202 protein-coding genes, 3 tRNA genes and 4 pseudogenes (1 of these 209 cut by a window edge) are annotated in these 225237 nt (G+C 72.1%); 89 read left to right on the top strand and 120 right to left on the bottom strand.

Going from position 1 to position 225237, the window contains the following annotated elements; genetic code table 11:
• Nucleotides 1-640: the 5' portion of a pantoate--beta-alanine ligase gene (gene panC, locus ACJ9NR_RS22190; RefSeq protein WP_412493572.1), read on the bottom strand. It extends 410 nt beyond the left edge of the window; 640 of the gene's 1050 nt are visible here — the first part of the coding sequence; its start codon is at nt 638-640; its stop codon lies beyond the left edge, outside the window.
• 43 nt (nt 641-683) lie between these two features.
• Nucleotides 684-1613, bottom strand: a complete 930-nt coding sequence (locus tag ACJ9NR_RS22185) for a Rossmann-like and DUF2520 domain-containing protein (RefSeq protein WP_412493573.1) — start codon at nt 1611-1613, stop codon at nt 684-686.
• A gap of 182 nt (nt 1614-1795) precedes the next feature.
• Between ACJ9NR_RS22185 and ACJ9NR_RS22180 the strand changes: the two genes are divergently transcribed.
• Nucleotides 1796-3013, top strand: a complete 1218-nt coding sequence (locus ACJ9NR_RS22180) for a threonine aldolase family protein (RefSeq protein WP_412493574.1) — start codon at nt 1796-1798, stop codon at nt 3011-3013.
• A gap of 432 nt (nt 3014-3445) precedes the next feature.
• Here ACJ9NR_RS22180 and ACJ9NR_RS22175 read toward each other — a convergent pair whose 3' ends face one another.
• The 3 genes from ACJ9NR_RS22175 to ACJ9NR_RS22165 form a co-directional block, all read right to left on the bottom strand.
• Nucleotides 3446-4078, bottom strand: coding sequence for an AAA family ATPase (locus ACJ9NR_RS22175; RefSeq protein WP_412493575.1), 633 nt, complete (start codon nt 4076-4078; stop codon nt 3446-3448).
• A 50-nt stretch (nt 4079-4128) separates the two neighbouring features.
• Nucleotides 4129-4800 (bottom strand): response regulator transcription factor, encoded by a 672-nt coding sequence (locus ACJ9NR_RS22170; RefSeq protein WP_412493576.1) that lies wholly within the window; start codon nt 4798-4800, stop codon nt 4129-4131.
• A 92-nt stretch (nt 4801-4892) separates the two neighbouring features.
• Nucleotides 4893-6095, bottom strand: a complete 1203-nt coding sequence (locus ACJ9NR_RS22165; protein ID WP_412493577.1) for a sensor histidine kinase — start codon at nt 6093-6095, stop codon at nt 4893-4895.
• Between the two features lie 118 nt (nt 6096-6213).
• Here ACJ9NR_RS22165 and ACJ9NR_RS22160 point away from each other — a divergent pair, with 118 nt between their 5' ends.
• Nucleotides 6214-7227 carry an SAM-dependent methyltransferase gene (locus ACJ9NR_RS22160; RefSeq protein WP_412493578.1) on the top strand — a complete coding sequence of 338 codons (1014 nt, stop codon included), beginning with the start codon at nt 6214-6216 and terminating at the stop codon, nt 7225-7227.
• An 85-nt stretch (nt 7228-7312) separates the two neighbouring features.
• On the opposite strand, the gene ACJ9NR_RS22155 is transcribed toward ACJ9NR_RS22160, so the two are convergent.
• A complete protein-coding gene (locus ACJ9NR_RS22155; RefSeq protein ID WP_412493579.1) occupies nt 7313-8464 on the bottom strand; it encodes an NADH-quinone oxidoreductase subunit D in 1152 nt (383 codons plus the stop codon).
• A gap of 32 nt (nt 8465-8496) precedes the next feature.
• Here ACJ9NR_RS22155 and ACJ9NR_RS22150 point away from each other — a divergent pair, with 32 nt between their 5' ends.
• Both ACJ9NR_RS22150 and ACJ9NR_RS22145 read left to right on the top strand, forming a co-directional pair.
• A complete protein-coding gene (locus ACJ9NR_RS22150; RefSeq protein ID WP_412493580.1) occupies nt 8497-9009 on the top strand; it encodes a PH domain-containing protein in 513 nt (170 codons plus the stop codon).
• Nucleotides 9006-10382: a PH domain-containing protein gene (locus tag ACJ9NR_RS22145; protein ID WP_412493581.1), complete on the top strand. Its 1377-nt coding sequence runs from the start codon at nt 9006-9008 to the stop codon at nt 10380-10382. Before ACJ9NR_RS22150 ends, ACJ9NR_RS22145 begins: the two co-directional genes overlap by 4 nt.
• A gap of 54 nt (nt 10383-10436) precedes the next feature.
• On the opposite strand, the gene ACJ9NR_RS22140 is transcribed toward ACJ9NR_RS22145, so the two are convergent.
• Entirely contained in the window at nt 10437-11942 is a 1506-nt protein-coding gene (locus ACJ9NR_RS22140; RefSeq protein ID WP_412493582.1) for a hypothetical protein, read from the bottom strand.
• A gap of 135 nt (nt 11943-12077) precedes the next feature.
• Complete coding sequence (locus ACJ9NR_RS22135) at nt 12078-13205, bottom strand: alpha/beta hydrolase (protein ID WP_412493583.1); 1128 nt, start codon at nt 13203-13205, stop codon at nt 12078-12080.
• Between the two features lie 223 nt (nt 13206-13428).
• On the opposite strand from ACJ9NR_RS22135, the gene ACJ9NR_RS22130 reads away from it, so the two are divergent.
• From ACJ9NR_RS22130 to ACJ9NR_RS22105, 6 genes are all read left to right on the top strand, one after another.
• Nucleotides 13429-15291, top strand: coding sequence for a phosphatidylglycerol lysyltransferase domain-containing protein (locus ACJ9NR_RS22130; protein ID WP_412493584.1), 1863 nt, complete (start codon nt 13429-13431; stop codon nt 15289-15291).
• Nucleotides 15292-15416: 125 nt separating this feature from the next.
• Nucleotides 15417-16319: a dihydropteroate synthase gene (gene folP / locus ACJ9NR_RS22125; RefSeq protein WP_412493585.1), complete on the top strand. Its 903-nt coding sequence runs from the start codon at nt 15417-15419 to the stop codon at nt 16317-16319.
• A complete protein-coding gene (locus tag ACJ9NR_RS22120) occupies nt 16316-16819 on the top strand; it encodes a nuclear transport factor 2 family protein (protein ID WP_412493586.1) in 504 nt (167 codons plus the stop codon). The genes folP and ACJ9NR_RS22120 overlap by 4 nt, the downstream gene beginning before the upstream one ends.
• Nucleotides 16820-17087: 268 nt before the next feature.
• Nucleotides 17088-17447, top strand: a complete 360-nt coding sequence (folB, locus tag ACJ9NR_RS22115) for a dihydroneopterin aldolase (RefSeq protein ID WP_412493587.1) — start codon at nt 17088-17090, stop codon at nt 17445-17447.
• Complete coding sequence (folK, locus tag ACJ9NR_RS22110; protein WP_412493588.1) at nt 17444-18055, top strand: 2-amino-4-hydroxy-6-hydroxymethyldihydropteridine diphosphokinase; 612 nt, start codon at nt 17444-17446, stop codon at nt 18053-18055. Before folB ends, folK begins: the two co-directional genes overlap by 4 nt.
• A 69-nt stretch (nt 18056-18124) precedes the next feature.
• Nucleotides 18125-18616: a DUF3180 domain-containing protein gene (locus tag ACJ9NR_RS22105; RefSeq protein WP_412493589.1), complete on the top strand. Its 492-nt coding sequence runs from the start codon at nt 18125-18127 to the stop codon at nt 18614-18616.
• A 55-nt stretch (nt 18617-18671) separates the two neighbouring features.
• On the opposite strand, the gene folE is transcribed toward ACJ9NR_RS22105, so the two are convergent.
• From folE to dacB, 6 genes are all read right to left on the bottom strand, one after another.
• Nucleotides 18672-19277, bottom strand: a complete 606-nt coding sequence (folE, locus tag ACJ9NR_RS22100) for a GTP cyclohydrolase I FolE (RefSeq protein WP_412493590.1) — start codon at nt 19275-19277, stop codon at nt 18672-18674.
• A 145-nt stretch (nt 19278-19422) separates the two neighbouring features.
• Nucleotides 19423-21462, bottom strand: coding sequence for an ATP-dependent zinc metalloprotease FtsH (ftsH, locus tag ACJ9NR_RS22095; RefSeq protein WP_412493591.1), 2040 nt, complete (start codon nt 21460-21462; stop codon nt 19423-19425).
• A gap of 184 nt (nt 21463-21646) precedes the next feature.
• Nucleotides 21647-22207: a hypoxanthine phosphoribosyltransferase gene (gene hpt, locus ACJ9NR_RS22090; RefSeq protein WP_412493813.1), complete on the bottom strand. Its 561-nt coding sequence runs from the start codon at nt 22205-22207 to the stop codon at nt 21647-21649.
• 53 nt (nt 22208-22260) lie between these two features.
• Nucleotides 22261-23304 carry a tRNA lysidine(34) synthetase TilS gene (gene tilS, locus ACJ9NR_RS22085; protein WP_412493593.1) on the bottom strand — a complete coding sequence of 348 codons (1044 nt, stop codon included), beginning with the start codon at nt 23302-23304 and terminating at the stop codon, nt 22261-22263.
• A 191-nt stretch (nt 23305-23495) separates the two neighbouring features.
• A complete protein-coding gene (locus tag ACJ9NR_RS22080) occupies nt 23496-24620 on the bottom strand; it encodes a zinc-dependent metalloprotease (RefSeq protein ID WP_412493594.1) in 1125 nt (374 codons plus the stop codon).
• Between the two features lie 75 nt (nt 24621-24695).
• Complete coding sequence (gene dacB, locus ACJ9NR_RS22075) at nt 24696-26378, bottom strand: D-alanyl-D-alanine carboxypeptidase/D-alanyl-D-alanine endopeptidase (RefSeq protein ID WP_412493595.1); 1683 nt, start codon at nt 26376-26378, stop codon at nt 24696-24698.
• A 79-nt stretch (nt 26379-26457) separates the two neighbouring features.
• Here dacB and ACJ9NR_RS22070 point away from each other — a divergent pair, with 79 nt between their 5' ends.
• Entirely contained in the window at nt 26458-26949 is a 492-nt protein-coding gene (locus ACJ9NR_RS22070) for an inorganic diphosphatase (RefSeq protein ID WP_404201740.1), read from the top strand.
• A 104-nt stretch (nt 26950-27053) separates the two neighbouring features.
• The gene (locus ACJ9NR_RS22065; protein WP_412493596.1) at nt 27054-28724 is read left to right on the top strand and encodes a threonine/serine exporter family protein; all 1671 of its coding nucleotides are present in this window, start codon (nt 27054-27056) and stop codon (nt 28722-28724) included.
• A gap of 60 nt (nt 28725-28784) precedes the next feature.
• Here ACJ9NR_RS22065 and ACJ9NR_RS22060 read toward each other — a convergent pair whose 3' ends face one another.
• A complete protein-coding gene (locus ACJ9NR_RS22060; protein ID WP_412493597.1) occupies nt 28785-29870 on the bottom strand; it encodes a DedA family protein in 1086 nt (361 codons plus the stop codon).
• A 168-nt stretch (nt 29871-30038) separates the two neighbouring features.
• Nucleotides 30039-30800 carry a MerR family transcriptional regulator gene (locus ACJ9NR_RS22055; protein WP_412493598.1) on the bottom strand — a complete coding sequence of 254 codons (762 nt, stop codon included), beginning with the start codon at nt 30798-30800 and terminating at the stop codon, nt 30039-30041.
• 134 nt (nt 30801-30934) lie between these two features.
• Here ACJ9NR_RS22055 and ACJ9NR_RS22050 point away from each other — a divergent pair, with 134 nt between their 5' ends.
• Nucleotides 30935-32218: an ion channel protein gene (locus ACJ9NR_RS22050; protein ID WP_412493599.1), complete on the top strand. Its 1284-nt coding sequence runs from the start codon at nt 30935-30937 to the stop codon at nt 32216-32218.
• Nucleotides 32219-32252: 34 nt separating this feature from the next.
• Here the strand turns inward: ACJ9NR_RS22050 and ACJ9NR_RS22045 are convergent, their stop codons facing one another.
• The 4 genes from ACJ9NR_RS22045 to ACJ9NR_RS22030 form a co-directional block, all read right to left on the bottom strand.
• On the bottom strand, nt 32253-32894 hold the full coding sequence (locus tag ACJ9NR_RS22045) for a PadR family transcriptional regulator (protein ID WP_412493600.1): 642 nt from the start codon (nt 32892-32894) through the stop codon (nt 32253-32255).
• A 24-nt stretch (nt 32895-32918) separates the two neighbouring features.
• On the bottom strand, nt 32919-33467 hold the full coding sequence (locus ACJ9NR_RS22040; RefSeq protein ID WP_412493601.1) for a DinB family protein: 549 nt from the start codon (nt 33465-33467) through the stop codon (nt 32919-32921).
• Nucleotides 33468-33650: 183 nt separating this feature from the next.
• Nucleotides 33651-35111 (bottom strand): aldehyde dehydrogenase family protein, encoded by a 1461-nt coding sequence (locus ACJ9NR_RS22035; RefSeq protein WP_412493602.1) that lies wholly within the window; start codon nt 35109-35111, stop codon nt 33651-33653.
• Nucleotides 35112-35223: 112 nt separating this feature from the next.
• Nucleotides 35224-36060 carry a Sco1979 family transcriptional regulator gene (locus ACJ9NR_RS22030; protein ID WP_491074831.1) on the bottom strand — a complete coding sequence of 279 codons (837 nt, stop codon included), beginning with the start codon at nt 36058-36060 and terminating at the stop codon, nt 35224-35226.
• A gap of 341 nt (nt 36061-36401) precedes the next feature.
• On the opposite strand from ACJ9NR_RS22030, the gene ACJ9NR_RS22025 reads away from it, so the two are divergent.
• Nucleotides 36402-36896, top strand: a complete 495-nt coding sequence (locus ACJ9NR_RS22025; protein WP_412493603.1) for an ATP-binding protein — start codon at nt 36402-36404, stop codon at nt 36894-36896.
• Nucleotides 36897-37003: 107 nt separating this feature from the next.
• Here ACJ9NR_RS22025 and ACJ9NR_RS22020 read toward each other — a convergent pair whose 3' ends face one another.
• The gene (locus ACJ9NR_RS22020; RefSeq protein ID WP_412493815.1) at nt 37004-37222 is read right to left on the bottom strand and encodes a DUF397 domain-containing protein; all 219 of its coding nucleotides are present in this window, start codon (nt 37220-37222) and stop codon (nt 37004-37006) included.
• Nucleotides 37223-37390: 168 nt separating this feature from the next.
• Nucleotides 37391-37795: pseudogene (locus tag ACJ9NR_RS22015) on the bottom strand (SRPBCC family protein); the annotation flags it as partial.
• Between the two features lie 115 nt (nt 37796-37910).
• On the opposite strand from ACJ9NR_RS22015, the gene ACJ9NR_RS22010 reads away from it, so the two are divergent.
• Both ACJ9NR_RS22010 and ACJ9NR_RS22005 read left to right on the top strand, forming a co-directional pair.
• A complete protein-coding gene (locus ACJ9NR_RS22010; RefSeq protein WP_412493604.1) occupies nt 37911-38438 on the top strand; it encodes a hypothetical protein in 528 nt (175 codons plus the stop codon).
• Between the two features lie 94 nt (nt 38439-38532).
• Nucleotides 38533-39078 carry a DUF4232 domain-containing protein gene (locus ACJ9NR_RS22005; protein ID WP_412493605.1) on the top strand — a complete coding sequence of 182 codons (546 nt, stop codon included), beginning with the start codon at nt 38533-38535 and terminating at the stop codon, nt 39076-39078.
• Nucleotides 39079-39090: 12 nt separating this feature from the next.
• On the opposite strand, the gene ACJ9NR_RS22000 is transcribed toward ACJ9NR_RS22005, so the two are convergent.
• Nucleotides 39091-40296, bottom strand: coding sequence for a DUF2786 domain-containing protein (locus ACJ9NR_RS22000; protein ID WP_412493606.1), 1206 nt, complete (start codon nt 40294-40296; stop codon nt 39091-39093).
• A gap of 117 nt (nt 40297-40413) precedes the next feature.
• On the opposite strand from ACJ9NR_RS22000, the gene ACJ9NR_RS21995 reads away from it, so the two are divergent.
• Both ACJ9NR_RS21995 and ACJ9NR_RS21990 read left to right on the top strand, forming a co-directional pair.
• Nucleotides 40414-41148, top strand: coding sequence for a Clp protease N-terminal domain-containing protein (locus ACJ9NR_RS21995; protein ID WP_412493607.1), 735 nt, complete (start codon nt 40414-40416; stop codon nt 41146-41148).
• 34 nt (nt 41149-41182) lie between these two features.
• Nucleotides 41183-42871, top strand: a complete 1689-nt coding sequence (locus ACJ9NR_RS21990) for a bifunctional 3'-5' exonuclease/DNA polymerase (RefSeq protein WP_412493608.1) — start codon at nt 41183-41185, stop codon at nt 42869-42871.
• A gap of 112 nt (nt 42872-42983) precedes the next feature.
• Here ACJ9NR_RS21990 and ACJ9NR_RS21985 read toward each other — a convergent pair whose 3' ends face one another.
• From ACJ9NR_RS21985 to ACJ9NR_RS21950, 8 genes are all read right to left on the bottom strand, one after another.
• Nucleotides 42984-43877 carry a glycosyltransferase family 2 protein gene (locus tag ACJ9NR_RS21985; RefSeq protein ID WP_412493816.1) on the bottom strand — a complete coding sequence of 298 codons (894 nt, stop codon included), beginning with the start codon at nt 43875-43877 and terminating at the stop codon, nt 42984-42986.
• 215 nt (nt 43878-44092) lie between these two features.
• Nucleotides 44093-45928: an ABC transporter ATP-binding protein gene (locus tag ACJ9NR_RS21980; protein ID WP_412493609.1), complete on the bottom strand. Its 1836-nt coding sequence runs from the start codon at nt 45926-45928 to the stop codon at nt 44093-44095.
• A gap of 1 nt (nt 45929) precedes the next feature.
• Nucleotides 45930-46241 carry a hypothetical protein gene (locus tag ACJ9NR_RS21975; RefSeq protein ID WP_412493610.1) on the bottom strand — a complete coding sequence of 104 codons (312 nt, stop codon included), beginning with the start codon at nt 46239-46241 and terminating at the stop codon, nt 45930-45932.
• A gap of 33 nt (nt 46242-46274) precedes the next feature.
• Nucleotides 46275-47264, bottom strand: a complete 990-nt coding sequence (locus ACJ9NR_RS21970) for a hypothetical protein (RefSeq protein WP_412493611.1) — start codon at nt 47262-47264, stop codon at nt 46275-46277.
• Nucleotides 47261-47887: a flavoprotein gene (locus ACJ9NR_RS21965; RefSeq protein WP_412493612.1), complete on the bottom strand. Its 627-nt coding sequence runs from the start codon at nt 47885-47887 to the stop codon at nt 47261-47263. The genes ACJ9NR_RS21970 and ACJ9NR_RS21965 overlap by 4 nt, the downstream gene beginning before the upstream one ends.
• Nucleotides 47880-48872 (bottom strand): LLM class flavin-dependent oxidoreductase, encoded by a 993-nt coding sequence (locus ACJ9NR_RS21960; RefSeq protein ID WP_412493613.1) that lies wholly within the window; start codon nt 48870-48872, stop codon nt 47880-47882. The genes ACJ9NR_RS21965 and ACJ9NR_RS21960 overlap by 8 nt, the downstream gene beginning before the upstream one ends.
• Nucleotides 48869-50176: a M16 family metallopeptidase gene (locus ACJ9NR_RS21955; RefSeq protein WP_412493614.1), complete on the bottom strand. Its 1308-nt coding sequence runs from the start codon at nt 50174-50176 to the stop codon at nt 48869-48871. The genes ACJ9NR_RS21960 and ACJ9NR_RS21955 overlap by 4 nt, the downstream gene beginning before the upstream one ends.
• Nucleotides 50173-51462, bottom strand: a complete 1290-nt coding sequence (locus tag ACJ9NR_RS21950; RefSeq protein ID WP_412493615.1) for a M16 family metallopeptidase — start codon at nt 51460-51462, stop codon at nt 50173-50175. Before ACJ9NR_RS21950 ends, ACJ9NR_RS21955 begins: the two co-directional genes overlap by 4 nt.
• A 166-nt stretch (nt 51463-51628) precedes the next feature.
• Here ACJ9NR_RS21950 and lxmK point away from each other — a divergent pair, with 166 nt between their 5' ends.
• The 5 genes from lxmK (at nt 51629) to ACJ9NR_RS21925 (ending at nt 55386) form a co-directional block, all read left to right on the top strand.
• Complete coding sequence (gene lxmK / locus ACJ9NR_RS21945) at nt 51629-52834, top strand: class V lanthionine synthetase subunit LxmK (protein ID WP_412493616.1); 1206 nt, start codon at nt 51629-51631, stop codon at nt 52832-52834.
• Between the two features lie 5 nt (nt 52835-52839).
• Nucleotides 52840-53814: a T3SS effector HopA1 family protein gene (locus ACJ9NR_RS21940; protein ID WP_412493617.1), complete on the top strand. Its 975-nt coding sequence runs from the start codon at nt 52840-52842 to the stop codon at nt 53812-53814.
• The gene (locus ACJ9NR_RS21935; protein ID WP_412493618.1) at nt 53811-54350 is read left to right on the top strand and encodes a hypothetical protein; all 540 of its coding nucleotides are present in this window, start codon (nt 53811-53813) and stop codon (nt 54348-54350) included. Before ACJ9NR_RS21940 ends, ACJ9NR_RS21935 begins: the two co-directional genes overlap by 4 nt.
• A 177-nt stretch (nt 54351-54527) precedes the next feature.
• The gene (locus tag ACJ9NR_RS21930; RefSeq protein WP_306186812.1) at nt 54528-54728 is read left to right on the top strand and encodes an LxmA leader domain family RiPP; all 201 of its coding nucleotides are present in this window, start codon (nt 54528-54530) and stop codon (nt 54726-54728) included.
• Between the two features lie 457 nt (nt 54729-55185).
• Nucleotides 55186-55386 (top strand): LxmA leader domain family RiPP, encoded by a 201-nt coding sequence (locus ACJ9NR_RS21925; RefSeq protein ID WP_306186810.1) that lies wholly within the window; start codon nt 55186-55188, stop codon nt 55384-55386.
• Between the two features lie 222 nt (nt 55387-55608).
• Here ACJ9NR_RS21925 and ACJ9NR_RS21920 read toward each other — a convergent pair whose 3' ends face one another.
• Nucleotides 55609-55953, bottom strand: a complete 345-nt coding sequence (locus ACJ9NR_RS21920) for a winged helix-turn-helix domain-containing protein (protein WP_412493619.1) — start codon at nt 55951-55953, stop codon at nt 55609-55611.
• Nucleotides 55950-56393 carry a hypothetical protein gene (locus ACJ9NR_RS21915; protein WP_412493620.1) on the bottom strand — a complete coding sequence of 148 codons (444 nt, stop codon included), beginning with the start codon at nt 56391-56393 and terminating at the stop codon, nt 55950-55952. The genes ACJ9NR_RS21920 and ACJ9NR_RS21915 overlap by 4 nt, the downstream gene beginning before the upstream one ends.
• A gap of 430 nt (nt 56394-56823) precedes the next feature.
• On the opposite strand from ACJ9NR_RS21915, the gene ACJ9NR_RS21910 reads away from it, so the two are divergent.
• The 7 genes from ACJ9NR_RS21910 to ACJ9NR_RS21880 all read left to right on the top strand — a co-directional run bounded on the left by ACJ9NR_RS21910 (nt 56824) and on the right by ACJ9NR_RS21880 (nt 62992).
• Nucleotides 56824-57222, top strand: coding sequence for a transposase (locus ACJ9NR_RS21910; RefSeq protein ID WP_412493621.1), 399 nt, complete (start codon nt 56824-56826; stop codon nt 57220-57222).
• Nucleotides 57223-57277: 55 nt separating this feature from the next.
• Nucleotides 57278-58207, top strand: a complete 930-nt coding sequence (locus tag ACJ9NR_RS21905; RefSeq protein WP_412493622.1) for an ABC transporter ATP-binding protein — start codon at nt 57278-57280, stop codon at nt 58205-58207.
• Nucleotides 58204-59442 (top strand): ABC transporter permease, encoded by a 1239-nt coding sequence (locus ACJ9NR_RS21900; protein WP_412493623.1) that lies wholly within the window; start codon nt 58204-58206, stop codon nt 59440-59442. The genes ACJ9NR_RS21905 and ACJ9NR_RS21900 overlap by 4 nt, the downstream gene beginning before the upstream one ends.
• Nucleotides 59443-59865: 423 nt before the next feature.
• Nucleotides 59866-61188, top strand: a complete 1323-nt coding sequence (locus ACJ9NR_RS21895) for a sialidase family protein (RefSeq protein ID WP_412493624.1) — start codon at nt 59866-59868, stop codon at nt 61186-61188.
• 280 nt (nt 61189-61468) lie between these two features.
• Nucleotides 61469-62125, top strand: coding sequence for a DUF2199 domain-containing protein (locus ACJ9NR_RS21890; RefSeq protein ID WP_412493625.1), 657 nt, complete (start codon nt 61469-61471; stop codon nt 62123-62125).
• 193 nt (nt 62126-62318) lie between these two features.
• Nucleotides 62319-62573: a type II toxin-antitoxin system VapB family antitoxin gene (locus ACJ9NR_RS21885; protein WP_412493626.1), complete on the top strand. Its 255-nt coding sequence runs from the start codon at nt 62319-62321 to the stop codon at nt 62571-62573.
• Nucleotides 62570-62992, top strand: a complete 423-nt coding sequence (locus tag ACJ9NR_RS21880) for a PIN domain nuclease (protein ID WP_412493817.1) — start codon at nt 62570-62572, stop codon at nt 62990-62992. Before ACJ9NR_RS21885 ends, ACJ9NR_RS21880 begins: the two co-directional genes overlap by 4 nt.
• An 88-nt stretch (nt 62993-63080) precedes the next feature.
• On the opposite strand, the gene ACJ9NR_RS21875 is transcribed toward ACJ9NR_RS21880, so the two are convergent.
• Nucleotides 63081-63527 (bottom strand): NUDIX domain-containing protein, encoded by a 447-nt coding sequence (locus tag ACJ9NR_RS21875; RefSeq protein ID WP_412493627.1) that lies wholly within the window; start codon nt 63525-63527, stop codon nt 63081-63083.
• A gap of 300 nt (nt 63528-63827) precedes the next feature.
• Here ACJ9NR_RS21875 and ACJ9NR_RS21870 point away from each other — a divergent pair, with 300 nt between their 5' ends.
• Nucleotides 63828-64652: an SDR family oxidoreductase gene (locus tag ACJ9NR_RS21870; RefSeq protein WP_412493628.1), complete on the top strand. Its 825-nt coding sequence runs from the start codon at nt 63828-63830 to the stop codon at nt 64650-64652.
• Nucleotides 64621-65157, top strand: a complete 537-nt coding sequence (locus ACJ9NR_RS21865; protein ID WP_412493629.1) for an HAD family hydrolase — start codon at nt 64621-64623, stop codon at nt 65155-65157. Before ACJ9NR_RS21870 ends, ACJ9NR_RS21865 begins: the two co-directional genes overlap by 32 nt.
• Nucleotides 65158-65160: 3 nt before the next feature.
• On the opposite strand, the gene ACJ9NR_RS21860 is transcribed toward ACJ9NR_RS21865, so the two are convergent.
• A tRNA-Thr gene (locus tag ACJ9NR_RS21860) sits at nt 65161-65237 on the bottom strand.
• A 493-nt stretch (nt 65238-65730) separates the two neighbouring features.
• On the opposite strand from ACJ9NR_RS21860, the gene ACJ9NR_RS21855 reads away from it, so the two are divergent.
• On the top strand, nt 65731-67227 hold the full coding sequence (locus ACJ9NR_RS21855) for an ATP-binding protein (protein WP_412493630.1): 1497 nt from the start codon (nt 65731-65733) through the stop codon (nt 67225-67227).
• Between the two features lie 142 nt (nt 67228-67369).
• Here the strand turns inward: ACJ9NR_RS21855 and ACJ9NR_RS21850 are convergent, their stop codons facing one another.
• Complete coding sequence (locus tag ACJ9NR_RS21850; RefSeq protein ID WP_412493631.1) at nt 67370-68128, bottom strand: hypothetical protein; 759 nt, start codon at nt 68126-68128, stop codon at nt 67370-67372.
• Between the two features lie 150 nt (nt 68129-68278).
• On the opposite strand from ACJ9NR_RS21850, the gene ACJ9NR_RS21845 reads away from it, so the two are divergent.
• Nucleotides 68279-69448: a hypothetical protein gene (locus ACJ9NR_RS21845; protein WP_412493632.1), complete on the top strand. Its 1170-nt coding sequence runs from the start codon at nt 68279-68281 to the stop codon at nt 69446-69448.
• A gap of 1484 nt (nt 69449-70932) precedes the next feature.
• Here the strand turns inward: ACJ9NR_RS21845 and ACJ9NR_RS21840 are convergent.
• The 11 genes from ACJ9NR_RS21840 to bldG form a co-directional block, all read right to left on the bottom strand.
• Nucleotides 70933-71009, bottom strand: a tRNA-Thr gene (locus ACJ9NR_RS21840).
• Between the two features lie 107 nt (nt 71010-71116).
• Nucleotides 71117-72700, bottom strand: a complete 1584-nt coding sequence (locus ACJ9NR_RS21835; RefSeq protein WP_412493633.1) for an alpha/beta hydrolase — start codon at nt 72698-72700, stop codon at nt 71117-71119.
• A 97-nt stretch (nt 72701-72797) separates the two neighbouring features.
• Nucleotides 72798-74003, bottom strand: a complete 1206-nt coding sequence (locus ACJ9NR_RS21830) for a DNA polymerase III subunit delta' (protein ID WP_412493634.1) — start codon at nt 74001-74003, stop codon at nt 72798-72800.
• 100 nt (nt 74004-74103) lie between these two features.
• A complete protein-coding gene (gene tmk, locus ACJ9NR_RS21825; protein ID WP_412493635.1) occupies nt 74104-77361 on the bottom strand; it encodes a dTMP kinase in 3258 nt (1085 codons plus the stop codon).
• A gap of 224 nt (nt 77362-77585) precedes the next feature.
• On the bottom strand, nt 77586-80426 hold the full coding sequence (gene topA, locus ACJ9NR_RS21820) for a type I DNA topoisomerase (RefSeq protein WP_412493636.1): 2841 nt from the start codon (nt 80424-80426) through the stop codon (nt 77586-77588).
• Between the two features lie 247 nt (nt 80427-80673).
• On the bottom strand, nt 80674-80871 hold the full coding sequence (locus ACJ9NR_RS21815) for a hypothetical protein (RefSeq protein WP_412493637.1): 198 nt from the start codon (nt 80869-80871) through the stop codon (nt 80674-80676).
• Between the two features lie 809 nt (nt 80872-81680).
• The gene (locus ACJ9NR_RS21810; RefSeq protein WP_412493638.1) at nt 81681-83207 is read right to left on the bottom strand and encodes a DUF7059 domain-containing protein; all 1527 of its coding nucleotides are present in this window, start codon (nt 83205-83207) and stop codon (nt 81681-81683) included.
• A 54-nt stretch (nt 83208-83261) separates the two neighbouring features.
• Nucleotides 83262-83852, bottom strand: coding sequence for a small secreted protein (locus tag ACJ9NR_RS21805; RefSeq protein WP_412493639.1), 591 nt, complete (start codon nt 83850-83852; stop codon nt 83262-83264).
• A 190-nt stretch (nt 83853-84042) separates the two neighbouring features.
• Nucleotides 84043-86448: a sodium-translocating pyrophosphatase gene (locus ACJ9NR_RS21800; protein WP_412493640.1), complete on the bottom strand. Its 2406-nt coding sequence runs from the start codon at nt 86446-86448 to the stop codon at nt 84043-84045.
• Between the two features lie 323 nt (nt 86449-86771).
• On the bottom strand, nt 86772-87203 hold the full coding sequence (locus ACJ9NR_RS21795) for an ATP-binding protein (RefSeq protein WP_412493641.1): 432 nt from the start codon (nt 87201-87203) through the stop codon (nt 86772-86774).
• 121 nt (nt 87204-87324) lie between these two features.
• Nucleotides 87325-87666, bottom strand: coding sequence for an anti-sigma factor antagonist BldG (gene bldG / locus ACJ9NR_RS21790; RefSeq protein ID WP_003975386.1), 342 nt, complete (start codon nt 87664-87666; stop codon nt 87325-87327).
• A gap of 81 nt (nt 87667-87747) precedes the next feature.
• Between bldG and ACJ9NR_RS21785 the strand changes: the two genes are divergently transcribed.
• On the top strand, nt 87748-90243 hold the full coding sequence (locus ACJ9NR_RS21785; protein WP_412493642.1) for a DEAD/DEAH box helicase: 2496 nt from the start codon (nt 87748-87750) through the stop codon (nt 90241-90243).
• Here ACJ9NR_RS21785 and ACJ9NR_RS21780 read toward each other — a convergent pair.
• The 7 genes from ACJ9NR_RS21780 to ssd all read right to left on the bottom strand — a co-directional run bounded on the left by ACJ9NR_RS21780 (nt 90218) and on the right by ssd (nt 95244).
• On the bottom strand, nt 90218-90508 hold the full coding sequence (locus tag ACJ9NR_RS21780) for an Rv3654c family TadE-like protein (RefSeq protein WP_412493643.1): 291 nt from the start codon (nt 90506-90508) through the stop codon (nt 90218-90220). The genes ACJ9NR_RS21785 and ACJ9NR_RS21780 overlap by 26 nt on opposite strands.
• A gap of 68 nt (nt 90509-90576) precedes the next feature.
• Complete coding sequence (locus ACJ9NR_RS21775) at nt 90577-90993, bottom strand: TadE family type IV pilus minor pilin (protein WP_412493644.1); 417 nt, start codon at nt 90991-90993, stop codon at nt 90577-90579.
• The gene (locus tag ACJ9NR_RS21770; RefSeq protein WP_412493645.1) at nt 90980-91177 is read right to left on the bottom strand and encodes a DUF4244 domain-containing protein; all 198 of its coding nucleotides are present in this window, start codon (nt 91175-91177) and stop codon (nt 90980-90982) included. Before ACJ9NR_RS21770 ends, ACJ9NR_RS21775 begins: the two co-directional genes overlap by 14 nt.
• A 77-nt stretch (nt 91178-91254) precedes the next feature.
• Nucleotides 91255-92043, bottom strand: coding sequence for a type II secretion system F family protein (locus tag ACJ9NR_RS21765; protein WP_412493646.1), 789 nt, complete (start codon nt 92041-92043; stop codon nt 91255-91257).
• Nucleotides 92040-92909, bottom strand: coding sequence for a type II secretion system F family protein (locus ACJ9NR_RS21760; RefSeq protein WP_412493647.1), 870 nt, complete (start codon nt 92907-92909; stop codon nt 92040-92042). The genes ACJ9NR_RS21765 and ACJ9NR_RS21760 overlap by 4 nt, the downstream gene beginning before the upstream one ends.
• Complete coding sequence (locus ACJ9NR_RS21755; protein ID WP_412493818.1) at nt 92906-94060, bottom strand: TadA family conjugal transfer-associated ATPase; 1155 nt, start codon at nt 94058-94060, stop codon at nt 92906-92908. The genes ACJ9NR_RS21760 and ACJ9NR_RS21755 overlap by 4 nt, the downstream gene beginning before the upstream one ends.
• Nucleotides 94061-94131: 71 nt before the next feature.
• On the bottom strand, nt 94132-95244 hold the full coding sequence (gene ssd, locus ACJ9NR_RS21750; RefSeq protein WP_412493648.1) for a septum site-determining protein Ssd: 1113 nt from the start codon (nt 95242-95244) through the stop codon (nt 94132-94134).
• A 576-nt stretch (nt 95245-95820) separates the two neighbouring features.
• On the opposite strand from ssd, the gene ACJ9NR_RS21745 reads away from it, so the two are divergent.
• Nucleotides 95821-96654: an HAD family hydrolase gene (locus tag ACJ9NR_RS21745; RefSeq protein ID WP_412493649.1), complete on the top strand. Its 834-nt coding sequence runs from the start codon at nt 95821-95823 to the stop codon at nt 96652-96654.
• 410 nt (nt 96655-97064) lie between these two features.
• Here the strand turns inward: ACJ9NR_RS21745 and ACJ9NR_RS21740 are convergent, their stop codons facing one another.
• A complete protein-coding gene (locus tag ACJ9NR_RS21740; protein ID WP_412493650.1) occupies nt 97065-97889 on the bottom strand; it encodes a Fic family protein in 825 nt (274 codons plus the stop codon).
• 101 nt (nt 97890-97990) lie between these two features.
• Between ACJ9NR_RS21740 and ACJ9NR_RS21735 the strand changes: the two genes are divergently transcribed.
• Nucleotides 97991-98971 (top strand): ATP-binding protein, encoded by a 981-nt coding sequence (locus ACJ9NR_RS21735; protein ID WP_412493651.1) that lies wholly within the window; start codon nt 97991-97993, stop codon nt 98969-98971.
• Nucleotides 98972-98978: 7 nt separating this feature from the next.
• Here ACJ9NR_RS21735 and ACJ9NR_RS21730 read toward each other — a convergent pair whose 3' ends face one another.
• Entirely contained in the window at nt 98979-100250 is a 1272-nt protein-coding gene (locus ACJ9NR_RS21730; RefSeq protein WP_412493652.1) for a polysaccharide deacetylase family protein, read from the bottom strand.
• A 265-nt stretch (nt 100251-100515) separates the two neighbouring features.
• On the opposite strand from ACJ9NR_RS21730, the gene ACJ9NR_RS21725 reads away from it, so the two are divergent.
• The 6 genes from ACJ9NR_RS21725 to ACJ9NR_RS21700 all read left to right on the top strand — a co-directional run bounded on the left by ACJ9NR_RS21725 (nt 100516) and on the right by ACJ9NR_RS21700 (nt 108596).
• The gene (locus ACJ9NR_RS21725) at nt 100516-102942 is read left to right on the top strand and encodes a SulP family inorganic anion transporter (protein WP_412493653.1); all 2427 of its coding nucleotides are present in this window, start codon (nt 100516-100518) and stop codon (nt 102940-102942) included.
• 225 nt (nt 102943-103167) lie between these two features.
• Nucleotides 103168-105123, top strand: a complete 1956-nt coding sequence (gene acs, locus ACJ9NR_RS21720) for an acetate--CoA ligase (protein WP_412493654.1) — start codon at nt 103168-103170, stop codon at nt 105121-105123.
• Nucleotides 105124-105323: 200 nt separating this feature from the next.
• On the top strand, nt 105324-106760 hold the full coding sequence (nhaA, locus tag ACJ9NR_RS21715) for a Na+/H+ antiporter NhaA (protein ID WP_412493655.1): 1437 nt from the start codon (nt 105324-105326) through the stop codon (nt 106758-106760).
• A gap of 60 nt (nt 106761-106820) precedes the next feature.
• A complete protein-coding gene (locus ACJ9NR_RS21710) occupies nt 106821-107336 on the top strand; it encodes a phage holin family protein (protein WP_412493656.1) in 516 nt (171 codons plus the stop codon).
• Entirely contained in the window at nt 107333-108286 is a 954-nt protein-coding gene (locus ACJ9NR_RS21705) for an alpha/beta fold hydrolase (protein WP_412493657.1), read from the top strand. The genes ACJ9NR_RS21710 and ACJ9NR_RS21705 overlap by 4 nt, the downstream gene beginning before the upstream one ends.
• Nucleotides 108287-108413: 127 nt before the next feature.
• Nucleotides 108414-108596 (top strand): hypothetical protein, encoded by a 183-nt coding sequence (locus ACJ9NR_RS21700; protein ID WP_412493658.1) that lies wholly within the window; start codon nt 108414-108416, stop codon nt 108594-108596.
• A gap of 77 nt (nt 108597-108673) precedes the next feature.
• Here the strand turns inward: ACJ9NR_RS21700 and ACJ9NR_RS21695 are convergent, their stop codons facing one another.
• The 3 genes from ACJ9NR_RS21695 to nth form a co-directional block, all read right to left on the bottom strand.
• Nucleotides 108674-109873 (bottom strand): MarP family serine protease, encoded by a 1200-nt coding sequence (locus ACJ9NR_RS21695; protein WP_412493659.1) that lies wholly within the window; start codon nt 109871-109873, stop codon nt 108674-108676.
• Nucleotides 109874-109991: 118 nt separating this feature from the next.
• On the bottom strand, nt 109992-110687 hold the full coding sequence (locus ACJ9NR_RS21690; protein WP_412493660.1) for an NUDIX hydrolase: 696 nt from the start codon (nt 110685-110687) through the stop codon (nt 109992-109994).
• A gap of 184 nt (nt 110688-110871) precedes the next feature.
• Entirely contained in the window at nt 110872-111936 is a 1065-nt protein-coding gene (gene nth, locus ACJ9NR_RS21685) for an endonuclease III (RefSeq protein WP_412493661.1), read from the bottom strand.
• A gap of 336 nt (nt 111937-112272) precedes the next feature.
• On the opposite strand from nth, the gene ACJ9NR_RS21680 reads away from it, so the two are divergent.
• Nucleotides 112273-112947 carry a Crp/Fnr family transcriptional regulator gene (locus tag ACJ9NR_RS21680; protein ID WP_115906767.1) on the top strand — a complete coding sequence of 225 codons (675 nt, stop codon included), beginning with the start codon at nt 112273-112275 and terminating at the stop codon, nt 112945-112947.
• A 177-nt stretch (nt 112948-113124) separates the two neighbouring features.
• Nucleotides 113125-113964 carry a nucleotidyltransferase domain-containing protein gene (locus tag ACJ9NR_RS21675; RefSeq protein WP_412493662.1) on the top strand — a complete coding sequence of 280 codons (840 nt, stop codon included), beginning with the start codon at nt 113125-113127 and terminating at the stop codon, nt 113962-113964.
• Between the two features lie 2 nt (nt 113965-113966).
• Here ACJ9NR_RS21675 and ACJ9NR_RS21670 read toward each other — a convergent pair whose 3' ends face one another.
• The 4 genes from ACJ9NR_RS21670 to sp36 form a co-directional block, all read right to left on the bottom strand.
• Nucleotides 113967-114797 (bottom strand): MBL fold metallo-hydrolase, encoded by an 831-nt coding sequence (locus tag ACJ9NR_RS21670; protein WP_412493663.1) that lies wholly within the window; start codon nt 114795-114797, stop codon nt 113967-113969.
• Nucleotides 114798-114799: 2 nt separating this feature from the next.
• A complete protein-coding gene (locus ACJ9NR_RS21665; RefSeq protein ID WP_412493664.1) occupies nt 114800-115675 on the bottom strand; it encodes an NUDIX hydrolase in 876 nt (291 codons plus the stop codon).
• A 212-nt stretch (nt 115676-115887) separates the two neighbouring features.
• Nucleotides 115888-116355, bottom strand: coding sequence for a RidA family protein (locus tag ACJ9NR_RS21660; RefSeq protein WP_412493665.1), 468 nt, complete (start codon nt 116353-116355; stop codon nt 115888-115890).
• On the bottom strand, nt 116352-116510 hold the full coding sequence (gene sp36 / locus ACJ9NR_RS21655) for a Sp36 family protein (RefSeq protein ID WP_003967454.1): 159 nt from the start codon (nt 116508-116510) through the stop codon (nt 116352-116354). The genes ACJ9NR_RS21660 and sp36 overlap by 4 nt, the downstream gene beginning before the upstream one ends.
• A gap of 115 nt (nt 116511-116625) precedes the next feature.
• On the opposite strand from sp36, the gene bagA reads away from it, so the two are divergent.
• Both bagA and ACJ9NR_RS21645 read left to right on the top strand, forming a co-directional pair.
• Nucleotides 116626-117603 (top strand): ATPase BagA, encoded by a 978-nt coding sequence (bagA, locus tag ACJ9NR_RS21650; RefSeq protein ID WP_412493666.1) that lies wholly within the window; start codon nt 116626-116628, stop codon nt 117601-117603.
• A complete protein-coding gene (locus ACJ9NR_RS21645; RefSeq protein WP_412493667.1) occupies nt 117600-119063 on the top strand; it encodes an ArsA family ATPase in 1464 nt (487 codons plus the stop codon). The genes bagA and ACJ9NR_RS21645 overlap by 4 nt, the downstream gene beginning before the upstream one ends.
• 322 nt (nt 119064-119385) lie before the next feature.
• Here ACJ9NR_RS21645 and wblA read toward each other — a convergent pair whose 3' ends face one another.
• Nucleotides 119386-119724 (bottom strand): transcriptional regulator WblA, encoded by a 339-nt coding sequence (wblA, locus tag ACJ9NR_RS21640; protein ID WP_037783411.1) that lies wholly within the window; start codon nt 119722-119724, stop codon nt 119386-119388.
• A 408-nt stretch (nt 119725-120132) separates the two neighbouring features.
• On the opposite strand from wblA, the gene ACJ9NR_RS21635 reads away from it, so the two are divergent.
• The 5 genes from ACJ9NR_RS21635 (at nt 120133) to ACJ9NR_RS21615 (ending at nt 127314) form a co-directional block, all read left to right on the top strand.
• Entirely contained in the window at nt 120133-122424 is a 2292-nt protein-coding gene (locus ACJ9NR_RS21635; protein WP_412493668.1) for a transglycosylase domain-containing protein, read from the top strand.
• 855 nt (nt 122425-123279) lie between these two features.
• Nucleotides 123280-125490 (top strand): glycoside hydrolase domain-containing protein, encoded by a 2211-nt coding sequence (locus tag ACJ9NR_RS21630; RefSeq protein WP_412493669.1) that lies wholly within the window; start codon nt 123280-123282, stop codon nt 125488-125490.
• Between the two features lie 11 nt (nt 125491-125501).
• Entirely contained in the window at nt 125502-125999 is a 498-nt protein-coding gene (locus tag ACJ9NR_RS21625) for a hypothetical protein (RefSeq protein WP_412493670.1), read from the top strand.
• Entirely contained in the window at nt 125996-126742 is a 747-nt protein-coding gene (locus ACJ9NR_RS21620; protein ID WP_412493671.1) for a hypothetical protein, read from the top strand. The genes ACJ9NR_RS21625 and ACJ9NR_RS21620 overlap by 4 nt, the downstream gene beginning before the upstream one ends.
• 56 nt (nt 126743-126798) lie before the next feature.
• Nucleotides 126799-127314 carry a hypothetical protein gene (locus ACJ9NR_RS21615; protein ID WP_412493672.1) on the top strand — a complete coding sequence of 172 codons (516 nt, stop codon included), beginning with the start codon at nt 126799-126801 and terminating at the stop codon, nt 127312-127314.
• Between the two features lie 335 nt (nt 127315-127649).
• Here ACJ9NR_RS21615 and ACJ9NR_RS21610 read toward each other — a convergent pair whose 3' ends face one another.
• Nucleotides 127650-128117, bottom strand: a complete 468-nt coding sequence (locus ACJ9NR_RS21610; RefSeq protein ID WP_412493673.1) for a GatB/YqeY domain-containing protein — start codon at nt 128115-128117, stop codon at nt 127650-127652.
• A 112-nt stretch (nt 128118-128229) separates the two neighbouring features.
• Here ACJ9NR_RS21610 and ACJ9NR_RS21605 point away from each other — a divergent pair, with 112 nt between their 5' ends.
• From ACJ9NR_RS21605 to ACJ9NR_RS21575, 7 genes are all read left to right on the top strand, one after another.
• Nucleotides 128230-129156 (top strand): metallophosphoesterase, encoded by a 927-nt coding sequence (locus ACJ9NR_RS21605; RefSeq protein WP_412493674.1) that lies wholly within the window; start codon nt 128230-128232, stop codon nt 129154-129156.
• Between the two features lie 257 nt (nt 129157-129413).
• Nucleotides 129414-130199, top strand: a complete 786-nt coding sequence (locus ACJ9NR_RS21600; protein ID WP_412493675.1) for a Pr6Pr family membrane protein — start codon at nt 129414-129416, stop codon at nt 130197-130199.
• A 35-nt stretch (nt 130200-130234) separates the two neighbouring features.
• Nucleotides 130235-130308 (top strand) — tRNA-Pro (locus ACJ9NR_RS21595).
• A gap of 195 nt (nt 130309-130503) precedes the next feature.
• On the top strand, nt 130504-130623 hold the full coding sequence (locus ACJ9NR_RS21590; protein WP_412493677.1) for an LxmA leader domain family RiPP: 120 nt from the start codon (nt 130504-130506) through the stop codon (nt 130621-130623).
• Nucleotides 130624-130699: 76 nt separating this feature from the next.
• Complete coding sequence (locus ACJ9NR_RS21585) at nt 130700-131476, top strand: hypothetical protein (RefSeq protein ID WP_412493678.1); 777 nt, start codon at nt 130700-130702, stop codon at nt 131474-131476.
• A gap of 651 nt (nt 131477-132127) precedes the next feature.
• Nucleotides 132128-134098 (top strand): AbeC-like domain-containing protein, encoded by a 1971-nt coding sequence (locus tag ACJ9NR_RS21580; RefSeq protein ID WP_412493679.1) that lies wholly within the window; start codon nt 132128-132130, stop codon nt 134096-134098.
• 250 nt (nt 134099-134348) lie between these two features.
• Nucleotides 134349-134690 carry a hypothetical protein gene (locus ACJ9NR_RS21575; protein ID WP_412493680.1) on the top strand — a complete coding sequence of 114 codons (342 nt, stop codon included), beginning with the start codon at nt 134349-134351 and terminating at the stop codon, nt 134688-134690.
• A 338-nt stretch (nt 134691-135028) separates the two neighbouring features.
• On the opposite strand, the gene ACJ9NR_RS21570 is transcribed toward ACJ9NR_RS21575, so the two are convergent.
• Together ACJ9NR_RS21570 and ACJ9NR_RS21565 are read right to left on the bottom strand one after the other, a co-directional pair.
• Nucleotides 135029-137068: a TerD family protein gene (locus ACJ9NR_RS21570; RefSeq protein WP_412493681.1), complete on the bottom strand. Its 2040-nt coding sequence runs from the start codon at nt 137066-137068 to the stop codon at nt 135029-135031.
• A gap of 440 nt (nt 137069-137508) precedes the next feature.
• A complete protein-coding gene (locus ACJ9NR_RS21565; RefSeq protein WP_412493682.1) occupies nt 137509-138519 on the bottom strand; it encodes a DUF389 domain-containing protein in 1011 nt (336 codons plus the stop codon).
• Between the two features lie 379 nt (nt 138520-138898).
• On the opposite strand from ACJ9NR_RS21565, the gene ACJ9NR_RS21560 reads away from it, so the two are divergent.
• The 3 genes from ACJ9NR_RS21560 to ACJ9NR_RS21550 all read left to right on the top strand — a co-directional run bounded on the left by ACJ9NR_RS21560 (nt 138899) and on the right by ACJ9NR_RS21550 (nt 145178).
• The gene (locus ACJ9NR_RS21560) at nt 138899-139669 is read left to right on the top strand and encodes a DUF4232 domain-containing protein (protein WP_412512734.1); all 771 of its coding nucleotides are present in this window, start codon (nt 138899-138901) and stop codon (nt 139667-139669) included.
• Nucleotides 139670-140035: 366 nt separating this feature from the next.
• Nucleotides 140036-144208, top strand: a complete 4173-nt coding sequence (locus ACJ9NR_RS21555) for an nSTAND1 domain-containing NTPase (RefSeq protein ID WP_412493684.1) — start codon at nt 140036-140038, stop codon at nt 144206-144208.
• A gap of 199 nt (nt 144209-144407) precedes the next feature.
• Nucleotides 144408-145178 (top strand): glycosyltransferase family 2 protein, encoded by a 771-nt coding sequence (locus ACJ9NR_RS21550; protein ID WP_412493685.1) that lies wholly within the window; start codon nt 144408-144410, stop codon nt 145176-145178.
• On the opposite strand, the gene ACJ9NR_RS21545 is transcribed toward ACJ9NR_RS21550, so the two are convergent.
• A complete protein-coding gene (locus ACJ9NR_RS21545) occupies nt 145168-145797 on the bottom strand; it encodes a hypothetical protein (RefSeq protein ID WP_412493686.1) in 630 nt (209 codons plus the stop codon). The genes ACJ9NR_RS21550 and ACJ9NR_RS21545 overlap by 11 nt on opposite strands.
• Nucleotides 145798-145895: 98 nt before the next feature.
• Between ACJ9NR_RS21545 and ACJ9NR_RS21540 the strand changes: the two genes are divergently transcribed.
• Nucleotides 145896-146411 (top strand): hypothetical protein, encoded by a 516-nt coding sequence (locus ACJ9NR_RS21540; RefSeq protein ID WP_412493687.1) that lies wholly within the window; start codon nt 145896-145898, stop codon nt 146409-146411.
• On the opposite strand, the gene ACJ9NR_RS21535 is transcribed toward ACJ9NR_RS21540, so the two are convergent.
• A complete protein-coding gene (locus ACJ9NR_RS21535) occupies nt 146350-147201 on the bottom strand; it encodes a TIGR03943 family putative permease subunit (protein WP_412493688.1) in 852 nt (283 codons plus the stop codon). The genes ACJ9NR_RS21540 and ACJ9NR_RS21535 overlap by 62 nt on opposite strands.
• Nucleotides 147198-148313: a permease gene (locus tag ACJ9NR_RS21530; RefSeq protein ID WP_412493689.1), complete on the bottom strand. Its 1116-nt coding sequence runs from the start codon at nt 148311-148313 to the stop codon at nt 147198-147200. Before ACJ9NR_RS21530 ends, ACJ9NR_RS21535 begins: the two co-directional genes overlap by 4 nt.
• A gap of 176 nt (nt 148314-148489) precedes the next feature.
• Here ACJ9NR_RS21530 and ACJ9NR_RS21525 point away from each other — a divergent pair, with 176 nt between their 5' ends.
• A complete protein-coding gene (locus tag ACJ9NR_RS21525; protein WP_412493819.1) occupies nt 148490-150391 on the top strand; it encodes an NAD-binding protein in 1902 nt (633 codons plus the stop codon).
• A 73-nt stretch (nt 150392-150464) separates the two neighbouring features.
• On the opposite strand, the gene ACJ9NR_RS21520 is transcribed toward ACJ9NR_RS21525, so the two are convergent.
• On the bottom strand, nt 150465-152279 hold the full coding sequence (locus tag ACJ9NR_RS21520) for a S9 family peptidase (protein WP_412493690.1): 1815 nt from the start codon (nt 152277-152279) through the stop codon (nt 150465-150467).
• 173 nt (nt 152280-152452) lie between these two features.
• On the opposite strand from ACJ9NR_RS21520, the gene ACJ9NR_RS21515 reads away from it, so the two are divergent.
• Together ACJ9NR_RS21515 and ACJ9NR_RS21510 are read left to right on the top strand one after the other, a co-directional pair.
• Nucleotides 152453-152821 (top strand): nuclear transport factor 2 family protein, encoded by a 369-nt coding sequence (locus ACJ9NR_RS21515; protein ID WP_412493691.1) that lies wholly within the window; start codon nt 152453-152455, stop codon nt 152819-152821.
• A 44-nt stretch (nt 152822-152865) separates the two neighbouring features.
• Nucleotides 152866-153648 carry an SURF1 family protein gene (locus ACJ9NR_RS21510; protein ID WP_412493692.1) on the top strand — a complete coding sequence of 261 codons (783 nt, stop codon included), beginning with the start codon at nt 152866-152868 and terminating at the stop codon, nt 153646-153648.
• 51 nt (nt 153649-153699) lie between these two features.
• Here the strand turns inward: ACJ9NR_RS21510 and ACJ9NR_RS21505 are convergent, their stop codons facing one another.
• The 4 genes from ACJ9NR_RS21505 to ACJ9NR_RS21490 form a co-directional block, all read right to left on the bottom strand.
• A complete protein-coding gene (locus ACJ9NR_RS21505; protein WP_412493693.1) occupies nt 153700-154743 on the bottom strand; it encodes a hypothetical protein in 1044 nt (347 codons plus the stop codon).
• A 113-nt stretch (nt 154744-154856) separates the two neighbouring features.
• Nucleotides 154857-155432, bottom strand: a complete 576-nt coding sequence (locus tag ACJ9NR_RS21500) for a SigE family RNA polymerase sigma factor (protein WP_412493820.1) — start codon at nt 155430-155432, stop codon at nt 154857-154859.
• Nucleotides 155433-155966: 534 nt separating this feature from the next.
• On the bottom strand, nt 155967-157031 hold the full coding sequence (locus tag ACJ9NR_RS21495; RefSeq protein WP_412493694.1) for an aspartate-semialdehyde dehydrogenase: 1065 nt from the start codon (nt 157029-157031) through the stop codon (nt 155967-155969).
• Entirely contained in the window at nt 157031-158308 is a 1278-nt protein-coding gene (locus tag ACJ9NR_RS21490; protein WP_412493695.1) for an aspartate kinase, read from the bottom strand. The genes ACJ9NR_RS21495 and ACJ9NR_RS21490 overlap by 1 nt, the downstream gene beginning before the upstream one ends.
• A gap of 218 nt (nt 158309-158526) precedes the next feature.
• On the opposite strand from ACJ9NR_RS21490, the gene ACJ9NR_RS21485 reads away from it, so the two are divergent.
• Complete coding sequence (locus ACJ9NR_RS21485) at nt 158527-159243, top strand: TSUP family transporter (RefSeq protein ID WP_412493696.1); 717 nt, start codon at nt 158527-158529, stop codon at nt 159241-159243.
• Nucleotides 159244-159271: 28 nt separating this feature from the next.
• Here the strand turns inward: ACJ9NR_RS21485 and ACJ9NR_RS21480 are convergent, their stop codons facing one another.
• The 3 genes from ACJ9NR_RS21480 to ACJ9NR_RS21470 are packed head-to-tail and all read right to left on the bottom strand — an operon-like array spanning nt 159272 to nt 160926.
• Nucleotides 159272-159931: a DUF5063 domain-containing protein gene (locus tag ACJ9NR_RS21480; protein ID WP_412493697.1), complete on the bottom strand. Its 660-nt coding sequence runs from the start codon at nt 159929-159931 to the stop codon at nt 159272-159274.
• Entirely contained in the window at nt 159924-160523 is a 600-nt protein-coding gene (recR, locus tag ACJ9NR_RS21475; RefSeq protein WP_412493698.1) for a recombination mediator RecR, read from the bottom strand. Before recR ends, ACJ9NR_RS21480 begins: the two co-directional genes overlap by 8 nt.
• Before the next feature lie 58 nt (nt 160524-160581).
• The gene (locus ACJ9NR_RS21470) at nt 160582-160926 is read right to left on the bottom strand and encodes a YbaB/EbfC family nucleoid-associated protein (protein WP_412493699.1); all 345 of its coding nucleotides are present in this window, start codon (nt 160924-160926) and stop codon (nt 160582-160584) included.
• A 256-nt stretch (nt 160927-161182) separates the two neighbouring features.
• Here ACJ9NR_RS21470 and ACJ9NR_RS21465 point away from each other — a divergent pair, with 256 nt between their 5' ends.
• On the top strand, nt 161183-161932 hold the full coding sequence (locus ACJ9NR_RS21465; RefSeq protein WP_412493700.1) for an SLATT domain-containing protein: 750 nt from the start codon (nt 161183-161185) through the stop codon (nt 161930-161932).
• A gap of 223 nt (nt 161933-162155) precedes the next feature.
• Here the strand turns inward: ACJ9NR_RS21465 and ACJ9NR_RS21460 are convergent, their stop codons facing one another.
• The 3 genes from ACJ9NR_RS21460 to ACJ9NR_RS21450 form a co-directional block, all read right to left on the bottom strand.
• Nucleotides 162156-164039 carry a serine/threonine-protein kinase gene (locus ACJ9NR_RS21460; RefSeq protein ID WP_412493701.1) on the bottom strand — a complete coding sequence of 628 codons (1884 nt, stop codon included), beginning with the start codon at nt 164037-164039 and terminating at the stop codon, nt 162156-162158.
• A gap of 87 nt (nt 164040-164126) precedes the next feature.
• Nucleotides 164127-164588: a MarR family winged helix-turn-helix transcriptional regulator gene (locus ACJ9NR_RS21455; protein WP_412493702.1), complete on the bottom strand. Its 462-nt coding sequence runs from the start codon at nt 164586-164588 to the stop codon at nt 164127-164129.
• Entirely contained in the window at nt 164585-165190 is a 606-nt protein-coding gene (locus tag ACJ9NR_RS21450; RefSeq protein ID WP_412493703.1) for a DJ-1/PfpI family protein, read from the bottom strand. Before ACJ9NR_RS21450 ends, ACJ9NR_RS21455 begins: the two co-directional genes overlap by 4 nt.
• Nucleotides 165191-165337: 147 nt before the next feature.
• On the opposite strand from ACJ9NR_RS21450, the gene ACJ9NR_RS21445 reads away from it, so the two are divergent.
• The 4 genes from ACJ9NR_RS21445 to ACJ9NR_RS21430 all read left to right on the top strand — a co-directional run bounded on the left by ACJ9NR_RS21445 (nt 165338) and on the right by ACJ9NR_RS21430 (nt 170708).
• Complete coding sequence (locus ACJ9NR_RS21445) at nt 165338-166693, top strand: aspartate aminotransferase family protein (protein ID WP_412493704.1); 1356 nt, start codon at nt 165338-165340, stop codon at nt 166691-166693.
• A 150-nt stretch (nt 166694-166843) separates the two neighbouring features.
• Complete coding sequence (locus ACJ9NR_RS21440) at nt 166844-167545, top strand: GntR family transcriptional regulator (protein ID WP_412493705.1); 702 nt, start codon at nt 166844-166846, stop codon at nt 167543-167545.
• Nucleotides 167542-169968 (top strand): dolichyl-phosphate beta-glucosyltransferase, encoded by a 2427-nt coding sequence (locus ACJ9NR_RS21435; RefSeq protein ID WP_412493706.1) that lies wholly within the window; start codon nt 167542-167544, stop codon nt 169966-169968. The genes ACJ9NR_RS21440 and ACJ9NR_RS21435 overlap by 4 nt, the downstream gene beginning before the upstream one ends.
• 89 nt (nt 169969-170057) lie before the next feature.
• Nucleotides 170058-170708 (top strand): putative DNA-mimic protein, encoded by a 651-nt coding sequence (locus ACJ9NR_RS21430; RefSeq protein ID WP_412493707.1) that lies wholly within the window; start codon nt 170058-170060, stop codon nt 170706-170708.
• A 6-nt stretch (nt 170709-170714) separates the two neighbouring features.
• Here ACJ9NR_RS21430 and ACJ9NR_RS21425 read toward each other — a convergent pair whose 3' ends face one another.
• Complete coding sequence (locus ACJ9NR_RS21425; protein WP_412493821.1) at nt 170715-171005, bottom strand: hypothetical protein; 291 nt, start codon at nt 171003-171005, stop codon at nt 170715-170717.
• A gap of 183 nt (nt 171006-171188) precedes the next feature.
• Between ACJ9NR_RS21425 and ACJ9NR_RS21420 the strand changes: the two genes are divergently transcribed.
• Complete coding sequence (locus ACJ9NR_RS21420) at nt 171189-172076, top strand: NmrA family NAD(P)-binding protein (protein WP_412493708.1); 888 nt, start codon at nt 171189-171191, stop codon at nt 172074-172076.
• Between the two features lie 73 nt (nt 172077-172149).
• Here ACJ9NR_RS21420 and ACJ9NR_RS21415 read toward each other — a convergent pair whose 3' ends face one another.
• Complete coding sequence (locus ACJ9NR_RS21415) at nt 172150-174090, bottom strand: glycosyltransferase family 2 protein (RefSeq protein WP_412493709.1); 1941 nt, start codon at nt 174088-174090, stop codon at nt 172150-172152.
• 316 nt (nt 174091-174406) lie between these two features.
• Entirely contained in the window at nt 174407-174721 is a 315-nt protein-coding gene (locus tag ACJ9NR_RS21410) for a hypothetical protein (protein ID WP_412493710.1), read from the bottom strand.
• Nucleotides 174722-175194: 473 nt separating this feature from the next.
• On the opposite strand from ACJ9NR_RS21410, the gene ACJ9NR_RS21405 reads away from it, so the two are divergent.
• Both ACJ9NR_RS21405 and ACJ9NR_RS21400 read left to right on the top strand, forming a co-directional pair.
• Entirely contained in the window at nt 175195-175509 is a 315-nt protein-coding gene (locus ACJ9NR_RS21405; RefSeq protein ID WP_412493711.1) for a helix-turn-helix domain-containing protein, read from the top strand.
• A 416-nt stretch (nt 175510-175925) separates the two neighbouring features.
• Nucleotides 175926-177338, top strand: a complete 1413-nt coding sequence (locus tag ACJ9NR_RS21400) for a Cys-Gln thioester bond-forming surface protein (RefSeq protein WP_412493712.1) — start codon at nt 175926-175928, stop codon at nt 177336-177338.
• A gap of 135 nt (nt 177339-177473) precedes the next feature.
• Here ACJ9NR_RS21400 and ACJ9NR_RS21395 read toward each other — a convergent pair whose 3' ends face one another.
• The 4 genes from ACJ9NR_RS21395 to ACJ9NR_RS21380 form a co-directional block, all read right to left on the bottom strand.
• Complete coding sequence (locus ACJ9NR_RS21395; protein ID WP_412493713.1) at nt 177474-179291, bottom strand: bifunctional metallophosphatase/5'-nucleotidase; 1818 nt, start codon at nt 179289-179291, stop codon at nt 177474-177476.
• A gap of 167 nt (nt 179292-179458) precedes the next feature.
• Nucleotides 179459-179671: a hypothetical protein gene (locus tag ACJ9NR_RS21390; protein ID WP_412493714.1), complete on the bottom strand. Its 213-nt coding sequence runs from the start codon at nt 179669-179671 to the stop codon at nt 179459-179461.
• Between the two features lie 34 nt (nt 179672-179705).
• Nucleotides 179706-180062: a hypothetical protein gene (locus tag ACJ9NR_RS21385; protein WP_412493715.1), complete on the bottom strand. Its 357-nt coding sequence runs from the start codon at nt 180060-180062 to the stop codon at nt 179706-179708.
• On the bottom strand, nt 180062-180415 hold the full coding sequence (locus ACJ9NR_RS21380) for a hypothetical protein (protein ID WP_412493716.1): 354 nt from the start codon (nt 180413-180415) through the stop codon (nt 180062-180064). Before ACJ9NR_RS21380 ends, ACJ9NR_RS21385 begins: the two co-directional genes overlap by 1 nt.
• A gap of 158 nt (nt 180416-180573) precedes the next feature.
• Between ACJ9NR_RS21380 and ACJ9NR_RS21375 the strand changes: the two genes are divergently transcribed.
• The gene (locus ACJ9NR_RS21375; RefSeq protein WP_412493717.1) at nt 180574-180870 is read left to right on the top strand and encodes a GntR family transcriptional regulator; all 297 of its coding nucleotides are present in this window, start codon (nt 180574-180576) and stop codon (nt 180868-180870) included.
• A gap of 5 nt (nt 180871-180875) precedes the next feature.
• Here the strand turns inward: ACJ9NR_RS21375 and ACJ9NR_RS21370 are convergent, their stop codons facing one another.
• On the bottom strand, nt 180876-181403 hold the full coding sequence (locus ACJ9NR_RS21370; protein ID WP_412493718.1) for an STM3941 family protein: 528 nt from the start codon (nt 181401-181403) through the stop codon (nt 180876-180878).
• 112 nt (nt 181404-181515) lie between these two features.
• A complete protein-coding gene (locus ACJ9NR_RS21365) occupies nt 181516-182799 on the bottom strand; it encodes an adenylosuccinate synthase (protein ID WP_412493719.1) in 1284 nt (427 codons plus the stop codon).
• Nucleotides 182800-183004: 205 nt separating this feature from the next.
• Here ACJ9NR_RS21365 and ACJ9NR_RS21360 point away from each other — a divergent pair, with 205 nt between their 5' ends.
• Nucleotides 183005-183835 carry a diacylglycerol kinase family protein gene (locus ACJ9NR_RS21360; protein WP_412493720.1) on the top strand — a complete coding sequence of 277 codons (831 nt, stop codon included), beginning with the start codon at nt 183005-183007 and terminating at the stop codon, nt 183833-183835.
• Here the strand turns inward: ACJ9NR_RS21360 and ACJ9NR_RS21355 are convergent.
• Nucleotides 183813-184424: a Uma2 family endonuclease gene (locus ACJ9NR_RS21355; protein WP_412493721.1), complete on the bottom strand. Its 612-nt coding sequence runs from the start codon at nt 184422-184424 to the stop codon at nt 183813-183815. The two genes, ACJ9NR_RS21360 and ACJ9NR_RS21355, sit on opposite strands and share 23 nt — an antisense overlap.
• A gap of 103 nt (nt 184425-184527) precedes the next feature.
• Nucleotides 184528-185016, bottom strand: coding sequence for a GbsR/MarR family transcriptional regulator (locus tag ACJ9NR_RS21350; protein ID WP_412493722.1), 489 nt, complete (start codon nt 185014-185016; stop codon nt 184528-184530).
• A 74-nt stretch (nt 185017-185090) separates the two neighbouring features.
• Between ACJ9NR_RS21350 and ACJ9NR_RS21345 the strand changes: the two genes are divergently transcribed.
• Nucleotides 185091-186032 carry an ABC transporter ATP-binding protein gene (locus ACJ9NR_RS21345; protein ID WP_412493723.1) on the top strand — a complete coding sequence of 314 codons (942 nt, stop codon included), beginning with the start codon at nt 185091-185093 and terminating at the stop codon, nt 186030-186032.
• A complete protein-coding gene (locus ACJ9NR_RS21340) occupies nt 186029-187633 on the top strand; it encodes an ABC transporter permease (protein WP_412493724.1) in 1605 nt (534 codons plus the stop codon). The genes ACJ9NR_RS21345 and ACJ9NR_RS21340 overlap by 4 nt, the downstream gene beginning before the upstream one ends.
• Nucleotides 187634-187804: 171 nt before the next feature.
• Here the strand turns inward: ACJ9NR_RS21340 and ACJ9NR_RS21335 are convergent, their stop codons facing one another.
• From ACJ9NR_RS21335 to ACJ9NR_RS21265, 15 genes are all read right to left on the bottom strand, one after another.
• Entirely contained in the window at nt 187805-189010 is a 1206-nt protein-coding gene (locus ACJ9NR_RS21335) for a cytochrome P450 (protein ID WP_412493725.1), read from the bottom strand.
• An 82-nt stretch (nt 189011-189092) separates the two neighbouring features.
• Nucleotides 189093-189758: a response regulator gene (locus tag ACJ9NR_RS21330; RefSeq protein ID WP_412493726.1), complete on the bottom strand. Its 666-nt coding sequence runs from the start codon at nt 189756-189758 to the stop codon at nt 189093-189095.
• Entirely contained in the window at nt 189755-191122 is a 1368-nt protein-coding gene (locus ACJ9NR_RS21325; protein ID WP_412493727.1) for a sensor histidine kinase, read from the bottom strand. The genes ACJ9NR_RS21330 and ACJ9NR_RS21325 overlap by 4 nt, the downstream gene beginning before the upstream one ends.
• A gap of 164 nt (nt 191123-191286) precedes the next feature.
• Nucleotides 191287-192171 carry an alpha/beta hydrolase gene (locus ACJ9NR_RS21320; protein WP_412493728.1) on the bottom strand — a complete coding sequence of 295 codons (885 nt, stop codon included), beginning with the start codon at nt 192169-192171 and terminating at the stop codon, nt 191287-191289.
• Between the two features lie 190 nt (nt 192172-192361).
• Nucleotides 192362-193558, bottom strand: coding sequence for a kynureninase (kynU, locus tag ACJ9NR_RS21315; RefSeq protein ID WP_412493729.1), 1197 nt, complete (start codon nt 193556-193558; stop codon nt 192362-192364).
• Nucleotides 193551-194381 (bottom strand): tryptophan 2,3-dioxygenase family protein, encoded by an 831-nt coding sequence (locus tag ACJ9NR_RS21310; protein ID WP_412493730.1) that lies wholly within the window; start codon nt 194379-194381, stop codon nt 193551-193553. The genes kynU and ACJ9NR_RS21310 overlap by 8 nt, the downstream gene beginning before the upstream one ends.
• 158 nt (nt 194382-194539) lie before the next feature.
• Entirely contained in the window at nt 194540-194953 is a 414-nt protein-coding gene (locus tag ACJ9NR_RS21305) for a DUF3151 domain-containing protein (RefSeq protein ID WP_412493731.1), read from the bottom strand.
• A gap of 18 nt (nt 194954-194971) precedes the next feature.
• On the bottom strand, nt 194972-196504 hold the full coding sequence (locus ACJ9NR_RS21300; protein WP_412493732.1) for an MFS transporter: 1533 nt from the start codon (nt 196502-196504) through the stop codon (nt 194972-194974).
• A gap of 86 nt (nt 196505-196590) precedes the next feature.
• Nucleotides 196591-197613 (bottom strand): class II fructose-bisphosphate aldolase, encoded by a 1023-nt coding sequence (gene fbaA / locus ACJ9NR_RS21295; RefSeq protein WP_412493733.1) that lies wholly within the window; start codon nt 197611-197613, stop codon nt 196591-196593.
• A gap of 288 nt (nt 197614-197901) precedes the next feature.
• Nucleotides 197902-198474 (bottom strand): orotate phosphoribosyltransferase, encoded by a 573-nt coding sequence (gene pyrE / locus ACJ9NR_RS21290; protein ID WP_412493734.1) that lies wholly within the window; start codon nt 198472-198474, stop codon nt 197902-197904.
• Nucleotides 198475-198483: 9 nt separating this feature from the next.
• On the bottom strand, nt 198484-199272 hold the full coding sequence (locus ACJ9NR_RS21285) for an aldose epimerase family protein (RefSeq protein ID WP_412493735.1): 789 nt from the start codon (nt 199270-199272) through the stop codon (nt 198484-198486).
• 64 nt (nt 199273-199336) lie between these two features.
• Entirely contained in the window at nt 199337-200521 is a 1185-nt protein-coding gene (locus ACJ9NR_RS21280) for an SRPBCC domain-containing protein (RefSeq protein ID WP_412493736.1), read from the bottom strand.
• A 102-nt stretch (nt 200522-200623) separates the two neighbouring features.
• Nucleotides 200624-202255: a polyamine aminopropyltransferase gene (locus ACJ9NR_RS21275; protein ID WP_412493737.1), complete on the bottom strand. Its 1632-nt coding sequence runs from the start codon at nt 202253-202255 to the stop codon at nt 200624-200626.
• 99 nt (nt 202256-202354) lie between these two features.
• Nucleotides 202355-202891, bottom strand: coding sequence for a DUF2617 family protein (locus tag ACJ9NR_RS21270; protein ID WP_412493738.1), 537 nt, complete (start codon nt 202889-202891; stop codon nt 202355-202357).
• Nucleotides 202892-203533: 642 nt separating this feature from the next.
• Nucleotides 203534-203842 carry a hypothetical protein gene (locus tag ACJ9NR_RS21265; protein WP_412493739.1) on the bottom strand — a complete coding sequence of 103 codons (309 nt, stop codon included), beginning with the start codon at nt 203840-203842 and terminating at the stop codon, nt 203534-203536.
• Nucleotides 203843-204432: 590 nt separating this feature from the next.
• Between ACJ9NR_RS21265 and ACJ9NR_RS21260 the strand changes: the two genes are divergently transcribed.
• The gene (locus ACJ9NR_RS21260; RefSeq protein ID WP_412493740.1) at nt 204433-204852 is read left to right on the top strand and encodes an excalibur calcium-binding domain-containing protein; all 420 of its coding nucleotides are present in this window, start codon (nt 204433-204435) and stop codon (nt 204850-204852) included.
• Between the two features lie 236 nt (nt 204853-205088).
• Nucleotides 205089-206279, top strand: a complete 1191-nt coding sequence (locus ACJ9NR_RS21255; protein WP_412493822.1) for a pyridoxal phosphate-dependent aminotransferase — start codon at nt 205089-205091, stop codon at nt 206277-206279.
• 222 nt (nt 206280-206501) lie between these two features.
• On the opposite strand, the gene ACJ9NR_RS21250 is transcribed toward ACJ9NR_RS21255, so the two are convergent.
• The 4 genes from ACJ9NR_RS21250 to ACJ9NR_RS21235 all read right to left on the bottom strand — a co-directional run bounded on the left by ACJ9NR_RS21250 (nt 206502) and on the right by ACJ9NR_RS21235 (nt 210318).
• The gene (locus ACJ9NR_RS21250) at nt 206502-207248 is read right to left on the bottom strand and encodes a hypothetical protein (RefSeq protein ID WP_412493742.1); all 747 of its coding nucleotides are present in this window, start codon (nt 207246-207248) and stop codon (nt 206502-206504) included.
• Between the two features lie 119 nt (nt 207249-207367).
• Nucleotides 207368-207640 carry a hypothetical protein gene (locus ACJ9NR_RS21245; RefSeq protein WP_412493743.1) on the bottom strand — a complete coding sequence of 91 codons (273 nt, stop codon included), beginning with the start codon at nt 207638-207640 and terminating at the stop codon, nt 207368-207370.
• A gap of 19 nt (nt 207641-207659) precedes the next feature.
• On the bottom strand, nt 207660-209435 hold the full coding sequence (locus ACJ9NR_RS21240; RefSeq protein ID WP_412493744.1) for a hypothetical protein: 1776 nt from the start codon (nt 209433-209435) through the stop codon (nt 207660-207662).
• 328 nt (nt 209436-209763) lie between these two features.
• Nucleotides 209764-210318: a Uma2 family endonuclease gene (locus ACJ9NR_RS21235; RefSeq protein WP_412493745.1), complete on the bottom strand. Its 555-nt coding sequence runs from the start codon at nt 210316-210318 to the stop codon at nt 209764-209766.
• A 173-nt stretch (nt 210319-210491) separates the two neighbouring features.
• Here ACJ9NR_RS21235 and ACJ9NR_RS21230 point away from each other — a divergent pair.
• Nucleotides 210492-210806: pseudogene (locus ACJ9NR_RS21230) on the top strand (aminotransferase class I/II-fold pyridoxal phosphate-dependent enzyme); the annotation flags it as partial.
• A gap of 208 nt (nt 210807-211014) precedes the next feature.
• Here the strand turns inward: ACJ9NR_RS21230 and ACJ9NR_RS21225 are convergent.
• The 3 genes from ACJ9NR_RS21225 to ACJ9NR_RS21215 all read right to left on the bottom strand — a co-directional run bounded on the left by ACJ9NR_RS21225 (nt 211015) and on the right by ACJ9NR_RS21215 (nt 213047).
• On the bottom strand, nt 211015-211401 hold the full coding sequence (locus ACJ9NR_RS21225) for a PIN-like domain-containing protein (protein ID WP_412493746.1): 387 nt from the start codon (nt 211399-211401) through the stop codon (nt 211015-211017).
• The gene (locus tag ACJ9NR_RS21220; protein ID WP_412493747.1) at nt 211391-212047 is read right to left on the bottom strand and encodes a DUF433 domain-containing protein; all 657 of its coding nucleotides are present in this window, start codon (nt 212045-212047) and stop codon (nt 211391-211393) included. The genes ACJ9NR_RS21225 and ACJ9NR_RS21220 overlap by 11 nt, the downstream gene beginning before the upstream one ends.
• Nucleotides 212048-212144: 97 nt before the next feature.
• Nucleotides 212145-213047, bottom strand: a complete 903-nt coding sequence (locus tag ACJ9NR_RS21215) for a hypothetical protein (RefSeq protein ID WP_412493748.1) — start codon at nt 213045-213047, stop codon at nt 212145-212147.
• Between the two features lie 442 nt (nt 213048-213489).
• Between ACJ9NR_RS21215 and ACJ9NR_RS21210 the strand changes: the two are divergent.
• Nucleotides 213490-213927 (top strand): annotated as a pseudogene (locus ACJ9NR_RS21210) (aminotransferase class I/II-fold pyridoxal phosphate-dependent enzyme); the annotation flags it as partial.
• A gap of 17 nt (nt 213928-213944) precedes the next feature.
• On the opposite strand, the gene ACJ9NR_RS21205 reads toward ACJ9NR_RS21210, so the two are convergent.
• Together ACJ9NR_RS21205 and ACJ9NR_RS21200 are read right to left on the bottom strand one after the other, a co-directional pair.
• Nucleotides 213945-214295, bottom strand: coding sequence for a hypothetical protein (locus ACJ9NR_RS21205; protein WP_412493749.1), 351 nt, complete (start codon nt 214293-214295; stop codon nt 213945-213947).
• The gene (locus tag ACJ9NR_RS21200) at nt 214292-214777 is read right to left on the bottom strand and encodes a prevent-host-death family protein (RefSeq protein WP_412493750.1); all 486 of its coding nucleotides are present in this window, start codon (nt 214775-214777) and stop codon (nt 214292-214294) included. Before ACJ9NR_RS21200 ends, ACJ9NR_RS21205 begins: the two co-directional genes overlap by 4 nt.
• Before the next feature lie 89 nt (nt 214778-214866).
• Here ACJ9NR_RS21200 and ACJ9NR_RS21195 point away from each other — a divergent pair.
• The 3 genes and pseudogenes from ACJ9NR_RS21195 to ACJ9NR_RS21185 all read left to right on the top strand — a co-directional run.
• Nucleotides 214867-215295: pseudogene (locus tag ACJ9NR_RS21195) on the top strand (aminotransferase class I/II-fold pyridoxal phosphate-dependent enzyme); the annotation flags it as partial.
• 262 nt (nt 215296-215557) lie between these two features.
• Entirely contained in the window at nt 215558-216124 is a 567-nt protein-coding gene (locus ACJ9NR_RS21190; RefSeq protein WP_412512771.1) for a response regulator transcription factor, read from the top strand.
• Between the two features lie 135 nt (nt 216125-216259).
• The gene (locus tag ACJ9NR_RS21185; RefSeq protein ID WP_412493752.1) at nt 216260-217459 is read left to right on the top strand and encodes a hypothetical protein; all 1200 of its coding nucleotides are present in this window, start codon (nt 216260-216262) and stop codon (nt 217457-217459) included.
• 11 nt (nt 217460-217470) lie between these two features.
• Here the strand turns inward: ACJ9NR_RS21185 and ACJ9NR_RS21180 are convergent, their stop codons facing one another.
• Nucleotides 217471-218001 carry a YbjN domain-containing protein gene (locus ACJ9NR_RS21180; RefSeq protein WP_412493753.1) on the bottom strand — a complete coding sequence of 177 codons (531 nt, stop codon included), beginning with the start codon at nt 217999-218001 and terminating at the stop codon, nt 217471-217473.
• Nucleotides 218002-218076: 75 nt separating this feature from the next.
• On the bottom strand, nt 218077-220674 hold the full coding sequence (clpB, locus tag ACJ9NR_RS21175) for an ATP-dependent chaperone ClpB (RefSeq protein ID WP_412493754.1): 2598 nt from the start codon (nt 220672-220674) through the stop codon (nt 218077-218079).
• A 104-nt stretch (nt 220675-220778) separates the two neighbouring features.
• Here clpB and ACJ9NR_RS21170 point away from each other — a divergent pair, with 104 nt between their 5' ends.
• The gene (locus tag ACJ9NR_RS21170) at nt 220779-221192 is read left to right on the top strand and encodes a pyridoxamine 5'-phosphate oxidase family protein (protein ID WP_412493755.1); all 414 of its coding nucleotides are present in this window, start codon (nt 220779-220781) and stop codon (nt 221190-221192) included.
• Nucleotides 221193-221341: 149 nt separating this feature from the next.
• On the opposite strand, the gene ACJ9NR_RS21165 is transcribed toward ACJ9NR_RS21170, so the two are convergent.
• Nucleotides 221342-221677 (bottom strand): Rieske (2Fe-2S) protein, encoded by a 336-nt coding sequence (locus ACJ9NR_RS21165; RefSeq protein WP_016437222.1) that lies wholly within the window; start codon nt 221675-221677, stop codon nt 221342-221344.
• 406 nt (nt 221678-222083) lie between these two features.
• On the opposite strand from ACJ9NR_RS21165, the gene ACJ9NR_RS21160 reads away from it, so the two are divergent.
• Together ACJ9NR_RS21160 and ACJ9NR_RS21155 are read left to right on the top strand one after the other, a co-directional pair.
• The gene (locus ACJ9NR_RS21160) at nt 222084-223028 is read left to right on the top strand and encodes a helix-turn-helix transcriptional regulator (RefSeq protein WP_412493756.1); all 945 of its coding nucleotides are present in this window, start codon (nt 222084-222086) and stop codon (nt 223026-223028) included.
• A 30-nt stretch (nt 223029-223058) separates the two neighbouring features.
• Nucleotides 223059-224033: a helix-turn-helix transcriptional regulator gene (locus tag ACJ9NR_RS21155; protein WP_412493757.1), complete on the top strand. Its 975-nt coding sequence runs from the start codon at nt 223059-223061 to the stop codon at nt 224031-224033.
• Here the strand turns inward: ACJ9NR_RS21155 and ACJ9NR_RS21150 are convergent.
• On the bottom strand, nt 223996-225042 hold the full coding sequence (locus ACJ9NR_RS21150; RefSeq protein WP_412493758.1) for a helix-turn-helix transcriptional regulator: 1047 nt from the start codon (nt 225040-225042) through the stop codon (nt 223996-223998). The two genes, ACJ9NR_RS21155 and ACJ9NR_RS21150, sit on opposite strands and share 38 nt — an antisense overlap.
• Nucleotides 225043-225237: the final 195 nt, after the last annotated feature.

Below are 225237 nucleotides of genomic sequence, written 5' to 3'. Positions count from 1 at the left end.
GCCGGTCGCCGCCCGCGAACAGCGCGCGGGAGAGCGAGAGGGCCGTACGCCGCTCGGCGGGCGAGAGGTAGCGGTTGCGGCTGGAGAGCGCGAGACCGTCCTCCTCGCGCACCGTGGGCACGCCGACGATCTCGATGCCGAAGTTCAGGTCCCGCACCATGCGGCGGATCAGGGCGAGCTGCTGGGCGTCCTTCTGGCCGTAGAGGGCGACGTCGGGGCGGGTGAGGTGCAGCAGTTTGGCGACGACGGTGAGCATGCCGTCGAAGTGGCCGGGGCGCGCGGCACCCTCCAGGCGCTCGCCCATGGGGCCCGCACTGATCCGGACCTGGGGTTCGCCGCCCGGGTAGACCTCGTCCACGCCGGGGGCGAACACGACGTCCGCGCCGGACAGTCCGGCGAGTTCTACGTCCTCCTTCAGGGTGCGCGGGTAGCGGTCGAGGTCCTCGCCCTCGCCGAACTGCAAGGGGTTGACGAAGACCGTGACGACGACCTCGCCGTCCGCCCCGGCGATCCCGCGCGCGGTGCGGATCAGGGTGGCGTGGCCCTCGTGCAGGGCGCCCATGGTCATCACGACGGCGCGGCGGCCGGCGCGCGGGCGTGCGTGCAGTTCGTCGGCGGTGCGCAGCAGCGTGGTGGTCACTGGTCCACCATCCTTTCTGCGGGCGCCAGTTGGAGGCTCGTGGTCATCGGGCATCTCCCTCGGCGCCGTCGGTCCCGTCGGCGAGTACCCCGAGGAGGTCCTCGGCGAGTTCCGGCTTCAGCAGCCCGTGCGCGAGCGCGCGGTCGGCGGTGGCCCGCGCCATCGCCAGGTAGCCGGCGACGGTCTGCGGCGCGTGCCGGCGCAGTTCCGTGACGTGCGCGGCGACCGTGCCGGCGTCCCCGCGCGCGACGGGGCCGGTCAGGGCCGCGTCGCCGGAGCGCAGGGCGTTGTCGAGGGCGGCGCCGAGCAGCGGGCCGAGCATCCGGTCCGGAGCGGTGACACCGGCCTCGCGCAGCAGCTCCATGGACTGGGTGACCAGGGTGACCAGGTGGTTCGCGCCCAGGGCGAGCGCCGCGTGGTACAGCGGGCGCTTCTCCTCGGCGACCCATTCCGGTTCGCCGCCCATCTCGATGACGAGGGCCTCGGCGGCCAGCCTCAGCTCCTCGGGCGCGGTGACGCCGAAGGAGCAGCCGGCCAGGCGCTGGACGTCCACGGGCGTGCCGGTGAAGGTCATCGCCGGGTGCAGGGCCAGGGGCAGCGCGCCCGCGCGCAGGGCGGGCTCCAGGACCTTCGCGCCGTACCGCCCGGAGGTGTGCACGAGCAGTTGTCCCGGCCGGACGGCCCCGGTCTCGGCGAGGCCCTCGACCAGGCCGGGCAGGGTGTCGTCCGGGACGGTCAGCAGGACCAGTTCGGAGCGCTGGAGCACCTCGGCGGGCGGCACGAGCGGCACACCGGGGAGCATCTGCGCGGCGCGCTTCCTGGAGGCGTCGGAGACGCCGGAGACGGCCACCGGGCGGTGCCCGGCGAGCTGGAGGGAGGCGGCCAGCGCGGGACCCACGCGACCGGCGCCGACGACGCCGACGGTGAGCCGCGCCGGACGGCTGCTGGGATCTGGCTGTTGGCTTGTACTCACGCGACGGCGGCCTTCCCGTTCCAGTCCGCTCCGGGTACCGGACGATTTCTCGTCATGTTAACGCTATCGGTCCGCAGAGCGTCCGGCTGTCCACAGGCTGTGAGTAGTCACACGGTGACCCGTACGGAAGCCCTGTGGAAAACCGGGTGCCCGCAAGGAGCGGGGCGGGAATGATCCGCTCCATGAGCGATACGGCGGAACAGGGCGGGCACACGGACGGGCCGTCCGGCGAGGAGCGGCTCACACAGCGCCGCGAACGGCGCATCAGCGCGTACCGGAGCGCGCGGCATGTGCTCGCACGCCCCGGTTTCCTGGGCACGCTCCGCGAGCGGCTCGCGCTCCTCGACGACGCGCCGGACCTGTACGACCTGGACGAGCCCTCGGACATCTACGGCAACGGCGTCGTCGAGGCCCTGGAGGAGAAGGTCGCCGGGCTGCTCGGCACCGAGGCGGCGGCGTTCTTCCCCACGGGCACGATGGCGCAGCAGGTGGCGCTGCGCTGCTGGGCGGGCCGCACCGGCGATCCCACGGTCGCCGTGCACGCGCTGGCCCACCCCGAGGTGCACGAGCGCAACGCCTTCAGCCAGGTCAGCGGCCTGCGCCCGGTGCGGGTGACGGGGGAGCCCCGGCTCCCGACCGCCGGCGAGGTGCGTGACTTCCCGGAGCCCTTCGGGGCGCTGATGCTCGAACTGCCGCTGCGGGACGCCGGGTTCGTACTGCCCTCCTGGGAGGAGCTCACCGAGGTCGTGGAAGCCGCGCGCGAGCGGGACGCGGTGGTGCACTTCGACGGCGCGCGCCTGTGGGAGTCCACGGTCCACTTCGGCCGTTCCCTGGACCGGATCGCCGGCCTGGCGGACAGCGTCTACGTGTCGTTCTACAAGTCCCTCGACGGCTACGGCGGCGCCGCGCTCGCCGGCCCGAGGACGCTCGTCGACGAGGCGAGGACCTGGCGGCACCGGTACGGCGGCCAGATCTTCCAGCAGTTCCCGACCGCCCTGTCGGCCCTGGCGGGACTGGAGCGGGAGCTGCCCCGGCTGCCCGCGTACGTGGCGCACGCGCGCGTGGTCGCCGCCGCGCTGCGCGAGGGGTTCGCGGCGGCCGGGGTGCCCTGGGTGCGCGTCCACCCCGGCGTGCCGCACACCAACGAGTTCCAGGTCTGGCTGCCGTACGGCGCCGACGTCCTCTCCGATGCCGCGATCCGGCAGGGCGAGGAGACGGGCACGCTGCTGTTCGCCAACGCCTGGGACGAGAAGGGCCCGGGTCTCTCCCTCACCGAGGTGTACGTACGGGCCGCGGGCCTGGAGTGGACCGCCGAGGACGTGAAGGCGGCGGTCGCGGAGTTCGTGTCCCGCCTCACCGAGGAGGCCGGCGGGACGGGAGCGGTGGACGACGGCCGGTAGGCGGGACACGGCCGCGGACACGGCCACCGGCCCAAGGGGCACGCGCCGGTATCCGTGGGCCGGAGCCCACACGCCCACGATCCCCGCGCCCACGACCCGCCCGCCGGAGCCCGCGCGCCGGAGTCCGCGCGCCACGATCCCCACGCCCACCACCCGCGCGCCGGAGTCCGCGCGCCACGATCCCCACGCCCACGACCCGCGCGCCGGAGCCCGCGCGCCGGAGCCCGCGCGCCGGAGTCCGCGCGCCACGACCCGCACACCGGAGCCCACACGCCACGATCCCCACGCCCACGATCCGCACACCGGACCCCGCACACCGGAGAGCCCGCGCGCCGCGATCCCCGCGCCGGACCCCGCACACCGGAGAGCCCGCGCGCCGCGATCCCCGCGCCGGGCCGGGAAGCCGTCGGCCCGGCGCAGGGGGGTGTCGGCTCAGTCGAACCGGATGTGCCGGATCCCCACCCGCGCCTGCCGCAGCCGGGTCCGCAGCGCGCCCTCGTTGTTCGGCCGCAGCGTCAGCCCGGCGAGCACGGCGATGCGGTCCGCGGTCTTCGGCACGGTCGAGTGGTCGGTCCACAGATGCTCGGCGAACTCCGGCTCGCTCAGCCGCTCCAGACAGTGGTCGAGCTGCCGCACGGCCCAGGTCTCCCTGCCCAGCCCGGCGTTCCGGCCGGCGAGGTACGGAAGGAGGTGCCCGAAGCCGCGCTCGCGCAGCCGTCTCAGGACCGTCTCCCGCTGCGCGAGCAGGCTGAAGTGGCGTACGTCATGGCCGAGTTCGCGCAGCCGGCCCACGGTCTCCGCGAAGTGGCCGGAGTCCGTGACCGTCATGGGCGCGATCACGACTCCGTCGTGCTCGGTCAGGGCCAGGTCCAGCACCTCGACCACGCCCTGCCGCCAGGAGGCCAGGTCCTGGAAGTTCCCGCGCAGTTCCGGCGGGAGCATCCGGCGCAGGCCGAATCCGGCGTGTTCGGGGTCGCAGATGACGCTGCCCCGCAGCCGCCGCTGGATCTCGTGTGCGGTCTGTGTCTTGCCGCCCCCGAAGGGGCCGTTGATCCACAGGAGCATGCGCAGACCCTAGTGGCCGGCGCCCGCGCGCGGCGCGCGCCCCCCGCGGCTCAGCCGTGCCCGCCCGCGCGCACCAGCCCGGTCTCGTACGCCAGGACCACCACCTGCACCCGGTCGCGCAGCCCCAGCTTGGTCAGGATGCGCCCGACATGGGTCTTCACGGTCGCCTCGGACAGCACCAGCCGGGCCGCGATCTCGCCGTTGGACAGTCCCTGCGCGACCAGGACCATCACCTCGCGCTCGCGGTCGGTGAGCCGCTGGAGCTCCTTGTGCTGGGGTTCCTTGGCCCCGCTGGGCAGCATCGGCGCGAACCGGTCGAGCAGTCGGCGCGTGGTCGAGGGGGCCACCACCGCGTCGCCGCTGTGCACCGCGCGGATGGCGGCCAGCAGCTCGCCGGGCGGCACGTCCTTGAGCATGAAACCGGAGGCACCGGCCTTCAGCCCGGAGAAGGCGTACTCGTCGAGGTCGAAGGTGGTCAGGATCAGCACCTTCGGCGGTTCGGGCTCCGAGCAGATGCGGCGGGTGGTCTCCACCCCGTCGAGCTTCGGCATACGGACGTCCATCAGCACGACGTCGACCGCCGTGGCGCGCAGTACCTGGAGGGCCTCGACACCGTCCCCCGCCTCCGCGACGACCTCCATGTCCGGCTGCGCGGCGAGCACCATCCGGAACCCGGTGCGCAGCAGCACCTGGTCGTCGACGAGCATCACGCGGATCGTCATCGGGGCCTCTTCCGTTCTCGTCTTGCGGCGGTGTCGGCTGCGTGGTCGGCGCAGCGGGTCGTTACAGGTGTCGACAAGGACGTACGTGGGCGTCAGTGCGCGGGTTTCAACGGCAGCAGCACACTGATCCGGAATCCGCCGCCGGGCCGCGGGCCGGCGTCGAGGGTGCCACCGACCATACCGACCCGCTCCCGCATGCCGATCAGGCCGTGGCCCTGGCCGTCGAACCCGCCCTCCTCGTACAGCTCGTGCGGGGCGCCCTTGCCGTCGTCCTCGACGAGCAGGCCGAGGCCGTCGTCGAAGTAGACCAGGCGCACGCTCGCGCCCGCGTCGGGGCCGCCGTGCTTGCGGGTGTTGGTCAGGGCCTCCTGCACGATGCGGTACGCGGTGAGCTCGACGCCGCTGGGCAGCGGGCGCGGGGTGCCCTCGACCTTGAAGTCGACGGGCAGGCCGGAGGTGCGGCACTGCTCGATCAGCTCGTCTATCTGCTCGACGTCCGGCTGCGGAACGTACTCCCCGGCCTCCTTGTGCTCGCCGGTGCGCAGCACGCCGAGCAGGCGGCGCATCTCGGCGAGGGCCTGGCGGCCGGTGGAGGAGATGGTCTCCAGGGCCTTCTTCGCCTGCTCGGGGGCGGCGTCGAGGACGTAGGCGGCGCCGTCGGCCTGCACCACCATCACCGAGACGTTGTGCGCGACGACGTCGTGCAGCTCGCGCGCGATGCGGGCGCGCTCGGCGGCGACCGCCACCTTGGCCTGCGCCTCGCGCTCCTTCTCCAGCCGGGCCGCGCGCTCCTCGAGCTGCGCGAAGTAGGCCCGCCGGGTGCGGATGGAGTCGCCGAGCACCCAGGCCAGCGCGAACGGCACCGTCTGGAAGACCACTATCGCGAGATTGCCCAGCGCGCCGGAGTTCTCGTTCGGCCAGCGCAGCTGCGCGACCAGTGCCGCGCTCAGGCCCGTGCCCAGCGCCGCCCGGGAGGCCCAGCGGGCGCCCGTCGCGGCGACCGTGTAGACGATCACCAGCATCGCGAAGTCGGCGACCGTGGTCTCGACGTTCAGCGCCACCTGCGCCAGGCCGAGCCCGATCGTCAGCAGCAGCATCTTCTCCGGCATCCGGCGGCGCAGCGCGATCACCAGGCACAGCAGGAGCGTGACCGGAACGATCAGCGCCAGTGAGTCGGTGCCCCGGGACTCCCGGTGGGCGGTCGCGCCCACGACCGAGATCCCGAACAGGAAGACGGCCCAGAAGGCGTCCACCCCCGTCGGGTGCCTGCGGAGGAAGTCATAGAGGCGCTGCACGTAACCCAGCGTAGGGAAGCGAGATGCGTGCAGGGGTCAACCGGAGGGTCGATCCGCATCCGCCGCGCGTACTCCCCAAGGTGGAGGCCCCCCTCTCCCGCGCGCTTAGCCTTGTCCGGTGACGGAAGAGACATCCGGCCGGTGGCGGGGCTGGCGGGAGGCGGCGCAGGCGGCCCTGTACGGACCCGGCGGCTTCTACCGCGGGCCCGAGGGCCCGGCCGGGCACTTCCGTACGTCCGTGCACGCCTCGCCCCTGTTCGCCGGGGCCGTGGCGCGGCTGCTGTGCCGGGTCGACGCGGCCCTGGACCGGCCCGAGCCGCTCGCCTTCGTCGACATGGGCGCGGGGCGGGGCGAGCTGGCCGGCGGCGTGCTGGCCGCGCTGCCCGCCGACGTGCTGGCCCGCACGCGCGCGTACGCCGTCGAGATCGCCGGCCGTCCGGACGGCCTGGACGAACGGGTCGAGTGGCTCGCCGAACCGCCGCGGGGCGTCACCGGGCTCCTGTTCGCCAACGAGTGGCTGGACAACGTTCCTGTGGACGTCGCCGAGGTGGACCCGGCGGGCGTGGCGCGGAGCGTCCTCGTACGGCCGGACGGGACCGAGCGGCTCGGGGAACCGGTCGCCGGCGCGCGGGCCGGGTGGCTCGCCCGGTGGTGGCCGCTGCCGGCCGAGGAGGGGCTGCGGGCCGAGATCGGACTGCCCCGGGACGAGGCGTGGGCGGACGCGGTCTCCTCCCTCGGCCGGGGGCTCGCGGTCGCGGTGGACTACGCGCACACCGTGGACACGCGCCCCCCGTTCGGGACGCTCACCGGCTTCCGCTCCGGGCGGGAGACGGCGCCCGTGCCGGACGGGTCGTGCGACATCACGGCACATGTCGCCCTCGACGCGTGCGCGGCGCACGCGGCAGCGCACGGTCTGTCCGGCGCCCGTCTGCTGCACCAGCGCGACGCCCTGCGCATCCTGGGCCTCACCGGCGCACGCCCCCCGCTCACGCTCGCGTCCAGCCGGCCCGACGCATACGTACGCGCCCTCGCGAGCGCCGGTGAGGCGGCCGAACTCACCGCTCCCGGCGGCCTCGGCGACTTCGGCTGGCTGGTGCAACCGGTCGGGATTCCGGACCCGCTCGCCGGGTGACGCCGCGGGCGCGAGCGGCGCTCCGTGTCGGGCGCCAGGTGGGCAACTCGCCGGGCGCCAGTTGTCGGGCGCCAGCTGTCGGGCGCTACTTGTCGATGTCCCCGACCACGAAGAACATCGACCCCAGGATCGCCACCATGTCCGCGACCAGGGTCCCCGGCAGCAGTTCCACGAGCGCCTGGATGTTGTTGTACGAGGCCGAGCGCAGCTTCAGCCGGTGCGGGGTCTTCTCGCCCTTGCTGACGAGGTAGTAGCCGTTGATGCCGAGCGGGTTCTCGGTCCAGGCGTAGGTGTGGCCCTCGGGTGCCTTCAGCACCTTCGGGAGCCGCTGGTTGATCGGCCCGGGCGGCAGGTCGGCGAGCCGGTCCAGGCAGGCGTCGGCGAGGTCCAGGGCGACGTGGGTCTGCTCCAGGAGCACCTCGAAGCGGGCGAGGCAGTCGCCCTCCTGCCGCGTGACCACCTTCAGGGTGTCCCGCAGCTCGGCGTAGGCGAGGTACGGCTCGTCGCGGCGCAGGTCGAAGTCGACGCCCGAGCCGCGCGCGATCGGGCCGCTCACGCCGTACGCGTGCACGGCGTCGGGCGTCAGCGCGCCCACGCCCCGCGTGCGCCCCCGGAAGATCTCGTTGCCGAGCACCAGGTCGTCGAACCGGTCCATGCGCGAGCGCACCCCGGCGACGGCGGCACGCGCGCGTGCGCTCCAGCCCGCCGGCAGGTCCTCCTTGAGGCCGCCGACGCGGTTGAACATGTAGTGCATCCGGCCGCCGGAGACCTCCTCCATGACGTTCTGGAGCACCTCGCGCTCCCGGAAGGCGTAGAAGACCGGCGTGATGCCGCCGAGCTCCAGCGGGTAGGAGCCGAGGAACATCAGGTGGTTGAGCACCCGGTTGAGCTCCGCCAGCAGCGTGCGGGTCCACACCGCGCGCGGGGGGACCTCCATGCCGAGCATGCGCTCCACGGCGAGGACCACACCGAGCTCGTTGGAGAAGGCCGAGAGCCAGTCGTGGCGGTTGGCGAGCATGATGATCTGGCGGTAGTCGCGCGCCTCGAAGAGCTTCTCGGCGCCACGGTGCATGTAGCCGATCACCGGCTCCGCGTGCACGATGCGCTCGCCGTCCAGCACCAGGCGCAGCCGCAGCACACCGTGCGTCGACGGGTGCTGGGGCCCGATGTTGAGCACCATGTCGGTGCTCTCCGCGGCGCCGCCGATACCGACCATGGTCTCCGTCGTAGGAGTCATGGAACACAGTCTCTCCTACGTACGCTGGCGGTATGGAGACGGGCAGCCCGCCGAGCGCGGGCACCACCGGGGACGAGACGGCGGAGCCGGCCTGGATCGGGCTGCCCGGCGGGCTGCTGCGGATGCGCCGGCTGCTGCTGGTGGTGTGGCTGGGGCTGTCGGCCCTCGCCCTGGGCCTGCTGCTGGGGATGCTCGCCGGGCCCGGCTGGGCCGCCTTCGCGCTGCTGCCGCTGGCCCTGACGGCCTGGGGCTGGGTGCTGCTGGGGCGCAACTGGCGGTCCTGGCGCTACGCCGAGCGCGCCGACGACCTGCTCATCAGCAGGGGCGTGCTGTGGCGCGAGGAGACCGTCGTGCCGTACGGGCGGATGCAGCTGGTGGAGGTGACCTCGGGCCCCGTCGAGCGGCACTTCGGGCTGGCCAGCGTGCAGCTGCACACGGCGGCCGCCGCGACCGACGCCACCATCCCCGGCCTCGACCCGGCCGAGGCGGAACGGCTGCGCGACCGGCTCACCGAACTCGGCGAGGCCCGATCGGCGGGCCTGTGACCGCGCCGGGCGCCGGGGACGCCGTACGGGAGAAGGAGCCCGTCGCCGAGCGGCGGCTGCATCCCGTGACGCCGCTGCGGCGGGCGTGGGCGCCGGTGGCCGTCGTCATGGGGTGGGCGGTGCACGACCCCGACCAGGCGCAGCGCCAGCTGACGAGACTGACGGCCACGACCCTCCTGGCCGCGCTCGCCGTCCTCGTCCCGGTGGCGGCTCTGTACGGCTTCATGACCTGGTGGTTCACGCACTTCGCGGTGACGGAGAGCGAACTGCGGATACGGACCGGCCTGGTGTTCCGGCGCACCGCGCACATCCGGCTGGAACGCCTCCAGGCCGTCGACGTCACCCGGCCGCTCCTCGCGCGCGTGGCGGGCGTCGCCAAGCTGAGACTCGACGTCATAGGGACCGACAAGAAGGACGAACTCGCCTACCTGGGCGAACGTGAGGCGCGTGCGCTGCGCGCCGAACTCCTCGCACGCGCCGCGGGTTTCGCGCCCGAGACGGCGCACGAGGTCGGCGAGGCTCCGGTGCGCGAGCTGCTGCGCACGCCCGCGCCCGACCTCGCGATCTCCGTCGTGCTGACGGGCGCCACCTGGGGCTCCCTGCTCGCGGCCCTCGTCGTCCCCTCGCTGCTGTGGCCGGCCACCCACAGCCTGTGGACGGTCCTCGCCACGGGCGTGCCGCTGCTCGGCGCGGCGGGCGCGAGCAGTGTCGGACGGTTCGTCGGCGAGTACGACTGGACGGTGGGCGAGTCCCCGGACGGCCTGCGCATCGACCACGGACTGCTCGACCGTACGCACGAGACGGTGCCGCCCGGCCGGGTGCAGACCGTGCGGATCGTGGAGCCGCTGCTGTGGCGGCGGCGCGGCTGGGTGCGGGTGGAGCTGGACGTGGCCGGTTCGTCCAACTCCGTACTGGTGCCGGTCGCTCCGCGGGCGGTCGCCGAGTCGGTCGTGGCGCGCGTGCTGCCCGGGGTGTCCGTGCCGGCGGCCGTGTCGCTGTCGCGGCCGCCCGGGCGGGCCGGGCGGTGTGTGCCGGTGTGGTGGCGGGGCCAGGGGCTCGTCGTCACCGACACGGTGTTCGCCGCCCGGCGCGGGCTGCTGCGCAGGAGCCTGGCGCTCGTGCCGCACGCGAAGGTGCAGAGCGTACGGCTCACCCAGGGGCCGTGGAAGCGGCTGTGGCGGCTCGCCGACGTCCACGTGGACACGGGGGCCGACAAGACCGTGACGGCCCGGCTGCGGGACGCCCGGGAGGCGGCGGAACTGCTGCGGGCACAGGCGGAGCGCTCACGGACGGGGCGCAGGGACGCCCGCCCGGACCGCTGGATGGCGCCGCGGCCCGGTGCCGCCCCGGCACGGGAGAGTCGGCGGCCCTAGCTAGGACGCCCCGGGACCACCGGCTCGGGCACCGGGCGGCTCACGGCCGCCCGGTCAGGACACCGCGCTGCGCAGCCCCTGCATGTCGATCTGCTCGGTCTCGTCGTGGGCCGTCAGATCGATCACCTGGCCGTCGCCGCGCGCCTCCTCGTCGGCCGGCTTGAACTCCGCCTCGGCCTCGGCCTTGTGCAGGGCGAGCGCCTCCTCGCCGACCACGTCCGCGAGGTCCTCGTTCTGCACGGCCTCCATGGCCGTCGGCGACGGTTCCGTCTTCGTGCCGAAGAAGTCGAACCCGCCCTCGACCGCCGGGCGCCGCGCGGGCGTGCCGGGCACCACGGCCACCGCGGTCGGCGCGACGAAGTGACCGGCGGGCCGCTGTGCGGGCGGCGTGGGCCGGGCCGGAGTGGTGGCGGCCGCGCGCTCGTGCCCGTCGACCGCCACGGGCTGCCCCTGCGCCTCGTCCTCCCGCGCTGTGTCCGCCTGCGCAGCGGCCTCGGTACCGCCGTCGAGGGCGGCCTCCGTCGCGATCGGAGCCGGCTCGGTGGCGCTCGCGGCGGCCTCGCCCGTCGCGGCGGCGGCCTTCGCCTTCGCCACCCGCTCGCGCCTTCGGGACCTGTCGCCCCCGGGACCGTCGTCCTTCGGCGAACCGTCGTCCTCCGGTGAGTTCTCGTCCGCCGGTGAGTTCTCGTCCGCCGACGCGGGGCCGCCCTCCGCCTCCGCGGACTCCCCGCTCGGGGAGTCGCCGTCCGTGAGGTCGTCGGCCGGGGAGTCGTCGGCCGCGGGGCCGTCCCCCGGCGAGGCCTCCTCCGCGGTGACGGCCTGCGCGGAGGCGTCCGCGGCCGGGTCCTCCGCGGCTGCCTCCTGGTCGTGGTCGAACCGCTTCAGCGCCGCCTTCGCCCGCAGGAAGAGGTGCGAGCCCTGCGGGGAGAAGACCGCGGGGCCCTCCCCCGTCTCGTCGTCCTCCGCCGTGTCCTTCGCGTCCGCCGTGTCCCCCGCGTCCTCCGGGGCAGCCACAGCCCCGGTCCGCGCCGCCTCGGACTCGGCGGCTCTGGGCGCCGCGGCCCCGGACTCCGCCGTCTCCGCGTCCGCTTCCGCGTGCGTGGGGCCCGCCTCTATCTCCAGCAGGCGGCGGCCCTCCAGGGCGCTCGCGCGCTCGGTCTCCGCGGTGGCGTACCGCCGCAGCAGCGCCGCGTGTTCGTTGCGCAGGCCCGCCAGCTCGGCGCGCTTGGCCCGCAGCCGCTGCTCCAGCTTGACGCGCAGCTCGCGGGATTCCTCGAGGTCGGTCTCCAGCTCGGCGACCCGTTCCTCGTGCCGCCACTCGTCGCTCGCACGCGCGCGCGTGAGGTCGGCGACCTGTTTGCCCGCCTGGGTGTCCCAGCGGCGCATGACGGCCGCACCGACGACCGCCGTCGCCGCGGCAGCCGCGGCGATGACACGGAGCACGGCCTGCTGCGTGAAGACCCAGGGACCGAAGGCGCAGACGAGGGAGACGCCTGCGATCGCCGACGGGGGAAGCAGCCTGTGCAGGGGCGGGGAATGGCGATGACGTCCACGTGGCATGGCCAGAAACTTACCGCGCGTAGGCGGCCCTTGGCGCCCCGCCCCGCAAAAACACAGCCATACCGAAACGTTCACATGGCATCAGCAATTGGCCGTGGTCGAATTCGGCAAGATCAACTTCTTCCGAATCCCCGGTCACCTGTCACTCAGCCGCCCGCTGATCCACTGCAGCGTCGCGGGAATCTCCCGCCGCCAGGTGTTGAAGTTGTGCCCGCCGCTTTCGAGGATGATCGAGGAGATCCGCGTCAGCTTCGCGGCCTCGACACGCTGTATGAACTTCAGCGTCGCCTTGTAGTCGGATTCCCCGATCCTGCTGCTGGTGACGAGCAGCGAAGTGTCGGGGGCGGGCAGGTGGTTGAGGCACCACCACAGATCGGCCCGGTCGCGCAGCCCCTTGTTCCCGTGGAAGAGATCGCCGGTGGTGGGGTCGACCGGCGCCTTGTAGTACGGCGACAGGCCGGCCCCGGCGGCGTACACCCCGGGGTGGTGCATGGCGAGCTTCAGCGCGCAGTAACCGCCCGTGGAGTCGCCGATGATGCCCCAGCCGCCCGGTTTCCCGGCCACCCTGTAGTGCGCGAGCAGGGCATCGGGCAGGTCCTTGGCGAAGAATGTCTCCGTCTGCGGACCGCCCGGGATGTCGACGCACTCGGTATCCCTCGGCGGCGCGACCGTCGGACGCAGCATGACCAGGACCATCGGCTGCATACGTCCCTCCCTGGCGAGCTCCCCGGCGGTGCGCGGATAGTGCAGTTTGGTCACGAGGGCCTGGGCGGTGCCCGGATATCCGGTCAGTACGACGGCGACCGGAAAAGTACGCGCGCGGTAGCGCGCCTGGAAGTACTCCGGCGGCAAATACACATAGGCGGGCGTGGCGATGTGCGTCGTACGCCCGATGATGTCGACCTTCTGGATCTGACCGCCCGTCCGGGGCGTGGAACCGCCGGCGCCGCGCATGCCCGCCGTGGCGAGCACCTCCAGCGGGCCGCCCGGGCCGCCGCGCCCCGTGTGGTCGACGACCACGCCCTGGTCCTTCTCCTGGCCGAACAGGTCCGCCCAGCCGGCGTAGAACCCGAAGGCCTGGTTGGCGGCGAGCCCGACCGAGGCGAAGAGGGCCAGCTGGGTGCCGAGCAGCAGGCCGACCCGGCCGCCGACGGCCCGCCAGTTACGGCGCGCGAGGCGCGGCCACAGCCACACCGTGCCGATGAACAGCAGCACGGCGCACGCGACCGCCAGACACAGCACTTTCTTGCTCGTAAGACCCATGACCTGCTTCCTGCCTGCGCTTTCACCCGGCTTCCCCGCTCCTTCGCAAGGGCTTGTCCGGGGCTTTCCTCGGGCTTTGGAACGCCTTTGAGAAGCGGAGTGAACCTCTTCTCCCGTGACACCGTCCTAGAGGGCGCAATGTCGCCGGATGCCCGAATCGGCACCGGATCCAAGGTCTCTCGCAGAACTACGGGATGCGATGTCTGTCAGGACAGATGAGGAAATGTCGGGTGGGGTTCCCGCCCGATCACGCAGCGCGCGGCGCGTATTCCGTGGTCCGCGCCCCGAGGCCGTTCCCGTCCTGGTCGCCAGGGCGTGCGCCGTCGTCGGCCTGCTGGACGTCGCCGCGGGTGTCTTCCCACGCTTCCGGCACAGCCGTATGCACACCCTCGCCGAGGTGCTGCCCGGCTCGTTCGGCCCGTTCGCGGCCGCGCTGTCGCTGAGCGCGGGCCTCCTGCTGCTGCTGCTCGCGCACGGCCTCAGGCGCGGCAAACGCCGGGCCTGGCGCGCCGCGGTGGCGCTGCTGCCGGCGGGTGCCGTGGCGCAGTTCACATACCGGCACTCCATCGTCGGCGTGATCATCTCGCTGGCGCTGCTCGCGCCGCTGCTGCGCCACCGCGACCAGTTCGCCGCGCTGCCCGACCCCCGCAGCCGGTGGCGCGCGCTCGCCAACTTCGTGCTCATGGGCGCCGGTTCCCTCGTGCTCGGACTGATCATCGTCAGCGTCCATCCGAACCTCATGGTCGGCGACCCGAGCCTGGCCGACCGCCTCACCCACGTCCTGTACGGCCTGTTCGGCTTCGAGGGCCCGGTGGACTATCAGGGCAACACCTCCTGGACCGTCGCCTTCTCGCTGGGCGCCCTCGGGCTGATCACCGCCGTGACGACCATTTACCTCGCCTTCCGGCCCGAACACCCGGCGGCGCGCCTGACGGAGGACGACGAGGCACACCTCCGGGCCCTTCTGCAGAAGCACGGCGGCCGCGACTCGCTCGGCCACTTCGCGCTGCGCCGCGACAAGGCCGTGGTCTTCTCGCCCAGCGGGAAGGCGGCGGTGACGTACCGCGTCGTGTCCGGTGTGATGCTCGCCAGCGGCGACCCCATCGGCGACGTCGAGGCCTGGCCGGGCGCCATCGAGCGCTTCATGGACGTCGCCAAGGCCCACTCCTGGACCCCCGCGGTGATGGGCTGCTCGGAGACGGGCGGCGAGGTGTGGACCCGCGAGACCGGCCTCGACGCCCTCGAACTGGGCGACGAGGCGGTGGTGGACGTGGCGGATTTCTCCCTCACCGGCCGCGCGATGCGCAACGTGCGCCAGATGGTCAAGCGCATCGAGCGCGCCGGTTACGAAACCCGGGTACGTCGTGTCCGTGACCTCGGCGAGGCCGAGCTGGAGCGGATCCGCAAGGCCGCCGAGGACTGGCGGGGCACCGACACCGAGCGCGGCTTCTCCATGGCGCTGGGCCGCATCGGCGACCCCGCCGACGGCGACTGCCTGATCGCCACCGCCCACAGGGTCGACGGGGCGGCGCCGGACGGGGCCGCCGGCGCAGACGGGCGGGCGGAGGAGGAGCCGGGAGAGTACGGCGACCTCAAGGCGATCCTGCACTTCGTCCCCTGGGGCACCGACGGCGCCTCCCTCGACCTGATGCGCCGCGACCGGTCGGCCGACCCCGGCATGAACGAACTCCTCATCGTCGCGGCGCTGCAGGCGGCACCGAAGTTCGGCATCACGCGCGTGTCGCTCAACTTCGCGATGTTCCGCTCGGCGCTCGCGCGGGGCGAGAAGATCGGCGCCGGCCCGGTGCTGCGCGCCTGGCGCGGGCTGCTGGTGTTCCTCTCCCGCTGGTTCCAGATCGAGTCGCTGTACAAGTTCAACGCCAAGTTCCGGCCCCGCTGGGAGCCGCGCTTCGTCGTCTACCGGGCCTCGGCCGACCTGCCGCGCATCGGCTTCGCCGCCATGCAGGCGGAGGGCTTCGTCGACCTCGCCCTCGCGCTGCCGCGCTTCCTGCGCCGCCGCAAGGCCGCCCCGCGCGCGTGCGCGCACACGCACGCCCTCGCGGAGCACGAGGTGCGCGCCGCCTGACCCACGGCGCCCCTGGCCGGACGCCGGCAGTGACAGGCCCGGACGGAAGCCCCGCCCCTCCAGCCCGGGGGGCCTCCGTCCGGGCCGCGGCGTCTTCGGGGGCGGCCTGGCCCTAGGCTGAACGTATGAGCAAGCAGAGCGGACGCGGGCGCGTCGCGGGCCTTCCCCGGTGGGACCGCTGCGCGGTCATGGGGGTCGTGAACGTCACACCCGACTCCTTCTCCGACGGCGGCCGCTTCTTCGACACCACGGCGGCCGTCAAGCACGGACTCGATCTGGTCGCAGAGGGTGCCGACCTGGTCGACGTCGGCGGCGAGTCCACCCGGCCCGGCGCCACCCGCGTCGACGAGGCGGAGGAACTCAGGCGCGTCATCCCGGTCGTCCGCGGGCTCGCCTCCGAGGGCGTCACGGTCTCGGTCGACACCATGCGCGCCTCCGTCGCCGAACGGTCCCTCGCGGCCGGCGCCGCCCTCGTCAACGACGTCAGCGGCGGCCTCGCCGACCCCGCGATGATCCCGGTGGTGGCCGAGACCGGCGCCCCCTTCGTCGTCATGCACTGGCGCGGTTTCCTCGAGGGCGGCAACGTCAAGGGCGTCTACGCCGACGTCGTCACCGAGGTCGTCGACGAACTGCACGCGCGCGTGGAGGCCGTCCTGGCCGGCGGCATCGCCCCCGACCGCGTCGTGGTCGACCCGGGCCTCGGCTTCTCCAAGGACGCCGAGCACGACCTGGTGCTGCTCGCCCATCTCGACCGTCTGCTCGCCCTGGGCCACCCCCTGCTCGTCGCCGCCTCCCGCAAGCGGTTCCTCGGGCGGGTCCTGGCCGGGCCGGAGGGCGCGCCGCCACCCGCGCGCGAGCGCGACGCCGCCACGGCGGCCGTCTCGGCGCTCGCGGCACAGGCGGGCGCGTGGGCGGTGCGCGTGCACCAGGTGCGCGCGACGGCGGACGCCGTACGGGTCGCGCGCGCCGTGGAAGGCGCGCGCGCCGCGGGACACGCGCCGGCACCCGGTGCAGAAGGAGTCCGGTGAGCGCCCCCCACACCGACGTCGAACAGGTCGAGGCCGCCAACACCGCCTTCTACGAGGCCATGGAGAGCGGTGACTTCGAAGCGCTCTCCGCGCTCTGGCTCGCCCCGTCCGACCTGGGCGTCGACGAGGAGTACCACGACCCGGCAGATGCCGGCGTGATCTCGTGCGTGCACCCCGGCTGGCCCGTGCTGACCGGCCGCGGCGAGGTCCTGCGGTCCTACGCGCTGATCATGGCGAACACCGACTACATCCAGTTCTTCCTCACCGACGTGCATGTCTCCGTCACCGGCGACACCGCCCTGGTGACCTGCACCGAGAACATCCTCAGCGGCGGTCCCGCGCCCGAGGGCGGCGACGAGCTCGGCCCGCTCGTCGGCCAGCTGGTGGTCGCCTCGAACCTCTTCTGCCGCACTCCGGAGGGCTGGAAGCTCTGGTCGCACCACGCCTCTCCGGTCCTGGCCGAAAACGACGAGGCGGAGAACGACGAGACCCCCACCTGAGTGGGTAGACGCCCCGCAGGAACCAGGGAGTGGCCCGCTCGGAGCAAGGAGTGGTTGGAGACACGGCCCCTTGGGTATGGGCGGCTACCAACCCGTGAGCCGCCGGGTTCCCCAGGGGAAACACATGGTGAAACCTCCTGGTTCCGGCGCAGGCCCGCCCCCCGCGGCCCGGTCCTGTCAGTGCCCGCAGGTAGATTCGTTCGAGGCCGGCGTACCGCCCGCACGCGGTACGGACCGGCCGTCACCGACGATTGCAGGAGTGATTCGCGTGGATCGTGTCGCGCTGCGCGGCCTGAAGGCCCGCGGGCACCACGGCGTGTTCCCCAGGGAGCGCGAGGAGGGCCAGACCTTCATCGTCGACCTCGTCCTCGGCCTGGACACCCGTCCGGCCGCCACCGACGACGACCTGGCGAAGACCGTGCACTACGGCATCGTGGCGGAGGAGGCCGTGGCCGTCGTCCGGGGCGAGCCCGTCGACCTCGTCGAGACGCTCGCCGAGCGCATCGCCCAGGTCTGCCTGAAGCACGAGGGGGTCCAGGAGGTCGAGGTCTGCGTCCACAAGCCGGACGCACCGATCACGGTCCCCTTCGACGACGTGACCGTCACCATCACCCGGAGCCGAGTATGACCGCGTCCTTCACCGCGGGTCACAGCGACCCGACCGTACAGCCGGTACCCGCCTCCGTCGTGGCACAGGTGGACGCCGCCGACACGACTCTCCACAACCCGAAACGGGCCGTGATCTCCCTCGGCTCGAACCTCGGCAACCGCCTGGAGACCCTCCAGGGCGCCATCGACGCGCTGGAGGACACCCCGGGCGTCCGCATCAAGGGCGTGTCGCCGGTCTACGAGACGGAGCCCTGGGGCGTCGAGCCCGGCAGCCAGCCGTCGTACTTCAACGCGGTCGTCGTCCTGAAGACCACCCTGCCGCCCTCCTCGCTGCTGGAGCGGGCGCACGCGGTGGAGGAGGCGTTCCACCGCGTCCGGGACGAGCGCTGGGGCGCCCGCACGCTCGACGTCGACATCGTCGCGTACGCCGACGTCGTCGACGACGATCCGCACCTCACGCTGCCTCACCCCCGGGCCCACGAGCGCGCCTTCGTCCTCGCCCCCTGGCACGACGTCGACCCCGACGCCCTGCTGCCCGGCCGGGGCCCGGTCGCCGATCTCCTGGACGGCGTCACGCGCGCGGGTGTGACACCCCGCGGGGATCTGGAACTCCACCTGCCCCAGTAGTCGTTAAGGTCAGGACGACCACTGTCTGCGGGACGGTCCGCCAGGACCCGGGGGAGTTGAAGGGACACCGTGAGAGAGCTGCGCATCAGGGTGCTGGTCGGCGTGTTCATCGTGGCCGGGATCCTGTCCTGGGCGGGCGCCCGCCTCTGGAACGCGATCGGGACGCTCCCCAGCGTCCCCCTGGCCGCCCCCATCGTCCTCGCCCTGATCGCCGTGGTCCTGCTCGCCACGGCGCTCTCCCTGCGCGCCCGCTTCAAGGCACAGCGCGAGCGCCGGCCCGAGGCCAAGGGCGTCGATCCCCTGATGGCGGCCCGAGCGGTCGTCTTCGGGCAGGCCAGCGCCCTCGTGGCCGCGCTCGTCGCCGGGATGTACGGCGGCACGGGCGTCTTCCTGCTGGAGCTGCTCGACATTCCCGCCCGCCGCGACCAGGCCGTCTACGCCGGCTTCTCGGTGGCGGCAGGCATCGCGGTCATAGCGGCGGCCATCTTCCTGGAGCGCGTGTGCAGGCTCCCGGAGGACGACGAGGACAACCACAACAACGGCGCGGCCTCCCCGGCCTGAAGGCGCTCTCCGTCGGCGGCGCTCCCCGTCGGCCCGGAGGCGCTCCCCGTCGGTGTCAGCGCGCCATGATCAGGCTCATCGCCTCGTTGCGGGTGGCCGGGTGCCGCAGCTGACCGCGCACGGCCGACGTTATGGTCTTCGCGCCGGGCTTGCGGACGCCGCGCATCGACATGCACATGTGCTCGCACTCCACGACGACGATCACGCCACGCGGTTCCAGGATCTGCATCAGCGAGTCGGCGATCTGCGTGGTGAGTCGTTCCTGCACCTGCGGCCGCCGGGCGTAGACGTCGACGAGCCGGGCCAGCTTCGACAGTCCCGTGATCTTGCCGTCGGTGGACGGGATGTACCCGACGTGGGCGACGCCGACGAAGGGCACCAGGTGGTGCTCGCAGGAGCTCAGCACCTCGATGTCCTTCACGAGGACCATCTCGTCATGGCCCAGGTCGAAGGTGGTCGTCAGCACGTCCTCCGGCTTCTGCCACAGCCCCGCGAAGATCTCCTTGTAGGCACGCGCGACCCGCGCCGGCGTCTCCTTGAGCCCCTCCCGGTCAGGGTCCTCGCCGACCGCGATCAGCAGTTCGCGTACGGCGTTCTCGGCGCGCTTCTCGTCGAACTCGCCGATCGAACCCTCGCCGTCCAGCGTCACGGGGTCGGTCATGTGGTGCCTCGTTCCTTCACGGGGTCGCGCGTGTGGGCCACGCGCCTCAGCTGCGGACATGGCGGAAATGCCGCGCCCCCCAGGCTAGAACCTGGGGGGCGCGGCATTCATTCCGGGCCTTTCGGGGCCGCCGGAGGGGCCGTGATCAGTTCTCCGGGCGCTCCTCGGGGGCGGGCTCGGCCACCGGGGCCGACTCCGTGGCGGTGGCCTTGGCCGTGGAGATCGCTGCGGTCGCGCCGTTGGCGCCGTTCGTCAGTGCGAGCTCCTTCGGGGAGAGCACCGGCGGACGGGTGGACGGCGTGCGCCGGGAGGAGCCCGTCCAGGCGGGCCGCGGCGGACGCTTGACGATGGGAGCGAAGATCTCGGCGATCTGCTCCTTGCCGAGCGTCTCCTTCTCCAGCAGCTGCAGGACGAGGTTGTCGAGGACGTCGCGGTTCTCGACCAGGATCTCCCAGGCCTCGTTGTGCGCGTTCTCGATGAGCTTCTTGACTTCCTCGTCCACCAGCGCGGCGACCTCTTCCGAGTAGTCGCGCTGGTGAGCCATCTCACGTCCGAGGAACGGCTCGCTGTTGTCGCCGCCGAACTTGATGGCGCCCAGCCGCTCGGTCATGCCGTACTGGGTGACCATCGCGCGGGCCGTCGCGGTGGCCTTCTCGATGTCGTTCGCGGCGCCCGTGGTCGGGTCGTGGAAGACGAGCTCCTCGGCCGCGCGGCCGCCCAGCATGTAGGCCAGCTGGTCCAGCATCTCGTTGCGGGTCGTGGAGTACTTGTCCTCGTCCGGCAGCACCATCGTGTAACCGAGGGCCCGGCCTCTCGACAGAATCGTGATCTTGTGGACCGGATCGGAGTTGGGAGACGCCGCCGCGACCAGGGCGTGGCCGCCCTCGTGGTACGCGGTGATCTTCTTCTCCTTGTCCGACATGATCCGGGTCCGCTTCTGCGGGCCCGCCACCACGCGGTCGATCGCCTCGTCCAGCATGGAGTTGTCGATCAGCTTCTTGTCGCTGCGGGCCGTCAGCAGCGCCGCCTCGTTGAGGACGTTGCTCAGGTCGGCGCCGGTGAAGCCCGGCGTACGGCGGGCGACGGCGGCGAGGTCGACGTCCGGGGCGACCGGCTTGCCCTTCTGGTGGACCTTGAGGATCTCCAGACGGCCCTGCAGGTCCGGCGGGTCGACCGCGATCTGGCGGTCGAAGCGGCCGGGGCGCAGCAGCGCCGGGTCGAGGATGTCCGGACGGTTCGTGGCGGCGATGAGGATCACACCGCCCTTGACGTCGAAGCCGTCCATCTCGACGAGCAGCTGGTTCAGCGTCTGCTCGCGCTCGTCGTGACCGCCGCCGAGGCCGGCGCCGCGGTGGCGGCCGACCGCGTCGATCTCGTCGACGAAGACGATCGCCGGCGCGTTCGCCTTGGCCTGCTCGAACAGGTCGCGGACCCGGGAGGCACCGACACCGACGAACATCTCGACGAAGTCGGAACCCGAGATCGAGTAGAACGGCACCCCTGCCTCGCCGGCCACGGCACGCGCGAGCAGCGTCTTGCCGGTACCGGGGCGGCCGTAGAGCAGCACGCCCTTGGGGATCTTGGCGCCGACGGCCTGGAACTTGGCCGGCTCCTGCAGGAACTCCTTGATCTCGTGGAGTTCCTCGACCGCCTCGTCGCAGCCCGCGACGTCGGTGAACGTCGTCTTGGGGGTGTCCTTGGTGATGAGCTTGGCCTTGGACTTCCCGAAGTTCATGACCCGGGAGCCGCCGCCCTGCATCTGATTCATCAGGAACAGGAACACGACCACGATCAGAACGAAGGGCAGCAGGGAGAGCAGGATGCCCAGGAAGGGGTTCTGCTTGGACGGCGAAACCGTGTAGCCGTCCGGGATCTGCTTGTTCTGGTACTTGGTCTGCAGCGTGCTGGCGATGGCCTCGCCCTGCCGGCCGATGTAACTCGCCTGGATCTTCGAGCTGCCGTCGACCTTTTCGCCGTTCTTGAGCTGGACCTTGACGGTCTGCTCGTCACCGGTGGTCAGCTTGGCCGACTCCACCTTGTTGTCGTTGATCGCCGCCACGACCTGGCCGGTGTCCACCGTCTTGTAGCCGCCGGACGAGCCGACGACCTGCATCAACACGACCACGGCAAGGACGGCCAGCACGATCCACATGACCGGCCCACGGAAGTATCGCTTCACGTCCATCCATACGGAGCGGTGTCGCCCCGTCCCTCCTGCCATAGTGAGTTTGATAAGACAGTTCTTCTGACGGTACCCCAGCTTCGTCGCGCGAAGCCGCACGGGAGGGCTGGCAAGCCCGTCTGCATGCTCCAACGGCGCGAAACCCGCTGGGGTTCCCGATCGTCCCGACGGGACGGTCCCGGGCGGCTCAGCCGCCGTAGACGTGGGGCGCGAGCGTACCCACGAACGGGAGATTGCGGTACTTCTCGGCGTAGTCGAGGCCGTATCCCACGACGAACTCGTTGGGGATGTCGAAGCCGACCCACTCCACGTCGATGGCGACCTTGGCGGCGTCCGGCTTGCGCAGCAGCGTGCACACCTTCAGCGACTCGGGCTCGCGGGAGCCGAGGTTGGACAGCAGCCAGGACAGGGTCAGCCCGGAGTCGATGATGTCCTCGACGATCAGGACGTGCCTGCCCTTGATGTCGGTGTCGAGGTCCTTGAGGATCCGCACCACGCCGGAGGACTGGGTGCCCGCGCCGTAGGAGGACACGGCCATCCAGTCCATGGTGACGGGGGTGGACAGGCACCGGGCGAGGTCGGCCATGACCATCACCGCGCCCTTGAGGACTCCGACGATGAGCAGGTCCTTGCCCGCGTACTCCGCGTCGATCTTCGCGGCCAGCTCGGCCAGCTTCGCGTCGATCTCTTCCTTGGTGATGAGCACCTGCTTGAGGTCGGCACCCATGTCTTTCGCGTCCACCCGCATCACTTTCGGTCGTCCCACCGGCCGCCCATCACCCCCCGAAGGGGGGCAAGGTTTCAGCCTTGCCGAATCACCAGTCTGCCACCCTGGCGCCGGGCGACGACTTTGCCCGGGAGATTGATGGCTCCCTGGCCGCGCCAGCCGGTGATCAGCCGGTCGACTTCCTCGATGTGGCGGGCGAACAGCGACCCGGCGGGTGCCCCGGCCTCGATGGCGGCCCGGCGCAGGACGCGGCGGCGCACGGCGGGCGGCAGGACGTAGAGCTTGGCGCACTCCAGGAGACCGGTCGCGTCGCGTACGGAGGTCTCGGCCTGGCCGGCCCACGCGTCGAGGGCGTCGGCGTCGTCGCGGGAGAGCCGGGCGGTGCGGGCGAGCGCCTCTACGACGCCCTTGCCGAGCGCCTTCTCCAGGGCCGGCAGCCCCTCGTGGCGCAGCCGGGAGCGGGTGTAGGCGGGGTCGGCGTTGTGGGGGTCGTCCCAGACGGGCAGCGACTGGACCATGCAGGCCTTGCGGGCGGTCTGCCGGTCGACCTGGAGGAAGGGGCGCCGGTAACGGCCGTCGGCCCCCGAGACCGCGGCCATCCCGGACAGGGAGCGGATGCCGGAGCCGCGGGCGAGTCCCAGCAGGACGGTCTCGGCCTGGTCGTCGCGGGTGTGGCCGAGCAGGATCGCGGCGGCGCCGTGGTGGAGGGCCGAGGCGTCGAGGGCGGCGTAGCGCGCGTCACGCGCGGCGGCTTCGGGCCCGCCCTCGCGGCCGACGGTCACGGCCACCGAGTCGACCGGGTCCAGGCCCAGTTCGCGCAGGCGCAGGGCGACTTCCTCGGCGCGCAGGTCGGACCCGGGCTGCAGGCCGTGGTCGACGGTGACGGCGCCGGCGCGGATGCCGAGCTTGGGGGCCTCGAAGGCGAGGGCGGAGGCGAGGGCCATGGAGTCGGCGCCGCCGGAGCACGCCACGAGCACGAGCGGCGACGACCGGCGCTCGTGCGGGGACCGCTCGGTGAGCCCGGAGCCCTCGGCGGTGGTCTGGTGCTCGTTGAGGATGTCGTGGAGGACGTGGCGGACCGCCAGGCGTATCGCCGCGACCGCTGGATGGGGACCCATGTCCGGTTCCCTTCATGAAGTTTTCGGGGGGTTGAGCCCGGGTCGGTCACTCAGAGTGTGTAGATGGTGACAGAACCGGGACGTTCCCCGAGCATCGCACGCCTACCCATCGCTCACGGTCCCTCGGACGGGTGATTGGAGGGGCGTTCGCCTGCCGTCGGCCGGATTCCTTTCACGACCCCCCGCGGGGTTCACGACTCGCTCTTGCGGTGCACCCGCGCGACCCAGTCCGCCGGTTTGGCGATCTCCGCCTTGGTCGGGAGGGTGTTGGGGGAGGTCCACACGCGGTTGAAGCCGTCCATGCCGACCTGTTCGACCACGGCCCGCACGAACCGCTCGCCGTCGCGGTACTGCCGGAGCTTGGCGTCCAGGCCCAGCAGCTTGCGCAGCGCCATGTCCAGCCGGGACGCGCCCTTCGCCCGGCGCTGCTGGAACTTCTCGCGGATCTCCGCGACGCTCGGGACGACCTGCGGGCCCACCCCGTCCATCACGAAGTCGGCGTGGCCCTCCAGGAGGGACATCACGGCGGTGAGGCGTCCGAGGATCTCCCGCTGCGCCGGTGTCTGCACCAGCTCGACGAAGGACCGTCCGCCGTCCTCCTCCTCGCCCTCCGGGCGTCCGCCCGCGAGGGACTGGGCGGCCTCGCGGATGCGCTCCAGGACCGTCATGGGATCGACGTCGGTCTCCCCCAGGAAAGACTGGATTTCGCCCTCGAGGTGGTCGCGCAGCCAGGGCACCGCGCTGAACTGCGTGCGGTGCGTCTCCTCGTGCAGACACACCCAGAGGCGGAAGTCGTGGGGCTGGACGTCGAGTTCACGCTCGACGTGCACGATGTTCGGGGCGACCAGGAGCAGCCGGCCGCCGCCGCCCTCCCCCGTCGGCAGGTCGCGCGTGGCCGGGGCGAACGTCTCGTACTGGCCGAGGACGCGGGAGGCCAGGAACGACAGCAGCATGCCCAGTTCGACGCCGGTGACCTTGCCGCCGACCGCGCCGAGGACCGCCCCGCCGGGGGTGCTGCCGCGCCGCTCCTGCATCTTGTCGAGGAGCGGTTTGAGGATCTCCCGGAAGCCGGCGACGTTCGCCCGCACCCAGCCGGGGCGGTCGACGACGAGGACCGGGGTGTCGTGGACCTCCTCCGTGCCCATACGGGTGAAGCCCCGGACATGCTCCTCCGAGGCCTTGGCATGCCGGCGCAGCTCCGCGACGACCTCTCGGGCCTCGTCGCGGCTCACGTCGGGGCCCGGCCGTACGAGCCGGGTCGCGGTCGCCACCGCGAGATTCCAGTCGACCATCTCGGCACCACCGATGCTCGTCATGCGTCAACGGTACGTGAGCGTCACCGCTTGGGGCAGGCCGCGCGGGCGGGCCGGTGCGCGGGGGCCTGCCGGGTGTCAGTGGCAGCCGCACGCCGCCAGGGCCGTCGCCGTCCGGTCCAGTGCCGACTGGGCCGCCGCCGGGCTGGTCGTGTCCGAGGCGAGGAACGCGAAGGCCAGGAGCCGGCCGTCCCGGTCGACCACCGTGCCCGCCAGGGTGTTCACGCCCGTCAGGGTGCCGGTCTTCGCCCGTACCAGCCCGGCCGCTCCGTCGTGGTAGCGGCCGGTCAGGGTTCCGGTGAAGCCGGCCACCGGCAGACCCGTGAGGATCGGGCGGAGCTCGGGGTGGGCCGGGTCGCCCGCCTCGACCAGCAGGGCGGTGAGCAGGCCGGCCGTCAGCCGGTCGTTCCGGTCGAGTCCGCTGCCGTCGTGGAACCGGGCGCCCTCGAGCGGCAGCTTCAGCTTCCTGAGCCGGGCGGCGATCGCGGCCGCGCCGCCGGCGAAGCTCGCCCGCCTCCCCGTCGCGAGGGCCGTCTGGCGCGCCAGGGCCTCGGCGATGTCGTTGTCGCTGTGGGTCAGCATCCGCTCGACCACGGCGGAGAGCGGGGGCGAGGAGACGGCGGCGAGGTTCTCGGCCCCGCTCGCCGCCCTGGCCGGGACGGGCGAGGTGGCGGTGATGCCGTCGCCCTTCAAGAACGCGGCGAACTTGCGGGCCGCGTCCGCCGCCGGGTCCGGCACGCGCGTGACCGGGCCGCTCGTCGAGTCGTCGGTACGGCCCTCGTCGGCCACCAGGGCGCTGACGCGCGCGAGGTTGCCGTTGACACCGATGGGATGCAGCGAGGGGCCGGTGAACAGGCTCGCGTCGTAGGCGAGGGTCACCTTGCGGACGCCGCGCTCGCGCAGCGCCTTCGCCGTCCGGTCGGCCAGCGTCCTGAGGCTCGCCCAGTTCTGCCCGCTGCCGGCTCCGCCCGAGCCGGAGGCGCGGGCCGTCAGGGTCGGGTCGCCGCCGCCGACCAGGACGAGCTTGCCGGTGCCGGGCTCCAGGACGGTGCGGGTGGTCAGCCGGTGGCCGGCCCCCATCGCCGACAGGGCGGCCGTCGCGGTTGCGATCTTCGTGGTGGAGGCGGGGGTGAGCCCCTCGTCGGCGCCGTCGCCGTACAGCCGCCTGCCGGTGGCGACGTCGACGACCGCGGCGCCGTGCCGGGCGCCGAGCGCCGCGTTCTCCAGCAGGGGGTCCAGGACGCCGGCGAGGGCCGTGCCGGTCGGGGACGGCCGCACCGCGGTGGTGGCGCGGCCCAGGCCGACCAGGACGGACGCGGCGCTGGGAGCGGGCCGGGGCGCCCCGGCCGCCGTGCCGGATGAATCGGACGTACCGGAATTACGGCCGTGATCTGTGCCACCCGCGTGTTCCAGGGCGACTGCGCGGTCCTCCTCGGCCGTACGCTGACCCGAGGAGTCCCAGGGACCGGCGGCGGTCGCCACGGTGACCGCCAGCGCCAGACCGGCGGCTGCGGCGCCCGCGGTGTAGCGCCATGTGCCGACGGACTCCGGCCGCGTGAACCGGACGGTCCGCACACGCGCGAGCTGCGGTTTCGCAGCGGCCGTCGCCCGCACAAGGCCCGGCCGCACGGCGTCCGCGGCTCGTTCGAGATGCGGGCGTACGGTACCGGCGGCCCGTGCCAGACGCGGTCGTACGGCGTTCGCGGCCCGCGCCACATGCGGTCTCGCGGCCCGCCAAGGCCTCAGCTCAGGCACGACCACCAGCCCCTTTCGCGATCACACACCTGCGTGAGGGACACTTAACCACCAGAACTATGTGTTGATCATGGAGGAGCCACCGGTGGAGTTCGACGTCACGATCGAGATCCCGAAGGGTTCGCGGAACAAGTACGAGGTGGACCACGAGACCGGTCGGATCCGCCTGGACCGTCGGCTCTTCACCTCGACCGCCTACCCGACCGACTACGGCTTCGTCGAGAACACCCTCGGCGAGGACGGCGACCCGCTGGACGCGCTGGTCATCCTGGACGAGCCGACCTTCCCGGGCTGCCTGATCAAGTGCCGTGCGATCGGCATGTTCCGGATGACGGACGAGGCCGGCGGCGACGACAAGCTGCTGTGCGTGCCCGCCACCGACCCGCGCGTGGAGCACCTGCGTGACATCCACCACGTTTCGGAGTTCGACCGCCTGGAGATCCAGCACTTCTTCGAGGTCTACAAGGACCTGGAGCCCGGTAAGTCCGTCGAGGGCGCCAACTGGGTCGGCCGCACGGACGCCGAGCTGGAGATCGAGCGGTCCTACAAGCGGTTCAAGGAGCAGGGCGGCCACTGAGGCCTGAGTTCTTCCGCGGGCCGCACGCCTACGCGTGCGGCCCGTTCGGTCCTCTGTGCGCATACTGGCCTTGCTGCACGCGTCGTACAGGGAGCGTTACTCACGTGACGGAGGCGGAGGACCGCAAGCCGCAGTCGGACGAGGCCAGGGGCACGTTCGACCCGGAGATCACATCCGAGTTCGCCCTCCCGGCGGGTTTCGCCGCCCCCAGGAGCGCCGTCGAACCGGAGACCACGTCGGAGTTCGCGGTTCCCGAGGGCCTGGACGCCCCCCCGCCGCCCGGCGACGAGCCCGAGGGGTCGGCGTTCAGCGTGCCGCGCACCTACAGCGCCCGGCACGCCCCCGCCGCCTTCACCCCGGCGAGCGGCGTCCCCGCGGTCAGCCTGACCAAGGACGTGCCCTGGCAGGTCCGCATGCGCACGATGCTGCGGATGCCGGTCGCCGAGCGGCCCGCGCCGGAGCCCGGGCCGAAGGCGGAGGACGGCGGTCCGGCCGTCCCGCGCGTGCTCGACCTGACCCTGCGCATCGGCGAGCTGCTGCTGGCGGGGGGCGAGGGCGCCGAGGACGTGGAGGCCGCGATGTTCGCGGTCTGCCGCTCCTACGGCCTCGACCGCTGCGAGCCGAACGTCACCTTCACCCTGCTGTCGATCTCGTACCAGCCGTCCCTCGTCGACGACCCGGTGACGGCCTCGCGGACCGTGCGGCGCCGGGCCGTCGACTACACGCGACTGGCGGCCGTGTTCCGGCTGGTGGACGACCTCAGCGACCCGGAGAACCACCTCTCCCTGGAGGAGGCCTACCGGCGGCTGGCCGAGATCCGGCGCAACCGGCACCCCTACCCGGGGTGGGTGCTGACGGCGGCCGGCGGGCTGCTCGCGGGCGCCGCCTCGGTGCTCGTCGGCGGTGGCCTGTTCGTGTTCTTCGCGGCGGCGCTGGGCGCGATGCTCGGCGACCGGCTGGCGTGGCTGTGCGCCGGACGCGGGCTGCCGGAGTTCTACCAGTTCACGGTGGCCGCGATGCCGCCGGCCGCGCTCGGGGTCGCGCTCACCGTCGCGCACGTCGACGTCAAGGCGTCCGCGGTCATCACCGGTGGCCTGTTCGCGCTGCTGCCGGGGCGGGCGCTGGTGGCGGGCGTGCAGGACGGCCTGACCGGCTTCTACATCACCGCGTCGGCGCGGCTGCTGGAGGTCATGTACTTCTTCGTCGGCATCGTCGTGGGCGTCCTGGTCGTCCTGTATTTCGGGGTGAACCTGGGCGCCAAGCTCAACCCCGACGCGGCCCTGGGCATCGCGCCGCGGCCCGTGCTGCAGATCGTCGCGTCGATGCTGCTGTCCCTGACGTTCGCGGTGCTGCTGCAGCAGGAGCGGGCCACCGTGCTGTGGGCGACCCTGAACGGCGGCGTCGCCTGGGTGGTCTACGGAGCGCTGCACTACCCCGGCGGCCTCTCCCCGGTCGCCTCCACGGCGGCGGCGGCAGGGCTGGTGGGCCTGTTCGGGCAGTTGCTGTCCCGCTACCGGTTCGCCTCCGCCCTGCCCTACACGACGGCGGCGATCGGGCCCCTGCTGCCGGGCTCGGCCACCTACTTCGGACTGTTGTCGATAGCCCAGAACAAGATCGACAAGGGGCTGGTCTCCCTCGCCACGGCGGTCTCCCTCGCCATGGCCATCGCCATCGGGGTCAACCTCGGCTCCGAGATCTCACGGCTGTTCCTGCGCCTGCCGGGCGCGGCCAGCGCGGCGGGCCGCCGGGCCGCCAAGCGGACCCGGGGCTTCTGACCGCCTCAGCGCCTCACGCACCGGTGCCGTCCGCGCCGACGCCCGGGGCCGAGGGCCGCCCTAGTAGCCCTCGCCGTGCGGGTACTGCCCGTTCTGCCCGCCGTCGTAGGGCTGCTGCGGGTACTGCCGGGCGTACGGCCGGTCCGGGTCGTACTGCCGGCCGGCGTCGTAGGACTGACCGGCGTCGTAGGGCTGACCGGCGTCATAGGGCTGCTCCGGCTCGTACGCCGGGTGCCGGCCGTAGGACGCGTCGGGGCGGTAGGACCCGTGGCCGTGGGGGTTCTGGCCGTAGGAGTCCTGGCCGTACGAGCCCTGGACGTAGCCCTGGCCGTAGGAGCCCTGGCCGTAGGAGCCCTGGCCGTACGGCTGCTGCTGGGGCGGGTACTGCTGCTGCGGGTACTGCCGCTGGGAGCCGTGGTGGCCCCGGTCCTCCGCGCCGGGGACGCGGCGCAGCCGGGTCGTCGCGTCGTCCATGACCGGGGGCTGCCGCCGGGCCTCGCCGGGAGCGGGGGGCTCGGGGTTCTTCCCGGCCCTGCCGCGGGCGCGCAGGAACTCGATGGCGATCGGGACCACCGAGACCAGGACGATCAGGACGAGGATCATCTCGACGTTCTTGTGGACGAAGTCCACGTTGCCGAGCCAGGAACCCAGCAGGGTCACGCCGGCGCCCCACAGGACGCCGCCGATGACGTTGAAGGTGATGAAGGAGCGGTACCGCATGCCGCTGACGCCGGCGATGATCGGCGTGAACGTGCGCACGATGGGCACGAAGCGGGCCAGGACCAGGGACTTGGGGCCGTACTTCTCGAAGAACTCGTGCGCCTTGACCACGTTCTCCTGCTTGAACAGGCGGGAGTCGGGGCGGCTGAAGAGCGCGGGGCCGACCTTCTTGCCGAAGAGGTAGCCCGCCTGGTCGCCGAGGACCGCGGCGAGGCAGATCAGCAGGATGGCGGCCCACAGCGGGAAGTCCATGGTGCCCGCGGTGATCAGCAGGCCGCAGGTGAACAGCAGCGAGTCGCCCGGCAGGAAGAAGCCGATGAGCAGGCCCGATTCGGCGAAGACGATCAAGAGCAGGCCCCAGATGCCGAACGTGTCGAGCAGATGGTTCGGGTCCAGCCAGCTCGGGCCGAGGGCAAGCGACATCACGGTTCCGGGCTCCTGAGGGGGTGAGAGAAGGTACGGCGTCCTACGGCATCCTTCCGAGGGCGCACAAACCGTCAACGCGTTGTGTCCGCCCCAGGTTCCACCGGTGTGCTCAGTCTGCACTGTGCGCGGACCCGTACCAACCCCCGCCCTCCGCGACCCGTCGGCGTGCTATGCGGTGCGACGGTCGGCGTTCGCCAGAATCGCGTCCCTGAGGTGCTCGGCGAGACCGGGACGCATGGAGTCGTAGAACGCCTTGAAGCGCTCGTCGGAGACGTACATCTCGGCGAGACACCGGTGCATGGCGTACGGGCAGTCGTAGAACCACCTGCTGATGTGCTGCCGGTGCTCCTCGGCCAGGTCCGTCGCCGCCTCGCCGGACGCCGGCTCCCCGGCGGCCACCACAGCGGTGTAGCGCTCGCTCCAGGCGTCCGCCTCGGCCTGCAGGCGCCTCCAGTCGTCCTTGGTGTAGCCGGCCGCGCGGCGCTGCGACTCGGCGTACGCCTCCGTGCCGCCCCAGCGCCGCTCGGCCTCCTCGGCGTACTGCTCGGGGTCCTTGTCGCCGAAGACCTCGAACCGCTCCTCGGGGGTGAGGTTGATTCCCATCGTGCGTGCCTCCATGGCGTGTTCGACGGCCGCCGCCATCTTCTGCAGCCTCTCGATCCGGGCGGTCAGCAGCTGGTGCTGGCGGCGCAGATGCGCGCGCGGGTCCGCGGCCGGGTCGTCGAGCAGGGCGGCGACCTCGTCGAGCGGGAAGCCGAGCTCCCGGTAGAACAGGATCTGCTGGAGCCGGTCGAGGTCGGCGTCGCTGTAGCGCCGGTGGCCCGCACGGCTGCGCTCGCTCGGGACGAGCAGCCCGATGTCGTCGTAGTGGTGCAGCGTGCGCACCGTGACACCGGCGAAGCCCGCGACCTGTCCCACCGAGTAGCTCACTTCGTCCGCTCCCTTCTCGGTACGCACTCCACGCTGAGCCCTCACGTCACGTGAGGTGCAAGCCCGTTCGCCCGCGAATGCCGTTCGCGTCTTTTCGGGGTGTCTGGTGTTCTTGGTCCGATTATGGTGATCCCGTGGTCCACGATTCCGCCCAGCAGGTGCCCGCGGCCCCCTCGGCACCGGCACGCACGCTGGCGCCGTTGATCCTGCCCGCGCTGGTCGTGGGAGTCGCGGCGAGCCTGCTGTTCGTCGGCGTGAGCGCGGCGGCCGAGCAGCTCCAGCACGTGCTCTGGGAGAACCTGCCGGACGCCCTCGGGGTGGGCCGGTACTCCGCCTTATGGATCATGGTCATGCTCACCGCGACCGGCGTGACGGTCGGCCTGGTGGTGTGGAAGGTGCCCGGGCACGCCGGCCCGGACCCGGTGACCCTGAGCCTGAACGCCCCCGTCCTGCCGCCCTCCGTACTGCCCGGTCTGCTGCTGGCGACGGCGCTGATGCTGGCGGGCGGGCCGAGCCTGGGCCCGGAGAACCCGATCATCGCGGTGAACGTGGCGCTCACCTTCTGGCTGGGCAGCCGGCTGATCCCCCGGGTGCCGGGCGGGCTGTGGGCGGCGCTGGCGGAGGCGGCGACGATCGGCGCCCTGTTCGGGACGCCCGTGGCGGCGGCGCTGGTCATCTCCGAGGCGCTGGCCGGGCGGCAGATCAGGGGGCTGCTCTGGGACAACGTGTTCGGTCCGCTGACGGCCGCCGGGGCGGGCGCCCTGACCACCAGCCTGGTGGCGCATCCGACGTTCGACCTGCATCTGCCGCCCCTGGGGCAGCCCGGCTGGCGCGATCTGCTGGCCGTGGTGGCGATCGCGCCGCTGGCGGCGGCGCTCGGCATGGGCGCGGTCCACGCCTTCCCCTACGTGCACGCCGCCTTCGCCCGCCTGAAGCACCCCATGCTGGCGCTGCCGGCCGGCGGACTCGTACTGGGGCTGCTGGGTGTCCTGGGCGGGCAGCTGACCCTCTTCAAGGGGCTCAGCGAGGTCGCCGAGCTGGCGAAGAACCCGGACGGCTGGTCGGCCGGCCAGTTCATGGGGATGGCCGTGGTGAAGCTGGCCGCGCTGCTCGTCGCCGCCTCCTGCGGCTTCCGGGGCGGGCGGATCTTCCCGGCGGTGTTCGTCGGGGCCGCGTTCGGGCTGGGCGCGCACGCCCTCGTGCCGGCCGTTCAGCCGACGCTCGGTGTCGCCGCGGGCGTCCTGGGCATCCTCCTCGCCATCACCCGCCAGGGCTGGGTGAGCCTGTTCACGGCCGCGGTGCTGGTGGCCGAGCCCGAGATCCTCGCCCTGCTGTGCTTCGCCTCGCTGCCCGCCTGGCTGCTGGTGACCGGCCGGCCCCAGATGCAGCTGCGGGAGGACGGGGCCCCGGTCCGCTGACACGGGGGCGGCGCCGCCGGGGTGCCCGGCGCGGTCAGCGGTCGTCCTCCGGGTGCCACTCCCCCGTCGCGTACGGGTTCTCCTGGCCCTCGGCGAGGATGCCGAGGAACGGCTCGCCCTCCCCCGCGAACGTGTAGGCCCCGCCCTCGATGCGCCCGATCAGCCCCCGGGTCCACTCGGCCTCGGCGTCGGCCGTGTGGATCCAGAGGTTCATGATCTCGCCGATGTGGCCGAGCTGTTCGGGCCCGTCCTCGGGGACGTAGTGCTCGGTGACGGAGGAGCGCCACGCCTCGGTGCGCCGGATCCGCTCCTTCAGCAGCGCCACCGCCTCGGCCCGCGGCAGGTCGACGATGAAGCCGATGGCCGCCGACTTGACGTCCGTCCTCTGGTCGTAGGAGGTCAGCGCCTCGCGCAGCAGCCGGAAGTACTCCCGCGTGCCCCGGCCGGTGAGCTCGTACTCCGTGCGCGGCGGGCCGCCGGCCGTGGACGGCGCGACCTCGTGCGCGTGCAGCAGCCCCTGCTTCGCCATCTGCTTCAGCGCGTGGTAGATCGAGCCGGGCTTGGCGTTGGACCACTCGTGCGCGCCCCAGTACTCCAGGTCGCCCCGCACCTGGTAGCCGTGGGCCCGCCCGTGCCGGCGGACCGCGCCGAGCACCAGCAGACGGATCGCTGACATGGGGCCAGCGTAGGACCCGGGGGATCAGTCCCGGCTCGTGCCCTGTTCCCTGGCGACCAGCTCGAAGGCGGTGGCGCCGTCCAGGGACTCGCGGATGATGTCGGCGTGGCCGGCGTGCCGCGCGGTCTCGCGGATCAGGTGCAGGCACAGCCAGCGCACGGAGACGCGGCCCTCCGGCGGGAACCAGGGCTGGTCCGGCAGCGGGAAGGTGTCGTCGAGGCTCGGCACCGAGCGGATGTACGCCTCGGTCTCGGCGGCGACCTTCTCCCAGTACGCGAGCTGCGACTGCACGGTCTCGCCCTCGGTGAGCCGGAACGTCTCGTGCCAGTTGGACGCGTCCCGCCGGATCGCCGGCGGTTCCCGCCTGGCGCGGGCGACCCAGCCCTGCTCGACCTCGGCCACGTGCTTGAGCAGCCCGGACAGGGACAGCTCGCTCGCGCTCGGACGCGACGCCGCCTGTTCCTCCGTCAGTCCGAGCAGGGCCCTGCGGATGCCGCCGCGCTGCTCCTCGAGGAACGCCAGCAGTGCTCCGCGCTCGTCGCCCTGGGCCTCTGCGGATACGTGCGTGACCATGACCGGCCGCCTTTCGTCGGGACCTGCTCGGGTCCTGCTCGGGTCGTCGGGGGCTGTCGCCTCCCCCCGACACCGACCAAGCTACGGGCCCTGTAGGACAGGTCATGTCCTACAGGGCCCGGCGTTTTGGCGGGAAGGGCAGAACGGCCGGAACCGGCGGTCCCGGAGTCGCGGCCGGCGGGCCTAGAAGGGGAACCCGCTGCGCCGGTGCTGCACCGAGATCCACTTCAGCGTGGTGAAGCACTCGACGGTCGACTCGCCGTTCAGCCGTCCCACACCCGAGCTCTTCTCGCCGCCGAAGGGCACGAGCGGCTCGTCGTGGACGGTGCCGTCGTTGACGTGGAACATGCCGGTGTCGATCCGCTTGGCGAAGCCCACGCCCCGCTCGACGTCGCCCGTGTGCACGGCGCCGCTCAGGCCGTACGGCGTGTCGTTGACGATGCGGACCGCCTCGTCCTCGCCGTCGAAGGGGATCAGGAAGGCGACCGGGCCGAAGACCTCCTGCCGGAGCAGCGCCGAGTCTGCGGGCAGGCCGGTCAGGACGGAGGGCTCGACCAGGTTCTCGGTGGTCGTGCCGTGCACCAGGGCCGTCGCCCCCTCGGCGATCGCCTGCTCGACGGTGGCCGAGATGGAGTCCGCCTGCGAGGAGTTGATGACCGGGCCGATGACGGTCTGCGGGTCGCTCGGGTCGCCCGTCTTCAGCGTCCTGACCTTGGCGACGAACTTCTCGGTGAACTCGTCGACGATCCGGCGGTCCACGAGCACGCGGTTGGCGGCCATGCAGACCTGGCCCTGGTGGACGTACCGGCTGAAGACCGCCGCGTCGACCGCGTAGTCGATGTCCGCGTCGTCGAGGACCACGATCGCGCTGTTGCCGCCGAGTTCGAGGACCGAGCGCTTGAAGTGCGAGGCGCAGACGGTGGCCACGTGGCGGCCGACCTTGTCGGAGCCGGTGAAGGAGATGACCTTCGGGACGGGGTGCTCGATGAAGGCGTCGCCGATCTCGGCGATGTCGGTGATGACGACGTTCAGCAGACCGCCCGGCAGACCCGCGTCCTCGAAGAGCTTCGCGACCAGGGAGCCACCGGTGATCGGGGTGTTCTGGTGCGGCTTGAGCACCACGGCGTTGCCGAGCGCGAGGGCCGGGGCGACCGACTTGATCGACAGCAGGAAGGGGAAGTTGAAGGGGCTGATGACGCCCACGACCCCCACCGGCACGCGGTAGAGGCGGTTCTCCTTGCCGTCCACCGGCGAGGGCAGGATCTTGCCCTCGGGGCGCAGCGCCCACTGGATCGACTCGCGCAGGAACTCCTTGGCCAGGTGCAGTTCGAAGCCGGCCTTCAGGCGGGTGCCGCCGAGCTCGGCGGTGATCACCTCGGCGATCTCCTGCTCGCGATCCTCGATCAGTCTGAGGGCCTTCTCGAGGATCGCCCGGCGCGCGTACGGATTGGTTCTCGCCCATTCCGGCTGGGCGCGGGCGGCCGAGCGGTACGCCTCGTCGACCTCGTCGACCGTGGCTATGGTGATCGACGCCAGCTTCTCGCCGTCGTACGGGTTGAAGTCGATGATGTCCCAGGAGCCGGTACCCGGGCGCCACTCACCACCGATGTACTGCTGGGCCAGGTCGGTGAAGTAGGACGACATGTGATCCCCAAATCACTAGCAGACGGACGATCGACGTCACGGTCTGATCACACGTCATCGTACTGGTGGCACACGTGAGTTGGGGACGCTCCGCAATCTTCTGGGGAGAACTCTAGGACAGCTGGAGGAGACCTCGTAGCAGGTCGCGGCTCTCGTCCGGCCCGGGGCTGTCCTGCTGGAGCTCCTTCAGCGCCCTCTCGTACTGGCCGACGTCCTCGTGTTTGTCCAGGTAGAGCGCGCTGGTGAGCTGCTCCAGGTAGACGACGTCCGACAGGTCGGACTCCGGGAAGCTGAGGATGGTGAACGCGCCGCTCTCGCCCGAGTGACCGCCGAAGCCGAACGGCATGATCTGCAGCCGTACGTTGGGCCGTTGCGAGATGTCGATCAGATGCTGGAGCTGGCCCCGCATCACGTCGCGGTCGCCGTAGGGGCGGCGCAGGGCGGCCTCGTCCAGGACGACGTGGAACTCCGGTGCGTGTTCGGAGAGGAGGTTCTTCTGCCGCTCCAGACGCAGCGCCACGCGCTTGTCGACGTCGGCGGCGCTCGCGCCCTTCATGCCCCGCTTCACGACCGCGCGCGCGTAGTCCTCCGTCTGCAGCAGGCCGTGCACGAACTGCACCTCGTAGGCGCGGATCAGGTGCGCGGCGCCCTCCAGGCCCACATAGGTGGGGAACCAGGTCGGCAGGACGTCCGAGTAACTGTGCCACCAGCCCGCCACGTTGGCCTCGCGGGCGAGGGAGACGAGCTGGGCGCGCTCCTGCTCGTCCGTGATGCCGTAGAGCGTCAGCAGGTCCTCGACGTCACGCGTCTTGAAGCTCACGCGGCCCAGTTCCATCCGACTGATCTTGGACTCGGAGGCGCGGATCGAGTATCCAGCCGCTTCGCGGGTGATCCCGCGCGCCTCGCGCAGTCGCCTGAGTTGCGAGCCGAGCAGCATGCGCCGCACCACCGATCCGGGCTCTCCCACGCTCACGTTCGCCAGCCTCCCCAACCGCTTCAGGGGCCCGAGTCTGCCACTAAAACACTCCGAGCAGTACTCGTCCGATTACAGAGATGGAAAGAAGTCAAAGATTCTGCACAGGAGTGGGGAAGGAGATGGCAACCAGAGGGAGAGAAGTTGGCGGAAAAAATGGCCAACAAGCGGTACGGGAGCGCCCAATTCGGTCACGTGCACGTGCATCTGCACCTTGCATCTGCACCGCGCATCCGAAACCATGGTCCCGCGCCACCGCTGCATCGCAACGACCGCGAATTCCGGGAGTGCCTCGCATGGGAACGAATGGATCGACCATGCTCGAGCCGTTACGGCAGGGCCTTCCGCCGCTTGACCCCACGGCCGTGTCCGCCGCCGCCTCCTGCGCCCTTCCCGCCCGCTACGAGGCGGTTCGCGAGGCGAGGCACTTCACGCGCAGAACCCTCGACCAGTGGGAGATAGCGGAGCGGTTCGACGACGTGTGCCTGGTGGTCTCGGAGCTCGTCACCAACTCCCTGCGGCACGGCCTGCCGGCCGGCGCCCTGTGCGCCGCGGACCAGAGCCCTCCCGTGCGGCTGCACCTGATGCGCTGGGCGGAGCGGCTGGTGTGCGCGGTGCGCGACCCGAGCGAGGCGAGCCCGGTCGCCCGCGAGGCCGACGACTTCTCCGCGGAGTCGGGCCGGGGCCTGCTGCTCGTCGACTCCTTCGCCGACGGCTGGGGCTGGCACCCGATGGCGGGCACGCTGGGCGGCAAGGTCGTCTGGGCGCTCTTCCGGCTGTCGGACGCGGCCGGGCCGCAGTCCGCCGAGTAGTGCGCCCGGGCGTTCTTCGACGCCCGGGTTCTACGCGCGTTACAGCCCACAAGGGGCCGATTGCCCCGGTTCGTTCCGGGGCCGGGGGCCGGAGGGCCGGGCGGGCCTCAGCCCGCTATCAGGTGATCGAACTCGCCGTCCTTGATGCCCAGGAGCATCGCCTCGATCTCCGCGCGCGTGTAGACGAGCGCCGGACCGTCGGGGAAGCGCGAGTTGCGCACCGCCACCTCACCGCCGGGCAGTCGCGCGAACTCCACGCAGGATCCCTGCGAGTTGCTGTGCCGGCTCTTCTGCCAGGCCACCCCGTTCAGCTCCGTGGCTGCCATGCCGTTGTACGCGTCGCGGTCCACAGGTCGCTCCCCGGTGGTGCGGTGGCCGTGTGGCCATTGATGCAGTGGTCAACTGTCCGGATCATAGCCGTGTTCATGTGCAGATGCATGAGCAGATGCACGTGCACGCGGGGTCATCCTGCGGTTACAGCTTTGGCGAGTGCTTTACCCGATCCCCTCGAGCGTCTGCCCCAACACCCGCAGGACATGCGACCGCCAGCCGTCACCCATGATCCTGCGCGCCATCAGCTGCGCCGGGTCGTCCGGGTCGAATCCCTCGTGCACCAGGAAGAGACGCGTACCGCGGCCTTCCTGTTCCAGCGTCCACGTGATCGTCCAGTCCGCGGGATTGGCCGGATCGGCGTCGGTCCACCGGAGGGCCAGCATCCGCTCGATGTCGTAGGCGAGTACCTGCACGTCCACGACGCCGGAGAAGCCGGTGTTGGGCCGGGGTACGGAGGTCAGGCGGTACCGGTGTCCCACCTCCAGCCGGAAGTCCTCGGCGCCCTGCATCTGCCACTGCACGAGCAGCCCGGGCTCGGTCAGAGCGCGCCAGACCCTGGCTGCGGGGCGGGCGTCCGCGGGAACCGGGTGCCGCGCTGCTGGTAGCTTGCTGCGGACCTTTCGGTCGGGCCGGGGCGTTCGCCCACCCGCTACAGCTCGGGAGCTCTCAGTGACTTCGGCGATGTTCACGCGTACCGCTCACTCCTCTCGCAGGCTGCCGCGGCGGCAGGTGCGGATCGCGGCGGCGGCTGCGGGTCTGGTGGGCGCGCTCGTGCTGAGCGCGTGCAGCGACGGCGGCGGCTCCAAGGACGGCTCCTCGCCGAGCCCCTCCGCCGCCTCCTCGACGGCCACCTCGAGCACCGGGGGCGGGACCGGCGGAACCCCGGGCGCGTCCGACGACCTCCAGGGCAGCTGGCTCGCCACGAGCGGCGGCAAGGCCGTCGCGCTGGTGATCAACGGCAAGCAGGCCGGGCTCTTCTCGACCGGCGGCGCCGTGTGCAGCGGCAGCGCGGGCAAGGAGGCCGGAGTGCGGAAGATTCATCTGACCTGCACGGACGGCAGCAAGGACCGGTCGACGGGGACGGTCGACTCCGTGTCGGCGAGCGCGCTGCGGATCACCTGGTCGGGCAGCGCCGGCAAGGAGACGTACACCAAGTCCAAGGGCGGGACGCTTCCCTCGGGTCTGCCGACGGCGAGCCTCGGGCAGTAACCGCCGGGGGCGCGCGACCACCCCGTGCGCGCGTGCGTGATGATGCGGGGCACGCGATCACCGGCGTCACGCCGCAGAGCACCAGAGGACCCCTATGCGCGCCACCCCCCTCGCCGTCGCCGCCCTCGCCGCGGCGCTCCTTGTCTCCGCCTGCGACGGCGGCGGCGGTCACCGCGCGGGCGGCGGTGGCAGCGCGGGCAGCGGCAAGGCCGCCGGGTCCGGCGACGCCTGCGCCCTCGGCGGCGTCGGCGTGCAGGTCGCGGCGAGCGCCGCCCCGGCCGCCGGTGACTCCGGCGACGTCACCGTCACGATCACCAACCGGGGCGCGGAGTGCACCCTGAACGGCTTCCCGGACGTCCGTCTCCACGCCGGCGGCGGTACCAGCACCCTCCCCTCCGACAAAGCCGCCAGGGCCCAGAAGCTGACCCTCGCCAAGGACGCGACCGCCTCCTTCACGATCACCTACGTCCGCGGCGAGGCGGGCGGCGGGCAGAGCCTCGCGGTGCGCACGGCCGGGTTCAGCCTGCCCGGCTCCTCCGCCGAGCACCGCTTCACGTGGTCGTACGGTGACGTCGCCGTCAAGGGCGGCGCGCACGAGCCGAACGCCTCGGTGACCTCCTTCCAGCAGGCCGGCGACTGACGCGCGCCCGGCTCACGGGAGCCGCGGCCGGATCCCGACCTGCGCCCGGTCCGCGGCCCGCGCGCCCTCGGTCCAGCCGGCCGCGTCGCTCACCCCGCGCAGACGGGTCGTGGTCGTGCGCGGGAACAGGCGCTCCGTACGGTCGGTGACCGCGGCCTCGCGGGAGGCCAGCACCGGCAGCAGGTCCTCGGTCACCTGCGTCTCGGCCGCCGCCGCGAGGCGCGAGCCTATCCGGTGGGCGTACGCCGCGAGGAAGGACTGACGGAAGGTCCTGGTGCGTCTGCGGCCGCCCGCGCGCTGGGCCGCCTCCGCCTTCGTCATGGCCGTCGCGGCCTGCACCAGCAGCGAGGTGTGGAGCAGCTCGACCGCCTCCAGGTCGGCCTCGAAGCCGACGACGGTGGAGAAACCCAGCGGTTCGTTCCACACCGCGCGGCAGTGGTTGGCGGTGGCGACCGCGTCCAGCAGCACCGCCTTGGCCTGCTCGTACGGCGCCTCGACCCCGATCCGGCAGGCACCGGGGGCCGTGCGGGACGGTGCCCGGGCGGCGAGCAGCGCCTCGTCGACGCTGTGCCGGGCCATCAGCTCCTGGGCCTTGGCGGACAGCGCCTCCGCCTCCTGGGGGAACCCGGTCGCCTCCGCCTTGGCGAGCAGCGCGCGGATGCGGGTGAGCATGCGGGACTCGGTGCCGCCGCCGGGCGCGGGGCCGGGCCGGTGCGTGGGGTCGTCGAGCGGTTCGAGCGCCGGCAGGCGCAGCAGCAGGCGGTACAGCTCCAGGACGGCCGTCGCGCAGGAGAAGCGGTCGGTGCCGGGTGGGACGGCGAGAAACTCGCCGCTCCCGGACACTCCGGCGGTCCCGGCGGTCCCGGCGGTCCCGGCGGTCCCGGCGGCCTCGGCGGCCTCGGCGGCGAGGTCGTCCAGCTGCGCCTGCCAGCGGGGGCCGCGCGGGCCGTCGTGCGGCGCCTGCGCGCGGATCAGCGCCGCCGCCAGCCGCAGGTGCACGGCGTCCAGGTCGCGTCGCACGAGCCGCATGACATCGGCCGGCTGCCAGCCGCGCCGCCAGGCCGCCGCCAGGAACTCCCGGCCGCGCCGGGCGAGTTCGGCGTCGGCCGCGGGGTCCGCGGCCAGCAGGGAGGCGCCCGTGTCGAGGGCGGTGTCGGTCTCGGCGTACAGGGCGGCCCCGAAGGCGCTGTCGACGGTGCTGGACGCGGTGCTGCTCACCCGTCGATCGTGCCACGCGGCACCGACAACCACGCCGAAGCGGCGGCACGCGCGCAGGGCCGGCCCATATGTCAACCACGGGTTGACAGTCGGATACTGTCAACCTACGGTTGACGCATGACGAACAACCCCGGCATCACGTCATCCGTACGTCTCGACGACCTCATCGCGGCCATCAAGAAGGTCCACTCCGAACCCCTCGACCAGCTCCAGGACGCGGTCATCGCCGCCGATCACCTCGGCGAGGTGGCCGACCACCTGATCGGCCACTTCGTGGACCAGGCCCGGCGCTCCGGAGCGTCCTGGACGGACATCGGCCAGAGCATGGGGGTCACCCGCCAGGCGGCGCAGAAGCGCTTCGTGCCCAAGGAGTCGACCGGCCTCGACCCCAACCAGGGCTTCGGCCGCTACACCCTGCGCGCCCGCAACGTGGTGATGACCGCGCACAACCAGGCCAAGGCCGGCCGCAGCACCGAAGTCGCCCCGGCCCATCTGGTCATCGGCCTGCTCGCGGAACCGGATGGCCTCGCCGCCAAGGCCATCGTCAGCCGTGGCGTCTCCCTGGACGCCGTGCGCGAGGCCGCGACCGCGGCGCTCCCGCCCGGCGCCGGCGAGGCCCCCGAGCTGGTCCCGTACTCCTCGGACGCCAAGAAGGTCCTTGAACTCACCTTCCGTGAGGCGCTGCGCCTCGGTCACAACTACGTCGGCACCGAGCACATCCTGCTGGCCCTGCTGGAGTTCGAGCACGGCTCGGGCGTGCTGGCCGGCCTCGGCCTGGCGAAGGAACCCGTGGAGGCCGAGCTCGCCAAGGCGCTGGAGAAGTATCTGCAGGCCCCGCCCGCACAGGGCTGACGCCGTTGTCGGACCCCCCTGCGACACTCGCAGCATGGCCGACCGCTGGGCGCTCGCTCCGGCCGAGGACGGTGGCGTGGAGATCGCCCCCCTCGGTCCGGACGGGCTGCCCGCCGGACCGGTCCTGTGGGAGCCCGACCCCGCGACGGCCGTGCGGGCGCGGCCGGACGTCGTGCGATGGGTGTGGCGGTCCACGGCCGAGGTGTATCCGCGCCTGCTCGCCACGGGGGTGCGGGTGGAGCGGTGCTACGACATCGAGGACGCCGAGACCCTCCTGCTCGGCCACGAGGGACGGTACGGAGAGCCCCGCTCGGCGGCCGCCGCCCTGGCCCGGCTGCGCGGCGGCCCCGTCCCGCCCGACCCGCCCCCGCGTGCCGCCGAGCCCGGCGCGCAGTCCTCCCTCTTCGAGCCCCGGACCGTCCACGTCCCGCTGCCCGACCTCGTCGAGATCTACGCCGGGCAGCAGCGCCGGCACGACGCCACCGCGCACCCCGACCGGATGCGGCTGCTGACCGCCGCCGAGTCGGCGGGCATGCTGGTCGCCGCCGAGATGAACCGCGCGGGGCTGCCGTGGAGCGCCGAGGTGCACCGCCGGGTGCTGCACGAACTGCTCGGCGAGCGGTACGCGGGCGGTGGCGAGCCCCGGCGCCTCGCCGAGCTCGCGGACGAGGTGTCCGCCGCCTTCGGGCGCCGGGTGCGGCCGGATCTGCCCGCGGACGTCGTCAGGGCCTTCGCCCAGGCCGGGATCAAGGTGAGGTCGACCCGCCGCTGGGAGATCCAGTCCGTCGACCACCCGGCCGTGAAGCCGCTGCTGGAGTACAAGAAGCTGTACCGCATCTGGGTCGCCCACGGCTGGTCCTGGCTCCAGGACTGGGTGCGCGAGGGACGGTTCAGGCCCGAGTTCCTGGCCCATGGGACCGTGACGGGACGCTGGGTCACCAACGGCGGGGGCGCCCTGCAGATCCCCAAGGTCATCCGGCGCGCGGTGGTCGCCGACCCGGGCTGGCGGCTCGTCGTCGCGGACGCCGACCAGATGGAGCCGCGCGTGCTGGCGGCCATCTCCCGGGACCCGGGGCTGATGGAGGTGGCCGGCCGCGAGAGCGACCTCTACCAGTCCGTCTCCGACCGGGCCTTCTCCGGCGACCGGGCCCAGGCCAAGCTCGCCGTGCTCGGCGCGGTCTACGGCCAGACCTCGGGCGACGGCCTGAAGAACCTCGCCGCGCTCAGACGCCGCTTCCCCCGGGCGGTGGCGTACGTCGACGACGCGGCGCGCGCGGGCGAGGAGGGGCGGCTCGTACGGACCTGGCTGGGACGGACCTGCCCGCCGGCGGCCGGGGCGGGCGAGAACGCCGAGGAGGCCGGCATCCCCCAGGACGACCCCGCCGAGGCGCCCGCATCGGACGAGTGGGTGCCGGGCTACGCCTCCACCAACGCCCGCGCCCGGGGCCGCTTCGCCCGGAACTTCGTCGTCCAGGGCAGCGCCGCCGACTGGGCCCTGCTGCTGCTCGCCGCACTGCGGCAGACCTGCGCGGACATGGCGGCCGAACTGGTCTTCTTCCAGCACGACGAGGTGATCGTGCACTGCCCCGCGGACGAGGCGGAGGCCGTGGTGCGGGCCATCCGGGAGGCGGCGGAGCTGGCGGGCCGGCTGACGTTCGGCCGGACGCCGGTGCGCTTTCCGTTCACCACGGCGGTGGTGGAGTGCTACGCCGACGCGAAGTGACGGGGGCACCCGGAACCGGCCGGCCGCGCGGTGGCCCGGCGGACGAGCGGCGCCGGGCCGGTGACCGTCCATCCGTCCCGGACGGCCACCGGTGTCAGACGACCATCCGCCCCTAGACGACCGGCGGTCGTCCCAGCCGCGACAGCCGCCACACCGTCCGCCACCGCATCGGCCGGCGCTCGCCGGCCGGCTCCCGCAGGCCCTCCACGAATCCGCCGAACCAGGCCCGCAGACCGGCGCGCGAACGGGTCCGTACGAGGGTGAGCAGCATCCAGACGCCCAGGTGGACGGGGATGAGCGGCAGCGGGAGGCGGCGGCGCACCAGCCAGACCCGGTTGCGGGCGGTCACGCGGTAGTAGATGGCGTGCCGGGCGGGCGAGGTCCTGGGGTGCCGCAGCAGCAGTTCCGGCGCGTACAGGATGCGCCAGCCGGCGTCGGCGGCGCGCCAGGCGAGGTCGGTCTCCTCGTGGGCGAAGAAGAACTCGGCGGGCCAGTCGCCGATCTCGTCGAGCATGGCCGTCCTGAGGGCGTGACCGCCGCCGAGGAACCCGGTGACGTAGCCGCCCTTCATGGGGTCGGAGGCGCCGAGCCTGGGCACGTGGCGCTGCTGCGTCTCGCCGTGCTCGTCCGCGATGCGGAAGCCGACGATGCCGAGTTGCGGATCGGCCGCGAACAGGTCCCGTACCCGGCGCAGCACGTCGGCGTCGACGAGGAGGCCGTCGTCGTCCAGCTCCACGACGACGTCCACGTCCCCGAACTCCCTCAGCCGGGCCAGCGCCTGGTTGCGTCCGCCCGGGCAGCCGAGGTTCTCGTCGAGTTCCAGGAGGGTCGTCTCGCCCGGCAGCGCGAGCCGCTCGGCGAAGTCGGGCAGCGGGCAGCCGTTGCCGACGACCACGATCCGCTCGGGGGCGAGATCCTGCTTGGCCACGGACTCCAGCAGGGCCTCGACCTCGTCGGGCCGGTTGCCCATGGTCACCACCGCGACGGCGATCCTCGGCGCCCGCAGGTCCCCCATGCCCTCACCCCATCCCGCCATCCCGGCCGTCGGCAATCCCGGCCGCGATGCTAGCCGTTCACGGTAAGGACTTCCTGAAGACGCCGGTTCGTGGTCCGAACCGCTCGACGGTTCGTGGGCCGAATCGGTGCGCGTTACGTGATCCGAAATCCGAACCGGTCCGCGTTTCGTGGTCAGAGGGGGCCGGAGCTCCCCGGTACCGGGGCTCAGGCGGTCCTGGCGGACGCAGGTGCGGTGGCCGAGGGCTCCTCGGAGGCGAGGGCCTGGGTGGTGACCAGTTGGCGGTAGGGGGCGCAACGGGCCATGAGCTCGGGGTGGGTGGCGGCGTCGACCACGCCGCCGGCGTCGAGCATCACGACGTGGTCGGCGTGGCGCACGGTGGACAGGCGGTGGGCGACGACCAGGACCGCCCGGGTGGCGGACAGTTCGGCCACGACGTGCCGGAAGCGGAGTTCGTTGATGCTGTCCAGCTGCGAGGTGGGCTCGTCCAGCAGGACGATCTGCGCGTCGGTGAGCAGCGCCCTGGCCAGGGCGAGGCGCTGCCGCTGGCCGCCGGACAGGTCGTTCTCGCGGCCGAGGACCGTGTCCAGCCCGTCCGGAAGTGCCGCGACGTCCTCCCGCAGACCCACCGCCTCCAGGGCGGCCGTCAGCTCCTCCTCGGCGGGCGGCCGGTACCGGCCGAGCATGAGGTTCTCCCGTACGGACCCCTCCAGCAGCGTGAACTGCTGGTCGACGTAGGTGACGCGACGGCGCAGCTCGGGCAGCGGCCAGGTGCGGACGTCGTGCCCGAGCACCTCGACGCGTCCGGTGCCGGCGTGCGCGAACCGGTCGATGAGGGTCAGGACGGTGGACTTGCCGGCACCGGAGGGGCCGACGAGCGCGGTCAGGCCGGTGCGGGGAGCGGTGAAGGTCACTCCGGTGAGGACGGGGGGCGCGGACGGCCCGCCGTAGCGGAAGCCCACCTCGTGGAAGGCGACCGCGGGGCGGCCGGGCAGCGGCTCGGGGGCCGGCGCCGCGCTCGCCGCGTCGTCGTCGGTCTCGCTCGGCAGCGCGAGCAGTCCGTCGAAGCGGGCCTTCGCGGCGAGCCCGGCCTGGAGCCGGCCGACGCCGGTGGCGACCATGGTGACCGGCGTGACGAGCTGGAGCAGATAGAGCAGGAACGCTGCGAAGTCGGGTGCGGTGAGGTGGCCGTGCGCCATCCGCGCGCCGCCGCCGACGATCACGGAGACCAGGGCGATCTGCTGGCCGAGTCCCATCACGGGCCCGATCAGGGACTGCAGCCGGGCCCCGGTCAGCGAGACGCCGGTCAGCCGCGCCGCGTCGTCGCCGAGCCGCTCGGCCGACCGCTGCTCGGAGCGGTACGCCTTGATCGTCGCGAGGGCGGCGAGATGGGCGGTGAACCGCTGGGCGAGGCCCCCGACCGCCTCCTGCTGGTCGACCACGTTGCGCTTGACGCGGACGACGACGAGGCCGATCGCGGCTCCGGCGACGGCGAAGGCGGCCACCGCCACCAGCACCAGCGTCCAGTCGAGCACGGCCATGATGGCCAGGGTGGACGCCACCGTCAGCACCGCGAGCGGCAGTTGGACCAGGCCGACGTCGATGACGGCGCGCAGCAGCAGCGCGTCGGAGGTGACCCGGGCGACCAGGTTCCCGGCGCCCTGGGTCCGTACCGTGCCCAGGGGCAGGGCGAGGGTGTGGGCCATGACCCGGCGGCGCAGCCGCAGCAGCATGAACTCGCCGATCCTGGCGAGCAGATAGCCCGATCCGGCGGAGGCCAGCGCGGCGCCCAGCGCCACTCCCGCCAGCTCCAGCGCGGGCAGGGTGATCGGCTCGTCGCGGGCGAAGGCGCCGATCACGTCCTTCATGATCAGCGGCACTCCCAGCGTGCCCGCGGTCGAGGCGAGGGCGAGCAGCAGAGCCGCGGCGAGCCGGAGCCGGTTGCCGTGCACGATGTCGGCGCCGAGGCGGACGGTCCGGGCGGGCGGAGCGGCGGGAGCGGGCGGGGCGGCGGGAGCGGGCGGGGCGTCGCGTCGGGCCATGTCAGTGCTTCGCCGCCAGGGTGACGAGCTCCACGGCCTCGGCGAGACCGAGCTGCGGGGCCGCCTTGCGCAGTTCCTTGATCCCCCGGGTGGAGGTGTCCCCCGCGGCCACCCCGGCCCGGTCCAGGGCCTGGCGGGCCCAGCGGATCTTGATGTCCTCGTCGCTGCGGGCGGCGGCCTCGATCAGGGTCAGCGCCTTCCGGAGACCGGGCGCCTCGGCGGCGTCCGCCTGCGCCAGGGCCTCCTCGACGGCGGTGCGGGCGTCGTCGAGGTCGTGCAGGACCACGAGGTTGAGGTGGCGGGTGGTGCGCATGGCGGATCCTTTCGTCGGTGGTGTCGTCGTGGGTCAGGAGGTGCCGTTCAGGGCGGCGGTTCCCTCGCCGTCGACGTACGCGGGCAACGCGTCGGCGTAGAGCCCGAGTTCGGGATGCCAGCCCATGTAGGCGGCGAAGTCGTGGGCGTGGGTGGCGATGCGCAGCACGGCGGCGCGGCCGGCGGTCACCGGGTCGGCGCCGCCGTACCCGTCGAGCAGCGCGGCCGGCAGCTCGGTCAGCGGCGGCCGGGGCGTGGCGCCCTTGCGGGCGGCCGTCATCCGCAGTTCCAGGAACTCGCCGAGCAGCCACCCGACGTCGAAGGCGGGCGGGCCCGGGGCGAGGTCCTCGCCGGTCAGCAGGGCGGAGTCGGCGGCGGGCCCGGAACGCTCCTCGGCGACGATCACGGATCCGGTGCCGGCCGCCCCGTGCAGCAGCACGTCCCCGGGCGCCGGCTCGGCCAGTCCGGCGCACCAGGACCGCAGGACCGCCCAGCGGCGCGGGCCGAACCTGGCGCGCAGCAGACCGTGCAGGCGCGCCGCGGCGCGGGGCCCGGCGCCGGTGTCCATCCAGGCGGCGAGCCGGGCGGGCCCGGGCGGCCCCGTCCGGCCGGCGACCTCGGCGGGCCGCTCACCGCGGCCGGGGGTGTCGTGCAGGGCGCGCAGCAGGCGCCCGGTGCCGTGCAGGGCGCCGGTGAGCCGGTCGCGGCGCGCGGGCGGGAGCTCGCTCCACAGCAGCCTGGCGGCCGACTCCGCTCCGTGGACGGTGTAGCGGAGGGCGCCGGGGATCTCCTCGGGCAGCGCGAGACGGATGCCCGCCGAGCGCGGCGCGGCCAGCAGCCGCCGCGCCCGCGGGCCGGGTCCCGCCAGGGGTACGGGCCGGTCGGCGCCGGCGCCGCGCACCCACCGGAACGTGCCGTCCGGCAGCCGGTGCACGGCGGTGCGCTGGTAGCCGGTGGCGAAGAAGTCCACGAGGCGGGCGCCCGGCACGCCGGCCGGGAGGCCGGCGGGCGCGTCCGCCGTCATGGCCGCCCCCCGCCCGGCCGTCCGGCGAGCCGGGCGCGCACCGCCTCGACGGCCGGGATGACCTCGGTGAGCGTCGCGGCCGTCATGGCGCCGGGTTCGCCGGTGGTCATGCTGATGCCCTGATGGGGCGCCACGACCGTGACGTTGGCGCGTTCGGCGAGGGTGCGGGTGTGCTGCCGCCAGGCCGCGGAGGTCAGCGCGCCGGGGGGCAGGGCGGGGGCCAGGGCGATGGGGGCGGCCGTGCACTGCAGGGCGAGCAGGGCGGGGGTGTCGGCGGCACCCAGCGCGAGGCGGCCGGTGAAGTGGAAGGTGGCCGGGTGCACCACGACCGTGTCGGCCCAGTGGGCCAGCTCGACGTGCGGTGCCGTCGTCTCCGGTTCCTCGCCCCACACGTCCAGCCGGGGCGGCCGCCCGCCGAACACCGACAGCGTGGTGGGGGTCACGAAGCGGGTGGCGGAACGGGTGACGACAGTGCGTATCTCCACCTCCGGATAGGAGGCGCGCAGCCAGTGCAGCCACATCGGCATGAACATCACGCCGAGGGCGCCGGTACCGACGTAGAGCAGGCGGCGGCCGGTGAACGGGGGTGCCGCGGCGGGCAGCGCGGCGGCGGGGTCATGCACGGCGGCCGTCCACGGCGGCGAGGATCTGGGTGAGGTCGGTGACGGCCGCGCCCAGGCCGTGCGCGTTCAGGACGCCGCACACGTTGACGATCACCTCGTCGACGCCGTGTTCCCGGTAGCGGTCGAGGCCGTCCGCGATCTCCTGCGGCGACCCGGCGACGAACGTCCGGGACTCCACCAGCAGGCGCGCGCCGGACTCGGGGTCCGAGGGGTGTGCGGGCACGCCGGCCCGGCGCAGCATGTCGGTGTAGTGGTCGGCGCCGAGGTGGGCGCGGGCCGCCGCCAGCGCGACGGCGGTCAGGTCGCGGCCGGGCCGGTCCACCGCCGCGTGCACCACCGTCGCGACCCGCGGCACCGGCCGCCCGGCGCGGGCTGCGCCCTCCTTCATCGCGGGGAGCAGCACGTCGCGGATGTACGGCGGCGGGGTCAGCCAGGTGATGGCGACGTCGGCGACCTCTCCGGCGGCGCGGGCCATGGCCGGGCGCAGCACGCCCAGGCCGTACTCCACGGGCGGCGCCTCCATGACGGGGAACACGGCGTGGGTGCTGTGCTCGTCGGTGTCCTGGTGCACCGTCTCGCCGTCGATCAGGGCGCGCATGGTCCGCACGTACTCCCGGGCGGCCGTGACGGGCCTGGCGAGCGGGGCGGGCCGGACCGCGGACTGGAACTCCTTCGACCCGGGCCCGATGCCGGCCACGAACGGCAGCCCGGACAGCCGCGCGACGGAACGGGCCTGGACGGCGGCGTCGTAGGGATGGCGCAGCGGCGACAGGGCCACCGACGATCCGAACGGGATGTGGACGCCCGCCCCGGCGAGCGCGGCGAAGACGTGGTGCGTCTCGACGCCCAGCGACTGGCCCAGCCACAGCCGCCCGCTGCCACGGCGCTCCAGCAGCCGGGCGAAGGGCATGACATGACCCACGTGGGAGGCCTGCAGGGGGTACACGACGCTCGTGGTGTGCGGGGAGTTCAGCTGCCGGTTCACAGGGCTGTGTCCGTCTCCGTGAGGTGTGCGGTGTCGCCGAGGACGACACCGTGGTAGTCGGTCGGGTCGTAGAACCGGGCGGCCGCCGCCGCGACGTCGGCGGGCGTGACGGTGGCGAGCTCGTCCAGGAAGCGCCCGATGCGGTCCGGCTCCTGACCGAGCGTCAGCGACAGCAGCAGGCAGCTCGCCCAGCCCTGTTGGGAGGAGGTGGCCAGCGCGGTCATGCCGGTGACGTAGCGCCGGGCGGCCTCGGTCTCCGCGGCGCTCGGCGGCCGCTCGGCCATGCCCCGCAGCACGTGCCGCATCCGGCGCAGGGTGCCGGCCGCCGACTCGGTGGCGGTGTCGGCCTCCAGCGCGATGACCAGCTGGTCGAGGTGGTCGTGGAAGGCGCTCTCGCAGCGGTAGGCGAGGCCGTGCCGCTCGCGTACGTCGGCGACGAGCCGGGAGGAGAAGTACCCGCCGAAGACGATGTTGGCCAGGGTCAGGGCCGCGAATCCGGGATGGTCGCGGCCGAGCGCGGGCCGCACCAGCCGGATCTGCGACTGGGCCGCGCCGGGGCGGTGGATCCGCGTGACGCCCGGGCGCCGGATCCGGGGCGTGTGCGGGAGGGGAGGCGGGGTGCCGGCGGGGCGCCACTCCCCCAGCGCCCGCGCGGCGAGGCCGACCGCCTGCCCGGGATCGAGGTCCCCGACGAGGACGAGGACCGCGCGGTCGGGGCGTACGGCGTCCCGGTGGGCCGCGCGGACCTCCTCGGCGGTGACGGCGGCGAGGTCCGCCCGGTGGGGAACGTCGGTCATGCGCGGCAGCGGGCCGTAGAGCCGGCCGGTGAGCGCCTCGGTGGCGAGCAGGTGCGGCTGCCGGCGGGCGGTGGCGACCTGCCGCACGGCGCGTTCCCGTGCCGCCCGCACCGCCGGGTCCGCGTGCCGGGCCCCGACGAGGCACTCGCCGAGCACCCCGAGCAGGGTGGGCAGCGCGGCGGCCGGGCCGGAGCCGGAGACGCCGAGCCAGCGGGAGCTGCGGGAGGCCGACAGGAGGGCACCGGCCCTGGCCAGCCCGTCCGCGATGGTCTCCTGGTCGTGCCGCGGGGTGCCGCGCAGCAGGGTCGCGGCGAGCAGCTCGTGCACGGCCGCCGTACGGAAGCCGTCCGCGTCCAGCGGTACGGCCAGGCGCAGTTCGGCCATCGGGACGGACGCGTGGCGCAGCGCGACGACCCGGAGGCCGCTCGGCAGACGGACGTCCGCCGTCGGCGGCGGCGCCGGCTCCGGCACCGGGCCGACGGGCGGCAGAAGTGCGGTACGGGTCATCGTGGGTCGCCTCCGCCCGGGATCAGGGACAGCACCGCGCGTTCGTGCGGGCGCAGGGCCGCCGCCGCGGCCGCCACCTCCTCGGCCCCTACGGCCGCGAGGCGGTCGCCGAGGTCGTCCACCAGCTCAGGGGCGCCGTACAGCAGTTCGCAGGTGCCCAGGGCGCGGGTGCGGACGACGAGGTTGTCGAAGCCCCGCCAGGTCGCCGAGGTGATCAGGGCGCGGGAGCGGGCGAGTTCGCCCTCGCGGGGGCCCGCCGTCGCCAGGTCGGCCAGCTCGGCGTCGACCTCCGCGAGCAGCCGGTCGCTGCCGGTCGTGCTCGGATGGGTCGCCACCAGCAGGAAGGTCTCGGGGTCGCGGGCGCGCAGCGGCCCGAACAGGCCGCAGCTCGCGCTGACGTCGGTCGCCGGCGCCGAGTCCCCGTGGACGAGCCGCCGCCCGAGGCGGGAGGTGTCGCGGCCGGTGAGGAGTTCGGCCAGCACCATGTGCGCCAGGTAGCCCGGCAGCCGGGTCTCGGCGTCGGGCATGCGGTGGCCGACCGCGGTGGCCGCGAGGGCGGCGTGCGGGTCGTGGTGCGTGGCGTGCCGCGGGCCGGCCGGCACCGGTTCGCACAGGTCCGCCGGCGGCGGCACCGGGCGGGCGGGCACCGGGCCGAAGTGACGCGCCACCAGGTCCGCGGCCCGGCCGGGGTCGACGTCCCCGCAGATGGTCAGCACCGCGTTGCCGGGGGCGTAGTAGGTGTCGTAGAAGGCCTGGCACTCCTCGACGGTCGCCGCCTCGAGGTCCTCGAACGCGCCGTAGCCGTTGTGGGCGTTGGCGTGGGTCCGGTACAGGACGGCGGGCAGGACCGTCCAGGGGAAGCCGCCGTAGGGGCGGTCCGTGACGGTCTGCCGGATCTCCTCCTTCACCACGGCCGTCTGGGTGCGCAGCGTCTCCTCGGTGACGCTGAGGGCGCGCATCCGGTCGGCCTCCAGGAACAGCACGCGTTCCAGGGCCTGCACCGGCACCACCTGGTAGTAGTCGGTGTGGTCCTGGTGGGTCGAGCCGTTCGCGGTGCCGCCCGACGCCTGTACGAGCCGGAAGTGGTCGGCCGGGCCGACGTGTTCGCTCCCCTGGAACATGACATGCTCGAAGAGATGGGCGAAGCCCGTGCGGCCGGGCGGCTCGGAACGGAATCCGACGTCGTAGTGGACGGCGACGCCGACGCACGGAGCACCGGCCACCGGCTGCACCACGAGGCGGAGGCCGTTGGGCAGCGTCGAGCGGTACAGCGGAGGTCGGGACATGCGGTCAACGTAGGCCCCGATTCCGGCACCAAAGAAATCCGCAATTCTGGTTTCTTTCGCCACGGCCGCCGGTCCGCTGCTCAGCGCGTCACCACGGAAAGGAACGAAGAAACTTGAATTGGTTGTTTCTGGTGACCGGGAGTCCGCCTATTTAGCATTCCGCCGTGTGACAGATACACGTGCGACACACACATATGGAGCCGAAGCCGGGGAATCCCCGCGCACGCGGGCCCGCTACGACCCGCCCGCCCTGGACGACGAGCCCGCGGTGGCCGCGCTGCTCGCCTCGCTCGGCCTCGGCGCCTTCGACCCCGACGGCGTCACCTCCCACGTCGGCCGCAACGACAACTGGTCCGGCCCCACCACCACCGGCGCCCGCGTCTTCGTCAAGCGCCTGGGCGGGCCGTCCCCGGCCGACGCCCGCCGCCGCTTCTCGCGCCTGCTCGCCTTCGAGTCCCTCGCCGCCCGCGCCGCCGGGGGCGCGCTGCGCGGGCCGCGGTTCCTCGGCCACGACGAGCGGGAGCTGCTCGTCGCCTTCGAACTGCTCGACGACGCGCGCTCCGGCGCCGAACTCGCCGCCGACGACGCCTTCGACGACGAACTGTGCCGGGCCGCCGGCCGCATCACCGGCGCCCTGCACGAGCTGCCCGCGGACGCCGGGTCCCTGGACGCCACGCCGCACCCGCTGCCGGCCACCGACAAGCTGCGCGCCCTGCCGCTGCCCGCGTTCACCGGCGCCACCTTCGGCGAGCTCGAGACCTGGCGGCTGCTCCAGGCGGACGGAGAGCTGATGGAGGCGCTGGCCCGGCTGCGCCGGCGGGAGCAGGCCTCGGCGGACAAGCGCCCGATCCACGGCGATCTGCGCCTGGACCAGTTCCTGTGGACGCCGGAGCGGCTGCACCTCACCGACTGGGAGGAGTTCCGCCTCGGCGACCCGGCGCGCGACGTCGGCGCGTTCGTCGGGGAGTGGCTCTACTTCGCCGTACGGGGCATCCCGAAGGCGATCGGGAACGAGCCGGGCTTCACCTTCGGCCACGAGACCACCCACGACGAGATCCTCGCCTTCGGCGTGCGCGAACTCGACCGGCTGCGACCGCGCACGGCCGCCTTCTGGGACGGCTACCGCAGCGTCCGCACCACCGTCGACGAGGGCCTGCGCGCACGGGCCGCCGCCTTCGCCGGCTGGCACATGTTCGACCGGATGTTCGCCACCGCCATGGTCGGCGGACGGGTGCAGGCCGCCGACCGCGCCTGCGCCGGCATCGGCCGCACCGTGCTGCTGTCCCCGGACGGCTTCACCGACCTCCTCGGGCTGACCGGGCACCCGGCCGCCCACGCCGCCGCGACCCCCGGAACCGGAGAGACCCAGTGATCACCGTGACCGACACCCTTCCGCCGGCGCTGGCCCAGGCGGTCCGGGACATCGACGTCGCCCCCGGCGGACGGTCCGCCACCCTCGGCGGGGAACACCTCGAGGCCGACTCGCCGCACAAGCTCGCCCAGCAACTGGGCGCCGCCGTCTACCAGATGGTCCACGTCGGCCGTGACAAGCCGGAGACGAGCCGCCCGCGCACGCTGCGCGACGCGGAGTTCGACCGTGCGCTGACCGAGGCCATGCCGCACACGGTCACCACCGCGCGGGCGGCCGTGCACGAGCGGACCGCGGACGGCACGCTGCTGGCCCAGGTCGAGGGCGTGCGCGTGCTGCTGCCCGCGGACGCGCCGGCCGGTCCCCTCCCCGACGCGCTGCCCGCCCAGGTCGCGGTACGGCTGCCGGCCGCGCGGCCCGCGCTGTCCACCGGGTTCTTCCTGGCCGACGGCTCCGCGGGGACCGGCGTGGGCTCGGGTCCGCAGACGCTGCGGGTGTACGTCCACGTCGCCGGCCCCGAGGCGGCCCCCGGCGTGTGGCACGCGATCCTGACGTACCTGGAGGAGGCCGGGGTGCCGTACCGCGCCAAGATCACCTCCTCGCCGCGGCTGTTCCCGCGCCGGGACGCGCTCGTGGTCTACCTCGGCCCGCGGGGCCGTCATGCCGTGACCGGGCTCGCCGCCCACGCGGCCGGGCTGCCGGGGCTCGGCACCGACGTATCGCCCTTCGCCCACCGGCTGGCGCCCGGCGTCGCCCTCGCCTGGGAGCCGGACGACGGGCGCCCCGGCATGCGGTCGCTCAGTTTCGGCGAGCACCGCAGCGGCGCGCTGGCCGAGGCGCTGGTCAGGCACGCGGTCCGCACCGACGGCGTGAGCCTGTCCGCCACCGTCGAGGAGGCGTTCATGAACGCGGGCATCGACCCTCTGGCCCCCGCCCGCAACCTCGCCTCCCCGCCCCTGCCGGGCGCGGGGCTGCCGCTGTGACCACCGCGGCGCTCCCGCCGGCCGGTACCGCACACCGCTGCGCGCCGCCGGCCGGCGTACGGACCCGCGCGGTCCTGCTGCTCCTCCGCGGCACCGAACCGCCCCTGACACTGTGCCGGCGGCTGCGGGTGTGCCCCGACTGCCTCGACGGCTGGTGCGCGACCTTCCTCGCGTACGGGGTGCGCGCCCTGGCTCGGGGTGCCGGGGAACGCGGTGCCGGGGAACGCGGTGCCGGGGAACGCGGTGGCGGGGAGCGCGGTGGCGCGACGGTGGGCGCGGGTGCGGTGGGGGGCGCAGCCACGGCAGGCGTTGTCGCGGCGGACAGGGGCAGGGCGGACGGCGGCATGGCGGATAGGGGCGTGACCGGCGGGGGCGTGGCGGACGGGGGCACGGCGGATAGGGGCGTGACCGGCAGGGGCGTGGCGGACGTGCTGGCCGAGGACGTCGCGGAGTTGCGCAGGGTGCTGCGCGAGGCGCGCGAGGAGTGGGCGCTGTGGAAACGGCTGGCCACCGTCTGCGAGCGCCGTGCCCGATGACGCCTTTTCTTTGCCCCGGTCGGCGTTTACCCAGGTCAGAGGCGTCGTGCCGGAAAGTTGACGGTAATTTTCGGCCCCCCGCGAAGGGGCGGGCCGTGCTGGAATCGAACTGCCGGACGACGGGCGGGGTTCACCCCGCAGGACCCGTCCGGCCAGTACTTCGAGAGGGGAACGCACATGAACACCGCCGACCAGCTGATCGCCGGTTACACCGCCTACACCGACGCCGCCGACTTCGGCGCCACCGCGGGCGGCCAGGCCCCGGCCACGACGCCGTCGATCCTCAGCGTCGTCGCCGAGTCGAGCGCCGCCTGCGGCGGTGCCGTGAGCGCGGTCTCGGCCGCGTCCGTGGGCTTCACCGCGCACTGGGGCTGCTGAGCGGCGTCCCGCTCCGGACTGCCGGCCCGGCGTCCCGCGAGCGGGGCTTCCGAGCAGCGGCCCACACCGGTCCCGAGCGGCGACCCACACGGGTCCCGAGCAGCGACCCACACGGGTCCCGATCGGCGGCCCACGCGGGTCCCGAGCAGCGGCCCACACGGGTCCCGAGCAGCGACCCACACCGGTCCCGAGCAGCGACCCACACGGGTCCCGAGCAGCGACCCACACCGGTCCCGAGCAGCGACCCACACGGGTCCCGATCGGCGACCCGCTCACGACCGAGGCCGGCGCCCGGATCCTCGTCGCCCCGCATCACCCGGCGCGCTACGGCGCCCTGCACCACCCGGCACGCTACGGCGCCCCACACCACCCGGCACGCCGCGGTGCGCCTCAGCACCCTGCGCCCCGCGGCGCGCCTCATCACCCTTCACCGACCCGACTCCCGGAAGGACCTTCCATGAACACCGCTGACCAGCTCATCGCCGGCTACACCGCCTACACCGACGCCGCCGACTTCGGCGCCACCGCCGCGGGCGAGGCCCCGGCGACCACGCCGTCGATCATCACCGCGTCCTCGCCGGAGTGCGGCGCGTTCACCATCAGCGCCGCCAGCGGCGTCCTGACCAGCGTCTCGATCACGCACGGCGCGGGCTGCTGACCTCGCTGCCGCACCGGTTCGCCGGACGTGGGGTGCCGCCGCCGGGCATGCGGCGGCACCCCACGCGTCACGCGGGCCTCGCGGCCGGCCGCCGTACGCCCATGGATCCTTCCGGGACCATGGCCGTACGGCGGCTTCCCGCGTTCCCGGACACCTTCACCGCGGGGCCTGCGCCCCTCCCGGACACCGTCACCGCGGGGCCTGCGCCCCTCCCGGAGACCGTCACTGCGGGGCCTGCGCCTCTCCGCTGCGCACCCCCTGGCTCTGTGCCAGGTCCGCGATCTGCTGGAGCGCCTTGAGGTGGGCGGCGAGCCGGGCGCGGCCGTCGGCGGTGAGTGAGAGCCAGGTGCGCGGCCGCTTGCCGACGAAGCCCTTGCGGGCCTTGACGTACTCGGCGGCCTCCAGCGCGGAGACCGTCTTGCTCAGCGCGGAGTCCGACATCTCCAGGCTGTCGCGCACCGTCTTGAAGTCGGCTTCCGCGCACCCGGACAGGAACGCGACGACGGCCAGCCGGGTGGGGTGCTGGACGGCGGCGTCCAGCCGCGGCGCGACGTCCCGGACGGTCATGCCCGCCGCTCCGTACGGGCCTGTGCGAGCTGGATCCAGGTCAGCGCGCCCAGACCGACGCCGAACCCGGCGAGGAACCCGGGAAAGCCGAGGAACAGGGTCGCGGCGCCCGCGGCCGCCAGGGGGATCAGCAGCGCGGACTGCCGCAGCGCCCGGGTCCGGGTGTCCCCGGCCGGCCACAGCGCCACGCCGCCCGCCCTGCTGGACGCCACGGACAGCACGAGGAAGGCGATCAGGCAGGCGAGTCCGGCCGCGAGGTACCCCCAGGCGCCGGGGTACGCGTCGAACAGGGCGAGGCCGCCGAAACCTGCGGCGAACAGCAGCCCGGCCGCGGGCGGGTGCCAGGCGGGCACGCGCCGCGCCGCACGAGCGGCCGAGAACGCGCCGCGCGCGGCGGTGAGAGCGGCGTCGGCCGCGGTGGGCCGGAGAGGATCGGTCATGGTGACATCCTGGCATCTACTTTCCCGATCGGCAAGTACTTGCCATGCGACGGTGCCCGCTTGTCAAAAACCGGCCGGTGTTCATAGGGTGAGTTCAGGCCGCGGCCTGACCAGCCGAGCCGATGTGCGTCACACCGAGCCCTTTCGGGGCTCGTCCAGCCCATGAGGGCCGAATGAACGGGGGTTCATCATCTATTCCGTCATGCCGTCACCGCCGCAGCGGGACTGAGCCGACTTCTCGACAGCGTTATTCGCGTGACCGCTCATTGCCGTCACGCAGAAAAGTGCTGCCCGAAGAGAATTCGAGCCACCTTTTCCACGCCTTTCTCTTACCTCACATCTTCCTCAACTCTCTTCCTTTCGCAGACCGACTGCGACCAAGGTCGAGTGACCGGAAGTTCTGAAATTCCGTCCGAAGGGAATCAGAATCGTGGCGCGCCCGCCCGTCATGCCTCCAGAAGAAAAAGCCAAGCTCGTCCTGGGTGTTCTCGCGGGGAAGCTCACCGTCTCCCAGGCCGCCCGCGAGGCCGGCGTCTCCGAACAGGCCATCGGCAACTGGAGACGCCAGTTCATCGCGGCAGGCAGCCAGGGCCTGGAAGGCGGTGACCGGCTCAGCAGCGAGCGGGAGCGCAAGCTCCGGGCCCAGATCACCGAGCTGAAGACCGCCCTCGGCGAGGTCTACGTGCAACTCCGGGCCCGGCGGCAGACGGTGGACTTCCACGCGGTCCCTTCACCGACCTCGAAACCGTACGGCGTGAACACGGGCTCAGCGTTTCGAGGTTCTGCAGCCTCCTCGGGATACCGCGAAGCACTTACACGCGTCGACTGACGTCCCGGGACGGCGACTGAGGCACGCGGAACACGACACCTGCAGGAAGCGGATCATGCACGAGACTTCGGGCCTCGCCGTACGGGCCCTGACGAAACGTTACGGGGACCACCGCGCCCTCGACGGGATGTCCTTCGAGGTACGGCCGGGAGAGGTCTTCGGCTTCGTCGGCAGCAACGGCGCGGGCAAGACCACCACGATGCGCATCGCCGTCGGCGTCCTGGACAGCGACGGCGGTACGGTGCACTTCGGCGGCAGACCCGTGGACGCCGCCTCCCGCGCCCGGTTCGGCTACATGCCGGAGGAGCGCGGGCTGTATCCGAAGATGACCGTGGCGAGGCAACTCGTCTACCTGGCCCGGCTGCACGGCCTCTCCCGCGCGGACGCCGTCGACGCCATGCGCACCTGGACCGAGCGGCTCGACGTGGCCCGGTACCGCGACCGCCAGGTCGACTCACTCAGCCTCGGCAACCAGCAGCGCGTCCAGCTGGCCGCCGCCCTCGTCCACGACCCGCGGGCGCTGCTGCTGGACGAGCCGTTCTCCGGCCTGGACCCGCTGGCCGTGGACACCATGAGCGCCGTACTGCGCGAGCGCGCCGAGCGGGGCGCCCCGGTGCTGTTCTCCAGCCACCAACTCGACCTGGTGGAGCGGCTGTGCGACCGCGTCGGCATCGTCCGGGCCGGCTCCATGGTGGCCTGCGGCTCCGCCGAGGAGCTGCGGGCCCGCGGCGGCGAGGACCTGTACATCGAGATCGACGGCGCACCGCGCGACTGGGCGCGGGGGCTGCGCGGCGTCGCATCCGTCCGCGACCAGGGGCGGGGCACCCTGCTCCGGCTCGCGGACGACTGCGACGAGGGCGAGCTCGTCCGGCACGTCGCCTCCCTGGGCCGACTGCGCACCTTCCGGCGCCGGCAGGCCACGCTCACCGAGCTGTTCCGCTCCTACATGACCGATGCCGAGCCGTCCACGGAGGCCGCCGCATGAGCCGTTCCGCCAAGCCCGGGCCCCCCTCGGCGACGGGCGGGGCCGACGTGTCCGCGACGGCCGCCGTATGGCTCGTACTGAAACGCGAGACGGCCGCCCGGATCGCCAACCGCGCCTACGTCATCGGCACGTTGCTCAACGTCGCGGTGATCCTGGGCCTGCTGTACTTCTTCGCTCCGTCCGCGTCCGACGAACACCGCGCCACGGCGACCGTCTCCGTCACCGGCACACCCGTATCGGCGTTCGCGCCGCGGCCCGCCGGGGCGGACGCGATCCGATGGCGGGCGGCCGGCAACGAGGAGGCCGCGCGCCACCAGGTCAGCGGCAAGAAGGCCGACGCCGCCCTGGTCGTCCGCGGATCACGCGTGACGATGCTGGTCCGGGCCGACACCCCCGCGCAGGTCCGGGCCACGGCCGTGGCCCGCGTACGGCAGTGGGCGACGACCCGCGCCCTGCACGACCAGCACGTCGACACGGAACGCCTGGGACGCACGGTCACCGCCGCGCTGCCGCGCACCGAGACGATCGACGGGACGACCCGGCACACCGGAGCCCACCGGGGCGCGGGGCTGGGCGCCGCGGTCGGCATCGTGACGATCCTCTTCTTCCAGCTCTTCGGCTACGGGATGATGGTCGCCCAGGGGGTGGTGGAGGAGAAGTCCACCCGCGTCGTCGAGGTGCTGCTGGCCACCCTCACCCCGCTGCGGCTGATGATCGGCAAGGTCGCGGGCATCGGCGTGGCCGCCGTGCTCCAGACAGCCGTGTTCGGCGTGGCGGCCGTGGTGGCCGTACGGTTCGGCCATGTGCTGCCCGCACAGTTCCCGGCCACGCCCGCGACCCTCGCCGCACTCGCCTGGTTCGTCCTGGGCTTCGCCTTCTTCGCCTTCGTCTTCGCCGCGGCGGGCTCCCTGGTCTCCCGCGCGGAGGACGTGTCCTCGGCCGTCATGCCGGTTCTCATGAGCACCCTGCTCCCCTTCGGCACGGCCGTCGCCGCCGCGCAGAACCTGGATGCCACCTGGGTCCACGTCGTCCAGTACGTCCCCCCGTTCTCGATGCTGATCATGCCGCTGCAGGTCAGCGTCCACGAGGCGGGCTGGGCCCCCAACCTCGCGGCCGCCCTCCTGATGACGGCCGCGGCGGCCGGCCTGGCGGTCCTGTCCGCCCGCGTCTACCGGCGCTCCATCCTGCGCCTGGGAACAGCGGTGCGCTGGCGCGAGGCGATGACGTCAGCGTGAGCACCCGAACCACGAACCGTACGATGCCCGAGCGAGGCCTTCTGGTGGGACGTGGGGGAAGGTCTCAGCGGAGACGGCTTGCCGCAGGAGAACCTGGGGTGCGCTTGGCGGTCCGGGCGCTCCGGAAGTAGCGGTGCCCAGCGAGTCGGCGGTGAGGTCGTCGCCGCCCCGGCTGTCGCGATGGCCATCGCGGGCGCCGACGGGCGGGATGTACTCGATGCCGATGGACCCAGGGTGGCGGCATATTCGAACAGGACGGCGAGCGGGTAGCCGCCCCGGGGCAGGGGCCTGTCGTGGAATCCATCGTAGGACCGAAGCTGACGCATCCGTCGTAACCGAACCTTCCCGCTACGGCACCCGTCATGGCGGCGCCCATCACGCGTTCGAGTTCAGTAGCGTGTTCGAGTTCAGTAGCGTGGAGGGATGAGAACACGCGGGGGGAGGCTCGCAGTCGTCGCGAGCCTGGCAGCCGGTGCGGCCCTGGTTCTGGGCGGCTGCGGCAGGATCAGCGCAGCGGACACCGGCCCCGGCACCGGCACCGGGGACACGAGCGCGGCAGGACTCGGCTTCAAGGAGTATGCGGGCGCGGTGGACTACCCGTCGGTGACCGGCCCTCACAACAAGGGTTACGTGGCCCCGCGCGAGGGCCTGCGCCAGCTGGTGCCGCTGGGCGACTGCGCCCTGGGCGAGGGGACGTTCGCCAACGGATACCGCTATGTGAACGTCAACTGGACTGGTTCCGACGGCTGTACGAGGCTCTCGATCACTCCGAAGCCGCGCACCGCCGACCAAGCCGACGTGCCGTACTCCATGCGCAGCGGCTGGCACGGCGGCGGCCTGCCGGGCGATGTGGTGGTGCCGTGGGACGACGGTTCGCTGATCGGCGTCGGCGCCACCTTGACCCGCCGGGCGCCGGACGGCGAGCAGTTCCGGCTCGCCACGCTGCCTCTGACGTTCAACACCCGCCCCGAGCAGGAGACCGCGGACGACGCCTCGGTGAACACCGCGGTCAAGGTCGGTTCACTCCTGCTGATCGGCGGCGGCCGGAGCGTCGACCACGTGGAGTCCCCGTACGTCTTCGCGTCCGACGACGCGGGCGAGACCGTGCGTCGCGTGCCGCTGCCGGCGATCGATGGCCGGCAACCGTCCACACCTGTGGGCGACTTCGGCGTCAACGGTACGGAAGTCGTCGCTTTCGGTGCGGCAGCGACCAACGCCTTCGACTTCCGCCCCTCGGGCACGATCCCGTTCTGGCGCAGCGCGGACGGGGGCGAACACTGGACATCCGGCGAAATCACCGGGATGCCATCGGGCTCACGGGTGCGCAGCGTCCTGTACGCGTCGGGCCACTGGTTCGCCGTGGGTGGCCATGCCAGGGCCGGCGCCTTCTACGACTCCCTGCCGCTGGTTCTCACCAGCCAGGACGCCGTCCACTGGACCCGGACGGACACCTCGGCCATGGGCAACGGCGAGATCATCGCCGCGACCGTCGACTCCGCGCACCACCCGGTCCTGGTGGGCTCGGCCCCTCAGCCCAAGTCCAAGCCGAACGCCCGCACGGTGCTGTGCGGTTCCGTCTGGGTCGGCGACGGAACGACCACGGCCTGGAAACGCGGCGACCTCGGCTGCAGCGAGGATCCCCCGAGAACAGCGGTCACCCTGGCGGACGGGCGCGTGCTCATCGCGGGCAACCGGGACCTCTGGGTCTCTCGAAGCCCGGAGCCGGGGCGCGGTCACGGGCCTTGATCTCTTCCCTCGGCATGCGGCGGCAGACGAGGCGGGCCGCAACCCGTTCCCACATCCGGCCCCGGCTGCCCGGTAAGCCTCGTCGAACCGGCGACCGCCGTCTTCTGATCCCGGGCGCTCTCTCGCTCTCTTCCCACTCCTCGCGCCGGTGACGGGTCTGTAGCCACCGGCCTGACGCTCCGCATTCAGCGGATGAGCCCAACTCCGCGGGAGGACCTGGCCGCCCGCGGACGGCGCGGACTTCGCGCTGCGGGCGCGAGACGTGGTTCACTGCCGGGTCATGGCGATATGGCGGCGTAAGCCCAGGATCAGCGGAACCGAACACCTCCAGCCCGACGTGCCCCCGTGTTCCTGCTGTGGCGGGACCCTGGATGTCTCAGACCCCCGCTTCAACCTCTCGCTGCCGCAGCCTGTTGCGGCCTTGGGTGAAGCCGAGTACCAGCAGCACGTCAAGGTGGCCAACGACGCGATTGTGGTGACCGGCAATCTCGGCGCGTTCGCCCGAGCCCTGCTGCCCATCGCCCTCGACGACGGCAGGACTACGACGATCGGAGTGTGGGTCTCGGTCGAGCGGGACGTCTTCGACCACATCGTCAGGGTCGGGAGGGGGGAGCTCGACTTCGACGACATGCAGTTCGACGGACGGCTCGCCAACGAACTCGACCCGTGGGGCGACAAGATCCTGGGCAAACCTGTCTCCGCGGGCGTCGACGTCCCCACGCACGGCCGCCGCAGCATGCCGCACATCAAGTCAAGCCCCGACGCCCTCCTGACGCGGGTACTGACCGGACGCTGGGCTGCGGCCGACGTCCTGACCGGCGAGAATGCCTGGGCACTCGACTACGACCCCGTGGCGCACCGCCCAAAGGCGTCTGTCCACCGGCTGTCCACCGAGGGGCGCTCGGCCGACCGCCTCTGGCCACCCCACCGCTTCTGACGAAGCCTCCGGCCGGCGCGGAGCCTGGCACGAGGACGAAGACTGTCCTTTTCCCACAAGGAGTGACCGCGCGGCACTCACCACGAACGTCCCAGCCTCCATCCATGAGGTGAGGGCCGACCGAAACGATACCTTCCATGATCAACGAATCATGTCGTTCGAGTGGAGAAATATCTCCGAAAGAATCATCGACATGGCCAGAACTGTCATCGACCTCGATGAAGACATGGTCACCGAAGCCATGCGCATCTTCGGGGCCAAGACGAAGGCCAAAGCCGTCCGCCTCGCCATGGAAGACGCCGTCGAGAGGCACCTGCGGCAGGAGGGCTTCGACGCCATGGAGGCCGGCGAGCTCGACTTCAGCGAGATCGTCGAGAACACCGGCCCCCGCGACGCCGACGGCTCCCTCAAGCACAACGGCGACCGCGACGGGGGCCGGGCCGCCTGACGCAGGACCGCTACCTGATCGACAAGTCCGCCCTCGCCCGCTGGACGAAGCCGAACGTCAAGGAGGTACTCAAGCCCCTGCACGAGCGCTACCTCCTCGCCGTATGCCAGCCCACCGAGTTCGAGATGATCCACTCCGCACGGGACAGCTCCGAAGCAAGGCGGATCAGCACCTGGCTCCGCGCCTTCGACTACCTACACACCGACGACCACACCTTCGCCCGCGCTCTCGAAATCCAGCGCCATGCTCTCAACGCAGGCTTCCGGCGTGCCCTGTCACTCCCCGACCTGCTGATCGCGGCCACAGGGGAACGGCACCGGCGAACGGTCCTCCACTACGACGGCGACTTCGACATGATCGCCTCTCTGACAGGACAACCCGCCGAATGGGTCGTACCGCTCGGCAGCGCCGACCGTTGAGCAGGACCACAGCCCCGGCGGAGTTCGTGGAACTCGCCGCGGGCCCGTCGGTTCGGCAGGGAGCCTTGAGCCGTATCGGCGGTGCGGTTCATACATCCAGACGATGCAGCCAGGCGTCCTGGCCGTCCGCCAAGGAGAAGGCCAGGGGCAGTGGCTCAAAACGGCAATGGAACGTCATGCCGTTGTCGCGGCCGGCGCCCGTGACGCGGTGGTCCCACACATCCGGAACATCTGCGTCGCCGTCCACCGCCAGTTCGAAGAAGGTGGTGTGCCGGGGAAAACGGCGGATCGGGTGCGTGGTGTGCTCCTCAGCCACGGAGCGCACGACCCGGACGCCCGCCAGCCCGCACTCCTCTGCAACTTCCCGCAGCACTGCCTCTTCCAGTGGCTCCCCCGGGGCCACACCTCCTGCCGGGACATGCGTGCCTGGCGGCAGGTCCGCGTCGTGGTCGAATACCAGCAACTCCACCGGCCGTCCCGCACGGCGTCGCAGCACATAGGCGGCCACCCGGACGCGTACGGTCGACTCCTGCATTCCCGCAGCGTAAGGGATGCACCACCCGATGAGGAGACATACTCGGGTTCGCCTCGGCGATCGCATGACGCAGACGGCCCCAGGGGGCGTCCTGCCACTCCTGCCAGGCGGTCATCGCGGTGTCGAACTTCTCTGCAGCTTCAGGCATCCGGTGACGACAGCTCGAAGAACGTCCCCGAACCGCGTCACTCACCTGGAGGCAGAAGCCGTGGCTGAGCACCCACCGTGGCAAGTTCCCCGAGACCTCGGGCGATTTCCCTGGGCGGTGCCGGGCGGTCCGCGGTCCTATCGTTGGGCGCCATGAAGGTCTTGATCATCGGCGGCAGCGGGTTTCTGGGAACGGAGCTTGTGCGTCAGGCGGTTGCTGCAGGCTGGGAGACGGCCGCGACGTACTGTTCTCGCCCGGGCAGCATGCCCGGAGCCTCGTGGTACCAGCTCGACCTTCGCGTTCCCGGGCGGATCGATGAGGTGCTGGCGGCGGCAGCTCCCAGTGCCGTCATCAACGCGACGAGCGGAGGGAACGACTGGGCGGTCACCGCCGACGGCTCGTTCCGCGTGGCGGCAGCCGCGACGAAGCGTGGTTGCCGCCTGGTCCACGTCTCCAGCGACGCCGTGTTCTCCGGTTCCCGGATCCACTACGACGAGACCCGTCTGCCCGATCCTCTCACCCCTTACGGCGCGGCAAAAGCCACCGCCGAGACGGCTGCGCGGCTGCTCGCGCCGGCCGCTGCGGTCGCACGCACCTCGTTGATCATCGGGGAGGGCGGATCCGTGCACGAGCGCATGGTCCACGCCCTGGTGGCCGGCACCCGCGAAGGCGTCCTGTTCACCGACGACATCCGCTGCCCGGTGCATATCGAAGACCTCGCCTCCGCTTTGCGGGAACTCGCCATGTCCGACCAGGCCGGAATGTTCCACCTCGCCGGAGCGGACGCCCTCAGCCGACACGAACTCGGCGTTCTCATCGCCCGACGCGATGGACTCGACGCAACCCGGCTGCCTGCTGGGCGGCGAGCCGGCACCCCCATACCCGGGGCCCTGGACGTCCGCCTCGACAGCAGCGCCACCCAGAAACGCCTCCGCACACGGCTCCGTGGAGCACGAGGCTTTCTCCAAGCCCGGTGAGCGAACGACAGACCTCGCCTACGATGCATGGTTCTTGGACGTGGGGATGCTGTCCGGGGAGAGGGAGTCGGCGTCAGTGCAGCGGTTGGTGTTCTTCGGCCTGGACAACACCCTGGTGGACCGGCAGTCGGCGTTCGCGACGTGGGTGACGGAGTTCGCTGAGGAGCGCGGGCTCGGACATGAGGCAGTGCCCTGGCTGAAGGCCGCCGACGGGCAAAGCCAAGGAGCTCGTGATCAGTTCTTCCGTGCGGTCCGGGAACACTATGGGCTGGCAGAGCCCGCCGAGGAGTTGTGGGCAGGGTACCGGGCCCGGATGCCGGAACTGGTTCGGTGCGCCCCAGAGGTACTGGAGGGTCTGTCGCAGCTGCAGGCGTCGGGCTGGCGGGTGGGCATCGTCAGCAACGGGAAGGCATCGCGATGCTTAGACCACGAGTGTCCGAATAGCCCGGATTCCAAGGTCAACGAAACAAAGAAACCCCAGCTCAGAGTCCTGACCTGGGGTTAACCATGGAGCCGCCTTCGGGATTCGAACCCGAGACCTACGCATTACGAGTACGCCATTAGAGCCGGCCGGGGTGATGCGGCATGCCGCCGGGGCTACCCGGGCCTGACCTGCGATTTCGACCGCCACACGGGTTCGGTGACCCTCTGACCAGCTACGATTCGGTTGCGGACAGCGACCGTTGCGTGCCGTCACTCTACCGACCCGTCCCGCCCCGTCCGCGCCGTCCGCAGGCATCCGGCCGCCCCTTGGCCACCCCTGAGAGATATATCGGCCGCTTCGAGTGGAGCGTCCCCCGGACACATCCGGGCGGTGTCGAGGGTGGTACCCGGCCTCGCGATCCGCGATCTGGCCGTGGTGATCGCTCTTGTAGCCATCCGACAGAGGACGGGCGCTCCCTGGCAGCCGAACACTCGCCTACCGCAAGCTCCGTCGGCATCTGCGAGGTCACGGTCCCAAGCGGCTCCCCAGCCAAGATGCTGAGGCAGCCGCACCAAACCCGAGTACAGGGCAATATTGTTTCAGTCGAGTTAGTCTAACTTGACTTAGACTAGGCGGGTCTGGTGACATCGGAGGATGCCACGACCACCAGATCTCTTCGATCGCGAGGCGGAGTGGGCCGACCTCGAACGGTTCGTCTCCTCGGGCGCCCCCGGCTTGCGGATCGGAATCCTCTACGGCCGACGGCGTACCGGCAAGAGCTTCCTGCTGCGCCGCCTCTGCCGGGCGTACGGCGGCCAGTACCACATGGCACAGGAAGAGGAGCCGCTCCCCGCGTTGCAGCGCTTCGCCGACGCAGTCGCCGCGGGCCGTGGGCTGGGCCCCGGGCAGCTGCGCTTCCAGGACTGGGACGAGGCACTGCGCACGGCCCTGCGACCGGTGCCGTCGGCAGACGGCCGGCCTGCCCTGGTGGTGCTGGACGAACTTCCCTACCTGCTGGCCCACCCGCTCGGGGCGCAGCTCCCCTCCGCCCTCCAAACGCTGGTCGACGAGAGCCGGGACACCGGCGGAGAGGGCCCACGCGGCCGGGTGATCCTCTGCGGCTCGGCACTGGCCGTGATGTCGGATCTGCTGTCCGGTGCGAAGGCGCTGCGGGGCCGGGCCGAGCTGGACCTGCTGCTGCGGCCCTTCGGCTACCGTACGACGTCCGCGTATTACGGGATCCGCGACCTGGAGACGGCCTTCGGGATGTACGCCTTCTTCGGCGGCACCCCCGGATACCGGGACCTGGTGGGCGGGGCCTCGCCACAGAGTACGTCCGAGCTGGAAGACCTGCTGCTCGCGACCGTCTTCAACCCCAGCCACGCCCTCTTCGGCGAAGCCGGATACCTGCTACGGGAGGACCCCCGCATCCAGGACCGCGCCCTCTACCTCTCCGTACTCGGCGCTGTCGCGGCGGGCGCGACCTCCCCCGCCAAGGTGGCTGCCGCCCTCGGACGCGACCAGCGCAGCCTCCACCACCCGCTCGACGTGCTCACCACCTCCGGATTCCTGATCAAGGACGAGGACCTGCTGCTGCAACGCCGCCCCGTCCTACGGCTCGCCGACCCCGTCGTACGCCTCCACCAGCTCGTCACCACACCCCGGCTCGCCGCCTTCGAAGAACGAAAGGCGCTACCCGCCTGGCGCGCCGCCGAGCACACCGTCAGCGCCCAGATCCTCGGTCCGGCCTTCGAGCAGCTCGCCCGCGAATGGACATCCCGCCACGCCTCGACACGCACCCTCGGCGGCCCCATCGGCGAAGTCGGCAGCACCGTCGTGAACGACCCCGCCGGCAGACAACAGCACGAGATCGACGTCGTGGCACTGGACGAGGGCGAGCGCAGGCAGGCCCACAGCCCGGTCATCCGCGCCATCGGCGAAGCGAAGGCATCCGACCGCGCCCGGACCCTCGCCGACCTCGACCGGCTCGACCGCATCCGCGGTCTGCTGATCGCGCGCGGGGTACGCGCAGCGAGCGCGAAGCTGCTGCTCTTCGGACGCTCCGGCTTCGACATCAACCTGACCCGAGCTGCAGCGGAGCGCCACGACGTGGAACTCGTGGATCTGCACCGGATCTGGCGCGGAGAGTGACGCATCTCCTGCGTGCCACCCCGCACAGGACGCTGCAGCCGCGCCATAACCCCGGCTGTCTGCCGACGAGGCCGCTCGGAGTAATGCCCGCCGATGCTACGCGGCAGCCCGCACCGGGTCGGGGAAGCAGCTCTCCCACGCTTCACGCACCCGCCGCGGCAGCCACAATCGCGGCCACACCTGCGCAAGAAGCGGGACGTTCAGGGACTCCCTTGGTCGGGGTGCAGCCTCGCGGATCACCGTCCCGTAGAGCATCCGCAGATCGACGTCGTCCGACAGGTCGTACGACCTCTTCGGCGTCCAGTTCAACGCGGTCGGCCGCTGGCCGCGCACGCCGGCCGGGGCGTACCTGCGCGACGAGGCCGCCGAGCCGGAAGCCGCAGTCATCGGTCCGCAGCGACATCAGCCATGCCAGGTCCGCCGCGGCCTGGCTGCGGACCGCCTGTTCACGGGTGAACAGCTCCTGGGTCTTCGTCAGCACCAGCGTGTACGGACGCCCCTGCCGCCTGGTCTGGTGGCGCACCGGCAGCTCGGCCGAGTCGATCCTGGTGTGCACATGCCGCCGCCCCTCCTTCGCCAGCGGCCATTCGAGGACCCGCCGCGACCGGGACCCGAGGAAGGCGCCGAGAACACCGCACAGCTCGCAGCCGCACGCGTCCCAGGCCACTGACCAGTCGTCAGCAGCACGCGACGGCCGCTCGCACACCTCGCGGAGCCGGTACGCGCAGTCTCGCGCGATCCCGTCGAGCCCCGCCATGCCCCACTCGGCTGCCGGCAACGCCTCCGCGACGCCGCGCAGCAGCGGCATCAGACACTCGAGCACCGTGTCCCCGCGTTCCCGCAGCGTCGCCAGGATCCCGTCCCTCAGCCCAGCCAGCCGTTCCCTCGGTGCCGCCACCACACGCCTGCCCCTGCGGGCCCGTCGTTCTCGGTCCGAGACTACGAGCCCGACGGCACCGCCAGGACCGTAACCGTGGATGGGCCCCGAACGAGGGATCACATCCAGGTCCCTTGAGATGAGCCGCAGCGCCCGTCGGTAGTCTGCACGGATGTGAGCGAGTACCAGTACTACGAGTTCCAGGCCATCGACCGACCGTTGACCGACGACGAGTTCGAGCAAGTGCGGGCCCTGTCGAGCCGGGCCCGGATCAGCACGACGCACTTCGTCAACGAGTACCAATACGGCAACTTCCGCGGCGATGAGCGCAAACTGATGGAGCAGGTGTACGACGCCCACCTGTACTTCGCCAACTGGGGCTCGCGGCGCCTGATGCTGCGCCTGCCCACCACAGTGCTGCCCGCCCGCAGTGCCGAACCGTACTGCGCGGAAGACGCCTTGACCTGCTGGACCAGGAAAGGGCATGTGCTGCTCGACTTCGCCTACGAGGCCGAGGACGGCGGCGAGTGGGACTTCGAGACCTCCTTCACCCTCGCCTCGTTCACCGCCCTGCGTACCGAACTCGCCGCAGGCGACCTGCGCCCCCTCTACCTGGCCTGGCTTTCCGCGCTTACCCGCTGGGAGTTGGAGGAGGACGTCGACGAGGACGAATACACCTCCACGATCGAGCCGCCCGTACCCGCCGGCCTTGCCCACCTCACCGGTCCGCAGCAAGCCTTGGCGGACTTCCTGCACATCGACCCGCACCTGCTCACCGCGGCTGCCCGCGCCAGCGGTGCCTCCCCGTCCCAGGCAATCGACAAGGACGCGCTCGCCGCCTGGATCCGCGCCCTGCCACCACGCGAGAAGGACACCCTGCTGCTGGACGCAGCCCTGGGCACCGCCCCGCAACTGGGCCCCACTCTGCTGGCCCGTCACCGCGCCGCGTCCTGCGGCATGGCCGAACCGTCCACCACCACCCGGCGCCGCTCAGCCGCGGAGCTCCTCGACGCCGCCTACGAGGTGCGCAGCGAGCACGCACAGCAGCAAGAACAGGCCCGGGCCCAGGCCCGCCGAGCCGAACAGGCGGCTCGCGAAAGCCACCTGGAACGCCTGGCCGAGAACGCCGAGCAAGCCTGGCAGGACGTCGCCCACCTGATCGGGCAGAAGCAGCCCGGTCCCTACGACGCCGCCGTCACCCTTCTGAAGGATCTCCGCGAGATCGAGGACCGGGCGGGTACCCCCGAGGAGTTCGCCCGGCGCCTGCACGACCTGCGCGAGCAGCACCGCGGCAAGCCCTCGCTGATGCGGCGCTTCACCGACGCCGGGCTGACAGCCCGCTGAGGCACGCTCAGGTGTGGTCGCGCGGTCCCTCGGCCAGGAGACGGAGGGCGGCGAGGGCGGCCGGTGGCGGACAGGGAGATCGGGGCGTCGATGGACCGTTCCCGCTCGAAGTAGCCGAGTTCGCGACCGGTGTGCCAGAACCTCCACAGCAGCCGCTCGGTGTCCTTCACCTCCATCGCGGTGCCGTCGCCGTGGGTGAAGCCCGCAGCAAGCACCGGATGGATGGCATGGCACAGGTTCTCGCGGAGCCGGGGCTCTGCCCACAGCGCGCCCAGGGCGCACTCGGCCACCTGCCGATCCGCTGCGGTAGTGCCAAGCCAGGCCAGCGCGGCCGTGTACTGGCGCAGCTGGTGCTCCGTCAGCTGGACGCGGCCGGCAGCCGAGAGCTTGAGCGTACGATGGCGCTTGGTCACCAGTCGGTGGGTGCGGGCGAGTTCATGCAGGTCGGCCAACTGGAACAGGTCCGCCTCGGAGCGCGGCCCCTTGCCGATCGGGTACCAGTGCGGGTAGTGGGCGAACGCGGTTGCCACCAGTTCCCGCGGCAGGTAGCCGGCCTGGGTCAGGGTGACACCGTCACCGATCTGCTCCAGCAGCCACCGCAGCGGCTCAGCCGTGTCCACGGGTGCCGCAGAAGACTCCTCCAGGGCAGGCGGGACGGCGGCGAGCAGGGCGCGGCGCTCAGTCGGGGGCGCTGCAGCCCACAACTCCCGTCGTTCGCGGCGGACGGCCTCCAGCGGGGCGCGGCCCTCGAACACGGGGGGCGCGGTGGTGAGCCAGAGCTGGACGAGCCGTCGGCGCGCGGCCGGGAACGCACGCGCGTCCGGGTCGAGCTCGCCCTCGTCCAGAGCCTGCTCCAGTCGATGTTCGAGGTTGGCTCGGGCCAGCGCTTCCTGGATGCCCATGACCTGCCCCCAGCTCAGCTCGGGTACGTCCGGCGGGGTCGTGGGCGAGGCAGCTACGGCCTTGCGGTAGGCCGCGAAGCCCGCCCCTCGGAGCACTGCCAGGCCGCCAGCACCTGGGCGGTGGTCGCGCTCGTGCACACCGCGGCGGCCCGAACACGGCCGACTCCGGTCAGCAGGTCGGCCAGGACGGCGACGGCCCCTGCTGCCCAGGTGTGTCCGCGTGCCACTTGCGGGGCAGCTCGTACCAGCAAAGCGTTCGTCGACGTCCAGGCCTAGCGTCGGTACGCGCTTCCCCCCTCCCAGCGCTTCCCCGAATCGCATCTTCCGGTGATCCACTTCCGTCTCGACTGCACCACGCCTGCACCGATGGCCACCCCTCACATCCGGCCAGTCGACTACCGCACCCCTCCCTTGCCGCAAACATGCAGGTCAGCGGCGCGAGAGCCAGCAACGTAACCAACTGTGGAGAAGTCGCGACCTACGCATTCCCATACGCGGGTCAGAAGCAGCATCTGCGAGCCATTTCCATGGTCAAGAAAAAGGAAAAAACCGCAGGTCAGATGCCTGACTTGCGGTTTTCCATGGAGCCGCCTTCGGGATTCGAACCCGAGACCTACGCATTACGAGTGCGTTGCTCTGGCCATCTGAGCTAAGGCGGCGCGCTGTCCGCACCATGGTGCGATCAGCAACGTCGGTAAGTCTACACAGTTTCGGAGGGTGCTCCGTACCGGCCCCGGGGGCGGTGGCCGCGAGGCCTCGGGCGGCGCTATGAGCAGCGCTTTCCCCGGGTGGGAGGGGTGCCGCGGAGCAGGTAGGTGTCGATCGCGGAGTCGATGCAGGCGCTGCCGCGGCCGTAGGCGGTGTGGCCGTCGCCGACATAGGTCAGCAGCCGGGCCGAGGTGAGCTGGCGGGACAGGGAGCGGGCCCAGCGGTACGGCGTCGCCGGGTCGCGGGTGGTGCCGACCACGACGATCGGGGCGGCGCCCTTCGCCTCGATGCGGTGCGGGGCTCCGGTGGGCTTCACCGGCCAGTACGCGCAGTTCAGGGCGGCCCAGGCGAGTCCCGCGCCGAAGACCGGGGACGCCTTCTCGAAGGACGGGAGTGCCTTGCGCACGTCGTCGGGGCCGGTGAAGGCGCCGGGGAGGTCGAGGCAGTTCACGGCGGCGTTGGCGGACATCAGGTTCGAGTAGCGGCCCTCGGCGTCGCGCTCGTAGTAGCTGTCGGAGAGGACGAGCAGGCCGGCGCCGTCGTGCTCCTTCATCGCCGACGCCAGTGCCTCGCGCAGCTGGCCCCACGAGCTCTCGTCGTACATCGCCGCGATGACGCCGGTGGTGGCGAGCGCCTCGCCCAGCTTGCGGCCGTCGGCGTCACCGGTGGGGACGGGGTGCGCGTCCAGTTTCCGGAAGAAGGCGCTGAGGTTCTCGCCGACCCGCGCGGGCGTGGTGCCCTTGTGGCCGAGCGGGCAGTCCGGCTGCCGCACGCAGTCCTTGGCGAAGGACTGGAACGCCGTCTCGAACCCCGCCGTCTGGTCCAGGTTCATCCGGCGCGAGGTCAGGGTGGGGTCCATCGCGCCATCCAGCACCATGCGTCCCACACGTCCCGGGAAGAGCCCGGCGTACGTCGCTCCGAGGAATGTCCCGTACGACGCCCCGACGTACGTCAGCTTCGAGTCGCCCAGCGCGGCCCGCAGGATGTCCATGTCACGGGCCGCCTCGACCGTGGAGACGTGCTCCAGCAGCTTCCCCGAGTGCTTCTCGCAGCTGTGGGCGAACTTCTTGTCCGCGGCGACGAGTTGGTTCGCCTCCCCGCGGTCGTCCGGCGTGTCGTCCGTCTGCGTGTACGCGTCCATCCGGCGGCCGTCGAGGCATTCGACGGGCTCGCTGCGGCCCACGCCGCGCGGATCGACCGCGACCATGTCGTAACGGGCCCGGACGCTCGCCGGGTAGCCGATGCCGGCGTACTGCTGGAGGTACCCGATCGCCGAGCCGCCCGGTCCGCCGGGGTTGACGAGCAGCGAACCGAGCGGCTTGCCCTTTCCGGTGGCCTTCTTGCGGGCCACGGCGAGCCGCACGTCGCCGGCGTCCGGCCTGGCGTAGTCCAGCGGTGCCTTCATCGTGGCGCACTGGAAGCCCGGGACGCCGCACTCGCGCCAGTTCAGCTTCTGCCCGTAGTACGGCGTCAGGGCGGACGGCGTCGACTGCGGCAGTGCGGCCAGCGCCGCCTGTGCCGCCCGGTCACCCGCGTCCGCGCGGCCGCCGGAGGAGCAGGCGGAGACGAGCAGCGCGGACACGGCGAGGAGAGCGGCGACGGTGCGGGGCCGGCGGGGACGGGAGCTGCGCCTGATGTGCATCTGGCGAGCGTAACTCTGCGCAGCCACACGAACACCCTCCGTGCGCGTCGTGCCTCGTACGGATGACAACGTCAACGCGCCTTGCCCGCCCGCGCCGTCAGCCCGCTCTGAGCGCCATCGCCATCGCCTCCACCGCGAGCAGCGGGGCCACGTTGCGGTCGAGGGCGTCGCGGCAGGCGGCGATCGCCTCGATGCGGCGGAGCGTGGACTCCGGGGAGCCGCCGCGGGCCAGCCGCTCCAGGGACTCCTCGGCGTCCGCGTTGGCGATGGCCACGCGCGAGCCGAGCTGGAGGGCGAGGACGTCGCGGTAGAAGCCGGTGAGGTCGGTCAGGGCGACGTCCAGGCTGTCGCGCTGCGTGCGGGTCCTGCGGCGCTTCTGCTTGTCCTCGAGGTCCTTCATCACGCCCGCCGTGCCCCGCGGCAGCCGGCCGCCCTGGGCCGCGCCCAGCGCCGCCTTCAGCTCGTCGGACTCCTTGCCGTCCCGCTCCTCGGCGAGCTGCTTGGCGTCCTCGGCGGCCGCGTCCACGAGTTCCTGGGCGGCCTTGAGCGCGCCGCCGATCTCCCCGACCCGCAGCGGCAGCCTCAGCACGGCGGCGCGGCGTTCGCGGGCGGCCGGGTCGGTGGCCAGGCGGCGGGCGCGGTCCACGTGTCCCTGCGTGGCGCGGGCCGCGGCGGCGGCGACGGCCGGTTCGACGCCTTCGCGCCGTACGAGCATGTCGGCGACGGCGTCCACCGAGGGCGTCAGCAGATTGAGGTGGCGGCAGCGGGAGCGGATGGTGGGCAGGACGTCCTCGACGGAGGGCGCGCACAGCAGCCACACCGTGCGCGGGGCGGGCTCCTCCACCGCCTTCAGGACGGCGTTGGCCGACTTCTCGTTCAGCCGCTCGGCGTCCTCGACGAGGATGATCTGCCAGCGGCCGTTCGCGGGCGAGGTGTAGGACTTGCGGACGGTGTCGCGCATGTCCTCGGCGAGGATCTGCGAGCCGACGGCGGCGACGGTGGTGACGTCCGCGTGCGTGCCGACGAGTGCGGTGTGGCAGCCGTCGCAGAAGCCGCAGCCCGGGCTGCCGCCGAGCGCGCGGTCGGGGCTGACGCACTGCAGCGCGGCGGCGAAGGCCCGCGCCGTCTGCGTCCGCCCGGCGCCCGGCGGCCCCGTGAACAGCCAGGCGTGCGTCATCTTCGACGCCTCGGGCGGCGGCGTGTCGGCGGCGGCCGCGGTGACCAGCGCGTCGGCGTCCCGGGCGGCGGCGTCGAGCTGCCCGGCCACCTTCTCCTGGCCGACGAGGTCGTCCCAGACGGTCATCAGCTCACCCCGCCCCTTCGTCCCGTGTCACGTTGCCGGATCCATTGTGCGGGGCGGCACTGACAACGGGCGCGCCGGCCGGCCGGGCGGGCCCGGGGTCTCAGCCCCGGCGGCCCCGGCCGCGCCGTCCCCGCCCCTGCTCCTGGCCCTGGCCCTGGTCCCGGCCCTCGTCGTGCTCGTCCTCGCCGTCCCGCGGGCCGAGCAGTTCGTCCGCCAGCGTCGGCAGGTCGTCCAGCGGCGTCTCCTCGGCCCAGTCCGGGCGGGCGCGGCGCCGCGGCTCCTCCTCCACGGGGATCTGCGGCATCTCGCGCGTACGGTCCTCGGCACCCTCCGGCCGCGCTCCGGCCGGCTCGTCCCTGAAGTATCCCGGCGGCACCCGGTGCGCGGCGGCGTCGTCCCGCACGGGGGGCAGCACGGCGGTCTCCTCCTCCGGTCCGGGGGCCACCGGCGGCAGCACCGCGGTCTCGTCGGCGGCACCCGGCACGACGGGCGGCAGCACGGCCGTCTCGTCCTCGGCCCGTTCGGGAGCCGGCGGCTTCGGCAGCTTCGCCGTGACCTCGGCCTCGGACTCGGCGGCCGGGCGCTTGCCACCACCCGCGCCGTCCCGTCCGTCCTCGCGCACCGGCCGCAGTACCGCGGTCTCGTCGGCGGGCCCGGCCGCCGCAGTCGTCGGCGTCACCGCGGGCGTCGGCACCGTCGTCGCCTCCGGCGCGGCCGCGGGCGGCTCCGGCTGCCGGGGTCCCGCCTCCGCGGCGGCCGCGGCCCGCTCGGCGAGCCGCCGGGCCTCCTCGGCCCGCAGCAGCGCCTCCTCCGCCTTGCGCTGCTTCTCCAGGCGCCGCGCCTCGGCCTCGGCGTGCAGCCGGGCCTCCTCCTCGGCCTGCTTGCGCCGGCGGGCCTCCTCCGCCTTGCGGCGGGCCTCCTCCTCGGCGCGCGCCTTCTCCTCCGCGAGGAGCCGTGCCTGCTCCTCCTCGGCGCGCTTGCGCGCCTCCTCGGCCCGCAGCCGGGCCTCCTCCGCCTGCCGCTCGGCCTCGCGGCGCTGCGCCTCCTCCAGCTCGCGCCGCTTGCGCTCCTCCTCCTCGGCGCGCAGCCGCTCGAGCTGCTCCAGGCGCTCGCGCTCCAGCCGCTCTTCCTCGGCCTTGCGCGCGGCCTCCTCCTCGGCCTTCCTGCGGGCTTCCTCCTCGGCCTTCCTGCGCGCCTCCTCCTGGGCCCGCACCTCGGCCTCGGACAGCGGCAGCATCAGGTCGAGCCGGTGGCGTACGACGGTGGTGACGGCCTCGGGCTCCTGGCCCGCGTCCACCACCAGGTACCGCCCGGGGTCGGCCGCGGCCAGCGTCAGGAAACCGGACCGCACGCGCGCGTGGAACTCGGCGGGCTCCGACTCCAGCCGGTCCGGCGCCTCCGTGAACCGCTCGCGCGCGATCTCCGGCGACACGTCCAGCAGCACGGTCAGGTGCGGTACGAGGCCGTTCGTCGCCCAGCGGTTGATGCGGGCGATCTCGGTCGGGGACAGGTCGCGGCCCGCTCCCTGGTAGGCCACCGAGGAGTCGACGTAGCGGTCGGTGATGACGACCGCGCCGCGCTCCAGGGCGGGCCGGACCACGGTGTCCACGTGCTCGGCGCGGTCCGCGGCGTACAGCAGCGCCTCCGCGCGGTGGGAGAGACCGGCGCTCGACACGTCCAGCAGGATCGAGCGCAGCCGCTTGCCGACCGGCGTGGCGCCCGGCTCGCGCGTCAGGACGACCTCGTGGCCCTTGCCCCGGATCCACTCGGCGAGCGCCTCGGCCTGGGTCGACTTGCCCGCTCCGTCACCGCCCTCCAGAGCGATGAAGAAGCCGTTCGCGGCGGGTGCCGTGAGCGGGTCGTCGCCGCCGAGCAGCGCGTCGCGCAGATCCTGCCGCAGCGGTACGCCCGAGCGGTCGTCGACCTTGGCCAGGACCAGCGCGGCCACGGGCAGCAGCAGTGCGCCGACCAGCATCAGTGTGAACGCGGCGCCGCCGTGCGCGAAGACGAACCTGCCGTTCTCCAGGCGGTGCGGGCCGATCCCCGCCGCCACCACGGGTGCGACGACCGCGCCGAGCGCCACGCACACGCGGACGACCGCGTGCAGGTGCTCGGTCGTGCGCGCCCGCCGGTGGTCCTCGGCCTCCTGGTCGAGCAGCGTATGCCCGGTGTTGGCGGCCACGCCCGCGCCGATGCCGGCGAACGCGACGATCAGCAGCACGGTGGTGACGTCCGGGACGAGCCCGGCGGCCAGCAGCGCGACACCGGTGAAGGCGATCGCCAGCGCCAGCAGCCGGCGTCGTGAGAGGGCCGGCAGCAGGGCGGGCGCGGTGCGGATGCCGACGACGACACCGCCGGTCAGCGCGAACACCAGCAGCCCGTAGAGCACCGGGCCGCCGCCCAGGTCCCTGGCGTGCAGCACGCAGACCGCGACGGCCGCGGAGATCGCGCCCGCGACGGCGGCCGAGGCGAACACCAGCAGCGGAATGGCGCCCGTACGGCCCTTGTCCACGCCCGTGCCCGTCTTCGGGCGGCGCAGTCCTTCGAGCGGGGAACGCGCGCGGGGCGTGCGCGTGCCGGGCAGTTCGAGGTAGGTCAGCACGGACAGGGACGCGGCGAACAGGCCGGCCGCGACGTAGGAGGCGAGCGCCGCCTGGTGCTGCCCGAACCAGTCGATCCCGGCGCCCAGCAGGTTGTTGAGCAGCCCCGCGACGACGAGCACGGCGGCCGCGGCGGGGATCGCCACGAAGCTCGTGCGCAGCGACAGCCGGCGCAGCGCGTCCATGTGGTCCGGCAGCGGCCGTACCGTCGCGCCCTCCAGGGGCGGGGCGGGCAGCAGCGCGGGCGCCGCGCTCTCCCGGCAGACGGTCCACAGGCGCTCGGCGACTCCGGTCACGAAGGCGCTGACCAGAAGCAGGGCCAGTGCGTTCCTGGGTGTCCAGTCGATCCACAGCGGCGCGACGATGAGCACCGCGGCGCGCAGGCCGTCGGCACCGGCCATGGTCCATCGGCGGTCGAGCGGGCCCTCCTGCGAGGTCAGTGAGGTCAGCGGCCCGAGGAGCACGGCCCCGAACAGCAGCGTCGCCAGAACGCGCACGCCGAAGACGGCCGCCACCGCGAGCGCCACGCCGCGGTAACCGCCGCCGAACGAGCCCTGGCCGATCGCCGCCTGGAGCACGAGGAGCACCAGCACGAGGAGGGCGAGGGTGTCGCCGACGCCGCTCACGAGCTGGGCGCTCCACAACCGCCGCATCTGCGGACGGCGCAGCAGGGAGCGGACGGCGCGCTCGCGGGAGTCCGCGGCAAGTGCGTCGTCGGGGGCCGGGTGGTGGGCCGTTGGCTGCTCGGCTCGCGTCATGCGTTCAGCCTATCGGGACCGGCTGACAGCCCGTGGGGCGCGCCGGAACGTGCGCACGCCCCGACACCAAAGCGATACCGGGGCGTGCGTTGTGCGGAGCATCCGTGGAGAAAGGCGCCCCGGGTGGTCGTGGAGAAACACGCCCGGAGCGTCCGTGGAGAAGGGCGCCCGGGGCGTCCGTAAAGAAAGGCGCCCGGGGCGTCCGTGGAGAAGGGCGCCCGGGCTCAGTCGTCCGACGCCGTCTTCGAAGCCGTCGCCTTCTTGGTGGCAGTCTTCTTCGCGGCCGTCTTCGCGGTCGTGGTCGTCTTCTTCGCCGCGGTCTTCTTGGCCGCGGTCGCCTTCTTGGCCGGGGCCTTCTTCGCGGCCGTCTTCTTGGCGGCCGATTTCTTCGCGGTCTTCTTGGCGGGCCCCTTCGCCCGCTTCTCCGCGAGCAGTTCGAAGCCGCGCTCCGGGGTGATCGCCTCGACGCTGTCGCCGGAGCGCAGGGTCGCGTTGGTCTCCCCGTCGGTGACGTACGGCCCGAAGCGGCCGTCCTTGACCACGACCGGCTTCTCGCTGACCGGGTCGGTGCCCAGTTCCTTCAGCGGCGGCTTGGCGGCGGCCCGGCCGCGCTGCTTGGGCTGGGCGTAGATCTGCAGCGCCTCTTCGAGCGTGATCGTGAAGAGCTGCTCCTCGGAGGTGAGCGAACGCGAGTCCGTGCCCTTCTTCAGGTACGGCCCGTAGCGCCCGTTCTGCGCGGTGATCTCCTGGCCCTCGGCGTCGGTTCCGACGACGCGCGGCAGCGACATCAGCTTGAGCGCGTCCTCGAGCGTCACCGTGTCCAGCGACATCGACTTGAACAGCGAGGCCGTACGCGGCTTGACGGCGTTCTTGCCGGTCCTCGGGGTGCCCTCGGGGAGCACCTCGGTGACGTACGGGCCGTAACGGCCGTCCTTGGCGACGATCTGATGGCCCGTCCGCGGATCGGTGCCGAGCTCGAAGTCGCCGCTCGGCTTGGCGAGCAGTTCCTCGGCGAGCTCCACGGACAGCTCGTCCGGGGCGAGGTCCTCGGGGATGTCCGCCCGCTGGTGGTTCTCGGAGTCCTTCTCGCCGCGCTCGATGTAGGGGCCGTAGCGCCCGACCCTGAGCACGATGTCGTTGCCCACCGGGAACGTCGACACCTCGCGCGCGTCGATCGCCCCGAGGTCGGTCACCAGCTCCTTGAGGCCGCCGAGGTGGTCCCCGTCGCCGTTGCCCGCCTCGGCGGCGGTGCCGTTGTGACCCGGCACCGTCTCGCCGAAGTAGAACCGCTTCAGCCACGGCACGGCCTGCGCCTCGCCGCGGGCGATGCGGTCGAGGTCGTCCTCCATCTTGGCGGTGAAGTCGTAGTCGACGAGCCGCCCGAAGTGCTTCTCCAGGAGGTTGACCACGGCGAAGGACAGGAAGGACGGGACGAGCGCCGTGCCCTTCTTGAAGACGTAGCCGCGGTCGAGGATCGTGCCGATGATCGACGCGTACGTCGAGGGACGGCCGATCTCCCGCTCCTCCAGCTCCTTGACCAGGCTGGCCTCGGTGTAGCGGGCCGGGGGCTTGGTCGCGTGGCCGTCGACGGTGATCTCCTCGGCCGTGAGGGCGTCGCCCTCGGCGACCTGCGGCAGCCTGCGCTCACGGTCGTCCAGCTCGGCGTTCGGGTCGTCGGCGCCCTCGACGTAGGCCTTCAGGAAGCCGTGGAAGGTGATCGTCTTGCCGGACGCGCTGAACTCGACGTCCCGGCCGTCGGCCGCGGCGCCGCCGATCTTCACCGTGACCGAGTTGCCGGTCGCGTCCTTCATCTGGGAGGCGACCGTCCGCTTCCAGATCAGCTCGTAGAGCTTGAACTGGTCGCCGGTCAGGCCCGTCTCGGCGGGCGTGCGGAAACGATCACCCGAGGGGCGGATCGCCTCGTGCGCCTCCTGCGCGTTCTTCACCTTCCCGGCGTACGTCCGCGGCTGGGGCGGCAGGTAGTCGGCGCCGTACAACTGCGTCACCTGGGCGCGGGCGGCGGCCACGGCGGTGTCGCTGAGCGTCGTGGAGTCCGTACGCATGTAGGTGATGTGGCCGTTCTCGTACAGCTTCTGCGCGATCTGCATCGTGGCCTTCGCGCCGAAGCCGAGCTTGCGGCTCGCCTCCTGCTGCAGCGTCGTCGTACGGAACGGGGCGTACGGCGAGCGGCGGTACGGCTTGGACTCGACGGACCGCACCGAGAACCGCGTGTTCTCCAGGGCGGCGGCGAGCGCGCGGGCGTTCGCCTCGTCGAGGTGGAGGGTGTTCGCGCTCTTCGGCTGCCCGAGGGAGTCGAAGTCGCGGCCCTGCGCCACGCGCCGGCCGTCGACGGTCTGCAGCCGGGCCACCAGCGACGACGGATCCGAGGGGTCTCCGGCACGACCGGTCGCGAAGGTGCCCGTCAGGTCCCAGTACTCGGCCGAGCGGAAGGCGATGCGCTCGCGCTCCCGCTCCACCACGAGGCGGGTGGCGACGGACTGGACGCGGCCGGCCGACAGGCGCGGCATGACCTTCTTCCACAGCACCGGCGAGACCTCGTAGCCGTAGAGGCGGTCGAGGATGCGGCGGGTCTCCTGGGCGTCGACCAGCAGCTGGTTGAGCTGGCGCGGGTTGGCCACGGCGGCCTGGATCGCCGACTTGGTGATCTCGTGGAACACCATGCGCTTGACCGGGACCTTGGGCTTGAGCACCTCCTGCAGGTGCCAGGCGATGGCCTCGCCCTCCCGGTCCTCATCGGTGGCGAGGTAGAGCTCGTCGGAGTCCTTCAGCAGGTCCTTGAGCTTCTTGACCTGGGCACGCTTGTCGGCGTTGACCACATAGATGGGCTGGAAGTCGTGGTCGACGTCCACACCGAGGCGGCGGACCTCGCCGGTGTACTTCTCCGGCACCTCCGCGGCGCCGTTGGGAAGGTCACGGATGTGCCCGACGCTGGCCTCGACGATGTAGCCGGGACCGAGATAGCCCTTGATCGTCTTCGCCTTGGCAGGCGACTCGACGATGACGAGTCGGCGGCCGCCGTGTGCGGTCTCGCTGGTCGGGGACAACTTCGCTCTTCTCTCCGGTCGACGCTGGGGCCTCCCCAGGGGTGTTCGTCCCGGGGTCGGGTCGTGGTGACGCTGCGGAGTGTGACGGTACCTCCCGCCCCCGTGTCAAACGGGAAAAGCCCGCAACGGCCACTCGAACGGTAACCCGACTTCCGTCATTCCTGCCGCCCGGAGTACCCACCGGCCTTTTCGAGCCGTTCCGGAGGATCACCTCTCCATTGTCCCAGCCGCAGCTCGGGAGCGGCGTTCACACCCGGGTGAGGCACCAGGCCCCGAGAATCAGCGCGATCACCGAGGCGAGGCTCGCGAGCGCCGCCGATGCGACGGGGCTCACACCGTGCGCGACGGGCTCGCGGTGCCGCGCCCGGGCCGCGATCCACACCACGAGCGCCCCACCGAACAGGGTGAACACCACTCCGGCGAAGATCGCCGGTCCGCTCTCCATGACTCCCCGTGCCCCCTTGTTCTCCCGTCGGCGAGTGCCCGGTGCGGCGAGGCTGACACGCGCGGGCGGCGCACAGACGAACCCGGGGTGAACGGGGAGCCGACGGCCCGCGCACTCACCCCGGGGCACCGGCCCGCGCCCCGGGATCCGGCTCGGACCGCACCCGGCGCGGGTGTCTTTCCGGCCGTCTTCCCAGCCGTCTCCCCAGCCGTCTCTCCTGCCGCCTTCCCAGCCGTCTCCCCAGCCGCCTTCGAGCCGCCGGGCCGTCGTCCGCCACGGGCGCGGGATCGGCGCAGTCGGCGGGCTGCGGCTCCCAGAGCGGGCTGGACGCCCTCGCCGAGGCGGCTGGACGTCCTCGCAGACGCCGCTGGACGCCCCAGCCTCCTGTCGCGGCGCACCGGCCGGGTACGAGGGATGGCGTACCGCGATCGGCCGCGGCGGGGCACCTGCCGGTCGGCACAACGGCGTAGCCCTGCGCACGTGCGGCACGCCGCCGGCCTCCGCACGAGAGGGGGCTCCCGGACATCGGGGGGTTTCGGGCGGGCTGAGGCGGTGCAGTGCCGGCGTACTGGCGGTGCGGCCGGTGCCGGCAGTGCGAGCGGTGCACGCGGTGCAGATGGTGCACGCGGTGCCGACAGCGCAGGCGGTGCACGCAGTGCCCGCGGTGCCGACAGCGCAGGCAGTGCCCGCGGTACCCGCGGTGCCGACGGTGCACGCAGTGCCCGCGGTGCCGGCAGTGCCCGCAGTGCCCGCGGTGCCGACGGTGCCGACGGTGCCGAGCGCAGACGCCTCGGCGGCGTGGCCCGGGCTCACGCCGGCTCGATGAACCCCTGCTCCACCAGGAGCCTGATCTGCGCCGGCGTGCGGTCGCGCAGCAGCACCGGGTCCTCGCCCACCAGCTGGGCGATCGCGTCCAGGATGCGGCCCGCGCTGAGCGTGCCGTCGCAGACGCCCGCGAAGCCCGCGCCGACCGTGTCCACCCTGGTGGCCCGGCGCATGCCGCGGTTCTGCCGCAGCACCACGTGCTCCGGGTCCTCGGCGCCGGGCAGCCCCACCTGCTCCTGGACGACCTCGGCGACGAGCTTGAAGTGGCCCTCCAGCAGGGCCGCGTCGTCGTGCGCCCGCAAATAGTCGAGACGGCCGAAGTGCGCCCGCACCGTCTCGCCCAGCGGCTGCTCGACCGGGTGCGGCCACTCCTCCACCGTGACCGAGGGCACGGCCGCCCCGGTGCGCCGCAGGGTGATCCAGCCGAACCCGACGGCCCGGACCTTGCGCGCCTCGAACTCGTCCAGCCACGCGTCGTAGCGCGCCTGGTACTCGGCCTGCTCGCCCCGGTGGTCACCGGCGTCCCTGAGCCAGAGCTCGGCGTACTGCGTGACGTCCTGCACCTCGCGCTGCACGATCCAGGCGTCGCATCCGCGCGGCACCCAGGACCTGAGCCGGTCCTGCCAGTCCTCTCCCTCGACGTGCTGCCAGTTGGCCAGGAACTGCGCGAACCCGCCCTCGTTCAGCCGCTCCCCCGCTCCCTGAACGAGCGAGCGGCACAGATCGTCCCCGCCCATCCCGCCGTCGCGGTAGGTCAGCCGCGCGCCCGGGGAGATCACGAAGGGCGGGTTCGAGACGATCAGGTCGTACGTCTCGTCGTCGCGCAGGGGCTCATACAGCGAGCCCTCGCGCAGGTCGGCCGCGGGGGCGCCGGAGAGGGCCAGCGTGAGGGCGGTGACGTGCAGCGCGCGCGGGTTGAGATCGGTCGCCGTCACGCGCGTGGCGTGCAGCGCGGCGTGCAGCGCCTGGATCCCGGAGCCGGTGCCGAGGTCGAGGGCCGAGGAGACGGGCCTGCGGACGGTGATGCCCGCCAGGGTCGTGGAGGCGCCGCCGACGCCGAGGACGACGCCTTCCTCACGGCTGCCGATCCCGCCCGCGCCGCCGACGGCGCACCCGAGGTCGGAGACGATGAACCAGTCCTCCCCGTCGGGCCCGCCGTAGGGCCGCACGTCCACGGTCGCCGCGACCTCGTTCCCGCCCGCGGCCACCAGCCAGCCGCTCTCCAGGCAGGCCTCGACGGGCAGAACGGCCTCCGCGCGCGCGAGGGGCACCGGCTGCTGGAGCAGGAAGAGCCGTACGAGCACCTCCAGAGCGGTGTCACCGCGGGTCGCCCGGAGCGCGGGGACCGTCTCGCTGCGCGCGAGCGCCGCGTACGCGGGGGCGCCGAGCAGTTCGAGCAGCCCGTCGGCGGTGAAGGACGCCGCGAGCAGAGCGTCCCGCAGCCGGACGGCGACGTCGGGTCGGCCGGCGGCGGGGACGGCGGGCAGGGCAGGCAGGCCTGAGATACTCACGCCCCCATTGTGGCGGGGACGGGCGGCAGCCTGCAGCTCTTGCCCGGATCGGTGTCAGCTCGCCGTCGCCGGGGCCGAGGTGGGCGCGGTCTTGCAGCTCTCCTGCTTCGCCATCGCCTTGCCGACGTCGCCCTCCTCGAGGTTCTTCAGCGCGTCGTTGCCGCTCTTGCTCAGCTTGTCCAGCGAGGTCGCGATGTCCTTCAGGCCGTCGGCGAACTTCGCCTGGTCCTTGGTGTCGAGCTTGTCGACCTGCGTCTTCAGCGAGGCGTACGACGCGGCGATCTGGTCGAGCTCCTTGACCGCGTCCTTCTGCTTCTTCTCACCGTTGTCGACGGCCGGGGCGCCGGCCGTCTGCACGGCGGCGCCGATCGCCTTGTAGGCGTCGGACATGTCCTGGAAGGCCTGCGCGTCGGTCTTCTGGACCGCTTCCGGCGTGCTGTTGTCCGAGGTCTCCTTCTGGATCGCGGTGTTGGCGGCCTCGATCTTCTTGGCCTGCGGCTGCACCGCGTCGCAGACCTGCTTGGCCCAGGCGTCCAGCTTGTCGTTGCCCTTGTCACTGCTGCATCCCGACAGCGCCATCACCAGTACCGCACCGCCGGACAGTGCGGCCGCGAGCTTCTTGTTCACCGGATCGGTCCCTTCCATGGCTCCGGCCCCGGAACATACACGGCAGGCACGCGGCGACCGCGTGTCGCACGTCCGGAAGCTATGCGTTCATCCCTTTTGCACCAGGAGAGAGAAGGCTCACGGTGCGGGTGTGAACGCACGGGACGGGCGGGCGACGCGTCAATACGCGCCTCCCGCCCGCCTCTTGGAGAGGGCCCGTCGGGACCGCCTACGAAACCACCGCGGGATCCGTCGGGTTGGCCACCCGCTCGGCTCCGGGCTCGTCGCCCACGGCGATACCGCGCCGCTTGGAGACGTAGACCGCCCCGACGATGACGAGCAGGGCGAGGATCGCGATCAGGATTCGGATGCCGAGGTTCTTGTCGGCGCCGTAACTGAACTTGATCACCGCGGGCGCGATCAGCAGCGACACCAGGTTCATCACCTTCAGCAGCGGGTTGATCGCGGGACCCGCGGTGTCCTTGAAGGGGTCGCCGACCGTGTCGCCGATCACCGTGGCGGCGTGGGCCTCGCTGCCCTTGCCGCCGTGGTGGCCGTCCTCCACGAGTTTCTTGGCGTTGTCCCAGGCGCCACCGGAGTTGGCGAGGAACACCGCCATCAGCGTGCCCGTGCCGATCGCGCCGGCCAGGTAGGCACCGAGCGCGCCGACCCCGAGCGTGAACCCGATGAAGATGGGCGCCATGACCGCCAGCAGACCCGGCGTCGTGAGCTCCCGCAGGGCGTCCTTGGTGCAGATGTCGACGACCTTGCCGTACTCCGGCGTCTCGCTGAAGTCCATGATCCCGGGCTTGTCGCGGAACTGCCGCCGCACCTCGTACACCACCGACCCGGCCGACCGCGACACCGCGTTGATCGCCAGCCCCGAGAAGAGGAAGACGACCGCCGCGCCGGCCACGAGACCGACCAGGTTGTTCGGCTGCGAGATGTCCATCATCAGGCTCATCGGCGCACCCGCTCCGGAGAGCTTCTCGCCGACGTCCTGCGCGCCGGTCGTGATCGCGTCACGGTAGGACCCGAAGAGCGCCGACGCCGCCAGGACGGCGGTGGCGATGGCGATGCCCTTGGTGATGGCCTTGGTGGTGTTGCCGACCGCGTCCAGGTTGGTGAGCACCTGCGCGCCCGCCCCCTCGACGTCGCCGGACATCTCGGCGATGCCCTGCGCGTTGTCGGAGACCGGTCCGAAGGTGTCCATCGCGACGATCACGCCGACCGTGGTGAGCAGGCCGGTGCCGGCCAGCGCCACCGCGAACAGCGCGAGCATGATCGACGTGCCGCCGAGCAGGAACGCCCCGTAGACGCCGAGGCCGATCAGCAGAGCGGTGTAGACGGCCGATTCCAGACCCACCGAGATACCGGCGAGGACGACGGTGGCCGGGCCGGTCAGCGAGGTCTTGCCGATGTCCATGACGGGACGGCGGTTGGTCTCGGTGAAGTAGCCGGTCAGCTGCTGGATGACGGCGGCCAGCAGGATGCCGATCGCCACCGCGACGACCGCGAGGATGCGCGGGTCGCCGTCCTTGGCCTTGATAGCGGCGTCGGTGACGCCGTTGAGGTCGGAGTACTTCGCCGGGAGATAGATGAAGACCGCCGCGGCCACCAGCACGAGCGAGATCACCGCGGAGATGAAGAAACCACGGTTGATCGCGGACATGCCGCTGCGGTCCGAGCGGCGCGGGGCCACGGCGAAGATGCCGATCATCGCCGTGAGCACGCCGATTGCGGGGACGAGCAGGGGGAAGGCGAGTCCCGAGTCGCCGAAGGCCGCCTTGCCGAGGATCAGCGCGGCGACCAGGGTCACGGCGTACGACTCGAAGAGGTCGGCCGCCATGCCCGCGCAGTCGCCGACGTTGTCGCCCACGTTGTCGGCGATGGTCGCGGCATTGCGCGGATCGTCCTCCGGAATGCCCTGCTCGACCTTGCCGACCAGGTCGGCGCCGACGTCGGCGGCCTTGGTGAAGATGCCGCCGCCGACACGCATGAACATGGCGATCAGGGCGGCCCCGAGGCCGAAGCCCTCGAGCACTTTCGGCGCGTCGGCCGCGTACACCAGCACCACGCAGGAGGCGCCCAGCAGACCGAGCCCCACTGTGAACATGCCGACGACGCCGCCCGTACGGAAAGCGATCTTCATGGCTTTGTGCGACACGGTGGTGAGGTCCTTTTCCGGCTCACCTTCCGCGGGGGTCGCTTCCCGGGCCGCCGCGGCGACACGGACATTGCTGCGCACGGCGAGCCACATGCCGATATAGCCGGTGGCAGCCGAGAACGCCGCGCCGATCAGGAAGAAGATCGATCGTCCGGCGCGCTGATTCCAGTCGTCCGCGGGCAGCAGCATGAGCAGGAAGAACACGACGACGGCGAATACGCCGAGCGTGCGCAGCTGACGGGCCAGATAGGCGTTCGCGCCTTCCTGGACCGCCGCCGCGATCTTCTTCATGCTGTCGGTGCCCTCGCCCGCCGCGAGAACCTGGCGCACCAGGACTCCTGCGACCACGAGTGCGGCCAGCGCGACGACCCCGATGACCGCCACGATGATCCGGTTGTCGTCCGTCAGTACGGCGGCTGCGAGGTTGGTGGGGTGGTCCAACTGATGAGGGGTAGAAAGCCCCGCCATTCGTCCTCCTTGACGCTTGGGCTGAGCTCAAGATGTGGACGGATTCTAGGTACCGGAACCTGATCAAAACAGTCCGCGGTAAACGGAATTAGCCTTCACATGCTCTTCAGCAAATGATCGACTTCGCGCCACACAACCCGAAAGGGGTAATGCCCCCAGGGCATTGACGCCGGTATTTACTTGATCGAATTACCAGCTGATTGATCGTGAAGTAATTCACGAAATCGATCGCTCGGATCCACTGTAGGCACGCGCACCGGCCGCGGACATGCCGAAGGGCCCTACGCCGTAGGGCCCTTCGGTACACAAGTTGAGGGTGGGACTCAGGGCAGCACCGCGGTGGGCGGCGTGGTCGGCCAGGTCATACGGATCTGCCCGCCGTGCTCGCCGGCGGTCACCTCGACGTCGTCGACGAGACCGCTGATGACCGCGAGGCCCATCTCGTCCTCCTCGCTGTCCACGTCCTCACCGGCGGCGCCGGGCGCCCGGTCTCCCGGGGCCGTGCGCGGCGCCTCGTCGCCGACCTCGATGGAGAACTGCTTCTCCTCCTCGACCAGCTGCACCTTCACCGGCGCCGTGATCCCGGCGCTCTGGTGCAGTCCGACGGCACGGGTGCAGGCCTCGCCGACGGCCAGCCTGACCTCGTCGAGGACGGCCTCGTCCACTCCGGCCCTGCGCGCCACCGCCGCCGCCACCAACCGGGCGGTCCTGACGTGCTCGGGCAGCGCACTGAAGCGGAGCTCAACGGTGGCCATGCATCCCCCTCAGAACTACGGGCGTGCTGTCGGGGGACCGGGCCGCCGAAAGCCCGGCCCCCCACATGGAGCTACTTCCGTCCCGGGAGCGGGCCTTTCCCGCTCCGTGGGGCGGCGGTGGTCAGTCGGTCGCCGCCACCGCTTCCTCGACCGAGGTGTGGATGGGGAACACCTTGGTGAGGCCGGTGATGCGGAAGATCTTCAAAATGCGCTCCTGGTTGCAGACCAGGCGCAGCGAGCCCTCATGGGCACGCACCCGCTTCAGTCCGCCGACCAGCACGCCGAGCCCGGTGGAGTCGAGGAAATCCACGCCCTCCATGTCGACGACGAGGTGGAAACTCCCGTCGTTGACCAGCTCGACCAGCTGCTCGCGCAGCTTGGGCGCGGTATATACGTCGATTTCGCCACCGACCTCGACGACCGTACGATCGCCGACGGTACGGGTCGACAGAGACAGGTCCACGGATCCTCCAGCACCTTGCTATCGAGCGGTCGCCCCTTGGGACATCTCGGCTTCAGCCCCCGGAACGGTTCGCCAGCCGCGATGGCATTCAATCACTTAACGGCAGGCGTGCACGACGCCTTGGTCCCATTGTCCGTCACGCCGGTGACACACTCGGTGCCGATGGCCAAGAATCACCGATCCGATCGATCCCCGACGGGGCCCGCCTCCCGGCCGGAACCGGGCGCGGTCCTGGGCCGGCTCGCCTCCGGGCCGAGCCGGGCTTCGCGCATCACTCATACGGAGCACTTGCCCCCACGCGAGGGCCGCCATGCCCTCTGGCCTGATCGGATTCGCCCGGAGGTCGTCGCGGCGGTGCGGGCCTGCGGCATCGAGCACCCCTGGGCCCACCAGGCACGCGCCGCCGAGCACGCCCTGGACGGCGACTCGGTGGTCGTCGCCACGGGCACGGCGTCGGGCAAGTCCCTGGCCTATCTGGTCCCGGTGCTCTCCACCCTCCTGGACGGTTCCGAGGCCCCGAACGGCCGCGGCGCCACCGCGCTCTACCTGGCCCCGACGAAAGCTCTCGCGGCCGATCAGTGCCGATCGGTGAAGGAACTTTCACAACCCCTGGAAAATGCCGTCCGACCCGCGGTGTACGACGGAGACACCCCGTTCGAGGAACGCGAGTGGGTCCGCCAGTACGCCAACTACGTCCTCACCAACCCGGACATGCTGCACCGCGGCATACTCCCCTCCCACCCCCGCTGGTCCTCCTTCCTGAAGTCGCTGAAGTACGTCGTCATCGACGAGTGCCACACCTACCGGGGCGTCTTCGGCTCCCATGTCGCCCAGGTGCTGCGGCGGCTGCGCCGCCTGTGCGCCCGCTACGGCGCCTTCCCGGTCTTCCTGCTCGCCTCCGCGACGGCCGCGGAGCCCTCGGTGGCCGCCCGCCGCCTGACCGGCCTGCCGGTGGCCGAGGTGGCCGACGACGCCTCCCCGCGCGGTGAGCTGGTGTTCGCCCTGTGGGAACCCCCGCTCACGGAGCTGCGGGGCGAGAAGGGCGCCCCGGTCCGCCGCACCGCCACCGCCGAGACGGCCGACCTGCTCACCGACCTCACCGTGCAGGGCGTCCGCTCGGTCGCCTTCGTGCGCTCCCGGCGCGGCGCCGAGCTGATCTCCGTGATCGCCCAGGAACGCCTGGCCGAGGTCGACCGCCCCCTGGCCCGCCGCGTGGCGGCCTACCGCGGCGGCTATCTCCCCGAGGAACGCCGCGCCCTCGAACAGGCCCTGCACTCGGGCGAACTCCTCGGCCTCGCCGCGACCACCGCCCTCGAACTCGGCATCGACGTCTCCGGGCTGGACGCCGTGCTGATCGCCGGTTACCCGGGCACGCGCGCGTCCCTGTGGCAGCAGGCGGGGCGCGCCGGACGCGCCGGCCAGGGCGCACTGGCCGTCCTCGTCGCCCGCGACGACCCCCTGGACACCTTCCTCGTGCACCACCCCGAGGCTCTGTTCGACCAGCCCGTGGAGTCCACGGTCCTCGACCCCGACAACCCCTACGTCCTGGCCCCGCACCTGTGCGCGGCCGCCGCGGAACTTCCGCTCACCGACGAGGACTTCGCGCTCTTCGGTCCCGCCTGCGAGGAGCTGCTCCCCCAGCTGGAGGCCGCGAAGCTGCTGCGCCGCCGTACGAAGGCCTGGCACTGGACGCGCCGGGAGCGGGCCGCCGACCTGACCGACATCCGCGGCGAGGGCGGCCGCCCGGTCCAGGTCGTCGAGTCCGGCACGGGCCGCCTGCTCGGCACGGTCGACGCGGGCGCCGCCCACACGACCGTCCACGAGGGCGCGGTCCACCTCCACCAGGGCCGTACGTACCTGGTCCGCTCCCTGGACCTGGAGGACTCCGTCGCCCTGGTCGAGCAGGCCGGCCCGTCGTACTCCACGGTCGCCCGCGACACGACGTCCATCACCGTCCTGGAGACCGACACCGAGATCCCCTGGGGCTCCGGCCGCCTCTGCTACGGCTCCGTCGAGGTCACCAACCAGGTCGTCTCCTTCCTGCGCAGGCGTCTCGTCACCGGCGAAGTGCTCGGCGAGACGAAACTCGACCTCCCTCCCCGTACGCTGCGCACCCGCGCGGTGTGGTGGACGGTGACCGAGGACCAGCTCGACGAGGCCCGGATCGGCCCGGAGATCCTCGGCGGCGCCCTGCACGCCGCCGAGCACGCCTCCATCGGCATGCTGCCGCTCTTCGCCACCTGCGACCGCTGGGACATCGGCGGCGTCTCCGTCCCGCTCCACCCCGACACGCTCCTGCCCACGGTCTTCGTCTACGACGGCCACCCGGGCGGCGCGGGATTCGCCGAACGCGCCTTCCACACCGCCCGGGCCTGGCTCACCGCCACCCGCCGGGCCATCGCCTCCTGCGAGTGCGAGGCCGGCTGCCCGTCCTGCATCCAGTCCCCCAAGTGCGGCAACGGCAACGACCCGCTGCACAAGAGGGGGGCCGTCCGGCTGCTGACGGTGCTGCTGCGGGGAGCGCCGGGGGAGACGGCCGAGCCGGAGCCGGTCACGGGGGCCCCGCCCGCGCCCTGACCCGCGCCGCGAACGGCCCCCGTCCCGACGCCACCGTCACGTCCGACACCTCGCCGACGACCACGCAGCGCACCAGCCGGGAACTCTGCGCCCGGGCCAGCCGCCCGGCCCCGGCACAGGCCGCCGGAGCGCCGTCCGCCCAGTGGTCCGCGGCGGCCAGCGCCGCGAGGTCCGCGGCGGCGGCCGCGCGGTGGCGGACCACGACCGCCTGCCCCAGGGCCAGCACGACACCGAACACCACGCACAGCACGGCGATCGCAGCCACGCTCCAGACGGTTGCGGAACCACGGTCGCCGCCCCGCGCCCACCGCACCCGTCCCCCGCAGCCGGGCCTCACGTCCCCGCCCCCGCCGTCTGCTCCGCCCGAGCCGCGGCCCCCGCCGTCCGCTCCACCTCAGCCACGGCCTCCTCCCGCACGTCGAAGGGCAGGCCGTGCAGCACCGGCGGCCGCGCCACCACGACCACGCGGACCCGGTCCCCCTCGCGCTCGACCGTCACCCGTGCTCCCCGCGGGGCCGCCGCACGGGTCAGCTCGACCACCGACCCGGGCGGATCCTGCCGGGCCGCCGCACGCGCCCCCGTCCGCGCCGCGTCCACGCACCGGATCTGCGCGGCGACCACCAGCAGCCCCCACACCAGTGCCGTCGTGAACATCACCAGCACAGGCAGCACGACGGCCGACTCCGCCGTCACGAACCCGCTGTCCGTGCCCCTCCTGGGTCCTTTCGGTCCCCGCTCACATCCGTGCATCGAGCGCCCGTTCCACGATGCCCTGCAGCTCCGCGCCGACCTGCCCGCTCGTCACCACCTTGTAGAGGACCACCGCGAACGCGACCGCCGCCACGATCCCCATCGCGTACTCCGAGGTGACCATCCCCGCGTCCCTGCGCGCCGCCCTGATCCCGCACACCAGCGTCCGTACCGCATTGCTCATCCCGACCCCCGTGAGGTTCCGTTCCATTGCCCAACCGCCGCGTCGAGCGCCGCTCGCCGCCGACCGTCCCCGCTCCGTCATCCACCACCCCCGCCCAGCACCCCGCCCGCGAGTCCGATCACCACGGGCAGTACGCCGACCGCGACGAAGGCGGGCAGGAAGCACAGCCCCACCGGTGCGGTGACCATGACGGCCGCCCGCCGCGCCCGTGCCGTCGCCGTACGGGCCCGGTCGGCGCGGACGTCGGCCGCGAGCCGCGCGACCGGCGTGGCGGCGGGCAACCCGGACACGTCGGCCCGCTCCAGCAGCCGTGCCAGGGCGTGCGCGCCGGGCAGCGCGGCCAGCTCGCGCCAGGCCCCGGCCGGATCGCCGCCGAGCCGCACCTCGGCCGCGCCCCGCGCCAGCGCGTCCCCGGCAGGACCGCCCAGGGCCTCGCCCACGGCCCGCGCCGCGAACACGGGCCCCGCTCCGGCGGCGATGCAGGCGGCCACCAGGTCGGCGGCGAGCGGCAGCTGCCGGGCCGCCTCAGCCCGGTCGCATGCCTCCGCGCCCTGCGCGGCCGCCTGTCTCCCGCGCCACCGCCACCACGCGCCCGCGACGGCCAGCCCCAGCACGACGCCGCCCAGTCCGCCGGCCACGACCCACCCGGCGCACACCAGCCCCGCCGCGGACAGCCACCGCCGCGCGGCGTCCGGTGACCCGGGACGCGCCCCGCGGCGCGTCTCCCCGGCGCCCGCCTGCAGTGCGGCCGGCCGCCGCGCCACCCTCCGCTCCCGCCGTACCTGCGCCAGCCGGCGCAGCAGCCACCCGGACACGAGCAGAACCCCCAAGGCCTCCCCCAGCCTGTGGACGACTTCCGCGCTCATGCCGCCTCCGCCCGCCGTACGATCCCCATCGCCCACCACAGCCCCAGGCCCTCCAGCACACCGCCGACGCACAGACAGCCCAGCCCGGCGCCGGTGTGCAGCAGCACCCGCAGCGGATCGGCACCGAGAGCGGCACCGAGAGCGAGGCCCAGCACCGGCAGGCCGGCGAGCATGACCGCGGTGGACCGCGGGCCCGCCAACTGAGCGCGCAGATCGGCGCGTTGGTCCCGCTCCGCCCGCAACGCCGCTTCGAGCCGGTCGAGCCCGGCCGCGAGGCCCGCGCCCTGGTCCACGGCCACCCGCCAGCACACGGCGAGCCCCAGCAGCCCCTCGGCGCCCGGCTGCCGGGCCGCCGCGGCGAGCGCCCCCGGCACGTCGCCGCCGAACCGCGCCGCCGCCAGCACCGCGGCCCGCGCGTCCGCGAGCCCGCCCGAGTACCGCGCCGCGCTCGGCAGCGCCTCGCCCGGCTGCCGCCCGGCCCGCACCTCCCCGGCGAGCGCCCCGCACAGCGCGATCACCGCGTCCCCGCGGCGCTCCCGCGCCCGCCGCGCCCGCGCGGCCAGCCTCAGCCGGCGCAGCAACGGCACCCCGGCCGCCCCCGCGACGACCGGCAGCGGTGACCTGCCCAGCACCGCCAGCAGCACCCCGGCGGCCAGCGCCCACCACTCCGGTCGCAGCCGCCCTCGGATCCGCCGCAGTCCACCGGCCACGTCCCACCGGGCCGGCGGCCCGTCGGCCACCGCCGCGCCGTTAGCGAACAGCAGCCGCGCCCGCCGCGCCCCGGAGTGCCGCCCGCTCATCAGCACGGCCGCCGCACCGGCACACATCGCGGCGGCGCCCACCGCCGTGCCGCCCATCCCCGTCATCGTTCCCCCTCCTCGCCCAGCAGCCTCCGCAGCCGCTCCCAGCCGCGCTCACGCGCGAACGCCTGCGCGCCCCACCGCAGCGCCGGCACCGTCCGCACCAGGCCCGACGGATCCCGCTCCAGCACATGCACCTCGGCGATCCGCCGCCGCCCGGACCGGTCGCGCACCAGATGCAGGACGACCGACAGTGCCGCCGCCAACTGGCTGTGCAGCGCCGCCCGGTCGAGCCCGGCCGCCGTGCCGAGCGCCTCCAGCCGCGCCGGCACGCCGGCGGCCGCATTGGCGTGCAGCGTGCCGCAGCCGCCTTCGTGCCCCGTGTTCAGCGCTGCGAGCAGATGCAGCACTTCGGGCCCTCGCACCTCGCCCACGACCAGCCGGTCCGGCCGCATCCGCAGCGCTTGGCGTACGAGGTCCTGCAGCGTGACGGCTCCCGCGCCCTCCTGGTTGGCGGGTCTGGTCTCGAGGCGGACGACATGCGGATGGTCCGGCCGCAGCTCCGCCGAGTCCTCCGCGAGCACGATCCGCTCGCCGGGTCCGACCCGGCCCAGCAAGGCGCTCAGCAGCGTCGTCTTGCCGCTGCCGGTGCCGCCGCTGATCAGGAAGGACAGCCGGGCCTCGATCAGCGCCCGCAGCAGGTCTTCCCCGCCCGGCGGCACCGTGCCCGCCGCGACCAGTTCGTCGAGGGTGAACGCCCGGGGCCGTACGACACGCAGCGACAGGCAGGTGCAGCCCACGGCCACCGGCGGCAGCACGGCGTGCAGCCGCGTCCCGTCGGGAAGGCGGGCGTCGACCCACGGCCGGGCGTCGTCCAGGCGCCGGCCGGCCACCGCGGCCAGACGCTGTGCGAGCCGTCGCACCGCCCCCGCGTCCGGGAAGGCGACCGGTGTCAGCTCCAGTCCGCCGCCCCGGTCCACCCAGACCCGGTCCGGGGCCGTCACCAGCACGTCGCTCACCGCCGGATCGGCGAGCAGCGCCTCCAGCGGCCCGCTGCCGACCAGTTCGCAGCGCAACAGCTCGGCCGCGCCCAGGACCTCGGTGTCCCCGAGCACCCGCCCCCGCTCCCGCAACGCCTGCGCCACGCGCGCGGGTGTCGGCTCGGCCCCGCTCTCGACCAGCCACTGCCGCACGCCGTCCAGCAGTCCGGGCGGCATGTCCGGTCCCTGCGCCGGAGCCGCCGCACGAGCCTGCCGCCACAGCGCCCGCGGCGCCTTCGCGCCGGTGCTCACGCGGCACCCGCCTCGGTGAGACACCGCTCCCAGAACTCCTTGCAGAAGCGGGCGAGGGGTCCGCGTCCACCGGCCGCCGGCGGCGTCCCGCCCTCACCCGGGCGCAGCAGGGACGGCTCCACGGGCAGCCGGCCGGCCAGGGGCAGTCCGAGCAGCCGGGCCACCTCGCGGTCGTCGAGTCCGGGCGCGTACGGCCCCCGTACCGCGACCCGCAGGTCGCGCAGGACCATGCCGACGGCGGACGCCACCCGTCCGGCCGCCGCCACGGCGCGCAGTTCTCCGGGGACCACCAGCAGGGCGAGGTCGAGCTGGGCGAGCGCCTCGGCGACTCCGTCGTCGACGCGGCGCGGCAGGTCGACGACCACCGTGCCGCCGCGTCGCCGGGCCGCGGCCAGTACCGCCCGCACGGCCTGGGGCGGGACGGCGACGCGGTCACCGCGGTCCCAGCTGAGCACACGCAGGGAGTGGAGCTCGGGCAGCGACTCCTCCAGGGCGCCGCCGCCGACCCTGCCGCGGGAGGCGGCGAAGGCGGGCCAGCGCAGTCCCTCGGCGCTCTCGCCGCCGAGGAGGACGTCCAGTCCGCCGCCCAGTGGATCGGCGTCCACGAGGAGGGTGCGCAGCCCCTCCCGCGCGGAGGTGACGGCGAGGGCGCACGCGAGCGTGGACGCCCCGGCCCCGCCGCGCCCGCCGAGGACCCCCACCGTGAGGGCGGGCCGGCCCACTCCCTCGACCACGTCCGCGATGCGGTCGACCAGCCACTGCTCGCCGTCGGGCAGCACCAGGACGTGGTCGGCGCCGATCTCGACGGCCCGGCGCCAGACGCCGGAGTCGTCCTGGTCGCGGCCGACCAGCACCACTCCTCGTCGACGCACGGCCCCGCGCACCCGGCGCGCGGCGTCGTCGCCGACCAGGACGAGCGGTGCGGCCTCCCAGCCGCCCGCGCGCTCCGGGACCGAGTGGTGCACCTCGGGTGTCGCGCCCGCCGCCGCGCACAGGCGCAGCAGGTCGTCGAGCAGGTCGGCGTCCTCCGTGACGATCAGTGGTCCGGCCTGCCGCCCCGAGGCGGCGGACGGTGGTTCGTGTGTGACGGCTCCGGTCACGGTTTCCATCCCCCTTCGCTGCGTCTGTCGCCCAGCCCCTTCGGCCACGCGATTCCCAAACGTCTGAAGAACCGGCAACCGGACTTCATGTGAAGTCCGATAGGAACCGGCCAAACTCGTCCGACAAACCGGAACCGGCCATGAACTCGGTCCGAGGTGCGGCGCGTTTGAATCACCGTGCAGCGGTCCGGGAAATCGTGTGGATCTTGGTCGATAACTGTGGACAACTCGGCGGCTGTGAATACCGCCGTCACCCTTACCGGTGAACACCGCACCGGCCCCCGTGCGACTGCCGCAGAGCAGCACGACAGCTACGCAGAGTGACGGATCGTGGGCAGGGCTACGAGGCGGCCGCTGTCGCCGGACAGCGGCCGCACAACCGCGTGAAAAGAGGAAAAACCCACCCGGACATGCGACGACCCCCACCGGGGGGGAGAGTGGGGGTCGTCTCCACGGCCGACTCGGGGGGGGGAGGAGCCGGACCGGGTTAGCACGGTCGCGAACGATCCGTGACTTCCATGGTGTACCCGAGAGCCTTCTCAGGCAAACCCACGCGCCCCACCTTACGCCGAATGGGCTGCGCCTATGCTCAGGGATGTGGAAAACCACTCCTTGCCCCGCACAGCGGCCTTCTTTGACCTGGACAAGACGGTCATTGCGAAGTCGAGCACGCTCACGTTCAGCAAGTCGTTCTACCAAGGCGGACTGATCAACCGCAGGACCGCCTTGCGTACCGCATATGCCCAGTTCGTCTTCCTCCTGGGCGGCGCCGACCACGACCAGATGGAGCGTATGCGCGAGCAGATCTCCGCCATGTGCCGCGGCTGGAACGTCCAGCAGGTCAGGGAGATCGTCGCCGAGACCCTGCACGACCTGATCGACCCGATCATCTACGACGAGGCCGCCTCCCTCATCGAGGAGCACCACACCGCCGGCCGCGACGTCGTCATCGTGTCGACGTCCGGCGCCGAGGTGGTGGAGCCGATCGGCGAGCTGCTCGGCGCGGACCGCGTGGTGGCGACACGCATGGTCGTGGGCGAGGACGGCTGCTTCACCGGCGAGATGGAGTACTACGCCTACGGCCCCACGAAGGCCGAGGCCGTCAAGGAGCTGGCGCTCTCCGAGGGCTACGACCTCGAGCGCTGCTATGCCTACAGCGACTCGGCGACCGACCTGCCGATGCTGCAGGCGGTGGGTCATCCCTACGCCGTGAACCCCGATCGCGCACTGCGCCGCGAGGCGCTCGCGCGCGGGTGGACGATCCTCGACTTCCACCGTCCGGTCCGGCTCAAGCAGCGGATCCAGGGCTTCTCCGTACCGCCCCGTCCGGCCCTCGTCGCGGCCGCCGCGATAGGTGCTGCCGCGGCCACCGCCGGTCTCGTCTGGTACGCCAGCCGCCGCCGGGCGATGCCCCTCTGAGCCGATCGTCTCGGCGGAGGCGACCGCAACACCGGCAACGGCCGGGGGGATCCGGCCCGTCCGGACCCCGTTCGGCCCATCGGCGCCCGTTTGCAACCTATTTGAGACCAAAAGTAAAGAAGTACAGCGAGGGGTTCCGCTTGCTTCGGTCCTGGAGTACAAAGGGGTTGACGGCCCGCGAGACCAAGGACATCCGAGAGGATCACCTTAAAACCGCATATGGCCCCACGGACCGAGCATGCACACCGGGCACCCACGCGACGTCGACCCGTCGATTACGGGCCAGCCGCACCAGGTGACGGGCAACGTCCCGACCTGATGGGCAACTTATCGAGGACGCCTGGTAACCCGGTGAGCATGTGAGCGGCGGTACGAATCCTCGTACCGCCGCACTCCTTTTGCGCGGCCCCCTACGCCGCCCCTCGCTGCAACGCCTCGCACACGGCCGTCGATTCACGCGCGCCCAGCTCGACCGCCCTGCCGCAGTGGGCGATCCAGGCGGCCATCCCCTCGGGCGTCCCGGAGACGTATCCCTCGAGCGCGGCGAGGTAGGCGGCCCGGCCCAGTTCGGCGTGGCCCGCCTCCGCCGGGCAGACCGACTTCGGGTCGAGGCCACTGCCCACCAGGACGATGCGCTCGGCGGTGCGCGCGACCAGGCCGTTGTGGGACGCGAAGGGGCGCAGCGCGAGCAGTTCGCCGTGGACGACGGCGGCCATGACCAGGGCGGGGGCGGAGCTGCCCGCGATGACCAGCTCGGACAGGCCCTCCAGCCTGCCGTGCGCCTCGCCGGCGCCCGGCAGGTCCAGCTCGATCAGCGGCTCGTCCACCGGCTCGCCCGCCTGCCGCGGACGCCCGACCTCGTCGCCGTCGGTCGCGGCGGCCACCAGGTGCAGCCGGGCGAGGACCCGCAGGGGCGACTGCCGCCAGATGGACAGCAGTTGGCCCGCCTCGGCGGTCAGCCGCAGGGCCGCGCCCATCACGCGCGCGTCCTCCTCGCCGCTGAAGTCGCTGCGCCGGCGCACCTCCTCCAGGGCCCAGTCGGCGCCGGACAGCGCCGCGGAACCGCGGGCGCCGCGCAGCGCAGCCTCGGAGGTGATCTCGTTGCTGCGGCGCCGCATCACCCGGTGCCCGTAGACCCGGTCCACGGCCTTGCGGACGGACTCCACGGACTCGGCCACCCCGGGCAGTGAGCCCAGAGCCGCGAGCGGATCGGCGGTCGCGCCTGTCGTACTCATGAGTACGACACTAGCCACACCGGGGGCGCACCCCACGATTGAGTGGTCTTCCTCACGCGCGTCTGCCACATACAGCTATCACTCGACTACTCTTCGTGAACATGAAAATTGCTTTCGTCGGGAAGGGCGGCAGCGGCAAGACGACCCTGTCCTCCCTGTTCGTCCGCCATCTCGCGGCCGCCTCGGCGCCGGTCGTCGCGGTGGACGCGGACATCAACCAGCACCTGGGCGCCGCGCTCGGCCTCGACGAGGCGGAGGCCGCCGCGCTGCCCGCGATGGGCGACCGGCTGCCGCTGATCAAGGAGTACCTGCGCGGCTCCAACCCGCGGATCGCCTCCGCCGAGACGATGATCAAGACCACGCCGCCCGGCGAGGGCTCGCGGCTGCTGCGCGTGCGCGAGGACAACCCGGTCTACGACGCCTGCGCCCGGCCGGTGGAACTCGAGGGCACCGCCGTCCGTTTGATGGTCACCGGCCCCTTCACCGAGGCCGACCTGGGGGTCGCCTGCTACCACTCCAAGACGGGAGCGGTGGAGCTGTGCCTGAACCACCTGGTGGACGGCCGTGACGAGTACGTCGTGGTGGACATGACGGCCGGCTCGGACTCCTTCGCCTCCGGCATGTTCACCCGCTTCGACATCACGTTCCTCGTCGCCGAGCCGACCCGGAAGGGGGTCTCCGTCTACCGCCAGTACAAGGAGTACGCCCGTGACTTCGGTGTCGTGCTGAAGGTCGTGGGCAACAAGGTGCAGGGCCCAGACGACCTCGACTTCCTGCGTGCCGAGGTGGGTGAGGACCTGCTGGTGAGCGTCGGCCACTCGGACTGGGTGCGCGCCATGGAGAAGGGCCGCCCGCCCCGGTTCGAGCTCCTGGAGGACGCCAACCACCGTGCCCTGCGCGCCCTGCGGATCGCCGCGGACGCGACCTACGACCTGCGCGACGCGGAGCGCTACACGCGGCAGATGGTGCACTTCCACCTGAAGAACGCGCACGCCTGGGGCAACGCGCGGACGGGGGCCGACCTGGCGGCACAGGTCGACCCCGGGTTCGTGCTGGGCGGGGGCGTCGGCGCCGCCGTGTGAGGAGGGGTTACCGCTTGGCCGGCGGCGCCCCGGGCGCGCCCTTGGGGGCCGGGGCGGAGCCGGCCGACAGATAGTGGGCCCAGCCCTGCTTCGGGGCCTCACCGACGTTCAGGTCGCGCAGCTTCGCCAGCACCTTCGGATCCTGGGCGTCCAGCCAGTCGGCGAGCTGGTGGAAGGACACGCAGCGCACGTCGGGCTTGTTGCAGACCTTCTCCACGACTTCCTCGACGGCCCGCATGTAGGTGCCGCCGTTCCACGACTCGAAGTGGTTGCCGAGGATCAGGGGCGCGCGGTTGCCGTAGTAGGCGCGGCGGAAGCCCTTGAGCAGGCCGTCGCGCATCTGGTCGCCCCAGTAGTCGTACTTGTCGGGGTCACCCTGGGTCTGGGTGCCGGACTGATTGACCATGAAGTTGTAGTCCATGCTGAGCTGCTCGTAGGAGTGGCCGGGGAAGGGCACGAGCTGCATGGACAGGTCCCACAGCCGGCCCTTCTTCTTCGGCCAGACCTGCTCGTTGACCCCGCTGGTGTCGTAGCGGAAGCCCATCTGGCTCGCGGCCCGCATGAAGTTCTTCTGGCCCTCCAGGCAGGGCGTGCGCGCGCCGATGAGCTCCTTGTCGTAGTCGAAGGGCAGCGGCGCCGCCTTCGTCATGCCGGTGTTGGTCTTCCAGGTCTTGACGAACTGCTTGGCCTGCGAGATCTCGCTCTTCCACTCGGCGACCGACCACTCGCCCACCCCGCCGTTCTTGCCGCAGAAGTGGCCGTTGAAGTGGGTGCCGATCTCGTTGCCCTCCAGCCACGCCAGGCGCAGCTGCTTCACGGTGTCGGCGATGCCCTTCTCGTCGTTGAAGCCGATGTCGGAGCGGCCCGGCGAGTGCTGCGGCGGCTTGTACAGGTCGCGCTTCTCCTTCGGCAGCATGTACACGCCGCTGAGGAAGAACGTCATCGTCGCGTGGTTGGCCTTGGCGACCTTGCGGAAGTGGGAGAACAGCTTCTGGCTGTCCTCGCCCGCGCCGTCCCAGGAGAAGACGACGAACTGCGGTGGCTTCTGGCCGGGCTTGAGCCGCTTCGGTCTCGGCAGGTGCGGCTGGGCTCCGGTGTACGCGGTGGAGCCGTCGCCGATCAGCCGGACGACGCTCCCCGGCGCCCGGGGAGGTTTGACCTTCTGCGGACCGGGAGCACCGTCCTTGTGACCGTCGGAGCCGAGCGCGCAGCCGGCGACGGACGCGGCACAGGCCGCAGCGATCATGGCGCCCGTGGTGATCCTGTGGGTGGCGGCCATGTTCCGCTCACCTTCTTCCTTCTCTCAAGACCAACGCCTATGAGGCGTTTTCTGGTGGTCTGCCGGGCAGGCCCGACAGCGCCGCCAAGGTCGCACGAGGCCGAGAAGGAATTAGTACGACAAGCCGATGAAATAACCGCTTCACTCATTGGAATGAAGCAATACCCCATTTGCCAGGAAAATCTATGCCCGCCCTTTACTCTGAATTACGATCTATTTACTGAGTGTTTACGGACACCGCCGTGACCCGAGGAGGACGGGAACCATGTCAGCCTGTGCCCCGACCCAGCCCACCGATCCGGCCCGGACCGAGCGCCTCCACCAGCCCCACAGCCCACCGCCGGGCCCGCACCGCCGCCCCCGCATCGCCGGAGCCGACCTGTCGGCCTCGATCGCCGTCTTCCTGATCGCCCTCCCCCTGTCCCTGGGCATCGCCCTCGCCACCGGGGCGCCGCTCCAGGCAGGCCTGGTCGCCGCGGCGGTCGGCGGGCTCGTCGCCGGGTCGATCGGCGGCTGTCCGCTGCAGGTCAGCGGACCCGCCGCGGGGCTCACGGTGGTCACCGCGGACCTCATCCACCAGTACGGCTGGCGCACGACCTGCGCCATCACGGTCCTCGCCGGCCTCGCCCAGCTCGGCCTGGGCTGCCTGCGCGTGGCGCGCTCGGCGCTCGCCGTCAGCCCCGCCATCGTGCACGGCATGCTCGCCGGCATCGGCGTGACGATCGCCGTCGCCCAGGCACACATCGTCCTCGGCGGGACTCCGCAGAGCTCGGTGCTCGCCAACCTCCGGGCACTGCCCGCCCAGTTGGCGGACGTGCACCCCGCCGCCGTGGCCGTCAGCGCGCTGACCCTCACGCTGCTGCTGCTCTGGCCGCGGATCCCCGGCCGGGCGGGGCGCGCGCTGCGCAGGATCCCCGGCGCGCTCGTCTCCGTGGCCGGCGCCACCGTGGCCGCCGCGCTCGCCGGGCTGAGCCTGCCCAGGGTCGACCTGCCGTCCTGGAGCAGCCACGCCCTGGCCGGGCTCCCCGAGGGCCCGGTGCTGGGCCTGGCCGCCGCCGTGCTCAGCACCACTCTCGTGTGCAGCGTGCAGTCGCTGCTCGGGGCGGTCGCCGTGGACAAGCTGGTGGCCGCGCGGCCCGGCCCGGCCACCCGGATTCGCCGCGCCGACCTGAACCGCGAACTGCTCGGGCAGGGCGCCGCCAACATCGTCTCCGGCTCACTCGGCGGGCTGCCCGTGGCCGGCGTGGCCGTGCGCAGTTCGTCGAATGTCAAAGCGGGTGCCGTGAGCCGGCACTCGACCATGCTGCACGGCGTTCTCGTAGTGATCGCCGCACTGCTGATGGTCCCGCTGCTGGAGCGGGTCCCGCTCGCCGCACTCGCCGCCCTGGTGATGGCCGTCGGCATCCAGATGGTGTCTCTGCACCACATCCGCACGGTGACCCGCCACCGCGAGGTGCCGGTGTACGCCGTCACCACCCTCGGCGTCGTGTGCCTCGGTGTCCTGCAGGGGGTGGCCCTGGGGATCGCCGTGGCCGTCGCCGTCGCCCTGCGCCGCCTCGCCCGCACCCGTATCACGCACGAGGAGAGGGAGGCGGTCCACCACGTCAGGGTCCGGGGCCAGCTCACCTTCCTCGCGGTGCCGCGGCTCAGCCGGGTCCTGCACCTCGTGCCCCAGGGCGCGCACGCCGTCGTGGAGCTGGACGGGTCGTTCATGGACCACGCGGCGTACGAGTCACTGCAGGACTGGCGGAACACCCACACCGCACGGGGCGGCTCCGCCGAGGTCACGGGGCGCAGAACCGGTGCGCGCGGCACCGGGACCGCGCCTCGTACGGGGGCCGGGGAGCGGCGGGACGGCTCCTCCCTGGACTGCCGCTGCCGCCCCTGGACGCCGTGGCGCAACCACCGGTGCGAGGGCCCCGGATCCGCACCCTCCACCGACGCCGCCGACGCCGCCGGCGCGCTCGACGGGCCGGACGGGCCGGACAGCCATCGCGACCGTCGCCCCGGACACCAGCTGGTGCGCGGCATCAGCGCGTTCCAGCGCAACACCGCACCACGCGTACGGGACGAGCTGGCCCGTCTGGCCCGGGAGGGGCAGCAGCCGTCCCAGCTCTTCCTCACCTGCGCCGACTCCCGTGTCGTCACCTCGATGATCACCTCCAGTGGTCCCGGCGACCTGTTCGTGGTGCGCAACGTGGGCAATCTCGTCCCGCTGCCGGGCGGGGAGGGCGACGACTCGGTGGCGGCGGCGATCGAGTACGCGGTGGACGTACTCAAGGTGCGGTCCATCACGGTGTGCGGGCACTCCGGATGCGGAGCCATGCAGGCGCTGCTCACCGCCGGACCCGGCGGCGCCGCCACCCCGCTCGGGCGGTGGCTGCGGCACGGGCTGCCGAGCCTGGAGCGCGTGGCCGACGGCGGCCGGCCCCCGGCCCGGCTCGCGGACCGGGACCCGGCCGACGCGGTCGAGCGGCTCTGTCTGGCCAACGTGGTGCAGCAGCTGGAGCACCTGCGCGCGCATGAGTCGGTGGCCCGCGCCCTGCGGGAGCACGCGCTGGAGCTGCACGGGATGTACTTCCAGGTGGGCGAGGCGCAGGCCTATCTGCTCGCGGGGGCGGACGGTGACGAGGTGTTCGGCCATGTGGCGGCGGCCGGGCTGTCCGGCACGCCAGGGCCGGGAAAGATGTGATCGTCTCCGTGCCGCACCGGAGAGCCGGGGTGACGGGCTGGGATGTGAGAGGCGTTACAAAGGCTGAACTCCGTCTCTGCGGGGTCCGTGGGTACGGATGACGCCGCGAGCCGCAGCACCACCGAAAGGTCTAAACCAATTTCCCGTCGACCCTTGTCATCGGCCCCCCGGGTCTGATGAGCTGTGGCCCAGGACACAACGGACACCCTGAGAAAGGGAGATGTCGTGAGCAACGAAAGCCTGGCCAACCTCTTGAAGGAGGAGCGACGCTTCGCGCCGCCGGCCGACCTGGCCGCGAACGCCAACGTCACCGCGGACGCGTACGAACAGGCCAAGGCTGACAGGCTCGGCTTCTGGGCCGAGCAGGCACGTCGGCTGACCTGGGCGAAGGAGCCCACTCAGACGCTGGACTGGTCGAACCCGCCGTTCGCCAAGTGGTTCGCCGACGGCGAGCTCAACGTCGCGTACAACTGCGTCGACCGCCATGTCGAGGCGGGGCACGGCGACCGGGTCGCCATCCACTTCGAGGGCGAGCCCGGCGACAGCCGCGCCATCACCTACGCCGAGCTCAAGGACGAGGTCGGCAAGGCCGCCAACGCCCTGCTGGAGCTGGGCGTGCAGAAGGGCGACCGGGTCGCCGTCTACATGCCGATGATCCCCGAGACGGCGATCGCGATGCTGGCGTGCGCCCGGATCGGCGCCGCTCACTCGGTGGTCTTCGGCGGCTTCTCCGCCGACGCGCTCGCCACCCGTATCCAGGACGCCGACGCGCGCGTGGTCATCACCTCCGACGGCGGCTACCGCCGGGGCAAGCCCTCCGCGCTCAAGCCGGCCGTCGACGACGCCGTCGCGCGGCTGGACAACGTCAGCCATGTGCTCGTGGTCCGCCGCACCGGCCAGGAGGTCGCCTGGAACGAGGGCCGGGACGTGTGGTGGCACGAGCTGGTCGACCGGCAGCCGGCCGAGCACACCCCGGAGGCGTTCGACGCCGAGCACCCGCTGTTCATCCTGTACACGTCGGGTACGACGGGGAAGCCGAAGGGCATCCTGCACACCTCCGGCGGCTACCTCACCCAGACCGCGTACACCCACCACGCCGTCTTCGACCTGAAGCCCGAGACGGACGTGTACTGGTGCACGGCCGACGTCGGCTGGGTCACCGGGCACTCGTACATCGTCTACGGGCCGCTGGCCAACGGCGCCACCCAGGTCATGTACGAGGGCACCCCGGACACCCCGCACCAGGGCCGCTTCTGGGAGATCGTGCAGAAGTACGGGGTGACGATCCTGTACACGGCGCCGACCGCGATCCGCACGTTCATGAAGTGGGGCGACGACATCCCCGCGAAGTTCGACCTCTCCAGCCTCCGTGTCCTGGGTTCCGTCGGCGAGCCGATCAACCCCGAGGCCTGGATCTGGTACCGCCAGAACATCGGCGCCGGCACCACCCCGGTCGTCGACACCTGGTGGCAGACCGAGACCGGCGCGATGATGATCTCGCCGCTGCCCGGCGTCACCGCGGCCAAGCCCGGCTCCGCGCAGACCCCGCTGCCCGGCATCTCCGCGACCGTCGTCGACGACGAGGCCAACGAGGTGCCCAACGGCGGCGGCGGTTACCTGGTGCTCACCGAGCCCTGGCCGTCGATGCTGCGCACCATCTGGGGCGACGACCAGCGGTTCATCGACACCTACTGGTCGCGCTTCGAGGGCAAGTACTTCGCGGGCGACGGCGCCAAGAAGGACGACGACGGCGACATCTGGCTGCTGGGCCGCGTCGACGACGTCATGCTCGTCTCCGGCCACAACATCTCCACCACCGAGGTCGAGTCGGCCCTCGTGTCGCACCCGTCGGTCGCCGAGGCGGCCGTCGTCGGCGCCACGGACGAGACCACCGGGCAGGCCATCGTCGCCTTCGTGATCCTGCGCGGCACGGCCGCCGAGACCGAGAGCCTGGTCGGCGAGCTGCGCGACCACGTCGGCGCCACCCTCGGCCCGATCGCCAAGCCCAAGCGGATCCTGCCGGTCGCGGAGCTGCCCAAGACCCGCTCCGGCAAGATCATGCGGCGTCTGCTGCGCGACGTCGCCGAGAACCGCCAGCTCGGCGACGTGACGACGCTGACGGACTCCACGGTCATGGACCTCATCCAGGCCAAGCTCCCCTCGGCGCCGAGCGAGGACTGAGCGCCCGGCGGGAGTAGAGGCGGGAAAACACGCACGGCGAGGAAGGGCACCCGGCGGCAGACGCGCCGGGTGCCCTTTTCGCGCCTAACGTGGGGATCGCCGGATTCATCCGCCCGCACCTTAGGTAAACTAAGCAAAGGTGCGCCGGGAAGTCTGGTCGGCAAGTAGCCCGTCCTGCCCACCGACCGGAGGTCCGCACCGTGGCCGTGCCCCGCCCCACCCCTGCCCGCAAGGTTCTCGGGCGTCTGTCCCTGCCCGAGCGGACCTTCGTCGCGGACGCGCTGCGCACCGAGACGGTCGGCGGCGTGCTGCTGCTCGTCGCCGCCGTCACCGCGCTGATCTGGGCGAACATACCGGCCCTGCACGGCGGTTACGAGAGCGTCAGCCACTTCCACTTCGGCCCCGGGGCGCTCGGCCTGAACCTCTCGGTCGCACACTGGGCCGCCGACGGGCTGCTCGCCGTGTTCTTCTTCGTCGCCGGCATCGAGCTCAAACGCGAACTGGTCGCCGGTGATCTCCGCGACCCCAAGGCGGCCGTACTGCCCGTCGTCGCGGCCCTGTGCGGGATGGCCGTACCGGCACTCGTCTACACCCTCACCAACCTCACCGGCCACGGCTCGCTCGCGGGCTGGGCGGTGCCCACCGCCACCGACATCGCCTTCGCGCTGGCGGTCCTCGCCGTCATCGGCACATCACTGCCGAGCGCCCTGCGGGCCTTCCTGCTGACCCTCGCCGTCGTCGACGACCTCTTCGCGATCCTGATCATCGCGGTCTTCTTCAGCAGCAGCATCCACCTCGCGGCGCTCGGCGGCGCCGTCGCGGGCCTGGCCGTGTTCTGGCTGCTGCTGCGCAGGGGCGTGCGCGGCTGGTACGTCTACGTCCCGCTCGCCCTCGTCATCTGGGGGCTGATGTACAACAGCGGCGTCCACGCCACCATCGCGGGCGTCGCGATGGGCCTGATGCTGCGCTGCCACCGCCACGAGGGGGAGGAGCACTCCCCCGGCGAGCACGTCGAGCATCTCGTACGACCCCTGTCGGCCGGTCTCGCCGTTCCCCTGTTCGCGCTCTTCAGCGCGGGTGTCACCGTCTCCCACCACTCGCTGGGCGATGTGTTCACCAAGCCGGAGACGCTGGGCGTGGTCCTCGGGCTCGTCGTCGGCAAGGCGCTCGGGATCTTCGGCGGCACCTGGCTCACGGCCCGCTTCACCAGGGCGTCCCTGAGCGAGGACCTCGCCTGGGCGGACGTGTTCGCCGTGGCGGCCCTCTCCGGCATCGGCTTCACCGTGTCGCTGCTGATCGGCGAGCTCGCCTTCGACGGGAACACCGTGATGACCGACGAGATCAAGGCGGCCGTCCTGACCGGATCGCTGATCGCGGCGGTTCTGGCGACGGTGCTGCTGAAGATACGCAACGCCAAGTACCGCAGGCTGTGCGAGGCCGAGGAGCGCGACGACGACCTCGACGGCGTCCCGGACATCTACGAGGAGGACGATCCGGCGTACCACCTGCGGATGGCGGCGATCCACGAGAGCAAGGCCGCCGAGCACCGCAGGCTCGCCGAAGTGAAGGCTTCCGAGCGACGCGCGCTTGCGGAAGTACCGGGCGGGGCAGGCGAGGACAACGACCGTCCGGCATGATCTGACGGGGCGGTACAAAAGGACCGCACACAGGCAGTACGGCAGAAGAGGGAGACCGCGATGAGCGCACCCGACGGCAGCCCGGTCGGCGCCGAACGCAGCATCGGTCAGCTGTTCGCCTCGGCGACGGCCGAGATGTCGGCGCTCGTGCACGACGAGATCGCGCTGGCCAAGGCGCAGCTCAAGCAGGACGTCAAGCGCGGCGCGACGAGCGGCGGCGCGTTCACGGTGGCCGGCGCCATCCTGGTGTTCTCGCTGCCCATGCTGAACTTCGCGCTGGCGTACGGCATCCACGCCTGGACCGGCGGGCACAACGGCCAGGGCGGCTGGAACCTCGGCTGGTGCTTCCTGCTGTCCTTCGCGGCCAACGTCCTCATCGCCGGTGTCCTCGCGCTGGTCGGCGTCGCCTTCGCGAAGAAGGCCAAGAAGGGCAAGGGCCCGCAGAAGGTCGCCGCGTCCATGAAGGAGACGGCGAACGTCCTGCAGAAGGCCAAGCCGCACCCCCGTCCCGAGCCCCGCGCCCTGGAGGAGCGCGCCCCCGAGGCCATCGAGGCTGTGGCACGCTCATCCTCATGACGGATCCCGCCACTCCTTCGGCGCAGCCGGCCTCGGTCGTACGGCCCGACATCCTCCCCGACGGGACGAAGCTGACACATCGCGACGTCGCCGCCAACGGCGCGCGCTTCCACATCGCCGAGGTCGGCGACGGGCCGCTCGTGCTGCTGCTGCACGGCTTCCCGCAGTTCTGGTGGGCCTGGCGGCATCAGCTGGCCGCCCTCGCCGACGAGGGCTTCCGGGCCGTCGCCATGGACCTGCGCGGCGTCGGCGGCAGCGACCGCACCCCGCGCGGCTACGACCCCGCGAACCTCGCGCTCGACATCACCGGCGTGATCCGTTCCCTGGGCGAGCCGGACGCCGCCCTGGTCGGCCACGACCTGGGCGGATACCTGGCCTGGACGGCGGCCGTGATGCGCCCCAAGCTCGTACGGCGGCTCGCGGTCGCCTCGATGCCGCACCCCCGGCGCTGGCGGTCGGCGATGCTCTCGGACGTCAGGCAGACGCGCGCCGGCTCCTACATCTGGGGGTTCCAGCGTCCCTGGATCCCGGAGCGGCAGCTGACCGCGGACGACGGCGCGCTCGTCGGCGAGCTGATCCGCGAGTGGTCCGGGCCGAACCCGGCCGACGACAAGACGCTGGAGACGTACCGGCGCGCGATGTGCGTCCCGTCCACCGCCCACTGCGCGATCGAGCCGTACCGCTGGATGGTCCGTTCGATGGCCCGCCCGGACGGCATCCAGTTCAACCGGCGGATGAAGCGGCCGCTGCGGGTGCCGACGCTCCATGTGCACGGCTCGCTCGACCCCGTGATGCGCACGCGGAGCGCCGCCGGGTCCGGCGAGTACGTCGAAGCGCCGTACCGCTGGCGGCTGTTCGACGGACTGGGCCACTTCCCGCACGAGGAGGATCCGGTCGCTTTCACCACAGAACTGGTCAATTGGCTGAAGGATCCCGAACCCGATCGGTGACCGTTTCGACGCGCCCGGTATCCGAACCGGAACACCTGTCCTGCGAACAGCCAATTGCCTGGCGCATAGGCCAATTGGGGGCCGTGGGAGCGGTTATCGACCTTGGGGCAGGGGCAGACGTCGGGGTATGGGCTGGACGCACGACTACAGTGACGCGGCACGTACCCGACGCTCGGCCGGCGGCCTGAGCTCCCACCAGCGGGGCGGCGCCCCGCAGATGACGAGCACCGACCTCAGGGTGGGCATCCCGCGCATCCTGCGCCGCCGGGCACGCTGGGTCTCCGTACGCCTGCGCCACACCCGAGGCTGACGACACCACCGGAGGGTGACGGCACCACCGGAGGGTGACGGCACCACCGGGCTGAGGGCCCCCGCTTCCGCGCGGGCTCAGAGGGCGCAGTTGTCGCTGTCCACCTGCTGGCTCGCCGTACGCCCCTTGGTGATGTCCTCCCGGATCTCGTCCGCGGTGAGCGCGTACCCGGTGTCGGCGTCGTCCAGGGACTTCGCGAAGACCACGCCGTAGACATTGCCTTCGGGCGTGAGCAGCGGGCCGCCGGAGTTGCCCTGGCGGACGGTCGTGTACAGCGAGTAGACGTCCCGGCGGACCGTGCCCCGGTGGTAGATGTCGGGGCCGTTGGCCGGGAGGCGGCCACGCACGCGGGCGGACCGGACGTCGTAGGAGCCGTTCTCCGGGAAGCCCGCGATGATCGCGCTGTCGCCGCTCCTGGCGTCCGTGGACGTGAACTTCAGGGTCGGCGCCCTGAGGCCGGGCACGTCGAGCACGGCGATGTCGCGGTGCCAGTCGTAGAGGACGACCTTCGCGTCGTACTTCCTGCCCTCGCCGCCTATCTGGACGGTGGGCTCGTCGACGCCGCCGACGACGTGGGCGTTGGTCATGACACGGCGGTCGGCGAAGACGAAGCCGCTGCCCTCCAGGACCTTGCCGCAACCGGGCGCGGTGCCCACGACCTTGACGATGGAGCGCTTCGCGCGCGTCACCACGGGGCTGTTGGCGAGCGCCGGGTCGGGGGGCCGGACGTCGTTGATCGGCTCGTTCGCGAACGGGCTGAAGACCTGCGGGAAGCCGTTCTGCGCGAGGACCGAGGAGAAGTCCGCGAACCAGGTGTCCGCCTGGTCGGGCAGGGCCCGGGAGACGCCGAGGAGCACCTTGGAGCCGCGCACCTCCTTGCCGAGGGTCGGCAGCGTGGTGCCCGCGAGTGCGGAGCCGATCAGCCATGCCACCAGGAGCATCGCGACGACGTTGACGAGGGCGCCGCCGGTCGCGTCCAGGGCGCGGGCCGGGGACCAGGTGATGTACCGGCGCAGCTTGTTGCCCAGATGGGTCGTCAGGGCCTGGCCGACCGAGGCGCAGACGATGACCACCACGACCGCGACGACGGCGGCGGTCGTGCTCACCTCGGCGTTGTCGGTCAGCGCGTCCCAGATGACGGGGAGGGTGTAGACGGCGACGAGGCCGCCGCCCAGGAAGCCGATCACCGACAGGATGCCGACGACGAAGCCCTGCCGGTAGCCCACGATCGCGAACCACACGGCGGCGACCAGCAACAGAATGTCCAGCACGTTCACCGGTTCGAGCCTCGCCTCATCACTCTGCGGTCACCTCGGGTCGGCCGGGGGCCGGCCCGCCGCGCGGCGACGATCCGATACGGCGCCCCCGGGAAGACACAGCACGGCAGACACCCTGTCATGACCGCCAGTCGAGCGGGACCTGCTTGTCGCGGTCCCACGGGCGTTCCCAGCCCGCGTAGTGCAGCACTCTGTCGATGATTCCGGCCGTGAAGCCCCACACCAGGGCGGATTCGACCAGGAATGCCGGACCCCGGTGGCCGCTGGGGTGGACGGTGGTCGCGCGGTTGTCGGGATGCGTGAGATCCGCCACGGGAACCGTGAAGACCCGCGCCGTCTCGTTGGGGTCGACGACCCCGACCGGCGTCGGCTCCCGCCACCAGCCCAGCACCGGGGTCACCACGAACCCGCTGACCGGGATGTACAGCCTGGGCAGCACCCCGAAGAGCTGGACGCCGGCCGGATCCAGCCCGGTCTCCTCCTCGGCCTCGCGCAGCGCGGCCCTGAGCGGCCCGTCGGCCTTCGGGTCGCCGTCCTCGGGGTCGAGGGCGCCTCCGGGGAAGGAGGGCTGGCCGGCGTGCGACCTGAGCGAGCTCGCCCGCTCCATCAGCAGCAGCTCGGGGCCGCGCTCGCCCTCGCCGAAGAGGACCAGTACGGCGGACTGCCGCCCCGCCCCGTTCTCCGGCGGCAGGAAGCGGCTCAGCTGGAGCGGCTGCACCGTCTCCACGACCCGCACCACCGGGTCCAGCCACTCGGGCAGCCCCTCCTTGCTGAGCGTCACCGGCCCACCCTGCGTGTCACTCGCGCGCGTCATCACACCCCCGTCCTGCCGGGTCCAACGTCCCGGGCCCCCGAGATCGTTCCTGAGCCGCCCGGGGCCCCGGCCCGGCGCGTCGCCATGCCCCTCTCCGGGGCCCCGGAGCGTCACCACGCACCTGTCCGGGGACCCGGCCCGTCACTACGCCCCTGTCCGGGGGCCGGGCGCGTCGCGGCGCCCGTCATCCGGCCCCCAGCGGCGGGGCCGGCTTCCCGCCCGCGTCGAGATACGACTGCGGGGGCCTGAGGCGCTGGCCCGGGAAGCCGCCCTTCTCGTACTTGAGCAGTTTCTTCGCCTTCTCCGGGTCCGTCTCGCCCTCGCCGAAAGCCGGGCAGAGCGGGGCGATGGGACAGGCCCCGCAGGCGGGCTTGCGGGCGTGGCAGATGCGGCGGCCGTGCCAGATCACGTGGTGCGAGAGGTCCGTCCAGTCGCTCCTGGGGAAGAGCGCGCCGACGGCGGCCTCGATCTTGTCCGGGTCGGTCTGGTCCGTCCACTGCCAGCGCCGCACGAGCCGCTGGAAGTGCGTGTCCACGGTGATGCCGGGCCGCCCGAAGGCGTTGCCGAGCACGACGAAGGCGGTCTTGCGGCCCACCCCGGGCAGCTTGACCAGGTCCTCGAGCCGGCCGGGGACCTCACCGCCGAACTGCTCCACCAGCGCCTTCGACAGCCCCATGACGGACTTGGTCTTGGCCCGGAAGAAGCCGGTCGGGCGGAGGATCTCCTCGACCTCCTCGGGGTTGGCCGCGGCCAGGTCCTCGGGGGTCGGGTACCTGGCGAAGAGAGCCGGCGTCGTCTGGTTGACCCGGAGGTCGGTGGTCTGCGCCGACAGGACCGTGGCGATCACGAGCTGGAAGGGGCTGTCGAAGTCCAGTTCCGGGTGGGCGTACGGATACACCTCGGCGAGTTCGCGGTTGATCCGGCGGGCGCGGCGGACCAGAGCGGTGCGCGACTCCTCCTTCGGCGGCCCGCCGACCGCCTTCGCGGGAGGGACGTCCCCGACCGCGGCCGTCGCCTTCTTGGGCGCGACGGTGGCCTTCTTGACCGCCGCCGTCTTTCGCACCGCGGAGGACGCCTTTTTCGCCACGGTCTTTTCCGCCTCCGACTTCTTCGCCGGGGACTTCTTCGCAGCGCTCTTCTGCGCAGCACTCTTCTTCGCAGCGCTCTTCTGCGCGGCGGACTTGTTCGCGGCGGGGTTCTTCCCGGCGGGTTGCTTCCCGGTGGTGTTCTTCGCGGCGGCCTTCTTCACCGGGGCGCTTTTCGTCTCTTTTGCCGGTTTTTCTCCGCCGCCGGTGTTCTGTTCGCCCACAGCGGAATCACGACGTACAACCACCCGCCCAGCCCCCTTGGCCTGTGCTCTCACCGGCGTTTTGGACACCCGGCCAGCCTAAAGCCCGGCACCGACATCCGCCCCGGACCCGGGGGATCGGCCCCCGATTGGACCCCTGCCGCTTACCCCGGGACAGGTGTGCGGCATCCTTGTGACAGATCACACTGTTTGGACCGTCCGGCAAAATGGGGAACACGGTCCCCTGGTACCAAGGGGGAGCAAGATCCCCTGAGCAGGTCGACAAGGAGAGTACTCGTGGACGACGTTCTGCGGCGCAACCCGCTCTTCGCGGCGCTCGACGACGAGCAGGCCGCGGAGCTTCGCGCCTCCATGAGTGAGGTGACCCTCGCGCGCGGTGACTCGCTCTTCCACGAGGGCGACCCCGGTGACCGGCTCTACGTCGTCACCGAGGGCAAGGTGAAGCTCCACCGCACCTCGCCCGACGGCCGCGAGAACATGCTCGCCGTCGTCGGCCCCAGCGAGCTGATCGGCGAGCTGTCGCTCTTCGACCCGGGCCCGCGGACCGCCACGGCCACCGCGCTGACCGAGGTCAAGCTCCTCGGTCTCGGCCACGGCGACCTCCAGCCCTGGCTGAGCGCCCGGCCCGAGGTCGCCGGCGCCCTGCTGCGCGCCGTCGCCCGCCGGCTGCGCAAGACCAACGACGCGATGTCCGACCTGGTCTTCTCCGATGTCCCCGGCCGTGTCGCCCGCGCCCTGCTGGACCTCTCACGCCGCTTCGGCGTGCAGTCCGAGGAGGGCATCCACGTCGTCCACGACCTGACGCAGGAAGAGCTGGCCCAGCTGGTCGGCGCCTCCCGCGAGACGGTCAACAAGGCGCTGGCGGACTTCGCCCAGCGTGGCTGGCTCCGCCTGGAGGCGCGAGCGGTGATCCTGCTGGACGTCGAGCGCCTCGCCAAGCGCTCCCGCTGACGCTTCCCACTGACGCTCGGTCCCGGCCGTTCCGGACGTCCTGGAGGCACGCCTCCGGCGCTCCCGGCTCGGGCGAGGCCCCCGGGCTCCCGGGAGTCCCGGGACTCCCGGGACTCCCGTCCCGCCTGAACGGCCGGCCGCGTCCCCGGACGCCGGACGGGCCGACGAGGTGAGCCCATGGCCGAAAGCGTGACCCGCAAGGGCCTCGACCCCCAGGGCCGCATCGAGCGCGAAGGCTCCCTCGGCCGCGTCCCCCGCGCCTTCCGGCCCGTCGTCGCCTCCGCGCGGGACCGCTTGCTCGGGACGTTCGGGGCGCGGCTGCACAGTGCCTATCTCTACGGTTCGATTCCGCGCGGCACCGCGCGCGTGGGGCGCAGCGACCTGGATCTGCTGGTCGCCCTGCGGGAGGAGCCGACGGACGCCGACCGGGCCGGTGCCCGGGCGCTCGGGGAGGCCGTCGACAGGGAGTTCCCGCAGATCGACGGCGTCGGCACGCTGCTGTACGGCCGGGCGCGGCTGCTGAGCGCGGCCGAGACGTACGACATGGGCTGGTTCGTGGCCTGTCTGTGCACCCCGCTGCTGGGTGAGGACCTCGCCGAGCACCTGCCCCGCTACCGGCCCGGCTCCCGGCTCGCCCGCGAGACCAACGGGGATCTCGCCCTGCTGCTGCCCCGCTGGCGGCGGCGGATCGCGGAGGCCGCGGACACCGAGGCGGCCCGGCGGCCGCTCGTGCGGTTCATGTCCCGGCATCTCGTGCGCACCGGCTTCACGCTCGTCATGCCCCGCTGGAACGGCTGGACCAGCGATCTGACGGAGATGGCCGAGGCGTTCGGCGCGTACTACCCCGGGCGGGCGGAGCAGATGCGCGTCGCGGCCGCGCGAGGCCGGGAGCCGGCCGGCGACGCCGCCGTACTGCGCTCGTACGTCGACGATCTGGGGCCGTGGCTCGCCGGGGAGTACGCGCGCGTGCACGGCGTGAAGGGCCAGGACCTGGACCTGGACCTGGACCTTCACTAGAACTAGATCAACCCGTGCTCCTCCAGGTAGTCCAGCTGCGCCCGCACCGACAGCTCCGCCGCCGGCCACAGGGAGCGGTCCACGTCGGCGTAGACGTGCGCGACGACCTGGGGCGGGGTGCGGTAGCCGTGCTCGACGGCCGTCTCGATCTGGGCGAGGCGGTGTGCGCGGTGGGCGAGGTAGAACTCGACGGCCCCCTGGGCGTCCTCCAGGACGGGGCCGTGACCGGGGAGCACCGTGTGGACGCCGTCGTCGACGGTGAGCGACCGCAGCCGTCGTAGCGAGTCCAGGTAGTCGCCCAGACGGCCGTCGGGATGCGCGACGACCGTCGTGCCGCGCCCCAGGACCGTGTCGCCCGTCAGGACCGCCTGGTCGGCCCGGAGATGGAAGCAGAGGGAGTCCGAGGTGTGGCCCGGAGCCGGCACGACACCCAGTTCCAGGCCGCCGACCGTGACCACGTCCCCGGCGGCCAGCCCCTCCTCGCCCAGCCTCAGGGCCGGGTCCAGGGCGCGCACGTTCGTTCCGGTCAGCTCGGCGAACCGTGCGGCGCCCTCCGCGTGGTCGGGGTGGCCGTGGGTCAGCAGGGTGAGCGCGATGCGCCGGCCGGCCCGCTCGGCCGTGTCCACGACGTTGCGCAGATGGCCCTCGTCCAGCGGCCCGGGGTCGACCACCACCGCCAGGTCGGAGTCGGGCTCGGCGAGGATCCAGGTGTTGGTGCCGTCGAGGGTCATCGCCGAGGCGTTGGGCGCCAGGACGTTGACGGCCCGGGAGGTGGCGGGGCCGGTGAGGACCCCGCCCCGCGGCTGGCCGGGCAGGGCTACGGCGTCCGTCATGCTCAGGCTCCCCCGGTCGGCACGTCGGTCGGGATGTGCTTGGTGAACTCGTCGTGCCCCGGCCAGGACAGCACGATCTCGCCGTCCTCCAGCCGGGCCCGCGCCAGTACGGCGGTCATGTCCCGGCCGGCCGCCGCGGCGAGCGCCTCGGCGGCCGTGCCGTACGGGAGCAGCTGGCGCAGGGTCGCGACGGTCGGCGGCATCATCAGCAGCTCGCCCCGGTCGTAGCCCCCGGCTGCCTCGGAGGGCCGGATCCACACCGTGCGATCGGCCTCCGTGGAGGCGTTGCGGGTGCGCTGGCCGTGCGGGAGGACGGCCACGAAGAACCAGGTGTCGTAGCGCCGGGACTCGAACTCGGGCGTGATCCAGCGGGTCCAGGCCCCGAGGAGGTCCGAGCGCAGCACCAGGCCGCGGCGGTCCAGGAACTCGGCGAAGGAGAGGTCGCGGGCGACCAGGGCCGCGCGGTCCGCCTCCCAGTCCTCGCCCGTGGTGTCCCCCACCACGGAGCCTGCGGACGGCCCGGCCAGCAGGACGCCCGCCTCCTCGTACGTCTCGCGTACGGCCGCGCAGACGATCGCCTGGGCGGCCGCCTCGTCCACGCCGAGCCGGTTCGCCCACCACGCGCGCGCGGGGCCCGCCCAGCGGACGTGGTGCTCGTCGTCGCGCGGGTCGACGCCGCCGCCCGGATACGCGTACGCGCCCCCGGCGAAGGCCATGGAGGCGCGTCTGCGGAGCATGTGCACGGCGGGGCCGCGGTCGGTGTCCCTCAGGAGCATGACGGTCGCCGCGCGCTTGGGGACGACCGGAGTCAGCGTGCCGTCCGCGAGCGCACGGATGCGTTCCGGCCAGTCCTGCGGGAACCACTGCCCATTCGCCATGCGCGGAGGCTATCCCGTGGCGCGCGAATGTTCGAGAGCCCCCGCCCGAGGTCAGGGCGGTGCCCGGGCCGGGGCAGCCGGGCCACCGGCCCGGTACGAAGCCGCAGACCGGGCCGGGGCAGCCGGCCCTACGCTCGGTCGGCCCTGCGTCTCGGTCGCCCCTGCGTCTCGGTCGGCCCTACGTCTCGGTCGGCCCTACGTCTCGGTCGGCCCTACGCCTCGGTGAGCTCCACCTGGATCTCGATCTCGACCGGTGCGTCCAGCGGGAGAACCGCCACACCGACCGCGCTGCGCGCGTGCACTCCCTTGTCGCCGAGAACCTCGCCGAGCAGCTCGCTCGCACCGTTGACCACACCCGGCTGGCCGGTGAAGTCGGCGGCCGAGGCGACGAAGCCCACGACCTTCACCACGCGCGCGACGCGGTCGAGATCACCGGCGACGGACTTGACGGCGGCGAGCGCGTTCAGGGCGCAGGTGCGGGCCAGCTCCTTGGCCTCCTCGGGGGTGACCTCCGCGCCCACCTTGCCGGTGACGGGCAGCTTGCCCTCGACCATGGGGAGCTGGCCGGCCGTGTAGACGTGGAGACCCGACCGGACGGCCGGCTGGTACGCGGCCAGCGGCGGGACGACCTCGGGCAGGGTCAGGCCGAGCTCGGCCAGCTTCGCCTCTACGGCACTCATGCCTTCTCCCGCTTCAAGTACGCGACGAGCTGCTCGGGGTTGTTCGGTCCGGGCACGACCTGGACGAGCTCCCAGCCGTCCTCGCCCCAGGTGTCCAGGATCTGCTTCGTGGCGTGGACAAGAAGCGGCACAGTTGCGTATTCCCACTTGGTCATGTGGCCGACTCTAGCCGCTGCCCGCCCACCGCAGCCGCCGCCCTCCCACCGCCCGTGGTCGAGTTGTCCACAGGCTGTCGCGTGGTTCGTGCACGGACTGGTTAGGCTCGATGACGTGAGCAGGCTCCAGGTCGTCAGCGGCAAGGGCGGGACCGGAAAGACCACGGTCGCCGCCGCTCTAGCGCTGGCCCTCGCGACCGAGGGGAAGCGGACGCTTCTCGTCGAGGTCGAGGGGCGCCAGGGCATCGCGCAGCTCTTCGAGACGGAAGCGCTGCCCTATGAGGAGCGAAAGATCGCCGTCGCTCCAGGGGGCGGGGAGGTGTACGCCCTCGCCATCGACCCCGAACTGGCCCTTTTGGACTACCTCCAGATGTTCTACAAGCTCGGGGGCGCGGGCAGAGCCCTGAAGAAACTGGGCGCGATCGACTTCGCCACCACCATCGCGCCGGGCCTCAGGGACGTGCTCCTGACCGGCAAGGCGTGCGAGGCGGTGCGCCGCAAGGACAGAAGCGGCCGGTTCATCTACGACCACGTCGTCATGGACGCGCCCCCCACGGGCCGCATCGCGCGCTTTCTGAACGTGAACGACGAGGTGGCGGGCCTGGCGAAGATCGGCCCGATACACAATCAGGCCCAGGCCGTGATGCGGGTGCTGAAGTCGAAGGAGACGGCCGTGCACATGGTCACGCTCCTCGAGGAGATGCCCGTGCAGGAGACCGCGGACGGGATCGCGGAACTGCGGGCCGCGAAGCTGCCGGTGGGCCGGATCATGGTGAACATGGTGCGCCCCGAGGTGTTGGACGCGGCGGATCTGGAACTCGTACGCACCGTGTCCCGTCCAGCGGTGGCGAGGGCGCTGTCGTCGGCGGGACTCGGCGGCGCCCGCCGGGGTGGGAACGCCGAGAAGCTGGTGGGCCCCCTGCTGGAGCAGGCCGAGGAGTACGGCGAGCGGTACGCGCTGGAGCACGAGCAGCGTGCGGTGCTCGGCGAGCTGGGCCTGCCGCTGCACGAACTGCCGCTGCTCGCCGAGGGCATGGATCTGGCGGGGTTGTACGAGCTGGCCACCGAGCTGCGGAAGCAGGGGATGTCATGAGTCCGGACCCGGTCGCGGAGCAGGAGATCACCCGGCACCGCCTCTCCCCCGCGCGCGTGCTCGACGTCGACCCGCTGCTCGACGACCCGGGGACCCGGATCGTGGTGTGCTGCGGCTCGGGCGGCGTCGGCAAGACGACCACGGCCGCGGCCCTGGGCCTGCGGGCCGCCGAGCGCGGGCGCAAGGTGGTCGTGCTGACCATCGACCCGGCGCGCCGGCTCGCCCAGTCCATGGGCATCGACTCGCTGGACAACACCCCGCGCCGGGTGAAGGGCGTCGACGGCCGTGGCGTCCACGGCCGGGAGGGTGCGTCGCCGGGCGGTCCGGCCGCGGGCGACGGCGGCCGAGGGGAGGGGGAACTGCACGCGATGATGCTCGACATGAAGCGCACCTTCGACGAGATCGTCGAGGCGCACGCGGATCCCGAGCGGGCCGCGGCGATCCTGTCGAACCCCTTCTACCAGTCGCTCTCCGCCGGCTTCGCGGGCACGCAGGAGTACATGGCGATGGAGAAGCTCGGGCAGTTGCGGGCGCGCGACGAGTGGGACCTGATCGTCGTCGACACCCCGCCGTCCCGCTCGGCGCTCGACTTCCTGGACGCGCCCAAGCGGCTGGGCTCGTTCCTGGACGGGCGGCTGATCCGGCTGCTGACCGCGCCGGCCAAGCTGGGCGGCCGCGCCGGGATGAAGTTCCTGAACGTCGGGATGTCGATGATGACCGGCACGCTGGGCAAGCTGCTGGGCGGTCAGCTGCTCAAGGACGTGCAGACGTTCGTGGCGGCGATGGACACGACCTTCGGCGGGTTCCGCACGCGCGCGGACGCGACGTACAGGCTGCTGCAGGCGCCGGGAACGGCGTTCCTGGTGGTGGCGGCCCCGGAGCGGGACGCGCTGCGTGAGGCCGCGTACTTCGTGGAGCGGCTGGCGGCCGAGGGGATGCCGCTCGCGGGTCTGGTGCTCAACCGCGTCCACGGCAGCGGCGCCGCCCGGCTGTCCGCCGAGCGTGCGCTCGCCGCCGCGGAAAATCTTGTGGAGCCCCGCATTGTCGATCAGGACGGTGGGAAAGCTGGACTTCGTAACTCTCCCGACCCGTACGGCAGTTCAGACTCTCCCGTCTCCGGCTCTGCCGCCTCGTCCGACTCCGCCTCGTCCGACTCCGCCTCTCGCGCTTCCGACTCTCCTGCCTCCGCGCCGGTCGAGTCGCCCCCGTCCGAGCCCGGCTCCCCCGGCCCGGATCAGGAGGACCAGGGCGTCGAGCGGCTCACCGCGGGCCTGCTGAGGCTGCATGCCGAGCGTATGCACCTGCTCTTCCGTGAGCAGCGCACGCGTGACCGCTTCACCGCGCTCCACCCCGAGGTGGCGGTGGCCGAAGTGGCCGCGCTGCCCGGCGATGTGCACGACCTCGCGGGACTGCGGGACATCGGGGACCGGCTCGCGGCCAATCGGCCCGAGCTGCCCTGAGGCAGACCGGCGAAGGCCGCTGCGGTTCCGCGGCGCCCTGGAGCGGCGCTGTGGACCGGCACGCGGAGGCCCCACTCCGCGGCAGCGGCGTGAGGCAGCCCGCTGCGGGCGCGCAGTGGCGGCACCGTCAGCAGAGGCGGCACTGTCAGCAGCGGCAGCAGCGGCAACGGTGTGAAGCAGAGCTCCGAAGGCGCGCGGTGAACTGCGCGACCGGCCACGACGGCTCCGCAGCCGGCAGACGGCGTACCGCGGCCCGTCCAGCGCAGCGCCCGGGCATGCGCCCGAGGGTGCCCCGGAGGTTGCCCGGTCAGCGGGAGCGGCCTCAGCTCACCGCCGCGTAGTTCTCGTACACCTGATCGTCGTCCAGCGGCAGGATGCCCACTCCGCGCTCGTACTCCAGACGAGCCGTCTCAAGGAGCCGGCGCCAGGAGGTCACGGTGGGCCGCCTGCGCAGCAGTGCGCGGCGCTCCCGCTCCGTCATGCCTCCCCACACGCCGAACTCGACGCGGTTGTCCAGCGCGTCGGCCAGGCATTCCGTGCGTACCGGACATCCGGTGCACACCGCCTTGGCCCTGTTCTGCGCTGCTCCCTGCACGAACAGTTCATCCGGATCCGTAGTGCGGCAGGCGGCCTGCGCACTCCAGTCGGTTACCCAGCCCATACCGGCGCCGTCCTCTCCCGAATCGAGGCTCCCCCACGGCGGCAGCGGCATATTCACCGCCGCCAGTTGAGGACGTTACGGAAGGTGGGCACAGCGCAACACCCCCTTCGGGCCCAATCTTGAATGGCCCGAACGGACTATGCGTAAGCGGCAGATCACCCGGGGGAGTGAGCTGGGGACATGCGCGACCTTCCCGGCAAACCGGGACAGGTCTATTGGGTCACAACGGACGCCGACTGACACACGAGGCGGATTCGGGCACGCCTCCACCAAAAAAACCTGGGAACTTCCGGAACGATTCGGGGTCGCCGGACGTATTGATACGTGGCCCCACGGCTGTGACAGTTGAGAGCAGCTTAGGCCAAGGCATATACGCGTGTCCGGCGATTGAGAACGTAGGCTGCCCTCATGCCAAAGAAGCGCTCGGGCGGTGGTCTGTCGCCAACGCAGCAGGCCGCCAAGTTCCTCGGTGTCAGTGTCCTGGCCGGTGCCGTACTGGCCGGCATCGCGTTGCCCGCCGTCGGCGCGCTCGGACTCACCGCCAAGGGATCGGTGGAAAGCTTCGACGAGCTGCCGGCCAACCTCAAGACGCCGCCGCTGAGTCAGCGCACCACCATCCTCGACGCCCAGGGCGGCCAGATCGCCACGGTCTACTCGCGCGACCGCACGGTGGTGAGCCTCAAGGACATCTCGCCGTACATGCAGAAGGCGATCGTCGCGATCGAGGACTCGCGCTACTACCAGCACGGCGCCGTCGACCTGAAGGGCATCCTGCGCGCGCTGAACAAGAACGCGCAGAGCGGCGGCGTCTCCCAGGGCGCCTCCACCCTCACCCAGCAGTACGTGAAGAACGTCTTCGTGGAGGAGGCCGGTGACGACCCGACCAAGGTCGCCCAGGCCACCCAGCAGACCCTCGGCCGCAAGATCAGGGAGCTGAAGTACGCGATCCAGGTCGAGGAGGAGCTCGGCAAGAAGAAGATCCTCGAGAACTACCTGAACATCACGTTCTTCGGCGAGCAGGCCTACGGCGTCGAGGCGGCCTCCCAGCGTTACTTCTCCAAGCACGCCAAGGACCTCAACGTCCAGGAGGCGGCGCTCCTCGCGGGCATCGTCCAGTCGCCGAGCCGGTACGACCCGGTCAACGACGAGACGGAGGCCACCAAGCGCCGCAACGTCGTGCTCCAGCGCATGGCCGACCTGGGCGACATCTCGCAGGCGGAGGCCGACAAGGCCAAGAAGACGCCGCTGGGCCTGCACCCCAGCAAGCCGAAGAACGGCTGCATCACGGCCGTCAAGGGCGCCAGCTTCTTCTGCAAGTACGTCGAGCAGGTCTTCCTCAGCGACCCGGTCTTCGGCAAGACCAAGGAGGCACGGGCGAAGGTCTGGAACCAGGGCGGCCTGACGATCCACACGACCCTCGAGCCGCAGGCGCAGAAATCGGTGCAGGCCTCGCTCAAGGACCACGTCTACAAGTCGGACAAGGTCGCCGCGGCGGCCACCATCGTCGAGCCCGGCACCGGCAAGGTCATCGCGATGGGCCAGTCCAAGCCGTATGGCTACGCCAAGAACGAGACCGAGATCAACTACTCGGTCGGCGCGAGCATGGGCGGCTCCAACTACGGCTTCCCGACCGGTTCGACCTTCAAGCCGTTCCTGGCCGCCGCCGCCATCGAGCAGGGCAAGCCCGCCACGCAGATCTATCCCGCGCCCTACGAGATGCCGTACCCGAAGTCGGTCCAGACGTGCAGCGGCAAGCCCTGGGTCAACGACCAGGGCTACACGCTGCACAACGAGAGCTCGTCCGAGAAGGGCCCGTACGCGCTCAAGGAGGCCATGGCCAAGTCGGTCAACACCTACTTCGTGCAGATGGTGGCGGACATCGGCATGTGCCCGGTGGTGCAGATGACCGACAAGCTGGGTGTGGTCCAGGGCAACGGCGACAAGATCCCCGAGGTGCCCTCCTCCATGACCCTCGGCTCGACCGGTATCGCGCCCCTGACCATGGCCAACGCCTACGCGACCTTCGCCAACCGCGGCGTCTACTGCACCCCGGTGGCCATCGAGTCCATCTCCCAGAAGGTCGGCAGCCGGACGAAGTCGCTGCCGGTGCCGAAGTCGACCTGCTCGCGCGCGATGTCCGAGAAGACCGCGGACACCGTCAACACGCTCCTGCGCGGTGTGGTCGACTCCGGTACGGGACAGCAGGCCGGCCTCACCGACCGCGAGAGCGCCGGTAAGACCGGTACCACCGACAAGCGCAAGAACGCCTGGTTCGTCGGCTACACGCCCAATCTCGCGGGCGCCGTCTGGGTCGGCAGCGCCAAGCAGGACGTCCAGATGCACAACATCACCATCGGCGGCGTCTACCACGACTTCGTCTACGGCGCCGACACCCCCGGCCCGATCTGGAAGGACGCCATGACCGGCGCCCTGGAGGGCAAGCCCGTCGAGTCCTTCAACCTCGTCGACATCCCCGACGCCAACAAGGGCGGGAAGCACGGCCACGGCGACGGCAAGAACGGCGACAACGGCGGGAACGCCAACGGCGGCCTCATCGGCGGCCTGACCAACGGCGGCAACAACAACGGAGGCAACACGAACGGCGGCACCTTCCCGTCGCCGACGTTCTCCTTCCCGGACAACCTGTTCCAGGGCCAGAACGGCAGCGGCGGCAACAACAACGGAGGACGGCGCGGCTGAAGCCGGCGCATGCCTCCCTACGGCGGTCTCCGCACAGGCGGAGACCGCCGTAGTGTTTCCGCGCGCACCCGTCCGGGCATCGCGCGGACGACCGAACGGCACCGATGGTTGTGCACGGTCTCCGTATCGACCAGGTCACCGTCGCGTCACGAAATGGTCCACATATAGAGCCAACCGGCCTCGTTCACTCCATACCGGACTTGATCAAGTACGTATGCGGGGTGCAAAGATTCCGTATTGAACGGTGTGCCCGGCGTGACCGGCCGAGTGGCACCCGCGCCTACGGGAGGGGGACCTGTGGATTGCCGTGAGTCACCGTGGACTCCACCGCGCGGCGAACGCGACCGCGTTCGCGATACGACGCTCTCTCACGTCGGCCCGACGCCCTAGGCGTGGCCGTTCGTCCCCTTGACCGCGCGGCGTCCCGGCCCAGGCTCCCAACCATGCACCGGGACGCTCGCACGAGAACGCGACAGGAGCAGAACCCATGCGTTCCCACCCGATGATAGGGCGTGCCACGCCCCGGTTCGCCGCACGCGCCAGGCACCCACGACCCGCGCCCCCGTCAACAGCCGCCCCAGCCACGGCTGTCGGCGCTTCCTCCGCCTGAGATCCAGGAACTTCGCCTGAGCCCCAGGGCCTTGGCCTGAGTTCCAGGACCTCCACCCCGCCGCAGGGCTCACCCGGCCCGCACGGCCTGCACCGCTCACCCGGCCCGCACGGCCCGTAGGGCCCGTAAGGCCGCTGACCGGCGGGGACCTGGTCCTGCCCGCTTCCCGGCGACGACCGGAGCCCGGTTCCCGCACCACTCCGCGGTCCGGTCCTGCCTCCACGACCACTGACAGGAGTAAGCGCATGGCCGACGACATGGTGCTGCGCGCACAGAGATTCGTGAACGAGACCTACGGCGACGTCATCGGCATGACGGTCACCGAGGACGGCGTGACGGGCTGGAACACGATGTACGCGCTGACCAGGGCGCTCCAGTACGAACTGGGCATCACCGCCCTGTCGAACAACTTCGGGCCCACCACCCTGTCCGTCCTCGGGTCGAAGTACCCGACGCTGAACGCCTCCACCGTCCCCTCGGCCGACTTCTGCCGCATCATCCAGTCCGGCCTGTACTGCAAGGGCTACGACGGCGGCGAGATCGACGGCACCTACAACTCCCGCGTCGAGAGCGCCATGGCCAAGCTCAAGGCCAACATGGGCGTCGACGCCACCTTCCCCGGCAGCGACCTGACGCCGAAGGTGTTCAAGGGCCTGCTGAACATGGACGCCTACGTCACCGTCAACAGCGGCTCGGAGACGATCCGCAGCATCCAGCAGTGGCTCAACGGCCAGTACATCGGCCGGCAGGACTTCTTCATCATCCCGTGCGACGGGCACCACTCCCGCGACGTCGCCAAGTCCATGCTGTTCGCGGTGCAGTACGCGCTCGGCATGGCGGACGGCGTCGCCAACGGCGTCTTCGGACCCGGCACCAGAGCCGGCCTGAAGGAGCACACGCTGGCCACCGGCTCCAGCGGGGTGTGGGTGCAGCTGTTCTCCGCCGCCATGGTCCTCAACCAGCGGCCGGTCTCCTTCACCGGCAGCTACACCTCCGCCCTGGCCTCCGCGGTCAGCGACTTCCAGTCCTTCGCCAAGCTGCCCGTCACCGGCCGGGGAGACTTCTCCACCTGGGCCTCCCTCCTGGTGTCCTACGGCGACCAGGAACGCGCGGGCTCGGCATGCGACGGCGTCACCAGGATCACCGACGCCCGGGCCCGGGCGCTGAAGGCCGCGGGCATCACCTACGTCGGCCGGTACCTGATCAACCCGAGCACCAAGAGCCTGCCCGAGAAGGAGATCCAGCCCGGCGAGCTCCAGACCATCGCCGACAACGGGCTGCGCTGCTTCCCGATCTACCAGACCTACGGCCGCGACGCGTCGGGGTTCAGCTACGCCGCCGGCCGCTCCGACGCGCAGGCGGCCGTGAACGCGGCACTCGACCACGGCTTCAAGTCCGGCACCCGGATCTTCTTCGCGGTCGACTTCGACGCCCTCGACTACCAGGTCACCGACAATGTGCTGCCGCACTTCAAGGGCATCCAGGACGCCATCGCCGACGACGGCAACCGCTACCGGATCGGCGTGTACGGCCCGCGCAACGTGTGCACCCGGGTCGCCGAGGCCGGGCACTCGACCGCCTCGTTCGTCTCCGACATGTCATCCGGGTTCTCCGGCAACTTCGGCTATCCGCTGCCGCCCGACTGGGCCTACGACCAGATCGTCACGCGTGACATCGGCTCCGGCGACGGCGCCATCAACATCGACATCGACGTCGCCTCCGGCCGTGACACCGGCCAGGGCTCGTTCGACGCGCCGCGCGCCCTCAAGGCCGACACGCTGCTGAGGTCTGACGTCGTCTCCTCGATGGAGACCGACGTGGGCAAGTACATGGAGTCCATCGGCTTCCCCCTGGACGGCGGCACCAAGACCTACCAGCACTGGAAGTGCTTCCAGAGCACGGTCGTCGACCACGACGCGCTGATCACCGAGCTGTCCCAGCGGTACAACATGCGCAAGGCCCTCATACAGGCCTCGGCCTACTGGGAGATGCGGCACATCGGCATCGAGGACGAGAGCAAGGACGCCCTCGTCATCACCACGTACAACACCACCGGGAAGTTCGTGGAGTCCTCCACGGGCATCGGCCAGTGCCGCGGCATCACCGCGGCGTGGGCCTGGAACTACTGCATCAGCCGCGGCTACACCACCGGCTCCGTCACCGACCCCGGCAGCGACGACGCCCTGTACTCGATCTGGAAGAAGCTGTACGACAGCGAGGAGTTCGACCTGCGGACCGTGTGCATGGTCCATCTGTGGGACTCCGAGGGAAAGCCCGGCGGCGACCACGACGAGAACCCGCTGCGCTCCATGCGGCTCGACTACACCCAGAGCGAGATCTTCGAAATCCTGCGCCGCTACCAGGGGTTCGGGGACCAGGCCGAGGCCGACAACGTCTACCGCATGGGGCTGTACCAGATCATGGAGAAGTACAACTCCATCTCCCGTAACTCCTGAGGGAGCCCGCTGTGCTGGCACTCGTCCTGTTCGCCGGCTTCCTGGCCGGCACCGCCACCGCCCTCGTCCTCGTGATCCGCGGCCTGCGCAAGGCCCTCGGCCGCGGCAGGCACCTGCCCGGCCAGGCGCTGCGCGCCGCGGCGTTCGTCCTGGGCGGCGCGGCCGTCGGCGTGTACGCGTGGGGCATGGCCCACGCCGGCCTCGCGGTCCTGGACGCGGAGGACGGCGGCACCGGTTCGTCCCCGATCCGGCCGTGCCGGCAGGCCGACCCGGAACGGGCGGTCCACGTCGTCGACTACCACGTCGGCTTCGTACCGCTCGACTTCGAGTGCCGGCTCTCCGGTGGCGGCAGTTACACCGCCTCGACCGTGCCCGGCTACGTCAACCCCGCCACCGCCGTACTCGGCCTGGCCGGGATCGTCTGCGGCATCTTCTCCGCGGCCGACGCGGAACGCCGCCGCACACCCCGCACCTCGCCCACTCCTCCCAGCAGCAAAGGCGATTCATGACCCTCTCACGCCGGAGCCTCCTCGCCCGGACCACCGCCCTGACCGCGGCCGTGTGCCTCCCCTCCCTGCTGTCCTCGCCCGCCCACGCCGCCACCCCCGGCCCCGACGTCGACCGGCTCCGGGCGTCCATCCGCAAGGCCCAGGCCCGCAACAAGAAGGTCCTCAGCGGCGAGTTCTCCAGGAACGGATGGGAGATGGAGAAGACCGCCGACGCCCACGGCCACATCTACACCAGACCCGTTCCCGGCACCCCGCTCGACGGCGTCCAGGTCAGGATCGGCGACGTGGAAGCCGTCCTCACCCACGTCGTCCAGCGGTTCCACTACGAGATCGACCAGCTCCGCAAGGGCGACGTCCTCGGCTGGCGCGCCCCGGACACGGTGCACAAGCGGCACCCGGAGTCGAACCAGGCGTCCGGCACAGCCGTGCAGATCCGTCCCGGCTTCTACCCGGCCGGCGCGAAGGGCGGCTTCTTCACCGCCCAGCTCCGGGTACTGCGCGACATCCTCGCCGAACTCGACGGCGTCGTCCGCTGGGGCGGCGACGACCGCCACGTGGACGAGTCGCTCTTCTACGTCGGCGTCAAGCCCGGCGATGCCCGGCTGACCGCGGTGGTCACCAAGCTCCGTGACTGGAAGGCCACCCCGGGCGAAGGCGCCGGCGCACCCGTCGACGTCCTGGCCGCCGGCCGGCGCAGGGCGGCCGAGAAGCTCCGGCGCCACCAGCGGCGTACGGCCGCCTGAGGCGCCGTCACGTCCCCGTGCCCGAACCGCTCACCTCACCACCCCCAGGGAGAACCGTGAGACTGAAATCCAGGAGACTGACATCCAGGCTCGGCGTGCTGCTCGGCGCCCTGCTGAGCTCGATCGCACTCGTGGTCTCGCTGCCCACCTCGGCCTACGCCGCGAGCTGCGCCGGCTTCGGCTGCGACGGACACGACCCGAACATCCAGACCTGGCAGTCGGGCCCGGTCAGCCCGTACGGCCCCTACCAGGCCGGAGGCTCGTTCCTGTACGAGCTGAGGTGGGGGAAGACGGACGGAGACCAGTACAGCTGGGGCCGCATGTGGTACATCAGCGGCTCCAACGAGCAGGACTGGTCGGTCTACGTCCAGCGCTGCACCAAGAGCCACTCGACCTGCTACTGGCGGCTGGGCGAGAAGAAGGGCGGCGCGTCCGGATGGACCGCGAAGGTGCCCTCGGGGACGAACTACTACTACACACGCACCCCGATGTACTACAACCCCTCCACCTACGAGATGCGGGCCTGCGTGGACACCGATGACGGGGACACCCGCTGCACCCCCTGGTACTGACGGGCGGGCACGGCTGACGGACCGCCGTGCAGCGCCGATCACCGCGCTGAAAAGCCCAGGGAGCAAAGGCCGGAGGGCACAGGCCAGAGGGCACAGAAGAAAGCACAGGAGTCCGGCGGGCGGTCCGACGACCGCCCGCCGGACTCCGGCGCACCTGCGTACGCGGCAGCCGCGACGCGCTTCACGGCGTAGACGCGGGTTCGGGCCTCAGGCCCGGGTTCGGGCTCAGACGCAGCCACAAACGCACATACGCAGGCGCGCGCAGAAGGCAGAAGGCGGCACCGTGCCCCGCGCGAAGAGCCGACGGCCGCTCAGCCTGGCTCAGCCCGGCTCGCTCAGCCCGCCAGCAGCTTCTTCACCGCCGCGGCGACACGGCCGCCCTCGGCCTGGCCCGCGACCTTGGGGTTCACGATCTTCATGACGGCGCCCATCGCGCGGGGACCCTCGGCGCCGGCCGCCCTGGCCTCCTCGACGGCCTGGGCGACGATCCGGTTCAGCTCCTCGTCGCCGAGCTGCTTCGGCAGGTACGCGGCGAGCACCTCACCCTCCGCCTTCTCCCGCTCGGCACTCTCCGCCCGGCCGCCCTGCGCGAAGGCGTCGGCCGCCTCCCGGCGCTTCTTCGCCTCCTTGGTGATCACCTTCAGCACCTCGTCGTCGGAGAGCTCGCGCTTCTCCTTGCCCGCGACCTCCTCCTTGGTGATCGCGGCGAGCGTCAGCCGGAGCGTCGAGGAGCGCAGCTCGTCGCGCTCCTTGATCGCGGCGTTGAGGTCTTCCTGCAGCTTCGACTTGAGCGTGGTGGTCATGACACCGATTGTCGCAGGTGCGCGGGGCCCGACGCCCTTTGATTAAGGGGACGGTGGGACCCGGCCGGCTCTCCGGGCTCTCCGGGCTCTGCGGGTCTGACACGATGGACGTATGCGCGCTCGATACGGAGTACCTCTGGGGATCGCGGCGGCGGGCGCCGCCGGTGTGGTGTACGCGGCGGGTTTCGAGGCCCGTTCCTTCCGGCTGCGACGGGTGACGGTCCCGGTCCTGCCGGCCGGCATGCGGCCCCTGCGGGTTCTCCAGGTATCCGACATCCACATGGTCGGCGGGCAGCGCAAGAAACAGCGCTGGCTGCGCTCACTGGCCGGTCTGCGTCCCGACTTCGTGATCAACACCGGTGACAACCTGTCCGACCCGGACGGCGTGCCGGAGGTCCTGGACGCACTGGGTCCCCTGATGGAGTTCCCGGGGGCGTACGTCTTCGGCTCGAACGACTACTACGGCCCCAGGTTCCGCAACCCGGCCCGCTACCTGCTCGAGAAGGCCCAGCGGCGCCACGGCCTGAACGGCAACCCGCCGGTCGTCGGCGCCCTCCACAACCCGTGGGAGGACCTGCGGGACGGCTTCGACGCGGCGGGCTGGCTGAACCTGACGAACACGCGCGGCACGCTCAAGGTCGAGGGCGTGTCGGTGGAGCTCACGGGCCTGGACGACCCGCACATCAAGCGCGACCGCTACCTGCAGGTGGCCGGCGGCCCGTCCGCAGCGGCCGACTTCTCGATGGGCGTGGTGCACGCGCCGTACCTGCGCGTGCTCGACTCCTTCGCGGCGGACGCCTATCCCCTGGTCCTGGCGGGCCACACGCACGGCGGACAGCTCTGCATCCCCTTCTACGGCGCCCTGGTCACCAACTGCGACCTCGACACGGACCGGGTGAAGGGCCTGTCGACACACACGGCCGAGGGACGTACGTCCTACCTCCACGTCTCGGCCGGCTGCGGAACGAACCGCTACACGCCGCTACGGTTCGCCTGCCCACCGGAGGCGACACTGCTGACGCTGACGAGCAGGGGCTGACGCCGACAGGCCGGCCGAAGCCGACGCCCGCGGGCGAGCCGGGCGACGCCCCAGGCTGGCCAGGACGGCCAGGGCGACGCCCGTGGATCGCCCAGGACTGACACTCCGCAGGTGCCAGGACCAACGCTCGGCAGGTCGGCCAGAACGCCGGGACTGACGCCCGGAGCGCCACCGGAGAGTGGACTGCTCCTGCCCGGGCGTAACCCGCACGGCCCACCCACATCGCGGCATATGCCCCCTTTGCCTACCTTGAGGGCATGACCGCCCCGATACCCAGGGACATCCCGGACCTTCCCGCACTCTCCGGGGTGCCCGTACTATTCCCCTCCGCTGTCCCCGCCGCCGCGGTGGTGACTCCCGTACGCCGTCCCCTCGCCGCCGTGTGCCGCCTCCTGGTCGCCCTGGCGGCAGCGGCGGGCGTCACCATCGACCTGCTCCTGGGCAGTCCCGTCCGGGTCCTGAGCTACTTCACGATCCAGAGCAACATCCTCCTTGCCGTGGTCTTCGCCCTCTCGGCCCGCCGCGCCTGGACGGCCCGCCGCCCGCTGCCCCCGGCGTGGACCGGTGCGACGCTGCTCTACATCACCATCACGGGGCTGGTGTACCACCTGCTGCTCGCCGACGCCTCACCCCCGTTCGCCATGACGGGCACCACCACGGCCCTGACCGGCTGGCAGTGGATCAGCAACCAGATCCTGCACACGGCGGTCCCGCTCGCGGCCGTGCTCGACTGGCTGCTCCTGACACCCCGCTGCCGCCTCCACCTCCGCCAGGCGGCGACGTGGCTGCTGTACCCGCTGGCCTACCTGCTGTTCTCCTTCGCAAGGGGCGAACTGATCCCGTCCGGAACACCGGGCCGCTACCTCTACCCCTTCCTGGACGTCGACCTCCACAGCTACAAGAACGTCCTCGCCAACGCCCTCCTCCTCGGCCTCGCCTTCTACGGCCTGGCGATCCTCCTGATCGCCCTCGACCACGCCCGCCCCAACCCCGTCCGCCCCCGCCGCAAAACCGGATTTCGTCTCCAGCCACCGGTGGGCTAAAGTAAACGACGTCGCCGCGACTCAGCGGCGACACTCGGGGTGTGGCGCAGCTTGGCAGCGCGCTTCGTTCGGGACGAAGAGGTCGTGGGTTCAAATCCCGCCACCCCGACAGCCGAAACACCAGGTCAGGGGCCTGATCCGCAGTGCGGATCAGGCCCCTGGTTCGTTTCCTGAGTCTCTTGGGGACTGTTTGGGAGCCAACTTCGGAAGCCGGCTCCCCGGCTGCTCACTTTCCGCTCCCGCGGAGACGCACGCGACAGCTCGGGGAGTCGGCCGGTACGGGGGCACGTGTCCAGGAGGAATCGTGAACGCTGCTGACCAGCTGCTCGAGGGGTACACCGCATACACGACGGCCGAGGAGTTCGGAGGGCGGCCGAGAACGACGCTCCGGCCATCACAACCCGTTGATGATGACGACCTCTGAAATCCGTCCGTGCTGGCGTGGTAGCCACATGGAAGACCCACCTCGGTGTCTGCGAACGCTGGCATGATGCGCGCTCATGGGAACCAGGGACGACAGTGACGAGGCGTACGTGGTCGGCTTGTGCAACCAGGTGCTCGGCGAGACCGCGCTGACACAGCACAAGTTCGACTGGCTGCAGGGCGACCCCGGGACGGGCGGCCGACGTGCCAGACTGCCGGTCGACGCGTACTGGCCCGGCCACCGACTCGTGGTCGAGTACCGGGAACGCCAGCACGACCAGCCCGTGCCCCACTTCGACAAGCCCGACAGGCTCACGGTCAGCGGCGTGCACCGGGGCGAGCAGCGGGCACTGTACGACGCCCGCCGTGATACGGAGATTCCCGCGCACGGACTGCGGCTGATCGTAATCCGGCCGGCCGACCTCGATGCGGACGGTCGCGGACGACTGCGCCGTAGCCAGGAGGCGGACCTGGCTGCGCTGCAGAGGATCCTGGCGCGCCACAGCGACGAGGACCGGGTCACCGACGCCTTCCGAACGTGGCTCCTTGCCGAGGGCTGGACGCCGGTTGATCCCACGGACCGCTGGACCGATCTCGAAGCCGTGCGTGGCGGTGAGCGGCTGATCTGCGAAGCCAAGGGCCGCACCAGCGAGAAGGGAATCGACGCCGACATCGCCTACGGGCAGTTGTTGCGGCGGATGACGAGCCAGGACCCCCACACGCGGTACGCGCTGGTGGTGCCGTCCTCGTCCGTGAAGGCCATCGAGCGCGTTCCGGCGCATGTTCGCAGGCTGTTGCGTATCGACGTGTACGAGGTCACGGACGACGACGTGGTGCGCCGGCTGCCGGCATAGCCGGGCTCAGGATGTGGGCCAGTGCTCAGGGGACACCGGCCCCCTCCGCGAGTGAATTCTTGATTGTCACTGCCGTCACACGGTCCACCCTGCAGAGCAACGCGTCGACGGAGACGAGTAGCCAGGGAGCACGCGAGCAGAGAGAGCCGCCGGAAGCTGGGAAGGCGGCCTCGCGTCCCGAGGCGAAGACCCTCCCGAGCGCGGGGAGGAACGGCCCCCACCGGGGGCCCAATGCCCCGCCGGCCGGCCCCCGTCACCGGGACCGAATGAGGCCGCCTTTGTGGCGGCGAAAGTGCGGTGGCACCGCGAGTCGCCCTTCTCGCCCGCACTCCCAAGGGGTGTCACCGGTGGCGGCAGCCGTTGAGTGACGTCGTCGGGGCGTCACGATCGCCGCAGGGCAGTCCATGGAGTCGTGTGCCTCCTGCTCCGGAACGGTCAGGAAGTATCTGTCCGCGGCAAACCGTAAGCCGACCCATACGACCGCCGAGCGGCGCGGCCACCGCTGGCCTCCGTCTGGAGAAAGCCGCACGCGCCGTCGTCATCCGCGCGCTGTATTGGGTATGGCGTGACCGGGGCCGGTGAGGTGAAGATGCCGGTGAGGTGAAGATGCCGCCAGGCAGCGTATGCGTCGTATCGGGGGAGCCGTTCAGGATGTGGGCCAGAGAGTTATCGGCGGGCGAGTCGCTGCCGCAGGCGGCGTGTTCCGACGTCACGCGGCGCCTGTGCACCGCGCTCTACGCGCGCCCGGCTCGTGTCGGCGAGTCCATGCCGTTGGGCGAGACACGGCTGCTCCGGCTGGTGCGGGACGTGCTGCGCGATCCGGCGCGCTCGGTCCCGTCGTACGGTTTCGATCTGGTACCGGTGCTCGTGCACGGGGTGCGTGTCCGTCGTCGGCGGCGGCTGCGCCTGGTCGCGCTGGCAGCTGTGCTCTGCCTCGTCACGGTCTGGGCGCCGGTCTCGGCGCTGTCATGGCTGGGGGTGCTGGGTTTCGCCTGGGTGGTGGGCTCGTCCGGGCTGGGCTGGGTGCTGATACCACTGGTCGGGTACTGGGTGTTCGCGATGATCTCGGCGCAGAAACACGACACTTACCACGAGCTGTGGATACGCAGCACCGAGCTGCCCTTCGTGCTGGCGTCCGCCGTGGCCCTGGTGTACGTGGTCGACGGGGTGGTCACCCGGTCGGCACGGGGCCGGGTGAGCGCGGACGGCGGCACCCGGGAGCGGCTGCCCTCCGTCGGTCCGCGGGCGCTCAGACGCGTGGCGCTGGCCGACAGCCGGCAGAACGCCACCGCGCTGCCGTACGACGCTCAGGGCCGTTTCATCGGCGCGGGCCGGGAGGCACGGGGTGCGGCCGAGATCCGCGTGCCGTTGCGGCCCGGGCGGCCCGAGCGGTCCGTCGAGGCACTGCGTGAGGCAGAGGTGCTGGAAAGCATCCGCGCCGCGCTGACCACAGCCGGCCATGGCGAGGGCGGGCCCGGCAGCACGGAGGAGACCGCCCCACTGCCCGGTTTCTCAGTGGCCCGGGTACTGGCCCTGCCTGCCGCTCTGTGGCTGGAGCGCAGCCGGAGCGGCACCGCGGCGCCCGAGACGGCGGGTGGGCTGGGCCGGCCGGAGCGGCCCTATCTGCGGGCTCAGTGCGTCAGTTGGCAGGGACACCTCGTGGTGAGCCTCTTCGTGCACGTGGCTCTGCAGGCCGGTGAGTTGCGGCTCACGCTGCGGCCACAGGTGATGGGACCGCTGCGGCCGCTGCCCGAACCGTCCGGCCCCGCGGCGCTCGAGGGCCTGCGCGGTGCGGCCGAACTGGGGCTGACGCTGTGGCGGCGGCTCCGCAAGACGTCACCGGAGCCGGGTCCGGCCGAGCCCGACGGTCCGCTGAGTCTGCGTGATGCTCTGTCCCTGCCCGAGATTTCCGACCTGCACCAGAAGGGCGACGCCGAACGTCTCGTCGAGCTGATGCAGACCGCCGTCCTCAACGCCGTGGAGGCCCTGCTGGAACGCCACGGCTTCGCGACGGAGGCGTTCTCCGACCGGCGCACGGTGATCAACAGCATTCAGGTGCTGGGCGACAACAATGCGGGGATCCAGCTCGCGGGGGGCGTGACGCTGACTCAGGTGACGCAGACAGCGCCCATGGCTCCCGCCCACGCCCCCGCTCCCGCCCCCACCCCCACCCCCACCTCCGCCTCCGGCCCGACCGAAGGAGCGCTCATGAGCCCAGGGTTTCCGCGCAGGGACCCGTCCCCCGAGCCCGCACAGTCCCCGGGTTCGGGCATCAGCATCGGCGGCGACAACACCGGCACCGCGCAGAACGCCGTCGGTCACCGCCTGTCCGACATCAGACAGACCGGTACCGGCCAGGGCAGCGTTCCGCTCGATTCCCTCGCCACCCTCCTGACCGCCTTCCGCGCGGACATCGACCGCAATGCCACCCTGCTGGCGGACCCGGAGGCCCTGCGAGACCAGACGGCGGTGCTGGCGGGCGCCCTGACGGACCCGGAGAGCGACGGCTTCCGCCCCGCCCTGCGTACGGCAGTCCGCTCGCTGCCCGCCCTGGTCGCCGGAACGGCCGTCCAGCAGACGGGCGAGGCATTGGTCACGGCGATCAGACAACTGCTGGGCTGAGCCCTGCGCACGGTCCAGGACCTCGGCCGGCGGCGTCCAGGCGATGCGCATCGCCACCAGCTCTCATCGGCACGCTGCCGTCAGCGCAGGTGGCAGTGGCGGTGGCAGAGTCCGGGCTTCCGTCGCTGGTACGGGAAGCAGAATCCGGTGCGCTCCAGCCGCAGGGAGCGGAGGACAGTTGCCGTATGGATGCGATCGACGCCGCCGCGCGTGCCGTTGCCGACGAACACCGCCCCGACGCACAACCGCGGTGACTGACGACCCCGCCGGCCGGGGCGGGCCGCGGCACTACACGGACGTGTTCCTGCGGGCCGCCCGCCGGGCCGTCCGGGACCTGTGCGAACGACGGGGCGGCGAACTGGAGTCGCTCACCTGCGAGTTCGTATCCGGCGCCACGGACGACGACGTGGTCGTCGCCGCGACGACCGTGCTCGTCTTCCGCGGTCGCCGCTGCGTCTTCCGCCGCGGGATCTGGCCGCCGGGCCACCCGGCCGCCACCCGAGCCGCCATCTACGCGTCCGTCCTGGAAGAGCGGCTGCTCACGCGCGTGCTCCCACGGCCCGGCGGCGACTCGTCGCCAGTCGATCTCTGAAGGCCTCACGCACGAGCGTTGGCTCAATGCGCAGTTCCTCCTCTCGGACCGGTCGTCGTGGCACGAGCGCGCAGCAGCCGATCGAGAAGGCGACCGGCGAGCGCCCGCGCAGGTTCCGGCGGACGTCGAGCGCGGCTTCCCACCGCCCGCTCAGGCCGACCTTGAAATGTTCAGTGGGTTGCCCGAAAGCCGCTCAGGTCAGCCCGGGAACAAGCGCCGAATGCCTTGCCTTCCCAAGCTGAGGTGCTCGTACCGTTGTCACCGCATACCCCTGCGGTATGCCGCCTTGGGCAGTTGCACGTGCACCGCGGCCAGGTGCAGCGGCCCACGGCCGGGCTTCATCCCGTTCCGGCAGGTTCTTTCGCTGATGCCTGCCGGGGCGTGGGACGGTCCAGGTGGACAACCACGGTGGTGTAGAAGCGGTGCACGGCGTCGTCGACGCTGCGGATGAAGCCGGACTCGGCGTTCCCGCGACTGCTCCCCATGCTCTTGAACAGGGACAGGCGAAAGCCGGTGATGTGGGTGTCGTTGTTCTTCGGGAGCATGTCCGCCGGCTCCGGACGGAGCCGTTCCAGCGTGCCTCGTGGCCCCCCTGCCTCTCCTTCGACGAGCGTTTCGATGTGCAGGTCTGCCGGTGCCTCGGCGAGGCGGCGGATGAGGCGTTTTGCCCGGCTCAGCGGATACCCCTGCTCGGTTGCGGGGATCTCGATGGAGGTACGGAGCCTGGCGGTGCGCAGGTCGGCGCTGACCGCGAGAATGCCTGGTGCGCCCTCGATCCGGAACTCTGCCCGAAGTCTGCCGTCGAGACAGAGCTGATCGGCCAGGCGGATGCGGCGTTCTGCCGGATCGGCTCCACGCTTGGCGCGCTGAACAGGCAGTACCTTCTGTCCGAGTTCGCCGCCGAGGCTGAGGCAGATCTGCCGGACAAGCCGTTCCCAGCTCTCGACCACGCTCAGGGCGCGCGGGTCGCCCTGGCACAGGGTTTCGTCGTCGATTCCATTGCGCACGGGGACCCAGGCCGCTCCCATGTTCTGAAAGCCGTGGCAGCCGGAGTTCTCGTGCCGCAAGTAGTACAGGAGTTCCTGTAGCAGCCAGGCGTGCGCCCTGTCCCCCACTCCCTCGTGCCGGATCAGCATCTGGGCCTGATGGGTGACTTCGGCCCAGGACAGGTGCCAAAGGGCCACCTTGTGCTTGCGCCGTCCGTCGATCTTGACATCGACGAGAGGGCTGCCTTCCAGCGCGACGTCGTTCGACAGCGTGATCACGGCCTCGTAGCCCCGGCGCGCGGCGATGTCGACGTAGGCCTGCACCTGTTCAGCCTTGAGGTCGTTGCCGTTGGTCTTGGTCTCCACCAGCGCGGTCCACAGTTTGCCGGCCCGCTCGACACGGATCACACCGTCGGGGCGTCGCGGGTTGTCGCCGTGCGGCAGAGAGACCTCGGTGAAGGTCTCCATACGGCCCGCCGGTGCGCCGAACGCCGCCGTGAGTCTCCGGCCGAACTCCGGCACCTGCGCCATCACCGACAGCAGTACCGACGTGGCGCGCATCTCCCGGTCACGGTCGCTCTTGAGCACCGAGACCGGAAAAAGCCTGGCCTGCTTCCAGGACTCGTTGTCCGCCAGGGACTTCCTGGCCACCCTGGGCACCGTGACCTTCTTCTTCGCGGTGCGGGGCCGGGCCGCCTTCTTCGGCCCGACTTCGTCGCCGGGCCGACGGGGAGTCGGCACCAAGCCCGGTACGTCTTGCGGTTCCTGCTCAACGGCCGGAGCCGGAACAACGGCATCAACCTGCTCGCTGCCCTCTGTACCGTTCGGCGCTTCTTCCGCACTCGCGTCGTCATCGATATCGACACCGAAGTCCGTCGCCAGACCTGCCAGGCCGGTGTCGTAGCCCTGTCCGACAGCACGGAATTTCCACTCTTCCTCACGCCGGTACAACTCACCGAAGATGATCGCGCTCACGGCGCGGGCATCATCGACAGCAAACCTGACGAGGCTCTCACCGCCACCGTCGGCCACCGTCACCGTCAGGTCTTCCAGCTCCCCGAAACCAGCTCCTTCGTAGCGGCTCGCCGCCACGACGATCCGGTCGATGCCGGACGGGACCGCGGTCAGGTCGAAGCTGATCCGGTCCTCGTTGCCGCTCTCCGTCGGCGTCTTCCCCAGCAGTTGCACACTCCCGTCAGCGGCAACCGGGTTGTTGTAGAAGCAGAAGTCACCGTCATCGCGCACCTTGCCGTTCGCATCCAGCAGCAGGACGGACACGTCCGCATCGCCTTCACCGGTCGGGCTGACCCAGCTCAGACTCACGATCACCGAACCGACGTTCTGGCTCAGTGCCGCCAGCGCCACGTTCGAGCCCTTGACCATCTCATGCATGAAGCCCCCCAAAATCTCACAAATCAGGCACCCGCGACTGCCCCACCCAAGCCGCCACCCCGTGCCGCCGTAATGTGACGTACGGCACAAGGAAAGACTGTAGTGCCCAACGACGAGACCGTGGGAGCCGTCCGAAAACTGCAAGCGCGAGAGCCGACGTCGACGGCGCAGTTCCGCGAGTCCGTCACCCCAGCCGAGGCGACACACCCCGGGCACGGATCAAGGAGCGTCGCGCACGACCTGCAGACAAGGCCGCCGTCTCACTTTCCGTCTCATCCGCCTACGTCCACGGTCGTTCGGACGACACTCCGCGCCGTCCCAGTTTCGGCTCCCAGCCGCCGATGAACCCTGATGAACGACCACGCACTCACCCTGCCGCCTCACCACCACAGTTGGAGAGCGGGTTGATCCAAAGCGCCGTCTCGACTGAAGACGTTGGTTCAGCCGCCGACCGTTCCGGCGTCGATGCGCCGGCCTTGCGAGGCGTCCACGACGATGGGGATGCCGTCCGGGATCCGCCCCTCGAGCAGCTCGAGCAGCGACCTCGCGGGCGGGAGTTCTCCCGGGGTACGTACGTGGATGTACATCGTCCGGGAATGCTCGTCGACACTCGTGACGGACGCGCCCGGCTCGTCGGCGAGCCACTGCTGCGCCGCGTCCTTGGTCCTGCCGGTCCACACGTTGAGCAGCAGCGTGGCCACCGTGTTGGCCGTCAGCGGAACGAACACGACGACGAACAGCAGAGCCATCGCGGCAGACGCCCCGCGGGCGGGACGCCCTGCCGCCTTGTCCGCTCTGTCCGCCTCCGAGGCGTAACCGAGCGAGGCGAACACCACCATGCCGGCGAAGGCCAGGGCGAAGAAGTTCGACACGAACAGCGCCAGCGCGCCCAGCGCCAGCCATCCCGACAGATGTCCCAGACACACCCCCGCCACCACCAGGGGCGGCACGAGGGAGATCGCGATCGCGACTCCGGGCAGCACGGCGGCGACGTCCCGACGGGCCAGCGCGACCGCGCCGGCCATACCGGTCGCCAGAGCCGCGATCAGGTCCATCAGGCCCGGCGACGTCCGCGACGAGATCTGGCTGTTGGACAGCAGGTCGTAGTCACCGGGCAGAGCCAGCGACATGACCAGCCCGACCGCGATCACCAGCAGGCACGCGAGGAGGACGACCGGGGCCGATCCGGTGCGGCGGCGCTGCACCGACCCGAGGGCGATCCCCATGATCGGCGTGGAGAGCGGCGCGATGATCATGGCGCCGATCACGGTGGCCGTCGAGTCCGTGAGCACGCCGCCGGCCGCGATGACCGACGACAGCGTCAGCATCGTCCAGAAGGCCGAACGCTTGGACGTGGTGTCCCCGGCAGACAGGATCAGATCCTGGGTCAGTTCGTCCAGCGAGCGGCGCTGAGAGGCCGGCAGGACACGCGAGCGAACCTTGCTGATCATCCCTCCAAACAACCACGATCAGCGGTCAGGACACCGGCAGGACACGGGCGTGCGATGCCGGCTCCGGTCGGGGCCCGGCCCGGAGCCGGGGCCGACCACGTGGGCGTTCCCGCGACGGTCGCCGTCCCGTTCGACCTGGCGTTCCTGCCGGTCATCCGTGCCCCGAGTCCTGACCGGCAGCCTTCCGGCGCCGTGGCCACGGAAAGCCTTGCCTCTCTCACCCACCGCGACCGGCCGTGTACGCCGCGCGAGATCAAGCCGCGATCCCGCGTGCCGCGAACTCTTCCGCCCGACCGTGCATCGGACAGGGGTGACGGGCGCGTTCGGCCCCGTGACGCGCGCCCTGCGGGGCGGGGAGTTGTGAGGAGCAGAGGAGTACATGTACATGGTGACCTTCCGGCGCGGTACGGCGAGCTCGGAGTCCGGTGGCTCGGGTGGCCTTGGCACGGGTGGCCTTGGCACGGCACGGCGCGTGGTGGCCGTGATCGGGGCGGTGGCCGCTCTGAGTCTGGTCGCCGCGTGCGACGGCGGGCAGGGCGGTGGCGGTGACAGCGGCGCTCGGCAGCCGGGAGCCGGAGTCTCCTCATCGGCCTCCGCGGGCGGCACCGGCCTCGCGGGCGACACCGGCTCCGGGACCGCCGCCACCACGAACACCGCAGGCACCGCAGGCGCCGGCAGCACCGCAGGCACCGGCAGCGATACGTCGAAGGGCTCCGGCAGCCGTACGTCGCACGCCGCCGGCGCCCGCTGCGACGCCTCGCAGCTGCGCGGCCACGTCGGGGCGAACGACCCGGGGGCGGGGCAGGAGAATTTTCCTCTCGTCGTGACGAACTTCTCCGGGAGTGCCTGCACCCTCGACGGCTACCCGGGCACCGCCTTCGTGGACGGCTCGGGCCGGCAGGTGGGGCCGGATCCCAGGCGGGCCGCCGGGACCCCGGTGAAGATCACGCTGGCGCCGGGCCGGAGCGCCTGGGCCGGGCTGAGTTTCGGCAATCCTGAGATCAGCGGGGCGAAGACGGCCACGCCCACCGGAATCCTGATCACGCCGCCGGACGAGAAGGAACCACTGAAGGTGGACTGGACCGGCGGTGCGGTGCCCGTCTCCGACGCCGCGCGTCTGACGGTCTTCCGGGCCGGCAACGGCGCCTGACGGCCGCCGCGCGCCCGCGTCGTCCGGCTCCGGTCCCTCCCCTCGTGGGGACCGGCGCCGAACGGTGGGGGGTGGCCTTCGGACTCGCGCGACGGGATCAGCGGTGAGGCCGACGCCGGCGGCTTCGCGGTCGCGGTGCCATGAGCTGAAGCCGACCGAGAACCTTCGGCGTCCTGGGCTGTGTCTCCGGGCGCTGAGCTGATGGCCTGCGCGGACGGCGCGCGGCGGTTCGCCCTTGCGTCGTGATCCTGCCAGCCGGGGCCCCCGCTGAGGAGGTTCCGGCTCCGGTCCGGAGAGTTAAGCCGCAGGTCAGCCGTATAAAGTGAGTTTTCCGGTCCGGATGGACGAACGCGAGGGACGTAGGGAGTGCAGGCCGTGGTTTCCGACTCGGGGGCACGTACGGCCTTCGCGGAGCGGCTCGCGCTGCTGTACCGGGAGGCGGGCAACCCTCCCCTGGCGCGGGTGGCCGAGGCGGTCGTCCAGCTTCAGCGGGTGGACGAGCGGGGGCGGCCGGTGCGGGTCTCCGCCCAGCGGATCAGCGACTGGCGGCGGGCCAAGAACGTGCCGGCCCAGTTCGCCGCACTCGCGGCCGTGCTGCACGTCCTCATCCCCCAGGCGCGGCGCGCCCGGCCCACGCCGGTGTCCGCCGGCCTCTACGACACGGGCCAGTGGCAGCGCCTGTGGGAGCGCGCCGTGGCCGACCCGGCCGGCGAGCGCCCCGCGGCGGCCGCCGCCCCGCAGGAGCCGTACGCCGAGGCACCGGCCGTCCCCGCCGTGTGTCCGTACCGGGGCCTGGCCTCCTACCGGCAGGAGGACGCCCGCTGGTTCTTCGGCCGGGACCGGAGCACGGGCGCGCTCGTCGACCAGCTGCTCGCGGCGGAGCGGACGGGCGGCCTGGTCATGCTGGTCGGCGCCTCGGGCGCGGGGAAGTCCTCGCTGCTGCACGCGGGGCTGGCGACCGCGGTCAAGAGCGGCGCCCTGGGCGACGGCAGCGGGCCGAGGCGCGTGCTGCAGCTCGTACCGGGTGCGGACCCCGTGAGGGAGCTGACGCGAAGGGTTCCTGAGCTCGTCCCCGTCGTCGCCACGAACGACGCGGAGGGGGAGGACGCGGAGGAGCAGGACGCGCAGAGGCAGGACGCGCAGGAGCAGGACGCGCAGGAGCAGGACGCGGCGCGAGACGCCGCCGCGGACGACACCACCGCCCGGAACCCCCGAGCCGACGACACCACCGCCCGGAACGCCCGAGCCGGCGGCGCCGTCGCGGAGGGCGCGTGCGGTGACGACGACCGTGCCGTCCGGGACGCCTTCGCACGGTGGGCGCGCCGTGAGACGGCGTCCGGGGGGCGTCCGGTGGTGATCGTGGACCAGTTCGAGGAGGCCTTCACCCTCTGCGCGGACGAGGCGCGCAGGGAGCTGTTCGTGCGGATCCTGCACGCCGCGTGCACGCCCGCGGGCCCCGGCGAGCGCGCCCCGGTGCTGGTGGTCCTCGGCATCCGCGCCGACTTCTACGAGCAGTGCCTGGCCCACCCCGAACTGGCCGACGCGCTCCAGCACCGCCACATGGTGCTCGGGCCGCTGACCACGGCGGAGCTGCGCGACGCGGTGACCGGGCCGGCCAAGGCCGTCGGGCTGGAGCTGGAACCGGGCCTCGCGGAGCTGATCGTGCGGGAGGTGAGCGCCGACGGGCCGCGCGGCGCGCACGACGCCGGGGTGCTGCCGCTGCTGTCCCACGCGCTCCTCGCGACCTGGCAGCGGCGCAAGGCGGGGCGGCTGACGCTCGCCGGTTACCGCGCCGCGGGCGGCATCCAGGGCGCGGTGGCCGCGACCGCCGAGCGGGCCTGGTCGGGCCTCGACCCGCCCGCCCGTACGGCCGCGCGGTTGCTGCTGCTGCGTCTGGTCCGGCTGAGCGAGGACACCCAGGCCACCCGCCGCAGGGGGACGCGGCGCCGGCTGGCGGACGAGTCGGCGAACCCCGCCAAGACGGAGGAGTCGCTCGAGGCCCTGGTCCGCGCCCGGCTGGTGACGCTCGACGCGGAGACCGTGGAGATCACTCACGAGGCGCTGCTGCACGCCTGGCCGCGGCTGCGCGGGTGGATCGACGAGGACCGCAGCGGCAACCTGCTGCGGCAGCGGCTGGAGGAGGACGGCCGGGCCTGGGAGAGCTCGGACCGCGACTCGTCGCTGCTCTACCGGGGTTCGCGGCTGGAGCAGGCCCACACCTGGGCGAAGTCCGCCGAGGACGGCGGGGACACCTTCCTCACCCGGAGCGCGGTGGAGTTCCTGGCCGCCTCGGTCAGGCTGCGCCGGCGCACGGTGTGGATCAGCCGGGGCGCGGTGTCCGCCCTGGTCGTCCTCGCGCTGCTGGCCGTCGGCGCGGCGGTCGTCGCCTGGCAGCAGCGCAACGACGCCGTCTTCGAGCAGGTGGTCGCCGAGGCCGACCGTGTCCAGTACACCGATCCGTCGCTGTCCGCCCAGCTCGACCTGGTGGCGCACCGGCTGCGTCCGGGGGACGAGGGCGCGAGCAGCCGGCTGGTCTCGATCGTGAACGCGCCGCTGGCCACCCCGCTGTCCGGCCACACCGGCGCCGTCTACCTCACCTCGTTCAGTCCGGACGGGAAGGTCCTAGCCACCGCCAGTTACGACCGGACGGTCCGGCTGTGGGACGTGAGCGACCGCAGCCGCCCCGCACCGCTCGGCAGACCCCTCACCGGCCACACCAGCTGGGTGAGCAGCGCGGTCTTCAGCCCGGACGGCCACACCCTCGCCAGCGCGGGCGACGACGGGACGATCCGGCTGTGGGACGTCTCCGACCCGGCGCACGCCACCCGGATCGGCGCGCCCCTGACCGGGCACAAGGGCACGATCTACCTGATCGCGTTCAGCCCGGACGGGCACACCCTCGCGTCCGTCGGCGAGGACCACACCGTACGGCTGTGGAACGTGAGCGACCCGGCGCACGCCGCGGAGATCGGCCCGCCTCTGACCGGCCACACCGCCGCCGTGCGCTCCGTCGCGTTCAGCCCCGACGGACGGACCCTCGCGACGGGCGGCGACGACGACACCGTACGGCTGTGGGACGTGGCCGACCCGGCGCACGTGACGAGGATCGGCGCGCCCCTGACCGGCCACACCGACCTGGTGCACTCGGTGGCCTTCAGCCCGGACGGCCGCACCCTCGCCAGCGGCAGCGCGGACGACACCGTACGGCTGTGGGACGTGACCGACCGGGCACACGTCACGGAGATCGGCTCGCCCCTCACCGGCCACACCGGTCCCATCTGGTCGGTGGCCTTCAGTCCCGACGGGAGGCAGCTGGCCGCCGCGAGCGCGGACAGCACGGCGAGCCTGTGGAACGTGAGCGATCCGGCCTATCCCTCCCAGGTCGGCGAGCCGCTCGCGGGCGGCAGCGGCGAGATGTACGCGCTGGGCTTCAGCCCCGACGGACGGACCCTCGCGACGGGGAGCGGCGACGGCAAGGTCCGGCTGTGGTCGATCCCGACGTCGGACATGATCGGCCGGACGGCGAGGTTCCGCCCGGACGGGAAGGTGCTCGCCACGGTCGGGCGGGACGGCGCGGTACGGCTGTGGAACGTGCGCAGGCCCAGCCGGCCGGTGGCGCTGAGCAGACCGTTCAAACACGCGGACGGCGGCGAGGAGATGGTCTTCTCCCCCGACGGCCGCACCCTCGCGGTACTCACGGCGACCCGGACGGTGCATCTGTGGAACGTCGCCGACCCGGCCCGGCCGGTCCCCTACGAGCGGCCCATCAGGCTGCGGACCCGGTTCATGGGCCCCGACGCGCTGGCCTTCAGTCCCGACGGGCGCACCCTGGCCACCGCCTACACCGACCACACCTTCCAGCTGTGGAACGTCAGCGACCCCTCCCGTGTCGTCGCCTACGGCGCCCCGCTCACCGGCCACAAGGGCTACATCAACGCCCTGGACTTCAGCCCGGACGGTCACACGCTCGCCAGCGGCAGCGCCGACGGCACCATCCGGCTGTGGAACGTCGACGACCCGGCGCGCACGACGCCGCTCGGCGCACCGCTCACGTGGCACACCGGACCCGTCAACGTGCTCGCCTACAGCCCGGACGGCCGCACGCTCGCCAGCGGCGGTGACGACGACACGGTCCGCCTGTGGGACAGCGCCGACCCGGCGCACGTGACGAGGATCGGCGCGCCCCTGACCGGGCACACCGAAGCGGTCGTGTCGCTGACGTACAGCCCGGACGGGCACACCCTGGCCAGCGGCGGCAACGACAACACCGTCCGCCTGTGGAAGGTGTCCGATCCCTCGAGCGCCGGGCCGATCGGCCAGTCGATGAGCCCGAACGCCAAGACCGGCAACTTCCTCGCGTTCAGTCCGAGGAGCCACATGCTCGGGGTCTCCAGCGGCGCCGACACCGTACGGCTGTGGAGCCTGGACCCCGACGACGCCGTCCGGCGCATCTGCTCGACCACGCACGGAGTCCTGACGGCGCGGAAGTGGCGCGAGTACCTGCCGCGCCTTTCGTACCGGCCGCCGTGCGGTGACTAGAGTCCTGAACTCGCCTGCATTCAGGGCGAGTTGGTGTCAGCGAGCGGCGTGATTCCGGCCACAGCGGCGGTCCCGGGCCGGGTCGTCGGCTCCCGCCGCGCCTGCGGCCTTGTTAGGCTGGGCGGCAGCCCGGTCGCTGGTGCATCCCCCGTCGCCAGCGACCGGGTCTTCGCATGTCCGCCACGTGCCCGGGAAGGTGGTGAGCGCCGCCGTGGACCGGCGCGTCGTCGTCGTCACCGCCGTGCACGCCCCGTCGGCCGGGTTCCTGCCCGAGGCGTACGAGTCCCTTCGCGCGCAGGAGCTTCCGCGGGGCTGGTCGTGGCGCTGGGTGATCCAGGAGGACGGCAGGACGGACGAGGTCCGCGGCCGTGTCCCCGACGACGCGCGCGTGACCTTCCACCAGGGCCGGCCGGGCGGCCCCGGTGTGGCCCGCACGATGGCGCTCGCGCACGCCGACGGTCCGTACGTGAAGATCCTCGACGCCGACGACCTGCTGCCGACGGGCACGCTGGCCCGCGATCTGGCGGTGCTGGAGCGCGCGCCGGAGATCGGCTGGACGACGTCGCGGGCGCTGGACCTGCTGCCGGACGGCTCGACGGCCGGCTTCCCCGGCGACCCGGACGAGGGCCCGATCGAGCGGGGTGCCGTGCTCCGCTCATGGCGGGCGAACGGCTTCCGCGCCCCGGTGCACCCGGCGACGCTCTGCGTCCGCCGCGACCTGCTGCTGGCCCTCGGCGGCTGGATGGCCCTGCCGGCCTCCGAGGACACCGGTCTGCTGCTCGCCCTGGACGCCGTGAGCCGGGGCTGGTTCTCACGCAAGGTGGGCCTGTTCTACCGCAAGTGGGAGGGGCAGGCGACGGGTCAGGCGGCGCACGTCGACCCGGCCGAGCGCGAGGCGCGCATGGCCGTGGTGGAGGCGCGGGCGAGAGCGCTCGCGGGCTTCCGCCCGCCCCCTCCCCTCACGGACTGACCGCCCCGCTCTCCCCGCCGGCCGCGGCGAGCCACCGTGCCACCCGGCGCACCGTCGTCTCGTCCAGCCGCTCCACGAGCGCCTGTACGGCCGTGTGGTCCTCCGGCGTGAGGTCGTAAAGGCCCGCCCTGGTCAGGCCGGCCATGAGCACCTGCCGCCGGCGGGCGTCCATGCGTTCCGCCAGCCTGCTCCGCTCCCCGGGGCCGCGGGCCTGATGGGGGCCGGGGGTCACGGAGGCGGTGGCGGGGGCCGACGCAGGGGCCGTCGCGGGGGCCGAAGCAGGGGCCGTCGCGGAGGCCGAAGCAGGGGCCGTCGCGGGGGCCGAAGCAGGGGCCGTCGCGGGGGCCGACGCAGGGGCCGTCGCGGAGGCCGTCGCGGGGGTGGCCGGCACGTCGAAGCGCTGCCATCCACCGTCCTTCGGACCCCACAGACTCACCGCCAGAGAGCCGCCGCGCGCCCGCACGGTGTGGGCCATCTCGCCGAGCGCGTACTGGACGGGAGCGCGATGGGGCGACTCGGCGCACACCTGCCAGGAGTCCGTGGAGGGCCGGTGGAACATGGCGACCCAGCGGGGGTCTCCGGTCGGCTGCGGGCCGGGGGGAGGTGTCGTCGTCTGCACTGCGTTCAGCCCTTCGCTCACCCGTTTGGAAGCCGGACAGCAGGGGACGATAACTGACGACCCGTCAGATATCCAGGAGCAGGACCGAGGGGGTTCGGATGGCCGGGCTCGACGACGCGCGGGCGCTCAGGAAGGGCCATGCCGCTCGCGCGCACAGCGCCTACGACCGTGCCGTGGCCGCGTGCGAGCACGCCGGGGTGGACCCGGCAGCCGCCGAACCGGTGCCGACGACCCCCGCCGGGCGCGCCGCGGGCGCCCTGCGCCTGTCCGCGCGCTCCCTCGACGCCCTCGCGGCGAGCGCTCCCGACCCGGCGGCCGACGCCCGCTGCGCGCGGAACGCCGCCGCCACCGCGGCACTCGCCGCGCAGGTGGCCCTCGCGGCCGGCGGCGGTGAGGCCGGCCGCGGGGTCCTGCGGGCCGCCCTCGCCGCCTCGCAGGCCGCCGCGGCCGCGGCGGGCGGGGCCGCGGCGGGGCGGGACACGGCCCTGAACGCCGCCGCCGACGACGCGGAGGAACGCGCGGTGGCCGCGGTGCGCGAGGCCGGGTGGAGCGTCACTTGTTCCAGGACTCGTCGTACGGGTCCTTCGGGGTCGGGACCGGCTTCGCCACCGTGACGCGGAGGTAGGGGACCGGGCCCCCGTTCACCGGGTCCCTGGTCTGCCGGGCGGAGTAGGTCCCGGTCACCCGGAGCCACTTGTCGGGTTGCAGCACCGGCGGGATCCGGCCGGCCAGAGCGATCTTCACCGGCTGGGCGTCCGCGGCACAGCAGTTGAGGGCCATACGGACCAGATAGGGGTGGCCGGCGCTGTCCAGGGCGACGAAACCGGTGACCTCGACCCGGCGGCCCCCGAGGGAACGGCCGTGGTCGTAGACCGCGCGGGTCGCGTAGTCGACCACGGTGAGGGGCAGCGGATCCGAGGCGGGCAGGGCATCGTAGCCGAACGGCCGCTGGAGCGCCGTACCGGTGCGCATCGCGCTGTAGGAGCCGAGGGCCGGCGGGGCGACCAGGATGAGGGCGAGGAGGGGGAGGGCGAGCAGCCAGGCGACGCGGGGTTCGCGGTGACCGTGCCCGTGCCCGTGTGCATGCCCGTGCCCGTGCCCTTCGCCGCTGTCACGGCCGTCGTCGCCGTGGTCGCCGCCGTCGCCGCGGTGGCCGCTGTCGCCGCCGCCGTCGCCGTCGCCGTGCCGTTCGGCGTGGCCGGACTCGGTGCTGCCCCGCCCCCGCCACTCGCGCCACTCGTACCAGACCGTCGCCAGCGCCGCCGCGACCAGGACCGCGCCCGACAGCAGCAGCAGCGGCTGCAGTCCTGCCTTGACGTAACGCAGATAGAGATCGGTGAAGCCCGCGTGCAGCAGGGCCGCGCCGAGCAGGAACAGGACCGCTGCCTGTGCCTGGCGGTTCACAGGAGCACCGCCCCGGTCAGGACCGCCCCGGCGATCGCGAGGGCGAAGGTGGCGGGGGCGAAGCGCAGGGCGAAGCCGCGGCCGAACGTGCCCGCCTGCATCGCGAACAGCTTCAGGTCGATCATCGGGCCGACGACCAGGAACGCCAACTTGGCCGTGAGCGAGAACTGGGTGAGCGACGCCGCCACGAACGCGTCCGCCTCCGAGCAGATGGACAGCAGTACGGCGAGGACGGCCAGGGCCAGGATCGCCACCAGGGGGTTGTCCGCCGCCGTGCGCAGCCAGCTCGCCGGGGCGACCGCCTTCAGCGTCGCGGCGGCCATCGCGCCGATGACCAGGAAGCCGCCCGCGTGCATCACGTCGTGCCGGACCGATTCCCAGAACGCGGCGCCCCTGCCCTGGCCCTCGTGGTGCGGGCGCTCGGGGGGGCGCAGCCAGTCGGCACGGCCGAGGCGGTGCCACAGCCAGCCCATCGCACACGCCACCAGCAGGCTGGCGACGAAGCGGGCGAGGACCATCTCCGGGTCGCGGGGAAAGGCGACCGCGGTCGCCGTCAGCACGATCGGGTTGATCGCCGGAGCGGAGAGCAGGAAGGCCAGCGCCGCGGCCGGGGTGACGCCCCGCCGGACCAGCGCCCCGGCCACCGGCACGGACGCGCACTCGCAGCCCGGCAGCACCGCACCCGCCACCCCGGCGACCGGGACCGCGAGCGCCGGGCGCTTCGGCAGCGCGCGGGCGAAGAACGAGGCCGGCACGAACACGGCGATCGCCGCCGAGAGCAGCACGCCGAGGACGAGGAAGGGCAGCGCCTGGACCAGCACGGCCACGAACACCGTCATCCAGCTCTGCATGACGGGCGCGGAGAGCGCGCCGCGGACGGGGCCCTGCAGCACCACCATCACCAGGAGCAGCACGATCAGGGCGAGGGACCTGGTGTCGGCGGAGCTCGCGCCGACGGCGGACTGCGCACCGGCCCCCTTCACCCCGTCGGGCACGGGGCCGGCGCACACCGCGTCGGCCGGCCCCGTGTCCGGTGATCGGGGGCGGTCGGGGCTGTCGGCCACCGGTTCGTGGCAGTCCGCCGTCGGCGGGGCTGGTTTGGTGATGGCCACGTGTGAGGTACCTCCGGTGGTACGGAGAGGCGCTGGTCTCCCCTCGGCCTTGGGTACGCCCGGAGGGAGGCCGTTGTTCAGTCGTCTCTGGAACCACCCGTGTCTTTGGGGCAGTCTTTCCCCTCGTGGCGAGCGTTCCGAATCAAGGCCGGCCGGACGGTGACGGGTCGGCGCACATGGTCGTGTGCGGCGACGACGGACTGGCGCACAGACTCGCCGCCGAACTGCGGGGCGTCTACGGCGAACAGGTCACCCTCGTCGTGCCGCCGTCCGAGCGCGCGGTGCGCGCACCGGCGGCCGGGCGGGCCCGGGCGACCACGGCGGCGCTGTTCGACCGCGTGGTGAACGCGACCGTCAACCGCGCGACCGGCGCCACCGCCGAACCCGTGGGAACGGCCCACCTCATGGAGGCGGCCGAGCCGACCGAGGACGCGCTCGGCGCGGCGGGGGTGGAGCGGGCCGCGGCGCTGGCGCTGGTGTACGACGACGACGAGACCAACATCCGCGCCGCCCTCATCGCCCGCCGGCTCAACCCGCGGCTGCGGCTGGTCCTCCGGCTCTACAACCGGCGCCTCGGCCAGCACATCGAGGAACTGCTCGACCAGGCGGCCGCGTTGGCCGCGGGCGACGCGGACGGCTCCGCCTCCGACTCCTCCACGACCGTACTGTCCGACGCCGACACGGCCGCGCCGGCGCTCGCCGCCACCGCCGTCGCGGGCACCAGCAAGGTCGTCCAGACCGACGGTCTGCTGCTGCGGGCGGTGGAACGGACACCGGTGGCCGGTCAGCTGACCCGGCCGGGGCTGGCCACGCTGGCGCTGCTGTCCGCGGACAACGCCGACAACGGCGGGGAGCAGGGCCCGGAGCTGCTGCCCGACGAGGCGGCGGTGCGGGCCGCCACCGGCCGCGGGACCGTCGTCCTTGAGCAGGTGTCCTACGCCGGGCCCGAACTGCCGCCCGCCCGCGGGGCCGTGGCGTTCGCGTCGCTGTTCTCGCGCCGGCTGCGCTGGTCGCTGGCCGGGCTGGCGGGCTGCGTGCTCGCGCTCGCGGTGGCCCTGTGGCTGGTGACGGGGATTCATCCGCTGAGCGCGTTCTATCTCACGCTGCTCGATCTGTTCGCCATCGACGACCCCGCGATCGGGGCGTCCGTCGGGCGGCAGATCCTGCAACTCCTCTCCGGGCTGACGGGGTTGCTGCTGCTGCCGGTCCTGCTGGCCGCGGTGCTGGAGGCGCTGGGCACCTTCCGCACCGCGTCCGCGCTGCGCAAGCCCCCTCGGGGGCTGGGCGGGCACGTGGTGCTCCTCGGCCTCGGCAAGATCGGTACGCGGGTGCTGACCCGGCTGCGCGAACTGCGCATCCCCGTCGTGTGCGTCGAGTCCGACCCCGAGGCCCGGGGCCTGGCCGCGGCCCGGCGGCTGCGGGTGCCCGTGGTGCTCGGGGACGTCACCCAGGAGGGCGTCCTGGAGGCCGCCAAGATCCACCGGGCGCACGCGCTGCTCGCGGTGACCAGCGCGGACACCACGAACCTCGAGGCCGCCCTCTACGCCCGGACCGTACGGCCGGACCTGCGGGTCGTCCTGCGGCTGTACGACGACGACTTCGCCACCGCCGTGTACCGGACCCTGCGCGCCGCCCATCCGCGGGCGTCCACCCGCAGCCGCAGCGTGTCCCACCTGGCGGCGCCCGCCTTCGCCGGGGCGATGATGGGGCGCCAGATCCTCGGCGCGATTCCGGTGGAACGGCGGGTGCTGCTGTTCGCCGCCGTGGACGTGGGCGGGCACGCGCAGCTGGAGGGCAAGACCGTCGCGGAGGCGTTCCGGGCGGGGGCCTGGCGGGTGCTGGCCCTCGACACGAGGGTCTCCGACGGCCGGCCGGAGGAGCCGGCCGCACAGGAGGCGTACGAGGACCTGCCGGGGTCGGGGCTGGTGTGGGATCTGCCGGACTCCTACGTGCTGCGCGGCTGCGACCGGATCGTGCTCGCCGCCACCCGCCGGGGGCTCGCGGAACTGCTCGGCCGCCGTCCTCCCGAGCGGGCGCTGCTCGGGACCGCCGGGCCCAGACCCCCGCTCCACCCCTGAACGGCACCGTCCTCGATCGCCGGACGGGCCGCCCGGACGGGCCGGGGAGCCCTGCCCGCCCGGCGCCGGGCGGTCACCCCAGATACCGCTCCGCGAACTCCAGCTCCAGCCGTACCTGCTTGATCCGCTCGTCCACCACCAGGGAGCCGTGGCCGGCGTCGTAGCGGTAGACCTCGTGGACCGCGTCGCGGGCCTGGAGGCGCTTGACGTAGTTCTCGATCTGGCGGATGGGGCAGCGGGGGTCGTTGACCCCGGCCGAGATGTAGACCGGGGCCTTGACCTGGTCGACGTAGGTCAGCGGGGACGAGGCCTCGAAGCGGTCGGGGACCTCCTCCGGGGTGCCGCCCATGAGGGTGCGGTCCATGGCCTTCAGGGCTTCCATCTCGTCGTGGTACGCCGTGACGTAGTCGGCGACCGGGACCGCCGCGATGCCCAGGGTCCAGGCGTCCGGCTGGGCGCCCAGGCCGAGGAGGGTGAGGTAGCCGCCCCAGGAGCCGCCGGTCAGCACGAGGCGGGCGGGATCGGCGAGGCCCGAGCTCACCGCCCACTCGCGGACCGCCGCGATGTCCTCCAGTTCGATGAGGCCGACGCGGTGCTTGAGGGCGTCGGTCCAGGCGCGGCCGTAGCCCGTGGAGCCGCGGTAGTTGACGCGGACCACCGCGTACCCGTGGTCGACCCAGGCCGCCGGGCCCGCGGCGAAGGCGTCGCTGTCGTGCCAGGTCGGGCCGCCGTGGATGTCGAAGACGGTGGGCAGCGGGCCCGTGGCGCCCGCGGGCTTCTGGACCAGGGCGTGGATACGGCCGCCGGGGCCCTCCACCCAGACGTCCTCCACCGGCACCGAGCCCGGGGACTTCATGCCGGGCGGGTCGAGGACGACCTCACCGGTGGTCGAGCGGACCGCCGACGGCCGGGCGGCCGAGGACCAGAGGTACTCCACGCTGCCGTCCGGGCGGGCCGTCGCGCCGGAGACCGAGCCGGGCGGGGTGGGGATCTTCTCCAGGGCCCGGCCCGCCAGGTCGTAGCGGAACATCTCGCTGCGGGCCTCGAAGCTGTGCACGATGAGCAGTCCCGTGCCGTCCGGGTACCACTCGGCGCTGACGTCGCCGGGCAGGTCCAGGGCCAGGTCGGTCTCCTCGCCGGTGGCCGTGTCCCACACCATCGGCTCCCAGCGGCCGCGGCGCTGGTGGCCGACGAGCAGCCGGGTGTCGCCGTCGACGGGGGCGAAGCCCAGGACCTCAAGGCCCAGCTCCTCCTTGCCGCCCCTGGTGTCGTCCAGCTCGGCGACGGCGGTGCCGTCCAGGCGCATGACGCGCAGGGCCGAGTGCATCGCGTCGCCGTGCTCCGTGTGCTCGATCGCGATCAGCGAGCCGTCGTGGGAGAGGTCGCCGACGCCCGCCGACTCGCGGTGGCGGTAGATCTCCACCGGGTCCTCGCCCGTGCGCGCGAGGTGGATCGTCGTGCCGTCCTCGTCGGTGGAGCGGCCGACGACCGCCGTGCGGCCGTCCCGGGCGAGGGCCAGGCCCGCCGGGTAGGAGGGGCCCAGGCCCGGGGCCGCGAGCTCGTTCTCCCCGCCCGTGAACGGCTGCCGGCGCCAGACGCCGAACTCGTCGCCGTCCTTGTCGTCGAACCACCAGATCCACGCGCCGTCCGGGGTGAGCACACCGTCCGTCGTGCCGTTCGGCCGGTCGGTCACCTGGCGCCGCTCGCCCGTCGACCGGTCCCAGGCGTACAGCTCGTACGTCCCCGTCGCGTTCGACACGAACAGGGAGCGGTCCGGTGCGTCCTGCGCCCAGTCGGGCAGCGACACCCGCGGCGCCCGGAAGCGCTTCTCCCAGTCCGGCATGTCCTCTTTCCGATCCGGCGCGGCGGACCCGTTGCTCTCAGTCATGACCCCATACTGCCTGCTTCCTGTGACGCCGCGCGGGCGGGATCCCCAGCCTGTGGACAACTTCTACCGCTCCCTTACCCGCCCCGGCCCGTGCGGGCCCGCGAACCAGCCCCGATCGGGGCGTTCGCCCAGGTCGGATCGGATTGTCAGTGGCGGGGTGCAGACTTCCCGGCATGACCGATCTGCGTAAGACAGTCGAGAGGTTCTGGGCCGCCGCCGCGGCCCGGGACTGGAGCGCCTTCGCCGACACCCTGTCCGAGGACGTCGTCTACACCCTGCCGCAGACGCGTGAGCGCATCACCGGCAGGCAGCGGTACGTGGAGTTCACCCGCGAGTACCCGGGCGACTGGCGCCTGAGGATCGAGCGCGTCGTCGCCGAGCCGGGCCAGGTGGTGAGCTGGATCCACTTCACGGTCGGGCTGGAGGAGATGTACGGGATCTCGTTCTTCAGCGGTACGGACCGGATCACGTCCATAACCGACTTCTGGCCGGAGCCGTACGAGCCCCCGGCCGGCCGGGACCACCTCACCGAGCGGTACTGACCCCGCGGCGGTTCTCCGCCCGGCGGCGCCGTACCTTTGAAGGCGTGTACCGGTTTCTGCTGACGCCCCGCTGGTGGGGGATCAACGTCTTCGTGCTGCTCGCCATCCCCTTCTGCGTCTTCATGGGGTCCTGGCAGCTGAGCCGGTTCGAGGGCCGCGTGCAGGACCACCGCAAGGAGAGCGAGCAGGTCACGACGGACCGGCACGAGGCCGCCCGCCCGCTGCGCGAGCTGCTGCCCGTCGACAAGGCGACGTCCGGCAAGCAGGCCACCGCCACCGGGCGGTACGGCAGGCAGCTGCTGGTCCCGGACCGCGAACTCGACGGCAGGCGCGGCTACTACGTCCTGACGCTGCTGCGCACCGACGGCGGCAAGGCGCTGCCCGTGGTGCGGGGCTGGCTGCCGGGATCGGCCGACGCCGCGAAGGCGCCCGCCGCGCCGGCCGGTGACGTCACCGTCACCGGCGCGCTCCAGGCGTCCGAGACGCCCGGGGACGACGGGGTGGGCGCCCAGAGCGGCCTGCCGTCCGGGCAGACCGGGGCGATCAGCTCGGCGGCGCTGGTGAACCTCGTGCCCTACGACGTGTACGACGCGTGGATCACCCTGGACCGGGCCGACAGCGGGATGAAGGCGGTGCCCGCCAAGGCACCCGCCAACTCCGGGCTGGACCTGAAGGCGTTCCAGAACCTCGGGTACACCGGCGAGTGGTTCGTCTTCGCCGGGTTCGTGGTGTTCATGTGGTTCCGGCTGCTGCGGCGCGAGGTGGAGTCCGCGCGGGACGCGGAGATGGGGCTGGTGGCGGCGGAAGAGCAGAGCGTGACCGTCTGACGCCGACGGGGGCGCCCCGGGCGGAGTCGGCCCCCGGTCACGCCCGCCGCCTCACGTCCCGGCCAGCACCCCGGTGAAGTAGACCGTCCCGGCGCACGCGTCGGGCACCTGCGCCGACACCGTGGGCGAGCCCGCCTCCGTCGTGTGGGACACGGTCACACTGCCGCCCGCCGCGCCGTCCTGCCTCATCAGCTGCGTGGTGACGCCGCTGTCGGTGCCGGTGGAGGCGCCGCCGGTGGTGCTGCCGGCGTCGCCGCTCGGGGTCGGCGAGGCGGTGGGGCCGCCGTCGGTGGTGCCGCCGCTGCCGCCCGTGCTGGGGCAGGGCGCCGAGGGGACGAAGGCGAACTTCTCCTCGTAGGCGGCGCCCGGCTGCAGCAGCAGCCCGGTGACCTCGGTGGAGGGGTCCGGCAGGCCGGCCGCCGCGTCCCCGGCCACATGCCGCTGCGCGCCGACCTTGGTGGCGTCCGCGGCGCCCTGCGCGAGCACGCTGACGCTGCCGGGCCCGCCGACGCTGCAGGGCGTGGTGGAGATGTTGACGACGCGGAAGGTGCCGTAGACCGTGCCCGCGGAGTCGGGGGCGTCGACGGACTGGGTGGCCGAGCCGAGCTGCTGGGCGGTGCACACCGGGGCGCCCGCCGCACTGGTGGCCGACGGGCCGGTGCCCGCGCCGCTGCCCGCGCCGGGGGTGACGCCCTTGCTCCTGCCGTCGCCCTTCGACGCGCCCTTGCCCTTGTCCTGGGTCTTGCCGGAACCGCCCCCGGTGGTGCCCTCACTGCCGTCGGCTTTTCCCTGGCTCGCGCCGCCCTGGGCCTGCGAGGCCTGGCCGGCGACGGACGGATTGACGTCGGAGCCCGTGGCGCCCGAGACATGCAGCAGGGCCGGGACGGCCGTGCCGATGAACAGGGCCGCTGCCGCCATGCCGACCGCGGCCTGCCGCTTGCGGGCACGCCGCGCGGGCACCGCCCGCCGCAGGTGGTCCAGCGTGCCGTCGCGCGGCTCGACCGTCTCCACCGCCTGGTGCAACATCCTGCGCAGGGCCTGCTCGTCCGAGTCGAGCTCGTCCTCGGGGCCCTGGTCGTCGCGGCCGTGGTTCACAGTCCTGTTCCCAGCGTGCGGTGGCGAGTGCTCTTGTCCTGGTGTCGCCGTCGGCTCGTGCCAGGCGAACGGTTCGTGTCGGTCACGGGAGTCACGTCCCTCGGCGTCCTCGTTCATGCCGGCGCCTCCATCGCGATCCGGAGGGCCGCGATGCCGCGGGAGCCGTACGCCTTCACCGAACCCAGCGATATCCCGAGCGTCTCGGCGACCTGGGCCTCGGTCATGTCCGCGAAGTAGCGCAGCACCAGCACCTCGCGCTGGCGGCGCTGCAGGCCCTTCATCGCCTTGATCAGGGAGTCGCGCTCCAGCTGGTCGTAGGCGCCCTCCTCGGCGCTCGCCATGTCGGGCATCGGCTTGGAGAGCAGCTTCAGGCCGAGGATGCGGCGGCGCAGGGCGGAGCGGGAGAGGTTGACGACCGTCTGGCGCAGGTACGCCAGGGTCTTCTCGGGGTCGCGGACGCGTTTGCGTGCCGAGTGCACGCGGATGAAGGCTTCCTGGACGACGTCCTCGCAGGAGGCGGTGTCGTCGAGCAGGAGGGCGGCGAGTCCCAGCAGCGAGCGGTAGTGCGCGCGGTAGGTCTCGGTGAGGTGGTCGACCGTGGTGCCGGCCGCCGCGACGTCCTCGGCGTCCTCGCGCTGATTCGGGATGCGGGTGGGCCGCGCGGCAGGCATGGGCGCGATCACCGGCATGCCGCCGGGCGGGCCGGGCAGACGGGGTCGTAGGGACGGGCGGGGCGGCCGTAGGGCCGTACCGCGCGTCGCCGCAGAGAAGTCGAGTACCTCAGCCACGCCAGTTGGACACGTTTACCCCCCTCAGGGTTGTACGTGCCGGGCGTCACTTTTGCGTCGCGTGGTGCCACCGGCCCTCTCGCGTCGGACAGCACCGTCGACCGTGCTTCGAACGCCCTCATGCCTACCCGCTCTTCCCCTGTGTCCGAATGTTCGGGACGTCCCCACGTCCCGCCGCATCCCCGCACCCCTGAAGGGCGTTCGCAAAGACGCCCCCCGCCCTCCGCGCGGTTGCGGAGGGCGGGAAGGGAAATCTTCGGATGCCGCACGGCCCCGGGGCAAGTGGTACGGACCATTGGCCGGGGTCCGCGCCGCCCACAGATCCTACAAAGCCGACCGGCCGCTGCCAGCGGCTTTTCCGGCGACGGCCGGGCGCCACAGGATGTACCGCACGTGACACGCCACACCATGGGAGCGCACCCACCGCCGTGAGTGTCACACGAACTCGGTGGCCACCAGTTCCGCGATCTGCGCGGTGTTGAGAGCCGCGCCCTTGCGCAGGTTGTCACCGCAGACGAAGAGTTCGAGCGCCGTCGGGTCGTCGAGCGCGCGCCGCACCCGGCCCACCCAGGTCGGGTCGGTGCCCACCACGTCGGCGGGGGTGGGGAACTCCCCCGCGGCCGGGTCGTCGCACAGCACGACACCCGGCGCGGTGGCGAGGATCTCGCGGGCGCCGCCGACCGAGACCTCGCCCTGGAAGCGGGCGTGGACGGTGAGGGAGTGCGTGGTGACCACCGGCACCCGTACGCAGGTGACCGCGACGGGGAGGTCCGGCAGGCCGAGGATCTTGCGGGACTCGTCCCGCACCTTCATCTCCTCCGAGGACCAGCCGTCCTCGCGCAGCGACCCGGCCCACGGCACGACGTTCAGCGCGACCGGCTCCGGGAAGGGCCCGGTGTCGTCGCCGACCGCCCGCCGTACGTCACCGGGCTTGGTGCCGAGCTCGGTGCCGGCCACCAGCGACAGCTGCCGGCGCAGCGTCTCGACCCCGGCGCGCCCCGCCCCGCTCACCGCCTGGTACGAGGAGACCACCAGCTCGCGCAGCCCGAACTCGGCGTGCAGGGCGCCCAGGGCCACGATCATGGAGAGCGTCGTGCAGTTGGGGTTGGCGATGATCCCGCGGGGCCTGAGGCGCGCCTTGTGCGGATTGACCTCGGGCACCACGAGCGGCACCTCGGGGTCCATCCGGAAGGTGCCGGAGTTGTCCACCACCACCGCGCCCTTGGCGGCGGCGACGGGCGCCCAGTGCGCCGAGACCTCGTCGGGCACGTCGAACATGGCGACGTCGACCCCGTCGAAGGCCTCCTCCGTCAGCGCCGCCACCTCGACCTCCTCGCCGCGCACGGCCAGCTTGCGGCCGGCCGAGCGCGGCGAGGCGATCAGACGGATCTCGCCCCAGATGTCCGCGTGCTGGGACAGGATCTGGAGCATGACCGTGCCGACGGCTCCGGTCGCTCCCACGACCGCGAGCGTCGGTCGCACGGTCCCCTGCCGTGCCATCAGCGTCCGGTGCCCCCGTAGACGACCGCCTCGGCGGTGTCGGAGTCGAGGCCGAAGGCGGAGTGGACGGCGCGGACGGCCTCGGGCACGTCGTCGGCGCGGGTGACGACCGAGATGCGGATCTCGGAGGTCGAGATCAGCTCGATGTTCACCCCGGCGTCGCTGAGCGCCTCGAAGAAGGAGGCGGTCACGCCCGGGTTGGTCTTCATGCCGGCGCCGACGAGCGAGATCTTGCCGATCTGGTCGTCGTAGCGCAGCGAGTCGAAGCCGATGACCGTCTTCGCCCGCTCCAGGGCGTCGATGGCCTTGCGGCCCTCGGTCTTGGGGAGGGTGAAGGAGATGTCCGTCAGCCCGGTGGAGGCTGCGGACACGTTCTGCACGACCATGTCGATGTTGATCTCCGCGTTCGCGATGGCGCGGAAGATCGAGGCGGCCTCGCCCGGCTTGTCCGGGACGCCGACGACCGTCACCTTGGCCTCGGAGGTGTCGTGAGCGACACCGGAGATGATGGCCTGCTCCACCTTCTGGTCCCCTTGCTTGATCGGCGTGCTGCTGACCCAGGTGCCCTGCAGCCCGGAGAAGGACGAGCGCACGTGGATCGGGATGTTGTAGCGGCGGGCGTACTCCACACAGCGGTGGAGCAGCACCTTGGAGCCGGACGCGGCGAGCTCCAGCATGTCCTCGAAGGCGATCCAGTCGATCTTCCGCGCCTTCTTCACCACGCGCGGGTCGGCGGTGAACACGCCGTCGACGTCGGTGTAGATCTCGCACACCTCGGCGTCGAGGGCGGCGGCCAGCGCCACGGCGGTGGTGTCGGAGCCACCGCGGCCGAGGGTCGTGATGTCCTTCTTGTCCTGGCTGACGCCCTGGAAGCCGGCGACGATGGCGATGTTGCCCGCGTCCAGCGACTGCCGGATCCGGCCCGGCGTGACGTCGATGATCCGGGCTTTGTTGTGGACCGAGTCGGTGATGACGCCGGCCTGGCTGCCGGTGAACGACTGGGCCTCGTGGCCCAGGTTCTTGATCGCCATGGCCAGCAGGGCCATCGAGATCCGCTCCCCGGCGGTCAGCAGCATGTCGAACTCGCGGCCGGCCGGCATCGGGGATACCTGCTCGGCGAGATCGATCAGCTCGTCCGTAGTGTCGCCCATCGCGGAAACGACCACGACCACTTGGTGGCCGTTCTTCTTCGCTTCCACGATCCGCTTGGCGACGCGCTTGATGCCCTCGGCATCGGCTACGGAGGAGCCTCCGTACTTCTGCACGACAAGGCCCACGTGCGCTCCTCGGTCTTCCGTCTCTTCACCGCAGATACGCGCATGCACTGCGGTCGGCTCAGTCTATCGAGCGCCCGAAATCGACCGTGCTGGAACCACATGGTGAGATCCGGCGCTCCAGCACGGTCCCTGCCCCGGTTGCCCGTGAACAGTCCGCAAAGTGGGCCAGGTCACCCTTCGGGGCACGGCGTGGCCGCGTGCTGACCTAGAGTCGCGCCATGGCGGACGTGCTGCTGGCGGGAATCGTGCTGCTCGGCTCCTGCGTGCAGTGGCTGACCGGGATGGGATTCGCGCTGGTCGCCGTGCCCGCGCTGGTGCTGCTGCTCGGTCCGGCCGACGGCGTCGTGCTCGCCAACTGCGCGTCGGGGGCCATCTGCGCCGCCGGACTGGCCGGCGGCTGGCGGCGGGTCCGCCCGGGCGCGATGGTGCCGCTGTGCCTGGCGGCGGCGTGCACGGTGCCCGCGGGCTCCTGGCTGACCCGCCGGCTCCCCGAACCCGTCCTGATGGTGGTCATGGGCACGCTGGTGACGGCCGCCGTGCTGCTGGTCATGCGCGGCGCACGGGTGCCGGCGCTGCGCGGCACGAAGGGCGCGCTCGCGGCGGGCGCGGTCGGCGGTTTCATGAACTCGGCGGCCGCGGTGGGCGGCCCGCCGATCTCGCTCTACGCCGTCAACGCGGGCTGGACGGTACGGGAGTTCGTACCGAACGCGCAGTTCTACGGCGTCGTCGTCAACGCCTTCTCACTGGCCGCGAACGGCCTGCCGGAGCTGTCCGGCGCCCGCTGGGGCTGGGTCGCCGCCGCCATGACCGCGGGCGCGCTGCTGGGCCGGGCGCTCGCCGCCCGCACACCCGAGAGGCGGGCCCGACTGCTGGTGCTGTCCCTGGCCCTGACAGGCGGCGTCACGGCGCTCGGGAAAGGGATGTGGGGGCTGTGACGGCGCCGTCGCCGGACGGCCCCGGGTCTCACTGGCCCGTCTGCATCCCCAGCGGGCCCGCGATCTCCTCCTGCATCACCTTGCCGGCCTCGAACTCCAGGGTCTCGTCGCCCATGCCCTGGTCGGTGTCCAGGCCGTCCAGCTCCTCCAGGGGCTGGTTGAGGCGGACGTGGGCGACCACCGACTGCAGGGCGCGCAGGGTCGCCGAGGCCGTCGAGCCCCAGTTGGAGAAGTAGGAGAACTGCCACCACCACAGGGCCTCCGTGGTGCGGCCCGCGCGGTAGTGGGCCATGCCGTGGCGGAGGTCGGTGATGACGTCGGCGAGGTCGTCGGAGATGCGCGCCGGGACCGGGGCCCTGCGCGGCTCGTAGGGGTCGAAGACCTCGGAGTAGACGTCGACCGGCTCCAGCAGCCGGGCGAGGTTCTCGCGGAGTCCGTCCACGTCGGGGTCGGGGCCCGTGTCGGCCTCGTAGCGCTCCTCGGGGACGATGTCCTCGTGTGCGCCCAGACGGCCGCCCGCCAGCATCAGCTGGGAGACCTCCAGCAGGAGGAAGGGGACCGCCGAGTCCGGTTCGTCGCCCTTGGCCACCTCGCTCACTGCGACGAGGAAGCTCTCCACCTGGTCCGCGATCTGAACCGCGAAGTCGTCCGGGTCCGGGGACGTGGCGTGCAGCGTGGCGTCAGACATCTAGGAGTCGTCTCCCCTCGAAGGCGCGGCCGAGGGTCACCTCGTCCGCGTATTCCAGGTCACCACCCACCGGGAGGCCGCTGGCCAGGCGGGTGACCTTGAGGCCCATGGGCTTGATCATCCGGGCGAGGTAGGTCGCGGTGGCCTCGCCCTCCAGGTTCGGGTCCGTGGCCAGGATCAGTTCCGTGACCGTACCGTCGGCCAACCGCGCGAGAAGTTCCCGTATACGCAGGTCGTCCGGTCCGACCCCCTCGATCGGGCTGATCGCTCCGCCCAGGACGTGGTAACGGCCCCGGAACTCGCGGGTGCGCTCGATGGCGACCACGTCCTTGGGCTCCTCCACCACGCAGATGACGGCGGGGTCCCGGCGGGTGTCACGGCAGATGTTGCACAGCTCCTCCTGTGCGACGTTGCCGCAGGTCGCGCAGAACCTGACCTTCGCCTTGACCTCCATCAGGGCGTGCGCGAGCCGCCGTACGTCCGCCGGTTCCGCCTGCAGGATGTGGAAGGCGATCCGCTGGGCGCTCTTGGGACCGACGCCGGGCAGCCGCCCCAGTTCGTCGATGAGGTCCTGAACCACGCCTTCGTACAACGGACTGCCGTCCTTCCTGGGTTCCTTCTGTACGTACGGTAGTCGGCCCGCACCCGTCTTAGAAAGGCAGGCCGGGGATACCGCTGCCGCCGCCCAGGCCCTGGGCGAGCGGGCCGAGCTTCTGCTGCTGGAGGGTCTGGGCGTTCTCGTTCGCCGCCTGGACCGCCGCGACGATCAGGTCCGCGAGGGTGTCGGTGTCCTCGGGGTCCACCGCCTTGGGGTCGATCTTCAGTGCGCGCAGCTCGCCGGAGCCGGTGACGGTGGCCCTGACCAGGCCGCCGCCCGCCTGTCCGTCGACCTCCGTCCGCGCCAGCTCCTCCTGGGCCCGCTGCAGGTCCTGCTGCATCTTCTGGGCCTGCTGGAGCAGCTCCTGCATGTTGGGCTGGCCACCACCGGGAATCACGATCAGCTCCTGGTTTCGTACGACTTCGTCGGCGGGGTCTTCCCGCCTGGCACGAGCCTACGTGGTCCGGGCAGCCATCGCCCCGGCACTCTTTCGAGTGAGCCTCTGCCGAGTCCTATACCTGATCACGGCCTACTTCCGGGCGGAAAAGGAGTGAATCCATGGGCTTCGCCACCCATTGGGCGGTAGGAAGGGGCGGGCACATCAGCATCAGGTGTCACGCTACGTGATCGGTTCGTGGTCAGAAGGAGTGCGGGTGGGTCAGCCGGAGATGCAGCCCGAGGGTCCGCCTCAGGACGGGCGGGGCGAGGGTGCCGCCGGGCTCCGGCCGGGCGATCTGACCGGGCGCGCGTTCCCGCTCGGCGACTGGGGCGAGCCGGCCGAGCGGCTGCACGAGCTGTACCGGTGGGTGGAGCACGGGGCGCTCGAGACGGCCGCCTGGTATCTCACGGACCGGACGTGGAAGCGGCGGGGCGCCCGGCTGCTGCGCACCGGAGCCGCCGCGGGCGCGGTCGCCGGTGCCGCGCTGCCGCTGCTGGACCTGACCCGGGTCTCCGCCGGGCTGGCCGCGTGGGGGTATCTGGCCCTGCTGCTCGCGGTGGCCTGTGTGGCCGTCGACCGCTTCTTCGGCGTGACCTCCGGCTGGATAAGGGACGTGGCGACCGCGCAGGCGGTGCAGCGGCGGCTGCAGGTGCTGCAGTTCGACTGGGCCTCGGAGAGCGTGCGCGAGGTGCTCGGCCCCGCGGAGGGGACGGCGAGCGAGGCCGCCGAGCGGTGCCTGGGCGTGCTGCGGCGCTTCTCCGAGGACGTGACCGAGCTGGTGCGCACCGAGACGGCCGACTGGATGGTGGAGTTCCGCACCGGCTCCGCGCCGATGGGGATCCAGTCCGCGGGCAGCGGCACCGGCCGCCAGGAGATCGGCGGCGCGCAGGGCCGTTTCCCGCTGCCGCCGGGGACGGGCGCCCGCCCGAACATGCCCCGGCAGCGGCCGCCGGAGCCGAGGTGACGGACCCGCGGGTGGCCGGGTGCCCCTGGTGGCCCCGGCGGCCCTGGTGGCCGGCGCCGGGACTGGCCGGACCGGCCGGACTGACCGGGACGGCCGGACTGACCGGGACGGCCGGACTGACCGGGACGGCCGGACTGACCGGACTGGCCGGGACGGGTCGCCGCCGCAGGGGCCGTGCCGCTCCACGGCCGGGGCCGGCCGGGGCGGGCGGCCGGTTGCCGGGTCACTGCCTGGTGTACGTCAGCTTCTCGCCGTTGCCGACGGTCTCGCGCTGGAGGCTGCCGTCCGGCAGCAGGGTGATCTCGGTGGCGCCGCCCGGCTTGCAGTAGCCCGGGTCGCCGGTCGTCACGGTGGACGGGCCGATCTCCAGGGCCCCGCCGCCCGGCGCACCGGTCAGCTGGGCCTGGAAGACGCAGTGGTAGCTGCCGCTGCTGGTGGGCCCGTCGGCGACGAGGGACATGACGGTGTCGCCGACCGCGCCCTGCTGGATGGTGAGCTCACGGGTGTTGTCGCCGTCGGCGTTGGTGATGACGGCGTTCCAGGTGCCGAGGTAGCCGTCCGGTATCACGCCGCCCGAGGAGGCGGCGGCGGTGGGCCGCGCGCTCGTCGGGCCCGGCCCGGGCGCGGTCGCCCCGGACGTGCGGGGCGCGGCGGTGGACGGGGCGGGGCCCGGGTTGCCGCCGGCCGTGTCGTGGCCGCCGCTCATGAGGGCGTAGACCGAGCCGCCGGCACCGAGCGCGACGATCAGGGCGACGCCGACCAGGAGCGCGGTGGAGCGGCCGCTCCGGCGCGGCGGCCCGGGCGGGGCGGGCATCGGCCCGGAGTGGGACGGGCCGTAGGGCGGGGTGGGGCCGAGGGCGCCGTACGGGCCCGTCTGCTGGGGATAGCCGTAGGCGCCGGGCTGCTGGGGGTAACCGTAGGCGCCGGGCTGCTGGGGATGGCCGTGGCCGGGGCCCTGCTGCGGACTGCCGAGGACCGGGTGGCCGGCCGCGGGCGTCTGGGCGGCGGGCGGCTCGGTGCCCGACACCATCGTCGGCGGATGGTTCACCGGGGCGCCGCTCCCGGGCCGCCCCGGTGGCGGCGGCGTGGCGGGGTCACCGTCCTGCTGCGGCGAGGCGTCGGCGGCGGGGGCGTGCTCCGGGGTGGCCGCGGGCGCCGGCTTCACGAGGGAGGTCCCGGCCGGCTGCTCGGGATTCTCCGTGTCCAGCAACCGCACGGCGTGCCGCCCCAGTTGGGCCACCAGTGCGCTCGGCAGCCACGGGTCCCTGGACCGCCCGCCCAGCACGGTGTCCTCGGCGCCCGTGCGCTCCAGCACTTCGTCCAGCGTCGGACGGGCCGCCGGGTCCTTCTTCAGGCAGTCCCGTACCAGGTCGGCGATGCCCTCGGGCACCCCTTCGAGGTCGGGCTCCTCCTGGGCGATGCGGAACATCAGGGCGTGCGCACCGCTGTTCGCGGCGCCGAAGGGCAGAGTGCCGGTCGCCGCGTAGGCCAGCACCGAGCCCAGGCAGAAGACGTCGCACGCGGGCGTGATCCGGTCACCGCGCACCTGCTCGGGCGCCATGAACCCGGGCGAGCCGACGAGCGCGCCCGTCCGCGTCAGCCCGCCGTCCGTCACGGTCTCCAGGGCGCGCGCGATGCCGAAGTCGATGACCCGCGGCCCGTCGATGGTGACGAGCACGTTGGACGGCTTGAGGTCGCGGTGGATGATCCCCGCGGCGTGGATGTCCTTCAGCGCCTGCGCGAGCCCGGCCCCGAGGATGCGCACCGACCGCTCGGGCAGTGCACCGTGGTCGTGCCCGACGACCTGCTGCAGGCTCGGCCCGGCGACGTACCCGGTGGCGACCCAGGGAACGGCGGCCTCGGTGTCGGCGTCGAGGACGGGCGCCGTCCAGTCCCCGCCGACCTGCCGCGCGGCCTGCACCTCCTGCCGGAATCTGGCCCGGAACTCCTCCTGCGCCGCCAGTTCCTCGCGCACCAGCTTGACGGCGACGGTACGGCCGCGCTCCGACCGGGCGAGGTAGACGTTGCCCATGCCGCCGGCACCGAGCCGCGCCAGCAGCCGGTACGCGCCGATCTGCTGCGGATCGCCGGCCCCGAGCTTGTCCATCGCAGGTCCCCCGAAATCCCCCGATACACCCCTGTGCGACATGCCAACGATAGTGCGGGCGCAGGGGGGAGGTGGCCGCTGCGGTGTCTACGGTTCCGTAACAGGGGGCGGGCCCAGCTCCTCCAGCACCTTCGACAGCCGTTCCAGCGCCCGCACGGCCTCGGCCAGCTCCTTCTCGCCAAAGGCGTCCGCGAGCCGGTCGGCGAAGGCCGCGTGGCCGGGGTTGATGCGGTGGTTCGCCGCGCGTCCCTCCTCGGTCGGCGCGAGGAGCTTGGCGCGGCGGTGGGCCGGGTTGGGCCGGTACTCGGCGAGCCCGCGCTCCACCAGCAGGTCGGCGACGCGCTGCACGCTCTGCCGTGTGATGCCCATGGCACGGGCGATCCCGGCGACGGGCAGCGGCTCCCCCAGCACCGCGCCGAGCACCTGCCACCAGGCGGCGGTGAGCCCGGCCGGCCCGGCCAGTTCCTCGGCGAGGGCGAGGAACTGGCCGTTGAGCCGGAAGACGCCGAGGGCACTGCGGCTGAGCAGGTCCTGACGCTCGCGGCTCACCGCCCGCCGGCCTGCTGGAGCACGGCGTACGCCGCCGGGTCGGAGTCGTGGTACAGCCGGTACCAGGCGTCCAGCACCTCGCCCTCGTAGACCCCGAGCAGGCCCAGCACCTCCCGCGCGAAGGCGACGGGCTCGGTGGGCCCGGCGGTCACCAGCGTCCCGTCGGTCACGGCGTCCGCGTCGACGTACAGCTCGCCGCCCCGGTACCCGGTCGCCGCCAGGTAGAAGGAGACGGCGCTGGTGTGCTTCCGGTCGTCGAGCAGGCCCTCGCGGGCGAGTCCGGCGGTGGCGCCGCAGATCGCGGCGACGGGCACGCCGGCGTCGAGGAACTCCCGGGCCGTGCGGGCGAAGGGCGCGAGCCGGTCGCCCGCGTCCCACAGGTCGGCGCCGGGGAGGATCAGCAGGGAGCTGTCCCCGGGCCGCAGCGCGTCGAGGGCGAGGTCGGGCCGCACGCTCAGGCCGCCGATGGAGCGGACGTGGTCCCGGCCCGGACCCACCGTCCGGATCTCGTACCCGGCGCGGGCGAGATACGCCGTCGCGTGTCCCGTCTCCCAGTCGGCGAGGGTGTCGTACACGGCGAGGTGAACAGGCTTCCGAGTCATGACAGCAGGCTGTCATTTGGACAGGATGCTGTCAATGCTTTCCCCCGTCGGGCGCCGCCCGCTGTAGACAACCTGTCGCCAAAACCCCCGCACGGCAGACAGGAAGCCGATATCCCCGCCGCCGTGCCCGCTCCTACGCTCGCGCCCATGACCCCTCACCCGAACCCCGAGGCCGGCGCCGCCGTCAAGGCCGCGGACCGTGCTCACGTGTTCCACTCCTGGTCCGCGCAGGAACTCATCGACCCGCTCGCCGTCGCCGGCGCGGAGGGGTCGTACTTCTGGGACTACGACGGCAAGCGGTACCTGGACTTCTCCAGCGGGCTCGTCTACACCAACATCGGCTACCAGCACCCCAAGGTCGTCGCCGCGATACAGGAGCAGGCCGCACGCCTGACGACGTTCGCGCCCGCCTTCGCCGTCGAGGCGCGCTCGGAGGCGGCCCGGCTGATCGCCGAGCGGACCCCCGGCGACCTGGACAGGATCTTCTTCACCAACGGCGGCGCGGACGCCGTCGAGCACGCGATCCGGATGGCGCGGCTGCACACCGGGCGTCCCAAGGTGCTGTCCGCCTACCGCTCGTACCACGGCGGCACCCAGCAGGCCGTGAACCTCACCGGCGATCCCCGGCGCTGGGCCTCCGACGGCGCGGCGGCCGGTGTCGTGCACTTCTGGGCGCCGTTCCTGTACCGCTCCCGGTTCTACGCCGAGACGGAGGAGCAGGAGTGCGCCCGCGCGCTGGAGCACCTGGAGACGACGATCGCCTTCGAGGGGCCCGGCACCGTCGCCGCGGTCGTCCTGGAGACGATCCCGGGCACCGCGGGGATCATGGTCCCGCCGCCGGGGTACCTCGCCGGGGTCCGGGAGATCTGCGACAAGTACGGGATCGTCTTCGTGCTGGACGAGGTCATGGCCGGGTTCGGGCGCACCGGTGAGTGGTTCGCGGCCGGCCTGTCCGGCGTCGTGCCGGACCTGATGACCTTCGCCAAGGGCGTCAACAGCGGATACGTGCCACTGGGCGGGGTCGCCGTCTGCGGCGCGATCGCCGAGACCTTCGCCCGGCGGGCCTATCCGGGCGGGCTGACCTACTCCGGGCACCCGCTCGCCTGCGCCGCCGCCGTCGCGACGATCCAGGTCATGGAGGAGGAGGACGTCGTCGGCCACGCCAAGCGGCTCGGCGAGAGCGTGGTCGGGCCCGCGCTGCGCGAGCTCGCCGAGCGGCACCCGAGCGTCGGCGAGGTCCGCGGAGTCGGCATGTTCTGGGCGCTGGAGCTGGTCAGGGACAGGGAGACCCGCGAGCCGCTGGTGCCGTACAACGCGGCCGGCGAGGCGAACGCCCCGATGGCCGCCTTCGGCGCCGCCGCCAAGCGGCACGGCCTGTGGCCCTTCATCAACATGAACCGCACCCACGTCGTGCCCCCGTGCAACGTCAGCGAGGCCGAACTGAAGGAGGGCTTCGCCGCGCTGGACGCGGCGCTGTCGGTGGCCGACGAGTACACGCGCTAGGTCCGGCCCGAGCCCGGGCGGCCGCTCGGGCACCGCGCCTGCCCGCGCGCAGCTACGCGGGTCAACAGGTGGAATCCGAACGCGTAAGGTGGCGTGCCCGTAGGTAAGGACGTGCACGCCACCCGAACGCGACGAGGAGACGCCCGACCCATGCCCGGCAGCAGCGGCGGCGGCGCCGTCACCCGCAGCACCCTGCGGCAGCAGATCGCCGACGCGCTTCGCGACGAGGTGCTGGCGGGACGGCTGCAGCCAGGGCAGGAGTTCACGGTCAAGGAGATCGCCGAGCAGTACGGCGTCTCCGCGACCCCCGTGCGCGAAGCGCTCGTCGACCTCTCCGCGCAGGGCCTGCTCGACGCCGACCAGCACCGCGGCTTCCACGTCCGCGAGTACTCGGTCGCCGACTACCGCGGCATCGTCGAGGCCCGCAGCCTGGTCACCGACGGCATGTTCCACGCCCTGGAGGAGGGACGGCAGCGCTTCCGGCAGGTGGACGACGCGCGGACCGTCGCCGCGCTCGCGGGGGTGCGCCGCCGCGGCGAGGAGGCACGGCGGGCCTCGCTCGCCGGCGACCTCACCGTGCTGATCGGCTACGACCTGCGCTACTGGCACGAGCTCGGCAGCCTCTTCGGCAACCCCTACCTCGCCGAGTTCCTGCACCGGCTGCGGGTGCAGTCCTGGGTGTGCGCGGTGCAGCACCTGCGCCGGCTGACCGACATGCGCGGTGCCCTCTGGTCCGGCCACACCGATCTGGTCGACGCCATGGCGCAGCGCGACATCAGGACGGCGCGTTCGATCGTCGCCCAGTACGACGCCCACTCACTGGACCTCGTCGAAGGGCTGGCGCGAGGATGACCGCCCCGGCCACGGCCGTCGACCTGTCCGTGGTCATCCCCGCCTTCGACGAGGAGCAGCGACTCGGGCCCACCCTCGACGCCGTCACCCGCTATCTGCGCGAGGACGAGGGCCGCTGGGGCGAGTGGGAGGTCGTCGTCGCCGACGACGGCTCCACGGACGCCACCCGCGACCTGGTCACCGACCGCCGGGACCCCCGCGTCCGGCTCGTCACCAGCCCCCGCAACCGCGGCAAGGGCAGCGCCCTGCGCCTGGGCGTCGCCGCCTCCCGCGGCCGGCGCGTGCTGGTCACGGACGCCGACCTCGCCTCCCCGATCGAGGAGCTGGAACGGCTCGACAAGGCGCTCAGCGAGGGCAACGCCGCGGCCGTGGGCTCCCGCGCCCTGCCCGGCGCGGCGATCGAAGACCGCCAGCACCCGCTGCGCGAACTGCTGGGCCGCGCCGGGAACCTGCTCATACGCCGGATCGCCGTGCCCGGGATACGCGACACCCAGTGCGGTTTCAAGCTCTTCGACGGAGAGCGCGCCCGCGAGGCGTTCGCCGCCTCGACGATCGACGGCTACGGCATAGACGTCGAGGTGCTGCGCCACTTCCAGCGCGCCGAGTGGCAGGTCGCCGAGGTGCCGGTCCGCTGGTCCCACCGGCCGGGCTCGAAGATACGGTCCCTCGACTACGTCCGCGTCCTCGCCGACCTCACCCTGCTGCGCGCCCGCGCCACGCGCCCCGCCGACCTCGTCGCCGTCCTCCTCTTCCTGCTGATGGCGGCCTATCTCTACGCGGGCCGGCTCTCCGACCCCGACCACCGCTACCTCACCGACTCCCTGCAGGACCAGAACCAGTGGGAGTGGTTCTTCGCGGTCACCGCCGACAACGTCGCCCATCTGCGCAACCCCTTCTTCTCCGACCTGCAGGGCTTCCCCGACGGCGTGAACCTCATGGCCAACACGGTCATGCTCGGCCTGTCCGTGCCCTTCGCCCCGCTCACCCTGCTCGCGGGCCCCGCGGTCTGCCTCAGCGTCGTGATGACGCTGGGCCTCGCCGCCACCGCGGCCGCCTGGTACTGGCTGATCGTGAAGCGGGTCGTGGACAAGCGGGGGCCGGCCTTCGTCGGCGCCTGGCTGGCCGCGTTCGCGCCGCCCATGGTCAGCCATGCCAACGCGCACCCCAACTTCGTGATCCTGTTCATGATCCCGCTGATCGTCGACCGCGCCCTGCGCCTGTGCGCGGGCGGCCGGGTGGTGCGCGACGGGATCGTGCTCGGCCTGATGGCCGCGTACCAGGTCTTCCTCGGCGAGGAGCCGCTGCTGCTCGCGATGATCGGCATGACGCTGTTCGCGGCCGCCTACGCCGTCGTCCGCGGGGACGTGGCCCGGCGGTCCTGGCGGCCGCTGCTGAACGGCCTGGCGATCGCCGCGGCCGTCTGCCTCCCGCTCGTGGTGGGGGCGCTGGCCTGGCAGTTCGCCGGGCCGCGGAGCTACGGCAGCGTGCTGCACGGCGACAACGCGGGCAACAGCCCCCTCGCCCTGCTCTCCTTCGCGGAGCGCTCCCTGATCGCGGGGAACGCCCAGCGGGCGAACGCCCTCTCCCTCAACCCCACCGAGCAGAACGCCTTCTACGGCTGGCCGCTGGTCCTCCTCGCCTTCGCCATCGCCGTACGGCTGTGGGAGCGGGCGCTGGTGAAGGCGCTGGCGGCCACGGCGGCCGGCGCCGCCGTGCTGTCCCTGGGCCCGAGGTTCCGCATCCCCCTGACGGACCGGGTCTACCCCGGCCCCTGGGCGCTGTTCGCCAAGCTGCCGCTGTTCGAGTCGGTCATCGAGGGCCGGGTCGCGATGATCTGCGCCCCGGCGCTCGGCATGCTGCTCGCGCTGGCCCTGCGGCGGCTGACCGCGGTCCGCGACCGGGGCACGCAGTACCTCGGGCTGCTCGGTGTCTGCCTCGCCCTGCTCCCGCTCGTCCCGGCCCCGCTGAAGGCGGTCGAGCGCCCCGCGACGCCGGCCTTCTTCACCGACGGGGCCTGGAAGCCCTACGTCCGCGACGGCGAGTCACTGGTGCCGGTGCCGCTGCCCGACGCCGGCGACGCGGAGGCCCTGCACTGGCAGCAGCGGGCGGGCCTCGGCTTCAAGCTGCCCGGCGGCTACTTCAACGGCCCCTGGGGCGACAAGCGCATCGGCATCTACGGCGCCACACCCCGCTACACCTCGCAGCTGCTGCGTGATGTCGGCTACAGCGGCGTCGTACCCACGATCGGCGAGAAGTGGCGGGCGCAGGCGAAGCGGGACTTCGCCTACTGGAGGGCGGGAGCGCTGGTGGTGACGCCGCAGCCGCACGACGACGCCCTGCGCAAGGCCGTCACCGAACTCGTGGGCCATGACGGGAAGTGGGTACACGGGGTGTGGGTATGGGACCTGCACAAGGGTGCCTGACCTGTTCGGAAGGGGCCCGTCCGACGTGGTACCGACTACGCTGCCCTGACCGCCCCACGTGCCGTATTCCGCTGTGTGAGGAGCCCTCTTTGGCCTGTGACCTGTGGCTGGTACCGCTCGTCGACGTGTTGTGCCACACCCCCGACAATCCGTTCGCCGAGGAACTCGCGCAGTACAACGGCGTGCTCGCCGCCGCCGGGCTGCCGCCGGTGCCGGTGTACCAGTACATGCCGGGCCTGTCCGGCGAGGTCGCGCCGGTGGCCGGCTTCGACTACGACGCACTGCACTTCCTGCGCCGCCTGTATCTGCTCCAGGTGCGCGGGCTGCCCGTGACACCGGTCGACGAACTCGGCGGCGACTACGAGCAGTTGCTGGAGATGTTCGAGTCGACGGCCCAGCAGTCGCACCTCGTGTGGCACTACGACCACGCCGGCGCCTACGTCCCCGTCGACTTCCCCCAGCCCCTGTCCAACGACGAGCTGCTCGCCGGCGGCGGCCCGCTCGGCTCCTCGCAGGCCCTGCTGCGCGAGCTGGAGTACGTGGCCCCGGCGATCGGCATCGACCCCGCCAACCCGCCGGCGGCACCCGAACCGCCGCGCGCGCCCACGGAGCTGGAGGAGCCGGCCGTGCCCGCCCCGTACGACCCCAGCCCCTTCGCCCGCGAACGCCACGTGTGGCTCGGGCTGCACGCGGCGGCGACGCGGAGCCTGGCGCAGGGGTCGATGATCGTCTTCAGCTGAGCGGTGTCAGCGCAGCTCGGAGAGGCCCTTCTGCAGGTCGTCGGCGTTCATCACGGGCGTCAGGTCGATCTCGGCGCCGAGGTCCATGAAGAAGGGCTCACCGATGGGCGGCATCTGCGAGCTGTCCCGCATGTCGAAGAACAGGTAGGCGGTACGGACACCGTGCTCGAGGGTGAAGTAGGCCGCCTCGGGCTTGAGGTTCCCGAGGGCCTCCTGCATCAGCTGGGGCATCTTGCCGCCGCGGATGACCTCGTTGGCCTTCTCGGTGTTCATGGACGCCTTGAGCAGCACGCGCATAGCACTCACCTTCTTCTCCCCGGCGCCTACACGTGTACAGGTTCACGGTATGCCCGACACGCGTACCTTGCCCTGTTGTGAGCCGTGACTACTCCCGCGGGAGGAGCCCGGGTGCCTCCGCCGGTGCGACGCTTCGTACGACCGGCGCGCGCAGGCTGGGAGCACCGACGTGAGGAGACGGCGATGATCCTGGTGACCGGGGCGACGGGACATGTGGGCGGCGAACTGGTACGACGGCTCGCGGCCGCGGGTGAGCCGGTGCGGGCGATGACCCGCCGCCCCGCCGGGGCACGGCTGCCCGCGGGGGTGGAGGCGGTGTACGGGGACGCGGACGACCCGGCGAGCCTGGAGGCGGCGTTCGCGGGGGCGAGCGGGGCGTTCCTGATGTCGGCGCAGCCGGTCGGGGCGGCCCCCGGCCCCACCCACGACCTCGCCCTCGCGCGGGCGGCGGCGGAGGCGGGGGTGCGGCGGGTGGTGAAACTGTCGGTGCTGGACGCGGGCGCGGGCACCGACGTGATCGCCCGCTGGCACGCCGAGGCTGAGGCGGCGGTGACGGGGGCGTCCCGGGACTGGGCGTGGACCCTGCTCCGCCCCGGCCGCTTCATGTCGAACGCCCTGCAGTGGGCGGGACAGATCCGCGCGGGCGACGAGGTCGCCGTGCCCTTCGCGGAGCGCCCCGCGGCGAGCATCGACCCGGCGGATCTGGCGGAGATCGCGGCCCTCGCCCTGACGACGGACGAACACGCGGGCGCGACCTACGAGTTGAGCGGTCCCCGGTCGCTCACCCCGGTCGGGGAACTGTCCGTCCTGGGCGAGGTCCTGGGCCGCGACCTGCACGCGAAAGCGCTGCCCCCGGCAGCCGCCCGCGCCGGCATGGAGCGCTACGGCTTCCCGCCCGAGGTCGTCGACGCGATCATGCGCCGCACCCTGGAGAGCGACCGGGGCGCGGAGGTCCTGCCGACGGCGGAGAAGATCCTCGGCCGCCCGGCGCGGACGTTCACGCAGTGGGCACGGGCACACGCGGACGCGTTCGCCAGGGCCGTCGGGGTCGCCGGGGAGACGCCGACCTGAGCCACCGCTCCCCGCTCAGCCACCGCCCCCCTCTGAGCCACCGTCCCCCCGGCGGGCGTCCGCGCCCGCCGGGTCACCGCGCCAGCCGGCCCAGCCTGCGCCGCAGCCGCCGGACCCGCCGGTCGTCGGTGACCTTGTCGAGCAGACGGCGCCCGGCTCCGGCCGCGTAGGCAGGGCCCTCCAGCCGCAGCACGGTGCCGTCGCGGACGACGGCGTACGCGAGCGGGGTCTCGGTCTTCGGGAGGGTGACCGGGTGGCGGCCGGCGGGGAGCTTGAGGCGGGTGGGCAGCCGGAGTTCGGCCGTCGTCGAGCGGGCGCCGGGTACCAGTTCGGCGTCCACCTTCAGGGCGGACACCGTGACCTTGACGCGGGCCGGGGCGCTGTGCGGCGTCGCGGCGACGAAGGGCAGCGGGAGCGTGCGCCCGCCGCGGGCGGCGTTGGTGCCGGCGGCGCCGGCCGTGTCGGGGCCGAGGGCACGCTGGCGCCGGTCCACGTCCAGGGCGAGCTGGCCCTTGACCGTCCAGTACGGCAGCGCGAGCCGCCCGCCGGTCAGCGCCGGCCCCGCGGCCGGGCCGCCGGGGGTGCCCTCGCCGGTCAGGCGGACCATGCGGTCGACACCGAGCATCTGGACGAAGGCCCACACGTCGTGCACCCCGCGCTCCAGCGGCCGTCCGCCGGCCAGCCGTTCGGGGTCCAGGCGCAGCAGGCCGGAGGCGACGAGCTGCGAACGCCCCTCGCCGAGCGGGCGCAGCCGTACCTCCAGGTCGCCCTCCGGGTACCACCAGTCCTCCCGGTCCCGGTCCTTGACGACCAGCTCCGCGTACGCCAGCCGGAACGGATCGCGGACCTCCCACCCGTCCTCGGTGCCCGGCACGCCGGCCAGCAGCTCCGGGTCCAGCCAGCGCTTCCCGTCCCGCTCGACGACCACCAGCGGCTCGCCGTCCCCGCGCAGCAGTTCGAGCGTGACGTCGGCGACCAGACGGCCGTCCTCCCAGCGCGGGCCGCCCATCGTGCTGCGGGCCTTCACCTCGCGGACGCGCTCCGCGAACGCCACCGCGCCGTCGAAGTCGCCGCGTTCGAGGAGTTCGGCGCGCAGCCGCGACACGGCGGGCAGCCCTTCCCGTACGGCCGCCGGGAACTCCTCGAGCGCCAGCTCGCGGGCCGCCGCGAAACGCTGCCGCTGCTCGGCCGGGTCCTCGCGCAGGATCTCGGGCTCGCGGGTGCGGGAGAGGATCTCGACGTGGTACAGGCGGTGCAGGAGACGGTTCTGCAGGGCGTCGAGGTCGTCGGAGGCCTGGGTGCCGTCCTTGATCTGGCGGACGATGGTGCGGACGTTGGGCCAGAACCCGTACCGGGGGTTGAACCGGTGCTGGGTGTTGTTGCCGCCGTCGTCCCGCTTCATCCAGTAGTAGCAGGGGTAGTCGGCGAGCACGGCTATGCGCTCGGCCTTGAGGTAGGCGGCGCTGACGAAGAGCAGGTCCTCCAGGATCCACGGCCCTTCCGGGAACCGCAGCCCGTGCTGCTCGACGAAGGCCCGCCGGAACATCTTGTGCGGGGACATGCTCTGCATGAGCTCGTCGTTCTCGATCGTGCAGGCGTCCACCGTGTGCCGGAACAGCCGCCGGGGCCGGACCATCGTGCTGGACATCTTGCCGAGCACCACGTCGGCGTCGTTCCGCTTGGCGTGCTCGTACAGCCGCTCCAGGGCCTCGTGGCCGAGCGTGTCGTCGTGGTCGACGAACTGGATGTACTCGCCCTTGGCGTGCCGCATGCCGAGATTCCGGGGCGCGCCCGGCCAGCCCGAGTTCGGCCGGGTGTGCACCTGGACGTTCGGGTGCCCGGTGGCGATCTTCTTCAGCCGGTCCAGGGTGTCGTCGGTCGAACCGTCGTCGACGTAGATGACCTCGTACTCGTCGGCCGGCAGGCTCTGCTCCAGCAGCGACGGCGCGCACTCGTCGACGTACTTCCCGGTGTTGTAGACGGGAACGATGACGCTGACCTTCAGTCTCGGCATTCCACGGACCTTACCTGCCGGTGAAAGCCCGTGACCGCCGGCTTACTGGCTTGCCGTGAGATGTGAGGGGTGCGGCTTTCGCCCCGGTGGTGAAGATGGTCACACTCTGTGTAATTGCTGTGTACACTCGGTTTTCCCGATCACCTTGACGGCCCATATTTGACTCGTAAGTCGTCGAGTCCGTCGTCCAGACCGACCTGACCGGCAACGACGACCAGGTCACCCCGTACACCCACAACGGTGGCGCGGGCTGGCGGAAGAACCCGGCCGACGGCATCTCCAAGCCCGAGTACCGCACCTGGGGCGACTGGCCCGGCTACGGCAAGGTCCAGGTCGTCACCTCGTACGGCACCAGCCCCGCCTCCAACACCAGGACCGAGCACGTCTTCTTCCGCGGCCTCGACGGCGACGCCGACAAGGACGGCACTGCCCGCTCGGTGACGGTCACCGACTCCTTCGGCAACCGCACGAGCGAGGTCCGGCACGGGCTGAACGTGGCGGCCACGGCGACCCGTTCGTAGGAGTACGGCGAGACGGGCTCGGGCTCGGGCGTCGCGGTGACCGCGGGACGAGGAACGGCACCAGCACCAGCCGTCCGGCCCCTGACGGCAGTAGCGACGGCAACACCCACGGATTTCTCCGCACAACCACGGACAAGCGCTTTCCAGGAACAAGTACGGAGAGCCCCGTCGGTGCCCCTGATCCTGCCGGATATCCACACACGGAGCTCGGGCACAAGAAGGGCAGGCGCGAAACGTACGCTCAGGCCCGGGAGTTTGGTGCCGAAGGGAAAGCCCGTCAAGGACGTGGACTTCACCAATCACGGACGGGCTTCTGTGTGGTGTGACGGAAGTGGTTGACGGCAACATCAGCGGACGAGCGCGGTGCAGGGTGGCTGTTCATTGCCGTCGCTCGCCGTTGGCCGTCTCTGTGGTCTTCGGGCTGCCGAGGACGGTGCTGAGGCCGTCCATGGCATTTTGCTGGAGGCGGAGTTGGACGTTGGAGGTGGAGCGCGCTCACGCCGTGCAGGCCGCCTGCGAGGCCGACCTGAGCCGGCCACCGAACACGACGTCTACAACTCCGCCCGATCAAGGAGGAACTGCCATGAACCACGGTGAGTGGAAGACCCGCCGTCACCGCCAGCCCCTCGGGGAAACGGTGGAGGAGAACGCCGAGTACGACCGCCTGTACGAGGAGGCGGAACTCGCCCACGATCTCGGCCAGCTGGTCTACGACCGGTGCACCGCACTGGGCCTGTCCCAGACCGAACTCGCCGAACCCTGCGGGATGAAGCAGCCCCAGATCTCCCGGATCGAAGGCGGCGGTACCGTACCCACCATCCCGCTCCTGCGATGCCTGGCCCACGCCCTCGATGCCGACCTGACCATCGAGCTCACCCCGCACCATCACGCGGCCTGATCGACCTGCGATAACCGGCGGTTCGAGGAACCTCCGCGTCCCTGGAATTCTCCGGCGACGCAGACGGCTGACGGTAGTAACTCGTGCACACTTGACTCCGCGAGCCCTCTTGTACACGAACCACCGTTCTATCGGGCCGAGTCGAAATTGTTATGCGCGGCGAATGCGACGGTCCCGGCGGCGGGTACGCGGCCTACCCGCCCCCTCGCGCTCACCGAATTACCGACAATTCGCGGTAATAGCGGACGCTTGTGGTCTCAGGTTTGATGCAGTCTCAACTAGTCTTCTCCGCCCCGGTAGTTCCGCCCGTCACAGGCTTCCCTAGGATGGGCGGCGACCAACACGAGCCGCGCATATCTGGGGGCGTGGCATGTCGGCGGTGTGTCCGTGTGAGACCGCCGGGAGGAGAGCTATCCATGTTCCTTGTTCGAGGGCGGTCCATACCGTCCGTCACCGGCGCCGTGCTCGCCTCGGGCATGCTGTGCGCCGGAACCCTGGCCCTTGCCGGGACGGCGGCGGCCGACGACGGCGGCGACACCAACGTCGCCGTCCTGGGCAACATCGTCCACGGCGGCCGCGTCAACATCCTCGACGACTCGGGCAAGGTCGAGGAACGGCTCACCGGTGGCACGATCCGGCTGACGCTGCAGAACGGCGCCCTCGAGACCTACTGCATCGACATCCACAACCCGACGTCGAAGGGCACCAAGTACACCGAGACGGACTGGGACCACTCGGTCCTGTCCGACAAGAAGGAGCGCCTCGGCAAGATCCGCTGGATCCTGCAGCACGCCTACCCCGTGGTGCAGCCGGCCGATCTGGCCTCGAAGGCCGGTGTCCAGCAGCTCAACGAGGACACCGCAGCCGCCGCGACCCAGGCCGCCATCTGGCACTTCTCCGACGGTGTGAACGCCCACCCGAAGAACGGCGCCGCCGACAAGGTCACCAAGTGGCTCGAGGACCAGGCCGAGAAGCAGGGCTCCACCGAGGAGCCGTTGCCGTCGCTGCAGCTCACGCCGGACAGCGTGTCCGGCAACAGCGGTGACAAGGTCGGCCCGGTCACCGTCAACACCAGCGCCGACAAGGTCCAGATCGGCCTCGACGACAAGTCGAAGGCCGACGGTGTGACCGTCGTCGACGGCAACGGCAACCCCGCCACCACCGCCTCCAACGGCGACAAGCTCTTCTTCAAGGTGCCGGCCGATGCCGCCAAGGGTGAGGGCACCCTGAACGCCTCGACCACCACCCGCATCGAGGTCGGCCGGGTCTTCGCCCCCGTGGACAAGAAGAGCCAGACCCTGATCCTGGCGGGCAGCACGGACGTGCCGGTCTCCGCGACCGCGACCGGCGCCTGGGCGCCGAAGGAGCACAAGGGCCCGATCCCGTCCGTCACCTTCGACAAGAGCTGCACCGCGGGCGGCGTCGAGGTGACCGCGACCAACAGCGGTGACCAGGACTTCACCTTCAAGCTGAACGGCGAGAGCCACACCGTCCAGCCCGGCAAGTCCGCGAAGGTCCTGGTGAAGGTCGGCGAGGACCAGTCCTACTCCATCAAGGTCGAGGGCCCGGCCGGCTTCGGGCCGTGGAAGACGCAGGGCGTCCTGGACTGCAAGACCTCCGACAACGGCGGTGGCGGCAACGGTTCTTCCGCCAGCCCGTCGCCGAACGCCCCGACCACGAACAACAACAACACCTCGGGCGGCGACCTGGCCCAGACCGGTAGCAGCAGCGCCACCCCGGTCATCGCGGGCATCGCCGCGGCCCTGGTGATCGCGGGCGGCGGCCTGGTCTTCTTCCTCCGCAAGCGCCGCTCCACCCCGTCCGCCTGAGCGGACACCTCACCGCACCCCGGTGAACCGGCCTGACTGAGAAGGCCTGAAACCGGAAAGCCCCGCCGGAATTCGTTCCGGCGGGGCTTTCGGTCGTTCGGCGGCAACGGTGCCGCGGCGGCGACAGTCAGAACGTCAGAACACGGGCGTTCCGGCCTGCGTCAGCTTCCAGTTGGTGACCGCGAAGTCGGCCGGGTCCAGGGTGCCCTTGGACGTCACGTAGTCGATCATCAGCTGGCGGATCTCGTTGGTGGAGCTGTAGGCGATGTCGGCCGTGGCGATGTGCGGGTAGCCCGAACCGCCGTTCGCGCGGTAGTTGTTGACCGCGACGACGAAGACCTGGTCGTCCGCCACCGGGGCGCCGTTGTAACTGAGGTTCTTGATCCGCGAGCCCTCGGCCTGCGCGATGTCGATGTCGTAGGAGACGCCGGCCGCGGTGTCGTACATGTAGTCCCAGAAGTTGTTGGCGTTGGTCAGCGTCGCGGTGTCGACCTTCGTGCCCGCCGGGACCTGGTGGTAGTACTTCGCCGCGTACTCCAGGTAGTCCTTGAGCTGGGCGCCCGTCAGCTTCTTGCCGTAGAGGGTGTTGTCGTAGATGTAGAGGCCGGCGATGTCCTTGATGGTGACGCTGCCGGCCGGGATGTCGGCGGTGCGCGAGAAGGGGGCCGCCACCGAGATCAGCGGCAGTGCGGCGTCGGAGGCCGAGAGTCCGGTCTTCACCGTGTCCATCTGGACCTGGTGGATGAAGTCCATGATGGGCACGTCCTTCCAGCAGGACTCCGCCGCCGAGAGGTCCTCGGTGCAGGTGCCCACGGGCGTGTTGACGTACTTCACCACCAGCTCGTGGTCGGCCTCCAGGAGCCTCCTGATCTCCGGGTCCTCCTCCACGGTGTTCGTGTTGAGGGTCTGGGCCGTCTTCTTCGTCACCCGCCAGCGCCCGTGGTGCAGTTCGAGCTCGAAGTCGAAGACGCTGAGCCGGTAGCCCCAGCAGTACGGCTCGGAGAGCAGGACGTCCTCGCCGGTCTCCTCGTTCTTGACGGTGTAGGAGGGCACCTCGACGTGCGTGTGGCCGACCAGGATCGCGTCGATGCCGGGGACCTGCTCGGCGACCAGGTTGGAGGCGTTCTCGACGTACGGCAGCGCGTCGCCGTAGGAGGAGGACCCGTCGAGACCGGAGTGGTCGGTCAGGAAGACGACGTCGCAGCCGAGCGCGCGCAGCCGCGGCACGTACTTCTTCGCCTGCTCCACCAGCCCGGGGAAGACCATCTTCCCGCCGACGTTGTCCTTGTCCCACAGCGCGATGCCGGGGTTGGTCAGCCCCAGGATGCCGACCTTGATGTCGGGCGCGCCCGGCACGCAGATCCGCTTCACGGCGTACGGCTGGAAGGCGGGCCGCAGCGTCTTCGCGTCCAGCGCGTTGGCGCCCAGCAGCGGGAAGCGGCACTGCTGCTCGAACTTCCGCAGCAGGTCGATGCCGTAGTTGAACTCGTGGTTGCCGAGCGCGGCGGCGTCGTAGCGCATGTGGTTCATGGCGACGGCCATCGGGTGCTCCGGGCCCCGCTTGCCGTCCTTGCCGGTGATCGGGTCGACGCGCGCGAAGTAGTAGGCCAGCGAGGTCCCTTGGATGATGTCACCGGCGTCGACGAGCAGGACGTGCTCCTCGCCCTTCGCCTCGCGCTGCTGCTTCACCAGCGTGGCGACGCGCGCGACGCCGACGGAGTTGCCCGCCTTGTCGCTGTAGGGGGCGTCCTTGTAGTAGTCCCAGTCGAAGACGTGGCTGTGCAGGTCGGTGGTGCCCAGGATGGAGAACGACCAGGTCCTCGGGGCCCTGCCGTGTCTGCGGCCGGCGGCCTCGGCGGTACCGGTGCCGACCGTTCCCGCCGCGGCGACCGCCGCGCCGGTGACGGCCGACTTCTTCACGAACTCCCGGCGGTTCATGGGATTGAGGGGCATTCAAGGCTCCTGAGAGGCTGGAGTTGACGCGAGTAGATGAGCGGGCCGTGCGGCGGCTACCCGCGTAGATCGTGCTCGCGCCCCGGCAGTGCCGGGAACCAGGAAAAGACCATGTCCAGGTCAAGGATGAGTCATGAGTCACTCAGGAGGCCGCTGGGCGAACCGGGTCAGAGGGAGCCGATGAGCCTGATCTCGGGCGGCCACAGCACACCGTTCGCCATCAGCAGGGCGGGCCCGAGGTGCACCGGGCACACCAGCAGCGGCGGCAGGTTGTGCCGGGCGACCTCGAAGACCGCCGGGTCGGAGCAGTCCGTACCGCCGGCGTGGTCGCCTTCACCGCCGTACGGTCCCCGGCAGCGTGCGTTCCGGTGGACGCTCATGCCTCCAGTGTCCACCGGGGCGCACCTACATCTATTAGGAGTTCCTCGGCCCCTCCTCCACGACGTCCGCCGTCTCCTCGGGGCAGGGCGCGGGCAGGCGCAGGCCCCGGGACTCGGCGACGCGCAGGGCGTCGGTCAGGCACTCGGCGAGACGGCGGCCGGCGTAGCGGACCTCGGTGTGCGGGGACGCGGGGTCGTCCAGCACGGTGCGGGCGAGGTCGAGCACGTCGGCGGCGGTGGCGAGTTGAGCGGCTTCCAAGTCGTCGGCGAGCCGGGAGAGGTAGCCGCCCGCGCTGTCGGTGACCAGGTAGCAGGGCTTGCCCTCCGGGGACGGCCAGGGCAGGAGCCAGGGGGTGACGAGGGGTACGGGGGCGCCGTTCGCGGGCTCCATCAGGCCGCCACCTCCGTCACGCCGACCAGGTGCCGGTCCAGGTCGATCCCGAAGTCGGCGGCGAGCACGAGAGCGAGACGGCGGCGCTGCCGGATCGCTGCCGCTTGAGCTTCCCCGGCTTCCCGTTCGAGGGCGGCGAGGTAGGGGCGGACGAGGGCGGAGTCGCTGCCGTCGAGGGGGGCGTGCAGGCCGTACGGGGAGCGGGGGCGCGGGAGCGTGGTGGTGGGGTGGACGGGGCTGGGGTGGAGCCGGGGGAACGGGTCGCGCTGGGATCGCGGCTTACGGCGCCGTCCGGTGCCGGCACCGAGGAAGAGGCGCAGCCATTGGAGGGCGCGCGGGATAAGGTCGGTCATGTCTACGCTCCTGTGTAAGCGTGGGCCGTGCCCCGGGAGGTTGCCGCCTCGCCGGGGCTCTTTTCGTCTTGGACGCTACACCTGTACGTAGCCCTCTACATACAAGTACAGAGGGATCCACACGAACGGGGAAGTCGCTACCGCTCTACGTTGGACATATGAGCGACACCGATCAGCCGAAGACGATGCTCGACCCGTTGAGCGCGAGACCGCTCTACGTGCAGCTGGCCGACGTCATCGCCGGAAAGATCGCGTCCGGGGAGCTGGCGCCGGACCGGCCCATCCCCTCCGAGAACCACCTCGCCGACGAGTACGGCGTCGCACGCCTCACCGCGCGGCGTACGGCGCAGGAGCTCCGCGAACGCGGACTGATCGTCACCGTACGCGGCAAGGGTTCCTTCGTGGTGGCCCAGCCCCCGAACGACTCCCCCGAAGACAGCGAACCGAAAGACTGAAGGGCTCAGCCCTGCACCACGAGCCCGGGGCAGTGACGCCGCATCGCGTCCAGAACCGCCGCAGGCGGCACCGGCAAGGTGTTCACGGCCATGTTCGCCGGGCCGAAGCCCACTCGCGCGTTCATGGACGCGGCGCCGCGGACCAGCCTGGGCGCTCGCGCCAGATAGGCGTCCGGATCGTGCAGCACCAGCTCGATGAACCAGTGCGAGGCGCCGCGCACCCGCTGATCGCGGATCCGCACGGCGGCTATCTCGTCCCAGGCGAACCGGCCCAGGTGCACGTGCTCCAGCCCCGCGTCGTCCAGCACCAGCTCCGGTCGGTTCCGGAGCAGGCGCCGGGCGATGATCACCGAGCAGAACCCGAAGAAGGGTACGGCCAGCACCCCTGCCACGGTCATCTTCACGCTGCTGTGGACTGCGAGGAAGACGACGCCCAGAGCGACGAAGACCAGAGAGCCGGCCATCATGGCCCACATACGCCCCTTGGCGGGCGGATAGACCGTAGGAGACCGGGGAACGCCATCGCTGATCATGGGGTCAGACGATAGGACCGGAGCCCTCGCCGGCGGAACCCTTTCGCCGACCGTGCGGTGCGGTGGCCGTGCCGGGCCGCCCGACCCGGGGCGGCCCGGTACGGCCGTAGCGTCACAGGAACGAGTTGACCTCGATCGTCTCGTCCCGCCCCGGGCCCACGCCGATCGCCGAGATCGGCGCGCCGGACATCTCCTCCAGCGCCTTGACGTAGTTCTGGGCGTTCTTCGGCAGGTCGGAGAAGGACTTCGCCTTGGTGATGTCCTCGGACCAGCCGGGCAGGGTCTCGTAGACCGGCTTCGCGTGGTGGAAGTCGGTCTGCGAGTACGGCAGTTCCTCGACGCGCCTGCCGTCGATCTCGTAGGCCACGCAGACCGGGATCTGCTCCCAGCCGGTGAGGACGTCGAGCTTGGTGAGGAAGAAGTCGGTCAGGCCGTTGACCCGGGTCGCGTAGCGGGCGATCACCGCGTCGAACCAGCCGCAGCGGCGGTCCCGGCCGGTGGTCACACCCCGCTCGCCGCCGATGCGGCGCAGCGCCTCGCCGTCCTCGTCGAAGAGCTCGGTCGGGAAGGGGCCGGAGCCGACGCGGGTCGTGTACGCCTTCAGGATGCCGATGACCCGGCTGATCTTCGTCGGGCCCACGCCGGCGCCGGTGCAGGCACCGCCCGCGGTGGGGTTCGACGAGGTCACGAAGGGGTACGTGCCGTGGTCGATGTCGAGGAGCGTGCCCTGGCCGCCCTCGAACAGCACCACCTTGTCCTGCTCCAGCGCCTGGTTCAGCACCAGGACGGTGTCCGCGACGTACGGCTGCAGCCGCTCCGCGTAGCCCAGCAGCTCCTCGACCACCTGGTCGACCGCGATCGCGCGGCGGTTGTAGAGCTTGGTGAGCATCTGGTTCTTGACGTCGAGGGCCGCCTCGACCTTCTGGGTGAGGATCGACTCGTCGTAGAGGTCCTGCACGCGGATGCCGACGCGGTTGATCTTGTCCGCGTAGGTCGGCCCGATGCCGCGGCCGGTGGTCCCGATCTTCCGCTTCCCGAGGAAGCGCTCCGTCACCTTGTCCACCGTCACGTTGTACGGCGTGATGATGTGAGCGTTACCGCTGATCAGGAGCTTGGACGTGTCGACGCCGCGCTCGTTCAGCCCGTTCAGCTCGGAGAACAGGACCGACGGGTCGACGACGACGCCGTTGCCGATGACCGGGGTGCACCCCGGCGAGAGGATTCCGGAAGGGAGCAGGTGGAGGGCGTACTTCTGATCGCCCACGACTACCGTGTGGCCGGCGTTGTTGCCGCCCTGGTAGCGCACCACGTAGTCGACGGATCCGCCGAGCAGGTCCGTCGCCTTTCCCTTGCCTTCGTCACCCCACTGAGCACCGAGCAGCACAAGTGCGGGCACGCGCGTACACCCCTTCCGGGCGGGGCATGTCCAAGGTCAGGGGCGTACGCGTAGGGTTCCCGCCGCGTGCACCACGACCGGCCGCGAGCGTCGTTGGCCGCGAACCGTCGGACCGGATGGCCCCGGAATAGACGAAGCCCCTGGCGCAATAGCGCAAGGGGCTCTTGCACAAAGATGCTACCCGAGGAAGCGAGGCTGGACCGAGGTGGCGACTTCTCCGACTTCCGAACAGCTGCTGGTGGTCATCGATCCGGTGGCCCGACGGACGGACGGAGAGTCGGTACGTATCGCGAAAGACGTGCTCAGCGCGGGTGCGCACGCGAAGGTCTGCCTGCCGGAGGGGCCCGAGGAGTTCGCCCGGGCGCTGGCCCGGCGCGGCTCGCGGCGGCCGGTGGTGGTCGGCGACGACCGCGCCCTGGTGCGCGCCGTGTCCCTGCTGCACCGCCGGCGGGAGCTGGCCGGTTGTGCCCTGTCGGTGGTCCCGGTGGGCAGCGTGCTCTCCGTGGTCCACGCGCTCGGGGTGCCCGCGGGAGCGGTGGCGGCGGCGCGGGCGGTCCTCGACGGGGTCGAGCGGCGCCTGGACCTGATGGTGGACGACAGCGACGGCGTGGTGCTCGGCGCGCTCCGCATCCCGCCTCCGGCCCCGCGGACCCCGGCACCGGAGACGGGCCGCCCGTGGCTGCGTACGGCGCAGTCCCTCGTGCGCACCCTGGTGCCCGCCCGCGAGGCCCCGGTCTCGGCCCCCCGGCCCGCCCGGCTCAGGGTGGAGGTCGACGGGGTGACGCTGGTGGACCTGGACCAGCCGGTGGAGGCGGTGTCGCTGACGCCGGGCGCCACGGGCCTGGCCGAGGTGGAGGTGCGGCCGGTCTCCGTGGGAGCGGAGGCCGCGCCCCTGTGCGCGAAGGGCCGGACCGTGAGCGTGTCCGGGGCGGACTTCCGCTACCGGGCGGACGCGGGCGTGCGGGGGCCGGTACGGCGGCGGACGTGGACCGTGCTGGAGGGGGCGTGGGGGCTCACGGTGCCTGGGTCGTCGTAGCGGGCGCCTCGAAGCCGGCGGTGTCCAGAACGCAGTCGAACGGCGCCGGGAGGGGCAGCTTCTCACCGAACGGCTTGGTGCAGCGGGACTCGTAGCCCTTGGCGGAGGGGGTCGAGAAGACGGTGGCCTGCTTCTCCTGCATGTCGAGCAGCAGATACACCGGGATGCCGGCCCGTCCGTAGACACGGACCTTGTCGGTGAGGTCGTCGTCCCGGGTGGAGGCGGAGGTCAGCTCGGCGACGAAGGACAGCCCGTCGCCGTCCAGGTGGGTGCTGCTCGTCTCGTACGTCCGCTCGTGCGCGGCATGGATGTCGGATCCGTAGGCTCGCTCGTCGTCCGGGAAGACGTACAGGAACGGTGACCTCTCGATGACGTGCCCTTGTGGGAGGTGCGGCGCCAGTTGCCTGCAGACCAGATCCATCACACGGCGGTAGTACCCCTTCGACCACGGCGACAAGACGATGTTCCCCCTGATGATCTCGGCTTTGTAGCCGTCGGGCACGATCAGCTCGTCGAGGTCGTCCAGCAACGCCTCGAAGCCACGGGGCTCGGTACCGCTCGTCGTCGGTCGCTCAGTCATCAACGTCATGATGCGCCCTCCCCCTCACGTGAAACCAGCCCGCCACTCAGTGTAGCCAAGTGACTACCCGGTCATGATCGGTTTCCGGTTATCCACCCGCGGGGGCGCCGACTCAGGCGCCGAACAGCTTCTCGCGGTGGACGCGCCAGCGCTCCATCATCTGGGCCACGTCCTTCTCGATGAACTCGAAGAAGGCGAGCGTCTCGGCCAGCCGGCGGCCGGCCGGCGTCTCGGGGCCGAGGCTGTCGACGCCCTCGCGCAGGGCGGCTTCCCAGCGCTTGATGATGGCCTCGCGGTTGGTCAGGGCCTCGTACCACTGGTCGCCGTGCACCCGGTAGCGCTCCCGGCGCGAGCCCGGCTCCCGCTCGCGCGAGACCATGTGCGTCATGGTCAGGTAGCGCACCGCCCCGGACACCGCGGCCGGACTGATCCGCAACCGCTCGCCCAGCTCGGCGGAGGTCAGCACGCCCTCGTCGGAGGAGAGCAGCGCGGCGAACACCCGGGCGGGCATGCGCTGCATCCCGGCCTCGACGAGCTGTGCGGCGAAGCTCTCCACGAACTTCGAGACCGCCTCCTGGTCCCTGTCCGTCTCGTCCGTCATGGTCACCACCCTAGCCGGGATTTATACACTTCCTTAACTTCACAAATTTCTGAAGGAAGCGTACGTTCTGAATCATGACGAAGGCAAACCTCGCCATCGAGGTATCCGGACTGCACAAGTGGTTCGGCGGGACGCACGCCCTGGACGGCCTCGACCTGGAGGTGGAGACCGGCGAGGTGCACGGCTTCCTCGGGCCGAACGGGGCGGGCAAGTCCACCACCATCCGCGTCCTGCTCGGCCTGCTGCGCGCCGACGCCGGAGCCGCGCGGGTGCTCGGCCGCGACCCCTGGCAGGAGGCGGTGGAGGCGCACCGCCGGATCGGGTACGTCCCCGGCGACGTGACGCTGTGGCGCAACCTCTCCGGCGGGGAGGTCATCGACCTCTACGGCCGGCTGCGCGGTGGGCTCGACGCACGGCGCCGCGCCGAGCTGATCGAGCGCTTCGAGCTGGACCCCACCAAGAAGGGCCGCACCTACTCCAAGGGCAACCGGCAGAAGGTCGCCCTGGTCGCCGCGTTCGCCTCGGACGTGGACCTGCTGATCCTGGACGAGCCGACCTCGGGCCTGGACCCGCTGATGGAGGAGGTCTTCCAGCGCTGCGTCGAGGAGGAGCGCGAGCGCGGCCGGACCGTCCTGCTCTCCTCGCACATCCTCAGCGAGGTCGAGGAACTCTGCGACCGGGTGAGCATCATCCGCAAGGGCCGGACGGTGGAGAGCGGCTCGCTGACCGAACTGCGCCACCTCACCCGGACCAGCGTGAGCGCCGAACTGGCGGGCCCGCCCAACGGGCTGGCCCGCCTGCCCGGCGTCCACGACCTCGACGTCCAGGGCAGGCGGGTGCGGCTCCAGGTCGACACGGACAAACTCGACGCCGTACTGCGGCAGTTGAGCGAGTCCGGCGTACGGTCGCTGACCTCGACGCCGCCGACCCTGGAGGAGCTGTTCCTGCGCCACTACCAGGAGACCGGGGCGGCCGGGGCGGACGGGGCGGACGGGGCGGAGGTGGCGGCGCGGTGACCGCCACGTCGCTCACCCTGCGCGGCGCGGGCGCGCGCCAACTGGCCGGCACCGGCACCCTGCTGCGGTTCGCCCTGCGCCGCGACCGGGTGCTGATCCCGGTCTGGGTCGCCGTCAACACGCTCATGGTGCTGTCCATGCCGAACACGCTGAAGACCCTGTACGGGACCCGAGCCCAGCGCGACGACCTCATGCACCAGATGGCGACGAACTCCTCGCTGCGCGCCCTGGTCGGCCCGGTCTTCGACGACTCGCTCGGTGCCCTGACGGCCTGGCGGGTCGGGGTCTACGCCGGTGCCCTGGCCGCCGTCACGAGCCTCCTCGTCGTCATCCGGCACACTCGGGACGAGGAGGAGAGCGGCCGTCAGGAGCTGGTCGTCTCCGGCATGGTGGGCCGCCGGGCCCCGCTGACGGCCGGGCTGCTGGCGGCGGCGGTCGCGAGCGGGGCGCTGGCGCTGCTGGTGGCGGGCGGCCTGGCCGGTCACGGCGGCGCGGGGGCCGTCGCCCTCGGCCTCGGCCTCGCGGGCGTCGGCATGGTCTTCGCCACGCTGGCGGCGATCGTCGCCCAGCTCACGGAGAGCGCGCGGCTGGCCCGCGGGCTGACGGCGGCCGGCCTGGGCGCGGCCTTCGTGCTGCGCGCGGCGGGCGACTCCTCGACGGACGACGGATCGTCCGTGCTGACCTGGCTGTCGCCGCTCGGCTGGCTGGAGAACCTCAGGCCGTACGCCCGTGAGCGCTGGTGGGTGCTGCTGCTGTTCGCGGCGGCGGCGCTGGTGCAGGGTGTGGTGGCGTACGAGCTGGCCGGGCGGCGGGACACCGGCATGAGCTTCCTGCCGACGCGGCCGGGACCGGCGTCCGGACGGCTCGGCACGGCGAGCGCGCTGGCCCGGCGGCTGCAGCGGGGCGCCCTGCTCGGCTGGAGCGCCGGCTTCTTCCTCGCGGGGGTCGTCTACGGGGGCCTGACGGACGGGGCGGCCGACCTGGTCCGGGACAACGACAAGGCCCGCCAGATCTTCGAGCGCATGGGCGGCAGGTCCGGGATCACCGACTCCTTCCTCGCCTCGATGACCGGCATGCTCGGGCTGATCGCGGCCCTCTACGTCGTCGCCTCGGTGCTGCGCCTGCACGGCGAGGAGACCTCCGGCCGCGCCGAACCCCTCCTCGCGAACGCGGTGGGCCGCCTGCGCTGGGCCGGCGGTCACCTGGCCCTCGCCTTCGGCGGAACCGTCCTCATCATGGTGCTGACCGGGCTGGGCTTCGCCGTCGGCTACGGCAAGGAGGTCGGCCCGATCATGGCCGCCTGTGTGGTGCAGGTGCCCGCCGTGTGGGTGGTCGGCGGGGTCGCCGTGCTCCTGTACGGGTTCGTGCCCCGGGCGGCGCAGGCGGCGTGGGGAGTCGCGGGCGCGGTCCTGCTGATCGGCTGGGTGGGCCCCGCGCTGAACGCCCCCCGGGCGGTGCTGGACCTCTCCCCCTTCGGCCATCTGCCGAAGCTGCCGGGGGGTTCGATGGAGTGGACCCCGGTGCTGGTTCTGCTCGTGCTGTCGGTGGCGCTGGTGGCCGCCGGGCTGGCGGGGCTGCGGCGGCGGGACATGACGACGTGACGTGAATCGCTCAGTCGAGGTACTGCTTGAGTTCCTCGGTGTCGATGACGCTGCCGACCGGGTCCGGCAGCGAGACCTTACCGCCGAACTTGACCATATGGACGTCCCGGTAGCCGAGGCATGCGCGGCGGTCGCCCTGGGGCGCTCAGCGATCATCCGAACGGGTGATCATCACCTCACTTCGACGGCCAGGCCCTCCAGCCCCCGGATCACGAAGTTCGGTTTCCGCTTCGGCTCCGCCGCCAGGGCGAGCGTCGGGGCCTTCTCCAGCAACGCCGTCATCGAGGCCGCCAGTTCGATACGGGCCAGCGGGGCGCCGATGCAGTAGTGGATGCCGGCGCTGAAGGAGATGTGCGGGTTGTCCTCGCGGGTGAGGTCGAGACGACCGGGGTCCCGGAAGACCTCCGGGTCGTGGTTGGCGGAGCCGAAGAGCATCGCGATCTCCGCGCCCCTCGGGATCGCCGTGCCGTCGATCTCGATCTCGTCCAGCACCCAGCGCTCGAAGAGCTGGAGCGGGGTGTCGTAGCGCATCAGCTCCTCGACGGCGGACGGGACCAGGGCGTGGTCGGCACGCAGGGCCGCGAGCTGGGCGGGGTTGCGGAACAGGGCCCACCAGCCGTTGACGGTGGCGTTCACCGTGGCCTCGTGGCCCGCGTTCAGCAGCAGCACGGCCGTGGAGATCATCTCCTGCTCGGTGAGCCGGTCGCCCTCGTCGTGGGCGGCGATGAGCCCGGAGATCAGATCCTCGCCGGGCCGCCGGCGCCGCTCGGCGATCAGCTCGCGCAGATACTCCGTGAACTCGACCGAGGCCCGTACGGCGCGGGCGGCCACCTCCTCGGACGGGTTCAGCTCGTACATCCCGCAGATCTCCGCCGACCAGGGCCGCAGCGGGGCGCGGTCGGCCTCGGGGATGCCCAGCATCTCGGCGATGACGGCGACGGGCAGCGGCTCGGCGACATCAGTGAGCAGATCGCCGCCGCCCCGCTCCACCAGCCCGTCCACCAACTCCCCGGCCAGCCGGGTCACGTACGGCCTGAGCTGCTCGACGGTCCTCGGCGTGAACGCCTTCGACACCAGCCGCCGGATCCTGGTGTGGTCCGGCGGTTCCAGGTCGAGCATCCCGTGGTCGTTGAGGGTGTGGAACGGCTCGTGTTCCGCGGGGGGCGCCGTCCGCCCGAAGTCCTCGTGCGCGAACCGGTGCAGATACGTCCGCCCCAGCCGCCGCTCCCTCAGCAGGGCCGACACGTCCGCGTGCCGCGGCACCAGCCACTGGTCGGTCGGCTCGTAGTACTGCACCCGCCCCTCGGCGCGCAGCTCGGCGTAGGCGGGGTAGGGGTCGGCGACGAACGCGGGATCCCAGGGGTCGAAGGCAGCCATGCCGGGACGCTAACCCGGCGTCCCCGGCTCTGACCAGGGGCCCTTCGGACGGCCGGCGGTGCGGGCCCGCGCACCGGTGTGGTCATCCCGGCGTGACCAGCCGCGCCTCGTACGCGAACACCGCCGCCTGCGTGCGGTCCCTGAGGCCCAGCTTCACCAGGATCCGGCTGACGTGCGTCTTGATCGTCGACTCGGCCACCACCAGGCGCTCGGCGATCTCCGAGTTGGACAGGCCCTGGGCGATGAGGACCAGGACCTCTGTCTCGCGTTCGGTCAGGTCGCCGTAGGCCTGGTGGGCGGAGTGCAGGGCGCGCGGGGCCTGGGAGAGCTTGGAGAACTCCGTGATCAGGCGCCTGGTCACCGAGGGCGCCAGGAGCGCCTCGCCGGACGCCACCACCCTGACGCCGTCGGCCAGCTGGCGGGCCGAGGCGTCCTTGAGGAGGAAGCCCGAGGCGCCCGCGCGCAGCGCCTGGTAGACGTACTCGTCGAGGTCGAAGGTGGTCAGGACCAGCACCTTGGCCGCGCTGTCGGCCGCCACGATCTCCCGGGTCGCCTCGATGCCGTTCAGCTCGGGCATGCGGATGTCCATCAGGACGACGTCGGGGCCGAGTTCGCGGACCCGGTCGACCGCCTCGCGGCCGTTGACCGCCTCGCCCACGACCTCGATGTCCGGCATCGCGTTGAGCAGCACCGAGAAGCCCTCGCGCACCATCATCTGGTCGTCCGCGATCAGCACACGGATGGTCATGCGTCACCGTCCGCCACGGTGGCGACCGGCAGGAAGACCGTCACCTCGTAGCCTCCCTCGGCGGTGGGGCCGGCCGTCATCTCGCCGTTCAGCATCGCGACACGCTCCCGCATGCCGGTGACGCCATGGCCCGCGCCCGGCGAGGGTTTCACCAGGCTCGGCTCGGGCGGCGGGCCGTTGACTATGCGCAGGCCCAGGCCGCCGAGGACGTAGGAGACCTCCACCTTGGCACCCGCGCCCGGGGCGTGGCGCAGGGTGTTGCTCAGCGCCTCCTGCACGATCCGGTACGCCGACAGCCCGACGCCCTGCGGCAGTTCTCGTACCGCACCGGTCGTCGTCCGCTCCACGGCCAGGCCCGTCTCCCGCACGTTGGCCAGCAGGGCGTCCAGGTCGGCGAGGGTGGGCTGGGGGGCGTCGGGGGCCTCGTAGTCCTCGGCGCGGACCACGCCCAGCACGCGGCGCAGCTCGGTCAGCGCCGCCACCGCGTTCTCCCGGATCGTCGCGAACGCCTTCTCCAGCTCCGGGGGCGGGTTCTGCACCCGGTAGGGGGCCGCCTCCGCCTGGATGGCGACGACCGACATGTGGTGGGCGACCACGTCGTGCAGCTCCCGGGCGATCGTCGTGCGCTCCTCCAGCAGCGTGCGCCGGGAGCGCTCGTGCGCGGTCACCGTCCGCTGCGCGGTCACCTCCTGGCGGGCCTCGCGGCGGATGTGCCAGACGGTGACGGCGAGCAGGGACAGCGCGGAGACGAACAGCAACGGCGCCGTGTTCGACCCGAAGTAGGTCTCGCCGCGCAGGAACTGGGCCCCGAGGCCGTAGAGCGCGGTCAGCGCCCACATCCACGCCGCCGTGCGCGGCCGGGTGCGTACGGCCACGATGGTGAGCACGAACAGGTGGCAGGCGAAGGCGCCGGGCAGCCACGGCCAGTCGCCGAATCCGTCGGAGCCGACGACCGAGGCGACCGGCGTCGCGGCCATCGACAGCCAGAACGCGCCGACCGGCCGGACCATCGTCAGCAGGACCGGGACCGCGGCCAGCAGCCCGAGCACCAGGTTGACGCCCGCGCCGGCCATGGCGCTGTCGGCGCCGAAGAGCATGGCCAGCAGCGCGGCCGCGACGATCACGGCGTGCGCCCGCCAGGCCGCGTACTCCCGCGTCCGGCCCCTCAGCCGCCGGGTGAGCCGGCCGCCGGTCCCCACACGGGGCAGCGGGCGGTAGGCGAAGGCGTCGTGGAACAGGTCCTGCCGCAGCCCGCGCAGGGCGTCCATGGCGGCCCGGAACTCGGGGCTGCGCGGCTTGTAGGGCTCGAACGCGTCCGCCGGCTGCTCCGGCGGCGTCGGCTGCGTCTGGCTGGTGTCGGTCACGGGAGAACGGTAGGCGGCGGCCGGGCCGGCGGTCGTCACCAGTGAGAAGGGTCCTGCGGTCTCCCCCTCAGGTACTACGGCCTGGTGCTACGGCCAGGTACTACGCGGCCGGCCAAGTACTACGGGCAAGTACTACGGCGGCCAGGAGCGGGCCGGGCAGGATCTCACCACGCCAGCTGGGCGATCTCCTCCGCCACCACCGCGCAGGCGTCCGCCGCCGGGTCGATCAGCGGGAAGTGGCCGACGTCCTCCAGGAGCGTGAGGCCGGCCACCTCGCCCGCCTTCGCCGCCGCGTCCGCGTAGGCCTCGGCGACCGCCTGCGGGACGGTGAGGTCGGTGCGGCCCTGCACGAGGGTGGTCGCGATGCCGGTGGGGAGCAGCAGGGCGGGGTCGGCGTACGGCCGGCGCTCGGCGAACTTCTCGTCGCCGCCCAGCAGTTGACGTGTCGCCCCGGCGCACACGTCGAGCTTGTCGGCGACCTCGAAGTCGGCGATCGGGGCCAGGGCGACGACCCCGCGCAGGGGCGCGGGCCGCTCGAGGTGCCAGGGAGCGTCGCCGGGCAGCAGGTGCCGGGCCGCGGCCCACAGCGCGAGGTGGCCGCCGGCCGAGTGCCCGGTGACGACGACGCGGCGGAGGTCGGCCTGCGCCAGGTTCTCGCGCACCAGGCCGGGCAGCGCGTCCAGCGCGGCCGCGACGTCGTCGAAGGTCTCCGGCCACCGGCCCGCGACCGGTGCGCCCCCGCCCTGGGCCGGGATCGCGCTCCCCCGCCGGTACTCGACGCTGGCCACGGCGAAGCCGCGCCGGGCGAGGAAGTCCGCGAACGGGGAGATGTGCCGGCGGTCGTACGCCGCCCGCCAGGCGCCCCCGTGCAGCACGACGACCAGCGGGACGGGGCCGCCCGGGACCGACTCGGCGCGCGGGGCGTAGAAGTCGACCAGCTGGTCGGGGTGGTCACCGTACGCGGCGGTGGAGTCGGGGTCGACCGCCGGGTGCGCGAACGCCGACTCCTCCTCGGCGGCGGCCCGGGCTGCTGCGGCGTCGTCCGGCATGCTCCAACCTCTCAGCGACGTAAACGATTTGGCGGACCAGGTGCGATACAGGCCGTTGGCGGGGACGGTATCAGGCCGGTGACGTGCGCGGACACGGGGATGTCACGCTCGGTGAGGGGAAAACGGTTCTGTAACCGCGCAAGCCGGGCGGTTCCGAGGAACGGCCCGGCCTGCGCGTCGGGCGCCGCGGCTATCCGGCGAGGGTTTCGGCCAGCACCCGGGCCGCCCGCTCGGCGTCGGCGAACCCGACGTAGAGCGGGGTGAAGCCGAACCGCAGGACGTCCGGATGCCGGAAGTCCCCGACCACCCCTCGCTCGATCAGCCGCTTCATGACGTCCCCGGCGTCCCCGCAGCGCAGGGCCACCTGGCTGCCGCGCTCCGCGTGGGCGGCCGGCGTCAGCGACTCCACCCGGCCCGCGGGCACGTACTCCCGCACGCACTCCAGGAAGAAGTCCGTCAGCGCCAGGGACTTGGCCCGCACGGCCTCGACCGGGACACCGTCCCAGACCTCCAGCGCGGCCTCCAGGGCCAGCATGGAGAGGATGTCCGGGGTGCCGACCCGGCCGCGCCGGGCGCCGGACGCGGGCTCGTACTCCGGCCGCATCCCGAAGGGCTCCGCGTGGGAGTTCCAGCCGGGCAGCGGGGAGTCGAAGCGGTCCTGCAGACCGGCGCGCGCATAGAGGTACGCCGGTGAACCCGGGCCGCCGTTGAGGTACTTGTACGTGCAGCCGACGGCGAGGTCGACGCCGTGCTCGTCCAGCCCGACCGGCAGCGCGCCCGCGCTGTGGCACAGGTCCCAGACGGCCACCGCGCCCGCCGCGCGGACAGCGGCCGTCAGACCGGGCAGGTCGTGCAGCCGGCCCGTGCGGTAGTCGACGTGGTTCAGCAGGACGGCGGCCGTACGGCCGGACAGCGCGCCCGGCACCTCGGCCGGCTCCAGCGGGCGCAGCGCGCACCCCGTCATCCGGGCCGCCGAGGCGGCGATGTAGCCGTCCGTGGGGAAGGTCGTCGCGTCGACCAGGATCTCGTCCCGGCCGCCGCCGGCCAGCCGTACGGCCCCGACCAGCGCCTTGAAGACATTGACGCTCGTCGAGTCGCCCACGACGATCTGCCCGGGTGCCGCCCCGACCAGCGGCGCGATCCGGTCGCCGATCCGCTCGGGCGCCGTCCACCAGCCGCTCTCGTCCCAGGACCGGATGCGCAGCGCGCCCCACTGGCGCCGTACGACGTCGTCCATCCGGCCGGGGACGGCCAGCGGCAGCGCGCCGAGGGAGTTGCCGTCGAGGTACACCGTCTCGTCGAGGACGAACCTCTTGCGGACCCCGGCCAGCTCGTCGGCGGCGTCCAGTTCGGCCGCCCGGGCGCCGAGGCCGCTCGCGTCAGACATGGGACCTCGCCGTCCACAGCTCGGGGAAGACGTTCTTCTGCGCGCGCTTCTCCAGCCAGGCCACGCCCGCCGAGCCGCCGGTGCCTGCCTTGGCACCCATCGCGCGGCGGGTGGCCACCAGATGGTCGTTGCGCCATCGCCACACCAGCTCGGCGACGTCGGTCAGCGCCTCGCCGAGGCGGGCGAGCTCGGCGTGCTCGTCGCCGGAGTAGATCCCGGTCCAGACGGCCTCCACCGCCTCCGACGGCTCGTAGCGCCGCGACACGTCGCGCCGCAGGACCGAGTCGGGGACCGGGTGGCCGCGCCGTGCCAGCAGGCGCAGCACCTCGTCGTACAGGCACGGCTCGTGCAGCGCCTTCTCCAGCTCGGCGTGGACGCGCGGGGCGCCGCGGTGCGGGACGAGCATGGACGCGGACTTCTCGCCGAGCAGGAACTCCATCCGCCGGTACATCGCCGACTGGAAGCCGGAGCCCTCGCCGAGTGCGGAGCGGTAGGAGTTGAACTGCGCCGGGGTGAGCTGGCCGAGCGGCTTCCAGGAGGCGTTCAGCGCCTCCAGCTCGCGCACCGAGCGCTTCAGCGCGTCGACCGCCACCTGCACCCGGTCCTCACGAAGGGACCGCGCGGCGGTCTCCCACTCGTGGACGATCACGGTGAACCACAGCTCCATCACCTGGGTGGTGACCAGGAAGACCATCTCTCCGGGATCGTCGGAGAGGGGGTGCTGGAGGTGGGTGAGCACGTCCGCCTGGACGTAGTCCTCGTACGGTGTCGTGCCCTGGAAATCGAGATGCGGGGTCTCGGGCTCGGAAGCCTCGTGGGACATCGCTGTCTCCTGATGTGTACTCCGGGTAGCGGTCCGCCCCTGCCGTTACCGGCACGGGGGCCCCGGTCCCCACCGGCATCCTCCGCAATGACCCCGGGCGCCGCAAGGTCCGCCCGGTCACACCGGGCGGACCCGCGGCCTCGCGGACCCGCCGCCGCCTAGCCCAGCGTCTGGGCCGCCGCCGGCGAGGAGTCCTTCAGGAACTGCGAGCAGCGCTCGTACTCCTCCTGCTCGCCGATCGACTGCGCGGCGCGGGCGAGGGCGTGCAGCGCGCGCAGGAAGCCGCGGTTCGGCTCGTGCTCCCAGGGCACCGGGCCGTGCCCCTTCCAGCCGTTGCGGCGCAGCGCGTCCAGGCCGCGGTGGTAGCCCGTACGGGCGTAGGCGTACGACTCCACGACGCTGCCCCGCTCGAACGCCTCGTCGGCCAGCTGGGCCCAGGCCAGCGAGGACGTCGGGTACTTGGCGGCGACGTCCGCGGGCGCGGTGCCGCCGGCCAGCAGCTCGCGGGGCGCGGGGTCGTCGGGGAGGTGGGTCGGGGGCGGGCCCCCGAGGAGGTTCTCGTGAATCGACATGCGTCCAAGTCTGCGGCATCACTCGGCGCGGGGCGCCGGCGGAGCCTTCGCCAGGAGCCGCCTGCGGGCCCGCTGCCCCTCCAGCGGCGGCGCCATGACCGACCCGTGCGTACGGCACTCCGGGCGGCGGCAGTCCGCGGGCAGGGAGCGCACGGTCGCGAAGGCCACCGCCGAGCCGGCCACCAGCACACCGGCACAGATGAGCATCGCCCGGTGGAAGGCGTCGTCGAAGGCGCCGGCCGAGCGGTAGGCGTCCGGGCCCATGCCGGCGAGCAGCGGCAGCGCGGCCACCGCGATCAGACCGGCGGCGCGGGCGGCGGCGTTGTTGATGCCGCTGGCCAGACCCGCCCGCGCGGTGTCCACCGAGCCCAGGACGGTCGAGGTCAGCGGGGCGACCAGGGTGACCATGCCGGTGCCCAGGACCAGGACCGCGGGCAGGACGTCGGACACGTACGAGGCACCGGGCCCGACCCGCAGCATCAGCAGCATCCCGGCCGCGCACAGCAGGGGCCCGACGGTGAGCGGGACGCGGGGGCCGATGCGGTCGGCCAGGGCGCCCGAGCGGGCCGAGAACAGCAGCATCAGGGCGGTCGTCGGCAGCAGCGCCGTACCGGCGGCGAGGGGCGACCAGCCGACGGCGACCTGGAGCTGGAGGGCGGTGAGGAAGAAGAAGCCGCCGAAGGCCGCGTACACGCACAGGGTGACCAGGTTGACGGCCGTGAACTGGCGGGAGGCGAAGATGTCCAGCGGCATCATCGGGTCCGGGCTGCGCTTCTCGACCCGGACGAAGGCGATGCCCGCGGCCACCCCGGCCACCGCGGTGACGGCGACCTGCAGGGAGCCCTGACGCGCCTCGATCAGGGCGTAGGTGACCAGGCCGAGGGCGAGCGCGCCGAGGACCGCGCCGAGGACGTCGAAGCGGCCGTGCGGTGCGGCTCCCGCGCTCCCGGCGGGGCCCGGGCGGGCGGTGCCCCCGTCCGACTCCGGGACGTGGCGCAGGGCGATCGGGGCGCACAGCAGGGCCAGCGGGACGTTGAGCAGGAAGACCCAGCGCCAGCCGGGACCGTCCACCAGCCAGCCGCCCAGGAACGGGCCGACGGCCGCGCCGATGCCGCCGAAGCCGGACCACAGGCCGACCGCCCTGCTGCGGTCGTCGGGGTGGAAGGACGCCTGGATCAGGGCCAGGGAGCCCGGCGTGAGGAGCGCGCCGCCGGCCCCCTGCAGGGCGCGGGCGGCGATCAGGACGCCGGAGCTCGGCGCGAGACCGCACATCAGGGACGCCGTGGCGAACCAGACGACGCCGAGGACGAAGATCCTGCGGCGGCCGTAGCGGTCGCCGAGGGAGCCGCCGAGCAGGATCAGCCCGGCCAGCGTCACCATGTAGGCGTTGACCGTCCACTGCAGCGCGGCGAGGTTGGTGTGCAGGTCGCGGCCGATGCGCGGCAGGGCGACGTTGACGACGGTCGAGTCCAGCATCGCCATGCTGGAGCCGAGAACGGTGGTGAGCAGAATCCACTTGCCCTGGGGCGAGGCGATCCGGACGTCGGGCATGACCCCAGGTATACAGCGAGCCCGGTGCCGGGGCACCGGGCTCGCTGAGGAAGACGGCCGGGGCCGCTTCCCGGTCACCTGATCCTCTACTTGATCCTCGTGCCGCTGGAGCGCAGGTTCGCGCAGGCCTGCGTCACCCGCGCGGCCATGCCCGCCTCGGCCAGCTTGCCCCAGGTGCGCGGGTCGTAGGTCTTCTTGGAGCCGACCTCGCCGTCGACCTTCAGCACGCCGTCGTAGTTCTTGAACATGTGGTCGGCGACGGGACGCGTGAAGGCGTACTGCGTGTCCGTGTCGATGTTCATCTTGACCACGCCGTTCTCCAGCGCGGTCAGGATCTCCTGCTCGGTGGAGCCGGAGCCGCCGTGGAAGACGAAGTCGAACGGGGACTGCTTGCCGAACTTCGCGCCCACGCCCTCGTTCAGCTCCTTCAGGAGCTCCGGGCGCAGCACGACGTTGCCCGGCTTGTAGACGCCGTGCACGTTGCCGAAGGACGCGGCCAGCAGGTAGCGGCCCTTCTCGCCCAGGCCCAGCGCCTCCGCGGTGCGGATGGCGTCGTCGACCGTGGTGTACAGGGAGTCGTTGATCTCGTGCGAGACGCCGTCCTCCTCGCCGCCGGTCGGGGTGATCTCGACCTCGAGGATGATGTTCGCCCGGCGGGCCTGCTCCAGGAGCTCCTGCGCGATGGCGAGGTTGTCCGCGAGGGTCTCGGCGGAGCCGTCCCACATGTGCGACTGGAAGAGCGGGCCGAGGCCGGCCTCGACGCGCTTGGCGGAGACCGCCAGCAGCGGGCGTACGTACCCGTCGAGCTTGTCCTTCGGGCAGTGGTCCGTGTGCAGCGCGACGGTGACCGGGTACTTCTCGGCGACGATGTGCGCGTACTCGGCCAGGGCCACCGCGCCGGTGACCATGTCCTTGCTGTACTGGCCGCCCAGGAACTCGGCGCCACCCGTGGAGATCTGGACGATGCCGTCGCTCTCCGCCTCGGCGAAACCGCGCAGCGCCGCGTGCAGGGTCTGGCTCGAGGTCACGTTGATGGCCGGGTAGGCGAACTTGCCTGCCTTCGCCCGGTCCAGCATCTCGTTGTAGACCTCGGGAGTTGCGATGGGCATCTGTCCGCTCCTTGGTATGTGCGGTTGGCGTTCTGCGTACTACGGCCCTGACCTAGACCTTGGGGGCTGACGTCGTCGTCGGCCCCATCTTCCCAGACTCGGCCGGGTGCTCTGCCCGTCCTGTCCAGCTTGTGGATACTCCCTGTGGACAACCTCTGTGGACAACCTCGGCGCACAGGCTCCGCGGACAGGCCCCGCGGGCAGGCCCCGCGCAGAGGCTCCGCGGACATTCTCGGGCGGGCGGGCGGTTGGCGGCGGACGGCGAGGGGCGAGCGGCGGGCGGGCCGGTCAGTCGAGACCCAGCTCGTCCTTCGAGAACGCGAACAGGTACGGCACTCCCGCGCCGTCCCGGATCTTCTCGGCGGCACCGGTCGCGCGGTCCACGATGGTCGCCACCCCGGCCACCTCCGCGCCCGCCTCGCGCACCGCCTCGACGGCGGTCAGCGGGGAGCCGCCGGTGGTGGAGGTGTCCTCGACGACCAGCACCCGGCGGCCGGCGATGTCCGGGCCCTCGACGCGGCGCTGCAGCCCGTGCGCCTTGGCGGCCTTGCGCACCACGAAGGCGTCCAGCCGCTGCCCGCGCGCGGCGGCCGCGTGCAGCATCGCCGCGGCGACCGGGTCGGCGCCCATGGTCAGACCGCCCACCGCGTCGAAGTCGAGGTCGGCGGTGAGGTCCAGCAGCACCTGTCCGACCAGCGGGGCGGCCTCCCCGTCCAGGGTGATCCGGCGCAGGTCGACGTAGTAGTCCGCCTCCAGCCCCGACGACAGGGTCACCTTGCCGTGCACCACGGCCTTGTCCTTGATCTGCTGCAGCAGCGCGCCCCGCGCGCCCGGCGGCATTGCTTCGTCGACGTCCGTCATGCCGTCAGCTTAAAGGCGCCGCCAGGCCCAGGTCGTCGTGGCTTCGAGCGGCTCCAGCAGGGTGACCTGGCGGGGCATCGTGTTCAGACCGTCGGGCGGGCCGGTCTGCGGTTCCACGCACACCGCCTCCCGCTGCTCGTCGTAGACGACGACCCACTCCTCGCGGCTGCTCACCCTCAGCTCCAGCTGCCCGGGCCAGGTCAGGGTGACGTCGACGCCGCCGGGCATGCCGAAGCAGTCGTCCCACGGGCCGGGCGCGGGCTCGACGCGGTTGCCGGTGGGCAGGTGGTCCGCGCCGCGCTCCTCCTGCCAGGCCGGGGCGAAGTCCAGCCGTACGTCCTCGCCGCCGAGGTTGCGGTTGAACCAGGGGTGCCAGCCGATCTGGGCCGGGAAGGAGGAGGCGTGCGTCTCCACCGACATCGTCAGCGTCAGGGACCCGGGCGTGAGGGCGAACTGCTGCGTGACCCGGCCGGCATAGGGCCACGGCTCCACCAGGTCGTAGGTGATGACCGCCTCGTCGGGGCGCACCCGCACGACGCTCCAGGCGCCGTCGCGGACCGTGCCGTGGATGGCGTGCGGCGGGGAGCTGAGGGGCATCTGGTGGACGGTCGCCCCGTCCCGGAAGCGGCCGTCCCTCATCCGCCCGCACCAGGGGACCATCGGGAAGCAGCCGAAGCGCTCGCCCTGGCGCAGCAGTTCGGTACCGCCGACGCGCAGTCCCCCCACCCGGCCGCCGTTGCCCGGCCGCACGGTCACCTCCGCGTCGCCCGCGGTCAGCGTGATGTCTTCGTTACTCACGGGACGACCCTACTGGGGCGATCAAGACCGCCGCGCCTCCTGCCGGTGCGCCGTCGCCGCCCGCTCAGCGGCGCTTGCGCAGCACCCGGCCGACGACGATCGCCGACGCCACCACCACGGCCGCCGCCGGCGCCGCCCAGCGCAACGGGGAGCCACCGGAGACCGACTGCGGGGCCGGTACGGGGGCGTAACGACCGCGGGGCGGCGCGTGGTCGACCTCCTCGGCGCTGCGACCGATCATCGTGCGCCGCGCGTGGGCGGCTTCGGCGGGGGGCCGGGGGGCGTCGGTGAGGTCGCTGGGGGCGGAGTCGGGGTCGGGGCCGGGGGTGGAGGCCGATTCGGTGGCGGGGGCAGGGGCGGGGGCGTCGTCGGCGGCGTCAGCGTCGGGGGTGGAGCCCCCGGGGCCGGCGTCGTCGTCCCCGGTCTCCGCCTCGGTGCCACCGGCCCCCGTCCCGCCGTCACCGGTCCCCGTCCCGCCGTCACCGGCCTCGGCCCCGGTCTCGTCGTCCGCGAGGGGGTCCAGGGACGGCGGGGGGACCTCGGTGTCGAAGACCGAGGGGGATTCGGTGCCGGCGGCGGGGGCGGACGCGGAATCGGTGCCGGCGGCAGGGGCGGGGGCGTCGTCGGCGTCGGGGGTCGTCTCGAAGTCGCTGGTCGCCTTGGGTTCGAAGTCCTGGGTGACCAGGGGTTCGGGTTCCTCGGCCGCCTCGGGCGCCTTGCCTGCCCCGCCTGCCTCGCCTGCCTCGCCTGCCTCGCCTGCCTCGAATACCTCTTCCGCCCCGGATGCCCCGGATGCCCCGGGTGCTCCGGATGCCGGGGGCTGCTCCGCCGCGAGCGACGCCAGGTTCTCCGCGAAACGGTTCAGCAGCCGTGTGGCGGCCGACGTGACCTGCTCGGCCGGGAGTTCGGTGAGCCGGCCTTCGGCGGAGGCCGTCCCGCCGAAGATCAGCCGGGAGCCGTCCTCGGCCTCCTCGACGCGGAGCGTGAGCGCGAGCTTGACGGAACCGGTGCCGCGGGACTCGGCGCCGTCGCCCTCGGCGGTGTACGAACCGTCGTCCCGGCGGGTGACACGAACGGTGCCCCGGTAGGTCACGGAGTGGCTGCCGACGCGCACTTTCAGCCGCCCCGAGACGGGCTCCGCGCCCGCGTCCTGCTGCAGGCCGGGGACCGCGCGGGCGACCCTTGCCGGGTCGGCGAGGGTCTCCTGCAGCCGCTGGGCCGGAACCGGAACGAACACCTCATGCTCCATGTCACGCGAGCCTACCCAGGAGGCCGGATCCTGCACCCCCGTTGGTCGAAAGTGACCGCGCGGCGGGTCGTGACGGTGCGTCGGCCACCGCTGCCCGCCGGTTCAGTACCGCGGATGGACCAGCGTCGAAGCCGGCAGACCGCCGACGCGCGTGGCCGCCGCGGCCCTCGCGTCCGCCCGCAGGACCGATTCGGTGAGGGTGCGCGGGCGTGGCTGGTTCGGATCCAGGCTCAGGCGTGGCCGGCCGGCCGCGGACGCCAGGAGGAAGCCCCAGTCGCGCGGGGCGCGGGACGCGCCGACGGTGCGGTCGGGCCCCGCGGCGGAGCCGGCCTCACTGCCGCTCACGCGGTAGGGGAGGGTGTGCAGGCCGGCGGCGCGCAGGGTCGCGTCCACCGTCCAGAACACGCGCGGCCGGGTGACGACCGGGCCCGCGTGCACCACGAGCCGACCACCGGGCGCGAGGGCGCGCCGGGCGAGGCCGTAGAACTCCTCGGAGTACAGCTTCGTACTGGCGGTGATGCCCGGGTCGGGGAGGTCCGCGATGATCACGTCGTACGCCGAGGCCGGCGCCGTGCGCAGCCGGCGGAAGGCGTCGGCCGTCGTCTCGTGCACGCGCGGGTCGTCGTAGACGTGGCCGTTCAGCCGGGACAGGGCCGGGTCGTGCCGGGCCAACCGCACGACCTGCGGGTCTAGTTCGACGACGTCCACGCGCCGCACCCCGGAGTGGCGCAGCACCTCGCGTGCGGCCAGGCCGTCGCCGCCGCCGAGGATGAGCACGCGCGCGTGCGGGCCGTTCATCGCCGGGTGCACCAGGGCCTCGTGGTAACGGAGTTCGTCGCGGCCGCTGACTCTCAGGCGGCCGTCGAGGAAGAGGTCGAGGGGGCGGCCGCGGGTGCCGCCGGTGAGGACGACCTCCTGGACGCCGGTCTGCAGCGCCACGCGGATGTCCTTGCCGTAGACCGCGTGCCGCGCGGCCCGTTCGAAGTCGTCGACCAGGGCAGCCGCGGAGGCCAGGATGCCGAGGACGGTGATGTTGGCGATCAGCAGCAGCCAGCGCGCGCGGGGCGTCAGGTCCCGGCGGAACAGGCCGAGGACGAGGGCGCCGCCCGCGATCGCGTTGACGGCGCCGGTGATCAGGGCACCGGTCAACTGCCCGAGCAATGGCAGGAGAAGGAACGGGAAGGCGAGTCCGCCGACGAGCGCGCCGACGTAGTCCGCCGCGAACAGGTCGGCCACCGCACCGCCCGCGTCCTGGCGGCGGATGCGCTGGATGAGCTCCATCAGGAGCGGGACCTCGGCGCCGATCAGCAGCCCGATGGTCAGGGAGAAGGCCACCAGGAGCCAGCGCGGGCCCCACAGTCCGCCCCAGTCGCCCGTCCAGGCGAAGACGGCGTACAGCGCCATCGCGCTGCAGCCGCCGACGAGCGCCAGGATCGCCTCGATCGCGCCGAAGCCGGCCGCCGCCCGCCAGCGCAGGCGCTTCGCGCCGAGCGAGCCGATGCCCATCGCGAAGACCATGACGGACAGGACGACCGACGCCTGGGTGACCGAGTCGCCGATCAGGTACGAGGCCAGGGCGACCAGTTCGAGTTCGTACACGAGTCCGCAGGCCGCGCAGACGAACACGCACGCCAGCACGAGGAAGCGTCCGGTGTCCGGCTGCACGGGCAGCCGCGGCCGGCCCGCCCAGTCGGGCGGGGAGCCGGGGGGTGCCGGGGCGTGCGGTTCGATCACGACTGCGACGTTACGTCACAGCTGCGTCACGCTTCGTCACCCACACGTGTGGAACTGTCGGTCAGTTGGGCGTGCGGTGTTTGAGGGCGCGCGTCCGGGTCAGGCGTCCGCCGGACTGAGCTGCGGCGCCGGCACCCGGACGCCCACCCGGGTCCGCGTCGCCACCAACTGCCCGTCCTGCGGGTACGCGTGCCAGGTCCGCCAGTGGACCTGGCCCCCGTGGCGCTGGGCCAGCAGCGCGGTGAACGCGTGCGGGCTGCCGGGGAACACGCCCGCCAGGCCGTGCGGATGGTCGGCGACCAGCGCGAGCAACTCCTGTGCGCGGCCCGCGAACGACCCCGGTGACAGCACCTCCACGCGGGCGGCGAACTCGTACTCCCAGTCGCCCACCCGCTTGGCGACGCCCAGCGGCAGGGGTGTGCTGCTGCCGGGGATGCACGCCACCGTCTCCGAACAGCGTCCCCGCTCCTGCTCCAGGAGCACCTGGTGGGACGCGCCCAGCAGTCTCAACTGCAGTTTCGCGCTCGCCAGTTCGAGGTCGAGCGTGGCCAGGGCGTCAAGCGGCTCCCGCCCGAGGGCCCAGGCGAGATCGGCCGCGCGCGTGTCGGTGTATGAGGTGTTGAGGGTCGTGAGCATGGGTCGGCTCTCCGCTGGCACGCAAAGAAAAGGGGGGAAGGTGTGGGGGTCCGGCACACCCCGGCGACTCCCGGGAATCGGCCCGGCCAGCCCGGTCAGGAGGTCAGAAGGTCTACGCGGGACGTCCGAGGGGGGCTGCGTCGGTGATTTAGAGGGAATCATGAACGGTGGCGCCGCCACAGCCTTTTTACCCAACTTCGTTGGGTTTCCATCCCTCAGAGGGCTCCTCTGCTCAACTGTTCAACCATGGCGTGCGCCGCGGTGGCCACGCGTACGCCGGAGCGCGTTCGGGGCGGCTGGGATTCCCCCGCCCGGGCGAAGCCGGACGGGGCGCGGAAGCCGGGAGCGGGGCACCCGCCGGAACGAGCGCCCGGCGCGTGCCCCAGCTCGATGCCCGGGATGTCCGGGCAGATGCCCGACGATCCGACGGATGCCCGACGAGACCCGGTGGCTGCCCGACGACTCGACGGATGCCCGACGACCCGACGGGTGCCCGACGACCCGACGGGTGCCCGACGACCCGACGGGTGCCCGACGACCCGACGGGTGCCCGACGACCCGACGGGTGCCCGACGTGGCGGGATGTGGCGGGCCGTGGCGGGAGGGGATGCGGCTCCCCTGATGGAGCTCGGCTGCCCCGTGTCAGCTGCCTCCGCCGCATCCGCCCCCGCCACCGCAGGACGACCCACCGCCACAGGAGTGGCCGCCCCCGCAGGAGGAGTGGCCGCCCCCGCAGGAGGAGTGGCCGCCCCCGCAGGAGTGGTGACCCCCGTGGTGCCCCCCGTGCCCGCCCGACGAGCCGCCGTCGCCGGCCCACCAGCTGCCGCCCCCGGCGGCGTACGAACCGCTCCGGCCCGCCGCGCCGTACCGCTTCGACCCGCCCCTGCGCACTGCCGACACGACGACCGCCACGAACACGATCACGACCGCCGCCACGATGAAGCCGGTCATGGCGCCACCGTCCTTTCGGTTGCCCCGAAGCAGCCCCCCGTGGGCGCCTCTGTTTCTCGCGTGCACGAGGGATGCCCGGCCGTTTCCGCGACCAAAGCAGAGTTGAGGAACTTCTGAGGGTCAACGAATGGAAAAGCCCTCTGACCTGCACCGTCTCAGACCCCAGGGACCGCCTGAGACGCACTGCGCCGTACACGTACCGCGATCTCCCTCCGGGCGACGCCGGAACACGGCGCCGATGGCGCGCCGGGCCGCCCGCGTTCGAGCCCTTGCCCGCCGGCTCGCGTTGCTGACCCGATGGCGGCGGCGCAATCTGGGAAGAAGAAGCCTCATGTCGTGAGGTGACCCCCATGAACCGCCTCGTCCGCGTGGGAACAGTGCCCTTGCTGCTGGCCGCAGTGACAGGCGTGAGCGGCTGTGGAGGCAGCGGTCCAACGCCCGGGCAGAGCCCCACCACAGTGATCAGAACCGTCACTGAGCCGGCGACGCCGTCACCGCCCGGGTCCACGGCATCGCTGCCCCCACCGACAACGCCGGCGCCTGTGTCACCCCGGCCGACGCGCCCGGCCACGGTCAGCAATGCGTCGTCAGTGGTCCGCGCGTACTTCGCCGCCATCAACGCTCAGGACTATCGACGGGCCTGGGACCTCGGGGGCAAGCACCTCTCGCCCTCCTACGGAGCCTTCGCCAACGGATTCGCGACCACCGCCCACGACACGGTCCACATCCTCCGCACAGACAGCGGCACCGTCTCGGTCCGACTGGAGGCGACGCAGACCGACGGCTCGGAGAGGGTCTTCGAAGGCACCTACACGGTCCGTGGCGGCACGATCGTCACGGCTGACATGCACGACGTGACCGGGCCCGGGCCGCACTCCAGCGGACCCTCCCCTTCCTACAAGAACTGCGACGAGGCTCGTGCCGCCGGCGCCGCGCCCATCCACGAGGGGGAGCCGGGCTACGCGCCCCACCTCGACCGAGACCACGACGGAGTGGCCTGCGAATCATGATCGAGCCGAGCCGCAGTGGGGGGTGTACCGACAGACGGCAGCGCGCCGAGGCCGCCACAGCCGTGCCTCCCCGCTCTCCCCGCCCTCCTGGTACGGAACGCCGCCGGCGTCGAGGACCGTGGTCCGGCATCATCCCGGGCCGTCCCCGGACGTCCGGGACCGGCGGACGGTTGGACACCCACGGCGGCCGCCGATCCGCGAACGTGAGTTGAGGAACCTCGGTGCTTCGGCGCAGGATGGCCCGCATGACCTCCAGCAGCCGTCCGCTCCTCAACCGCCGTCTCGCCGAGTTCGGGACGACGATCTTCGCCGAGATGTCGGCCATGGCCGTGCGGACCGGGGCGATCAACCTGGGGCAGGGTTTTCCGGACACGGACGGTCCCGAGGAGGTCCGGGAGGCGGCGGTGCGGGCGCTGCGCGACGGGCGTGGGAACCAGTACCCGCCGGGGCCCGGCGTGCCGGAGCTGCGCTCCGCGATCGCCGCGCACCAGGAGCGGCGCTACGGCCTGTCGTACGACCCCGGCGCGGAGGTCCTCGTCACCGCCGGCGCCACGGAGGCCATCGCCGCCTCCCTGCTGGCCCTGCTGGAGCCCGGCGACGAGGTGATCGCCCTCGAGCCGTACTACGACTCCTACGCGGCCTCCATCGCCATGGCGGGCGGCACGCGCGTGCCGGTCACCCTCCATCCGCACGAGGACCGCTTCCGCCTGGACCTCGACGAGCTGCGCGAGGCGGTGACGGACCACACCCGGCTGCTGCTCGTCAACACCCCGCACAACCCCACCGGCACGGTCCTCACCCGCACCGAGCTCACCGCGATCGCCGAGCTGGCCGTCGAGCGGGACCTGCTCGTGGTCACGGACGAGGTGTACGAGCACCTTGTCTTCGACGGCTCCGAGCACGTGCCGCTCGCCACCTTCCCCGGGATGCGGGAGCGGACGGTCACGATCGGGTCGGCCGGCAAGACGTTCTCCTTCACCGGCTGGAAGGTGGGCTGGGTGACCGGCCCCGCGGAGCTCGTGGCCGCCGTCCGCTCGGCGAAGCAGTACCTGACGTATGTCGCCTCCGGCCCCTTCCAGTACGCGGTCGCCGAGGCGCTGCGCCTGCCGGACTCGTACTTCGAGGAGTTCCGCGCCGATATGCGGGGCAAGCGCGAACTGCTCGCGGGCGGCCTGGAGCAGGCGGGCTTCAGAGTCTTCCGCCCAGCCGGCACGTACTTCATCACCACCGACATCCGCCCCCTCGGCGAGAGCGACGGCTTCGCCTTCTGCCGTGCGCTGCCGGAGCGCTGCGGGGTGGTCGCGATCCCCAACGCGGTCTTCTACGACCACCGTGAGCAGGGCGCACCCTTTGTCCGATTCGCGTTCTGCAAGCGGACAGGCGTGCTGGAGGAGGCGGCCTCCCGACTCAAGACGCTGGCCGCCTGACAGCCACAGACGTACCAGCAAAGGTACCGGCCACACGGCCTGGTTGCTCCTGGCCTCCGCGCACCCGCACTCGACTGCCGCCTAGTCGACCGGGACACCGGTGATCGGCAGTCGTATCACGCAGCCCGCCTGTCGACGGACACGCTTCCATCAGCGATCAACCGGTGCCGCTGGGCCCGGTGACAGTGTCCCCGGATCATGCAGGACAGGGGCAGCAAAGAGTCATACCAGCCCCGAAGGATACGAACCCGAGCTGGGCTCTACGAAGAAGGTGGTGTGCGGGTAGTAGCCCTCCTCGGCCAGCCGGGCGCGGGCCCGGCCGCTCTGTCGCTCATCGCGGAACCGGTGGTACCGGCTCCAGGAGCGCTCGTCACCGGCGAGGACGTCCTTGAAGCGCCGGAAGGCGCCCCGCCCACCGATGGCGATCCGCAGCCGGTCGGCAAGGGCGGCGTCCCCGACCTCTTCGGTGAACAGCTCCATGTCCCGGTAACCGGCCCGGGACCCCAGAGCCGGCACGTACAGCCATCGCTCGGGATCGTCGTCCTCCTCGGCCTCGGGCCCAAGTCCCAGCTTATCGGTGAACGCTGGCCAGCACTCACCGGTGGACAGATCGATCCGGCCACCGGACTCGGCCGGGTCGCCCTCCAGCAGCATGGCGAGCATCTCCAGATCGACCGCGAGCGGGCGCAGGAGGGGGATCGCCGCGTCTCCCGTGGCCGCGCGCAACCGGTCCGCCAGCTCCTCATCGCCCCGGAAGCCTCGCTCCTGGAGCGCGCCGAGAAACAAGGCCGCCATCTCCGCAGCCCCCGGCAGGCCCCGCGCCGCGGCCCCGGCCACACCATCGCCGGCCAGCTGCAGCACCTCACGCACGGGTCCACGACGCAACGCCGCGAGCAGCGCCACCCCGTCCCGCCCGTGGAGCGCGCCACGCACGGCCCGCAACCCGTCCTCGCCCCATCCCTCGACCACGACCCCGACGGTACGCGCCACCGAGGACGTACGACGCCGGAACCCATCGGCTTCCCTCCGCCCGGCTCCGTGCCGGTGTCGGCGCACCCGGCGTCTGGGGACCAGGCGGTGTTGCCCGGTCAGCGGCGCCGCCTGCGGCCGCTCCTACCTGAGGAGCGCCGGGTCTTCCGGGCGCGGGCGCCGCGGGTACCCAGTGCCCGGGCCGCCAGCTGCCTGAGCTCGTCGAGTCCGGCCCGGTCCGGGTGCGCGGAGTCCAGCGCGGCGGCAACCGCGTCCCTGGCCTGGGGGCCCTGGGCGCGGAGCATCTCCTCGGCGCCGTCCCCGCCGCCCGCCAACTCCACGAGCTGAAGCAGGCTCTCGGCGAGCACCAGCAGATGCTCGGCATCGGTCATGTCCTCCGGGGACAGCAATTCACGGTGCGCCAGCCAGCGGCGCCAGCTGTGCGTCTCGCCGCAGCGTGCGCAGCAGCCTCTCGCCCTCACCGTCCGGCAACGCCGCCACCAGCACGTCGAGCATCGCCAGCACACGCGTGCGGAAGGTCATGGTCCTTACGGCGTCGGTCAGTTGCCGCAGGGCGCCTTCCCGCTCGCCGCGGGCCGTGATCCAGCCGGCCAGCTCCGTGCGGGCGGCGTCCGGGTCGTAGTCCTCGGCCAGCACCCCCAGCAGGCCGGCCGCCGGCGCCTGGGCCAGTTCACCGACCAGCGGTGCGTCCCTGCCGGCTGCCAGCAACCGCTGTCGTACGGCCTTGGTACCGAGTTCGGTGAGGCGGATGAGCTCGACCGGCCCGGCGGTCAGCTCCTCTCGCCGGGCATCGGCACGCTCCCGCGCCGCCAGGTCCGTTGCCGCTCCCGCGACGCCCAGCAGCTCCGCGAGCTCCGGCGGCATGTCCGCGAGCAGCTCGGGACCGGCATCGGAGAGGTCGATGTCCAGGAACACCGGATCGGCCATCCCACGGTCACGCTCGATCGTGCCCAGGTCGTCCAGCAGGTCGAGCACCGCGCGCAGGTCCCGGTCGGCGTGCTCGAACCACATCCGGTGCTGAAGGTCCGACCCGGCGCCGAGCTCGAAGGAGGTCCGATAGGCCAGGTGTACCGTGTCGCGCAGCCGCGGCCAGGGCATCGGGTAGGGCAAGCTGTAGAGCGTGTTCAGCACGTCGTCCAGGACGTCCTCGTAGACGTCGAAGAGCATCGACTCGACGTGCCAGCCGCTGCGCGCCCCGATCAGAGCCTGCCGCAGTTCGAAGCACGCGTCGAAGGCGCGCAGCCACAGCTGAAGCGGGTCGGCCAGCACCGGCCGGGCCTTGGCCACCGCGTACAAACGCCCCTTGACCACCCGGACCAGCCGCGCCTTCTTCGCCCACTCCAACAGCAGTCCCAGCCGCGGCAGGTCGGCCGAAGAGCGCACCCCCTCGATCTTGTCGCCGGTGTCGAGTACGTCCACCAGCTCGCGGGCCTCCGCCATCCGCAGCCGTCCCGTCGCCGTCACCGGTCGGCCGCCCTGCCCCGCCCATTCGGCGAGTCCGCGCAACTGCGCCACCGTCGTCGACGCCTCGGCCCGTCGGCGCAGTTCGTCGTCCGGGGGAAGCATCACGGGCAGTTGCGGCTCGGCCCGGGCCACGCCGGGCAGCGCGCGGCCGGTCAGCCGCCGTTCCATGATCGTGGCGAGAGTCTGCTGATCGTAGGCGACCTCCCCGCGCTGCGCCCGGTCCGCGAAGCGCTGAAACGCCGCCCCGTCCTGGACGTCCACGCCCTGCTCCGCGGCCGTCATCGCCCAGAACTTCGCCAATCCCCAGCGAGTGCGGTCCGTCATCGCCGCCGGATGCCGGTCCGCGACCCCGTCGACCGCGGCAAGGGAATCCCGGAGTGAGGGGCCGCGCGGGTCCGCCAACTGCGCGGCGTGCAGATAGCGCAGCAGCGTGCGCAGGGTGCCCGGGGCGTCGCCGCGTTCCTCCCCGGGAAGCTCGGTGACCTGCTGGGGAAGCCAGGAGAGCAGTAGCTCCTCCGCATGGCGCGACTCCCACAGCCCCAGTCGGCCGTCGGCAGTCGCCAGGTGCCGGTAGTCCAGCACCGTCTCGGCCATGTACCCGTCCACCGGCAGCCCCTGCTCCCCGGCCCACCGAACCAGGCGGTCGACCAGCAGCCCACGCGCCGCCTCGAACTCCTCCTCGGCCTCGGGTTCGAACCGCATCCGCATGAAATTCGTCCAACCTGTCAGCAGCAGTCCTTGCCGTGCCACGCTATCGCCGGACGGGGCCGGCAACTCGGCCGAGGACGAGCGGCCCGCTACCTGCAGGGCAGTACATGGTGGTTGTCATTCGCCGCAAACGCGGCTTCGAACCTCCTTGCGGCGAACCGGACTGTGTCGCACGGACCACGGCCAGGAACGGCACGCCCCCTGGCCGATCCAGATCGACGAAAGGCCAGGCAATCCCAGCCGGCTGCCCCGACCAGGAACGACCACGTCCGGCGACGGCGGTGCCCACGGCACGGGCCTGGCCGCAGCGGGGACTTCTTCGTCAGCGGGCGTCCGCCTCGGGCTCCGGACGCGGGAGCTCGTCGAGGTCGAGGGTGAAGGTGCGGCCGTCGGCCAGGGGGATGGGGAGCTTGCCCGTGCCGTACTTGTGCGTGTGTACCGCGATGTACCCCGTGGCGGTCGGCTGGGTGTGGAGGACGACTTCCTGCGCGTACGGGTCCACGACCAGGTAGATCGGAATGCCGTAGCGGCCGTACTTCGCGGTGCAGTCGTCATAGTCCTTGCGCGCGGAGGAGGTCGAGACGACCTCGGAGATCAGCAGGACATCCTCGAAGCTGTAGCGCTTGCCTTCCTTGCGCGCATCCTCGCGCAGGATCGCCAGGTCGGGGGCGGAGTTCTCGTCGGCGGGGAAGTCGATGTAAACGTCGGAGGTGACCTTCGCATGACGGCCGAGGGCGAGAGCGGAGTCGATCTGCATCGACCTGATGGTGCTGGAGTGCTCTTCGCTCTGCGGAGTCATGATCACCTTTCCGTCGGCCCCGAACAGGACCGTGTATCCCCTGGGGAACTCGGTGTGCACGATCGCGTCGACGCTCATGGACGGCTCCTTCCCGTGTGTGGTCAGAATACGACGGACAGTGCCGCGTCACCGAGCCCGGAGGACGGCCGGAAGACCGGTCGGGACAGGCCCTGCGGCCAGCTCACCGGCGATGCCGGAGATCCGCAGCGGGGCCTGTCCGCACGACATAGGAATAGGTAGGCCAACGAGGCGTCGCCTGGGTCACGGCGGACGCCCCGCTCGTCGCCGCCGTCCGAACGGCCAAGCAGTACTTGACCTACGTCAGCGCAGGCCCGTTCCAGTACGCGATCGCCGAAGCGCTCCGCCTGCCGGACTCGTACTTCGACAACCTCCGCGCCGGCCTCCGCCGCAAGCGCGACCTGCTCGGCGACGGCCTGCGCGCGGCCGGGTTCAAGGTCTACCAACCCCAGGGCACGTACTTCTTCACCACCGACATCACCCCCTTCGGCAAGAAGGACGACGTTCTCCACGAGGCCGCCACCCGCCTGCAACGCCTGGCGACCTGAAGTTCACGCCCCTTCGTCCCGAAATCCCGACTACCCGCCGGAGGAAGAGCGTGAGGCACGATCGACCTGGTCCTGAAGCAGATGGAAATCGTGGCCGTGCTGTGGGCGCCCGCGGCGAAGTAGCCCCGGACACGGCGGCGGGCCACTCCTCTGGACCCCAGTCGTCGCTCCGCGGCCCTGCCGTTCCACCTGCCCGTCCGTCAGTCCGTCACGGCCACGTGCGCTCAATGCGGTCGCTCCGTACGGCGTAGGCGGCCGGTCCGCCCCGATCGACCGCCCGGTGGATAGCGTCGCGACGTGCCACGAGCCGCTCGACCATCTCTGCGCTGCGAAGCTGCTGGTTGTCGAGATAGAAGAGCACCGCCTCGCGTTCGAGGACCGGCCGGATCTCCAGGTCCCGGCTCTTGATCCGCCCGTCCTTCGAGAGCGGTACCCACGACTGGTCGAGGCCGTAAGTGATCCATTCTTCGTCCGCCACGTCCTGCCCGTCGTCGGGGAAGGCGTCCCCGATGCGGTGAACAACCCACCCGCAGGCCCTCAGCCCTTCAGCGACACGACGCCCGAGATTTCGGTCGAGGAAGAACTCAGGCGGCAAGACGCACCACTGCCCGGCACAGCGCGTCGACCTGCTCGGGTGTCATGTCGAAGTCGTAGGCGATGTCCTCGACGCTCTCCCCGGCCTCCCACAGGTCGGTGATGGCGTTGACCGCCACGCGATTGGCGGCCACCACGGGAAGTCCGTGGCCGAACCGCGGGTCGATCACGACGGGTACGGAGTCCGGGTACTGCCTCAGCCGCAGGCTGGAGGGGAAGTCGTCGTCGGGCTCCCAGGTCAGGTAGCGGAGGTAGTCGGAGACCACCTCATGGATGGGGGCCTGACCGTCCCTCGCCCTGCGGAGATCTCCGAGGCCGTGCTCAACGAAGATGTCCACGCCGTCCGTCGCGATCCGCTTCGACACCAGCCCGTAGGGGGTGGCAAACGCGTCCCGTACGGCGGCGGCGGCCTCCCTGATCTCGCTCATGCGGAGGCCCAGGGAGCGCAGAGAACGCAGGACGTGTGCCTCGGCCACCGCGATGAACGGGACCGACGGCTGCCCCTTCCTCAGCGGCTCCACCTGGTGGACCAGCGGCGCTCCGGCTGCCCTGCCCTTCAGCCACGAGGTGAGGGTCGACTGCGGAATCTCCAGGTAGGAGGCTGTTTCCGTGGGAGTCAGTAGTCCGTCACTGAACCTGTCGATCATGCCCCACCTCCTCCTGCTGTCGTGACCGGCACGGGGTTTCGCATCGTCGCACATCAAGCCTCCCACCCGAGGGACGACCGCACACCCGCCCACCGGCTCAGCCGGCCGCACGGAGACGGCCTTCGGCCGAGCGTTCCCGGCACTCCCGGCACAGGCCGGGTTCCGCCGTGCGGAATCCCCGGTCGCAGCCGTCGCAGTTCCGCATGGGCACGACCGCCCGACGTACGGGGGATTCCGTGCTGCGGGCCAATGCGCGCAGGGAAAGGGGGGTCTCCTTGAGGCGGTAGGCGAGGATGCCGGCCGGTCGGGTCAGAAAGTGGTCCGGGAGACGTGCGGTGAGATGGTCCGTGATCTGCGTAGGCAGGAGACCTGCCGCGAGCCACCGGGTGACGGCCGGGGCAAGGCGGGCGGCCTCATGCGCGGTCAGGACGAGGCGGGGGTCGACTCGGCGCAGGCCGGCGAGTACGGCGACGGCTCGGGGGTCGGCGTCGGCGAGCGGGGTTGGTGCCTCCGCCTCCTCCTTCGCTTGTACGGGCGCCTGCACCGGTTCCCGCACAGCCGAGGACGCGGGTGTGCCCGCCGGAGCGGCGGGTTGCTTCCGGGGCCGACGCGGTTTGGGCGGCTTGGGAGGCCCGTCCGGATCTGGGTCGCCGCCGGGGACGCCGTAGAAGTACGTGCGGGTACGGACCTGCCCGGTGGGCGTTCGTTCCCGGCGGCGCTCCAGGTATCCGACGTCTTCCAACTCCCTCAGCGCTCGCGAGATGAGGATCTCGCCCTCGGCGAAGTGCTCGCACAGGGCGGTGATCGTGACGGGGGAGCCGTCGGGCAGGGAGGAGATGTACGCCGCGACACCGACCGTGACCGCGCTGCCGCGTCGTTGCGCGAGGGCGTTGGAGATCACGGTGAAGTCGGCGGTGAGCCGAGTGCGGACGTGGATCACGCCGGAGGTCGGTGCTCCGGCGTCGGCGCGCAGGGGCGCGTTAGACTGCGGGTCAGCCATCGGGAAGGGTTCGCTTCCTGATCGGTCAGGCCCTCGTTCGGGATGCCAGTCCCGGCCGGGGGCCGATGTCTGTGTGCGGTTGTCGCGGCGAACGTAACCGGCCGCATCCCGCGCCTGCAAGCCGGTCACTCGGACGGGTGACGCGGGCCGTGCGGCCGGGGAGGGTGGGTGGGCGGGTAGTTCTTTCCCCCGGTTCTTTAGGGAGGTCAGCGGCCTGCCGGGCTCTCGCGTACAGGGGCCCGGTAAGCCCGGGGCGTGGACGGTGACCAGAGCCCGTCGGGCTCAGTGACGGTGGCTGTCGGCCTTCAACTCGCCTATCACTGAGCCCGGCGGTACGGCCGGAAGACCGGTCCGGGCGGTGTTGTGCGGCTGGCTCACCGGCGATGCCGAAGATCTGCGGCGGGTCGGTCGCACGACAAACGAATAGGTAGGCCAACGAGGAGTCGCCTGGGTGACCGGCCCCGCGGAGCTCGTGGCCGCCGTCCGCTCGGCGAAGCAGTACCTGACGTATGTCGCCTCCGGCCCCTTCCAGTACGCGGTCGCCGAGGCGCTGCGCCTGCCGGACTCGTACTTCGAGGAGTTCCGCGCCGACATGCGGGCCAAGCGCGAACTGCTGGCGGGCGGCCTGGAGCAGGCAGGCTTCAGGGTCTTCCGCCCGGCCGGCACGTACTTCGTCACCACCGACATCCGCCCCCTCGGCGAGAGCGACGGCTTCGCCCTCTGCCGGGCGCTGCCGGAGCGCGCGGGCGTCGTCGCCATCCCGAACGCGGTCTTCTACGACCACCGCGAGCAGGGCGCCCCCTTCGTCCGGTTCGCCTTCTGCAAGCGGACAGGCGTACTGGAGGAGGCCGCGCGCCGCCTCAAGCCACTGGCCGCATAGGGCCCGGGGCCGTTGGGCTATTCAGTGTCCTTCGGGTGTCGCGGGGAGGCGTACACCAGGATCACAGTCGAGGTGGCCGGGCTGACCAGGTAGCGGACCCGGCCGCCGCTGGTGATCTCGTACTCCCACTGTTCCAGCTCGGAGCCTTTCCATTCCCTGGTGGCGTGCCTGCCGCGGAGCTGGTGCTGGCGGTTCCAGTTGGCCCGCGACAGTGGGTCTGTGCGAAGGGCTTCCAGGCAGCGATGGGCGTTCGGCAACGCCACCCGGCACAACTCTTCCCAACCGGTCGCGGCCTCCGTCGTCCCGTGGATGACGTTCCAGCCGTTCAGTGGAGGGACGCTGACCCGATCGCCTTTCTTCGGGCTCACTCGTGCACCTCGACCGGGCCAAGGTCGACGTCACCGAGCGGACGGAGTGCTTCCCTGAGCTGGTCAGGGTCAGCGTTGATGCGAGCAGTTGCCCGCCACGAGACGATCGCTCGGTGCACAGCCTCCTTGGCACCCAACTCAGCGGCGTCGGACAGCGCGTCCAGGAGCTCGACGGTGAATTCCCGGACTTCCTCGCCATTCAGGTGGCGCACCCACGGGAACACCTCGGGCAACGCGAGCAGAAGCGACCTGACGCCGTCATCCTGCTTCATCAGAGCAAGGAACAGCCTGGACGCGGTGGTCAGGTTTTCCTCAGTGCGCTCTGCCTGTACAGCCGTGGTCAGCACCATGTCGGGCGCGTCCCGGTGTGTGACCCGCAGACATCCCAGGGCGGCGGCCCTCGCGGCGACTGCCTTCGGATTCCGAGACAGATCGGTGAACGAGACGGATTCCGATTCGGCTACCGAATACACGATGCTCATACTCAGACTGTACTCTGATTGCGCTCTGATTTCTATGGCGAGATGGCAACCAGCCAGGAAAATGGGTGCGTGAACACGGAGTGGACCGGGTGACCGGTACCCAGGAACTCGTGACCGCCGTCCGGACCGTCAAGCAGTTCCTGACCTACGTCAACGCGGGCCCCTTCCAGTACGCGGTCGCCGAAGCCCTGCGCCTGCCGGACACGTACTTCGACGGCTTCCGCGCCGACCTGCAGCGCAAGCGCGACCTGCTCGGCGACGGCCTGCGGGCGGCCGGGTTCGAGGTCCACCAGCCCCAGGGCACGTACTTCATCACCACCGACATCACTCCCCTCGGCGAGAAGGACGCCCACGCCTTCTGCCGCGCACTCCCCGAACGCTGCGGCGTCGTCGCCATCCCCAACTCCGTCTTCTACGACGACCCGGACGCCGGCCGCAGCCAGGTCCGCTTCGCCTTCTGCAAGAGGGACGACGTTCTCCAGGAGGCCGCCGACCGCCTGCAACGACCGGCGCCCTGAGGCAACGCCCCTTCTCCCCGAACTGGACCTAGGCAAGGCCGCCACCAGCGTGAGCGGGTCCCGACTCCCAAACCGGTCTGCACTCGTTGGAGCAGACCGGCCGATCGAACTCGGCAGCATGCAGGGCCCCGTAGCGTCGCCAGAGTGGAGTCCAGACGCGTAGCCCAAGGCGTGCCGCTTGAGGAGTACCAGCTGACGCCGGCGGATCAGCGTCGGCAGGAAGAGAGGGCCTCCTCGCGCCTTGGAGTTCGCGCGCTGGCGCGTGCGCCTGTACTGCGGACACATCCGCGAGGTCAGGCGTTCGCGGAACCAGGAACGGCCCGACCGAGGAGTCACCGACCAAGAACGCTGCACGGAGTGTGGTCTCGACCCCCACCAGGGGCGCCCTCCCGTCACGGCCACGTGCGCTCAACACGGTCGTGCCGTACGGCGTAGGCCGCCGGGCCGCCCTTCTCGACGGCCCCGTGGATCGCGTCACGGCGTGCGACGAGCCTCTCGACCATCTCGGCACTGCGAAGCTGCTGGTTGTCCAGGCGGCAGCAGCAACCGGGAAGTGGCGCAGGCCTTGTTCGTCACCGTGAAAACCGTGGAGACGCACCTGGCACGGGCCTACCGCAAACCGGGCATCCGGGGACGCGCCGAACTGGCCGGTGCCGTTCGGCACGGGCGGGAGGGACAGGAGGGGACGGCCGCCTGTCCCGACGGAAGCGACGGAGGCGACGGAGGCGGAGGCGACGGAGGCGCCGGAGGCGGAGGCGACGGAGGCGACGGAGGCGCCGGAGGCGGAGGCGACGGAGGCGACGGAAGCCCGGCCTCACAGCCGCGGTGATGACACGGCATACGGGGGTCCGGCCGTGAACGGCTCGCGCCGCCCCTGTCACGCGGACACGCCGGGCGCCCGCAAGCGCACCCGCTCGGGCCCCCAGCACTCGCGCACCGTCCGTCCTGCCCGCACTGTGCCGGTGTGACTCACGCCAGCACCCTCGCACCGCCGTCCACCACGAAGTCCGCTCCCGTGGCCGGGGACCACGCGCAGTCGCCCCCGGCGGGGATGGTCACCGCCCTCGGGCTGTTCCTCGCCGCCCGGCTGCTGGGCGTGGCCGCGCTGGCGATGGCCACCCGGCCGGCGACCGGACGCGGCCCCTTCGGCCTGCTCGGGCTCTCCTGGGACTCCCTGTGGTACCTGGGGATCGCCGCCCACGGATACGCCGACGCCCCGCACCTGCGGCCCGGCGTCTACAGCGACATGGCGTTCTTCCCGCTGTACCCGGCGCTCGTGCGCGCCGTGTACACGCTCACGCCGCTCGGCGGGGGTGCCGCGGGGCTGGCCGTGTCCTGGAGCGCGGCGGCCGTGGCGGCCTGCGGGATCCACGCGGTCGGCGCCCGGCTGCACGGGCCGGCCGTCGCCACCGCGCTGGTGCTGCTCTGGGGCCTGCTGCCGCACTCCGTCGTGCTGTCGATGGCGTACACCGAGCCCGTGCTCACCGCCTTCGCCGCCTGGTCGCTGTACGCGGTGCTCACCGGCCGCTGGCTGTGGGCGGGCGCGCTGGCGGCCCTCGCGGGGCTGTCCCGGCCCAACGGGTCCGCGGTCGCCGCCGCGGTGCTCGCGGCGGCGGCGTGCGAGGCGTGGCGGTGCCTTCGCGCGCGCCGCGGGGTTTCCCACAGGCTGTGGACGGGCGCCGCGCTCGCGCCGGCCGGCTGGGTCGCCTACGTCCTGTGGGTCGGGCACCGCACCGGCGACCTGCTCGGCGGGTACTTCGAGGTGCAGCGGCTGTGGGGGTCGCGGTTCGACTTCGGGAGGGGCTCGCTGCAGTTCGTGCGCCATCTGATGCTGCGGGGGGACCGGCTGGTCTTCCCGATGGCGATGGTGATCGTGGCGGTGGCGGTCGTGCTGTACGCCCTGCTGCTCGCCGACCGCGCCCCGCTGCCGCTGCTCGTGCACACCGGCGTGCTGCTGCTGATCGTCCTCGGCGGCTCCGGCTACTTCGAGTCCAAGCCCCGCTTCCTCCTGCCGGCCTTCCCGCTGCTGCTGCCACCGGCCCGCGCGCTGGTCCGTACGGCGAGAGCCCGGCCGCGGCACGCGACCGTGGTGGTCGCTGCCCTGGCCGGGCTCTCGTTCGGCTACGGGGCGTATCTGGTCGTGATCGCCCAGATGCCGCTGTAGAGGAAGAGGGCTTACTCCTCGTCGCCCTCGGGCTTCTCGCCCGCTTCGTTGATGTCCTGCTCGAGACCGAGCTGCTCGACGAGCCACCGGTCGAACTCGATGGCGGCGCGCACCCAGCTGACCGTGGAGGAGACGAAGTGCTCCAGGCTGACGCCGGTGCCGATCAGCATCTGCGCCTCGCCGATCAGGCGGACGGTGCCGTCGTCGTGGGTGTGGCTGTAGACCTTGGGCCACAGCGTCCGCCGGTTCCAGTCGTCGATGGACTCCAGCAGCTGGGGCTTCTCGTCGATCTGGTGGGGCCGGTCGTAGAACGTCCGCACCGAGAAGACCTGCTGGTCGCCCTCACCACGGAACATGAAGTACGTACGGAACTGCTCCCACGGCGCCGCGAGGTCACCCTCTTCGTCGACGACGTACTTGAGCTCCATCTGGTCGAGGAGCTGCTTCACGAGGTCCTGATCCGGGACGACGGGGCCCGCCGGTCCTTGCTGCGGCTCGGGCTGGCCCCCGAAGTTCGGAATCGAGGACGGGTCGATGCTCACCGTGATTTTCCCTTCGTACGGATGCCGCCATCCTCCCCCATGCGGGGAGGGGGGTGGCAACCCCGGCACCCTCCGTCACAGGGTCTTTCCGGTGGCGGGTCCCACGATCAGGCCCTCCCCGAACGCGTCGACGCGGACCGTGTCGCCGTCCTTGACCTCACCCGAGAGGATCTCCTTGGCGAGGCGGTCGCCGATGGCCGTCTGGACCAGCCGGCGCAGCGGCCGGGCACCGTAGGCCGGGTCGTTGCCCTCGTCGGCGAGCCAGGCCAGGGCGGCGTCGGTGACCTCCAGGGTGAGGCGACGGTCCGCGAGGCGCGCGGCCAGCCGGTCGAGCTGGAGACGGGCGATACGGCTCAGCTCGTCCTTGCTCAGCGCCGAGAAGACGACGAGGTCGTCGAGGCGGTTGAGGAACTCCGGCTTGAAGGACGTCCGCACCACCTCCAGGACCTGCTCCTTCTTCTCCTCCTCGCCGGTCAGCGGGTCCACCAGGAACTGGCTGCCGAGGTTGGAGGTCAGCACCAGGATGGTGTTGCGGAAGTCGACCGTGCGGCCCTGACCGTCCGTCAGCCGGCCGTCGTCCAGCACCTGGAGCAGGATGTCGAAGACCTCGGGGTGGGCCTTCTCCACCTCGTCGAGCAGGACGACGCTGTACGGACGCCTGCGCACGGCCTCGGTGAGCTGGCCGCCCTCCTCGTAGCCGACGTAGCCGGGCGGGGCACCGACCAGGCGGGCGACGCTGTGCTTCTCGCCGTACTCGGACATGTCGATGCGGACCATCGCCCGCTCGTCGTCGAAGAGGAAGTCGGCGAGCGCCTTGGCGAGCTCCGTCTTGCCGACGCCGGTCGGCCCGAGGAAGAGGAAGGAGCCGGTCGGGCGGTCGGGGTCGGCGATGCCGGCGCGGGTGCGGCGCACCGCGTCGGAGACCGCGCGCACGGCCTCGCCCTGGCCGATCAGGCGCTTGCCCAGCTCCTCCTCCATGCGCAGCAGCTTCTGCGTCTCGCCCTCCAGGAGGCGTCCGGCGGGGATGCCGGTCCAGGCGGCGACGACGTCCGCGATGTCGTCGGAGCCGACCTCCTCCTTGACCATGGTGTCCCTGGAGGCCTCCTCCTCGGCCTCGCTGGCCTCCTCCAAGTCCCTCTCCAGGGACGGGATCTCGCCGTAGAGCAACTTGGAGGCGGTGTCGAAGTCGCCCTCGCGCTGGGCCCGTTCGGCCGTGCCTCGCAACTCGTCGAGCTTCTCCTTCAGTTCACCGACGCGGTTGAGGGACTGCTTCTCCTTCTCCCAGCGGGCGGTCAGGCCGCGCAGCTCCTCCTCCTTGTCGGCGCGGTCGCGGCGCAGCTTCTCCAGGCGCTCGCGGGAGGCCGGGTCGGTCTCCTTCTCCAGCGCCAGCTCCTCCATCCGGAACCGGTCGACGGCGCGCTGGAGTTCGTCGATCTCGACGGGCGAGGAGTCGATCTCCATCCGGAGCCGGGAGGCCGCCTCGTCGACCAGGTCGATGGCCTTGTCGGGCAGGAAGCGGGAGGTGATGTAGCGGTCGGAGAGGGTGGCCGCGGCCACCAGCGCCGAGTCCGCGATCTGCACCTTGTGGTGGGCCTCGTAGCGGCCCTTGAGCCCGCGCAGGATCGCGATCGTGTCCTCGACGCTCGGCTCCGCCACCAGCACCTGCTGGAAGCGGCGCTCCAGCGCCGGGTCCTTCTCGATCCGCTCGCGGTACTCGTCCAGCGTGGTCGCGCCGACCATGCGCAGCTCGCCGCGCGCCAGCATCGGCTTCAGCATGTTGCCGGCGTCCATGGCCGAGTCGCCGCCGGCGCCCGCGCCCACGACGGTGTGCAGCTCGTCGATGAAGGTGATGATCCGGCCGTCGGAGTCCTTGATCTCCGCCAGGACGGTCTTCAGCCGCTCCTCGAACTCGCCGCGGTACTTCGCACCCGCGACCATCGCGCCGAGGTCGAGGGCGACCAGCCGCTTGTCCCGCAGGGACTCCGGCACGTCACCCTTGACGATCCGCTGGGCGAGCCCCTCGACGACGGCGGTCTTGCCGACGCCGGGCTCGCCGATGAGGACCGGGTTGTTCTTCGTACGGCGCGAGAGCACCTGCACGACGCGGCGGATCTCCTGGTCCCGGCCGATCACCGGGTCGAGCCGGCCCTCGCGCGCCGCGGCCGTGAAGTCCGTGCCGAACTTCTCCAGGGCCTTGTACTGGCCCTCCGGATCGGGTGTGGTCACCCGGCGTCCTCCCCTCGCCTGCTGGAAGGCCTCCTGCAGCTTCTTCGCCGTGGCCCCCTGTCCGGACAGTACGTCACCGGCGGCGCCGCCCTTCGCGGCGATCCCGATGAGCAGGTGCTCGGTGGAGAGGAACTCGTCGCCGAGGTCCCTGGCGCGCGCCTGCCCGTCCGCGATGACGGCGAGGAGGTCGCGGTTGGGCTGCGGGGGCGCCACGGTCGAGCCGGTCACGCTGGGCAGCGAGGCGAGCACCTTCTCCGCGCCGGCCCGGACGGCGGCCTGGTCGGCGTTCACCGAGGACAGAAGGTCGACGATGTTCTCGTTGTCCTGCCCCTGGAGCAGAGCCAGGAGCAGGTGCGCGGGCGTGAGGTCGGGGTGTCCCTCGGTCACGGCCCGGTTGCCGGCGGCGTTGATGGCGTCCCGGCTCCGGTTGGTCAGCTCGGCGTCCACGTTCGCGTTCTCCTCCTGGCGTCAGCGGTCATCCACCTGACTTGGGAAACGTACACAAAGTTGAGTCTATTCCACTCAAGGTCGGAGCAGCTACCTTCCAGGGCATGGCTACGCACACCCAGGACCCCGGTGCCCCGGGCCCCTCGTATCTCACCTTCTGGCGGGAGCGGCACCTGTGCACGCTGACCACCCCGCGCCCGGACGGCAGCCCGCACGTCGTACCCGTCGGGGTCACCTACGATCCCGAGGCCCGGCTCGCCCGCGTGATCACCGACAGGTCGAGCCGCAAAGTGGCCCATGTGCTGGCCGCCGGGCCCGAGGGTGCGCGGGTGGCGGTCTGCCAGGTGGCGGGGCGGCGGTGGGCGACCCTGGAGGGCCGGGCCTTCGTACGGAGCGAGCGGGAGCGGGTCGCGGAGGCCGAGCGGCGCTACGCCGAGCGCTACGAGCGGACGCCGGCCCCGAAGCCGTCACGTGTCGTGATCGAGATCGAGCTGACCCGGGCCATGGGCAACGCCTGACGATTTTCAGCCATGGACGGACGCGGAACGACACGGTCGATAACGGGAAATGTCCCCCGAAAACTGCAGCGGCGTCACCGTGTTCAGGTCACGGTGACGCCGCTGCGGGGGGAAGCACCTGAGCGATCTGTTACGACGGGGGAATCGCGTCAGGCACTGCGGGGGGTGGCTGAGATGGTCCGAACATCGGGGGTTTCCGGTTCCACCAGCCGGTGGTCTCGCTGGTCCAGGTTCACAAAGATCATTCCGTACCGGATGGCACATCGCACGGGCTGCGGCGCCCCCCGAGGCCGCCGCAGACACCGGTACGCCCGTACGTCCTCGTCCTCGTCGCGCGTGACGACGACCGGCTCACCGAAGACGGTCACCATCAGCGAGTCACCGGAGTGGGGGATCGCGGTGACAAGGTCGATGAAGTGCCAGCCCGAGCGGTAGGCCGTGGCCATTTCGCGGCGGAAGGAGCGGTCGTCGGGTGGAGTGGTCATGACTCGGCGACCCACGTGCTGTCACTGGGAGCCACCCACGTGCTGTCACCCGGGACGTCGGACGCCGCGACGACCCACGTGCTGTCGCCGGCACTGGCGGCGGACACGGAAGTCGTCTTCCACGTACTGTCCTGCGCTGCGTCACCCCGCGCCCCCGTCAGGCCGCTCAGCGCTCCGAAGGCCAAGGCGGCGGAGAAGGCGGCGACAAGCGCCGAGCGAAGCATTCTCTTATGCATAGTCGGCTTCGTCCTCATTTGAAGGTCACCTCTCCCCCGTCCGAATACGACGATGGCCCATTCCGGCACGTCATGGCCACACAAACGATGCATCATGTTCCTGCACGTTCAGGACCCTGGGGGGTGGAGATCTGGTGATAAGTGAGACTAAGCGGACACATCCCCATGGGTTGACCGACCTGTGCGAGGACGGACGCCGTCTCTACGGCAACGCTCTCCGGACGGGACGCATAGCCCGTTCGGATGCCGAGCCCGCGCCGTGCCTGATGGAGTTCGCCCTGCTTCATCCCGATCCCGACGATCCCAACTGGCTGCGGCCCGTACCGCCTTCGGTCGCGCTTGCCCAGAGGCTCACACCGATCGAGAACGAGATCACTCAGCGCAGGCGGCTGTCCATCGAACTCGCAGACGCTTTCGAGCCGTTCATGACGCTCAGCGCCCAGTCGTCGGCGACCACGCATTCGATCACCGTGCTGGAGGGCCTCGACCGGATCAACGCGGCGCTCGACCTCGCCACGTCCCAGTGCCACACCGAGATGCTCACCGTCCAGCCGAGCCGCCGCCGGCTCGAGCACACCCTCGCCCAGGGGCTCAACCGTGACCGGCCGTTGATCGACCGGGGCTGCCGCATCCGGACGCTCTACCAGCACCCGGCCCGCTACAGCCCCGAAACCCTGGCGTACGTCGCCCAGTTCACGGACGGCAAGGTGGAGTACCGCACCATCGACGAACTGGTCGAACGGCTCATCATCTGCGACGAGACCGTGGCCTTCATCCCGACCCGCGACGACGGGGAGATCGCGCTCGAACTCCGGCACCCCGGGCTCGTCCGCTATCTGATCAAGGTCTTCGAGTTCATGTGGACCCGTGCGGTCCCGCTGAGCGCCGGCGCCCCCTACGAGACCGCCCCCGACGGGATCACCGAGATCCAGCACTCCATCGCCAAGTTGCTGGTCGAGGGCCATGTGGACGAGGCGATCGCACGGCGGCTGGGCATGAACGTGCGCACCTGCCGCGCCCACATCGCCAAGCTCGCGACGGCCCTGGGCAGCGGCAGCCGGGCGCAGCTCGGCTTCCTCATAGCGCAGTCGGGGATCCTGAAGCAGGACCCCTGACACCGATCCGGAAGAAGAGGGTCATTGGTGATGACTCAGGCGCACCGGCACGGCCCGGAGGAGCTGTGCGAACCGGGCCTGGAACTCTACGGACGCGCCCTGCGGGAAGGGCAGGTGAGCAGCGCGGACGCCGACGCGGCGCCCTGCCTCGTCGACTTCGGTCTGCTGCATCCCTGCGTCACCGACGCCGGCCGTCTGGAGCCCGTCGCCCCAGCCGTCGCCCTGCACCGCCTGCTGCGCACGTCGGCGGAGCGCATCGCCGGCGAACGACAGCGTGAGGAAAGGCTGGTGGAGACATTCGGGCCGCTCATGACCATCGACGGGCGGACCGCCGGAACGGCGGACCTGCCGACGATCGAGGTCGTCAGCGGGCTCGACCGGATCAATGAGGCCATCGCCGGGGCCATGGCCGACGCCTCCCGCGAACTGCTGGCCATTCAGCCCTACGACGGCCGCAGTCCCGCCGAGCGCCTGGCCAAGAGCCTGGGCCGCGACCAGAACCTGCTCGACCGCGGAGGCCGCATCCGCACGCTCTACCAGCACACCCAGCGCTACTCGCCCGCCGTGATCGCGCGCTACGAGCAACTCACCGGCGACGCCGAGGCACGCACCCTCGACCAGATCACCGAGCGCCTCATCGTGATCGACCGCACGGTGGCCTTCATCCCCGCGAACACCGACCGCACCCTCGCCCTCGAGGTCCGGCACCCGGTCCTGATCGACTACTTCGCGGTCATCTTCGACCGCCTCTGGCACATGGCCACACCCATGCACCCCGAAGCCGTCACCCGCACCACCCCGGCCGGCATCACCCCCCGCCAGCACGCCATAGCCGCTCTCCTCGTCGAGGGCCACACCGACACCGACATCGCGGAGCGGCTCGGCATGAACGTCCGTACCGCCCGCGTCCACATCGCCAAACTCGCGGCCACCCTGGGCAGTGAGAGCCGGGCCCAGCTCGGCTACCTCATCGGGCGGTCGGGGATTCTTGACCGGGAAGAGTGACGGGGCCCGCGTCGGTGGGGTGACGGTGGCCGTCGAGGCCCACCTGGGCGATGCGGACGCCGAGCTGGGTGCGGCTGGCCGCACCGAGGGTCTCGGAGAGCCGGGCGATGTGGGCGCGGCAGGTGCGGACGCTTATGCCGAGCCGCTCCGCGATCACCGCGTCCTGGTGGCCCTCAGCCAGCAGTGCCGCGATGGACTGCTCGCGGTGGGAGATGCCCTCGATGCCGGTGTCGGGCAGCGGCGCGGTCAGCGGGATCGCGAGGCGCCAGAGCCGCTCGAAGACGGTGACCAGGTATCCGACCAGCGCCGGATGGCGCAGTTCCAGGGCGAGCGTGCGGTCCGCGTTGGCGGGGATGAAGGCCACCGTGCGGTCGAACAGGATCAGCCGGTCGATCACCTCGTCCAGGGTGCGCGCCTCGACCGAACCGCCCATCAGCTCCAGGTAGTTGAGCAGGCCCTGGCCGTGCCGGGCGACATGCGTGTACAGGTCGCGCATCCGCACGCCGCGCCCGCGCAGGGCGAGCGCCCGGTGCAGACCCTCCGTCAGCTCGTCCTCGGGCCGGATGCCGCCCGGCTGGACGGTCAGGACCTCCGTCGTGCACGCCCCGGTGGCCTCGTCCATCGCGGCCTGGATGCGGGACAGCCCGTCCAGCACGCGGATGGCGGCCCCCTCCGTGCCCGGGCCCGTGGCCGCCCTCTGCTCGGGGCCCAGACCGGCGTACCGCTCGACGGCGGCGACCACCGCGCCCACCCGCCGCTGACTGGCGCTGACGTCGTCGTAGACGCCGCGCAGCAGCCGCGTCATGACCTCCTGCGGGGACGTGGGGACCAGCCAGTCCATGTCGTCGGGGTCCGGGTGCAGCAGGGCGAGCTCCAGCAGGCAGGGCACCGGTCCGGCGTCCCGGCGCGGCACGCGGCCCCGGCGTACGGCCCGGGAGTACACGCGCTCCCCGGCCTCGCACAGTCGGTCGGCACCGTGTGGATGCTCCTCCGTCCCGTGCCCGGCCATCGCCCATCCCACCCCCGGTTTCGCCGCCTTCGCAGCGCAACTATGCGCGGACGGGACCGGCTGTGCAACACGGCTCGGCGCGGGGTCACGGTCGCCAAACGCCCATAACTCCCGCTTTGTACGGTCCTCATGCTGCCGCATTGCAACAAGCTGACGGCCCGGGCGGCAGAGTGGCGCGGGCGAGGGGCGCTCCGG

The organism is Streptomyces sediminimaris, from assembly GCF_047049295.1.
Lineage (GTDB): Bacteria > Actinomycetota > Actinomycetes > Streptomycetales > Streptomycetaceae > Streptomyces > Streptomyces sediminimaris.
Note: the sequence above shows the minus strand (reverse complement) of the source record. Positions and strands in the feature narration are given on the sequence as shown.

Coding starts and splice junctions, on each gene's coding strand:
- ACJ9NR_RS22180 (WP_412493574.1), top strand. CDS start 1,796: ATGAGCGATACGGCGGAACAGGGCGGGCACACGGACGGGCCGTCCGGC.
- ACJ9NR_RS22175 (WP_412493575.1), bottom strand. CDS start 4,078: ATGCTCCTGTGGATCAACGGCCCCTTCGGGGGCGGCAAGACACAGACC.
- ACJ9NR_RS22170 (WP_412493576.1), bottom strand. CDS start 4,800: ATGACGATCCGCGTGATGCTCGTCGACGACCAGGTGCTGCTGCGCACC.
- ACJ9NR_RS22155 (WP_412493579.1), bottom strand. CDS start 8,464: ATGACTCCTACGACGGAGACCATGGTCGGTATCGGCGGCGCCGCGGAG.
- ACJ9NR_RS22150 (WP_412493580.1), top strand. CDS start 8,497: ATGGAGACGGGCAGCCCGCCGAGCGCGGGCACCACCGGGGACGAGACG.
- ACJ9NR_RS22140 (WP_412493582.1), bottom strand. CDS start 11,942: ATGCCACGTGGACGTCATCGCCATTCCCCGCCCCTGCACAGGCTGCTT.
- ACJ9NR_RS22135 (WP_412493583.1), bottom strand. CDS start 13,205: ATGGGTCTTACGAGCAAGAAAGTGCTGTGTCTGGCGGTCGCGTGCGCC.
- ACJ9NR_RS22130 (WP_412493584.1), top strand. CDS start 13,429: ATGTCGGGTGGGGTTCCCGCCCGATCACGCAGCGCGCGGCGCGTATTC.
- folP (WP_412493585.1), top strand. CDS start 15,417: ATGAGCAAGCAGAGCGGACGCGGGCGCGTCGCGGGCCTTCCCCGGTGG.
- folK (WP_412493588.1), top strand. CDS start 17,444: ATGACCGCGTCCTTCACCGCGGGTCACAGCGACCCGACCGTACAGCCG.
- folE (WP_412493590.1), bottom strand. CDS start 19,277: ATGACCGACCCCGTGACGCTGGACGGCGAGGGTTCGATCGGCGAGTTC.
- ftsH (WP_412493591.1), bottom strand. CDS start 21,462: ATGGACGTGAAGCGATACTTCCGTGGGCCGGTCATGTGGATCGTGCTG.
- hpt (WP_412493813.1), bottom strand. CDS start 22,207: ATGCGGGTGGACGCGAAAGACATGGGTGCCGACCTCAAGCAGGTGCTC.
- tilS (WP_412493593.1), bottom strand. CDS start 23,304: ATGGGTCCCCATCCAGCGGTCGCGGCGATACGCCTGGCGGTCCGCCAC.
- ACJ9NR_RS22080 (WP_412493594.1), bottom strand. CDS start 24,620: ATGACGAGCATCGGTGGTGCCGAGATGGTCGACTGGAATCTCGCGGTG.
- ACJ9NR_RS22045 (WP_412493600.1), bottom strand. CDS start 32,894: ATGTCAGCGATCCGTCTGCTGGTGCTCGGCGCGGTCCGCCGGCACGGG.
- ACJ9NR_RS22040 (WP_412493601.1), bottom strand. CDS start 33,467: ATGGTCACGCACGTATCCGCAGAGGCCCAGGGCGACGAGCGCGGAGCA.
- ACJ9NR_RS22035 (WP_412493602.1), bottom strand. CDS start 35,111: ATGTCGTCCTACTTCACCGACCTGGCCCAGCAGTACATCGGTGGTGAG.
- ACJ9NR_RS22025 (WP_412493603.1), top strand. CDS start 36,402: ATGCTCGAGCCGTTACGGCAGGGCCTTCCGCCGCTTGACCCCACGGCC.
- ACJ9NR_RS22020 (WP_412493815.1), bottom strand. CDS start 37,222: ATGGCAGCCACGGAGCTGAACGGGGTGGCCTGGCAGAAGAGCCGGCAC.
- ACJ9NR_RS22010 (WP_412493604.1), top strand. CDS start 37,911: ATGTTCACGCGTACCGCTCACTCCTCTCGCAGGCTGCCGCGGCGGCAG.
- ACJ9NR_RS22005 (WP_412493605.1), top strand. CDS start 38,533: ATGCGCGCCACCCCCCTCGCCGTCGCCGCCCTCGCCGCGGCGCTCCTT.
- ACJ9NR_RS21995 (WP_412493607.1), top strand. CDS start 40,414: ATGACGAACAACCCCGGCATCACGTCATCCGTACGTCTCGACGACCTC.
- ACJ9NR_RS21990 (WP_412493608.1), top strand. CDS start 41,183: ATGGCCGACCGCTGGGCGCTCGCTCCGGCCGAGGACGGTGGCGTGGAG.
- ACJ9NR_RS21980 (WP_412493609.1), bottom strand. CDS start 45,928: ATGGCCCGACGCGACGCCCCGCCCGCTCCCGCCGCCCCGCCCGCTCCC.
- ACJ9NR_RS21975 (WP_412493610.1), bottom strand. CDS start 46,241: ATGCGCACCACCCGCCACCTCAACCTCGTGGTCCTGCACGACCTCGAC.
- ACJ9NR_RS21970 (WP_412493611.1), bottom strand. CDS start 47,264: ATGACGGCGGACGCGCCCGCCGGCCTCCCGGCCGGCGTGCCGGGCGCC.
- ACJ9NR_RS21955 (WP_412493614.1), bottom strand. CDS start 50,176: ATGACCCGTACCGCACTTCTGCCGCCCGTCGGCCCGGTGCCGGAGCCG.
- ACJ9NR_RS21950 (WP_412493615.1), bottom strand. CDS start 51,462: ATGTCCCGACCTCCGCTGTACCGCTCGACGCTGCCCAACGGCCTCCGC.
- ACJ9NR_RS21930 (WP_306186812.1), top strand. CDS start 54,528: ATGAACACCGCCGACCAGCTGATCGCCGGTTACACCGCCTACACCGAC.
- ACJ9NR_RS21925 (WP_306186810.1), top strand. CDS start 55,186: ATGAACACCGCTGACCAGCTCATCGCCGGCTACACCGCCTACACCGAC.
- ACJ9NR_RS21920 (WP_412493619.1), bottom strand. CDS start 55,953: ATGACCGTCCGGGACGTCGCGCCGCGGCTGGACGCCGCCGTCCAGCAC.
- ACJ9NR_RS21915 (WP_412493620.1), bottom strand. CDS start 56,393: ATGACCGATCCTCTCCGGCCCACCGCGGCCGACGCCGCTCTCACCGCC.
- ACJ9NR_RS21905 (WP_412493622.1), top strand. CDS start 57,278: ATGCACGAGACTTCGGGCCTCGCCGTACGGGCCCTGACGAAACGTTAC.
- ACJ9NR_RS21900 (WP_412493623.1), top strand. CDS start 58,204: ATGAGCCGTTCCGCCAAGCCCGGGCCCCCCTCGGCGACGGGCGGGGCC.
- ACJ9NR_RS21895 (WP_412493624.1), top strand. CDS start 59,866: ATGAGAACACGCGGGGGGAGGCTCGCAGTCGTCGCGAGCCTGGCAGCC.
- ACJ9NR_RS21890 (WP_412493625.1), top strand. CDS start 61,469: ATGGCGATATGGCGGCGTAAGCCCAGGATCAGCGGAACCGAACACCTC.
- ACJ9NR_RS21885 (WP_412493626.1), top strand. CDS start 62,319: ATGGCCAGAACTGTCATCGACCTCGATGAAGACATGGTCACCGAAGCC.
- ACJ9NR_RS21875 (WP_412493627.1), bottom strand. CDS start 63,527: ATGCAGGAGTCGACCGTACGCGTCCGGGTGGCCGCCTATGTGCTGCGA.
- ACJ9NR_RS21870 (WP_412493628.1), top strand. CDS start 63,828: ATGAAGGTCTTGATCATCGGCGGCAGCGGGTTTCTGGGAACGGAGCTT.
- ACJ9NR_RS21855 (WP_412493630.1), top strand. CDS start 65,731: ATGCCACGACCACCAGATCTCTTCGATCGCGAGGCGGAGTGGGCCGAC.
- ACJ9NR_RS21835 (WP_412493633.1), bottom strand. CDS start 72,700: ATGCACATCAGGCGCAGCTCCCGTCCCCGCCGGCCCCGCACCGTCGCC.
- ACJ9NR_RS21830 (WP_412493634.1), bottom strand. CDS start 74,003: ATGACCGTCTGGGACGACCTCGTCGGCCAGGAGAAGGTGGCCGGGCAG.
- tmk (WP_412493635.1), bottom strand. CDS start 77,361: ATGACGCGAGCCGAGCAGCCAACGGCCCACCACCCGGCCCCCGACGAC.
- ACJ9NR_RS21815 (WP_412493637.1), bottom strand. CDS start 80,871: ATGGAGAGCGGACCGGCGATCTTCGCCGGAGTGGTGTTCACCCTGTTC.
- ACJ9NR_RS21805 (WP_412493639.1), bottom strand. CDS start 83,852: ATGGAAGGGACCGATCCGGTGAACAAGAAGCTCGCGGCCGCACTGTCC.
- ACJ9NR_RS21800 (WP_412493640.1), bottom strand. CDS start 86,448: ATGGCGGGGCTTTCTACCCCTCATCAGTTGGACCACCCCACCAACCTC.
- ACJ9NR_RS21795 (WP_412493641.1), bottom strand. CDS start 87,203: ATGGCCACCGTTGAGCTCCGCTTCAGTGCGCTGCCCGAGCACGTCAGG.
- ACJ9NR_RS21785 (WP_412493642.1), top strand. CDS start 87,748: ATGGCATTCAATCACTTAACGGCAGGCGTGCACGACGCCTTGGTCCCA.
- ACJ9NR_RS21775 (WP_412493644.1), bottom strand. CDS start 90,993: ATGCACGGATGTGAGCGGGGACCGAAAGGACCCAGGAGGGGCACGGAC.
- ACJ9NR_RS21770 (WP_412493645.1), bottom strand. CDS start 91,177: ATGAGCAATGCGGTACGGACGCTGGTGTGCGGGATCAGGGCGGCGCGC.
- ACJ9NR_RS21765 (WP_412493646.1), bottom strand. CDS start 92,043: ATGAGCGCGGAAGTCGTCCACAGGCTGGGGGAGGCCTTGGGGGTTCTG.
- ACJ9NR_RS21760 (WP_412493647.1), bottom strand. CDS start 92,909: ATGACGGGGATGGGCGGCACGGCGGTGGGCGCCGCCGCGATGTGTGCC.
- ACJ9NR_RS21755 (WP_412493818.1), bottom strand. CDS start 94,060: ATGCCGCCCGGACTGCTGGACGGCGTGCGGCAGTGGCTGGTCGAGAGC.
- ssd (WP_412493648.1), bottom strand. CDS start 95,244: ATGGAAACCGTGACCGGAGCCGTCACACACGAACCACCGTCCGCCGCC.
- ACJ9NR_RS21745 (WP_412493649.1), top strand. CDS start 95,821: ATGCTCAGGGATGTGGAAAACCACTCCTTGCCCCGCACAGCGGCCTTC.
- ACJ9NR_RS21740 (WP_412493650.1), bottom strand. CDS start 97,889: ATGAGTACGACAGGCGCGACCGCCGATCCGCTCGCGGCTCTGGGCTCA.
- ACJ9NR_RS21735 (WP_412493651.1), top strand. CDS start 97,991: ATGAAAATTGCTTTCGTCGGGAAGGGCGGCAGCGGCAAGACGACCCTG.
- ACJ9NR_RS21730 (WP_412493652.1), bottom strand. CDS start 100,250: ATGGCCGCCACCCACAGGATCACCACGGGCGCCATGATCGCTGCGGCC.
- ACJ9NR_RS21725 (WP_412493653.1), top strand. CDS start 100,516: ATGTCAGCCTGTGCCCCGACCCAGCCCACCGATCCGGCCCGGACCGAG.
- ACJ9NR_RS21710 (WP_412493656.1), top strand. CDS start 106,821: ATGAGCGCACCCGACGGCAGCCCGGTCGGCGCCGAACGCAGCATCGGT.
- ACJ9NR_RS21705 (WP_412493657.1), top strand. CDS start 107,333: ATGACGGATCCCGCCACTCCTTCGGCGCAGCCGGCCTCGGTCGTACGG.
- ACJ9NR_RS21700 (WP_412493658.1), top strand. CDS start 108,414: ATGGGCTGGACGCACGACTACAGTGACGCGGCACGTACCCGACGCTCG.
- ACJ9NR_RS21690 (WP_412493660.1), bottom strand. CDS start 110,687: ATGACGCGCGCGAGTGACACGCAGGGTGGGCCGGTGACGCTCAGCAAG.
- ACJ9NR_RS21675 (WP_412493662.1), top strand. CDS start 113,125: ATGGCCGAAAGCGTGACCCGCAAGGGCCTCGACCCCCAGGGCCGCATC.
- ACJ9NR_RS21670 (WP_412493663.1), bottom strand. CDS start 114,797: ATGACGGACGCCGTAGCCCTGCCCGGCCAGCCGCGGGGCGGGGTCCTC.
- ACJ9NR_RS21665 (WP_412493664.1), bottom strand. CDS start 115,675: ATGGCGAATGGGCAGTGGTTCCCGCAGGACTGGCCGGAACGCATCCGT.
- ACJ9NR_RS21660 (WP_412493665.1), bottom strand. CDS start 116,355: ATGAGTGCCGTAGAGGCGAAGCTGGCCGAGCTCGGCCTGACCCTGCCC.
- sp36 (WP_003967454.1), bottom strand. CDS start 116,510: ATGACCAAGTGGGAATACGCAACTGTGCCGCTTCTTGTCCACGCCACG.
- ACJ9NR_RS21645 (WP_412493667.1), top strand. CDS start 117,600: ATGAGTCCGGACCCGGTCGCGGAGCAGGAGATCACCCGGCACCGCCTC.
- wblA (WP_037783411.1), bottom strand. CDS start 119,724: ATGGGCTGGGTAACCGACTGGAGTGCGCAGGCCGCCTGCCGCACTACG.
- ACJ9NR_RS21635 (WP_412493668.1), top strand. CDS start 120,133: ATGCCAAAGAAGCGCTCGGGCGGTGGTCTGTCGCCAACGCAGCAGGCC.
- ACJ9NR_RS21630 (WP_412493669.1), top strand. CDS start 123,280: ATGGCCGACGACATGGTGCTGCGCGCACAGAGATTCGTGAACGAGACC.
- ACJ9NR_RS21620 (WP_412493671.1), top strand. CDS start 125,996: ATGACCCTCTCACGCCGGAGCCTCCTCGCCCGGACCACCGCCCTGACC.
- ACJ9NR_RS21610 (WP_412493673.1), bottom strand. CDS start 128,117: ATGACCACCACGCTCAAGTCGAAGCTGCAGGAAGACCTCAACGCCGCG.
- ACJ9NR_RS21605 (WP_412493674.1), top strand. CDS start 128,230: ATGCGCGCTCGATACGGAGTACCTCTGGGGATCGCGGCGGCGGGCGCC.
- ACJ9NR_RS21600 (WP_412493675.1), top strand. CDS start 129,414: ATGACCGCCCCGATACCCAGGGACATCCCGGACCTTCCCGCACTCTCC.
- ACJ9NR_RS21585 (WP_412493678.1), top strand. CDS start 130,700: ATGGGAACCAGGGACGACAGTGACGAGGCGTACGTGGTCGGCTTGTGC.
- ACJ9NR_RS21580 (WP_412493679.1), top strand. CDS start 132,128: ATGTGGGCCAGAGAGTTATCGGCGGGCGAGTCGCTGCCGCAGGCGGCG.
- ACJ9NR_RS21570 (WP_412493681.1), bottom strand. CDS start 137,068: ATGCATGAGATGGTCAAGGGCTCGAACGTGGCGCTGGCGGCACTGAGC.
- ACJ9NR_RS21565 (WP_412493682.1), bottom strand. CDS start 138,519: ATGATCAGCAAGGTTCGCTCGCGTGTCCTGCCGGCCTCTCAGCGCCGC.
- ACJ9NR_RS21560 (WP_412512734.1), top strand. CDS start 138,899: ATGTACATGGTGACCTTCCGGCGCGGTACGGCGAGCTCGGAGTCCGGT.
- ACJ9NR_RS21540 (WP_412493687.1), top strand. CDS start 145,896: ATGGCCGGGCTCGACGACGCGCGGGCGCTCAGGAAGGGCCATGCCGCT.
- ACJ9NR_RS21525 (WP_412493819.1), top strand. CDS start 148,490: ATGGTCGTGTGCGGCGACGACGGACTGGCGCACAGACTCGCCGCCGAA.
- ACJ9NR_RS21520 (WP_412493690.1), bottom strand. CDS start 152,279: ATGACTGAGAGCAACGGGTCCGCCGCGCCGGATCGGAAAGAGGACATG.
- ACJ9NR_RS21515 (WP_412493691.1), top strand. CDS start 152,453: ATGACCGATCTGCGTAAGACAGTCGAGAGGTTCTGGGCCGCCGCCGCG.
- ACJ9NR_RS21500 (WP_412493820.1), bottom strand. CDS start 155,432: ATGCCGGTGATCGCGCCCATGCCTGCCGCGCGGCCCACCCGCATCCCG.
- ACJ9NR_RS21495 (WP_412493694.1), bottom strand. CDS start 157,031: ATGGCACGGCAGGGGACCGTGCGACCGACGCTCGCGGTCGTGGGAGCG.
- ACJ9NR_RS21485 (WP_412493696.1), top strand. CDS start 158,527: ATGGCGGACGTGCTGCTGGCGGGAATCGTGCTGCTCGGCTCCTGCGTG.
- ACJ9NR_RS21480 (WP_412493697.1), bottom strand. CDS start 159,931: ATGTCTGACGCCACGCTGCACGCCACGTCCCCGGACCCGGACGACTTC.
- ACJ9NR_RS21460 (WP_412493701.1), bottom strand. CDS start 164,039: ATGGACAAGCTCGGGGCCGGCGATCCGCAGCAGATCGGCGCGTACCGG.
- ACJ9NR_RS21450 (WP_412493703.1), bottom strand. CDS start 165,190: ATGACTCGGAAGCCTGTTCACCTCGCCGTGTACGACACCCTCGCCGAC.
- ACJ9NR_RS21445 (WP_412493704.1), top strand. CDS start 165,338: ATGACCCCTCACCCGAACCCCGAGGCCGGCGCCGCCGTCAAGGCCGCG.
- ACJ9NR_RS21440 (WP_412493705.1), top strand. CDS start 166,844: ATGCCCGGCAGCAGCGGCGGCGGCGCCGTCACCCGCAGCACCCTGCGG.
- ACJ9NR_RS21435 (WP_412493706.1), top strand. CDS start 167,542: ATGACCGCCCCGGCCACGGCCGTCGACCTGTCCGTGGTCATCCCCGCC.
- ACJ9NR_RS21425 (WP_412493821.1), bottom strand. CDS start 171,005: ATGCGCGTGCTGCTCAAGGCGTCCATGAACACCGAGAAGGCCAACGAG.
- ACJ9NR_RS21420 (WP_412493708.1), top strand. CDS start 171,189: ATGATCCTGGTGACCGGGGCGACGGGACATGTGGGCGGCGAACTGGTA.
- ACJ9NR_RS21415 (WP_412493709.1), bottom strand. CDS start 174,090: ATGCCGAGACTGAAGGTCAGCGTCATCGTTCCCGTCTACAACACCGGG.
- ACJ9NR_RS21405 (WP_412493711.1), top strand. CDS start 175,195: ATGAACCACGGTGAGTGGAAGACCCGCCGTCACCGCCAGCCCCTCGGG.
- ACJ9NR_RS21400 (WP_412493712.1), top strand. CDS start 175,926: ATGTTCCTTGTTCGAGGGCGGTCCATACCGTCCGTCACCGGCGCCGTG.
- ACJ9NR_RS21395 (WP_412493713.1), bottom strand. CDS start 179,291: ATGCCCCTCAATCCCATGAACCGCCGGGAGTTCGTGAAGAAGTCGGCC.
- ACJ9NR_RS21390 (WP_412493714.1), bottom strand. CDS start 179,671: ATGAGCGTCCACCGGAACGCACGCTGCCGGGGACCGTACGGCGGTGAA.
- ACJ9NR_RS21385 (WP_412493715.1), bottom strand. CDS start 180,062: ATGGAGCCCGCGAACGGCGCCCCCGTACCCCTCGTCACCCCCTGGCTC.
- ACJ9NR_RS21380 (WP_412493716.1), bottom strand. CDS start 180,415: ATGACCGACCTTATCCCGCGCGCCCTCCAATGGCTGCGCCTCTTCCTC.
- ACJ9NR_RS21375 (WP_412493717.1), top strand. CDS start 180,574: ATGAGCGACACCGATCAGCCGAAGACGATGCTCGACCCGTTGAGCGCG.
- ACJ9NR_RS21370 (WP_412493718.1), bottom strand. CDS start 181,403: ATGATCAGCGATGGCGTTCCCCGGTCTCCTACGGTCTATCCGCCCGCC.
- ACJ9NR_RS21355 (WP_412493721.1), bottom strand. CDS start 184,424: ATGACGTTGATGACTGAGCGACCGACGACGAGCGGTACCGAGCCCCGT.
- ACJ9NR_RS21350 (WP_412493722.1), bottom strand. CDS start 185,016: ATGACGGACGAGACGGACAGGGACCAGGAGGCGGTCTCGAAGTTCGTG.
- ACJ9NR_RS21345 (WP_412493723.1), top strand. CDS start 185,091: ATGACGAAGGCAAACCTCGCCATCGAGGTATCCGGACTGCACAAGTGG.
- ACJ9NR_RS21335 (WP_412493725.1), bottom strand. CDS start 189,010: ATGGCTGCCTTCGACCCCTGGGATCCCGCGTTCGTCGCCGACCCCTAC.
- ACJ9NR_RS21330 (WP_412493726.1), bottom strand. CDS start 189,758: ATGACCATCCGTGTGCTGATCGCGGACGACCAGATGATGGTGCGCGAG.
- ACJ9NR_RS21320 (WP_412493728.1), bottom strand. CDS start 192,171: ATGCCGGACGACGCCGCAGCAGCCCGGGCCGCCGCCGAGGAGGAGTCG.
- kynU (WP_412493729.1), bottom strand. CDS start 193,558: ATGTCTGACGCGAGCGGCCTCGGCGCCCGGGCGGCCGAACTGGACGCC.
- ACJ9NR_RS21310 (WP_412493730.1), bottom strand. CDS start 194,381: ATGTCCCACGAGGCTTCCGAGCCCGAGACCCCGCATCTCGATTTCCAG.
- ACJ9NR_RS21305 (WP_412493731.1), bottom strand. CDS start 194,953: ATGTCGATTCACGAGAACCTCCTCGGGGGCCCGCCCCCGACCCACCTC.
- ACJ9NR_RS21300 (WP_412493732.1), bottom strand. CDS start 196,504: ATGCCCGACGTCCGGATCGCCTCGCCCCAGGGCAAGTGGATTCTGCTC.
- fbaA (WP_412493733.1), bottom strand. CDS start 197,613: ATGCCCATCGCAACTCCCGAGGTCTACAACGAGATGCTGGACCGGGCG.
- pyrE (WP_412493734.1), bottom strand. CDS start 198,474: ATGACGGACGTCGACGAAGCAATGCCGCCGGGCGCGCGGGGCGCGCTG.
- ACJ9NR_RS21280 (WP_412493736.1), bottom strand. CDS start 200,521: ATGGAGCATGAGGTGTTCGTTCCGGTTCCGGCCCAGCGGCTGCAGGAG.
- ACJ9NR_RS21270 (WP_412493738.1), bottom strand. CDS start 202,891: ATGCTCACGACCCTCAACACCTCATACACCGACACGCGCGCGGCCGAT.
- ACJ9NR_RS21265 (WP_412493739.1), bottom strand. CDS start 203,842: ATGACCGGCTTCATCGTGGCGGCGGTCGTGATCGTGTTCGTGGCGGTC.
- ACJ9NR_RS21255 (WP_412493822.1), top strand. CDS start 205,089: ATGGCCCGCATGACCTCCAGCAGCCGTCCGCTCCTCAACCGCCGTCTC.
- ACJ9NR_RS21245 (WP_412493743.1), bottom strand. CDS start 207,640: ATGACCGATGCCGAGCATCTGCTGGTGCTCGCCGAGAGCCTGCTTCAG.
- ACJ9NR_RS21240 (WP_412493744.1), bottom strand. CDS start 209,435: ATGCGGTTCGAACCCGAGGCCGAGGAGGAGTTCGAGGCGGCGCGTGGG.
- ACJ9NR_RS21235 (WP_412493745.1), bottom strand. CDS start 210,318: ATGAGCGTCGACGCGATCGTGCACACCGAGTTCCCCAGGGGATACACG.
- ACJ9NR_RS21220 (WP_412493747.1), bottom strand. CDS start 212,047: ATGATCGACAGGTTCAGTGACGGACTACTGACTCCCACGGAAACAGCC.
- ACJ9NR_RS21215 (WP_412493748.1), bottom strand. CDS start 213,047: ATGGCTGACCCGCAGTCTAACGCGCCCCTGCGCGCCGACGCCGGAGCA.
- ACJ9NR_RS21200 (WP_412493750.1), bottom strand. CDS start 214,777: ATGAGCATCGTGTATTCGGTAGCCGAATCGGAATCCGTCTCGTTCACC.
- ACJ9NR_RS21170 (WP_412493755.1), top strand. CDS start 220,779: ATGGCTACGCACACCCAGGACCCCGGTGCCCCGGGCCCCTCGTATCTC.
- ACJ9NR_RS21165 (WP_016437222.1), bottom strand. CDS start 221,677: ATGACCACTCCACCCGACGACCGCTCCTTCCGCCGCGAAATGGCCACG.
- ACJ9NR_RS21155 (WP_412493757.1), top strand. CDS start 223,059: ATGACTCAGGCGCACCGGCACGGCCCGGAGGAGCTGTGCGAACCGGGC.
- ACJ9NR_RS21150 (WP_412493758.1), bottom strand. CDS start 225,042: ATGGCCGGGCACGGGACGGAGGAGCATCCACACGGTGCCGACCGACTG.